The organism is Pseudomonas grandcourensis, assembly GCF_039909015.1.
GTDB lineage: Bacteria > Pseudomonadota > Gammaproteobacteria > Pseudomonadales > Pseudomonadaceae > Aquipseudomonas > Aquipseudomonas grandcourensis.
In genome coordinates, this window is sequence record NZ_CP150919.1 from 4,861,781 (window position 1) to 5,092,466 (window position 230,686).

Here is a 230,686-nt window from a genome sequence, read left to right on the forward strand (position 1 = left end):
TCATCGACCAGCCCATCACGCAACACCGGCGCCCGCTCAATCCTCAGCGCACTGAAATCCGCCTCGGCATGGGCCACCTCGGCGTCCGGCCAGTTTCGTCGTGCCTGCCAGAACGGCTGATCCAGCCAGCGCTGCTCATCGGCATAAAAATCCCGGCCGATCCGCGCAAAACGCAAAAACAACTGCTCCACCCGCTGCTGGTGGAAACGCTGGGCCAGAGCCGCTCGCTCGGGGTTGCACAGCAGCGTGTTGATTACTGCCGGCGCCTGCAACGCCGAAGACAAGGACTGAAAGATCCCGTTGCCCGACAGCGGGTCCACCGCCATGGCCGCATCGCCGACCCGAATCCAGTTTTCGCCACACACCTGTGGGCTGAGAATCGCCGTACTGCTGCGGGCGTGCAGTTGTAGATCAGCTTCTGTTTCGTCAACAAAAAATGCGGCGGCCAGCTTCGAACCCTGGCGGCGCTGCCGGCAGTATTCGAGCAACATGGCCTTGCCCGGCAACCCGGCGCTCGCCACGTCCACCGTCCATTGCCAGTAACACTGGCCGTCGGCGCGCCGCGCCATCCATGCCCAACCGTCCTCAAGGCTTTCCACGGCGCTGGCGGTGTTGCCCGGCAAACCCTGCCAGCGATTGAGCAGGCTGACGGTCTCGGGGCCACGCAAGCCCTTGCCGATAGCGGGGGCCTGACGTCCTCGGGCTTCCACGAGAAACGGCGCGAGCAGCGGTTCGCGTCCGTCGATTTCGATTCGATGGCCATTGGCCGATGACTGAACTGTCAGCACCCGGCCTTCGATCAGCTCGACCCCCGCCAGGCGCAAATCTTCGCGTAGGCCTCGGTCAAAAACCGGACGGTCAAGCAAGTATTCGATGTTCTGCGCATGGTGCTGGCCATTCCAATTCACCTGGCGTTGAGATGGCAGCGCCGCTTCCGCCAACGCCTGGTGCAGACCTGCGCTGCGCAAGGCTTCCAGAACCCGCACGGACACACCTTCGAGCGCGGCAAACCGGCGCCATTCGCTGATCAGCGTGACGCCATGGCCCAGTCGCCTTAGTCCCAGCGCGACGGCGGCGCCGGCCGGTCCGGCGCCAAGAATGACGATGTCGGTCATGGCCCGAAGCGCCGTTCAGGGCCACGGTAACGGGCATGGTCGCGCAACCACTCGATGACTTGCTCATTACTGGCGTCAGGCTGTTCGGTGAGGAACCCGGCGATGTGCCCGCTCAAGGCGGCACAACCGAGGCTCGCTCCGGATTGCCCCGGGTAGGTGCCGTGCACACAGGCGGCGAAATCCGCCTGGGCGCTGTTGAGCCACGACCATTCCTGCTCGGCGCACCGCGCATCGCCGGTCACCCGCAACACCTGCGGATAGTTCGCCGGAAACACCCCTTCGCCCTGGGCCGGGCTCGACGCACACAGCAGCACGCCCTGGGCCACCGCCGCCGCGCAAGCCGCGCGCAACAGGCTGCGGTCCTGGCGCAGGCCAAGGCTCAGATTGATCAGTCGCACGTCCTGCGTCAGCAGCCAGTCAATTGCCGTGGCGATCTGCAAGGCGCTGGTGACACCCCGCTGGTCGAACACCTGCGCCACGCAAAACAGCGCCGAGGGTGCACGCCGACCGATCGCCTCGATCACCGCACTGCCATGCCCCAGCGGGTCTTCGCGCAAGTCGCCCTCGGCCAGGCCGTCTTCGAGCAATGAAAAGCGCCGACCAGCGATCACTTGCACCCGTTGTGCCGCCGAGTGGCCGCTGTCCACCACACCAATGCGCAACTCAGGTTTCATGCAGCACCGTTTTCGAAGTCAGCACGCCGTCGAGCAATTCGAAGCGCAGATCGGCATCGGCCAGGGTTGAGGGGCGATGGCTGATCAGGATCCTCGTACGCCCGGCGAACAAGCGGTCGATGGCGTCGATGACTTCGCGCTCAGTGGCTTCATCCACCGCGGACGTGGCTTCATCGAGCACCAGGATCAAAGGGTCCTGCAACAGTGCCCGGGCAATCGCGATACGTTGTTTCTGCCCGCCGGACAACTGCTGACCTCGCTCGCCCAAGGGGCTGTCGAGGCCTTCGGGCAACAACTCGATCAGGCTGTCGAGTTGCGCCAGTCGCGCCACCTCGGCAATCGCCTCGCGGCTGGCGTCCGGCACCGCGTAGGCCAGGTTGTCGGCGAGACTGCCGCGAAACAGCACGATGTCCTGGCTGACGATGGCGATGCGCCGACGCAACTGGAACAGATCCAGTTCGCGCAGATCGACGTCGCCCAACAGTACCCGGCCCGATTGCGGATCGTGATGACGTTGCAGCAGGTCGATCAGTGTGGATTTACCCACGCCCGAGCCGCCGCTGAGGGCCACTTTCATACCGTAGGGAATTCGCGCTTCGATGCCGCGCAGGGTCGACTGGCGGCCGGGATGGGCGAAGTGCACGTTGTCGAACCACAGGTCGCCGCCGTTGGGCATTGCCCGTGGCGTGGCGGGTGTCAACACGGTCGGTTGCTCGCCGCGCAACTCCATGACCCGGCCGAGGCTGACGGTCATCCGCTGAATCGCAACGTAGAGCCCGAGCAAGCTCTGCACCGGCCCCACGGCCATGCCCAGGTAAGTGGAAAACGCAATCAGCGCGCCGAGCTGCCAGGTGCCCTGCACCACCCAGTAACCGCCGATCAGAAATGCGCAGGCCCGGGACAGCGAGGTCAGCGTGCCGGGCACGGCCTGGGTGAAAAACTCGGTGACTTGCAGGCGCAACAACTGGCTCATGTAGCCCTGCCCCAACGACTCTAGGCGCCGCGCTTCGCGCTGTTGCTGACCGGCGGACTGGATGAATTTCATCACCGGCAGCGTCTCGACCATGAACGACGACATGTCCGCCGAACGCTCGCGCAACTGCCGCACATCGCGCTCGACCTTGCGCCGCATCCAGCGCAGCCAGAGGACATCGAGGGGAATCAGCACCACCGCCAGCAGCGAGAGTTTCCACGACAGCGTCAACAGCATCGCGATGGCAACCACCAGACCGATCACACTCGACACGGCCGAGAACAGTGAGTCCACGGCAAACCGCTGGATTTCCGCGACATCGCCATCGAGGCGCGACATCAGGTCGCCGATGCGCCGCTGGCCGTAAAAGCCCGGCGACAGGGTTTGCAAATGCCGGTACAGGTCATCGCGCAGGGCAAACAGCATGCGCCCGGACAGTCGCGTGTGCAGGTAGCGGTTGATGCCCGACAGCGCCGTGCCCAGCAACCCGGCGACGATCATCAGCCCGGCAATCAACACCAGCATCGGAAAGTTGCGCGCCAACAGACCATCGTCGATCAGCAGCTTGGTCAACCACGGCTGCACCAGCACCAGCGCCGAGGCGCAAACCGACAAACTCAGCAGCCCGGCAATCGCCAGGTGATGAGGCCGCACGAAGCTGTACAGCCAGCGCAGAGATGCTTGCAGGGCCTCGGGGTTCTGGCTGTCGATCAGCCGAACGATCAAGCGCTGCATCACGAACGCAACTGTTTGAGCTTGCGATACAGGGTCGCGCGGCTGATGCCCAGGGCGTCGGCGGCGGCCGAGACGTTGCCCTGGTGCGTGTCCAGGGACTGACGGATCAGCTCCAGTTCGTTTTCCCGGATGCTGCCGGCCTGGGGCCGTTCGCTGGCGGTCAGCTCATCGAGCATGCTGTCGGGCAAGTGATCGAGGGTCAACACGATGTCACCCGGTTCGCGCATGGCCAGCGCGGTGCGCAGGACCATCTCCAGTTGGCGGATGTTGCCCGGCCAGTGATAGCCGCTGAGCAAGCGATCGAGATCATCGTGCAGGACAACGGCGGGTGCGCCCAGTGTCGTCAGCATGCGAGTGACCAGCGCGCCGAAATCCTCGCGCTCGCGCAGGGCCGGGAGCATCACGCTGATGCCGTTGACCCGGTAGAACAGGTCCTCGCGAAAGTGTTTTTCTTCCACCAGACGCTTGAGGTCGCGGTGGGTGGCGCAGATCAGCGCGACGTCGATGTCCTGCTCTTCGCCTGCGCCCAGGGGCGCGACCTTGCGATCCTGCAACACCCGCAACAGCCGGGCCTGCAAGGCCAGCGGCATGTCGCCGATTTCATCGAGAAACAAGGTGCCGCCATGGGCCTGCTGCAAGCGCCCGACCATGCCGCCCCGGCGTGAACCGGTGAACGCGCCTTCGCGGTAGCCGAACAGTTCGGACTCGATCAGGCCTTCGGGAATGGCTGCGCAGTTCACCGCCACGAAGGGTTTGTCGCAGCGCGCTCCGGCCATGTGCAGGGCGCGGGCGATGACCTCTTTACCGGTGCCGGTTTCGCCCAGCAACAAGACTGGCAACTCGTTGGCCAGGCCTTGACGGGCCATGCGCAAGGCACGGGCGTAGCGCGTATTGCTACCAGCGAGCGCTTCCAGATCCGGTTGCGCCTTGGGCGTTTTCGCCGCGGTGCGCGGCGGGCTGCTGACGTTGATCGAGCGCTGCGGCGCGCGCAGGGTCTTGTAGAAGAATTCGCCCTTGGCGGTTTGCAGGCTGCCGGCCCCACCCTGATGCAGACGCGCCAACAACTGCAGGCCGTCGACGCCGAGAAACTCCTCGCAGCGCCGACCGACCAGGGCCGAACGCTCGGCGTGGAGCAACTGGCAGGCTTGGGCGCTGACCGCCAGGATCTGCCCGCCGAGGCTCACGGCCAGCAGGCCTTGCCACGGGGATTCCAGGTATTGCCTGCGGCTGTGGAAGGCCAGGACGATTTCGTCCGGATAACTGGCGTTGAACACCCGGCTTTCGATCTGGCTGACCGCCATGGCCAGCAGCGCCGTGCTGTCGTGGGCGCGGCCGAGGGGGCCTTCGCGGGTCAGGTCGAGAACGCCAAGAATGTCGCCCTGGGGGCAATGGATCGGCACCGAGGTGCAGGAAAAATCACTGAGGCGATCCAGATAATGTTCGCCGCAATCGATCAGGGTCGGCCGGGCTTCCACCAGTGCCGTGCCGAGTGCGTTGGTGCCGCGCACCGCTTCGCTCCAGCAGGCGCCGAGGGTGATGTCCTGCAGGCCGCTGCCCTTGAGACGGTCGGCGCGGCCTTCGACGGCGAGGATGGTGGCGTCGGAGTTGGCGAGGATGATCAGCCCTTCCTTGCCCTGACGCTCGGCCAGGTAATCGATGGCCGGCAGCGCGGCGTCGATCAGCAAGCGGTTGCTGGCCAGCAACACGTCGAGGCCGGCACTCGATTCCAGCGCCAGCTCGTGCTTGGCATTGAAATGCACGCCATGACTCAGGCTGCGCCGCCACGAGGCATCGATTTCCGCCCGCAGGACGCCATCCGGCACTTCGCCTTCCAGGTGCAGCTTTTCCCTGGCCAGCCGGGCTTCGCGATGCAGTTTGGGAGAGTTTGTTTTTATTGGCGTCATCAAGCGCTCCGGGTCATCCACCCTGCGCCTTCATACGTCGGCGCCCTGGAGCAATCTTTACGTTAACGTCAGGGCTATGGCAAGTGCCGCAGGGCGCTTGTGTTCCGTCAGGTGGACCGTGTCATCGTTCTTCGCGAGCAGGCTCGCCCACAGGTTCAGCGGCGTCCAAAAATCTCTGGCAAAAAAATGACCGTCCCAAGGACGGCCAGGAAATCAGGTGTTGATTCGAAACTGGAGCTAGCGATTGCGCGCGAGTCATCGTACTGGCATTTCGATTTCAATTTTATGTTCAGCGCACGGATCAACCGGCTCTTTCCAAAGCGGAAAACAGGCTGACGAACTCCAATGAAAGCTTATGGCGTGGCGCCAGATGGATCATGGGCACCGACGCTTCATGGGACTCACGCATTTTGACCGTGCTGCTCAAATAATCCGGTAACACGGGCAAGCCTTCGGCCAGCAACTCGTCGATCAGCATCTGGTGCACGCTGGCACGCGCCACAAACTGGTTGACCACCACACCTTCCACGATCAACGACTCATTATGGTCAGCCCCCAACTCAGCTACTTGCGCGATGACGCTATAGAGCGCCTGACGGGAAAAGCTGTCGCAATCGAATGGAATCAGCACGCGGTCGGCGGCGATCAGCGCGCTGAAGGTATAGAAATTCAGGGACGGCGGCGTATCGATATATATGCGCTCGTAATCTTCGGAAAGCTCCACCAATAAGCGGCGCAGCTTATTGATCTTGAATTTTGACTCAAGCTTTGACTGCAGGTCGGCAAGCTCGTGGCTAGCGGTGACCAGGTGCAGATTGTCGTAGCGAGTATCCGTGATGGCCACCCGATTCTTTTTGCTGGCCGGGCCGCTGGATAAGGTTTGCTTGAAGAAGTCGGCGATCCCCATGGGGATATCATCGCCCGTCAGCCCTGTCAGGTAGTGGGTCGAGTTAGCCTGGGGATCGAGATCCACCAGCAGCGTCCTGTAGCCTTCGGCAGCACTGACAGCCGCGAGATTGCAGGCGATGCTTGATTTGCCAACGCCTCCTTTTTGATTGAACACAACTCGACGCATGAGGAAGGCAACCTGAAAAAGATCTCCCTCGATCATAGGATTGAAACATTTCAGTAATATTTCTACGCGACAATTTTGTTTCATTTTTAAGACAGCAACTGCCATTCCCTCACTGCGTCATCCGACATGCAGTAAACGATAGACGTGTCTGTACTTATGGCATTACAAGGAGTTCGACAATGCAATGTTCACTGGATGAAATACGCCACCAGATCCTGGACGCACAACCCGTGTTGAAACGACTCGATATCGAGATGGAAGGGATTCAGTTTGATCCGCTGGTGCCTTCAAGCGTCACTGCTGCCTACGCCAAGGTAGATCGGGTGATTGAGCATCTGTTGGCCCGGTTCAAGGCAAACCCCATCCTTGGGCCGTTAACGACTGAGCTGAAGTCCCAATATCTTGATGGCATTCGAGCGAAGGTAGCGCATGCCAGGAGTGGCAAGCAGCCTGGAACTTCGTCGGCAGCGCCCGGCTGAATCCGGTCATTCTGGAAGGACCGACTTTTTCAGCAGAGTCGAGTAAAAGCTAACCCTCAGCGGCCCGGTGTCGCTTGGGACTCTTCAAAATGATGCCGTAACAGTGGCACCTCTCGCTAATAGCCAACGTAGACACGTTCTCGTCCATAAAACCCCTCCTGGCCAACGCTATACGTAGCTAGCTATTTGTTAATGAAAGTCTGAAGTATTCATTTGAACTTTCGGATTCTTTCAGTCTGCGGCCTGTGCCTAACATCGGCTCCACAGCGAACCGGCCTCTGGGCCTGGCGCCGTCGAAGTGCTTTTGCAGCAGGCCCTGGGATTTTTGAGGATCACCGATGAAGCTGGAAATTTTCCGCACGCTGTGGGGTTACACCGCCAGCAAGGCCCAGGCACTTGAAGAGCTGCTGCAAGCGGGCTTTGATGGCATGGAAGCACGCCTGCCACTGGACGCCCGGGAACGGTCTGAGTTCGCCGCTTTTCTCCAGGCCAATCGCCTGGGCTATATCAGCACGGTCTTCACCGCGTACGACGTGCTGCCGGATCAGTCGGCGACTCCTGCCGTCCACCTCGATGACCTCGACCAGAAACTCGCCTGGGCCGCCGAACTCGGCCCGCGCTTCGTCAACGTGCTGGCGGGCAACGATCGCTGGTCCTTGCCACAGCAAGTGGAGTTTTTCGGTCAGGCGCTGGATCTGGCGCGCAAGCACGGCCAGGTCTGCAGTTTCGAAACCCACCGCTCGCGTTCGCTGTTCAACCCTTGGGTGACCCTGGAGTTGATCCGGCAATTGCCCGATCTGTTGTTCACCAGTGACATCAGCCATTGGGTGGTGACCTGCGAGCGCCTGTTGAATGACCCGGCCGATGACCTCAGCGCTTTCATCGAGCGGGTTCACCATATCCAGGCCCGCGTCGGTTATGACCAGGGACCGCAGGTCCCGCACCCGGCGGCCCCCGAGTATGCAAGGGAACTGGCCTTCCATCAGCAGCACTGGGAAAGCATCTGGCGCTCGCAGCAAGCCCGCGGTTACCAGGTCAGCACCCTGACCCCGGAATTCGGCGCCGACGGCTACCTGCATCATTTGCCCTTCACCAATGTCCCGGTCGCCGACCTGTGGTCATTGAACGTGTGGATGGGCCAGACCGAGCGTGAACATTTCGACCGTTTCAGCCATTCAAGCCATCCTTAGGGAGCCGATGCGTCATGCCTGACAACAAAAACAACAGCGCAAGCACTGACACACACAAAGCCAACTTCAACAGCATCCCGGTGGTCAACATCGCCGGTCTGTTCAGCTTTGAACTGGAACACCGCCTGGCCGTGGCCGAACAATTGGGGCGCGCCGCCAGCGAAGTCGGGTTCCTTTACATCACCGATCACGGTATCGACCCGCAACTGATCGCCAACCTGCGCCAGGCTGCCAAGGACTATTTCGACCAGCCCCTGGACGCCAAGATGCGCCACTACATCGGCACCTCGCAAACCCACAAGGGCTTTGTGCCCGAAGGCGAAGAGGTCTATTCCAAGGGCAAGCCGGACCACAAGGAAGCCTTCGACGTCGGCTTCGAAGTCCCGGCCGATGACCCGCTGGTGCTGGCCAACACCCCATTGCTGGGGCCCAACGACTGGCCGCAGCTGCAAGGTTTCAAGGCCTCGGTGCAGGCCTACTATGAAGCCATCTTCACCTTGGGCCGGCGCCTGTTCGGCGGCTTCGCCCTGACCCTGGGCCTGGAAGAAAACTATTTCGACAGCCTGGTTACCCGTCCGCCGTCCAAGCTGCGCCTTATCCACTATCCCTTCGACGGTGCAGCCCATGACGCACCGGGCCTTGGAGCCCATACTGACTACGAGTGCTTCACCATCCTTTTGGCCGACAAGCCGGGCCTTGAGGTGATGAACAATCTTGGCCAATGGATCGATGCACCACCGATTGCCGATGCCTTTGTCGTCAACATCGGCGACATGCTGGAAGTGATGACGGCAGGCGCTTTCGTTGCCACCGCGCACCGGGTGCGCAGCGTGAAGGAGGAGCGTTACTCCTTCCCGCTGTTTTATGCCTGCGACTATCACACCCAGATCAGACCGCTGCCCGGTTTCGCCCAGGCAGGCAACGACTACGAAGAAATCACCATCGGCGAACACATGTATGGCCAGGCGCTGCAGACCTATCAGTATCTGCGCCAGAGGGTGGCCAACGGGGAAGTTCAGCTGCCAGGCAAGGCACGCAAGCCCGCCAGTTTCGGACATTTGAAAAATCAGGCTCAACCGTCCTGATTGCAGTTTTCAGCTAAACCCCTACCTACGCCGGAGTCAGCACATCATGAAAAACAACAAAAAAAACCTTTTGAGCCTGGCTGTATTGGCAGCCGGCATGTTCGGCGCCTCGGTGAGCATGGCCGCGGCAGACACGTTCAAGGTCGGCATGGAGATCACCTACCCGCCCTTCGAGTCCTATGACAAGGACAAGAATGTGGTGGGTTCGGACCCCGAACTGGCAACGTCACTGGCCAAGCACATGAACGCCAAGGTGGAGTTCGTCGACACCAAGTTCCCGAGCCTGATCCTGGGCCTGAACTCCGGCAAGTACGACGCGATCATTTCCGGCATGTACATCACACCTGAGCGCCAGACCCAGGCCCAGACCATCGCCTATGCCAACACCGGCGCCGCGGTCATGGTGCCCAAGGGCAGCGAGATCAACGCGAAGAAGCCTGAAGACCTGTGCGGCCTGAAACTGGGCCTGGAACAGGGCACTACCTGGGTCAAGGAATTCAAGAAGCTCTCTGACGAATACTGCGTGCCGAACAACAAAGGCGCGATCACCGTCAGCGAGTACCCTTCGGCACCGGAAGTGACACAGGCCCTGCTGTCCAAAAACATCCAGGCCCAGGTTGAAATCGCCGGCGCGGCAAAAATGATCGCGGAAAAGACCAACGGCCGGGTAGTGATCACCACCGAGCATCCGATTTATCAGCAAACCCTGGGCATCTTCGTCAAGAAAGGTAACGACGAAACCTTCAAGGAAGTGCAAAAGGCCTTCGAGGAGAGCAAAAAGAGCGGTGAATACGCGGCAATCCTCCAGAAATATGGCCTGGAAGAACCGACTGCCAACTAAGAAACTGTCCTTGTAGTCTGGTCATCTGCCTCCCCTGCACGGGGGCGGCAGATCGAGGTGCCCCATGCAATTCGATTGGTCGTATTTCTTATCCCTGTTCTCCCTGCCGGACTTCTGGAAGGCCTGCGTCACGGTGGTCCAGCTCAGCGCCCTGGCCTGGTTCATCGGTATGCTGCTGGGGTTTGTCCTGGCCTCGGCCAAGCTGTCCCAATCGCCCTTGCTGCGCATTCCCGCAGCGGTCTATATCTGGTTCTTCCGCAGCATCCCGTTGCTGGTGCTGGTGGTCTTCGTCTACAACCTGCCGCAATTGTTTCCCGGTAGCGGTCCGATTCTGTCCAACCCCTTCTACTCCGGCCTGCTGGCCCTGGTGGTCACTGAAGCGGCGTACATGGCGGAAATCCATCGTGGCGGCCTGATCTCCGTGGCCAAGGGCCAGAAGGAAGCCGGGCGCGCACTGGGTGTCGGTCTGTTCGGCATGCAACGCCTGATCGTGATCCCCCAGGCTTTCCGTATTTCGCTGCCCACGTTGATCAATGAATACATCACGGTGGTCAAGCTGACCTCGCTGGTCTCGGTCATCTCCCTGACCGAAATCCTCACGGTCGGCCAACGCCTCTATGCCACCAACTTCCTGGTCATGGAAACCCTGGCGGCGGTAGGCGTCTATTACGTGTTGATCGTCACCGTGTTCGGCTATTTCCTGCAGCGCCTGGAGCGCTACCTGGACCTGAACTTCCGCAAGCCGCACACACTCGACGAGGCCACCATCGCCAGGTTCAAGGCCAGCGCCGAAGCCTTGCCCGACACTGCACGCAAAGCGGCAGGCAACAACACGACGCCCATCCTGCAACTGAAGAACATCCAGAAGAGCTATGGCACCCACAAGGTGCTGATGGGTATCGACCTGAATGTCGAATACGGCCAGGTGGTCTCGATCATCGGACCATCCGGCTCCGGCAAGACATCGCTGATCCGCACGGTCAACGGCCTGGAAACCATCGATACCGGCGACATTCTGTTGTTCGGCGAAAAATTCATCGAAGCGTCGGACAAGCCCAACAGCACCCGCCTGCGCAAAGGCGTGCGCCACATCGGCATGGTGTTCCAGAACTTCAACCTGTTCCCCCACCGCACCATTCTCGACAACGTCACCCTGGCGCCCCGTTACCATGGCCAGCCGGGCGAGCTGAGTGAACATCGTGCCTATGCGCTACTGGACAAGGTCGGCCTGCTGGCCCATGCCCACAAGTACCCGCACCAGCTCTCCGGCGGGCAGCAACAGCGCGTGGCGATCGCTCGAGCCCTGGCGATGGAGCCGCAGATCATGCTGTTCGACGAACCGACCTCGGCCCTCGACCCGGAACTGGTCAACGACGTGCTGAATGTGATCCGCGACCTGGCCAAAGAAGGCATGACCATGCTGATCGTGACCCACGAAATGGACTTTGCCATGTCGATATCCGACCGGGTCGTATTCATGGAGAACGGTAATATCCAGCTGGATGCCGCACCGCAAACCATACGATGCGATGCCGAAGGAGAACGCGTGCGGCGCTTCATGGGCATCAGTACCCGATCGCCGAACCTGTCTGCAACGTTGGATCATGCATGAACAGGCAAGCACTTTCTTCGAACTTCCTTCCTTCAGGAAAACGTACATGAATCTGGGAATAGCAGGACGCTGGGCACTGGTGTGCGCCGCCAGCAAAGGCCTGGGCAAAGCCTGCGCACAGGCACTGGTTAACGAAGGCGTGAACGTGGTGATCACCGCTCGCGGCGAACACACGCTGAATGAAACAGCTCGTCAGCTCAGGGCGATAAACCCTGAAGTGACGGTCATCGCCGTCGCCGGAGACATTTCGACGCCCGAAGGTCGGGCGGCAGCGCTCAAGGCCCATGAACATTTCGATATCCTGATCAACAACGCTGGAGGCCCTCCCCCCGGGGATTTCCGCGAATGGAATCGCGACGCCTGGCTCAAGGCGCTGGATGCCAACATGCTGACGCCTATCGAGTTGATCAAGGCAACGGTAGACGGTATGGCGGCACGTGGATTTGGTCGAATCATCAACATCACGTCGAGTGCCGTGAAATCCCCTATCGAAAGCCTGGGCCTGTCCAACGGCGCGCGCAGTGGTCTGACGGGGTTTGTCGCGGGGCTTGCACGGCAAGAAAACATTGCCAGTCGCAATGTGACGATCAACAACCTGCAACCGGGCTCATTCGACACTGATCGACTGCGTGACAACCTGATCGCTGCTGCCCAAGAGCTGGGGCAAGACAGTGAGGTATTCCTGGACGAATGCCGCAGCGAAATTCCCGCCAGACGCTTCGGCTCAGCCGAGGAGTTCGGTTCGCTGTGTGCCTTCGTTTGCAGCAGCCATGCGGGCTACCTGACCGGGCAGAACCTGTTGATTGATGGTGGAGCCGTTCGCTCCAGCCAATAACTGGCCGCCAACCGGATCGGCACCCCATGGCGGTGCCGGACGGCCTGTTGCAGGCCGTCGCCTCTCCCAACTGGTTGATCAGGGCTTGCGCGCAATGATCACCTGACTTTTCGCCACCACCGCATCCAGCGCCTGCTTGATCTGCGTGCCCCGTGGCGAGGCCAGGATTGCCTGCCAGGTATCCGCCCAGTGGTTGAGCAACGGATGGTCCGGGTTGCTGAAGTCGACCTTGGCCTCCCAGAACAACAGCATCCACATCGACCAGTAGAATCCGTACTGGCTGTGGCTGATCACTTCCAGGCCGGCATCGCTGACCATGGCCTTGAACTGCTCTTCGCTGATGATGCGGATGTGGTTGGGCTTCTGGAAATACTCCGCCGCCGCGATATCTTTCTGCAGGTCTTCGGAGCTGGGATGCGGGACGCTCAGCAGGTACAACGCACCCGGTTTGCCGACGCGCACCAGTTCAGCGAGGAACTGCGCCGGATCGTCCACGTGCTCGATGACTTCGGTGGACACCACCCGGGTGGCGGTCCCATCGGCAATAGGCAGCGGGTCGCAGTCGGTGACATGGCATTCGACGTCGCGGGCCGGTGTATCGCCCAGACGCTGGCGGGTCGCTTCAACCTTGGCCGCATCGATATCGGCGATGATGATCTTCGCCCCGCGCATCCCGCAGAAATGCACGTTGCCACCGTCGCCGCAGCCGACATCCAGCAGCGTGTCCTCGGGGGTCACCGGGAAACCGGTGAACAGTTCGCCGGTCTGCTGATTGAACCAGCCGCTGAGCATCGCATCGTGCAGGCCGAGCATGTAGGGGTCGACTTTCTCCGCCGCTGCCGCCGCGGGCGGTGTCTCTGGCTGCACAGGCGCGGGCGTGCCCGCCGTGAGTTTCTTCAAAAGGCTCAGCATGAGGTGGCTCCAGAGGATGGGACGGCTGTTCGGGAGGTGCCCAGGCGTTTGACCAGCGAGGCGCCGCGGTTGCGCATGGGCATTTCAATGAAGCGATAGTTGAGTTCGCTCAGCAGCACGATCAGGCCGCCTGCCATCAGCAACATCAGAATCGGATGGCCGGCCGGACTGGGCAGCCCGGCAGCCTGTAAACGGAAAATGAACTCACGAACCAGCAAGTAGGCCGGGATGTGGATCAGGTAAATCCCGTAGGAACGACTGCCGACCCAGGTCATCAGGTTCTTGAACATTCCCTTGGGCATCAGGTAATCGCGGTTGTAGGACGCGATCCACACCAGCAGCGCACACAACAGCGCAATCACACCGATCCGGTAATGGGTAAAGGTGAAACGGTCCGTCGCCATGAAACCGAGCACCAATGCAATCCCGAGCAGTGCCGACAGGCCGGCCCATGGGCGACGCAGGAAAGTCGGCTCCCAGCGCAGGTACGAAGGCTGCACGCTCCACATCGCCAACAGCACGCCAAGTGCCAGTGCGTCCGTGCGCACCACCATCAGGATCGGCGTGCGCAAGGTCAACAATTGCACCGCAACCAGCGCCAGCAACGCCCACACCAGGTGCTTGCGAAACAGCACGATCATCAGCGGGAACAACAGGTAGAACTGCTCTTCCAGCGACAGGCTCCAGTACACGAAACTGGTGCCATATTCGTAATGATAAAAACTGTCGGCAAAGCGAAAGTTGGCGTACTGGGCGATGCCGGCCAGGGTCGCCTGAATATTCGCGTGCAGAGTGCCGAACGCGCCGGAGCGGTTGAGAAAAAGACACGCCAGCAACATCAGCGCCAGCCATAACCAGGCCGACGGCAGCAATCGAAATGCCCGGCGCAACCAGAAATTGCGCGTCTGTTGCCAATACTCCTGACGCGTGGTGCAACGGCGCAGGGCCGGGATCAGGCTGCGGGCAATGACGAAACCCGAGATCGCGAAAAACAGATCCACGCCCCACCACGGCTGGCTGTACAGCGTGATGGCCTGCAACAACGGCACGGCCGCCGCAAACAGGCTGTCCTGCAGGTGATGAAACAGCACGCCAAGCACCGCAATGCCGCGCAGCAACTCGATGTCCATGATCCGTTTCTCGTTGCTCATGCGCCCTCCTGGACATGAGGTTTGCGGGCGATGATCACCTGGCTCTTGGGCATCAACTGATCCAGCATCTGCTTGATCGCCAACCCGTCGGGCTGGGCCAGCAATTCCTGCCAGGTTTTCGCCCAGCTCTCCATCAGCGGCGGATACGGCGCCTGAATCCGGTCGCGAACCGCGCCACCCAACTCACGCCCGGCAGCCCGCTCACTGGCCCAGAAAAAAATCATGCCCATGACCCAGAAAAACCCGGTGGCCTGGCGATGCTCGATGACCAGACCCGCGTCTTCCACCAGCGCGGCGAATCGCTCGGGGCTGAAAATCTGCACGTGATTGGGCGACTGAAAATAGCTGGCCGGGGCGATGCCTTTCTGCAAATGCTCGCCCACCGGGGACGGCACGCTCAGCAGGTACAGCGCGCCGGGACGGCCCATGCGCACCAGTTCGGCCATGAAGGGTTCTGGCTGATCGATGTGTTCCAGCACTTCCATGCACACGACTTTGCTGGCGCAACCATCGGCCAGAGGCAATGGCAGGCTGTTGCTGACCAGACCGAGATTCGCTTTATCCGACTGCGCTTGCACTTGCCGCGCCAGGTCGCGGACCTTGTCGTGCTCACTGTCGGTGAAGATCACCGACGCGCCTTGACGCACCGCGAACAACGTCGCCACGCCTTCGCCGCAGCCGACATCGAGCAAGGTGTCGTCGGCGGTAATGGCAAACCCTTTGAGCAATTCGCCGCTATCGCCCGAAAACCAGCCGTCATGCATGGCATCGTGCAAGCCCACATCTCTTGGCGACACACGGGATTGTTCGACCGGCGAAGGCGCGGGCCGGAGCTCGGATTTCGTCTCTGGAAAGAAACGTCTGACCAGTGCGCGAATCATGCCTCAGGGGTTTCCACGGCACGCTGCTCGAACAGGTGTTCAAGAAATGCGCCAAGCCGCTGCTCGGCAGTGGCCTGGCTGCAGAATTTCTTGAGGCTGGCCACTGCGTGCACGGACATCTGTGCATAACGCCCGGGATCACCCTTGGCCACGTCATAGCTTGATTGGTAAGCCCTGCACAACGACGCCCAATTGGTGACATAGCGCAAGGTACGAAACGCCCTGCGCGGGTCATGTGGCCAGGCCGTCAGCTCATCGGTGGAGTCAATCAGGAATGCATTATCGGCATCCAGATAATCGATCATCGCCGTGGTCCGTGGCGCCACCGCCGGTTTGCCACAGGACATGAACTCCATCAGCGGAAGGCATTGGCCTTCGCCATAGGACGTGTTGACCACGTAACTCGTGGCTTGCACCAGCTGCTCATAGTCCGCGTCAGCCAGATAGCCGTAGATCAGCACGACCCGGCAGCGGTAAGACTGATTTTTGTACAGGTGGTGAAGGATGTCGGTCAGCGCTTCCTCGGCATCGTGGTGCGTCAACTTGAGCACCAGCGTTGCGTCGTCCACCTCGCGAAACGTCACGCAAAAGGCACTGAGCATGTCTTCCCAGTTCTTGCGCCCGTCACCGGGGTTGAACACCGAGGTGTAAATCACGCCGTCGAGGACCAACTCGTGTTCACTCGGCGGGGCCTCGAAATCAATACCCACACCTTCGCGAGTGGCCACGGGGCCGAAGGCTCGCAAGTCGAGTTCGCGGCTGTCGGCCAGCAACCCCTTGAGCGTCAACCGCACCTGACTGGCCAAGGGGTGACGTTGCAAGTGGGCGCCGCGCTCGGAAAACCGGTCCCATACCGGGGCCGGTACCGCGATGACCGGATAGTCGGTGCCCATCGCCTCGCGCACCGCATTCACGGTGTAGCTGGAATGGGTAATCGCCGCACCCGCTGCCTGCAACACCGTGCGCCAGTCATTGAGCGGGTCACCGGCAAAGGGTTCGTTGGGGATGGTGCTGAATTCCCACGCGAACACCGGCAGCGTCGGGCAGGTGAAATTGACCGGCGTTCGATGAGGAGGTGAGAAGGACAGGAACACGCACGCTTCACCATGGGATAAACAGTCCATGTACAAGGCATCGACTTCGGTCTGCGGGTCGCTGACTTCTACCACTCGCCCCAGCCGCTCCAGCACGGGCCGGTACTCCTTGAGCACGAAGTAATAGCTGTACTCCGAGCGGCCAAGGTTCTGAGTGATGGTGTGCTGGTTGGTTTCCGAATGAATGATGATCAGCATGAGGCGGTATCCGTCACGGTTGCTGTCGGCAAAGCCTGTGGCGCCAGCCCGAAAAAATCCGCCATGCGTTTCTGCACCGGAGCGAAAGCGCAGTAATCGTGCATGCGCTCGACGGCGGCGAGGGACATGCGCTGATACTCCAGCGGTTGCTCCTTGGCCAGACGGTAGCTGTTTTCGTAAGCGGTTTTCAGCGAACCCCAATCCGGCCGATAACGCAGGGTGCGGTAGATGATGCGAGTGTCCTGCGGCCAGATGGTCAGCTCTTCGCTGGACTTGACCACAAACGCCACACGCTCATCGATGTAGTCCTCCATGGCCGTGTGATCCGGGGCAATCACCGGTTTACCGCTGGCCATGAACTCCATCAGCGGCAGGCACAGCCCTTCGCAGCGCGAGGCATTGACGTAGTAACTGGCGGCTTCGTACAGCCGGGCGTATTGCGGGTCGTCCAGGTAGCCGTGCATGACCACCACCCGACAGGCGAACGGCGAAAGCTGTGCGAGCAACGTCATCAGTTCGTCGTGGTAGGACGACAGATCGCTTTGGGTAATTTTCAGCACCAGCGTCGCGTCAGCCGTTTCGCGGAACGCCCAGCAGAATGCAGTGATCAGTTGATGCCAGTTCTTGCGACCGTCACGCGGGTTGAACACGGTGACGTACACCACACCGTCAACCTGTGTTTCGACCTGGGCGGTGGTGTCCGGCCACTGTCGTGGCTCTGGCTCGGGTACTGCAATCGCCTGCGGGCCGGCGATGGCCGGCAGCCAGTCGGCCAGACGAGTATGCGCGGAATCCGACAGCAGGTCGCGAACCCCTTCCCAATACCACTGGCTCAGAAAATGCGTGCGATGCACCGGGACCGGCAGCGATTTACCTTTGTCGAGGCGCCACATATGCAGGTAATGGCGAGCAATCACCAAGCGGCGCTTGAGCGTCAGCGGCGGTGGCTTCAATGCCTCGAGTTCGGCCTCAAGCGCGGCCAGTTCTTCGGCGGTCGGCACGACAGGAATCAGCGCATCGGCGTTAAGCCCAAGGGTACGCGTATCGAAGATGCAACCCTTGATGTCCAGGGTCGAGCCGGCGTTGATCGGGGCGCTGGTGTGGCGATTACGAATGTCGGCGAAGTTTTCCCACAGCGGCGTTGGCAATACCAACACTGGGAAGTCCTCGCCCATGGCCCGACGAATCGCCCGGGCCGTGTGACTGGAGAGCGTAATAACCCGGCCCTGCCGCGCCAGCATTTGCGTCCAGTCCTGGCGCGGGTCGTTATCCCATTGTTCATCGGGAATCGAGTCGAACTCCCAGGCCACCACGCAGATCGTCGGGCACTCAAGGTCGTTCGGGGTTTTCTGCGGCGGCGTGAACGACAGGAACAGACTGTCTTCGCCAGCGGCCAATAATTGTTTGTAGAGCGGATCGACCTCGGTGGTGGAGGACACCACATGCACTCGCCCAAGGCTTTCGAGCACAGGGCGATATGCCTTGAGCACGAAGTAGTAACTGTATTCGGGACGACCGAGGCTCTGGCTGATGGAGCTGTCGTTGATGTCCGAGTAAAGAATGAAATTCATGGCATCCCACGATGAAACCGCCATCCCGGCGGCCTCACGCTATGACGGGGAGGACACGGTTCGAGTCAGTGTTCACTGGCGCTCGTCCATCGTCTTCCGGCCCGTCTTCGTTCTTGTTTTAGTGGTCAGTTTCTCGCAGTTTCGAAGCGACGCTGCCGAACCCGGGGTAATCGTGACAAGGGGCATTCTAAACACATCCATTGAGGGTTCGTGAACCGCCCGGCGAGAATAAATCAGGCTACGCTGACGAGAACTGACCGGTCACGATTGGACTTGTTGAAATTGCCGAGCAAATGGCACAGATTGGCTACCAAACAACTACAACAAACATTTCTCCTGTCTTTACGAGCGATCCTTTCGTTTCGTGAGGCCCTTCCTTGAAGCCTGCAGGAAGAGGAAATGTACGACCAAGGGGCGGCTGTTTGAAAAAACGTCTGTTTGTCACGGGGCTAACCGGATTCGTTGGACAACACATCCAATCGCGTTTGCAGGCTGATGCCTCGGAATGGGAACTTCTACCGGCTCATGGCCACTACGACCTCGCCACGCCAGACAGCCTCGAGGGCATGTGGCCGGAATTGCCCGATGCGGTGATTCATCTGGCTGGCCAGACTTTCGTCCCGGACGCCTTTCGTGATCCGGCGCACACCCTGAACATCAATCTTCTGGGCACCCTGAACCTGCTGCAAGCCCTCAAGGCACGCGGATTCTCGGGCACGTTCCTGTACGTCAGCTCCGGTGATGTCTATGGCCAGGTCACTGAAGACTCTCTGCCCATCACTGAATTGCAGCCTCCCTGCCCGCGCAACCCATACGCCGTAAGCAAACTGTCGGCCGAGTTCCTGAGCCTGCAATGGGGCCTCAGCGAAGGCTGGCCCGTACTGGTCGCCCGCCCGTTCAACCACATCGGCACCGGGCAGAAAGACAGCTTCGTCATCGCCAGCGCCGCACGTCAGATCTGCCGGATCAAGCAAGGCCTGCAAGGGCCACAACTGGAAGTCGGGGACATCGACGTCACGCGCGACTTCCTTGATGTCGGGGACGTGGTCTCGGCCTACCTGGCCTTGCTCGAAAAAGGTACGCCGGGGCAGGTCTACAACATTTGCTCGGGGCGCGAGCAGAGCATTCGCAGCCTGATCGAACAGATGGCAGATCTTGCACAGGTCGACCTGCAACTGGTCCAGGACCCTGCACGACTTCGCCGCGCGGATCAGCGTCGGGTATGTGGCAGCCCTGCCAGGCTGACCCAGACCACCGGCTGGAAATCTGAAATCACTACACAACAATCCCTGCGGGCGATCCTGTCCGACTGGGAGAATCGAGTACGACAAGAATGACTAAAAGTGCATTGATCACAGGTATCACCGGCCAGGATGGCGCGTATCTGGCCAAACTGCTGCTCGACAAGGGCTACAAAGTCCACGGCCTGGTGGCGCGTCGCAGCAGCGACTCGCGCTGGCGCCTGCGCGAGATGGGGGTCGAGGCGGACATCGTCTACCTGGACGGCGACATGGCCGATGCCTGTTCAGTGCAGCGCGCAGTGATCAAGTCGGCGCCGGACGAGATCTACAACCTCGCCGCGCAAAGCTTTGTCGCGGCCTCCTGGGATCAACCGGTGACCACCGGCATCGTCGACGGACTGGGCGTTACCCACCTGCTCGAAGCGATCCGCCAGTTCAGCCCGCATACGCGTTTCTACCAGGCGTCGACCAGCGAAATGTTCGGCCTGATACAGGCTGAGCAGCAGGACGAGAACACCCCCTTCTATCCGCGCAGCCCCTATGGCGTGGCCAAGTTGTACGGCCACTGGATCACCGTGAACTACCGCGAAAGCTTCAACCTGCACGCCAGCAGCGGCATTCTGTTCAACCATGAATCACCGCTGCGTGGCATCGAGTTCGTGACGCGCAAAGTCACTGACGCCGCGGCCCGCATCAAGCAGGGCAAGCAGCAGGAACTGCGCCTGGGCAACATCGACGCCAAGCGCGACTGGGGCTTTGCCGGGGACTACGTCGAAGCCATGTGGCTGATGCTGCAACAGGACAAGCCCGACGACTTCGTGGTGGCCACCGGTGTGACCACAACCGTGCGCGAGATGTGCCGGATCGCCTTCGATCATGTGGGCCTGAACTACCGCGATTACGTGAAGATCGACCCGGCGTTCTTCCGCCCGGCCGAAGTCGAAGTGCTGCTCGGCAACCCGGCCAAGGCCGAGCGTGTGCTGGGCTGGAAACCCAAAACCGATCTGGATGCCTTGATCCGCATGATGATGGATGCGGACATGAAACGCGTCGCCAAGGAGTAGGCCATGCTGATTCCCGTGATTCTCTCCGGCGGCGCCGGGACCAGGTTGTGGCCGGTGTCCCGTGAGGACCACCCCAAACCGTTCATGATATTGCCCGACGGCCAGTCGCTGCTGGGCAAGACCTATCGGCGTGCCGCGCAACTGATCGCCGGCTGGGGCGATATCGTCACGGTGACCAACCGCGAGTACTACTTCCAGAGCAAGGATCACTTTCGGGACGCGCACCTGGGCCGTCATCGCGGGCACTTCCTGCTGGAGCCGACGGGTCGCAACACGGCGCCGGCCATTGCCGCCGCCGCCCTCTCCCTCCAGGCCCTGCATGGCGACGACGCGATCATGCTGGTCATGCCCGCCGACCACCTGATCGTCAATATCGATGCGCTGAAGGACGCGGTCGAACATGCCGTGACATTGGCCAGGTGCGGTCACCTGGTGACCTTCGGTGTCGTGCCGACCGCCCCGGAAACCGGTTTTGGCTACATTGAAGCCGGCACATCGCTGGACGACAAAGGCGCCGCCAGCGTGCGGCGCTTCGTCGAAAAACCCGACCTGCAAACCGCGTCTCATTACCTGGAAAGCGGCAACTTCCTGTGGAACTCCGGGATGTTCTGCTTCTCGGTCGCCAGCGTACTGGCCGAACTGCAAACCCATGCTCCCGACCTGCTGGAACAGACGCAGGCCTGCATGGCCGCCAGCGCAGCGGTTGAAAACGCCGGGAGCCTGCAACAGGAACTGTCCCCGGCCCTGTTTGGCGAAATCATGGACATTTCCATCGACTACGCGTTGATGGAGCGCTCCGACAAGGTGGTCGTCGTGCCGGCCCGATTCGACTGGAGCGACATCGGCTCCTGGGGTGCGGTGGCCGCGCTGGTACCAGCGGATGAGCAAAACAACCGCGCCGTCGGCGAGTCGATTTTCATCGACAGCCACGACAACTTCGTCCACAGCGAAGACCGTCTGGTCGCGACCGTGGGCGTGGACAACCTGATCATCGTCGACACCGCCGACGCGGTGCTGGTGGCCCATGCCGACCGCGCCCAGGATGTGCGCCGGGTAGCCAGGCAACTCAAGGATAAAGAGCACGAAGCCTATCGCCTGCACCGTACGGTCAGCCGGCCATGGGGCACCTACACCGTGCTCGAGGAAGGCCCGCGCTTCAAGATCAAACGCATCGTGGTCAAGCCCGGCGCCAAGTTGTCACTGCAGATGCATCACCATCGCAATGAACACTGGGTGGTGGTCGAAGGCATGGCCAAGGTCACCAACAATGGCACCGGCACTCGCCTGGTGGCCAAGAACGAGTCGACCTTCATTGCCGCGGGTCACAAGCATCGTCTGGAAAATCCGGGCGTGATCGACCTTGTGATCATCGAAGTGCAAAGCGGCGAATACCTGGGAGAGGACGACATCGTCCGCTTCGAAGACCAATACGGCAGGACGGTTTGAATGCTGCTTTCCCTTTACCGCACGCTAAGCAGCTATCGAGGGTTCATCCTCGGTAGCGTCCAGCGAGAGTTTCAGGCGCGTTATCGCAATTCGTTGTTCGGTGCCCTGTGGACCGTGCTCAACCCGCTGTCGATGATCATTGTCTACACCGTGATTTTTTCCCAGATCATGCGCGCGCGTCTGCCAGGGGTAGATGACGGCATGGCCTACAGCATCTACCTCTGCGCCGGGTTGCTGACTTGGGGCTTGTTCGCGGAAATCACCGTGCGCAGCCAGAACATGTTTCTGGATAACGCCAACCTGCTGAAAAAAATCAGCTTTCCACGGATCTGCCTGCCGGTGATCGTGCTGTTGAATGCCGGTATCAACTTCGCAATCATCATCGGCTTGTTCCTCGGTTTTCTATTGATCACCGGTCGACTACCGGGCCTGGCGCTGTTGGCGCTCATTCCGCTGTTGGCGTTACAGGTGATGTTCTGTGCCGGGTTGGGGATTATTCTCGGCGTGTTGAATGTGTTTTTTCGCGATGTCGGGCAATTTTTTGCCATCTGTCTGCAATTCTGGTTCTGGCTGACGCCAATCGTTTACCCGATGAGCATCCTGCCCGATTGGGTGCAGCGCTTGCTGCAACTCAACCCCCTGACCAACCTGATCACCAGCTACCAGAACATCTTCCTGTATGGCCAATGGCCCGTCTGGAGTTCGCTGCTGCCGATCCTGGTCGCCAGCGTATTGCTCTTCGTCATCGGCCTGCGGCTGTTTCGGCAGAGGGTCGGTGAAATGGTGGATGAACTCTGATGGGGCACATACGCGTCACCGGCCTGGGCAAGGCCTATAAACAATACCCTACCCGCTGGAGTCGACTGGTTGAATGGCTGGTCCCGTTCTCGCCGATCCGCCATCGCCAGCACTGGGTGCTACAGGACGTGACCTTCCAGATTGCCCCCGGAGAATCGGTGGGTATCGTCGGGGTCAACGGCGCCGGCAAAAGTACCTTGTTGAAGATGATCACCGGCACCACCCAACCCACCTGCGGCACCATTGAACTCGAAGGCCGCGTCGCCGCCCTGCTGGAGTTGGGCATGGGTTTTCATGCGGACTTTACCGGCCGGCAGAATGCGGTCATGGCCGGGCAACTGCTGGGCATGCAGGTCGAAGAAATAGAAGCGTTGATGCCGGAAATCGAACGTTTCGCGGAAATAGGCGACGCCATCGACCACCCGGTGCGCACCTATTCCAGCGGTATGCAAATGCGTCTGGCGTTCAGCGTGGCCACTGCGCGGCGCCCGGACATTTTGATCGTCGACGAAGCACTGTCGGTGGGCGACGCCTATTTCCAGCACAAAAGTTTCGACCGCATCCGCAGCTTTCGCAAAGCCGGTACCACGCTGTTGATCGTCTCCCATGACCGAGGGGCGATTCAGTCGATCTGCGACTCGGCGATCCTCCTGGAAAACGGCCACATGGCCATGCACGACACCCCCGAATCCGTCATGGATTACTACAACGCCCTGCTCGCCAAGCGTGAAGGACAGACCGTGCGCCAGGAAGCCCTCGCAGGGGGCCAGGTCAGTACCATTTCGGGAACGGGTGAAGCCGGGATTCTGAACGTGCGCTTGCTCGACCAACATGAACGCTCCATCGACGCCGCCGAAGTCGGCCAGCCGGTCGTGCTGGAGGTGAATGTCGAGGTTCGCCAGGACATCGAACGGCTGGTACTGGGCTTCATGATCAAGGATCGCCTGGGCCAGGCCATGTACGGCATCAACACCCATCGCCAGGATCAGGCGCTGACCGATCTGCAGGCTGGCGAGCGCGTGACCTATCGCTTTGCTTTCGTCATGGGGCTGGGCAAGGGTAACTATTCCGTGGCGTTGAGCCTGTCACGCCTGGATTCGCACCTGGACCGCAACTTTGAGTGGCGCGATTACGGGTTGGTGTTCCATGTGATCAACAACCGGCAGGAAGATTTTGTCGGCTGCTCGTGGCTGGCCGCAAAGACCACCGTCACGCGCTCGAGCGCGCCCGTCACCTCGGGGAGCACGCCATGACGCGTCTTTTGGTGGAATGCACGCACGTTTTCCAGCACCCCAAGGTCAATTCGGGCATTCAGCGGGTGGTGCGCAACGTCGTCAACCAGCTACCGGAATCGGTCGACGGTGTTGAATGCATCCCGGTTGTGATGCTTAAGGGCAAGCTCTATCGGGTACTGAAACTCGGCGCGCTGAACATCCCGTTTTTCGATGCGTTGATGATCTTTGGTGGACGGCTTGGGCGCTTGGCTCACCGCTTCTGGCAATTGCATCAGCGTTTGCACAATCGAAGCAACTCGCGGGTGATCAAGCGTTTGCTGCACGTGGCCTACCGGGTGACTGCGGTCACCTGTTTCAGCCTACCGCTACGTGCGATCGAGGGCATCAACCAGTATCAACTGCCCAAGCGTTGCACGCCGCTGCAGCACCAACCGGGGGATCAACTGGTGCTGCTGGATTCGTCCTGGCACACCGATTTTTTCCCGTTTGCCGAACAGCTCAAACGTGAAGGTGTAGGCATTGTTTCAGTGATCTACGATTTGATTCCCCTGACTCACCCACAGTTCTACGACACGCGGCTGGTGCAGGTTTTCAACGAGTGGTTTGACTGGATCACCAAAACCGCCGATGGCTATGTGGCCATTTCCGCCACGGTGCGCGATCAGGTGCGTGATGAATTGCAGCGCCGCCTGGGTCCTGCCAAGGCCGGTGAATTGTGGTTCGACTATTTCCACCTCGGCTCCGAACTGGACCTGAGCGAAGTCGCGGCCGCCGTCGAGCCACGCCTGACGCGCATTTTCAAAACGCCGGAACCGGTGTTTCTGATGGTCAGTACCATCGAGCCGCGCAAGAACCACGCCTACCTGCTGGACGCCTTCGAACGGGCCTGGGCGGCAGGTTCCAATGCCCGGCTGTGCATTGCCGGGCGAGTCGGCTGGAAATGCGATGCACTGCTGGCCCGGGTCCGTAATCACCCGCAGCTGAACCAACGACTGTTCATGTTCAATGACCTGAACGACACCAGCCTCGAACATGCCTACACCCACGCCAGCTCACTGGTGTTTCCGTCTTTTGTGGAAGGCTTTGGCCTGCCGCTGGTAGAAGCCATGCAGCGTGGACTGCCGGCCATGGGCAGCGACATTGCGGTCTTTCGCGAAATCGGCGGCGAGTTCATGGCGTACTTCGATCTGGCCGAGCCGCAAAGCCTGGCTGATCTGGTCATTCGTTTCGAGAGCAGCGGTCAATTCCCGGCCACTCGCGATGTCGCGCACTGGCACTGGATCGGCTGGCGTGAAGCCAGTGCGCAATTGGCCGAACGCACCCTGCGCAATCTTTCGGACGTGCCGCTCGTACAAGAGAGGCAACATGCGCATTGCCCTTAACGCCCGCATCCTCCAAGCGCCGCGCACCGGCATCGGCCACTACGTTGCCGAACTGGCGAACGCCCTGGCGGGTGAACCGGATATTGAACTGGCGCTGTTTCATGGCTGGGGCTGGAGTGCTGTGCTGCCTGAAGCGGCCATGCCCGGTTATTCCCGACTGACACCATTGCTGCGGCAGATTCCGGGGGCCTATCAGGCCCGACGGTGGCTGGAGCAGAAACGCTTCGATCAAGGCCGCGGGCAAGCCATCGACCTCTACCACGAACCAAGTTTGTGGCCGCTGTCGTTCGACGGCCCGACCGTCATCACCCTGCATGACCTGACTCACCTGCACTATCCGGAAACGCAGCCACCGGCGCGCTTGCGAGAAATCGAACGGCGCGTGACCGATGGCATGCGACAGGCAAGCCTGATTCTGACCGACTCGCAGTTCATTGCTGACGAAGCTCAGGCACATTTCGGGTTACCGGCCGAGCGATTTGTCGTCGCCCCACTCGGTGTAGCCGCGCGTTTTCACCCGAGGTCCCCCGAGGCTATCGACGCAGTACTCAAGACCCATGGCGTCGAAGCGCGGGAGTACTTCCTCTGTGTCGGCACCCTGGAACCGCGCAAGAATTTGTCCCTCGCCCTGCGCGCCCACGCCCGATTGCCGGAATCAGTCCGTCAGCGTTTTCCATTGCTGATCGTCGGCATGGCCGGCTGGCAGCGCGAGCAGTTCAGCGAAGAGTTGCACCAGGCCCTGGCCTGCGGTTGTGTTTGTTTGCTGGGCTATCTGCCTGACGAACACGTTGCGCAGCTGCTGGCCGGCGCCCGGGCATTGATTTTTCCGTCGCTTTACGAAGGTTTTGGCCTGCCGGTGCTGGAGGCCATGGCCTGCGGCACGCCGGTCATTCTGACCAGACGCTCGGCCATGCCCGAAGTGGCAGGTTCTGCGGGTAACTATGTTGAACCGGATGAAACCGACAGTTTGCGCGATGCAATGAGTCGTCTGATCGAGGATCTAGCGCATTGGCAGGCATGCCGAGAAGCCGGATTGCTACAGGCAAGGCTTTTTACCTGGGAACGCTGCGCGCAAGTCACGGCCAGCGCTTACCGCCAGGCAATGGGAGGTTGAATGCGAGTTCTTCATTTTTTCAAGACATACCTGCCTGACTCGGTCGGCGGGATCGAACAAGTGATTTTCCAGCTGTGCGAAAGCGGTGCCCTGCACGGCATTGAAGGCAAGGTGCTGACACTCAGTGCCGATCCGACACCGCCGGTGATGCAGATCGCTCACCATGAAGTCCATCGAGCCAGGCTCGACATTCAGTTCGCCTCCACAGGTTTCTCCTGGAGCGTCTTCAAACAGTTTCGCGAACTGGCAGCCGAGGCCGACGTGGTCAATTACCACTTCCCATGGCCGTTCATGGACCTGGTGCATTTCGCCAACGGCCTGAACAAACCCAGCGTGGTGACGTACCACTCGGACATCATCCGCCAGAAACAGCTGCTCAAACTTTACCGGCCGCTGATGAATCGCTTTCTGCACAGCGCCGACCGGATCGTCGCTGCATCGCCTAATTACCTGCACACCAGTGATGTGTTGCAACAGTTCCAGCACAAGACCCGAGTGATCCCCTATGGATTGAACAAGACAGGTTACCCACAGCCGGACAGCGATCGAACGGCTCACTGGCGGCAAAAAGTTGGCGACAAGTTCTTTCTGTTTGTAGGTGTGATGCGCTACTACAAAGGTTTGCACATCCTGCTCGACGCCCTGAAGGATCTGGACTACCCGACAGTGATTGTCGGTGCCGGCCCGCTGGAAGTAGAGCTGCATGCCCAGGCGGCCGCCTTGGGTTTACGCAATATTCACTTCCTTGGGCGTCTGGGAGACGAGGACAAAGTAGCGCTGCTGCAACTGAGCTACGCCATCGTGTTCCCGTCGCACCTGCGCTCCGAAGCCTTCGGCATTTCGCTGCTGGAAGGCGCGATGTATGGCAAACCGATGATCTCCAGTGAAATTGGCACCGGCACCAGTTACATCAACATCCATAACGAGACCGGGCTGGTGGTGCCACCGAGTCATCCATTGGCGTTTCGTGAGGCGATGCGCACGCTTTGGGAAAACCCGGCGCTGGCGGCGCAAATGGGCGAGAGGGCACAGGCCCGTTATCAAAATCTTTTCACGGCGGACGAAATGGGTCGCAAATGGGCAACGTTGTATGAGGAACTGCTGGAAGAAAAAACCCTCGCCTACGCATGAGGCCTTCCTGCAGTTCCGAGTTACAGCTGCTGTAATACAACAGTGTTACGATCCCGCGACTGCAGATTTTCCATGGCTTGCGCACTAGGTGTGCAAGCCATCGACTATCTCTATTGGCCCCTGACTTTCTGCTGACCGCCTATGCAACGCCTGCTCAATGATCGCCTGGACTGGCCTTGACATGCTCAGCATCCGTGAGCCTGTGCTGTGAAGCGATGAAGGTTCAGACGTGAGGATCGCCCGGCGCCTTGCTCGGTGCGGCATACTGCGGCTTGAGGTGCCCGTCCTGATCGAGTAGCCAGGCGTCCATGATCTCCCGCACGACCGGTCCGGCGACGCGCCCCCCCGCCTCGCCGTTTTCGATCATCACCGAAATCACGATCTTCGGATGCTCGGCCGGGGCGAAACCGACGAACAGGGCGTTGTCGCGGTTACGCTCGCGGGTTTTCTCCCGGTTGTAACGTTCGCCCTGCTTGATCGCCACCACTTGTGCGGTACCGCTCTTGCCGGCGATACGGTACTGCGCGCCCGCCGCTGCGGCCCGGGCAATCCCTCGGGCATCGTGCATCACCATCTGCATGCCGTGGTTGACCTGCTCCCAATCGCGAGGATCCTTGAGCAGGATGTTCGGCATCGGATGTTCATCCACCGGCGCGACACCGTCCACGGTTTTGGCCAGGTGCGGGCGATTCCACACGCCTTTGTTGGCAATCAGCGCCGTCGCCTGGGCCAACTGCAGCGGCGTGACCTGCATGTAGCCCTGACCGATACCGAGAATCACCGTCTCACCCGGGAACCAGGCCTGACGACGGGTGGCACGCTTCCAGGCTTGGGATGGCATCAGGCCGGAGGATTCTTCATTCATGTCCAGAGAGACTTTCTCACCCAGTCCGAACATGGCCATGTAGTCGTGCAGGCGATCGATCCCCAGCTTATGTGCCAGGTCATAAAAGTAGGTGTCGTTGGAACGCATGATCGCCGCATCCATATCCACCCAGCCGTCGCCGCTGTGGTTCCAGTTGCGGTACTTGTGATCGAAATCCGGAAGCTGGTAATAGCCGGGGTCGAACACACGGGTCTGTGGCGTGACGATACCGGCATCGAGGCCGGCAATTGCCACTTCCGGCTTGATGGTCGAACCCGGCGCATAGAGACCGCGCAGTACACGGTTGAACAGCGGTCGGTCGACGGAGTCCCTTAGTGTGGAGTACTCCTTGGAACTGATCCCGGTGACGAACAGGTTTGGATCGAAACTCGGATTACTGACCATGGCCAACACTTCACCGGTCGACGGATCCAGCGCGACCACCGAACCACGACGATCCCCCAGGGCTTGCTCGGCGGCCTCCTGAAGCTTGACGTCGAGGCTCAGGACAATGTTTTCGCCCGGCACCGGGTCTGTGTGTTTGAGCACTCGCAGCACGCGACCCTGGGCATTGGTTTCGACTTCCTCATAACCAACATGACCGTGCAGTTGCGTCTCGTAGAATTTTTCGATCCCGGTCTTGCCGATGGATTGGGTACCTCGGTACTCGACGTTATCCAGAGCCTTTGACTCTTTCTCGTTGATACGTCCGACATAGCCGACCGAATGAGCGAAGTGCTCGCCTAACGGATAGTGCCGAACGAACTGCGGCTCGACATCCAGGCCCGGCAAGCGGAACTCGTTGACGGCGAGTACGGCGATCTGTTCTTCACTCAGCTCATAGAACAACGTCACGGGTACGAAGGGGTGACGTGCCTGCTTCATTGCCTTGTCGAACTGCGAACGGTCTTCAGCGGGCAAGTGCAGGAGATTGACGACCTCGTCCAGCTCTTCGTTGACATCAGAAGCACGTTCGCGGGTGATGGTCAGGTTGTAGCTGGGACGGTTGTCCGCGAGGAGTACGCCGTTGCGGTCATAGATCAACCCGCGGGTCGGTGTAATCGGCAGGACGTGTACGCGATTGTTTTCGGAGATAGTCGAGTGATAGTCGAACTCGACTACTTGCAGGACATACATGCGCACTACCAGTGCACAGGTGACAGCGGCAACGAACAAGGCGCAGGCCATCAGCCTTTTATTGACCAGGCGTGTCTCTTTCTCGTGGTCCTTGATGGGTATCGGTTCGGGCACTTGTGCAGCAACTCTTTGAAAAGGGATGCCGATCCGTGGGCGCAAACTCAGTCCATTAAAAATGAGCTGCACCTTAGCAAAACCGCGGAGTCATGTTCGTGTGATTTTTTTTACAATTGACCTTGAACGGGCGAGCCAGCTCGCCTCTGCTTTCCTGCGGACAAAAACAAAACCCCTACCTGCATACGCAGATAGGGGTTTCGGAATTTAATCTTGACGATGACCTACTCTCACATGGGGAAACCCCACACTACCATCGGCGATGCATCGTTTCACTGCTGAGTTCGGGATGGGATCAGGTGGTTCCAACGCTCTATGGTCGTCAAGAAATTCGGGTACTGAGTCGTGACCGGCTGGCCTCGCTTCAGCAAATTGGGGATGTGATAGCTTTCGGTGTTTTGTGCTGCTTTTGTGAGTACAGCCGAACTTTCGGTTCGTTTCGTCTTCACACACCGCAATCTGGCCTTTCGACGCAAATTGCTTGGGTGTTATATGGTCAAGCCTCACGGGCAATTAGTATTGGTTAGCTCAACGCCTCACAGCGCTTACACACCCAACCTATCAACGTCGTAGTCTTCGACGGCCCTTCAGGGGACTCAAGGTCCCAGTGAGATCTCATCTTGAGGCAAGTTTCCCGCTTAGATGCTTTCAGCGGTTATCTTTTCCGAACATAGCTACCCGGCAATGCCACTGGCGTGACAACCGGAACACCAGAGGTTCGTCCACTCCGGTCCTCTCGTACTAGGAGCAGCCCCTCTCAAATCTCAAACGTCCACGGCAGATAGGGACCGAACTGTCTCACGACGTTCTAAACCCAGCTCGCGTACCACTTTAAATGGCGAACAGCCATACCCTTGGGACCGGCTTCAGCCCCAGGATGTGATGAGCCGACATCGAGGTGCCAAACACCGCCGTCGATATGAACTCTTGGGCGGTATCAGCCTGTTATCCCCGGAGTACCTTTTATCCGTTGAGCGATGGCCCTTCCATACAGAACCACCGGATCACTAAGACCTACTTTCGTACCTGCTCGACGTGTCTGTCTCGCAGTCAAGCGCGCTTTTGCCTTTATACTCTACGACCGATTTCCGACCGGTCTGAGCGCACCTTCGTACTCCTCCGTTACTCTTTAGGAGGAGACCGCCCCAGTCAAACTACCCACCATACACTGTCCTCGATCCGGATAACGGACCTGAGTTAGAACCTCAAAGTTGCCAGGGTGGTATTTCAAGGTTGGCTCCACGCGAACTGGCGTCCACGCTTCAAAGCCTCCCACCTATCCTACACAAGCAAATTCAAAGTCCAGTGCAAAGCTATAGTAAAGGTTCACGGGGTCTTTCCGTCTAGCCGCGGATACACTGCATCTTCACAGCGATTTCAATTTCACTGAGTCTCGGGTGGAGACAGCGCCGCCATCGTTACGCCATTCGTGCAGGTCGGAACTTACCCGACAAGGAATTTCGCTACCTTAGGACCGTTATAGTTACGGCCGCCGTTTACCGGGGCTTCGATCAAGAGCTTCGCGTTAGCTAACCCCATCAATTAACCTTCCGGCACCGGGCAGGCGTCACACCCTATACGTCCACTTTCGTGTTTGCAGAGTGCTGTGTTTTTAATAAACAGTCGCAGCGGCCTGGTATCTTCGACCGGCGTGGGCTTACGGAGCAAGTCCTTCACCCTCACCGGCGCACCTTCTCCCGAAGTTACGGTGCCATTTTGCCTAGTTCCTTCACCCGAGTTCTCTCAAGCGCCTTGGTATTCTCTACCCAACCACCTGTGTCGGTTTGGGGTACGGTTCCTGGTTACCTGAAGCTTAGAAGCTTTTCTTGGAAGCATGGCATCAACCACTTCGTGTTCTAAAAGAACACTCGTCATCAGCTCTCGGCCTTAGAATCCCGGATTTACCTAAGATTCCAGCCTACCACCTTAAACTTGGACAACCAACGCCAAGCTGGCCTAGCCTTCTCCGTCCCTCCATCGCAATAACCAGAAGTACAGGAATATTAACCTGTTTTCCATCGACTACGCTTTTCAGCCTCGCCTTAGGGACCGACTAACCCTGCGTCGATTAACGTTGCGCAGGAAACCTTGGTCTTTCGGCGTGGGTGTTTTTCACACCCATTGTCGTTACTCATGTCAGCATTCGCACTTCTGATACCTCCAGCAAGCTTCTCAACTCACCTTCACAGGCTTACAGAACGCTCCTCTACCGCATCACCTAAGTGATACCCGTAGCTTCGGTGTATGGTTTGAGCCCCGTTACATCTTCCGCGCAGGCCGACTCGACTAGTGAGCTATTACGCTTTCTTTAAAGGGTGGCTGCTTCTAAGCCAACCTCCTAGCTGTCTAAGCCTTCCCACATCGTTTCCCACTTAACCATAACTTTGGGACCTTAGCTGACGGTCTGGGTTGTTTCCCTTTTCACGACGGACGTTAGCACCCGCCGTGTGTCTCCCATGCTCGGCACTTGTAGGTATTCGGAGTTTGCATCGGTTTGGTAAGTCGGGATGACCCCCTAGCCGAAACAGTGCTCTACCCCCTACAGTGATACATGAGGCGCTACCTAAATAGCTTTCGAGGAGAACCAGCTATCTCCGAGCTTGATTAGCCTTTCACTCCGATCCACAGGTCATCCGCTAACTTTTCAACGGTAGTCGGTTCGGTCCTCCAGTTAGTGTTACCCAACCTTCAACCTGCCCATGGATAGATCGCCCGGTTTCGGGTCTATTCCCAGCGACTAGACGCCCTATTAAGACTCGCTTTCGCTACGCCTCCCCTATTCGGTTAAGCTCGCCACTGAAAATAAGTCGCTGACCCATTATACAAAAGGTACGCAGTCACCCAACAAAGTGGGCTCCCACTGCTTGTACGCATACGGTTTCAGGATCTATTTCACTCCCCTCTCCGGGGTTCTTTTCGCCTTTCCCTCACGGTACTAGTTCACTATCGGTCAGTCAGTAGTATTTAGCCTTGGAGGATGGTCCCCCCATATTCAGACAAAGTTTCTCGTGCTCCGTCCTACTCGATTTCATGACTAAGAGATTTTCGCGTACAGGGCTATCACCCACTATGGCCGCACTTTCCAGAGCGTTCCGCTAATCTCAAAGCCACTTAAGGGCTGGTCCCCGTTCGCTCGCCACTACTAAGGGAATCTCGGTTGATTTCTTTTCCTCAGGGTACTTAGATGTTTCAGTTCCCCTGGTTCGCCTCTTGCACCTATGTATTCAGTACAAGATAACCATCTTATGATGGCTGGGTTCCCCCATTCAGACATCTCCGGATCAAAGTCTGTTTGCCGACTCCCCGAAGCTTTTCGCAGGCTACCACGTCTTTCATCGCCTCTGACTGCCAAGGCATCCACCGTATGCGCTTCTTCACTTGACCATATAACCCCAAGCAATCTGGTTATACTGTGAAGACGACATTCGCCGAAAATTCGATTGAGCTCCTAAGAGCAACTCACAAATTTTACCTTAGCCTGATCCGTTACCAGTGAAAGTAACGTTCAGTCTATCTTTCTATCACATACCCAAATTTTTAAAGAACGAACTAGTCAAAGACTAGAAATCAACATTCACCATCGTCTCGATGGAATGCTCATTTCTAAGCTTTATACAATCAGAAGCAGTTAGTGGTGGAGCCAAACGGGATCGAACCGTTGACCTCCTGCGTGCAAGGCAGGCGCTCTCCCAGCTGAGCTATGGCCCCGTATTTCTACAGGCGTTTCCCACACAAAATTGGTGGGTCTGGGCAGATTCGAACTGCCGACCTCACCCTTATCAGGGGTGCGCTCTAACCAACTGAGCTACAGACCCAATTTCGGGCTGCTTCTTATCGTCTTCTTCAATGAATCAAGCAATTCGTGTGGGAACTTATGGAGCAGCTGAGTCGTCGATTAAGGAGGTGATCCAGCCGCAGGTTCCCCTACGGCTACCTTGTTACGACTTCACCCCAGTCATGAATCACACCGTGGTAACCGTCCTCCCGAAGGTTAGACTAGCTACTTCTGGTGCAACCCACTCCCATGGTGTGACGGGCGGTGTGTACAAGGCCCGGGAACGTATTCACCGCGACATTCTGATTCGCGATTACTAGCGATTCCGACTTCACGCAGTCGAGTTGCAGACTGCGATCCGGACTACGATCGGTTTTGTGGGATTAGCTCCACCTCGCGGCTTGGCAACCCTCTGTACCGACCATTGTAGCACGTGTGTAGCCCAGGCCGTAAGGGCCATGATGACTTGACGTCATCCCCACCTTCCTCCGGTTTGTCACCGGCAGTCTCCTTAGAGTGCCCACCATTACGTGCTGGTAACTAAGGACAAGGGTTGCGCTCGTTACGGGACTTAACCCAACATCTCACGACACGAGCTGACGACAGCCATGCAGCACCTGTCTCAATGTTCCCGAAGGCACCAATCCATCTCTGGAAAGTTCATTGGATGTCAAGGCCTGGTAAGGTTCTTCGCGTTGCTTCGAATTAAACCACATGCTCCACCGCTTGTGCGGGCCCCCGTCAATTCATTTGAGTTTTAACCTTGCGGCCGTACTCCCCAGGCGGTCAACTTAATGCGTTAGCTGCGCCACTAAGAGCTCAAGGCTCCCAACGGCTAGTTGACATCGTTTACGGCGTGGACTACCAGGGTATCTAATCCTGTTTGCTCCCCACGCTTTCGCACCTCAGTGTCAGTATCAGTCCAGGTGGTCGCCTTCGCCACTGGTGTTCCTTCCTATATCTACGCATTTCACCGCTACACAGGAAATTCCACCACCCTCTACCATACTCTAGCTCGTCAGTTTTGAATGCAGTTCCCAGGTTGAGCCCGGGGCTTTCACATCCAACTTAACGAACCACCTACGCGCGCTTTACGCCCAGTAATTCCGATTAACGCTTGCACCCTCTGTATTACCGCGGCTGCTGGCACAGAGTTAGCCGGTGCTTATTCTGTCGGTAACGTCAAAACACTAACGTATTAGGTTAATGCCCTTCCTCCCAACTTAAAGTGCTTTACAATCCGAAGACCTTCTTCACACACGCGGCATGGCTGGATCAGGCTTTCGCCCATTGTCCAATATTCCCCACTGCTGCCTCCCGTAGGAGTCTGGACCGTGTCTCAGTTCCAGTGTGACTGATCATCCTCTCAGACCAGTTACGGATCGTCGCCTTGGTGAGCCATTACCTCACCAACTAGCTAATCCGACCTAGGCTCATCTGATAGCGCAAGGCCCGAAGGTCCCCTGCTTTCTCCCGTAGGACGTATGCGGTATTAGCGTTCCTTTCGAAACGTTGTCCCCCACTACCAGGCAGATTCCTAGGCATTACTCACCCGTCCGCCGCTGAATTCAGGAGCAAGCTCCTGTCATCCGCTCGACTTGCATGTGTTAGGCCTGCCGCCAGCGTTCAATCTGAGCCATGATCAAACTCTTCAGTTCAAACATCTTTGGGTTTTGAGAAAACCCTAAACTTGGCTCAGCAATCGTTGGTTACATCTTTGATTTCTCGCGGAGTAACTTGTGATGCTGATAATCTGCTGACTAGCAGTCTGACTCCACAAGCACCCACACGAATTGCTTGATTCAGTTGTTAAAGAGCGGTTGGTTAAGATCTTTCGTCTCAACCGAGGCGCGCATTCTACAGCAGCCTCATTTGCTGTCAAGTGATTATTTTCAGAAGTTTTCAAAGTTTCGCTTGGAAATCTTTAACAACTTCAACCACTTGCGCTTCAGATCTCTCGTCAGCGGGAGGCGAATTCTACAGCGTTACACGCTGCTGTCAACACCTCTTTTTCAACCCCCTTTCGGCTTCGATGAACTGAAGCAACCTGTTGCCGAAAACTGCGTAACTCTTTGTTTACCAAGGAGTTTTCCGTTTCGACTGCGCCGGAAGTGGGGCGAATTATAGGCCTCCAGAATCTGCCGTCAAGCACTGATTCGGGTTTCTATCGATATGTGCAAAAACACTGCTTATATATAGAGACGCCTGCAGGGAATGCGCAGTATATTGCCCAACACAAATAGAAATACCCTTGATTCCTATATTTCGGACGATGCCACGTAATGAATGATCAGCCTCGCAGCCTAGCCTCTACCCTGTTCTCGGTTGGGCTGCTGCTCATTGCCATGGCGTCGATCCAGTCCGGAGCCTCCCTGGCCAAAAGCATGTTCTCCGTTGTCGGCCCCCAAGGGACGACAACATTACGACTGATTTTTGCCAGCGTGATCATGATGCTGATACTGCGTCCATGGCGGGCAAAACTCACCGCCAGATCCCTGCGCACCGTCATCGTCTACGGGATGGCGCTGGGCGGCATGAACTTCCTCTTCTATATGTCGTTGCAAACCGTCCCGCTGGGCATCGCGGTGGCGCTTGAATTCACCGGTCCACTGGCGGTGGCGATCTACGCCTCGCGTCGCGCGATCGACTTTTTGTGGATCGCCCTTGCAGCCGTCGGCTTACTGTTACTGATACCGACGGGAGAAGCGACCGCCGGCATCGATCTGGTAGGCGCCGGTTATGCCTTGGGTGCAGGGGTCTGCTGGGCACTGTACATTTTGTTCGGTCAAAAAGCCGGGGCCGACAATGGCGTGCAAACCGCCGCGCTGGGGGTAATGATCGCCGCACTGTTCGTAGCCCCCATCGGCATTGTTCATGCCGGTTCCGCTCTGCTGAGTCCGTCATTGATCCCTATAGCCCTCGGCGTAGCCATCCTGTCCACTGCCCTCCCCTACACCCTGGAGATGGTCGCACTGACCCGTATGCCGGCCAGAACCTTCGGTACGCTGATGAGTATCGAGCCAGCCTTCGGCGCGCTATCTGGCTTGCTGTTCCTTCATGAATACCTCTCCCTGTCACAATGGATGGCAATCATGTGCATCATTCTGGCATCTGTCGGTGCCACCATGACAATGAGCTCTGCCGCCAGACCCGCAGTAGCGGCAGATTGAGAGCGGATATGACACGGGTCTGGTATTTGCCGCTCAATTAGGCCATGTTTAGCCCCGCAACCCAGAGTCATACCACGGACAATTTCAGATAGGGATATCGGTACGCGTCTAGCGAAAGCGAATACAGCCAGACCCGGGCACAAGATCCGGGGACGCTATAAGGACAGTAATGAAACGATTTTTGATACTGGTCGCCGTACTTGCAATTGCGGGCTGCGCAGCGACCTCGGAAACACAGATCAAGCACGGCAGGAAAGGGCTACACATCAACTGTTCCGGACTGTCTTCATCCTGGGACAAGTGCTACGCCAGCGCAGCCAATTCCTGCGCCCCCAAGGGATACAAGGTCATCGCCAAATCGGGAGATGCCGTGGAAGAACCCGGCGACTACCCCTTTGGCCTCAATCCAGCGGGCTATACCAGCCGCAGCATGATTGTCATCTGCAAATAGGCAGGGCCGTCGCGTCAGGTTCTTGGACTTGCGATCTGACGGCCAATTTCCTCGTAGCTGGACTTCAGCACTGTGCGCTGGATATCAGGGCTAGCCAGCATGCGCGCCACGACCAGCGCGCCAATGCATTGCGACAGAATCGCCCACGCCAGGCTGTCGCTCAGCAGAATACCCGCCCAACTTTCTTGAAGCCGACAAATCCAGTGTTCAGCCTGTTGGCGGACCACCAGGTCGGATCGAGCAATTTCCGCCCCCAATGCAGGCAATGCACAGCCGGTCTCCGGATTCTCGACGTGAGACATACTCAGGTACTGCTTCAAGCAGCGCTCAAGCTTGTCACGGTCCTGCCCCTCCCCCAGTCGCGTCAGGCTTTGCCCCAACTCTCGCTCGACAATGCTGGCGAACAACTCGTCTTTCGACGAGAAATGGCTATAGAAGGCGCCACCACTCAAGCCAATCGCTTTCATCAGGCCGTCCACGCCCACAGTTGAAAACCCGGACTTCTTGGCCGATACCGCACTGCTTTCCAGCAGCTTTTGCCTGGTTTCCAGTTTGTGACTGGCCGAATAACGCATTGTCCTTCCCCCTGGATTGCTCGTCTTGACGTCTGTCGAATCATAGCATAACGTTCGTTTAGCTAACGATCGTTTACCAAAAGGGATCTACCCATGAATAACAAGAAGGTCGTACTGGTCGTCGGTGCAGGTGATTCCACAGGCGGCTCCATTGCCAAGCGTTTTGCCAAGGAAGGTTTTGTTGCCTGCGTCACCCGCCGCAGTGCAGACAAGCTCCAGCCACTGGTGGATGCCATCAAGGCCGATGGTGGCGAGGCCCACGGTTTCGCCTGCGATGCCCGCAAGGAAGATGATGTGGTAGCACTGGTTGAGCAGATCGAAAGCGAGATCGGCCCCATCGAGGCGTTTGTCTTCAACATCGGCGCCAACGTGCCGTGCAGCATTCTCGAAGAAACCGCCCGCAAGTATTTCAAGATCTGGGAAATGGCCTGTTTTTCCGGTTTTCTCAATGCGCGTGAAGTGGCCATACGCATGGCCAAGCGCCAGCGAGGCACGATCCTGTTCACCGGTGCCACTGCAGGCCTGCGTGGCGCTGCCGGGTTCGCCGCATTTGCCGGTGCCAAGCACGGCATTCGTGCACTGGCGCAAAGCATGGCCCGAGAACTCGGCCCGATGAATATTCACGTTGCCCATGTCGTCGTCGACGGAGCCATCGATACCGATTTCATCCGCGACAGCTTCCCCGAGAAATACGCGACCAAGGATCAGGACGGCATCCTCAACCCCGAACACATTGCCGAGAATTACTGGTACCTGCACAGCCAGCCCCGCGACGCCTGGACTTTCGAACTGGACCTGCGGCCCTGGAGCGAACGCTGGTAAGCCCTCCCCCACAACAATAAGCAGAGCGCATCGATCATGAGCAAAACCGTGGAATTCCTTTTTGATCTGGGCAGCCCCACCACCTACCTGGCGTACACCCAGCTACCGGCAATCTGTGAGCAAACCGACAGCCAGTTGATCTACATCCCGATTTTGCTCGGCGGTGTGTTCAAGGCCACTGGCAACGCCTCACCGGCGACCATTCCGGCCAAAGGCCGCCACATGATTCTGGACCTGGACCGTTATGCCCGACGCTACGGCGTGCCACTGAAGTTCAATCCGCATTTCCCTATCAACACCCTGATGCTGATGCGTGCCGTGACCGGCATTCAGTTGCACCATCCCGAGCGTTTTGTCGCCTTCATTGACTGCCTGTTCAAGGCCCTGTGGGTCGACGGCCGCAACCTCAATGACCCGGCAACCGTGGCGGCGGCGCTGAACGACAACGGTTTCGATCCCAATGAAGTGCTGGCACTGACCGCCGACGAAACAGTCAAGGCAACGCTCAAGGACAACACCGAGAAAGCGGTGCAGCGCGGCGTATTCGGCGTACCCAGCATGTTTGTCGATGACCAGTTGTACTTCGGCCAGGATCGACTGGACTTCGTGCTCGAAGCCTTGAGTTGAGCCCCGACCACCAACCGCCCCTTTGCTACTCCCGACAAGCGCAGTAGATGGGCGGTTTTTGCGCGTTGCCCCGGCCAATCGTCGCCGATTCGACAAGGTCAGGTCTTTGTTGACTAAATGAGCCAGGCGCTGGAGACAGCGCCCGGGCTACAGCTAATCAGATAGCCGCGGTGCGGGTATTGAGCCACTCCAGCACGGCACCCTCGACCAACGGACTCAGGCGCTCGCGCACTTCGGCGTGGTAGGCGTTGAACCACTGCTTTTCCTCGTCCGACAGCAGCGCGGTTTCCAGGCAGCGTGTATCGATCGGGCACAGGGTCAGGGTTTCGAACTTGAGGAACTCGCCGAATTCGCTTTTGCCTGCTTCACGGTTCATCGCCAGGTTTTCGATCCGCACCCCCCAACGACCCGGACGATAGGTGCCCGGCTCAATGGACGTGATCATGCCCGGTTGCATCGCGGTTTGCGGTGCAGGCGCGGCCTGATAAGCGATGACTTGCGGACCTTCGTGGACGTTCAGGAAGTAGCCGACGCCATGACCGGTACCATGACCGTAGTCGACACTTTCCGCCCAGATGGGCGCACGGGCGATGGCATCGAGCAGCGGCGACAGGATGCCTTTCGGGAACTGCGCACGGGACAAGGCAATCACGCCCTTGAGCACGCGGGTGCAATCGCGCTTTTGCTCATCGGTCGGTGTGCCAACCGCAACCATGCGCGTGATGTCGGTGGTGCCGCCCAGGTACTGGCCGCCGGAGTCGATCAGCAGCAGACCATCCCCTTCGATCACCGCGTGTTCTTCTTCGGTGGCGTGGTAGTGCGGCATCGCGCCATTGGCGTTGAACGCAGCAATGGTGTTGAAACTCAGCGACACATAATCCGGACGGCGCTCACGGGCGCCGGTGAGTTTTTCGTCGATGGTCAGTTCGGTGATGCGCTCGCGCCCCAGCGCCGAGTCCAGCCAGGCAAAGAATTCGCACAGCGCTGCGCCGTCCTGTTCCATGGCCTGACGGATGTGTTCGGCATCGGCCAGGCTTTTTTGCGATTTGGCCAGGGTGGTCGGGTTCAGGCCTTCGATCAGCTTCACCCCGCTGTCGAGGTTGTCCAGCAACCCCGCCGTGACCCGCGCCGGGTCGACTTGCAGGCTCGCGCCGCTCGGCACGGCGCGCAGTGCAGCGGCAACTTCGCTGTAGTCGCGCAAGGTCACGCCGTCCTGTTCGAGGACTGCACGCAACTCGGCGCTGACTTTGCTCAAGGCCACGAACAGCGTGGCCTGTTGCTGATTGATCAGGGCAAAGGAAACGAATACCGGGTTGAACGACACGTCGCCGCCGCGCAGGTTGAACAGCCAGGCGATGTCATCCAGTGTGGCGATGAAATGCCAGTCGGCACCTCGCGCCTGAAGGGTTTCGCGCAGTTTGGCGAGTTTTTCGCCACGACTGACGGTCGCTTGCGGTGGCAAGTGCTGATAGATCGGTTCGTTCGGCAGGCCTGGGCGGTCGCCCCAGACACCGCTCAACAGGTCGATGTCAGTGCGCAGACGGGCGCCACGCTCTTCAAGTTTGCCGCCCAGGGTCCGTGCCGAAGCCACGGCCATGACCGCGCCGTCGACCGCGACAACGCCACCTTCGGGAGTTTGCTCGGCCAGCCATTCCAGTGGCCCGGGTTGACCCGGTTGCAGCTTGACCAGGTCAATGCCGCTGCCCTTGAGTTCCTTGGTCGCCTGCTCCCAATAACGGCTGTCGGCCCAGACGCCGGCAAAATCCGGGGTCACGATCAGGGTGCCGACCGAACCATGGAAACCCGACAACCACTGGCGCCCTTGCCAGTAACCCGGCAGGTATTCGGACAGGTGCGGGTCGGCCGACGGCACCAGCAAGGCATGAATGCCTTCCCGGCTCATCAGCTCGCGGGTTTGCGCCAGGCGCTGGGGCACCGATCCATTGATTGAAAGCTGCGTATTCATCGTGTCTCCTGCTAACCACTTCATCATTATTGTTGAGTGCCGATCAGCGCCGACAGTTCGTCGCCTTACTGCCAGAATGCCGGAGCGCTGGCGCAGGCCGCCTTGATCAGTTGAGCCGCCTGGTCGATGTCCTGCTCGGTGGTAAAACGCCCGAGGCTCAAGCGGATGGTGCGACCGGCCGAGCGGGCATCGTGCCCCAGGGCCAGCAGTACATGGGATGGGGCATTGCTCGCGGAATTGCAGGCCGAGGTCGCGGAAAACGCGATCGATGCCAGCAAGGCCGCCGGGTTGAACTCGCCTTCGTTGAAGGTCAGGCTCAGGGTATGGGGAATACGCCGGGTCGGGCTGCCGTTGAGTCGCACGCCGGGAACGCTCTGCAATTGTTCGAGCAAGCGTTCACGCAAACGCACGATGGTGGCTTTCTCTTCATCGAACGCAGCCGCCGCCAGTGCAAAGGCCGCACCCATGGCCACGATCTGATGGGTAGCCAGGGTACCGGAACGCAAGCCGCCCTCATGCCCGCCTCCATGGATCTGCGCCTGCAAACGCTGTTGTGCACGCGGACCGACGTACAACGCGCCAATGCCTTTGGGGCCATAGAGCTTGTGCGCGGAAAACGACATCAGGTCCACCGGCCACTGGCCGAGATCGATCGCCACTTTGCCCGCGCCCTGTGCGGCGTCGACATGGAACAACGCGCCGCGATCACGCACGACCTGACCGATGGCGGGAATGTCGTTGAGGGTGCCCAGTTCGTTGTTGACCAGCATCAGCGAGACCAGGAAGGTGTCCTCGCGCATGGCTTCGCTGACCGCTTGCGCGGTGATCAGACCCTCGGCGTCCGGCACCAGATAAGTCACGGCAACACCGGCATCCTGCAGTTGTTTGGCGGTATCAAGGATGGCCTTGTGTTCGATCTGGCTGGTGATGATATGGCCGCCACCAGTGCCGCGGGCCTGGGCCACGCCTTTGAGCGCGAGGTTGTTGGATTCGGTGGCGCCGGAGGTCCAGACGATCTGCCCGGGCGTCGCGCCGACCAGTTCGGCGACCTGGCGTCGCGCCTGTTCGACCGATTGCCGGGCCTGCTGGCCGAAGACGTGGGAGCTGGAGGCCGGGTTGCCGAAATTGCCGGTAAAGCCCAGACACTCGACCATCACCTTGATGACCCGCTCATCCACCGGCGTGGTGGCGGCGTAATCGAAATACAACGGACGTTTATTCATAAAAGACTCGCAGAGCGTGTTCCGGGATCAGGAAGCTCGTGACTGCAAACGGCAAAGCGCAGCCTTGTGAGCTGCGCGCTGTTTTCAGAACGTTACCAATACCTGATCGGATGCCGTTAAAGAAGAATTACTTCATTTAAAAGTGCGTAGGAACGCTCCTGAAAAGTCAGCTTAACAGGCATCGGGTAACCGGTTGAAGCAATGCATCAGCTAAAGCTTTCAAGCAACAGCGGATACAGCGAACCCACGAGCAACGCGGCCATGCCCCAATTGAACAGGCGCAGCCAGCGGCGATCCTTCAGAACGTTGCGCAACAGCGTGCCGCAAGCCGCCCAGACACCGACGCTCGGCAGGTTGATGATCGCAAAGACGGCCGCGATCACAATCACATTCGTGAAATAACCCTGCATCGGCGTGTAGGTACTGATAGCGCCAATGGCCATGATCCAGGCCTTGGGGTTGACCCACTGGAACGCAGCGGCACCCATGTAGCTGATCGGTTTCGCCTCGCCCTGCTGACTCTCCGACATGGGCCCGGAATGGGCGATTTTCCACGCCAGATACAGCAGATACGCCGCCCCCACATAACGCAGCACGGTGTAGAGCAAAGGGTAAGTCTGGAACACCGCGCCAAGGCCAAAGCCGACCGCCACCACCAGTACAAAGAAGCCACAAGTGATGCCGAGCATGTGCGGAATCGTGCGATTGAAGCCGAAGTTCACCCCGGATGCCAGCAACATGGTGTTGTTCGGGCCGGGTGTGATCGAGGTGACGAGGGCAAACAGGGCGAAGCCCAGCAGCAGGTCGAGTGAGAGCGTCATGGGTGTCAGTCCGTCAGGGTCAGTCAGGTGTTGACCCTATCGCACACCTTGGGCGAAACCCATGGACAGTTACGCAAAACTTGGAGCAGTACAGTTTCGATTCAGCTTGGACGACCGTGAAGCTGTACAGATCGCCCGGCGTTCATTTCACCCTGCTTGTCGAAGTTGAACGACTTTTTCGGCTGGCCGAGCAGTTCGGCTTTTTTTGCATGGTATTCGTCGAAGGACAGACCGCGGCGGTTCAGCGCCTCCAGTGCCAGTTCCTTGCTTTCTTCAGCCGTGTAAGGCCGAAGCTCAGGAGAAACATGGCTGGCACATCCGGCGAGTACGGAGACGGCGAGCATCAGCAAAGTGGCAATCATCGGTTTCATTTTGGCGTCCTGGCGACTGGGTTCGAGGCAATGAACACAGGCTACCCGCGCCTCCCGGGCAGCAGAAATCAACGCTTTCAATAGTGGCTATCGAGAGATGGCGATCATTGTCGATGTGCCGGGAGAGCGCGGCCCGGGAGCGCACTGGCTGGAGCCGAATTGATGGCATTTATATGGCGCTACTGCTCGTCGGGCACTCGGTGAGGCGAAAGAGGCTGGCCTATATTTATTCGGCCGTACAACGGCACAGATACTTTCTATTCACAAAACAACAACAGGGAGATCCATCATGAGCGTCAAACCCATTCCAGAGGGGTATCACAGCGTCACCCCCTATCTGGGCATCAACAAAGCCGCCGAAGCCATCGCGTTCTACAAAAAAGCCTTTGGCGCCGTTGAAATCATGCGCCTGGACATGCCCGGTGGCAGTGTCGGCCACGCTGAACTGCGCATCGGCGATTGCCCGATCATGCTGGGTACACCGTGCGATCAAGGGCCGCTGAGCAATCCGGACAATTCGCCGTCCGTGGGTCTGCATTTGTACGTGACGGATGTCGACAAGTCCTACAAACAGGCGATCGATGCTGGCGCAACCATTGTATCCGAGGTCAAGGATCAGTTTTACGGCGACCGTTCCGGGACCTTGAAGGATCCCTACGGGCACCTGTGGTTCCTGGCCACACGCAAGGAAGACCTGACTCAGGAACAGATTGAGCAACGGGCCAAGGAGATGTTTGCCCAGGGTTGAAATCCCGGGTGCTGGAGCGGGCCTCTTCTCGAGCAGGCCCGCTCCCCTAGGGGCCCCGCCTTCATCAGCACCGCCGACTTGCTGATCACTTGTGCAAGCAAGCCCGCCCACAACGGTCGGCAATGAGAAACATTTTCTTTCATTTCCCCTTTCGGGATTTCCCCTGCTCATCCGTCCTACATAGATGCAGTCCTTTCGCGTAGGCAAAAGCCACGACTGGACCTTCAGGGCGCTCATCCCTGCGAAGCCCGCAGCCGAGCTGCCTCTCATCGAACCAAGACCTCCAACATGTCAAAGAAGTCCCGTTCAAAAATCTGGTTCCTGGTCCATAGCTGGCTGGCGCTGCCGATCTGGTTTTTCGTGCTGATCGTCTGTGTGACCGGAACCCTGGCCGTCATCAGCCAGGAGATCGTCTGGCTGGCCAACCCGCCAATGCGCGCCAGCCAGCCCTCGGACGATGCACCACTACTCAGCTATCAGCAGGTCCTCGAAGCCATCAACAGGGCCGAACCGCAGACTGTGGTACAGAGCATCAGTCGCCCCGACGAGTCGCACTTCGCCCTGGATGTCGAAGTCAGCTACCCCGACGGGCGCTCGGTGGTGATTTATGTCAATCCGTACAGCGGCGTGATCCAGGGTGTCGCGCCGGAGTTCAACTTCCGCGCCTTCACCCGCGCCCTGCACGCTTGGTGGCTAGTGCCGTTCACCAATGGTTACAGCTGGGGCTGGTACCTGGTGTCGTTTCTAGGCCTGCCCTTGCTGTCTTCGCTGATCACCGGGCTGGTGGTCTACAAACGCTTCTGGAAAGGCTTCTTCCGCCCGACCCTGCGTATTCGCCACGGCGCGCGGATTTTCTGGGGCGACTTTCACCGTTTGAGCGGCATCTGGTCGATCTGGTTTATCGCGGTGATTTCCATCACCGGCACCTGGTTCCTGATCCAGGCCTTGCTGTCCGATAACCAGATTTCCATTTCCACGGAAAAAATCATCCCGGCGATGTCCCGTGAAGCGGTGCCGTTGTCACCCGATGGCTCGCCCCCGCCGCGTATCGATCTTGATCGCGCGATTGAAATCGCCACCCAGGAAATTTCCGGGCTGGAAGCCAGTTTCGTCAGCCTGCCGGGCAATGCCTACAGCCATCTGGATGTCGGCGGACGCGGTTGGTATCCGTTGATGTTCCAGACCGCCACGATCAACCCGTACAACGGCGAAATCGCTGCCTCGCGCCTGATCTCGGACCGTTCGGCCCTGGAGTTCGTCACCGAGTCCATGCGCCCGCTGCACACCGGCGATTTCGGCGGACTGTGGATCAAGCTGATCTGGGCATTCTTCGGCCTGTTGCTGAGCATGATGGTGCTCAGCGGCCTGCTGATCTGGACCAAGCGCACGGCGCTGGCCACGGCCAATGCCTTCAAACGCAGCAACAAGAAACAGCGCGACACCGCGGTGCAACCGGCCACGAACAACGAAGTGTCGGGGGTCGAACTGTGAGCAAAGACATTGCAGCCCCGCAACCCTCGCGCCTGAGTGTGTTCTGGCACAAATGGCGCTTTCACCTGAACGTCCTGTTGCTGCTGATTCCACTCGGCTTCATGCCCAAGTACTTCGCCGACGAGGCATTGATGCGCGGCGACAGTGGCCTTGGCGAGCGGGAGGTCGGCGAAGTCCGGGTCGGTCCCTGGAGCCTGCGCCTGGCGGAATTGCGTAATTCAGCCCCGATGCTCGAAGGCCCCGCCGGCTACATGAAGGGTTTCAACGCCGCGCTGTGCGAGGCCTGTATCGACCAGGTCAAGGCCACTTACCTGCGCATCGGCAAGCCCCGCAGCCTGCGCGCCGCCGGGGTGATTTTCTTCGGCGCCCCGTACCGCATGGGCGCTTCGCTGCCCGTCCCGGAAAAGACCAGGGCCGACGCCGAACTGTGGATCACCATGGAAGGCTGGGACGGTGCCATGCATCAGGCATCCATTCCTTTGAGCCAGGCCTCCCCCGCCACTATCGCCTGGTTGAACAAACAAGGAGGCACACCATGATCAACCCTCTTCACCCGCTCAACGCCGTGTTGCTGGTGCTCTGCACTGGCTTCAGCGCCAGCGCCCTGGCCCACAACCCGATGTGTGAATGCAAGGCCATCGACGCCGAACAGATCAAGTGCACCGGCGGTTTCTCCGACGGCAGCGGCGCTCCGGGCGTGACGCTCGATGTGATCGGTTACGACGAAACCATCCTGGTGCCGGGCAAACTCGGGGCTGACTCGACCCTGACCTTCAAGAAGCCCGGCGCCGAGTTCTATGTGCTGTTCGATGCCGGCCCCGGTCACGTCGTGGAAATCGACCAAGCGGACATCGAGGCACCATGAGCACTCCAACGACCCAAGTCGTGCGCCCGGCCGGGGCCGGTCACGAAACCCTCTACGTTCTGCTGCTGTGCCTGATGATCCTGGCGGTGGCCGGCTCGGTGGTGCTCTGGCGCGGTGAATCCCATGAGGTGAGCAGCGTCAGCAGCCATCAACTGGATGCGCGCCGTGACCTCAGTGCATCCGAGCAAGGTATCTACGCCGATTTGCGGGTGACGCTAGACGAGATTCATTTGCTGCGCCAGGAACAGCAAGCGCTTCCGACTCCCGAGGCGCTGGCCGAGGAAGGGTTTGCGCCGTTTGCCCGGGACGCCAGCTCCGTCAGCCGGGGCGGCCATGCCTGGAAATTGCTCGACGCCAAGGCCTATTTCGGCCAGAGCCAGACGCCGACGGTCGCCGGTTCATTCCTGATGCGCCTGGCCGCAGCCAATGATGCACCGGACATCTGGCTCAACCGCGCCAGCAAGCTCACGCCCCCTGTCGACCTCAGCGACGCCGCGCTCGAAAGCGCCGGCTGGCAGCAGGTCGTCGCGCAATTCGATGCCGGCGTGACCCGCCAGCACCGGCACTGAACCCTCGCCTTTTTCCGAGAGAAGACCGCTTTCCCATGCCCAATTCATCTCACCGTTGTTTTTTGCGCCTGCTGCTGGTCGGCTTGCTCGCCTGCCTGCTGCCCTCACTGGCCAGCGCCAACGAAGCCAAGCGCCTGCGCATCGGCATCACCCTGCACCCTTACTACAGCTACGTGGCGAACATCGTCGGCGACAAGGCCGAGGTGGTGCCGCTGATTCCGGCCGGTTTCAATCCGCATGCCTACGAGCCCCGCGCCGAAGACATCAAGCGCATCAGCGAGCTGGACGTGATCGTGCTCAACGGTGTCGGCCATGACGACTTCGCCGACCGCATGATCGCCGCCAGCGAAACCCCAAAGGTCCCGGTGATCGAAGCAAACGAAAACGTACCCCTGCTGGCCGCCACCGGCGTGGCAGCGCGCGGCGCCGGCAAAGTGGTGAACCCGCACACCTTCCTGTCGATCAGTGCTTCCATCGCCCAGGTCAACAACATTGCCCGGGAGCTGGGCAAGCTCGATCCGGCCAACGCCAGGACCTATACCGAAAACGCCCGCGCCTACGGCAAGCGCCTGCGCAAGATGCGCGCCGACGCCCTGGCCAAACTGACCCAGGCACCGAATGCCGAACTGCGGGTGGCCACGGTGCACGCGGCCTACGACTACCTGCTGCGTGAGTTCGGCCTGGAAGTGACGGCCGTGGTCGAGCCGGCCCACGGTATCGAGCCAAGCCCGAGCCAGCTGAAAAAAACCATCGATCAACTGCGTGAGCTGGATGTGAAGGTGATCTTCTCGGAGATGGACTTTCCTTCCACTTACGTCGACACCATCCAGCGGGAGTCCGGAGTGAAGCTGTATCCGCTGTCGCACATCTCCTACGGCGAATACACCGCCGACAAGTACGAAAAGGAAATGACCGGCAACCTCAACACCGTGGTGCGGGCAATTCAGGAGTCGGGGGCATGACATCGAAAGAAACCATCCTGGCCGATGCAGAATCCCCTGTGGGAGCGACGGTGCGACGATTCGACCTGCTCGCGAAGGCGTCCGGTCAGTCTGCATCATCGTCAACTGACACACCGCTATCGCGAGCAAGCTCGCTCCTACAGGTTCCCGGGCCGACCCTGAATTTTGCTGACGTCAGCCTGACCCTCGGGCGCACCACCATCCTCGACAACGTAACCTTTCAGGTCCGCCCCGGCAGCGTGCACGCACTGGTCGGCCCCAACGGCGGTGGCAAGAGTTCGCTGATCAAGACCCTGCTCGGGCAGATGCCGCACCAGGGTCGCTTGAGCCTGCAGTGGCCTGCCGAGCCAGGGACCATCGGCTATGTGCCACAGGCGCTGGAGTTCGACCGGGGCTTGCCGATGACCGTCGACGATTTCATGGCCGCCATGTGCCAGCGTCGCCCGGCCTTTCTCGGTTTGAGCAAACACTACGCCGCGGCGATTGGCGAGGCGCTGGAGCGGGTCGGCATGCAGGACAAACGCAAACGCCGCATGGGCGCGCTGTCCGGTGGCGAACGGCAACGGGTGTTGCTGGCCCAGGGGCTGATTCCGCCTCCGCAATTGCTGGTGCTCGACGAACCGATGTCGGCCCTCGATGAGGCCGGCATCCGGGTGTTCGAACGCTTGCTCGGCGACTGGCGAGCGGCGGGCATCACCGTGCTGTGGATCGAGCACGACCTGGAAGCGGTCGGGCGTCTGGCCGATCACGTCACCGGGCTCAATCGCCGGGTGCTGTTCGACGCCTCGCCGCAACAGGCGCTGACACCGGAACGTCTGTTGACCCTGTTCTCGACCCACCCGCGGAGCCTTGCCTGATGAGTTACGAAGCTTTTCGCCTGATGGTCCAGGGCTGGGCGTCGTCGGGTTATCTGCCCGAAGCACTGGCCTATGGGTTCGTGGTCAACGCCTTGATCGCCGGGCTGCTGATCGGCCCGGTGCTGGGAGGCCTGGGCACGCTGGTGGTGGTCAAGCGCTTCGCGTTTTTCTCCGAGGCGGTCGGTCATGCTGCGTTGACCGGCGTGGCCATCGGCATCCTGCTCGGCGAACCCTACACCGGGCCTTACGGCAGCTTGTTCGGCTACTGCCTGCTGTTCGGCATCCTGCTCAACTACCTGCGCAACCGCACCGGCTTGGCGCCGGACACCTTGATCGGTGTGTTTCTCTCAGTCTCGCTCGCCCTGGGCGCGAGCCTGCTGCTGATTCTGGCGGGCAAGATCAACGTGCACATTCTGGAAAACGTGCTGTTCGGCTCGGTGCTGACGGTCAACGGCAATGACCTGCTGGTGCTGGCCATCGTCGGTTCGCTGGTCATGGCCCTGGCCTTGCCTTTGTACAACCGCATCATGCTCGCCAGTTTCAATCCACAACTGGCGGCGGTGCGCGGGGTGGCGGTGAAGACCCTGGATTACCTGTTCGTGATTCTGGTGACGCTGATCACCGTTGCCGCCGTGAAAGTCATCGGCGCGATTCTGGTGGGCGCCCTGCTGGTGATTCCGGCGGCGGCAGCGCGCTTGCTCAGCCAATCGCTGAAGGGATTTTTCTGGTGTTCGGTGCTGATCGCCACCGTCAGCACCCTGTGCGGGATTCTCGCGCCGATCGTCTTCGACCTGCCGATCCCGTCCGGCGCCGCGATCATCCTCGTGGCCGGCATCGCCTTCGCCCTGGCCGCCCTCGCGCGCGGCGTCCTCCCCAGCCTGAAAGGGAACCTTGCATAAATGACTTTTTCACTGCGTCAACTGACCCTCGCCGTCGCCCTGTGCGGGCTGGCGACGACGACCATGGCCGCCGACAACGGCAAACCGCTGCGTGTGCTGGCCTCCTTGCCGATTACCTATGGGCTGGGTGAAGTCTTGCTCAAGGGCACCGATGTCAGCCTCGAACGCGCGGCGCCGGCCAATTTGCCCGGCAGCCGCCAGACCGCCTACTTCTCCGGCCGTGGCGCCCCGGCGCTGGCCAAGCTGGCGGAAGGTGCCGATGCGGTGATCGGCCTGCGCTCACTGTGGCCGGATGACCCGCTGTACCCGATCTCCCGGCGCAGCAATATCCGCATCGTCGAAGTCGATGCCGCCCGCCCGGTGGACGGCGCCCTGCCCGGCATAGCCGTGCAACCCGACAACAAGGTCGACGGGCTGAACAGTCAGCCGTGGTTCTCCAGCAATAACATGGGGCGCATGGCCGATGTGATCGCGGCGGACCTGGTGCGCCTGGCCCCCGAGGCCAAGCCGAAAATCGACGCCAACCTGGCCGCGTTGAAACAGCGTTTGCTCAAGTTCAGTGCCGCCAGCGAAGCGCGGTTGGCCAATGCGGACAACCTCAGTGTGATGAGCCTGAGCGATCACTTCGGTTACCTGATCGGCAGTCTCAATCTGGAATTGATCGGCCAGGACGCACGCGCCGATGCCGAGTGGACACCCGAAGCGCTAAAGCAGTTGGGTACAACCCTCAAAGACAATGACGTGGCGGTGGTGCTGCATCACCGGCAACCGTCGGATGCGCTGAAAGCCGTGATTGCCGGGTCGGGTAGCCGGTTGGTGATGTTGAGTACCGATGCCGAGGATCCGGTGGCTGAGCTGGAGGGGAATGTGGATCTGGTCATCAAAGGACTTAGTGGCGTGTAACCTCGGTTGGACCGCGTTATCGTTCTTCGCGAGCAAGCTCGCTCCCACATTTGAAATGCGGTCCCCTGTGGGAGCGGGCTTGCTCGCGAAGGCGGCCTGATAGGCGACACAAGACCCCAGACCTGAAAAAGCCCGCTGACTGTCACCAGTCCAGCGGGCTTCTTTTTGCATGACGGATCAGTGCGCCACAGCCGCCTGCTCGTCCATTTTCTGCCGCAGGCTCAACGGACGCATGTCGGTCCAGGTCTCTTCAATATAAGCCAGGCATTCCTTTTTCAGCCCGCTTTTGCCCACGGTGCGCCAGCCTTGTGGCACGGCTTTGTAGTCGGGCCAGATCGAGTACTGCTCTTCGTGGTTGACCACGACCTGAAAGAGGATGTCCTCGCGGTCGAATACTGACGTCATGGTGTCTCTCCATCGTTTTCGGGCGGGCTGCGCTGTGTGCGCAGCCGTTATGTAGAAAGAACGTTCCGCAGGGCGGAAAATTTAAAGACTGGCGATGGCGGCAGCCAGAGCCCGACCGAAGATTTCGGCCACTCGATCGATCTGCGCAGCAGTAATCACCAGCGGTGGCAGGAAGCGCACCACCGCGCCATGGCGGCCACCGAGTTCCAGGATCAAGCCACGCTTGAGGCATTCGCGCTGCACCAGGGGTGCCAGGCGGGGGAAGGCCGGCGGATGGCCTTGGGCATCCAGCGCGCCTGTCGTGTCCACCAGTTCGACGCCAAGCATCAAGCCACGCCCGCGAATGTCACCCAGTTGCGGGAAGTCCCGCTGCAGGATGCGCAGGTGCTCGACCAGGCGTTCGCCCATCGCGGCGGCATGCTCGCAAACCTTGTGTTCGACCAGATAACGCATCACTGCGGAACCGGCGGCCATGGCCATCTGATTGCCACGGAACGTCCCGGCATGGGCGCCCGGCAGCCAGGTGTCGAGCCAGTCGCGATAGACCACCACCGCCAGCGGCAGGCTGCCGCCGATGGCCTTGGACATCACCACGACATCGGGAATGATTCCGGCATGCTCGAAGGCGAACATCCTGCCGGTGCGGGCGAAGCCACTCTGGATTTCATCGACGATCAACGCGACGCCAGCCGCCTCGGTGATCCGTCGCACACCGCGCAACCAGTCCAGATCCGCCGGGATCACCCCGCCCTCGCCCTGCACCACCTCCACGATTACCGCCGCCGGCAATTGCACGCCGGCCTCGGGATCGTTGAGCAGATTTTCCAGGTAACTCAGGTTGGCTTTGACCCCTTGCACGCCGCCGAGCCCGAACGGGCAGCGGTAATCGTAAGGGTACGGCATGAACTGTACGCCGCTGCCGAGCAAGGCACCCAAGGGCTTTTTCGGCCCCAGGCTGCCCATCAGACTTAACGCGCCCTGACTCATGCCGTGATAGCCGCCCTGGAACGAGATCACGGTGCTGCGGCCGGTGGCCGTACGCACCAGTTTCAGCGCAGCTTCCACGGCGTCGGTGCCGGTCGGGCCGCAGAACTGGATCTTCGCTTCAGCCGCCAGGGCTGGTGGCAGCAAGCCGAACAAGTCCTGGACAAACTGATCCTTGACCGGCGTGGTCAGGTCGAGGGTGTGCAGCGGCAGTTCATCGCTCAGCACTTGCTGGATGGCTTCGATCACCACCGGGTGGTTGTGCCCCAGAGCCAGGGTTCCGGCTCCGGCCAGACAATCGATGAAGGTGCGGCCTTCGACATCTTCGACATACAGGCCCTTGGCGCGCTTGAGTGCCAGGGGAATGCGTCGCGGATAGCTGCGGGCGTTGGATTCCTGCCGGCTCTGACGGGCCAGCAGCGGCGATTCGTTGAATTGATAAAGCGTCTCGGCGGGCGTCGCCGGCTGCTCTTCGATAAGGCTGGTAGCGACTGACATCTCTCGACCCCTCAATACGCTGTGGATAGTGACCAAAACTGCACACCGGGCAGGTGCGCGTTCCGGTCACGGGGCGCACTTGTCGGGTTTTCCTGTTCTGGAAACGCATCAGCGCTGGAAGGATTTAGGCGGATGGAGAGAAGTTACAGTCGACGGCAAACACAGTTCCCACAGGGTTTTCAGTGTTTTTCAGACCGGTTGCAACGGCATCGTCAGCTCGACCCGCAAGCCGTCCGGCCGACTATCGAACTGCAGCGTGCAACCGCAACGCTGAACGATGGCCTGGACAATCGCCAGCCCCAAACCGCAACCTGTGCTCTGGCCGTTGCGCCAGAAGCGCTGGGTCAGGTGTTGCAGATCTTCTTCGGCAATCCCCGGCCCATGGTCGCGCACCACGAACTGCACGCGATTGCCGGTGGTTTCCAGGCTCAACTCCACCGTTTTGTCGGCGGGGGTATGGCGCAGTGCGTTGTCGAGCAAGTTGCGCAGCGCGGCAATCGACAGCACGGCGGGCATTTGTACGGGCGCGGCGGAAACCTTGCCCGGCGCCTGAAACCTGATGCGCTGGCGATCGCCGCTCGCCGCGTCCTGGATCGCCAGTTTCGCCACTTGCTCGGCGTTGCACTGCACACCGTCGTCAAACGACAGACTGCCCTCGACACGCGCCAGCAACAGCAATTGTTCAAGGGTCCGGTGCATGCGGTCGGCGCCCTCTTCGGCCCGGGCCAGGGACTGGTCCCGGGCGCTGCCTTCAGTCATCCGCGCCACTTGCAGGTGGGTCTTGATCGCGGTCAGCGGGCTGCGCAGTTCATGGGCGGCGTCACCGGTCAGGCGACGTTCGCGCTCGATGGTCTTGCCGATGCGCTGGAGCAACTGGTTCTGGGTTTCCAGCAAGGGTTGCAGCTCGCTGGGCAGCGGCTGGATCTGCAAGGGTTCGAGGGAGTCGGCGCTGCGGCGCATCAAGGCGTCGCGCATGCGGTTGAGCGGCGCCAGCCCCTGGCCGATGCCCAGCCAGAGCAAACACAGGCAACCGAGCAGCGCCACGCCCACCGGCACCGAAGCGGCCAGCAGGATCGACATGTTCAACGCCTCGCGCTCGATCTGCCGGTCGGCGGTGGTGATGCGCAGATCGCCCCGGGCCAGTGTAAAACTGCGCCATGGCGCGCCGTCGATCATCTGATCGTGAAAACCGAGCTTCTCGGCTTCCAGGGTCTGCTGCGGCTCGGTGTGACTGCGGGCGAGGATTTCACCGCGCAACGAGCTGACCTGACAGGCCATGCCACCCGGAATGTTCAGTTGTTCGGCGCTGAAATGGGTGCCCTCGCCCTTGCTCGGCACGGGTGGCAGTTGCTCCATCAGGCCGGCGACCATGCGTGCCGACGCCACCAGGCGCTGGTCGAGGGAAAACATCATTTGATTGCGCAAATCGCTGAGCATCCAGGCCGCGGCCAGGGCCCAGATCAAGGCAAATGCGGCGCCGAGCGTCAGGCTCAGGCGCAAACGCAGACTCATCACTTCGATTCTTCTCCGCCATCAGCCGGCCCCAGGCGATAGCCCAGGCCGCGCACCGTCTCGACAATGCCGTTGCCGAGCTTGCGCCGCAGGTGATGGATATGGACGTTGAGGGCGTTGCTTTCCAGCTCGTCGTTGAAACCGTAGACGCTGTCCTTGAGTTGTTCGGTGGACAACACTCGGCCACGGTTATGCAGCAAGGCCTGCAACAATGACTGCTCGCGACGCGACAGGTCCACCGGCTGCCCCGCGAGCGTGGTTTCGCGGCTGCTCGGGTCGTAGGTCAGACGACCGTGCTCGATCAGATTAACGCTGCGTCCCGCTACCCGCCGCAATAGGGTATGTAAACGCGCGGCGAGTTCGCGCAGATCGAACGGTTTGAGCAGGTAATCGTCGGCGCCAGCTTGCAGGCCGTCAACCCGGTCGGTGACCGAATCCCGCGCGGTGAGAATCAGCACCGGGATTTCCAGGCCATGGTGACGCAACTGCTGCAGCAACTTGAGGCCATCTTCATCGGGCAGGCCGAGATCGAGCACCATGACATCAAACTCCGCCACCTTGAGCATCGCCCGGGCGGCGGACGCCGTGGCGACATGTTCCACGGTCAGGCCCTGGGCGGTCAGGCCGGCGACGATACCGCTGGCGATCAATTCATCGTCTTCGCAAACCAGTACGTGCATGGGGAGCCTCGTAGAAATAAAGCCTATTAAGCCGTTGACCGATTAAGTCGACATTATGCCGCAAGCGCCAACGCCACAAGGCCGGGGCGGTTAATCATCGGTTAATCGCCACCCGCCACTGTGCACCTCATTAGCACAGGGCAAAGGCTTATCCATGCGTCGTCTGTTTTTACTTTTTACCCTAATGATCGCGGGCCTGGCCCAGGCGGGAACCAATCCGTTCGACACCAAACCTGAATTTCTCCCGGTTGATAACGCCTTCGCGTTTACTTCTGAACGCCTGGAATCCGGTGAAACCCAGCTCTATTGGCAGATCACCGACGGCTATTACCTGTACCAGAAACGCTTGAAGTTCGACGGATTGCCTGTCGAACAGCATCCTGCATTGCCGGAAGGTGAAGCCCACAGCGACGAGTTTTTCGGTGAGCAGCAAGTCTACCGTCAGGGCCTGGAACTGAAGATTCCGGCGGGGGCCAGCGGCCAGGTCAAAGTCAGTTACCAGGGCTGCGCCGATGCCGGTTTGTGTTATCCGCCACAAACCAGAGTCGTGGACCTCGGCAATGCCAATGCGCTGAATGCAGCCACTGAAGCACCCGACCAGGCGCTGGCCAGCGGCCTGCAACAACGGGCGCTGGGCTGGAGCCTTTTGCTGTTCTTCGGCCTGGGCCTGTTGCTGGCCTTCACGCCTTGTTCATTGCCGATGCTGCCGATTCTGGCCGGATTGATCGTCGGCAGCGGCGCCACGCCCAAACGTGGATTCGCCCTGGCCAGCAGCTACGTGATCAGCATGGCGCTGGTGTATGCGGCAATGGGTGTCCTGGCCGCCTCTCTCGGGGCGAACCTGCAAGCCTGGTTGCAGAACCCCTGGCTGCTGGGCAGTTTCGCGGCGATTTTCGTGCTGCTGGCGCTGCCGATGTTCGGCTTCTTCGAACTGCAACTGCCGGTAGCCGTGCGTGATCGCCTGGAAAACGTTTCGCGCAACCAACGCGGCGGCAACCTGATCGGCGCCGGGGTACTGGGGGCACTGTCCGGTCTGCTGGTGGGCCCGTGCATGACCGCACCGCTGGCCGGCGCCCTGCTCTACATCGCGCAAAGCGGTAACGCGTTGCATGGCGGGTTGATTCTGTTCGCCATGGGCATTGGTATCGGTGTGCCGCTGTTGCTGCTGGTGACCGTCGGCAATCGTTTCATGCCCAAGCCTGGCGCCTGGATGAACCTGGTCAAAGGCATTTTCGGCTTCCTGTTCCTCGCCACCGCATTGTTGATGCTGCGCCCGGTGCTGGACGAATCCCTGTGGGTCGGCTTGTGCGGTGCGCTGCTGTTGATCGCGGCCTACAGCGCCTGGAAACAGTCGGAAGGTTTTGGCCGTATCGCGCACCTGTTTGGCGCCAGCTCGTTGCTGCTCGGTTTATGGGGTGGCCTGTTGGTGATCGGTGCGGCCGGTGGCGGTGATGATCCGTTCAAGCCATTGCAGGTCTACCGCGCCTCGAACCAGGCGGTGGCCGCCGTCCCGGTTGGCCACGATGCCTTCACCACCGTCAAGGATCCGCAGGCACTGCAGCGGGAACTCGACGCCGCACAGGCTCAGGGTCAGTGGGTGCTGCTGGACTATTACGCCGACTGGTGCGTGTCGTGCAAGGTCATGGAAAAACAGGTCTTCGGCAAAACCCGTGTCCTCGAAGCCTTGACCGATGTGCGCTTGCTCCGACTGGACGTCACCGCCGACAATGCCGCCAGCCGCGAACTGCTCGGCCGTTACAAAGTGCCAGGGCCACCGAGCCTGTTGTGGATTGGCGCGGACGGTGAAGAGCGTCGCAGCCAGCGCATCACCGGCGAGGTCGATGCCGATACTTTCCTGCAACGCTGGACCGACACCCGAGACGCCCGTTAATGCTGACCTTCACCCTCGGCACCTTTGCCATCGCGCTTAATCACCTGCTGCTGATCAGTGCGCTGGCGCTGGCCACTTTTGTCGGCTGGCGGGTCGCCAAGCGTGGTGGTGAAAACCCCGAGTCGGTGCTGTTCAGCCTGTTCCTGCTGGGCATGCTGGCAGCCCGAATCAGTTTCGTGGCGGCCTATTGGGTGCACTATCGCAATGATCCGTGGCAGGTCATCGACCTGCGCGATGGCGGTTTTCTCGCCTGGCCGGGGGTGGTCGTGGTTTTGCTCGCCACGCTGTATCGCGGCTGGCGTCGCCCGGGGCTGCGTCGTCCATTGGGCTTTGGCGTGGCCAGTGGCCTGGTGTTCTGGCTGTTGGCGACGTTCTCCCTGTCGATTTATGAACAAGGCACACGCCTGCCGGAAATCACCCTGCGCAACGCCGCCGGCGAAACCGTGCAACTGGCCGACTACAAGGGCGGCCCGTTGGTGATCAATCTCTGGGCCACCTGGTGCCCACCGTGCCGCCGGGAAATGCCGGTGCTGGAAAACGCCCAGCAACACCGGCCGGACCTGACGTTCCTGTTCGTCAATCAGGCCGAAAGCATGCAAAGCGTCGCAACCTTCCTGGAAACCCAGGGCCTGAGCCTGTCCAACGTGCTGTTCGATGGCAGCGGGCGCCTGAGCCAGGCCGTCGGTTCCATGGCATTGCCGACTACGCTGTTCTACAACCCCGAGGGCCGCCTGCTGGGCAGCCATCTGGGCGAGTTGTCGGAGGCCAGCCTGGCCCGCGCCCTGGAAAACTTCGACACCGTACCCGCCACCTCTTCAAGGAAATTGCCATGCCCCGCCTCCGCCACCTGCTGACCCTGAGCCTCGGTGCTGCCCTGTTGCACCTGCCATCGGTGCAGGCCGAAGAGTTGCCCGATGCGATCAAGAAAATCGAGGCCAAGGGCGCGAAAATCGTCGGCCAGTTCGACGCCCCCGACGGCTTGCGCGGTTATGCCGCGCAATACCAGAACCGCGGCATGGCGCTGTACCTGACCCCGGATGGCAAACACGTGTTGCTGGGCAACCTGTATGACGCCGAGGGCAATGACCTGAGCAGCGCACCTTTGCAGAAACTGGTGTATGCCCCGATGGCCAAGGAAGTCTGGGCCAAGTTCGAAACCAGCAACTGGATCGGCGACGGCAAGAAGGATGCGCCGCGTGTGGTGTACCTGTTCAGCGACCCGAACTGCCCGTACTGCAACATGTTCTGGGAACAGGCCCGGCCGTGGGTCAAGGCCGGCAAGGTACAGTTGCGCCACATCATGGTGGGCATCATCCGCGAGGACAGCCCGGGGAAATCCGCCGCACTGCTCGCAGCCAAGGACCCGGAAAAAGCCCTGCAGGACCACGAAGCCGCTGGCAAGGACAGTTCGCTCAAGGCCCTGAAGGAAGTGCCGCCGGCGATTCAGGCAAAGTTCGCGGCCAACATGCAGTTGATGGAAGAGCTGGAGTTGCAGGCGACGCCGGCGATTTTCTACATGGATGACAAGGGTAATCTGCAACAGCAGCAAGGTGCGCCGACGCCGGACAAACTGGCGAAGATTCTCGGGCCGAAGTGACAGCACTGACGCCATCGCGAGCAGGCTCGCTCCCACAGGGATAGGCGATTACCTGTGGGAGTGAGCCTGCTCGCGATGGCGTCGGTAGATTCGACTAACTTCTGTCGGCCAAAAATGCCAGCAGGGTTTGCGTCACAAACTCCGGATTCTCCAGATTGGAAATATGCCCTGCCTCCGGCACCAGCACCCACGGGCAGCCAATCAGCTCAGCCATTTCACGGGCTTCACTCGGTGGCCGAGGCTTGTCCTGATCGCCGCACATCACCAGTGTGATCGCGGCGTCCAGTTCGCCCAGACGCGATAACTGGTCATCGCGCCCAAACGTAATCCGCCCCATCGGCACGATACTTTCACGCAGGCGATCCGCGGGTAGAGCCGCCAGGGAAGCATGAAAATCCCGGTAGAGCGCCGACTGCGGATCAATGCCCGGCCGGAAGAAAATCGGCACCACGATATCCAGCAGCGCTGGCGTGATGACACCCGCCTCTTCGATCTGCTTCAAAAGTGAAAAGTAATACTGGCGAGTCGGCTCCGGTTCGGCGCCGACGTAGGTGTCCATCAACACCAGGCCATTGAGCCGGTGCGCTGCCGACAACGCCAGACGCACGCCCCACATGCCACCGACCGACAAACCGACCAGCGTGACCCGCTCGATGTCCAGGTGGTCGAGCAGGACCAATGCCTGACGCGCCAGGTCATCCAGCGATGCCGTACCGACAGGCAATGGCCCGGATTGGCCATGCCCCCACAGGTCCAGGGCTATCACGCGATACTGCTGCGAGAGCGTGGCAATCTGCGGCGCCCACATGGCCTGGTCCCACAGGTAGCTACCAGCCAGCAGTACCGCCGGGCCGGTGCCTTGATCGATGTAGTGAAGGGGTTGTCCGTCTATCGTTACGAAGGGCATCGACTGTCTCCTCAGGAAAAGTTGAACCGGAACACTGAGCAGCTGACGGACCGCAGTCAATCGCAGGAATGTATGCGTTTGTATAACCGCCATCGCGAGCAGGCTCCCGGTGCCATTGGTCGGAAGCGCTTTTTTTAGCCATTAGAACTGTCAAGTCTGACAGTAGCCGCCACCCTGTTTTCAGAGCATATCTAACCACTGCCAAATTCGCCGATAAACAGACAGGAGTGGTTACCGTGGCTAAAAAGAAATCTCCGGAATTGCCGTACCCCAAGGTCAAGAACGCAACCAGTGACAATCTGCTCTATCCCCTGGAGGCCATAAGTGGCACCAAGGTCACTGTTGCCTTTGAAGGCATGCGCAAACGACACAGGATTCAACTGCATTGGGATGGACCATCAGGGGCTGGCAGGCCAACGCTGCCGGTTGTCGATGGCCGGGACATTGGCAATGTAGTGATTCCGATCGATGCGTCAGTCATTGGTGCCTGTGTTGGTAAAACCGTGTCCGTCTGGTACACCGCGACACTTGGCGATCAGACGAAGGAATCCTACAAGCTGGAACTGACGGTCGAAACGATTGAACCTGACGACCTGCCAGCACCTGAGTTTTGTGACCTGGAATGGGTAGACGGCGATTGGTGGCTGGACATGCACTTATTCAACGGCGATGCCCGGATCGCCTTGCCGGTGTGGCCCTTCATCGCCGCCGGACAGCGCTTGTGGATACTGGCAGTAGGCAATGAGCATCAGGAAGACAACTACCGTTTCGCCTGGGTGCTGGAAAACCACATCGTGACAACTCAGGAAGCCGAGTCTGGAGGTGAATTTGAACTGGATCTCTCGCGCACCTGGCTGGCCGGTTGTGAGGACTATTCATCCGTCACCTTGAATGTGGCCGTGACGTTCGACGGTGCACACGGGACGCCACCGGTGGATCCGTCGGTTTCTCTACTGCCGGCAAACGCCCATGAGTTACTTCACACCACTGCCAAGCTACGGGTGACTGAAATTGAGGAGTTCGACGACTTTGAAAGCTATCCGGCAAGAGAGTATCTCGGACCTGGCAATTTCATCGATACGCGTCTTTTGAAGTTCGAATTGCCTCGAGACTCTCACAAGGGCATCGGGCTGCATGTCGTGCGAACACCCCCCGAAAACATCCCCGGAATGCTTGAGAAGCAGGCGTTGGCGTTGTGCTGTGGAGGTGTAGTAGGACAGCCTCGAACAGCACATTTACTGCTCAAATGGAAGTGCAGCCGCATCAAATTTGCGTACGCGACAACCGACAAGAGCGCGACCTTCAAGTTCTTTGGCGACGGAATTGAACCGCTTGGGGAGCGAACGCCAGAAAGCGGGACTTGGGTGGATTTTCAGGACTCGCAAGGTCGATTGGTTCATAAGATCGTGGTGGAGAGTTCGGACCACGGATCTATTGATAACCTGACCGTCTGGCACAAGGGGGAACCCAATCCCGTGTAAGCCGCTGACAGTACGTCGATACTCTGTGTCTCGACGTACTGTCAGAGTGGCTCGCTTAACGGTACTGGAGATTTACAACCCTTCCAGCTCCGCCATCAGGTCATTCAAGCGATCCACCTTCTCCTCGGTGAGCTCGCTGGCCGCCAATCCGTCGATGTACCAGGCCAACTCCTCCACCGTGCTGCACTCGAACATCGCCCGCAGCGGCACCTCCCGCTGCAGGGTTTTCTGCACCCGCGAGGCGATTTGCGTGGCCAGCAGCGAATGCCCGCCCAACTCGAAGAAGTTGTCGCGAACACCCACTTTTTCGACCTTCAATACTTCGGCCCAGATGCCTGCCAGGGTCTGCTCCAGCTCATTGCGCGGCGCCTGGTAATCCTGGCTTTGCTGCTGGCCGATCTCCAGCGCCGGCAGGGCCCTGCGGTCCAGTTTGCCGTTGGCGTTGAGTGGCAGCTTGTCCAGCCATAGCCAGTGCAGCGGCACCATGTACTCAGGCAACTCGGCACGCAGACGCTGCTTGATGCGTTCCAGGCGTCCAGCCGGATCGAGCGCAACATCCGCCGCGACCAGATAGCCCACCAGATGCTTGCCGCTCGCCCCTTCCTGCACACCCACCGCCGCATCGCGGACTTCCGGCTGCTCATGCAGGCGAGCCTCGATTTCACCCAGTTCGATACGGTAACCACGGATCTTCACCTGATGGTCGACCCGACCGACATATTCCAGCACACCGTCACTGCGACGACGGGCCAGGTCGCCGGTGCGATACAGGCGCTCACCCGCTGCGCCGAACGGATTCGGCACAAACACCGGTGCGGTACGCAGCGGATCGCCGACATAGCCGCGACCGACCCCGGTCCCTGCTACGCACAACTCCCCCACCGCGCCCAGCGGTACCAGTTCCAGCGCTCCGTCGAGCAGATACAACTTGTTGTTGTCGGTCGGCGCGCCGATCGGCAGGTAGCTGCCGCGAGTCGAAGCCATATCAACGCGGAAGAACGCCACGTCATCCGAGCACTCCGCCGGGCCATAGGCATTCACCAGGCCGATCTGCGGATAGCGCAGCAACCATTGATGCGCCAGTTCCGGCGGCATCGCTTCACCCGTCGGCAGCATCCAGCGCAAGCCGTCGAGGCTCATGTGCTCTTGGGCGAGCATGCCCTGGATCAGCGACGGCACGCTTTCCAGCACGCTGATGCCCTGGCTTTGCACGTGGGCCAGCAAACCCTGGGGATCGTGGGCGATGGTGTTCGGCACGATGTCCACCCGGGCGCCGAACAACGGCGCGGCGAGGAACTGCCACACCGAAATATCGAAGCTTTGCGAAGCGGTTTGCGCAATCACATCGGTGTCGCTCAGGTTCAGATATGGCACCTTGCTCAACTGGTTGTTGAGCATGCCGCGCTGTTCGACCATCACACCTTTGGGCAAACCGGTGGAGCCGGAGGTGTAGATCACGTAGGCGAGGTTGTCCGGGCTGCTGTAGACGCCAGGATTTTCCGCCGACAGCGCAAGGGCCTGGACCTCCTCCCAGACCAGCAGCCGTGGCCGGCTGGCGCAGCCGAATTCGTCGAGCAAGGCCTGCGCCTGCTCACGACAGGCTTGCGTGCACACCAGCAATGGCGTGCGGCTCAGATCGATGATCCGGTTCAGACGCTGGCCCGGCAAACCCGGGTCCAGCGGCAGGTAACCCGCCCCCGCCTTGAAACTGCCGATGATCATGCCCAGCAAATCGAGGCTGCGTTCGGCCAGCAAGGCTACCGGTTGATCGCGCCCGACACCGGCGGCGATCAATGCGTGACCAAGACGGTTGCTGCGCTGGTTCAGCTCCAGATAACTGTACTGCCGGTCCAGACAACTGGCGGCAATCCGCTGCGGGTGCCGGGCAACCTGGGTTTCAAACAATGCAACGTAGCTCTGCTCCAGCGGGTAATCCTGTTCGCTCTGGTTGCAGCCATGGAGGAGGAAGTCCTGCTCCTCGGCCCCCAGCAACGGCAGGTCGGCCATGTCGCCATGGAAACCTTCCACCAACGCCAGCAACAAACGCTTGAACTCACCGAGCATGCGCTCGACCGTGGTCTCATCGAAGTAGCGCTGGTCGTAGGACAGGTGCAAGCCCAGGTCATCTCCCGGATAGCACACCGCCGTGAGCGGGAAGTTGGTATGGGTCCGGCCCGAATCCGAGGTCGCGTTGAGGCTATGCGCACGGTCCAGCACCGAGACTTCCACCGGGGCGTTTTCGAACACGAACAGGCTGTCGAACAGCGGCTGGCCCTTGGGCAGTTCGCTTTGCTCCTGGATGTTCACCAGCGGCAGGTATTCGTATTCCCGCAGTTGCATGTTGTGGTCGAGCAGACCGTTGAGCCACTGGCGCACGCTGCAACGCTGGCCGTCCTCGGGCATTTTCACCCGCAGTGCGATGCTGTTGATGAACAGGCCGACGGTGCGCTGCATCTGCGGCATCTCCACCGGACGCCCGGCCACGGTGACGCCGAACAGCACGTCGCGATCACCGCTCAAGCGCCGCAGCACCAGCGCCCATGCCGCCTGGACGAAGGTATTGATGGTCAGCTGATGGGCCTGGGCCAGTTCGCGCAATCGCGCGCCGTCATGGGCATCGAGCCTTGTGTATTGGTCGCCGACGATCATGCCGCCGCTGTCGCCGGCATGCTCGCGCAGCAATGGCCGGTCGCTCGGGATCGGCGTGGTCCGTTCGAAACCCTGCAGGCTGGTTTTCCACCACTGCCGCGCTTCGGTCAGGCTTTGGTGTTGCAGCCACCCGATGTAGTCGCGATAACGTGGCGGCACTGCCAGCTGCGCTTCCAGGCCTTCGCCGAGGGCGCTGTAGATCTCGAAGAAATCGTTCATCAGCAGCGAACGGCACCAGGCGTCGATGAGGATGTGGTGGTTACTCATCATGAACCAGTAGCGCGCCGCGCCCACATGGATCAAACGCAAGTGGAACGGCGCCTGGTTGAGCAGATCGAACCCGGCCTCACGTTCGGTCTTGAGCAGGGTTTGCAGCTTCGGCTCCTGCTCGGCTTCGGCGAGATCGCTCCAGTCGAGGAATTCGATCGGCGTGCTGCCCGGTTTGTGGATCACTTGCAGCATGTCTTCGCCCACGTTCCAGCAAAACGACGCACGCAACGCTTCGTGGCGGGCGATCACCGCTTGCCAGGCCTGGGCGAAACGCTGCGGGTCGAGTTCGCTGTTGATGCGGTAGCGGTCCTGCATGTAGTACAGGCCGGTGCCCGGCTCCAGCAAGGTGTGCAGCAGCATGCCTTCCTGCATCGGGGTCAGCGGGTAGACGTCTTCGATGACGGCGGGCGAGACCGGCAGCGCATCCAGTTGCGTCTGGCTGAGATTCGCCAGCGGGAAGTCCGACGGCGTCAGGCCGCCCGCGTCGTCGCGCAGGCAATGCTCGATCAGGCTGTTCAACTCACCGAGGTAGGCATCGGCCAACTCGTTGATGGTTTGTGCATCGAAGCGTTCGGCGCTGAAGGTCCAGCGCAGTACCAGTTCACCGCCATACACCTGACTGTCGACGCTCAGTTCGTTGGGCAACGGGGCATTGGCATCGTGGGCCGCGCCAATCGCTTCATCTAGCGGATGGAACAGCGCGTCCGCCCCGAAACTCTGGTCGAACTGCCCGAGGTAGTTGAAGGTGATCGGCGCCACCGGCAACCCGGCCATGCGCTGGCGACTCTGGTCATCGGCGAGGTAGAGCAGCACGCCATAGCCGAGACCTTTGTGCGGCACCGCACGCAGTTGCTCCTTGATCGCCTTGATCGAAGCGCCCTGCCCGGCGGCTTCTTCGATGTTCGACGGGGTCAGGCGCAGCGGATAGGCGCTGGTGAACCAGCCGACGGTGCGGGTCAGGTCGATCTCGTCGAACAGCGCTTCGCGGCCGTGACCTTCCAGTTGAATCAGCGCCGATGGCTGACCGCTCCAGCGGCACAGCACGCGGGCCAATGCGGTCAGCAGCAAGTCGTTGACCTGGGTGCGATAGGCACTCGGTGCCTGTTGCAGCAACTGTTGCGTGCGCTCGCTGTCGAGGCGCACGCTGACGGTTTGCCCATGCCGGTTCTGCCGCCCGCCCTCGGGGTGATCGCAGGGCAGATCGGCATTTGGTCCGGCCAGTTGCGCCTGCCACCAGCCCAGTTCTTCGCGCAGGGACTCGCTGCCGGCGTAGGCCTGCAAACGTGCGGCCCAGTCCTTGAAGGCGCTGGTTTTCGCCGGCAGTTTCACCGACTGCTGTGCGTCCAGTTGGCGATACACGGTTTGCAGATCGTCCAGCAGCACGCGCCATGAAACGCCATCGACCACCAAATGGTGAATCGCGAGGAACAGCCGTTGCTGACCGTCGGGACCATCGACCAGCAACACACGCAGCAACGGCCCGTCTTCAAGGTCGAGGCTGCGCTGGGCATCGGCGAACAAGGCCGCGCATTTGTCCATGGACGAAACGCGTACCTGCCACAACACCGGCGCGTCGGAAATCCCTTGGTGTGTGGCCTGCCATTGGCCGGCGACCTTGCTGAATCGCAGGCGCAAGGCGTCGTGCTGCTCGACCACCGCCAGCAGTGCTTGCTCCAGACGATGGGGTTCGAGGGCGACAGTCGGTTGCAGCAACAATGCCTGGTTCCAGTGCTGGCGTTGCGGGATGTCGGTGTCGAAGAACCAGTGCTGGATCGGCGTCAGACGCGATTCGCCCATGATCAAGCCTTGCTCGGCGCGAACCTGCTCGGTGCGGCTGGCCACGGCGGCGAGGGTCTGCACAGTCTGGTGCTGGAACAGGTCACGCGGACTGAAGTGAATGCCCTGCTGCCGCGCCCGGCTGACCACCTGGATCGACAGGATCGAGTCGCCGCCCAGTTCGAAGAAGTTGTCGTTGAGGCCAACCTGTCCGACGTTGAGCACTTCGCACCAGATCTGCGTCAGCGTGACTTCAAGTTCATTGCTCGGCGCCACGTACTGCTGTCGGTTCAGCTCCGGGTCCTGTGCCGGCAGCGCGCGGCGGTCGAGTTTGCCGTTGGCGGTCAGCGGCATGCTGGTCAGCAGGGTCAGGTGCGTGGGTACCATGTAGTCTGGCAGTTGCGATTTCAGATGCGTTTTGAGGGCTTCGCGCAAGACCGATTGCTGTACTTCATTCTGTTCGGCGACGTCAGTCACCAGATAGCCAACCAGTTGCTTGCCGCTCGGGGCATCGAGTGCCATCACCACCGCTTCACGGATCGATTCGTGCTCCAGCAAACGGGTTTCGATTTCACCGAGCTCGATACGGAAGCCGCGAATCTTCACTTGATGGTCGATGCGACCGAGGTACTCCACCAGGCCGTCGGCGCACTGGCGCACCAGGTCGCCGGTGCGGTACATACGCCCGCCGCTGGCGGCAAACGGATCGGCGACAAAGCGCTCCGCGGTCATGCCCGGACGCTCGTGATAACCCTGGGCCAGGCCCGCGCCACCGACGTACAACTCGCCCGTCGCGCCTTGCGGCACCAACGCCAGGTCGGCGTCGAGAATGTAGGCCACGCGGTCGCCGATCACGCTGCCGATCGGTACGCTGCCAGCGCCCTCTTCCAGTACTTCTGGGGCAAGACCGGCCAGCGGCATGACCACGGTTTCGGTCGGGCCGTAGGCGTTGAAGAACTGGCTCGGCTTGAAGGCAGCGCGAATGCGCGCCAGGTGTTCACCGGTCAGCGCCTCGCCGCCGGTGATGATCATGCGCGCCGGCAGGGTTTCATTTTGCGTTGCCAGCCATTGCGCCAACTGGCTGCCGTAGCTCGGCGTGAAACCGAGGACGTTGATGTGATGACGACGGATCAGACCACAGATTTCTTCTGCGTCCCATTGCCCTTGAGCTCGCAGCACCACTTGCGCACCGCTGAGCAACGGCACCAGCAATCGCTCGGTGGCGGCGTCGAAGTTGATCGAATAGAAGTGCAGTTCGCAGTCGTCGGCGCGCATTGCGAATCGCTCGATCACCGCGCGGCAATGCATGGCGATTTCGCCATGGGACACCACCACGCCTTTCGGTTTGCCGGTCGAGCCCGAGGTGTAGATCAGGTAGGCCTGATGCTGCGGCAGGCTGATCAACGGCAGCTCGGTGGCCGGGTAGCTGGCCAGTGCAGCGGCGTCCTCTTCAAGACACCAGCGGCCGACGGTCACCGGCAACTCGCCCAACGCCTTGAACATCGCCGCATCACTGAGCAGCAATCCGATGCCGCTGTCTTCGATCATGTAATGCAAGCGGTCCAGCGGGTACTCCGGATCCAGCGGCACATAGGCGCCGCCGGCCTTGAGGATCGCCAGCAGGCCGACGACCATCTCCAGCGAGCGCTCCAGTGCCAGGCCCACGCGTACCTGCGGCCCGACACCACGCTCACATAGCATCCAGGCCAGGCGGTTGGCGCGGCTGTCGAGTTCGGCGTAGCTCAGGGTCTGCCCGGCAAAGGTCAGGGCCGGAGCGTCTTGGCGCATCAAGGCTTGCTCGGCGAACAAATGATGAATGCATTGATCCAGTCGATGTTCGCCCGGCTCGACACCGAGGCTGTCGAGCAGATGTTGTTGTTCGCCGCTCGCCAGCAGCGGCAACTCGCTCAAGCGTTGTTGCGGATCGGCAATCAGCGCCTCCAGCAGGTTGCGCCAATGCCCGGCCATGCGCGCAATGCGCGGTTCGTCGAACAGATCGGTGCTGTAGGTCAGGCAGCAACCCAGGCGATAGTCGAGGTCGGTGACCTCCAGGTTGAGGTCGAACTTGGTCGCGCGGGCATCGTTGGCCAGGTACTCGACCGTCATGCCGGCGAGGGTGCGGCTTTGCTGGAACTCCCAGCGCTGCACGTTGCACATCACCTGGAACAACGGGTTGTAGGCCGCGCTGCGTGGCGGTTGCAAGGCTTCCACCAGATGATCGAACGGCAGGTCCTGATGGGACTGGCCTTCGATCACCGTGTGGCGCACCTGCTCGAACAACTCGCCCACGGACATCTGCCCGTCGAGCCGGCAGCGCAGCACTTGCGTGTTGAGGAACGCGCCGATCAGCCCTTCGCTTTCCGGACGAATGCGGTTGGCCACCGGCGCGCCAATGCGCAGATCGGTCTGGCCGCTGTAGCGGTACAGCAGAGTGGCCAAAGCGGCGGTCATGGTCATGAACAGCGTCAGGCCGTTTTTCGCGTTGAAGGCGCGGACCTTTGCCGCGAGCTCATCGCTAAGGTCAAAGCGATACAACTCACCCTGATGGCTTTGCACCGGAGGACGCGGACGGTCGGCCGGCAACTCCAGCAACGGGTGTTCACGGCCCAGTTGCGCGGTCCAGTAATCGAGCTGGCGCTGACGCTCGCCGGACTCCAGCCACTGACGCTGCCACACGCTGTAATCCAGGTACTGCACCGGCAATGGCGCCAGCGGCGATTCACGGTCATCGACGAACGCTTCGTATAGCGCGCTGAGCTCCCGGGCAAAAATGTCCATCGCCCAGCCTTCGGTGACGATGTGGTGCAGGGTCAGGACGAAGTAGTGCTCCTGTTCGGCGGTCTTGACCAGGCAGGCGCGCAGCAAGGGTCCGGTTTCCAGATCGAATGGCTGGTGCGCTTCGTCGTCGGCCAGTTGCTGGACCTGCCACTCGCGGACTTCGGCATCCAGCGCAGTGAAATCCTTCCACGCCATGCACACGCCGGTTTGCGCGTGTACTTGCTGGCGGGCGACGCCGTCGATGCTCGGGAACGTCGTGCGCAGGGTTTCGTGACGCAGGATCAGGGCTTGCAGCGCGGCCTCGAAACGCGCCACGTCGAGCACGCCGCGCAGCCGCGCCATGCCGCCGACGTTGTAGGCAGGGCTGTCGGGCTCCATCTGCCAGAAGAACCACATGCGCTGCTGGGAATAGGACAGCGGCACTGGCTGGCTGCGGTCGATTTTCTCAATCGGCGGCTGCTTGTTGGTACTGCCGCTGGCCTGGATCAGGCGAACCTGTTCGGCAAAGGCACCGAGTTCGCTGTGTTCGAACAGCGCCCGCAGCGGCAACTCGACGTCGCAGGCCTGGCGGGTGCGGGAGATGATTTGCGTGGCCAGCAACGAGTGGCCGCCGAGGGCAAAAAAACCATCGCGCAAACCGACTTGCGCCAGGCCCAGCACTTCACGCCAGATGCCTGCAATCTGTTGCTCCAGTTCGGTTTCTGGTTCGACGTGTTCGCGAACCTGCCACTGCGGTTCCGGCAAGGCGCGGCGGTCGAGTTTGCCGCTCGGGCTGAGGGGCATTTCATCCAGGCGCATCAGTTGCGCCGGCACCATGTATTCCGGCAATTCGGCGGCCAATGCGCTTTTCAGGCGTGCGGTTTGCTCGGCTTCGTCCCCGGCATTGTTCGCTGCGGTGTAGTAACCGATCAGTTGCGCCCCGGCCACGGTGTCGCGCACCAGCACCACGGCTTGCGCAACGCCGTCCTGAGCCAGCAGCCGCGCCTGGATTTCTTCCGGCTCTACCCGGAACCCGCGCAACTTGACCTGCTGATCGAGACGGCCGAGGTATTCGATCACGCCGTCCGCCGTCCAGCGCGCGCGGTCGCCAGTGCGATACAGGCGTGCGCCCGGTTCACCCAACGGATCGACCACGAAGCGTTCGGCGGTCAAGGCCGGGCGGCCGAGGTAACCACGGGCCAGGCCAGCGCCGCTGATGCACAACTCACCCGGCACGCCGGCCGGTACCGGGTTGAGATCGCTGTCGAGCACGCGGCAGATCACATTGCCCAGCGGCCGGCCAATCGGCGAGCGTTCGCCATCGGCGCGAGTGCACTGCCAGTGGGTGACGTTGATTGCCGTTTCAGTCGGGCCGTAGCGGTTGTGCAGTTGCACCGCTGGCAGCTGCGCCAGCACCCGGTTGCGCAGCTCCGCGGGCAAGGCCTCGCCCCCGGAGAACACCCGGCGCAGGCTGGTGCATTCAGCGCTGAGCGGTTCATCGATGAACAACGAAAGCAGCGGCGGCACGAAGTGCAATGTGGTCACGCCGTACGCTTGCACCAGCTGCGCGATGCGGTGCGGATCGCGGTGCTCACCGGGACCGGCGATGAGCAAACGGGCGCCAGTGATCAGCGGCCAGAAGCACTCCCACACCGACACGTCGAAACTGATCGGTGCCTTTTGCATCAGCACGTCGGTTTCGTTCAGGCGGTAAGTGTCCTGCATCCATTGCAGGCGCTCGGCCAGCGCCGCGTGGGTGTTGCCGACGCCTTTGGGCTGGCCGGTGGAGCCGGAGGTGTAAATCACATAGGCGAGATTGTCGCCGTGCAGGTGCAGCCCCGGCGCATGGCTTGGCCAGCTGTCCAGGTGCAGGGTGTCCATGGCGATCACGCTGACACCCTCACTGGCCGGCAAGCGTTCGAGCAATCGGGTTTGCGTCAGCAGCAATTCAACACCGCTGTCGCTGAGCATGTAGGCCAGGCGCTCGGTCGGGTAATCAGGGTCAAGCGGCACGTAGGCGCCACCGGCCTTGAGGATCGCCAGCAGGCCGATCAGCAGTTGCGGCGAACGCTCGCAGGCGATGGCCACGCAGATGTCCGGGCCGACGCCTTTGTCGCGCAGGTAATGGGCCAGACGGTTGGCCCGGGTGTGCAGCTCGGCGAAGTCCATCTGGCCGCCGTCCCACACCAGCGCGGTGCGCTGCGGGGTCTGGCGTGCCTGCTCGTTGAGCCATTCTGGCAGCCATTGGCTGGCCGTCGCGCAGGGAGCACTGGCCCAGTCCGATTGCTGAAGGTGCTCGGCAGCCGTCAACAGTGGCAGGTCACCGATGGCAGTGTCCGCTTGCTCGCAGACAGCCCGCAGCAGGTTGCTGAAATGCTCGGTCAGGCGCTCGATGGTCGCGGCGTCGAACAATTCGCTGGCGTAGTCGAAGGACAAGGTCAGGCGACCGTTGCGGTCTTCTTCGCTGTGCAACTGCAAATCGTACTTGGCTTCGCGGCTATGCCACGGCAGCTCTTCGGCCAACAGCCCCGGCAGGCGCTTCAACGCCCCGAGGTCCCTTTGCTGATGGTTGAACATGACCTGGAACAGGCCCTGTTCACGGGCCTGCGGGAAGGCTTCCAGCAGTTGCTCGAACGGCAGGTCCTGATGCGCTTGCGCACCCAACGCCGCCTGACGGGTCTGCGTCAGCAGCTCAACAAATGGCAGGCGTGAGTCCACCTCGGCATGCAGCACCTGGGTATTGATGAAGAAACCGATCAGGCCCTGGGTTTCCAGGCGCGGACGGTTGGCATTAGGCACGCCGATGCGGATATCACGCTGGCCGCTATAGCGGTGCAACAAGGTCTGGAATGCAGCCAGCAACAGCATGAAGGCGGTCGATTCATGGGCCTGGGCGGTCTGTCGAATCGCATCGCTCAGGGGCGCCCCCAGACGCACGGTGTGGCGGGCGGCGCTGTGCAGTTGTTGCGCCGAACGCGGATGGTCGGTGGCCAGGCTCAGGGTTGGATGCTCATCACCCAAGCGGTCTTTCCAGTAGGCCAGTTGGCGCTTGCCCTCCCCTTGCGCAAGCCATTGCCGCTGCCAGCTGGCGTAATCGGCGTACTGCATCGGCAACGGCGTCAGCTCCGCTTGCTGCCCCTGGGAGGCGGCCGCATACAACCGCGAGAACTCGTCGATCAACACATTCAGCGACCAGCCGTCAGCGATGATGTGGTGCATCGTCACCAGCAACTGATGGTCTTCGTCGTCGAAGCGCACCAGCGTCACCCACAGTAGCGGGCCTTTCTCCAGATCGAACTGCGTCCGCGCTTCGTCCTCGCGGATTTGCTGTGCCCGGGTCTCACGCTCGGCGGCCGGCAGGTCACTGATATCGATCAGTTGCAGGTTGAACTCGGCAGCCGGATCGACCTGTTGCAGCGCCACGCCATCACGTTCGAAGAATCGCGTGCGCAGGGATTCGTGGCGCTCGATCAACTGCTGGAAACTGGCGCGCAAGGCGTCCTCATCCAGCTCGCCGCGCAGGCGCAAGGCACCGGGAATGTTGTAGGCGCTGCTGTGCGGGTCGAGTTGCCAGGTGATCCAGAGGCGGTTTTGTGCCAGGGATTGCGGCATCGGTTGCTGGCGTGACAGCGCCGTGATCGCGCTCTGGGCCAGGCCACCGTCCTGTTGCAGACGGGCCACGACATCGGCGAATGCGCCTAGGGTCGGGGCTTCGAACAGCAGGCGCAGGTTCAACTCCAGCCCGAGCTCTTCACGCAGGCGCGCCACCACTTGCGTCGCCGCGATGGAGTTGCCGCCGAGCAGGAAGAAATGATCGTCGGCGCCCACCTGCGTCACTTGCAACTGTTCACACCAGATCCGGCCGATCAGGCTTTGCAGCTCGGAGCCCGACTCGATCCGGCCTGCACTTTCGGTGGCGGCCGACGGGAACATCGCGTAGCTGTCGAGACTGCTGTCCGCCAGACGACTGCGGCACGCCGAGCGCTGCAATTTACCGCTGGAGGTCTTGGGCAGCGCGCCCGGATTGAGCAACACCACCACGCTAGGTGCTTCTTGATATGCCTCGGCGACGGCTTGGCGAATGGCTTTGATCAAGGATTCAGGCGGCAGGATTTTCTGCACGCTGCGGCTGATTTCGGCGGCGATGCCGATGCCTTCCTGACCATCAACCGTGACGGCGAAGGCGGCAACCCGACCTTTGCGCACCACTTCCACTTCGCGCTCGACGGTCTGCTCGATGTCCTGCGGGTACAGGTTGTGCCCACGCACGATCAGCATGTCCTTCAGGCGCCCGGTGATGAACAGTTCGCCGTTGCGCAAAAAACCCAGGTCACCGGTGCGCAGCCAGGTCTTGCCGGCGTGCCGGACGAAGGTCTTGGCGGACGCCTCGGGGTTGCGCCAGTAGCCTGAGGCGATGCTCGGCCCACTGGCCCAGACTTCGCCGACGACGTTGTCGGCCTGTTCGTTGAGCGAGACCGGATCGATGATCAGCACCGCGTGCGCCGGTTGGCTGATACCGCAACTCATGATCGGGCAGCCCTCGCCCGCTTCGACACGGTTCTGCGCCAGGGCCTGATCGTCTACCCGCAGGTTGCCGATGCCTTGGCCGCGCGCTGTGCCGGCCACGAACAGGGTGGCTTCGGCCAGACCGTAGGAGGCCATGAAACTGTCCGCGGTGAAGCCGCAGGTCGCGAACTTCCCGGCGAAGCGCTCGAGGGTGTCGAGGCGAATCGGTTCGGAGCCGGAATACGCCACGCGCCAGCCACTCAGGTCGAGCCGCTCCAGGGCTGACTCGCTGACCCGCTCACTGCACAAGCGATAGGCAAAATCCGGCCCGCCGCTGATGGTGCCGCCGTATTCGCTGATCGCCTCCAGCCAGCGCAACGGCCGGCCGAGGAAATACGCCGGGGACATCAACACGCAAGGCACGCCGCTGAAAATCGGCTGCAGCAGGCCGCCGATCAGGCCCATGTCGTGGTACAGCGGCAGCCAGCTGACGATGACGTCGTCGGGGTTCAGGTCAATGCCGAATCCGTGGCGAATCAGCAATTCGTTGGCCACCAGATTGCCGTGGCTGACTTGCACGCCCTTGGGCAGCGCGGTGGAACCGGAGGTGTATTGCAGGAAAGCGATGTGATCGTCCTGCAAGTCCATCGCGACCCAGCGCTCGGCCAGTGCACCGTCGAGGGTATCGACACACAGCAGCGGCGGCGCCCCTTCGATCTGCTGCAACCCATCGCGCAGCCCGGCACTGGTCAACAGCAAGCGCGGCTGGGCATCGCTGATGATCGACAGCAGGCGCTCCTGGTGATGCCGGCGTGCCGACTCCGGCGGGTAGGCCGGCACCGCGATCACCCCGGCGTACAGGCAACCGAAGAACGCCGCGACGTAATCCGGGCCGCTGGGGAACAGCAACACCGCACGGTCGCCAACATCCGCCTGGGCCTGCAATGCTCCGGCAATCGTCCGCGCCCGCAGGTCCAGTTCTCGATAGCTGAGCACCACCGCCTGATCCGGGGTCTCGGCGAGAAAGCGCAGGGCCACCCGATCCGGCGTCAGGGCCGCGCGGCGCTGAAGGGCTTGGACCATTGTGCTGGGGAGTTCGAACGCGTCGGTCATGAGGTTTCCTGCCTGAATTCGGCTTGGTAGGAGCGAGCCTGCTCGCGAAAATCCGGAGAACGCCGCGGGGTGTCAGGCGCCCATCGTCATCGTTGACGACCATCGCGAGCGAACTCGCTCCTACGGGGTGGTGAGGGTTGCGCTGTGCAATTCATCCTGAGAACGGATGACGTCTTGAAATAATTAGTCGCGAGCCGGAACACAAAGCGGTCTGAAGTGAGTCAACGTGTCGCAGTTCTCACTCCGCACCCTTACAGCGCACTAGTTCTTTTTCTCATTTGACAATCATTATCATTAAGCCTAATTTGTCGCTCGATGTGTAGGACGGCCCCCCGGTTTTTTCGCCGTCCCACTAACCTTTTGGCAGCAGGGTGATTTCCATGATGGAACCAGTATCCACAAGCAGGTGCGATACACCGCTACTTCAGGCATTCGTCGACAATCGACTGATTCTGGTGAAGATCGCAGCCCGAATTACCGGTTGTCGCTCACGTGCCGAAGATGTTGTGCAGGATGCATTCTTCCGGCTGCAATCGGCCCCGCCCATCACCAGTTCGATCAAGGCTCAGCTCAGCTACCTGTTCCAGATCGTGCGCAACCTGGCGATCGACCACTACCGCAAGCAGGCGCTGGAGCAGAAGTATTCCGGCCCTGAAGAGGAAGGGCTGAATGTGGTGATCCAGGGTGCGTCACCGGAAACGTCGCACATCAATTTCTCGACGCTGGAGCACATTGCCGATGCGTTGACCGAGTTGCCGAGCCGCACCCGCTACGCCTTCGAGATGTATCGCCTGCACGGCGTACCGCAAAAGGACATCGCCAAGGAACTCGGCGTCTCGCCGACCCTGGTGAACTTCATGATCCGTGACGCGCTGGTGCATTGCCGCAAGGTGTCGGGCAAGCGTGGCGATATGGCTGCTCGCCAATAAGATCCGAGATCCGCAGCGCACCCATCGCGAGCAAGCTCGCTCCCACGGGGTCCTGTGAACACAGGGCAAATGTAGGAGCGAGCCTGCTCGCGATGGGGCACTCAAGAGCGCCAAAGATCTTGAGCCTTAAGCATCAGGCCAACTTGCACCGGTCAAAAAACCGCTCCCGACCCAACACCATCAGGGCCGCGCGCTTGTGCGGGAAGTCGAACTCTTTCTCGCAGTGAAAGCGCTGCTCCTGCATGTACCCGATCATCTTCGCGTTATCGGCACGGGGCTCGGCAACCACGCGCCGGGTGCGCGGATCATCGAGAAACAGGTAATGCACCAGCGCCGATAACCAGCTCGCCACCTTGTGCGGACCGCGGTGATTTTCTTCGCCCACCAGCATGTGAATGCCACGGTCGTAATCGCCGGCCTCATAAAAGGGTGCAATGCGATCTTCCCTGGCCCAGTAGGCTTCGAAATAAGCGAACGGCTGATCGTCGAAACAACCGATCAGCGTCAGCGTGTGCGGGTCGGCCTCGAGTTTGCTCAGGTATTGGCGATGCTGTTCGAGGCTGCCTTCCTCCTGCCAGAAACTCGCAACTCGCGGGTTGTTCTGCCAACGGTTGAAGCGTGCCAGGTCTTGCTCGATGTCCAGCGTGCGCAGGGAAACCCGGGCGCCCAGCCGCGCATCGAAGCGTCGATACACTTCACCCCGGGGCTTGACCGGCCGCCGTGGATGACGCTTGCCGTCGGTGATGAGCATTTGCTGCGGGTAGCTGCCGGTCAGGGAATGCCTCAGCCACGGCTGCGGTAAGTGCCAGAACAGGGTGCGCTCGCAGTGATACTGGCCGCTGACGGGCGTCGGAATCAGCAAGCCACTGAGCACGGCTTCGTCCGGCACCTCTTGCAGTTGCCAGGTCAGACGCTGGCAGTCGGGGTCGCGAGCGAACAGCCAGTAACAGGCCGCCCACAATGCCTGTTCTTCAGGGCGACTGAAGCGCTCCTCCAGTTGCACGTGCAACTCCGGGCCACGACTGAGCCGCAGGGTAAGCAACGGTTGCCCTTCCAGATTCAGACTCAGGCGGCAATCGGTTTCATCAGCAGCAAGACGACTGCCTGTCGGCAGACACAGGGCATTCAGGTCATTGAGATGGGGCATGGGGCGGGCTCACGATATTCGTCGACAGTTCAACGAAGTGACGTGAGCCAGGGCGGGAAATTTAACCAAAGACCATCAATTGGCGGCTTGTGGCGCCGGTTCGTTGTGCGGGACCGGCACCAGTGCAATCTTGTACGGATCAAAAATCCTCAGCATCTGGCCGTTGTCCCGCAAGCCTTGCAACAACTTGCCGAAGGCCTCGCCGCTGATGGGCGCGGTCGGGCGCAGAATGGCGTAGTGGTGATAGATCTGGTCGACGCGCTGGGATGCCAGCAATTCATCGGCGACTTTTTCATTGCGCAGGAAGTAGTCGCTCAGGTAAGAGCGCGTGACCAGGGCAATGTCGGCCCGACCGCGTAATACCATCAGCAGATTGCTGTCATGGGAATAGGTCAGCGTGGCGTTGTAGTTTTTCGCGAGGTACAAGGGGTCGGCATTGAAGTTGGCGAACTCGTAGTGATAGCCGCTGAACAGTGCCAGGCGCTTGCCGCTCAGGTCGGCAAAATAGCTTTGCTGTCGATCGGGCAGGCGTTGCGCGACAAAAATCTCGGCATCCTCCAGCCCCATATCGACGGCCGTGTGGGGGATCTCTTCCCAACCCCACGCGGGATTTTCGAAGATGGCCATGTCGACCCGGCCCTGCTTGAAATCACCAAAACGCCGGGGAATGGAAGTGGGCACCAGGACAAACTGGTAGTCAGTTTGCGATGCGTTCAGGGCCTCGACCAGCTGCGGCAGCAACCCGGTATCGGCTCCGGATTCCGGGCGCACGGTGTAGGGCGGAAAGTGCGCGGCACCTATGCGCACCAGTTGCGCTGCCTGGGACGGCATCATCGTTGACGCCGCAAGCATCGCCAGCAAAAGCCGCGAGGCTGACCGAATTGGCGAACCCATCAAAACGCCCCCACTCCCAATAAAACGGTACCAATGCATTCAAGCTAGGCGGTTTCGTCCAGTTAGCCAGTTTAATGCTGGCCAATACAAGCTTATTGCCGGTCTTCCAGCACCAGAATCAACGCCTCATCGGCCAACTGATCGAGGCTCATGCTGCCGCCGGCGCGAAACCAGGTGGTGGTCCAGGACAATGCACCGGTCAGGAAGCGGCGGGTGATGAACACATCGCCGCGGATAAACCCGGCGGTTTTGGCTTCGCCCAGTACTTGTAGCCAGATGTCTTCGTAGATGTCCCGCAGCGCCAAGACCTTGGCCTGGCCCTCTTCGGACAGCGAGCGCCATTCGTAGACCAGCACGGCCATGGCCTCGCCGCTGCCGCCCATGATCGACTGCAACTCACAGCGGATCAGCGCCAGCACCTGCTCGCGCACATTGCCGGCCTCGGCGATGGCCGCTCGCATCAACGCGGTGTTGTAGAGAATGGTCTCCTCCATCACCGCCCGCAGGATTTCGTCCTTGCTCTTGAAGTGATGGAAAATGCTTCCGGACTGAATGCCCACGGCGCCGGCCAGGTCGCGCACGGTCGTGCGTTCATAGCCTTTATTGCGGAACAGGTGGGCCGCCACTTGCAGCAGCTTGCCACGGGCGCTGTCCGGGTCGGTCAGTTGGCCGTCGTCGACCAATTGGCGCATCACCCTCAGGGCTTTTTGCTCGTCCACCCGTTCTCTCCTACAGTCGTTCAATCAATAACGCCGATCCCCCCGAAAACAGCGGGGTTGCGCGGGCAATTTAAGCGCATGGATGCAACCAAGCAAGCGCTTGGGCAGAAGATAATCAAGTCATTTACAAACCAAGCGCTTGCTTGGTAATGTCGACGCACTTCGGTTGGAGGTGGCTATGGAATGGACTGCGCCTGAAACAATTCGCATCGGATGTGCCAGCGCCTTCTGGGGCGATACCTCGACCGCTGCCGCGCAACTGGTGGAACACGGGCATCTGGACTATCTGGTCTTCGATTACCTGGCCGAAATCACCCTGTCGATCATGGCCGGCGCGCGGATGAAAGATCCCCGGGCCGGCTATGCGGGCGACTTCATCGAAGTGCTCGCGCCCTTGCTGCCGCAGCTCGCACAGCAAAACATCCGGGTCATCAGCAATGCCGGCGGGGTCAATCCCCAAGCCTGTGCCGCCGCCCTGCAAGCGGCCTGCGACAAGGCCGGGGTGGCGCTGAAGATCGCCGTACTGCTGGGTGATGACCTTCAACCGCAATTCAAACAGCTGCGCAACCTGGGCATTCGTGAAATGTTCACTGGCGCGCCCCTGCCATCGATGTGCGTCTCGACCAATGCCTACCTCGGCGCACCCGGCATTGTCGAAGCCCTGCGCCTAGGGGCGGACATCGTGATCACCGGGCGCGTGGTCGACAGTGCGGTGGTCAGCGCCGCGCTGGTGCATGAGTTCGGCTGGTCGTGGCACGACTACGACAAACTCGCCCAGGCGGCATTGGCCGGGCACATCATCGAATGCGGCGCCCAGTGCACGGGCGGCAACTTCACCGACTGGCGCGACGTGCCCGACTACGAACACATCGGTTTTCCCATCGTCGAAGTCAGCGCCGACAGTCAGTTCATCGTCAGCAAACCCGAAGGTACGGGCGGGCTGGTCACGCCGCTGACGGTGGGCGAACAGATGCTGTACGAAATCGGTGACCCGCGGGCGTATCTGCTGCCCGACGTGGTGTGCGATTTCACTCAGGTCAAACTGCTGCAACAGGGCAAGAACGCGGTGCAGGTGCACGGTGCCAAAGGCCTGCCGCCGACCGCTCAATACAAGGTCAGCGCCACGTACCCCGATGGTTTTCGCTGTACCGCCAGTTGCCTGATCGCCGGCATCGATGCCGTCGACAAGGCGCGGCGGGTCGGCGATGCGATCATCAACAAGACTTCGGAAATGTTCCGCCAGCGCGGCTGGCCGCCCTACAGCGACGTGAGTATCGAGTTGCTGGGCAGCGAGGCCACCTACGGCCCCCATGGCCGGCGTCAGGACAGTCGCGAAGTGGTGATCAAACTCGCAGTGCGCCATCCGGACAAGCAGGCGTTGATCGTGTTCTCCCGGGAAATCGCCCAGGCCGCCACCGGCATGGCGCCGGGGCTGACCGGCATTGTCGGTGGCCGGCCGACGGTGTATCCGCTGATCCGGCTGTTCTCGTTCCTGATCGACAAAACCGCCTGCACGCTGGACATTGATTTCATGGGCCAGCGCCACCCGTGTGCCCTGCCTGCCCTCGATGTGCTCGACCCGCTGGACCTGCCAGCCCCGCTCGCGCCGCCGAAACCGCTTGGCCTGGCCGACGCCAGCGTGGCCCTGGTCAAACTGGCGGTCGCCCGTTCCGGCGACAAGGGCAACCACAGCAACATCGGCGTCATGGCCCGCGCGCCGGAGTTCCTGCCATGGATTGCAGAGGCGTTGACCCCGGAAGTGATCGTCGACTGGATGGGCCACGTCCTCGATCCCATCCACGGGCGGGTCGAACGCTGGTACTTGCCTGCCAGCCACAGCCTGAATTTCCTGCTGGAAAACGCCCTCGGCGGCGGCGGTGTCGCCAGCCTGCGTATCGATCCGCAAGGCAAGGCCTTAGCCCAGCAGCTGCTGGAAATTCAGATCCCGGTGCCGCAGCGCATCGCCGACCAGTTCAACTAGAGGATTGCCGCCATGGCCTACGATTCGATTTTCAAAGCCGATTTGTTTGCCGGTCAAAACATCATCGTCACCGGTGGCGGCAGTGGCATCGGCCGCTGCACCGCCCACGAACTGGCGGCCCTCGGCGCCCATGTGCTGCTGGTCGGGCGCAAGGCCGACAAGTTGAAAACCGTTGCGGCGGAGATCGCCGACGACGGCGGCAAGGCCGACTGGGCGGTTTGCGATATCCGCGAGGAAGAATTGGTGCAGCACCTGGTCAGCGAACTGATCCGCAAGCATGGCCCCATTCACGGCCTGGTCAACAATGCTGGCGGGCAGTACCCGTCACCCCTGTCCTCGATCAATCAGAAGGGTTTCGAAACCGTGATGCGCACCAATCTGGTGGGCGGTTTCCTGATGGCCCGGGAAGTGTTCAACCAGTCCATGAGCAAGCACGGCGGCGCCATCGTCAACATGCTCGCCGACATGTGGGGCGGCATGCCGGGCATGGGCCACTCCGGTGCGGCACGTTCGGGCATGGACAACCTGACCAAGACCGCCGCGTACGAATGGGGTCATGCCGGGGTCCGGGTCAACGCAGTGGCACCGGGGTGGGTTGCCTCCAGCGGCATGGACACCTACGAAGGCGCCTTCAAGGCCGTGATCCCGACCCTGCGCGAACACGTGCCGCTCAAGCGCATCGGCACCGAATCGGAAGTCAGCGCGGCGATTGTTTTCCTGCTCAGTCCCGCAGCGGCGTTTGTCAGCGGCAGCACCTTGCGCATCGACGGCGCCGCCAGCCTCGGCGGCCGCGCCTGGCCGATCCACAAGGCGACCAACAGCGAGTCGTACAACGGTTTCCACCGCGCCTACATACCAGACGTGTTGAAGGACAAGGAATAACCCATGCCGGTGATTCAGTCACAACTCGATCCCCACAGCGAGCCGTTCGCCCAGAACCGTGCGGCGATGCTGAGCGCCATCGAGCAAGTTCGCGTGCTCGAACAGAACTTGCTGAACAAGGCGGCCGAAGCCAGGCCGAAGTTCGAAAAACGCGGCCAGTTGCTGCCCCGCGAACGCCTCAATCTGCTGCTGGACCCCGGCGCGCCGTTTCTCGAACTGGCCAGCCTGGCCGGCTACAAGCTGCACGACGACAAGGATGGCAGCTCCGCTGGTGGCGGCTTGATCGCCGGCATCGGCTATGTGTCCGGCGTACGTGTGTTGGTGGTCGCCAACAACAGCGCGATCAGGGGCGGGACCATCTCCCCCAGCGGCTTGAAAAAATCCCTGCGTCTGCAACAGATCGCCATGGAAAACAAACTGCCGGTGATCACCCTCGCCGAAAGTGGCGGTGCCAACCTCAATTACGCGGCGGAAATTTTCGTCGAAGGCGCGCGCAGTTTTGCCAATCAGGCGCGGATGTCGGCCATGGGCTTGCCGCAGATTACCGTGGTGCATGGCTCGGCCACAGCGGGCGGCGCTTATCAGCCGGGGCTGTCGGATTACGTGGTGGTGGTACGCGGCAAGGCCAAGCTGTTTCTCGCCGGCCCGCCATTGCTCAAGGCCGCCACCGGCGAAGTCGCCACCGATGAAGAACTGGGCGGCGCCGAGATGCACGCACAAACCGCCGGCACCGCCGAGTACCTGGCTGAAAACGACGCCGACGGTGTGCGTCAGGTACGCGAGATCGTCAGCCTGCTGCCGTGGAACGAGCAGTTACCGCCACTCCCCGAGCGTCGCTGGGAGGAGCCGCTCTACCCCATCGACGAACTGCTGGGCCTGATCCCGGATGACCCGAAAAAGCCCTACGACGTGCGCGAAATCATCGCCCGTCTCGCCGACGCTTCGAACTTTCTTGAATTCAAGGGCGAGTTCGATCAGCAGACTGTGTGCGGTCATCTGAAAATCCAGGGCCGCGCCTGTGGCTTCATCGGCAACAACGGCCCGATCACGCCAAAAGGTGCGAGCAAGGCCGCCCAGTTCATCCAGCTGTGCGACCAGAGCCAGACGCCGCTGCTGTTTTTCCACAACACCACCGGGTTCATGGTCGGCACCGAATCGGAACAGCAAGGTGTGATCAAGCACGGCGCGAAGATGATTCAAGCGGTGGCCAATGCCCGGGTGCCGAAGCTGACCATCGTCGTCGGCGGTTCCTACGGCGCCGGCAACTATGCAATGTGCGGGCGCGGCCTGGACCCGCGTTTCATCTTCGCCTGGCCTAACAGCCGCACCGCCGTGATGGGCGGCGCGCAAGCGGGCAAAGTGCTGCGCATCGTCACCGAGGCCAAGCAGGCCAAGGACGGGCTGGTGCCCGATCCGAAAATGCTCGACATGCTCGAACAGGTCACCGCGCAGAAACTCGACAGCCAGTCCACGGCGCTCTACGGCAGCGCCAGTCTGTGGGACGACGGTTTGATCGACCCGCGCGATACCCGGACCTTGCTTGGTTATCTGCTGGATATCTGTCACGAGGCCCAGGTGCGGCCATTGCAAGCCAACAGCTTTGGCGTAGCCCGGCTCTAGGCCAGCTCAAGGAGAACAATAAAAATGATCTTCACCCAGGAACACGAAGCACTGCGCCGCACCGTTCGCCAGTTCGTCGAGCACGAGATCAACCCCCACGTCGAGGAATGGGAGAAGGCCGGGCGCTTCCCCATCCACGACATCTTCCGCAAGGCAGGCGACCTCGGCTTGCTGGGCATTTCCAAACCGGAAAAATTCGGCGGCATGGGGCTCGACTACAGCTATTCGATCGTCGCCGCCGAAGAGTTCGGCACTATCCGTTGCGGCGGCATTCCGATGTCCATCGGCGTGCAGACCGACATGTGCACCCCGGCGCTGGCACGGTTCGGTTCCGATGAACTGCGCGAAGAATTCCTGCGTCCCGCCATCAGTGGCGAGCAGGTCGGCTGCATCGGCGTCTCCGAAGTCGGCGCCGGTTCCGACGTCGCCGGGCTGAAAACCACGGCGCGCAAGGACGGCGACGATTACGTGATCAACGGCAGCAAGATGTGGATCACCAACTCGCCGTGCGCCGACTTCATCTGCCTGCTGGCCAACACCTCGGACGACAAGCCGCACATCAACAAGTCGCTGATCATGGTGCCGATGAACACGCCAGGCATCAGCTTGAGTTCGCACCTGGACAAGCTCGGCATGCGCAGTTCGGAAACCGCCCAGGTGTTTTTCGACAATGTGCGCGTACCGCAGCGCAACCGCATCGGCCATGAAGGCGCGGGGTTCATGATGCAGATGCTGCAATTCCAGGAGGAACGCCTGTTCGGCGCGGCCAACATGATCAAGGGCCTGGAGTATTGCGTCGACAGCACTATCGAATACTGCAAGGAGCGCAAAACCTTCGGTAACGCGCTGATCGACAATCAGGTGATCCACTTCCGCCTGGCGGAACTGCAGACCGAAATCGAATGCCTGCGGGCGCTGGTCTATCAGGCCACCGAGCAATACATCAAAGGCCAGGACGTCACGCGCCTGGCCTCCATGGCCAAGCTCAAGGCCGGGCGGCTGGGCCGCGAAGTCAGTGACAGTTGCCTGCAATACTGGGGCGGCATGGGCTTCATGTGGGACAACCCGGTGGCCCGGGCTTACCGCGATGTACGGCTGGTGTCGATCGGCGGCGGCGCCGACGAAATCATGCTGGGGATCATCTGCAAACTCATGGGCATTCTGCCGGGGAAAAAGAAATGAACAACCTGCCGGTTTGCCAGACCTTGCTGCTGGAACTGCACAACGGCGTGTTGCACATCACCCTCAACCGCCCGGAATGCCGCAATGCGATGAGTTTGCAGATGGTCGCCGAGTTGCGCTCGGTGCTGGCTGCGGTACGCGATAAACCAGGGGTTCGCGCACTGGTGATCGGCGGCGTCGGTGGGCACTTCTGTGCCGGCGGCGATATCAAGGACATGGCCAATGCCCGCGCTCAAGGCTCGACTGCGCACCGGGACCTGAACCGGGTGTTCGGCGCGCTGCTGCAAGAGGTGCAACACGCACCGCAAGTGGTGATCACGGTGCTGCAAGGCGCGGTGCTCGGCGGCGGTCTCGGCCTGGCCTGCGTCAGCGATATCGCTCTGGCCGATCACCAGGCGCAATTCGGCCTGCCGGAAACCAGCCTCGGCCTGCTGCCGGCGCAGATCGCTCCGTTCGTGGTGCAACGCATCGGCTTGACCCAGGCCCGGCGCCTCGCCCTGACTGCGGCGCGCTTCGACGGTACCCAGGCGCGGCGCATGGGGCTGGTGCATTTTGTCGAACATGATCCGCAGGCCCTGGCCGAACGTCTCGATGAGGTGTTGGCCCATGTGTTGTGTTGTGCGCCGGGGGCGAATGCGGCGACCAAGAAACTCTTGCTGGCCAGTGCCGGACAGCCGTCGGATGAGTTGCTTGATCAAGCGGCTGAAAGGTTCAGCGAAGCGGTGACCGGAGCCGAAGGCATAGAGGGAACGATGGCCTTCGTGCAAAAACGCAAACCGGGGTGGGCCTCTTAAAAGCTTGCTCGCGATGAGGCCCGACCAGACACCGCTAAAAATCAGAGAGCCTACCCATGCCCGGACTCAAAAAAATCCTCATCGCCAACCGCGGTGAAATCGCCTGCCGCATCCAGCGCACGGCCCAGGCGCTAGGCTATCGCACGGTCGCCGTGTTCAGCGACGTCGACGCCGATGCACTGCATGTGCAGATGGCCGACGAGGCGGTCAACATCGGCCCGGCCCCGGTACAACAGTCTTACCTGAACATCCAGGCCATCCTCGACGCGGCCCGGCGCACGGGCGCGGATGCGATTCATCCGGGCTACGGTTTCCTCTCGGAAAACGCCGGGTTTGCCCTCGCATGCCGGGACGCCGGCATCACCTTCATCGGTCCCAGCCCCGAGGCCATCGAACTGATGGGCAGCAAGCGCCTGTCGAAGATCGCCATGATCGAAGCCGGTGTGCCGTGCATCAACGGTTATCAAGGCGCCGGGCAGGACGACGCCACCCTGAGCCGCGAAGCCGAGCGCATCGGCTATCCGTTGATGATCAAGGCCAGCGCTGGCGGCGGTGGACGCGGCATGCGCCTGGTACACGACGCCGGCGACTTGCTGGAACAGATTCGCACTGCGCGCTCCGAAGCCCTGAACGGTTTTGGCAGCGGCGAACTGATTCTTGAACAAGCACTCATCGAACCCCGTCACGTCGAGATCCAGTTGTTCGGTGACCGGCATGGCAACCTGATTTACCTCGGTGAGCGCGATTGTTCGGTACAGCGCCGGCATCAGAAAGTTATTGAGGAGGCACCCTGCCCGGTGATGACCGCCGAGCTGCGCCAGGCCATGGGCGAAGCGGCGCTCAAGGCCGGGCGGGCGGTGCAGTATGTCGGCGCGGGCACCGTGGAGTTTTTGCTGGATGCCCGTGGGCAGTTTTACTTCCTGGAGATGAACACCCGACTGCAAGTGGAGCACCCGGTGACCGAATTGATCACCGGGCTGGATCTGGTGGCCTGGCAGCTGAACATCGCCGAAGGGCAACCGCTGCCCTTGCGCCAGGAACAGGTGCAACTCAATGGCCATGCCATGGAAGTACGCCTGTATGCCGAAGACCCGGCCCTGGGTTTCCTGCCGCAAACCGGGCGCGTCGTGGCCTGGGAACCGGCATTGCAGGACGGCGTGCGGATCGACCATGGCCTGATCGAAGGCCAAGTCATCAGCCCCTTCTACGACCCGATGCTCGGCAAGCTCATCGCCCACGGTGCCACCCGCGAAGAAGCCCGACGCAAATTGCTGCGGGCCGTACAAGACAGCGTGCTGCTGGGGCTGCAAAGCAATCAACGCCTGCTTGCCGGCCTGCTGGAACACCCGCAGTTCGCTGGTGGAGATTTCAGCACCGGGTTCATCGCGCAGCACTTCGCCGACCACGCCTGCCTGCATCCCGAAACCCCAGGCGCGCAGCACTTGGCCATCGCCGCCGCCCTGTTCTATCAGGCTGCAGCACAGGCTCATCCAGCCCCGCTTGGCGGTTGGCGCAACAACGCCAGCGTACCGCTGCACTATCGCATCGGCCTTGAAGATCAGGACTGGCCGGTAGCGTTGCAGGCGATCCCGGGCGAGCCGTTGCGCATTCAGGTCGCCGAGCACAGCCTCGAACTGAAGATCATCCACAGCGACGGACGCTGGGCCACCCTGGAAATCGAAGGCGTTCGCCAACGCCACGCCTATCGCCTGGTGGCCGGGCGTCTCTGGCTGTTTACCCGGCCGGGCAGCCTGCAGTTCGTGGATCGCACTCAGGCGCAGGTTACCGGCCAGGCCAGTGTCAGCTCCGGAACCCTCAAGGCACCGATGGACGGGGCGATTGTCGACGTGCTGGTCAACGAAGGCAGCCCGGTGACCAAGGGTCAACTGCTGGTGGTACTGGAGGCAATGAAAATGGAGCACCCGTTGAAATCTGGCATCGACGGTGTTCTGAAGCGCTTGCAAGTCAAAGTCGGGGATCAGGTGAAAAACCGGCAGATTCTGTTGGAGGTCGAATAAGGCGCTAGGCGGAACCGCCGGGTTTGGCTACGCTCAAACCCTACAGGACGCGGATACCAGGAACCCTGCAATGCCTCATTGGCTGGTCATTGATCTGGAGGCCACCACCGATGAAGGGGGTTGGCCCGTAACGGATATGGAAATCATTGAAATCGGCGCCACCCTGGTGGACCGCAAAGGACGCGAACTGGACCAGTTCCAGCGCTTCGTCCGGCCTTTGCGGCGGCCGTTGCTGACGCCGTTTTGCCGCGAGTTGACGCACATCACCCAAGCCAACATCGATGCCGCGCAACCGCTGGGCGAAGTCTGGCCGGCGTTTGAACGCTGGCTCGGCCAACACCACACGCGACTTGAAGGCTGGGCCAGCTGGGGCGATTACGATCGCAAACAACTGCTTCAGGATTGGCAGCAGCTGGGACTCGCCAGCATGCTGACCAACGTGCCGCACATGAACCTCAAGCAGCGCTTTGCCAAGGCCCGACGCCTGGAACGCCCGCTGGGGCTCAACGGCGCCCTGCAACTGGCCGGCCTGCAGTTCACCGGCCAGCAACACCGGGCGCTGGAAGATGCGCGCAATACCGCACGCCTGCTGCCGCTGGTTCTTCCGCTTTAGACAGGTGACGACACTCAGGGCCTTGTGCATACTGGCCGGCCCTTTTTAGCCCTTTTCGAGGAATCGCCCATGTTTAAAGTCAACGAGTACTTCGACGGTACCGTCAAGTCGATCGCCTTTGGCACCGCAGAAGGTCCAGCGACCATCGGCGTCATGGCTCCGGGCGAGTACGAATTCGGCACCAGCCAGCGTGAAATCATGCACGTGGTCAGCGGCGCACTGACCGTCAAACTGCCAGACAGCAGCGACTGGGAAACCTTCGCCGCCGGTAGCCAGTTCAACGTGCCGGCCAACAGCAAGTTCCAGCTGAAAGTCGCCGTCGACACCGCTTACCTGTGCGAATACCGCGGCTAAGCCTGCGCGGCCTCAACAAAAAAGTCGCCGCAATAAAAATGCCCGTGTTTTTCGACACGGGCATTTTTTATTCTGCGCAAAATTACTCGAGGATCTCCACCGGCATGCCGACTTCGAGTCGACCATTGCCATCGTTAACCAGGTTCTGGCCGAACATTGCGCCGTCTGCCTGGGAACGGTATTTCTGCAAGGTTGCCAACGGTTCGCGGTCGTCACTACGCTCCCCGGTTTGCGGGTCGATGGTGGTCAGGATGCAGCGCGAACAGGACTTGACCACGCGGAACTCGACCTCGCCGATACGGATACGCTTCCAGCCGTCCTCGGCGAACGCTGCACTGCCTTCGATCACCAGGTTCGGCCGGAAACGCAGCATCTCCAACGGACGCCCGACCCGTTGCGACAAGTCCTCGAGAGAGGCCTGGCCAATCAGCAACAGCGGATAACCATCGGCGAACGCCACCTGGTCGTCATCCTTGCCGTAGCCAGCCTCCGTCATCCGCGCACGATCCAGCGGCACCTGCACCAGGCGAGTCGGTTTGCCGATGAACCGGCTGACCCAGGCCCCTGCTTCATCGCCTGCATCGGGGACTCGCAAGGTATCGCGCCAGATCGTCACGCCACGCAGTTCTGCATCGCTATCGGGCAAGGCTATGTCGATCGGCGAATGGCCAGGCGCACTGAGGGTCAAGCCGCCTTCGGCATTCCACAGCGCCGACAACTGGCTCATCTGCGCCACCGCACGCTGGGTCAGGAAGCGACCGCTGGCCTCGTCCACCAGCATCCAGCGGCGATCGCCGTCCAGTCCGAGTTTATCGAGACCGATCGCTTGCAAGGTCTCGGCCTTGGCGGACTTCAACGGATAACGATACAGCGCGCTCAGACGCAACATGGCCAGCTCCCTGGTAGGTAAAACGCCACCCTATACGAGCTTGATCACCGAATCAAAGAGCAAAAACCTGTAGGAGCGAGCTTGCTCGCGATGGTGTATCAGTCACATCAGTGCTGGATGTGCCGACGCCTTCGCGAGCAAGCTCGCTCCTACAGTTGACCGTGGTCTTGATCAGGCCGGTACTTCGTCAAGCATCAGGCGCTGGCGCACCACGTCGACGAGTTTGTCCGGCTGGAATTTTGAGAGGAAATTGTCGCAGCCGACCTTTTTCACCATCGAGTCGTTGAAGCTGCCGGACAGCGAGGTGTGCAGCACCACGTACAAGCGGCGCAGGCGCGGGTCGTTGCGAATCTCGGTGGTCAGGCGATAACCATCCATTTCCGGCATTTCCGCATCGGTGAAGACCATCAGCAGTTTTTCGGTCATGTCCACACCGGTATCAGCCCAGGCCTTGAGCATGTTCAGGGCCTTCAACCCGTCGCTGGCGATGTGCATCTTCACGCCCAGCTGTCCCAGGGTATCGCGCAATTGCGCCAGGGCCACGTTCGAGTCATCCACCAGCAGCACCTCACGGCCACGGGCCCGCTCCAGCACCGGATCTTCGAGCTTGTCGCGGGAGACCTTGGCGTTGTACGGGACGATTTCTGCCAGGACCTTTTCGACGTCGATGATTTCCACCAGTTGGTCATCGACCTTGCTGATGGCTGTCAGGTAGTGCTGGCGGCCGGCGCTGCTCGGGGGCGGCAGGATGGCTTCCCAGTTCATGTTGACGATCCGGTCCACGCCACCGACCAGGAAGGCCTGAACCGAACGGTTGTATTCGGTGACGATAATCGTGCTGCCAGGCCCGGGCACCAAGGGGCGCATGCCAATGGCCTGGGACAGGTCGATCACTGGCAGGGTCTGGCCACGCAGGTTGACCACGCCGCATACAAAAGGATGGCGCTGAGGCATCAGCGTCAACTTTGGCAGCTGCAGGACTTCCTGTACTTTAAAGACATTGATTGCGAACAATTGCCGTCCGGCGAGCCGGAACATGAGAATTTCCAGGCGATTCTCACCCACCAGTTGCGTGCGTTGGTCTACCGTGTCGAGAATGCCGGCCATCAATGACTCCAGGTCTTGTTCGGATGAATTCACTTAAGGAAGGTTATCGGCTGTTTTTGCCGAAACTTGACCCTCTCTAAAATGCCACGCCCGGCCATTGATGTCACATTAACATCATGCTTTACTGGCGCTGAGATTACATCTGCCATACTTCTGCGCCGCGCGACTCTGGTTCGCGCGAAAGGTTCCCCTGCGTAAGGGATTCCCCTACCAACAATCAGGTGCAACCTGATATTCCCAATATCCAATAGCCATTAATGTGACGCCATTCTCATTGCATGAACGGAGTCAGGCTTTTGTGTGCGATCGCAAGTCAGTGGCCAACCACCCTCTCGTGTTCCCCTGCCTGCTTCCGGGCCAGCCATAGTTCGTTCACCCGACGACTCGGCAATGCCGGGGTTCCGACCGCCCTCGTCGACACACACGATATCCCCTCATTTGACATGACGTTGTGGAGATAAGTATGCCGAACGACCGTAAAGAGTGGGCCCAGCGGCTCCCGGAGTTTCTTGTCGAGGCTGAAACACTCCTGGCTAAAACCGAGGAATGCCTGAGTCATCTGCAACTGATCAGCAATGACAAGGACGCCATCGACTGTCTGCTCAGCACATTGCTCAAGCTGGCCAACAAGGCCGATGCCCTGGCGTTGGCGGCCGTGTCTGAATTCTCCCTGCATATTCATGGCCTGCTGAACCACGCACAGAACACCATGAGCCTGCACGACGAGGCGCTGAGTGCCCTGAAAGACTGCCTGACCCTGATTGCCTGGCAACTCGAACTCATCGACCAGACCACCGGACAGCTCAGTCTCGACGACAGTGAGCAGGCCACCCTGATCGAAGCCTTTGCCTTTCAGGTCGGGCAAAGCCGGTTTCAACCACCGGTCAACGCAAGGCCCTTCACTCTCGTATCCTATTCGGAGCGACAGGCCTGAACTTGCCAAACCATGTCGTATGGCGTGTTCTGAATATCAATACCGCGCTGTAACTTGAGTGCGCACATGTCGCAAATGAATATTTCATAGCTATAAGCGACATCTTTAAACAACAACTCTTGCCCATCGACAATTGCGCGCCTGCCTTGACCCGGGTATTCCCTGATATCAACAACAAAATCCGGGGCAATCGGCATTTTGCGATGGCAACAACCAACTTGTTCCATTATGGAATCATCGTCCAGACGACTGGGCTCCTGACTTTTCGGACATACATACGGACGCGACCAACGGTATCTTAGGTGCTACTATGCCGCCTGTTAGTTGACGCCAATTAATGGCAGTGTGAATTGCAGCCGGATACAGCTCGCTGCAGTTAGCAGCTGAACTCGTCGGCGCTCCACATAAAAAACAGGGGCCTGTCAGCCAGCATGACCGGTCAGCCCGCAGCGAACATCCATTGGCTCCATCCGCTATGCACGCCAGCCTCAAGTCAATCGCCACGTGGCCACCTTCCCGAGCACATGCACGCATATTCACGCTGTTGCTATGCGCCTGCTCGACCCTCGGCAGTTTGCTGGTCCATGGCTTGTCCATTCCTTTGCCCCTGTCATTGCTGGCGCTCAACGTTGCGGCGCTGACCAGTGTTGCCGTGCAGTACTGCCTCTCGCGCAAATCGATCAAATTCGAGCCACAGGAACTGGCCGACCGGCTGCTGCAGGTTCAGGAAAACGAGCGTCACCGGCTGAGCCGCGAACTGCATGACGACATCGGTCAATTGCTGACCGCCGCCAAACTGCAAAGTGACTGGCTCAAACGCCGGATGCCCGAAGAACTCCAGGAGCAATGTTCGGTCCTCTGCGACACGCTGGAAGAAACCCTGGCCAAAGTTCGTGACGTATCCGCCATTCTCAATCCCCGGCAGTTGACCAGCCTTGGGCTGGAAGCCAGTCTGCGGGCACATCTGCTCAAGACCCTGGCCAACACCCCGGTGCACTGGAGCCTGGAATGCCAGCAGCGCCTGACCGGCATACCGGAAGAAATGGCCGTGGCAGCTTTCCGTATCACCCAGGAAGCGGTCACCAACATCCTGCGACATGCCCAGGCCAAGAACCTGCTAGTGTGCCTGCAGCGCCTGCCCCAAGGCCTGAAGTTGCAGATCAGCGACGATGGTCAGGGCTTCGCCCCCGCAACAGACCCTGGTCGCGAAGGGCAGCGCGGTATGGCCGGGATGTCGGAACGGATCGATCAACTGGGCGGCACACTGACTGTTACCAGCGAGCCGGGCAAAGGCACTCAAATCGAAGCTCTTTTTCCCTGGGCGCCCCGTGCGCTCGAACGGGCCAGTTCGAATAAGGTTATGCATTGACTTGTAATTTACTACTGGTGGATGACCACTCGCTGATCAGGGCTGGCGTGCGCGCCCTGGTAATGGATCTGCCCGGCTATGCCGTCATCGGTGAGGCCAGTGATGGCTCGCAGCTGCTCGAAATGGTCGGGCATCTGTCCCCGGATATTGTCCTGCTGGATATTTCGATGCGCCAGACCGGCGGCCTCGAAGCCTTGCAACAGCTCAAGCGGGTGCGCCCGCAGAGCAAGGTCCTGATCCTCTCGATGCACACCGATCCGGCCCTGATCATGCAGGCGCTGGAGTCCGGAGCCCATGGCTACCTGCTCAAGGACACCACGGCGACCGAACTCGAACACGCGCTGGAGGCCTTGCGCAACAACGAGCGCTATCTGAGCCCGGCCATTGCCCACACGGTGATCAACCAGGCGCTGACCCGAAACCAGAAGCACCAACCCGAACCCGCCGACTCGCACAACCTGACGGCACGTCAGCTGGAAATCCTGCGGTTGATCGTTCGCGGAAAATCCACCCGAGAGATCGCCAATGGCCTGGGGCTGAGCGTCAAGACCGTCGAAACCCACCGCTCGCAGGTCATGAAGCGTCTGCAGATCTACGATGTGGCAGGCCTCGTGCTGTTTGCCGTGCGCGAACAAATCATCAGCCTTGATGACTAGGCATTTCACCGGTACGTAACAGCGGCGAATTCTCAGGCAGATGCACGAGTAACGCCGCTGGGCGAACCGAAAAACGCAGGTTGTCCCCTTCCAGCGGCTCACCATCAAGGTTGATGTACAGCCCTTCCGAAACCTTGATCTCGACCCAGGGCAGGCGCGCCCGGACAAACATGCTGTCGATGCCGAAGCCTTCGGTCAGCAGGTCTTTCAATGTCCCGACCACCTCCTGCGGTGCCGGCAGGATGCTGATATCCAGCAAACCGTCATCTATCAGCGCCTCTGGGCACAACTGCCGCCCACCACCGGCCTGCCGGCCATTGCCGATGCCCAGTGCCAGCAGATCGCCGCGCCAGTGAAAGTCCGGCCCCTGCAATTCACCGTAGGCAGTATGCAATTCATTGAAGCGTGACAAGCCGGTGAACAGATACGCCGCACCGCCGAGGATTTTCTTCAGATCCTCCGGGGTGTTCGCCGTGACATGACTGCCGAACCCACCGGTAGCCATGTTCAGGAATATCTGCCCATCAACCTCCCCCAGATCAATGGCAGCCGGCACGCAATCAAGCAGCTCCAACGCCTGATCGGGTTCCAGGGGTACACCCGCCGCACGCGCAAAGTCATTGGCGGTACCCAGCGGCATCAATACCAGGCTGGCCTTTTTCGAATGCTCCGCCATGGCTTCGGCGATATCGCGCAAGGTGCCATCGCCACCACCGGCAATGATGTATCGATAGCCGGTCGCCAACGCTTCGCCCACCAGCCTCCGCGCATCGCCGGCTTCCCAGGTCAATCGGACAGCCAGCTCCCAACCTCGCTCACGCCGGCTTTCGACGGCAGTGCGAACCGCCTCGTTGAGCGCTTGCTTGCCATGCAGAATCAATAGCGCCTTGCGATCGCTCATTACTCACTCCCGGTTTGAATGGCATCCGGGAGATGTTGACCACGAAGGCTCCGGTAAAAGTCGCGAGAAATCGAATTAATTCCTGCCGGAAAGTCTTGGCCCCCACACGGCAGGAAATTTCTTACAAAACATGAGGAATCGGCTCAATTGACCGGAAATCTGAATTGATAGAGTTTTAGGAGCCTTCTGGACATCACAAGGACGTGCCATGCAACGCCAGAACCTCGCGCCACAGACTATTTCGGTCTTGCCGCTCACAGATAATAAAAATGCAGGCCATCGAGCTGAAAGCCGCAACAGCACAAAAGCCACGGGAGAAGATGATATGGAACCTCGCGTCACCGAGCTGGAAACACACCTCAAGTGCATACGCAGGGACATGGAAGAAGCCCGGGATGACGTCAAATCCATCAAGCACCGGCTTGTCTATTCCGCCTGCGGAACAGCCGTGATCCTCGGCCTCCTTGGCTGGATCGCCAATAGCCGTTTCGAGCAGGTTATTTCATTGCTTCTGGCGCATTGAGTGGCCCTCCACACAAGACCCGGTTCAATCAACCGGGTCTTGTGTGACAGAGCCACTGAAGCTATCAGCCCAGGACTTCACTCAGCGGAATGAAGAAAACGCTATCGCCCTGAACCAGCGTGCGACCTTCCAGGACTTCCACCAGTCCATCAGCCCAGGCGGCGCTGCGCAGCACACCGGAACTCTGGTTTTTGTAGATCGTCGCCCTGCCGTTTTCCAGCCGTCCGCGCAGATACTCACGTCGATTGCCTGGCTGGAGCCAGTCAAACCCTGCCGGCACCTGCACCTTCAGCGGCTCTACGTCTTGCACACCCTGACGGCGCAAGAGATAGGGCCTGGTCAACAAGGCAAAGGTCACGAGGGTCGATGCCGGATTGCCCGGCAAGCCAATCACCGGCACACCGCGGAAATGTCCGAACGTCAGCGGTTTACCGGGTTTGATGGCGAGTTTCCACAGCGTCAGTTCGCCCTCTTCGCGCAAGGCGATGCCCAGAAAGTCGGCTTCCCCCACCGATACGCCACCGGTCGAGAGAATCAGGTCGACATCCTTCAATTCACCCAATCGGGAGCGAGTGGTTTCCAGATTGTCCGGCAGAATTCCCGCGTCGACGACCTCACACCCCAAACGCTGCAACCAGCTACACAACAACACCCGGTTGCTGTTGTAGATCTGGCCTGGCCCCAGCGTCTGACCCGGTTCAATCAACTCGTCGCCGGTAGACAGTACCGCTACACGCACCTTGCGAACCACCTCCAGCTCAGCGCACCCCAAGGAGGCCGCCAATCCTTGCTCGATTGGCCCCAGCCGCGTACCTGCCGGCAGGATCAGTTCGCCGACGGTGGTTTCCTGGCCTTGCGGGCGGATGTTCTGGCCTTGGCTCAAGGCTTGAGTGAAACGTACTCGCTCATCGGCCTGAACCTCGGCGTTTTCCTGCATCTCGACGCAATCGGCACCGGCGGGAACAGGCGCCCCGGTGAAAATGCGCGCACAGGTGCCTGGCTGCAACGGACCGGGGGCCTGACCGGCAAACACCTTCTGACTGACCGGCAACGGCTCTCCCGTCCAGTCGGCCATGCGCAAGGCATAACCGTCCATGGCACTGTTCGGCCAGGGGGGCAGATCAAGCGTCGACACCAGGTCTTCAGCCAGTACACGCCCCTGTACCTGCGCCAACGGCAAGCGTTCACGCTCGACAATCCTCGAGGCCTCGGCCATTTCCAGCAAGCGCGCCAACGCCTGCTCGACAGGCATCAGGCTGCCAGACTTGCCAGGCTTACCCACGGGATTCACAAGGCGCTGCCTGTTTCAAATGGGGCACGAAATTGCACGGCCGATGCCGCGCGTCCAGCTGCTCGGCCAGTATGCCGTTCCAAGCGGTGCGCACGGCATTGGTCGAGCCCGGCAAGCAGCATACCAGCGTGCCGTTGGCCAGACCGGCCAATGCCCGGGACTGAACGGTCGAGGTGCCGATATCGGCAACCGAGATCTGGCGGAACAGCTCGCCAAATCCATCGACCTGTTTGTCCAGCAGGCAAGCGACGGCTTCCGGCGTGCTGTCACGCCCGGTAAAACCGGTGCCACCGGTGATCAGCACCACCTGCACGACATCGTCGGCAATCCAGTTGGCGACTTGCGCGCGAATTTTGTAGAGGTCATCTTTGAGCAACACCCGGGCGGCCAGGTAATGACCGGCAGAGGTCAAGCCGTCGACAAAGGCCTGGCCTGAGGTGTCGGTTTCCAGTGTGCGGGTATCGCTGACAGTCAGCACTGCAACATTGAGCGGTGCGAAAGGTACATCAGCCTTGGCTTTCATAGGCTCGTCCAGTTGTAGGAGAAACAGCCCGGTGTTATATCACAGCGCTCCGTTTTTTCGCCGCCCCCATGGAGGCCTGCCATGACCACGAATTCACAATTGCCACCCTGCTCCATTCTGCTCCTGGCGGGCGGCCGCGGCCAACGTATGGGGGGGCGGGACAAAGGGTTGCTGGACTGGCACGGCGAACCGCTGATTGTGCATCTGCATCGCAAGACCCGTCCGCTGACCGATGACCTGATCATCTCCTGCAATCGCAACCTTGAGAAGTACGCCCCCTACGCCGACCAGTTGGTCCACGATGATGAAGGTGACTTCCCCGGGCCGTTGGCCGGTATCCGTGCAGGCCTGAAAGCTGCTCGCCATAGCCATCTGCTGGTCATGCCCTGTGACGTTCCGGGCATCGATGCGGCGCTGATCGACACTATGCGCGAGGCCGCCAACCTGCATCCGGACAAGCCGTTGATGGTGCGGCATGACGACCACTGGGAGCCGTTGTTGTGTGTGATCCCGGTGCTACACAGGGCCGCATTTGAAAATGCCTGGAACGAGGGTGAGCGCAGCCCTGGCCGGTTGATGCGCAAGCTCGGCGCGACCGCACTGCAATGCCCCGACAAGGACCCACGATTGGCCAACCTCAACACGCCGGAACTTTTAAGCGGTCATGGCACTGTGTCAGACTGATATTCATCAGGAACTTGCGCAGACGGTGCACGTCTCAAGTTCAGCAACCACAGAATTCTTATTCGGAGACACAACTCATGACTCAACGGACCCTCGCCACTTTCATGCTCGCACTGGGCCTTGCCACCCTCGCCGGTTGCGCATCGCCTACAGTGATCACCTTGAATGACGGTCGCGAAATCCAGGCCGTCGACACGCCGCAATTCGACAAGGATTCCGGTTTCTACGAATTCGAACAGCTAGACGGCAAGCAGACCCGCATCAACAAGGATCAGGTTCGTACCGTCAAGGAGCTGTAATCCTGGCGCCACCGGATACAGAAAAGCCCGCTTGATGCGGGTTTTTTCATGCCTGGAGAACAGCGCACCAGGATTGCTTCCTGATCACCATTGCAGGGTGATTTCACTCTCGAATTCACGCGCCTGGCCCGTGACCGGATCGATAAATTTAAGCCCCTGAGCCAGCAGCTTCAAAGGATTGGCGTAGTCATCCTGCGCATCCTTGAGCACCTCGGGGTAAAACGGGTCGTTGCAGATTGCGGCGCCCAACGCTGCCATATGTACCCGTAGCTGATGCTTCTTGCCCGTCACCGGGTAAAGACCATAACGCCAGAGACCCCCCTGTTTTTCCCTGACTTCGACCGCCGTCTCGGTATTGCTGGCCCCCGGCCCCTCCTGCATACGGAAGAACGGTTCGCCATCGACCAGTCGGCTTTTATGCACCAACGGGAAAGCAAGGTCGGGCAACGCCTTGGCGATGGCTTCGTAGCGTTTTTCGATTTGCCGGGTTGGAAACAACGACTGATAGGCTGAGCGGGTCTGCGGATTGGCGGAAAACAGCACCAGCCCTGCAGTGTGCCGGTCAATGCGATGCAATGGCACCAGGTGCGGATTGTCCAGGCGCCGGATCAAGCGCCGCAGCAGCGTCTGTTCGACGTATTCGCCAGCCGGTGTCACCGGCAGGAAATGTGGCTTGTCGGCCACCACCAGATGCTCGTCCGCGTACAGAATCGACTCGATCACCGGGATCGGCTTTTCATCCGGCACTTCGCGAAAATAATGAATTCGCAAACCTTCCCTGTAGGCCAGATCGAGGGCAATCGGCATGCCCTGCCCATCAAGGACCCGGCCACGGGCAATTCTGTCCAGCCATTGCTCACGACCGATGGCGCTGAAATGCTCGCACAGGCAATCGACAACGGTCTGCCACGGGCCAGGTGGCAAGTAGAGCGTACTGGCCTGACTGTGTGCCGCGGAAAAAGAAGAAGTGGACATACGAAAGCTCTAACCCTCAGTGCAGGGCGGCATTATCCAACAGCAGGAGGGAATGAACCTAGAGAAGATTCCTCAAGCCGGGATCTGTGTGCGCGCCGCCGCTTCGGTGTACTCCTTGAGCCAGCGCAGCACATCGACCGCCTCCCAGCGAGCGGGGTCGTACAGGGCGTACAACAATCCCTGATAACCCACGACATCGAGTTGCCGGTGATAACCCGCGCGCTGAAACAAGGCTTCGATTTCTGCGAAACAGGTATTGAAATGCGTTTTGTTGAAGGGCGTTTTCCCCTCGGTCACCAGACCATCTAGACGCAACTCAAGGACAGCCTCGCGCACGACTTCTGCAGACATCCGGTTCACGCTGTTCTTCAACTGTTCGACATTGACCACGATTCATCCCTCTGACGCCCGGGCTTGCCTGCTCACTCCCGAAAATCAGGAACGGCAAGGCAGGCACCGCGAATAACTGTATGCGCATACAGTATCCGATCAACACCGAATAAGCCAAGGGGATCAATCGCAAAGTTCGACAGGCGGGACATGCCGCCAACGCAAGAACCGCTCAACGCAGGAACGCCACCACCTGATCGGCACTGAACGGCCAGCCCAGTTCCGCACCGGTATCGACTCGCCGCAACACCGGAATTCGCAGGCTGTAGGCTGCGAACCATGTTTCATCGTCGGCGATGTCCACCAGTTCCACCAGCAGACCGCGCTCGACGAACTCCATCAACATGGCTTCGGCTACTTCACAGAGATGGCATCCAAGGGTGCCGAACAGCTGACATTCGGGAAGCATGAGCGCTCAACCAGAAAATGAAGTGACCATTCTAGGCCTGCCCCGAAAAACCGTCGAGCCATTGAGGCCCCTGCCCTGGTGCCACCGACGATAAAGAGACCTGAGTCAGTCCTGGCTCACGGCACCGATCTTGTGGATCGACAGGTCCGCGCCGTAATACTCCTCTTCCTGGCTCAGGCGCAATCCATGCAGCGCCTTGATCACGCCATACACCGCAAACCCGCCGGCCAGTGCCACAGTGATGCCCAGCGCAGTGCCGATCAACTGGCTGATCAGGCTGACCCCGCCCAGCCCGCCCAAAGCGGTCTGCCCGAAAATGCCGCAGGCGATGCCGCCCCACACACCGCACAAGCCATGCAACGGCCACACACCCAACACATCGTCGATGCGCCATTTGCCTTGGGCCGCGGTAAAGCACCAGACAAACAGCGCCCCCGCGACGGCACCGGTGACCAGCGCCCCCACAGGATGCATCAGGTCGGAACCGGCACAGATTGCCACGAGCCCCGCCAACGGGCCGTTGTGCAGAAAACCGGGGTCGTTGCGCCCGACAATCAGCGCCGCCACGGTACCACCCACCATGGCCATCAACGAGTTCACCGCCACCAGTCCGCTGACACCTTGCAGGGTTTGCGCACTCATGACGTTGAAGCCGAACCAGCCAACAATCAGGATCCACGAACCCAGTGCCAGAAACGGGATGCTCGATGGCGCGAACGCAACCAGCCGACCGTCGCGATAGCGACCATTACGCGGCCCGAGCAACAGCACCGCCGCCAGTGCCAGCCAACCGCCCATGGCATGCACCACCACGGAGCCTGCGAAATCATGGAACCCGGCGCCAAAGCGCTCCAGCAACCAGGCTTGCAAGCCCAGGTTGCCGTTCCAGACAATGCCTTCGAAGAACGGATAGATGAACGCGACGATCAACGCGGTTGCACACAGCTGGGGAACAAATCGGGCGCGCTCGGCGATGCCTCCGGAAATGATCGCCGGGATCGCCGCGGCAAAGGTCAGCAGGAAGAAAAACTTCACCAGGCCATAGCCGTGGTCGGCATTGAGCACGGCCGCTGGCTGCATGAACGTCACGCCATAGGAAATCCAATAGCCTATAAAGAAGTAGGCCAGTGTCGAAACAGCGAAGTCGCTGAGAATCTTCGACAACGCATTGACCTGGTTTTTCTGTCGAACGGTTCCGACTTCGAGAAAGGCGAAACCGGCGTGCATGGCCAGAACCATGACCGCACCGATCAGAATGAACAGCGTATTGGAGCTATGGACCAGGGTGTCCACAGCGCTTTGCAGATTTTCCATGGAATGGGCAGACCTTATGGCAGAAAAAAGCACCAAAGCAGTTCGCGATGACTGTCCATGCACCAAGTTGCAGCTTCAAGGTATCAGCGCACTGATCCCGTTGAACCACTTTGGCGCACGGACGCCGCCCGGGAAAAACGCGCCCCGGACGTTTACGCGAGTTTTTGATTGTTGGTCCTACGGTTTTACTGAAATCATGCCCGGCAATAGCGCAATGGTGCGCACCGGTGCACCACGACTCAGCAAAAGTTGTACCAGCCATTTGTACTGAACCTTCGCCGAAGGCTCATACTCGAACGCATCAGAAAGCCACTTAAGGAGATCCACCATGGCCCGCACCCAGGCAAAGACTGCTCAAGAAATCCTGATGAACGACTTTCAGACACTGGTCAGTGACACCGAACGCTTGCTGGAGCACACCGCGACCCTGGCCGGCGATCAGGCCGACGAGTTGCGCGAGCAGATCCACGACAGCCTCTTGCGTGCCCGTGAAACCCTGAAACTGACCGAAGACTCCCTGCGCGAACAAGGCAAGGCTGCTGTCACCGCCACTGAAGACTATGTCCAGGCCAACCCTTGGCAATCCGTCGGGATCGCGGCCGGCGTGGGTTTCCTGATCGGCCTGCTGGCCAGCCGGCGCTGATATGTCGATCGGCGAATCCGGCCCGTCCGTGACGGGAACAAGCTCCTCATCGCGGCGCCTGGGTGCTGCCTTCCTTGGGTTGCTGCACAGCCATGTCGAACTGTTCGGCATCGAATTGCAGGAACAAAAAGCCCGCACCGTCAGCCTGTTGCTGTTTGCCGGCCTGGCGCTGGTGTTTGCGTTGCTGCTGCTGGTAGGGCTGTCGACGCTGGTGCTTATCCTGTTCTGGGACACGTATCGACTGGCCGCCATCATCGGGCTCTGCGTGTTCTACTCCCTCGCGGCCATATTCTGTGGAATGCGCCTGAGAGCGGCGATTTTCGATGAGTCCTCGCCCTTCCATGGCACCCTGGAAGAGCTGGCCAACGATCGGGAGCGCCTGCTGCCATGAGCCTGCCTGAATTGCCACAAAACAGCTCACGCGCGGAAATGCGCAAGGCCCTGATCCGCTTGCGCATGGAAATGCATCGTCAGGAAATCCGCCACGAATCCGCGCAACTGCTGCAGCCCTTGCAACGGGTGCGCGGGATGACGCAAAACCTGCAGGACGGTTTTGGCATCAAGCACGCTCCACTCTGGGGCGTGGCCGCCGTTACCCTGCTGGGTTTTCTGACCGGCAAGGGTGCAAAAAACGGAGGTGGCCTCAGCAGCCTGACCCGGCTGGTCCGCCTCGGCACCACACTGGGACCGCTGATCAAACTGATCTTGCAGGGCTCTTCGCGCAAAGACTGATCAGTTTCTTCCTGGTTGCATTCTTGATGCGCCCCTCTATCGGGGGGGGCAATCCTGTGCGCCTACCCGGTCAGCAGGCGCTTTCCAAAAAAGATCTTACCAGGAGGCTCGATATCGACGCCGCCGGGTTGCAGTTCCGCTTGCAGGTCATGGCGCGAAACGGGAAGCTAGGCCATCAGTCACCTGACGGAGAGCCCCGCCTTGGATTGGCACACCCTGCTTACCCGCGAACGTCTCGGAAAACCTCTGCACAGCCCTGAAGAACTCGGCCGCAGCCCTTTTCACAAAGACCACGACCGCATCATTTTCTCGGGGGCTTTCCGCCGCCTCGGGCGCAAGACCCAGGTCCATCCGGTGTCCAGCAACGATCACATTCATACGCGCCTGACCCACTCGCTGGAAGTCAGTTGTGTGGGTCGTTCACTGGGCATGCGGGTCGGCGAAACCATCCGCAGGACCCTGCCCGAATGGTGCGAACCCAGCGACTTGGGGATGGTGGTGCAATCGGCCTGCCTGGCACACGACATCGGCAACCCGCCGTTCGGCCATTCCGGTGAAGACGCGATCCGCCATTGGTTCCAGCAAGCCGCCGGCCGTGGCTGGCTGGATGCAATGAGTGAAGCCGAGCGCAATGACTTCCTGAATTTCGAAGGCAATGCCCAGGGCTTTCGGGTACTCACCCAACTGGAGTATCACCAGTTCGACGGCGGCACCCGCCTGACCTATGCAACGCTGGGCACGTACCTGAAGTATCCATGGACGGCCAGGCACGCCGACTCGCTGGGCTACAAGAAACACAAGTTCGGCTGTTATCAGAGCGAGCTGCCGCTGCTGGAGCAGATCGCCCATAAACTCGGCCTGCCGCAACTGGAGGAGCAACGCTGGGCGCGGCATCCGCTGGTGTACCTGATGGAGGCCGCCGACGACATCTGCTATGCGCTGATCGACCTGGAAGACGGCCTGGAAATGGAGTTGCTGGAATACGCCGAAGTCGAATCCCTGCTGCTTGGCCTGGTGGGCGATGACTTGCCGGAGACCTATCGCCAGCTCGGTCCTGACGATTCGCGCCGACGCAAACTGGCGATCCTGCGCGGTAAAGCCATCGAGCACTTGACCAATGCCGCCGCCCGCGCCTTCGTCGAGCAACAGGATGCGCTGCTGGCCGGTACACTGCCCGGCGATCTGGTGGAACACATGCACGGTCCCGCCAAGCGTTGCGTGCTCAATGCCAAGGACATGGCCCGCAAGAAAATCTTCCAGGACAAGCGCAAGACCCTGCACGAGATCGGCGCCTACACCACGCTGGAAATCCTGCTCAACGCCTTTTGCGGTGCAGCGCTGGAGCAGCACAACGGTCGAACCCCGTCATTCAAGAGCCGCCGCATCCTTGACCTGTTGGGCAACAATGCACCTGATCCTCACGGCCCGTTGCACACTTCGTTTTTACGCATGATTGATTTCATCGCCGGCATGACCGACAGCTATGCCAGCGACATGGCCCTGGAAATGACCGGTCGCGCCAGCCACTGAGGTGAACCGATTGATCAGCCATTACGGCATTCGTTATGGCTGATCTCCCCTTCAACATCCAACAGCACTCAAGTTTCGTCGAATCGCCCTACAGCACATGGCGAGCAAACTGATCGCTTGCCCGGAACTCTCGCGAAACAATCGCCCTCCCTTCTGTTCGACAGATGAAGTGCGCCCCATGGCTGAAGACGATCTACGCATCCTCGTGGTGGAAGACCATCCCTTCCAACTGATAGCCACTCAATGCCTGCTGGAAAGTTATGGCTTCACCCGGCTGACGACCACCGACAGCGCCAAAGGCGCCCTGCAGCAACTGCTCGGGGCCGACCAACCGTTCGACATCCTTTTATGCGATCAATGCCTGCCGGATCTGACGGGGCTCGAACTGGTCCGGTTCGCCAGCCAGCGAGGGCTGATCAGGCAGGCGATCATTCTGAGTAGCCTGACGACGTCTGAACTGGATGAGCTTGAAAAAACGGCCACAGAACACAGGCTGCCATTATTGGGCTACTTGATAAAACCACTGAAACAATCTGAATTTAGAAACTTGTTGACCTCAGCACCCCTATAGAAAAAAACATATAAAAGCTGACTAAAACAAAGTGAAAAACCTACAAACTACTTCCCTTTAAAGCACACCCGCAGGTTGGACTTTTTTCAACCTTCCTAATAAGAAACCTAGTTAATACGTAGTCCCATTCTTTTTAATCTGTAGGATTTTTCCTATATTGCTGCTACAGGTCGGTGAGTTCATGCGTCCCTTCAAGTATCTGAGCTATGGTGCGCGCTTTATTTGAGCTCGCATGGGACTTGATTATGAACTCCGTTTTTATTGTCGATGATCACCCGGTTATCCGCCTTGCCGTTCGAATGTTACTGGAACATGAAGGTTACAAAGTCGTCGGCGAAACTGACAATGGGGTCGACGCCATGCAAATGGTTCGCGAATGCATGCCGGACCTAGTCATTCTCGACATCAGCATTCCAAAACTGGATGGCCTGGAAGTGCTATCCCGATTCAACGCAATGAACACCCCTCTTAAGACTCTGGTACTGACAGCACAATGCCCGACACTTTTCGGTATTCGTTGCATGCAATCGGGCGCATCGGGCTATGTCTGTAAACAAGAGGCGGTCATTTTCAAGATAAATTAAAATTTTTCAGGAATATTCAATTGTAAACATCTAGGATCGAGCCAAGCCACAGTCCTTTTGGCGGAACTCCATTTACCGGTTTGCGCGTTGGGTGGCTCGTTGGCTGGGCCCCGCACCAACACTACCCTATCCGCACTCTCTGATCCCCTCGTGCAATCCGAGCATAGCTCTCCGCATCCAGCAACTGCTTTAAGCCGCTCACTCCTGGTCAAGATGGCTAGGGGTGCAGGTAAAATCCGTTGTAAATGGCTGGTTAGGTCCGTTGCAAATGAGTGGTCAAGTCAGTGCAATTGTCCAGGTGTCAGCGGATCTGGAGAAGTGGCTCCAGCCAGCGGCGAGTTCAGCTAGTCTTCCGGCACCAGTTATTCAAGGACGACACCCATGCCAGATAACTCTGAAGCCAACATAGCCACAGCGGACGCTCTCACACTACTCCTGCACAACCAGCACGCGATATGTGCGGCCATTGAAGAGGTAACCAAGTGGCTCTCTGAGAATGGAGTGGGGAGTGTTTCCGCTAACGCGATGGGAGCCATGGAAACGCTGGACAAGAATGCACGAGCCATCACCGATGCAATTATGCGGCTACGCCTTTCATGAGCATCATCTAATGCCCGATGCTCCTCTTAAATGAACAAATCCCGATTTAATGCGGGAAAAATGGGATTTTTTGGAGAGTGGGGAATTTCATTCCCCTTGACCAACCATTTGCATTGCCACTGACCAGCTAATTGCATTCGAATTGACCAGTAATCGCCATCGTGACGACCGACAGAGAACGACCCAAAGCAGCCTGTCGTGCCCTCGCTTGTTCGTGGAGCTGCATGTGGATGGGGTAGCGTTTGAATCCATCCTCTCTGGGGGGATATGATTTGCGCAATCACTTACGATGAAGACTCAAGATATGAGCAACCACGAACATCCGCATCCCCATACTCACCAAAGTCACGAGGCGATCATCAAGCGCCTCAAGCGGGCGGATGGCCATTTACGCGGCATCATCACCATGATTGAAGAAGGTCGGCAGTGCGTCGACATTGCTCAGCAGCTGCATGCCGTCGAAAAAGCGGTGTGCCAAGCCAAACGCACGCTTATCCAGGATCACATTGATCATTGCCTGGAAGACACCGTCTCTGCATTGAACAATGGCGAGCGCGCGCCACTGGAAGCCTTCAAACAAATCACCAAGTACCTCTAAGCGACCTTCCTTAAAGACCTGCGGCTTCGTGGGATCTCAGTTCGGCCATTTCCGATGCTGGTCGTCGATCACATAAGGGTGTTCGTGATCCGTACCCTCTTCGCCGTTGAAGTGCGTGTGATTGTCCGGCAGATTCTCATGGGTGTGCTTGATCGACTCAAGGTCATGAGCCGGACGCCAGATCATGATGCTGACTACCAGTGCACTACCTGCCACCACAGCGAGCCCAACAAACGACGCCGTGAGGCTGATGTTGGCACCCAGCCATCCCGCCAAGGGGTAAGTAATCAACCAGCAGGCATGGGATAGAGCAAATTGTGCGGCAAACAAGGCCGGGCGATCTTCGGCATGTGCCGAGCGACGGAGCAGCCGACCGCTCGGGGTCTGTGCCAGGGAATAACCCACGCCGAGTACCATCCACAGCGGCAACAGGAAGTTGTAGGTGGTCAGGTTGATACCAACAGCCAAGCCTGCGACCAGTATCCCTCCGCCAAACAGCATGGCTGTTCGGTCCTTGATGTCTTTCAACAGCCGAGGCAAGGCCAAAGCCGCGATCATCGAGCCGCCGCCAAACGCGGCCAGCGCCAATGCCGTAGAACTCTGCGGCAGGGCGAAGCGGGATTGTACCAGCACCACTGTGTTGACGATAACCATGGCACTGGCCGCCGCCACTGTCAGGTTAAGAGCCAGCAGCCCTCGCAGCCGGGGCGTGGCCAGGAATATGCGCATGCCGCGGGTGGTTCGTTCGTAGATGCTGCGTCGCGGTGTTTTCTTCGCCTTTGGCAGTAGCACTGGCCGCTGAGGCAAGGAAACCAATGACCGTGCCTGCGAACAGGTTGTGGAAGCTGATCACCGTCAGCAACGTCGCTGCGAGCATCGGACTGGCGACGCTTTCGAGGTCGTAAGCCAGACGCGAAAGCGACAAGGCACGAGTGTAGTCGTCTTCATCCGGCAGGATGTCAGGGATGGTCGCCTGGAACGTCGGGGTGAACGCCGCCGAGGCCGACTGAAGGACGAAAATCAGCACATAAATTTGCCAGACCTCGGTCACGAACGGCAGAGCCAACGCGACCAAGGCTCGTACTAAATCCAGCGAAACCAGCATGGCTCGGCGAGGCAGACGCTCTGAAAAAGCCGCTGCAATCGGCGCAACGCCTATGTAGGCCGTCATTTTGATCGCCAATGCTGTGCCAAGGACAGCGCCCGCTTGGGCGCCCGCAAGGTCGAACGCTAGCAGGCCCAATGCGACCGTAGCGAGTCCCGTCCCGACGAGCGCAATCACTTGGGCCAGAAAGAGATGACGGTAGGTTCGGTTGGACAGGATTTTCAGCATGAGAAATCTCAAATGGAAAGACGCGTGCCCATCTGGTTGTCGAGCATTTATCGAAGAAAGAGACTGATGAGCTTATCGTTTGCAGATGATTTTGCATCCCCCCCAGGGGGATGTTAGACCATCCTAAACCAGAGGCAGGGACAGCTCAAGAAATAGGCGCTTAGCCTACTTTCCATTACCTCCATGGCGGCCTCCGCGCACAGCGGCGGTACTGATGCAAAAGGTTGCCGTCACAACCGTAAACGAACGACTGCCACTAAACGGCAAAAGCCCAGCGCTAGGCTGGGCTTCAGTGCGAGCTTGTCTCTTTACACTTGAGGAGGCCAGTTATGCGATTCACCTTGGCATTCCTTGCACCAGGCATAGAGCGCGTCGTACATGACCAGACCGTGCGCCAGCATTTCGTGATCGTCCGAAAAACGCTGCGACAGTCCCAGCGAAATCGCGTATAGCCCAGCCGATTGAGGCGTTAGATCCAGGCGGGAGGTATCTGCCCCGCGCACGATTTTCGCCAACTGCTGCAAAGCGGGCTCGCTGAGCTGGTACTTCTTCAGGAACGCATCGAAGCTGCACAGCTCGCCCTCATGAGTCAGTTCTACGCCGGGAATATCGTAGGGTGCAGCCTCTTTCTCCGCCGCTAAACGCAACACGTCACCACTGGGCACGTAAAAAAACTCGGGCTGCGGATCGATAAAGCGAGCGATCAGCCAGGGACAGGCGATGCGGTCAATCTTGGGCCGTTCACGGGTAATCCACTTCATGGAACACCTCCTGCCTAGCTCGGTAGGCTGGGTGATCTGGCGGGCCCGGTGCCCGCCAAAGACTGTTGATTCACTCGTGCGGTCTAGCGCAGCAGATGCACGGCCAAACCGACGAGCGCGCAGGCCATCAGCACCTGGATGACGCCCCGTTTGAAGCGGAACAAGGCAATTGCCGCTGCAATGGCAATCAGTGCGGAGGACCAGTCAAGGTTGCCGCTGAAACCCTTAGGCCAAAGTACGTGATAGCCGAAGAAACACGCCAGATTGAGGATAACCCCAACGACGGCGGCGGTGATGGCGGTAAGCGGTGCCGTGAACTTGAGTTCGTTGTGGGTCGACTCCACCAGCGGGCCGCCCGCGAGGATGAACAAAAATGAGGGCAGGAAGGTGAACCATGTCACCAGGGTGGCGGCCACAGCTCCGGCCAGAAACACCTGATCAGCCCCAAACACTTGCGAGACATAGGCCCCGACGAAGCCGACGAAAGCCACCACCATGATCAGTGGCCCTGGTGTGGTTTCCCCTAGAGCCAGCCCGTCAATCATCTGTGTCGGGGTCAGCCAGCTATAGTGACCGACAGCGCCTTGATACACATACGGCAGCACGGCGTAGGCACCACCAAAGGTCAGTAACGCCGCCTTGGTAAAGAACCATCCCATTTGGGTCAAGGTGCCTTCCCAACCAAAGAGCGCGGTCAGAACTCCCATCGGCAAAGCCCATAACACGGCGCCGATCAGTGCGAGCGAGGCCAATTTCAACCAGCTGAATCGGGCATGGTCAGGGGACGGAGTATCGTCATCGATCAAGGCTAGGCCGAAGGACTTTTTAGCGGCGCTATGCCCACCGGTTCTGAACTTCTCGGGCGCCAGACGCCCCCCAAAATAGCCAATCAACGCTGCTCCTAAAACGATCAGCGGGAACGGAACATTGAAAGCAAAGATCGCGGTAAATGACGCCGCCGCTATCGTCCACAGCCAATTATTCTTCAATGCCCGAGAACCGATCCTATGCGCGGCCTGCACCACGATGGCTGTCACGGCGGGCTTGATGCCATAGAAGAGTCCGGCCACTACGGGTACTTCGCCGAACGCGATGTACATCCACGACAGCGCGATCAGGATGAAGAGCGAGGGCAGCACAAAGAGCACCCCGGCGATCACTCCTCCCCAGGTTCGATGCATCAGCCAACCGATGTAAGTAGCCAATTGCTGAGCCTCTGGCCCAGGCAGCAACATGCAGTAGTTGAGGGCGTGCAGAAAGCGTCGTTCGGAGATCCAGCGCCGACGCTCCACCAGTTCCTGGTGCATGATCGATATCTGTCCAGCTGGCCCGCCAAAGCTAATGAAACCCAGCTTCAACCAGAACCAGAAAGCCTCACGCAAACTGATCGGCTTTGGCCTCGACAATTCCTCTGCAACCGCTGGTGCGAAAACCTTATTCATTGGGTTTCTCCTCTTTTACAAACCCGGCGAGCAGGCCGTCGAAGATGGCGCTCGCGGCAGCCAGCAGATGGTCGTCGTGGGTAATGGTTTCGCGTAGACCAGCCAGTACACGTTCGATGCCAGCAGCCTCCACCGGCTGAATGCCCCCGATATCGAGGTAGTGCACCAGTGCGGCAATCCGGTTTAGGCCTGGTTCCTGGAGTTCAAAGCTGGCTTGCAAGGTTTCGAAGGTCACGCGGTTGCCGACATGACTGAAGGTCGCATCATCGAAGTCAAAACCCAGTGCATCTAGCGGGCAGTCCTGTGGTGTGTTCAGCCAGAGGATCTGAGCGAGGGGATCTATGAAGCGGCGAATTAACCAGGCACACGCCAGTCGGTCGACCCAGGGACGTTTACGTGTTGCCCAGATACGGCCCTGATAATCGCCGAGATTGAGTGCCGTTATTGGCTGGTTGCTGCTATGAGGCTCATCCGGCGACAGGGCTCTACTGACCGCAGTCTCTAGCTCCTGCAACGCCGAATCGATCTGCTGTTTCGGCTTGCCTGGGAAGTAATCGATGCTGACCAGTTGATCGTAGGCTTTGCGCAGCTTACGAATTTGTTTGGTCGTCGCTAGAGCATTTTCAGTATTCAGCTGTCCACGGCATTCTTCGATCTCTGCACCAAGCTTGCCGTAGTCATCGCTACGGTCGAACAACTCGACGAAGCGCTTACCTCCAGGGTCGACAACCGGCAGAACGTAGGCAGTGCCATTGATGGCGAGGATATCGCGCTCGACAGACGTCAGTGCTTCACGGCAGGCGCCAGTGTCTGGCAGCAGATACGCACCATCGCGCAGAACCGCAGCACCCGAAGCTTTCAGGGCACGCCAAGCTCGCATGCGTTCGGTGGCATTGGCAGTGGGTAAGCCAAGAATCAGAGCTAGCCAATTATTCATGTAGAGTTAGCTATATAATTTGTAGTAAGAATTACATTACCTTTGATCTTGGCGTTTGGAAAGCCGCGCCTCGAAACTAGGGTTTTGGTGAGTCCGAGCGGAGAGAGGCGTGGCCGTGTGCAAGCAGGGGCATTAGGTGCTGTGCGATGTGGAGAGCGACACAAAGGCTTCTTTCATGCGCTTTAGACTTTAAAGGTGAAGGGCCGCTTTTGGCCGAGGGTGTGTAAAAACGTTTTTGAGCGCGACAGGTACTCAAAACCGGACTGGAAATCGCGCGTCTACGCGAAATCCACATCTGCTGACGTGCCGATAAATTTCAGATTTAACGTAGACGCGCACACTTCAATTTTGGCGAAGCGTTTTTACACACTCTGGGCCGTTCCCTGCCGATCATGGTTACAAAGCGTGCTGGTCAAATCCGATGCAATCGGTGGTCAGAACGAATGCAAATGACTGGTCAGGTCGAATGCAAGCGGGTGATCAAGTAGAGTGCAATTTCGCAGCTGAATATCGGATTAGTGTTGTGGGGACTTGTAAGGGGTGATGATGGGGCTCAACAAACCAGTGCAGGACCTGAAGCGCGATCTGCAGGGTGTCGCCTCTGATCTGAAGTGGTCGGCCGTGGAGTTAGTTCGGATTGCCGAGCGGCTAAGCCACGCAGGTAATGGACCAGACGCTGAGGCGCTTCGAAGGATGATCACAATCTTCCAGCAAGGTGAGAATCGGTTAGATGGCTGGATTAAAGAAATCGGTGCAGGTCAGGTAGTCCGGCCGGCGAAGGCAGACCACTGCCAATGATCGCGGAAGGGATTGGCAGGAGGTTGTCATGGCACTTAACAAACCCAATCAAGAGTTACGCCGCGACTTGAAAGCCGCTGCATATTCCCTCGAAGAAGCTGCCCTGGAAATGTTCAGGCTTGCAAAACAGCGCGGGGATACAGAGCTTCTGGAGGCAATGGAGACGATCGAAAAGCTGCATGAGCAAGCTGATCGGCTGACTGCTTACACAGATGAGGTGAAGGCGGGAAGGATTGTCCGGAAGGCTGAATAGCCATGCGTCTGGCGGGCGTATTCGCGCTAGATCTGAAATACAAGCAATGCCCTGTAAACGGTTACTCAATGAAGAAGAAGCTGACGGACAGTAAAGCAGCAGTGACTGCTGCTGAAATTGAGCGTTCTATCCAAGCCCTGAACAAAATGGCTGAACGCCTATGGGGGGATGGCCGGGAAGCCGAGGCGAAAGCTCTCCTCGATGCCTTGGACGCATTAAACCGGGCGCTTGATCGGATCAGGATTGGAGAGTGTCGCAGGGTTCTCCATTGAACGGCACAAACTAGCTGGCGGGTTATGAAGGCGAGAAGAAGTGTGCGGGGGAAGGCGGAGTAGGCGCGTGGTATGACGGCGAGATGTTGTAGCGGCTTGGCGGTCGTACCGATGTAACTCAAATGCCCGGTCCAGAGCCGGGCTTCTCGTATCTGCCCCTGTCATGCCTTCGTCACACCTACCAAGCACAATGCAGTCAGCCAAAGGGATTTGGCCCATCTACAGAGAGCCCGGCTAATGTGCCGGGCTTTTTCGTTTCTGCGACATGCTTTTCACCAATCGCTCACATGGTGGAGCGCAGATTAACCCTGCTCCTTTGAAGAATTCCCATTTGGCCCGCCCGCATGCGGGCCATTTTTTTGGTCGCTGCCACGACTTCTACAAGAACTGGAGAAGCGACCATGTCAGATGACTGCGAAATTGCACTCCACTTGACCACCCGCTTGCATTCGACCTGACCAGTCATTTGCATTCGTTCTGACCACCGATTGCATCGGATTTGACCAGCACGCTTTGTAACCATGATCGGCAGAGAACGGCCAATAGCAGCCCTTCATGATCGGCTGCTATTGGCAAAAAGGCAGCACTAGCCGACACCGACCTACGGCGAGTGTCAGCAATGGGCCGCAAGTTCGCGTTACTTCGATGCCACCACTGCCGGTGGCTGCCAGCTGCCGCTGCCTGCGGGAAGAATCGAAGGCGCCGTGGTCTTCGGCCAATAGAGGCGCATCACCAGATAGGCCGTGTCGTCAGGCGCCGGCAACCAGTTGGCCTCCTTGGCCTTGCCCGGCGAATCCTTCTGGATGTACAGCGTCAGTGAGCCATCTGCGTTCTTCTTCATCGTCGACAGCATCGGCGAATTGATCAGGTAGCGGTTGATCGGGTTCTTGATCAGCAGCTGGCTCTTGCCGTCGTACATGGTCACCGACCAGAAGGAATTGACTGGCGGCAGTTTGCCGGCGGAGAAGGTGAGCGTGTAGTTGTGCTTGCCGGTGTTCAACGTCTGGCCGTTGCCATCGGTACGCGTAATGGGGTACATCGCCTCGGCGGCGTCATTGCCGTACAGACCAGCCTTCGCGGCGCCAGCCCGCATCAGCCAATCGCCTTTGTAGAACGCCTGGTCGCCTAAGAACGCACCGACGCTCCAGCCGTTGATATTTTTCAAGCCGTTCGAGAGGAACTTGTCGACCTTCTCGTCGCCGGCCTTCATCCCGAGCAGGACCACGGCCTTGTGCTCGAGCGAGAGGTCTTTGAATTCGAAGCTGCGACCGGGGCCTACCCCGATGCTGGCCAGCTTGGCACGGATCTCCTTGTCGTAAGCCGATGGCGGCACATACTCCAACGCGGCCGACAGGTACTCGAAGAAGTTGGCCTTGATGCCTTGCGTGGTAGCCGGCACGAAATCGATCTTCGGCGCAGCGGGCGGCGCGGGTTGATGGAGGAAGGCGGACAGCGGCTGGATCTTGAAAGCCGCCTGCAGCTTCTCGACATTCGGCATGTCGGCCGGATTGAACAGCTGGGTCCGGATCAGAGTCAATGCGAAGGGTGTCGTGGAGTTGAACACCTTGTCGATGCCAGGCGGTGTCACCCCCTTCCAGTCGGGGCCTGCGATCAGATAGCTCCCGGCCGCGCTGGCCGTCGCCCGGCTGCCGATGTAACCGTAGTTATAGGTGTTGCCGTCGATCAGTTGCACCGAGTAGTAACGTTTTTTAGAGACGGCCGGCACCGTGATCACCAGCGGCTCGGCGCGCAGGTCGGCCCAGAGAAAGGAGTACGGCGTGTCGCTGTTGGGTGTAATGATGGCTGTGTCAGCGGGGGTCGCGACCTTATGATCATTGTGCAGTTGGTTGAAGGGGGCCTTGAACTGGCTGGACTTGGAGTCCACCGCGAATTCGTTCATCACGGCGTAGTTCATGACCAACGGCAAGCCGTAGATAAAGCCTTCCTCGGCGATCGCCTTGGTTTGCTCCAGACTCGGCGCGGCCACGCCCTTGGCCACATCCGCCTTGTCTGCCTGCGCGATCGGATCGTTCTTGCCCGCACACCCCGCGAAAAGCGTTGAACCCACGACGACGACTGCCGCCGCCATTGTCCAGCCCCGGTTTGACTTCCTGTTCATTTCCACCTCGTTAGTTTTGAGCAAGCTGGCACCGTGAGCCTTCATGGCCACGGTGAAATAATCTGAATGCCTGAAACCCTCCCGACTTTTTCAGTAGTGCCAGGTCGTGTGGGCGATCAGGGCTTCAATCCAGGTGTTGTCGAACTCGCCTGATACACGATTGCCAGACAAGGTTTTTTGCTGGTCGACTGGCGTGCCCCCACCCAGACCGCGACTCACTGAAATTCAGGTCTATCTCTAAACTGAGCGACTGAGTAAATCTTGTGGCGAAGCGTCTACTCACAGCTCAGGGAGTGTAGATCACAATAGGCCAGCATCCCCTTGCGCAGCTGAGCAGCTCAGATTCAGTTCCGTAATATTTACGCGCCGCCGTTACGGACCATTTGGCTTCGAGAACAGCCAATCGTGATCAGCAGCCAAAAAACGGATAGTCAGAGATTAACTCTTGAGGTCCGCCAAAGACCGCTCTGGGTCGCACGCAGCCCTTCGCGACAGGCACCGACCGGCCAGAAGCAGCCCTTCACACTGAACCCATGTTGCGACCGGGCTAACAGCGCTTGCTCAGGAGCCATGTATATCTTGAGTTCATTGTCCATCACCCCGCCTCAACCTGGTTGGACTTCCGGGATTCCAGCATGGGCGGCAGGCCGCTCTCAAGTGGTTTAGAACAGCGCCCCCTTACCCTGTCGATGCATTGCATGCATAGGCGTATCCTTGGCTGCAGAGTAAACTTCGCTCCTGGCCTATCGGAGCAATTCATTTTTACATTGGGAATTACTGTGTCCAAACCTATTGAGGATAATGCGTCCCTCGAGTCCTTTTCGCTCGAAAGCCCCTCCCCGCTATATGCGCGGGTCAAGCAAATCATCATGCAGAAGATTCGCTCCGGTGCGTGGCTACCCAATTCCAAACTGCCCTCTGAAAGTGAACTCCTGAATTTGCTCGGCGTGAGTCGCATGACCATCAACCGGGCGCTGCGAGAACTGACCATTGAGGGTTCACTGGTGCGCATGCAGGGTGTAGGCACTTTTGTAGCCGAACCAAAAGGCCATGCGGCGCTGTTCGAGATCCACAACATTGCGGAAGAGATTGCGGCCCGAGGTCATGAGCATCGCTGTGAAGTGGTCGTGCTTGAAGAGATGCCTGAACGGGCGCGCGCTTCGATGCCCTTTCCCCTCGAGGGGGTCAAGCGCTTGTTCCATTCGGTTGTCGTGCATCACGAAAATGATGTGCCGGTGCAGATCGAAGAGCGCTTCGTCAATGCCGAGGTCGCACCCGCCTATCTGCAGCAGGACTTTACCAAGGTCACGCCTTACGCCTATCTGATTCAACTGGCGCCGTTGACCGAAGGTGAGCACGTGGTCGAGGCGATTCTCGCCAAATCTGCCGAGTGCAAGCTTCTGCAAATCAAACGCTATGAACCGTGCCTGCTGATTCGCCGCCGCACATGGGCGGCAATGGGTCAGGTTGGTTGCGCACGCCTGGTCTACCCGGGTTCGCGCTATCGCCTCGAAGGCAAATTCGGTAACTGACTCACAAGTCGAGCGGCCCCCGCCTGCCGCTCGATAGGCACCTCCCCCTGGACATCCCTCCGAAGGTGTTACCCATGCCAAGCCAATTGGCAGAATGGTGACACTTCTCAAAAAAACGCGAAAAATCGTTACAAAGCGCACAACCGTCGCGACTATTACTCACAAAGTTGCAACAACATTCTCATCATTCCCGTCTCGCTCATAATTTTCATCAGTTTTTTAACTATTTGATTTAATTCTATTTTTTGTATTTTTATCTTTTCATTTGGTTCTCATCAGGCGAATTTGGCCCCTCGCTTGCATTCACTTGTACATACAGGCTGGTATAAGTGCGCATATACATCGCAAAGCATGACTACCACCCCGCTCACCACTGAATGAGGAGATAACCATGACCACCAAGACCACTCGCCTGCGTGACGTCGAAATCCGCGCTGCCCGCGGCAACAAGCTCACCGCCAAGAGCTGGCTGACCGAAGCGCCGCTGCGCATGCTGATGAACAACCTCGACCCTGAAGTCGCCGAGAACCCTAAAGAACTGGTGGTTTACGGTGGTATCGGTCGCGCTGCACGTAACTGGGAATGCTACGACAAGATCGTCGAAAGCCTGACTAACCTGAACGACGACGAGACCCTGCTGGTGCAATCCGGCAAGCCGGTCGGCGTGTTCAAGACCCACGCCAACGCCCCGCGCGTACTGATTGCCAACTCCAACCTGGTGCCGCACTGGGCGAGCTGGGAACACTTCAACGAACTCGACGCCAAAGGCCTGGCCATGTACGGCCAGATGACCGCCGGAAGCTGGATCTACATCGGCAGCCAGGGCATCGTCCAGGGCACCTATGAAACCTTCGTCGAAGCCGGTCGCCAGCATTACAACGATGACCTGAAAGGTCGTTGGGTGCTGACCGCAGGCCTCGGTGGCATGGGTGGCGCACAGCCTCTGGCCGCGACCCTGGCCGGCGCTTGCTCGCTGAACATCGAATGCCAGCAGGTCAGCATCGACTTCCGTTTGAACAGCCGTTATGTCGACGAGCAGGCCAACGACCTCGACGACGCGCTGGCTCGCATCGCCAAATACACCGCCGAAGGCAAAGCGATCTCCATCGCGCTGCTGGGCAACGCGGCTGAAATCCTGCCGGAACTGGTCAAGCGCGGCGTGCGCCCGGACATGGTCACCGACCAGACCAGCGCCCACGACCCGCTCAACGGTTACCTGCCGGCCGGCTGGACCTGGGACCAGTACCGCGAACGCGCCAAGACTGAACCGGCCGCTGTCATCAAAGCTGCCAAGCAATCGATGGCTGTTCACGTCAAAGCGATGCTCGACTTCCAGAAAATGGGCGTGCCGACCTTCGACTACGGCAACAACATCCGTCAGATGGCGCAAGAAGAAGGCGTGGAAAACGCATTCGACTTCCCAGGCTTCGTACCGGCCTACATCCGTCCGCTATTCTGCCGTGGCATCGGCCCGTTCCGTTGGGCAGCACTCTCGGGTAACGCTGAAGACATCTTCAAGACCGACGCCAAGGTAAAAGAGCTGATCCCGGACGACGCTCACCTGCACAACTGGCTGGACATGGCTCGCGAGCGCATCAGCTTCCAGGGTCTGCCGGCACGTATCTGCTGGGTTGGCCTGGGCCTGCGCGCCAAGCTGGGCCTGGCGTTCAACGAAATGGTGCGCAGCGGCGAGCTGTCGGCCCCAATCGTGATCGGCCGCGACCACCTGGACTCCGGTTCGGTAGCCAGCCCTAACCGCGAAACCGAATCGATGCAGGACGGTTCCGACGCCGTGTCCGACTGGCCACTGCTCAACGCTCTGCTCAACACCGCGAGCGGCGCGACCTGGGTTTCCCTGCACCACGGCGGCGGCGTCGGCATGGGCTTCTCCCAGCACTCAGGCATGGTGATTGTCTGCGACGGTACTGACGAAGCGGCCGAGCGGATCGCTCGTGTGCTGCACAACGACCCGGCCACTGGCGTCATGCGTCACGCCGATGCCGGTTACCAGATCGCCATCGACTGCGCCAAGGAACAAGGCCTCAACCTGCCGATGATCGACAAGGCCTAAGCCCCCACAATCGAGGAGCCTGCACCATGAGCAGCAGCCCGTTTACCCAACAATTACAGGGCGTTCGCGTGCTTGACCTGAGCCGCGTACTGGCCGGCCCGCATTGCACGGCGATGCTCGCCGACCTGGGCGCCGACGTCATTAAATTCGAAGTCCCTGACCACGGCGATGACAGCCGTCACCTGGGCCCCTTCAAGGATGGCGAGAGTGTGTATTTCGGCCTGATCAATCGCGGCAAGCGCAGTGTCGAAATGGACTTCAAGTCCACTGCTGATCGCGCCCGGCTATATGAGCTGGTCCGTGACGCAGACGTCGTCGTGGAAAACTTTCGTCCCGGGGTGACACGTCGCCTGGGTATCGACTTCGACACCCTCAAGCAATATAACCCCAAGCTGATCTACGCGAGCATCTCTGGTTTCGGCCAGCATGGTCCGCTGTCGGCTAACCCGGCCTATGACATCGTAGCCCAGGCCATGTCGGGGCTAATGAGCGTCACAGGTTTTGCAGAGACAGGCCCTACACGCAGTGGCGAAGCCATCGGAGATCTATGCGCCGGTGTTTATGCTGCGTGGGCCATCAGCTCTGCGCTATTCGCTCGCGAACGGCATGCACCCGGCGCGCAATACATCGATGTTGCCATGTTCGATGTGTTGTTCAGCCTGCAGATGACTGGTCTGTCCAATCTCTTCGCCAATGGCGTTGCGCCTGGGCTGGTGGGCAACCGCCACCCGGTTTCGACCCCCTTTGACACTTACCGCGCCGCCGACGGCCAAGTGGTCATCGCCGTGGCGAGCAACAAGCTGTTCCAACGCTTATGCGAATGCCTGGGCAAGCCAGCACTTGGCAGCGACCCACGCTTTGCCGATGACCCGCAACGCACACTCAACGAGCCGGTGCTACGTGCCGAAATCGAAGTCTGGACGCAGCAAAGAAGCGTTGAACAGGTCTGCGACATCCTGCTCGAGGCGGGCGTGCCGTCCTCCCCTGTGTGGAACCTCGCCCAGGCGGCCAGCAGTGAACAGGCCCAGGTGCGACAGTTACTGATTCACCCCGAGGGCTCCGCGCAGCCGCTGGTACCACAACCGGTTTTCTTCAATGGCCACAAACCCCACGCAGTCACCCACGCCCCACGCCTCGGTGCCGACAACCATGCTTTCGGACTGAACAAACAGGAGCTTTCCCATGAACTTTGAATTAGATCAGGTCGAATTGGCCGTTATCGAAACCGCTGAAAAACTGGCTCGCGAGGTGATCCAGCCGCGCGCTCAGCATTACGATGAAACCGAGACATTCTGTGCCGAGAGCCTGCAGGCATTGGCCGAACTTGGTGGGCTGGGTATCAACTTGCCCGAGGAGTACGGCGGACTGGGTATCGGCAGCCTGGCCATGAGCCGTGTGGTTGAAGCCGTGGCTGGCGCCTGCGCCTCGACCGCTTCGGCCCTGACTGCGCATTTCCTGGCGACCGATTCGATCCTGATTGGCGGCACTGAAGCGCAGAAACAGGAATGGCTCCCCCGCGCCGCCAGCGGAGAGCTGCTCGGTGCCTTCGCCCTGACGGAGCCGGCCGCTGGCTCCAACCCGGCCGATATGCGCTGCCGTGCCCAGCGTGAAGATGGCGGTTGGCGGGTGCGCGGTAGTAAGCACTACATCACCAATGCCCGCGAAGCAGGCTTCATTGTGCTCTATGCCAAGACCGACGCCGAAGCCGGCCACAAGGGCATCAGCGCCTTCATGATTCCCCAGGGCACCGCGGGGATCAGCTTCTCCAGTCCGGAAAAAACCATGGGACTGCGTGGCAGCACGATCTATGAGTTGGCCCTGGACTGCTGGTTGCCCGAGTCGGCATTGCTGGGCATCGAAGGTGCCGGTTTCAACACGGCCATGGCGGTGTTGGATCGGGGTCGCGTTGAAGTGGCGGCCATGTCCCTGGGCATTGCCAATGCCGCCTTGCAAGCAAGCTTGAACTGGGCCCGCGAACGGCAGATCGGCCCCAAGCCGCTTGCTGCCTACCAAGGCACACAGTGGCGTCTGGCCGATATGTACGCACAGCTGGAAGGTGCCCGCATGCTGACCTGGAAAGCCGCCGCCCGCCGCGACAGCGGTGAACGATTCAGTCTGGACTCGGCCACCGCCAAACTGGTCGCCGCCGAATGCGCCGGTTTCATCACCGATGCAGCGCTCCAGCTCCATGGCGGTTATGGCTACATCCGCGATCTTCCACTGGAGCGTTACGTACGAGATGCACGGATCCTGCGCATTTTCGAAGGCACGTCCGAAGTGCAGAAAATCATCATTTCCCGAAGCTTGCTCGACGCCCAGCGCTGATCGAGCGAAAACCCGGGCCTGTTTAACAGGCCCTCCCCTGAGTCACTCCCCCACGAGAAGGCTGTCGTACGGTACGACACCCGAGAGGAACTGCCATGTCCGCCACCAAAGAAAGTGCGCAGCGCAAGACGTATATAGAACGGCGATCCATCGATTACATACCTGAGTCCGAGCGCCATGGCCGGCTGCTCAGTCAATTCACCCTGTGGTTCGGCGCCAACCTTCAAGTCACTGCGATCGTCACTGGCGCGCTGGCTGTCGTATTGGGCGGCGATGTGTTCTGGTCGCTGATTGGCTTGTTGATAGGGCAACTGCTGGGTGGCGCGATCATGGCGCTGCATGCGGCTCAAGGCCCCCAGTTAGGCCTGCCGCAAATGATCTCCAGTCGCGTGCAATTCGGCGTCTACGGCGCCGTTATTCCTATTGTCCTGGTCTGCCTGATGTACGTGGGCTTTTCTGCCAGTGGCTCGGTACTTGCGGGCCAGGCCATCAGTCAACTGGTCAACGTCAGTGACGCCGCTGGCATCCTGATTTTCGCGGCGATGATCGTTGTGCTCACAGCGCTCGGCTATCGGACTATCCATTTGATCGGACGCCTGTCGAGCCTGATTGGCGTGGTGTCTTTCTTCTACTTGTTCTACCGCTTGCTGTCAGCTCATGACATCAGCGAGCTGCTTGGAAATCGACACTTTTCAATGGCCAGTTTTCTTTTGGCGATATCACTCTCGGCTTCTTGGCAGATCGCATTCGGCCCCTATGTCGCAGACTATTCGCGCTACCTGCCGAGAAAAACATCAGCCTGGAAAACCTTTTTGGCTGTGGGCCTGGGTTCAGTGATCGGCACTCAAATCTCCATGGTCTTCGGTGTATTCGTCGCCGCCCTGGCGGGTGACCAGTTTGCCGGCCACGAGGTGTCCTACATCGTCGGCATGGGGGCCAGCGGCGTCGTCGCGTCACTGCTGTTTTTCAGTATCGTGTTCGGCAAAGTGACCATTACCACGCTCAACGCCTACGGTAGTTTCATGTCTCTGGCTACGATCATCAGCGGTTTCAGAGGCAACCAGGAAATTTCCAGAACCGTGCGGTTGATCTACATCCTGGTCATGGTCGGATTCGCCACTGCACTGGCTCTGCTGGGGAGGCATTCTTTCCTTCATGACTTCTCAGCGTTCATCCTGTTCCTGCTGGCCTTTTTCACGCCCTGGAGCGCCATCAACCTGGTTGACTTTTATCTGGTCACCAAGGAGCGCTATGACATCCCCGCCCTCTCTGATCCGGAGGGTCGATACGGACGCTGGAATGTCGCCGGCATAGCGGTCTACGCCCTCGGCGTATTGATTCAGATGCCCTTCATTGCCACCAGTTTCTACACCGGCCCCTTGGTTGAAACCTTGGGCGGGACGGACATTTCGTGGTTGATCGGCCTGACCGTACCGGCCCTCGTTTACTACTGGGTGGCCCGTAACTCGACGCTACGGATTCCCGCGCAGCTGATTCTTCCGGAAGAAGCCAATCCAGCCTGATCACACATCCACTCAGGGCGGTCCAACAGGACCGCCACTGCACCTCTCTCAACGCAGAGTTTTTGACCTCCTATGCTTGCCGCAATCACACCGAAGCACCCTGCCCCGAGTGCCCGCGACCGCCTGCTCGATGTTGCACTGGTACTCTTTGCAACGCGCGGCTATCAGGCCATCGGCCTGCGTGACCTGGCTGGCCAGTTGGGGCTGCATGCCGGCTCGCTGTACAACCATATCGAGAACAAACAAAGCCTATTGTTCGAACTGATCGAAGGCGCGGTCTCCGACCTGTTGGCCGGTACCAAGCGCCGTATGCGGGGAGCCCGGACGCACCGCGACCGTCTCCAGCGCTTTGTGCACGCATTTGTGGTGTTCAACATGGCCGAGAAACATCGGCTAATGCTGGTGACACGAGAGTTCGTCAACCTCAGCGATGAGCAACAACAGGAGATCAATCAGCTGAAGAACAGCTACGCCAATCTGCTGAAGGCCATCGTTTCCGCTGAGTGTGGCGAAACTGGCTGCATCGGTGACCGCACAGGCCTGATCACAGAGGCCGTCATCGGCATGCTTTACGGACAGTCCCTCTGGCAAAGCATTGACGTCCCGGAACAACAACTCACGGATGCCTTCACCCACTTTGCCCTGGGCATCATTGCCTGCAGCAGAGACCCAGCGCTCAAGGCATAAGCACTATGCACCCGTTACGACATACGCCTCATGACGAACTGCATGCCCGCTTGACGCCAATGCCCCGCTTTCGCGCTCACCCCTAGTCCTGTCGGACGATGTTGCTGCCGGGAAGGAGGGAGAACAATCCCGCCAGTTCCCGGGTAGGGAACGCTGCACTGACAATTAGAACAACAAAGGGTTAGCCATGCAGAACAACAACGTTCAGGCCATTGCGCCGCCCCCCTTCAGTCCGCTGACCATTGGTCCGCTAACACTGCGCAACCGTTTCATCAAGTCCGCCACCAACGAGGGCATGTCCCCCAATGGCGTACCAAGCAAACAGATGGCCAGGTTCCATGGCGACATCGCTGCCGGTGGCGTGGGCATGACCACGCTGGCCTACTGTGCCGTCAGCCCGGATGGCTGTACGCTGCCGAACCAGATCGTCCTCAACCGGGATAACCTTTCGCACCTGCGCGTGATCACCGACGCCGTGCATCGTCATGGCGCCGCGGCCTCGGCACAGATCACCCACGGCGGCTGCTTCACCTTTTTGCCGCCGCGGCAGACAGCGCGCCCGCTATCCTCCAGCGGCGGCTTCAACAAGGTTGGCATGCTCAGCGGCATGTTCCGCAAGCAGGCGATGACCGAGGTCGACATGCTGCGGGTCGCCGACGAGTTCGTGCGCGGCGCGCGGCTGGCTCGCGAGGCCGGCTTCGATGCGGTTGAACTGCACATGGGCCACGGCTATTTGCTCAGCCAGTTCATTTCGCCGTTGTACAACAAGCGCCGCGACCCGTATGGCGGCAGCCTGGACAATCGCCTGCGCTTCCCCGGCCTGGTGCTGCGCAAGGTGCTCGATGCGGTGGGCAAGGACCTGGCGGTGGTGTGCAAGTTCAGCATCACCGAGGGCGTGCGGGCCGGCAATACCGCCGAGGACGGCGCCGCCATCGCCCGTATCCTCGAACGTGAGGGCGCGCACCTGCTGGTGTTGAGCGCGGGAATGAACGTCGAGTCGACGACCACCATGTTCGGTTCCACCTTTCCCAAGGAAAACCGCGTCACCGTCCGCAACCCGATCATCGCCGCCGGCATGTTCATCCAGAGCCTGATCGAACCCAAGGTCGAGTTCCGCGAGCTGTACCTGCTCGAGCATGCCCGCAAGATCCGGGCGGCAGTGAAGATGCCGCTGGCCTACCTGGGCGGGGCCAAGAGCCTGGCCGGAATCGAGCAGCTGATGGCCGAGGGCTTCGACGCCGTGGCCATGGGGCGCGTGCTGATCGCCGAGCGCGACTATGTCAACAAGCTACAGTCGGGTATCAGTCGCGACTCAATCTGCACCGCCTGCAATCGCTGCGTGGCGATGATGTACACCCCGGGCGGCACCTCCTGCGTGCTGGGACAACCCGGTGACCCGCAGCTCAACAGCCAGGGCGCCGCGTCCTGATTCCGGTGGATGTTGCTGCGGTTCGCCGCCACTGCGTTGGGAGCGCAGTGGCGGCCCGTTAGCCTTGCTGTCGCGCTTTGGCGGCATGCAACCCGGCCTGGCGACCGAAGAAGGTCGCATCCGCCAGGGACATGCCGGAACTATAGCCGCCACCCCAACGGGGCAATCCGCACGCAGTACGCCCTGCCGCATACAGGCCGCCAATCGGCTCACGCTTTTCCGTGAGGACTTCGCCAGTCGGCAGGGTATCCAGCCCTCCCAGGGTAAAGTGTGGGTAAAGCGCATAATCGACTCGGCAATCCAGCGCAACGAACGGCGGCTCGTTGAGTGGCTTGAGCCATTTCGCGGCTTTGTGGAACAACGGGTCGCTGCCATCGGCGGCATGGCGGTTGTACAGCGCTACTGTGGATACCAAGGTGCCCTCGGGGAGCCCAAGGTCCCCTTCCACCTCCTCCCAGGTTTCGCCTGCCGCGGCAATCTGGATGCGTGTGAAGTCCGCGGGCGGCTGGAACGTGGCGTTATCGACCAGCAGGTAAATGCGGTCGCCCATCTGCTGCATGATGTGATAACCGACGCGGCCGTGATAGCAATCCTCATTGATGAATCGCTGGCCACGCTCATTGATGAAAATCCCATTGATCAGCGATTCGGGTGCATAAAACGGCAGGCTCAGGAAGGCCTCGCCCATGTGGATCGCCGCGCCCCCCACGCTCATCCCCAGGAGGATGCCCGTGCCATTGTCGCCAGGGGTTCCGATGGGATTGTCGGAGCGCAGCAAATGCGGCACATGGCGTTTGACCATATCGCGATTCATCACGAAGCCGCCGGCACACAGGATGACGCCGTTGCGGGCCCGGGCAAAACAGATCTGGCCAGCGATCCGAACCACCACACCATGGACATGATTGGCCTCATCGGCAATCAGGGCGAGCACCCGGCTGTCGTAGCGAATCTCCACGCCAAGCGTTTCGACGCGCGCGGCCAGTGTGTCCATCAACATGCGCCCGCCGCCCCAGCCGGTCCACTGCGGCGTGTGTCCGCGCGGGCACGGTTTGGCGTGCTCCACGAACGGCCATGCCTCTTCACTGCCGGACCAGATCAGGCAGTCGTCTGTCACTGGCTCGAGCATTTTTTCCGGCAAAAACGTGTTCTTGTACTTGACCCCTTGCGCGACCAGCCACTCATAGTGGCCAAGACTATTCTCCGCATACAGGCGTACCTTCGACTCGTCGGCGTCGGCGCCGCCTGCCATCATCAAATAACGGAAAAGGTCTTCGGTGTCGTCGCTGAAGCCGGCTTGCCGCTGAGCGGGCGTGCCACCGCTGCCACCCAGATAGATTTCGCCCCCCGACAGAGCGCTCGTGCCGCCGTGGCCGGAGGCGGCTTCCAGAAGCGTCACGGCCGCGCCCGCGCCGGCGGCTTCAATGGCGGCACAAGCGCCTGCGGCGCCAAAACCGACGACAATCACATCTGTCTCGAGGTCCCAGTTGGGAACCTGGTGGGTCTGGCAGGGCCGTGAAGAAGAAAAATTAAATGACATAATTGGCGTCCCGTGATGTCACGCTAAGAAGTCGCCGCCATTGACGTCGAGTGTTGCGCCGGTAATCGCGCTGGCGTAATCGGATACCAGAAAGAGTGCGGCTCTGGCACATTCATCGTCGGTCGGTATGCGCCCGAGTGCGATATTGGCGGCGATTGGTGCAATGATATCGGCCTCCGGCACCCGGTATTCGGCCGCTGTCTGCTGGACATAACCCTGTACCGGCGCGCCCCACATCCAGCCCATATGGACATTGTTGGCCCGCACACCATGAGATCCCAGTTCCCTGGCCAGATACTTGACCGCCACTGCCAGAGCGCCCTTGGACGCCGCGTAGCCCGATTCGCCTGGAAACGGTTTGCGCGTGGCCTGGGTGTTGATCATGACGATTGCGCCGTTACCCTGCTTTTTCATGTGCGGCAGGATTTCCTGCGTCAGCGTCATGGTGCCGATGACATTGGTGTCGAAGACCGAGCGCCAGCTATCGAGATCAGCCTGCTCGATAGCTTCAGGGAAATTGCCATGCACGTAGGCACTGTTCACCAATGCATCGATCCGGCCGAACCGCTCGATCGTTTGGTCTGCCAGGCGCTGGCATTGCGCCCTGTCATTAATGTCGGTCACTACCTTGAGTACCTCGCATTGCGTGCCCAGATCGCGAATCCGCGCCTCTGCATCGTCCAGTTTTGCGGCTGTGCGTGCGGCGAGAATCACCGCATGCGCGCCCTCGCGTGCGGCTTCGATGGCAAGCTTGACACCCAGGCCGGGACCGATACCGGACACCACGACGACTTTGTTTCGTAGCAACATTTCAACGTCTCCAGTTATTGTTATTCGTATGGATTTGAAAGGTCACCGTATAAGTGAGCGGCGGCCACATTCTTCGTCCGACTGGACTAAGTGACTGCGCCTGGTGCGTGCAGTCGCCGGGAACGACTTGGGCTGCGGGCGAACGACAGATCCCGAATAGTCTGTTTGAGGGATTCCACGGTCTTTCCCGTGACTGACCATGGCTTGCAGGCCTCATCTGGAGGTCGACACAGGCCAAGATACCCACTCACTGAAACGAGGTTTTTTATCGCTATGGAAAAAGTCATCTACCTGCTCTGGCGTGATACGCAGACCAGCCGCGAAACCTTCGTCCGACGCCTACGCAGCGAGGTCGCCGAACAGCTGCAAGCCTTGGGTGCCCAGGGTCTGCAATTGAACCTGGCCGACGCCGATGTCGAACCTGCAGCCGGCCTGCGCCAAGAGAACAACCGGCCGTTGCCCGACGCCAGCCTATCGCTGTGGCTGGACAGCGCCAACGGCCCCTCGCGTCGCCCGTTTGACAACCTGATCGTTGCCGCGACGGCACGCATGGCCGCCTATCTGGTCTGCGAGTCGGTCGCGATCCGCAACACCCGCTTCCCCGCCACACCCGGCGAGCGTACCCACGGTTTCGCCCAGGTGGCCCTGCTGACCCGCCCGCCGCGCCTGACACCGGAAGCCTGGCTGGACATCTGGCGCAATCACCACACCCCGGTGGCCATCGACACCCAGGACAACTTCCAATACGTGCAGAACCTGGTGGTATTGGCATTGACCCACGGCGCTCCGCGGATCGACGCTATTGTCGAAGAGTGTTTCCCACCAGCGGCCATGACCGATCCCCAGGCCTTTTTCGATGCGGTTGGCGACGAAGCGAAATTCCAGCGCAACCTGGCCGCGATGATCGACAGCTGCAATCGCTTTATCGATTTCGACAAGATCGATGTGCTGCCTACCAGTCAGTACTGCCTGTAGGCCGATCTGCATTTCTCGGTAACCGCCATAACGCCCGACGCACTGCGCCGGGCTTTTTCATTGGTTTGTCTACGCGTGGCAGGCCGCATCGAACAAGCTGGCAGTCAGCTTGAACTGTTCGGGCAGCGGTGAAGTCAGGGTCTCGAATACGCGGCGGTACCCTGTTGCAAGGATCTGCCAGACCCCGTCGCGCTTGACGTATTCATCCTGATAAAAAGCCGTACCGTGCAGCATCCAGCCCCCGTCCAGATCAATGACATGATCTTCCAGGTACCAGATGCCCCTGGCCCTGTCGGGCGCCAGCATTTCGATCTCCGGATGATGGCCCTGGTGCTTGGACAGCAGGCCGGGCCTGTCCATTATTGCCTTGAGCCCCTCTACGAATGCAGCGCAGCCATCGAAGCTGTACTTGCCACTGTCCAGGGCGGTTTTCACATCTTCGGCCAGGCAGGTTTCGAACAAGGTCCAGTCGTGGCTGTCGAGCGCGCGAAAGTAGCGGTACTTGAGCTGTCTGATCTGCTCGATTTCGAGGTAGGTGTCCATCGTGATGGCCATCGGTTGTGCTCCTGTGGGTGGGTCTTCGCGCAGGATAGGCAGGGGGTGGGCGACACTCATCGTCCGGCCAGACTACGGCCTGCCCGAAGCCTGTTTGAACGATACCGCCCTGCCCCCTGCGGTAGTCTCCTCGGACGATGCCCCCCCTCCTCCGGAATGCGAGCTTGACCGCACCTGCACCATCGCAGGGCAGACAAGTAGGCTCGAGAATGTCCAAGGCATCGCACCAGCAAGCGCTCTACGAACTCATCTGTCGTTATGCCCAGGCAGTCGACCAACGCAACTGGGCGGCGCTGTCCCGCCTGTTCACCCCCGAGGCAACGCTCAAGGGGCCGGGGTTCAGCTTCGATGGCGTCACCGCCATCGTCGAAGGCATGAACGGCCTGGGCCACTACAGCAAGACCCAGCATCACATCCATAACCACCTGGCTGAAGTGGATGACTTGCAAGCCAGCGCGGAAACCTACTGCGTGGCCAACCATCTCTATGAGACCGAGGGGATCGAGCGCAAGCTCGACTGGGGCATTCGCTACCGCGACCGTTTCGCCTGCATGGACGGCATCTGGCACTTCACGTGCCGCGAGCTGTTGCTCGACTGGAGCCAGGACCTGCCCCTGCGAGGAGCCCCACATGAAACGCGTTGAAAACAAGGTCGTGCTTATCACCGGCGGCGCCAGTGGCGTTGGCAAGGCCGATGCCCTGCTGCTGGCCGCCGAAGGCGCCCGCGTGGTGGTTGCCGACGTCAACTGCCAGGCCGGCCAGGCCGTGGCCGATGAGATCGGTGCACATGCCCTGTTCATCGAACTGGATGTGGCCGACGAAACACACTGGCAACGAGCGATCGCCAAGACCCTGGCCCACTTCGGACGCCTGGACGTGCTGGTCAACAATGCGGCGATCTGCCCGCTGGGGACTATCGAGCAAGCCAGCCTGGAACAGTGGCGCAACGTCATGCGGGTCAACGCTGACGGCTATTTTCTCGGCTGCAAGTACGCTGTCGAGGCGATGAAAAATAATGCCGCGGGCGGCTCGATCATCATGATGTCTTCGGTCGCGGCCCTCGCCGGCCTGGCGCCGATGTGCGCTTACAGCAGTTCCAAGGGCGCGGTGACCGCGCTGACCCGCAGCGTGGCCGTCCATTGCAAGCAGCAGGGCTACCGCATCCGCTGCAATTCGGTGCACCCGGACGGCATCTGGACCCCGATGACCCAGGCCATGGTCCCCGACCTCGACCCGGTAGCCCTGGGCATCGGCGACAACCCCATGGCGCGCATGTGCATGCCCGAGGACGTGGCCGACCTGGTGCTGTTCCTCGCCTCGGATGAATCGCGCTTCATCAATGGCGCCGAACTGCGCATCGACAACGCGCAGCTGATTTCCGGTATCGCTTGATGTTCCACCAACAAAAAAAGTCTCTGACAGAGGTACCACACATGAACATGCTCAAAGGCAAAGTAGCCCTGATCACCGGTGGTGGCCAAGGGGTCGGCCAGGGTATTGCCTATGCCCTCGCGGATGAAGGTGCAACGGTCGCAGTGGCAGGCCGCACGCGCGCCACCCTGGAGCAAACCTGTGCAGAAATCCGTCGCCGTGGCGGCACCGCGCTGGTCGTGGAATGCGACGTGATGAGCCAGGCCGACATCGATCGCTGCGTCGCCCAGGTAGTAGAAGCCTTCGGCGGACTGAACATCCTGGTCAACAATGCCCATATCGTGCCGTTAGGCAGCATCCTCGAGGTCAGCGACGAAGCCTTCATGCAGGGCATCGACTCGGGCCCCATGGCCACCCTGCGCCTGATGCGGGCCTGCTACCCCTACCTCAAGGGCGACGGCGCGGTGATCAACCTGGCCTCCTCGGCGGCGGTACGCTGGGACGCATCGGGCTACGGCCATTATGCCGCGACCAAGGAAGCAATCCGCGCCCTGAGCCGTGGCGCCGCTTGCGAATGGGGTGTGGATGGCATCCGTGTCAACGTCATTGCGCCGCATGCGCTATCACCGGGCCTGCGCGGTTGGGTCGAAAACAACCCGCAAGAGGCCCAGGCCTTCTTCAGCAGCATCCCGTTGCGCCGGGTCGGCGATTGCGAGACCGACATCGGTCGCACCGTCGCCTTCCTGGTCAGCGACAACGCACGTTACCTGACTGGCGCGACCATCCCGCTGGATGGCGGCCAGGCTTACTGGGGTTAATCGAGGAGAAACCGTATGCAACGTTTAGCAAACAAAGTCGCCATTATCACCGGCGGAGCCCGCGGCATGGGCGCACAGACCTGTCGACTGTTCGTCGAGCACGGCGCGCAGGTGGTCATCGCCGACCTGCTGGAAGCCGAGGGCCAGGCCCTGGCCAGTGAACTGGGCGACGCCGCCAGCTTTCGCCGCCTGGATGTCAGCGACGAGGGGAGTTGGCAGCAACTGGTGAACGAGACGGTAGAACGCCTCGGACGCATCGATGTACTGGTGAACAACGCCGCCGTGCTGGTCTTCGGCTCCCTGGAGCAACTGTCCAAGGCCGACTTCGAGCGGGCGCTATCGATCAATCTGACCGGTACCTTCCTTGGCATCCATACCGTGGCGCCGATCATGCGTGAGCAGCGCGCCGGCTCGATCGTCAACATCTCCTCGGTGGACGGCTTGCGCGGAGTCAACGCCCTGGCCGCCTACGTCTCCAGCAAGTGGGGCGTTCGCGGGCTGACCAAGGTTGCGGCGCTGGAGCTGGGCCCGCATGGCGTGCGGGTCAATTCGGTGCATCCGGGCGGGGTCGATACGCAAATGTCCAACCCCACCGGCGCCCCGCGCGACTCGCTCAACAACCAATACCGTCAGGTACCGCTGCAGCGCATCGGCGCCCCGGAGGAAATTGCCCGCGCCACGCTGTTCCTCGCCAGCGACGACGCCAGCTACTGCAATGGCAGCGAACTGTCGGTGGATGGCGGCGCGGCGGCTGGTATCTACTACGAAGGCTTGCCGGGTTCGCCCATCTGAATCATGGGGCACCAATAAAAAAAGACCCGCACGTCGTGCTGACCTCAGACGCCCCCCCGCCTTTCAAGCGGGGGGTACTTTTAATAGTGTGACTCGCCTGCCGACACCGGCCATGCAGGACAAGGCCGGTGTCGGTTGTTTCTAGCCGCGGTACTGACTCACCACTTCGCTCACCGCGCGCTGGATATCCTGGCGCACGTAACCGAGCAATTCAGCGTCCTGCGCGTCGGGCTGGTAGCTGACGGTGTTGCCACGCCCGGTATAGAGTGCCATGTCCGGTAGCAGCGGGTGCTCCTGGTCCAGAGATGGCATCTCGGCGTCGTTGCCGACAGCGCGCAGGAAGGTCTGGAAGTATTGGGCGTAACTGAGATTCTCGTCCCCCACAAGGTATGCCTTGCCCGACTCGCCGCGCTGCAGTGCACCCCAGATTGCCTGGGATAGCGAGCGAGTAGAGATGAAGTTGCTGCCACCCGCCGGACCGTAGAACGGCATTGGCGCGAACTTGCCTTCAGCATAACGGGTGTAGGCCTCGAACATATCCACCTTGAGTCCCGGCACCATCCCTACAACGAAGGGCGCGTTGACGCTGCAGACTCTGAAGTCCGGCCCGGACAGTGCTCTTGCACCTTCATCCGATAGATGACGCGAGCGCACGTACGGGATGCTGTCGATCAACTCCGGTGCCACTTGAGGATAAAAGCTGCCCACCAGCACCGCCTGCTTGATCCCGGCGCTACGAGCCAGCTCGAAAAAGCGCGGGATGGCCTCGACATTCGCGCGTTGCCAGTGAGCATCGATATCACCCTCCTGCGGAACGTGGCGGATGTCGCTGCCGGCAGCGAACACCAGGGCATCGAAGCTGGCCAGCTCGTCCCGGCTGAGGGTACCCGCGATGTAGTCGCACTGCAGTTGTTTCAACTCGGCGAGGGCGCTGCTTGCGGCCGCCGGTTTACGGCCGGCGATAGTCACGTCGTTACCCTGGTCCTTGAGATAGAGGGCAGCATGACCACCGATCAGGCCGGTCCCGCCAATTACGAGAATCTTCATCGAATATTCGCTCCTGCTTGAGCCCGAAGTCGGGCCGTTTTTTTTGGGGGGGGAAGCGCCAGGGCAACGCCGGGCGCGCACAGCTCAGATAACGCGTGCGGGGTGCTGTCGCCGAGGAGCACCGAGCATCTCGCGATAGGACGGTGGCTGACGTCCGGCCTCATCGCTGATGCCATAGCCCAGGGCCAGCTCGGCGCTGATCAGGGTCTGCCCGGAGAGGCTGGCCAGTTCCGGGGCATCGAGCAGCGAGCGGATCACTCGACCGTTGAATTCCGGAGTTTCTGCCATGGCCATGAAGGCATCGTATTGGTCGGTGCGCTCCGCTCCGGCAATAGCCGTGCGTTCGGTACGCTGCGGGCCGAGCCAGAGAGATATCGCGGCAACGCCGGTGCCCTCGAAGTCCACCGCCATATCCGCGGCCAGCTTGTCGCAGCCGGCCTTCTGTGCACCATAGGCAGGACCGTGCATGTAGCAGCCGGCGCCGAAGGAGGACACAAACGCAATCAGGCCATGTCCGTTACGCACCAGCAGGGGCGCGGCATGGTAGCTGGCGACATAGGCCGAGCGCAGACCGACGTCGAGGATGTCCATCAACTCCAGGGGTTTGTCCCAGAACGGCCCTGGATCTATCAGGTTCTCGTGGAGCAAGGCGGCGTTGTTTACCAGAAGGTCGAGACGCCCCTGCTCGCGTTCGACGCGGGCGAAGAGTTCGCGTACCTGTTCATCGTCGCAGTGGTCACAGGACACAGCGATGCCCTTGCCTCCAGCGCGAGTCACTGCCTCGGCGGTTTCCGCCAAACTACCAGGCAGCGGCTGACCGCGCAGCTGGCTGGTGCTGGCGGTGGCTGAGCGGGCACTGAGGTAGACGGTCATGCCCGCCGCACCGAGGGCGATGGCAATGCCCTTGCCAACGCCGCGGCTGGCGCCAGTGACAACCGCGATCCTGGAATTATCCGATTTCATCTGTGCTTCCTTATTATTTTTGGTGGTGATGCGCAGCCCGTCAGTGCGGGGTCAGAAATTGAGACCGTTACCGCAGGCCTGCTCCACCGCCAGTGACCAGTACTGTTTTGCCTGTGAAGTCCATCATCCCGCTACCCTCGTTGGCTTGTCGTTTCGGCGATTGTTTGCCGGCGCTACCGGGGCGGCATCGTCCTGGGGGACTACCTCGAATCCAAAGGGCGCACAGCCGCATCAGACGGTGCGGGCATGCAGAAGGCGGTCTTTCTACACCTAGTCCGGTAGGACGATGAGGACGTACAAGCGTCGACTCCATAGTCATGTCGCAGCGTTCACACCCCGACACATACCGACCGGGTAATACCTGGCTCAGGTAAGAGGACGACATGATAAAAACAATAATCGCCCAGCAACCCCTGCGTTCCGCCGCTCGCTTGTCTCTGGCCATGTTGGCCGGTGGGCTGGCTGGTCAAGCCCATGCCTTGAGCTACCAGCCCAGCGAAGACTTGAAGGTCCAGTGGAACACCAACCTCACCTATGGCCTGGCCTGGCGCACCGAGTCCCGCGACAAGCAGTTGTCCGATGGTTTCCCCAACCCTTTGATCGCCAACATCGACGACGGCAACAATGCCTTCGACCGCGGTAGCCTGATCAGCAATCGATCCAGCTTCCTCACCGAGATAAACCTCAACTGGCAACAGGATTACGGCCTGTTCATGCGCGCCAGCGGCTTCTACGACGACGTCTACAACCGCGACAACGACAACGACACCGGCACCTCGAACTGCTTCGTTGGCGGCGAATGCTCAAGTCCCAAGCACTTTTCCCAGGAGACCATCGACCAGCACGGACGTGATGTACGTCTGCTCGACTCCTATGTATACGGCAGCTGGAACCTGGGCGGGCACGACCTCAACCTGCGCCTGGGCGACCAGGTGGTCAGTTGGGGTGAAAGCCTGTACATCGCCAACGGCATCTCCGGCGCGCAAAGCCCGGCCGACGCCACCAAGGCCAATACCCCCGGGGTCGAGGTCAAGGAGATCTTCCTGCCGGTGGGCCAGCTGTTCGGCCAGATCAGCGTGACCGATAACATAGGTCTGCAGGCTTACTACCAGTACGAATGGCGCAAGACCGAGATCGACGGCGTCGGCAGCTTTTTCTCGGTCACCGACCAGATCGACGAGGGCGGCTTCACCGATGCCTTCGGCCTGACCCACCGCCTGAAGGACGACAAGCCCAGCGACAAAGGGCAGTACGGCGTGGCCATGACCTATATGGCCGAAGCACTGAACAATACCGAATTCGGTTTGTACTACTCGCGCTTCCATGACAAGGCACCCCAGCTGGATTTCCTCAGCCACTGGAACGAAGCCGCTTACCTGGTGCATTACTTCGATGAAGTCGACCTGTTTGGCGCCAGCTTCTCCACCGTACTTGGCGAAACCAACGTCAGTGGCGAGATCAGCTACCGCGACGGTGCGCCCGTGATGGTGGATACCGGCCTAGTGCCTTACTCGGTACGAGGCGAGACCCTGCAGACCCAGGTGTCCTTCGTCCACATGCTGAGCAACACCTGGGTGGCCGACACGGTCAACCTCACCGGTGAAGTGGGCTACAACCGCGTCCTGCAGAACGACAAGGCGCCAAGTTTCAATGTGTTCGTCGCCGATGGCACGGGCGGGTTCGCCTCCCTCACCACGCCGAACACCGACACGCTGTTCAACGACACATCGTCTTGGGGCTACACCGTCGGCGCCACCTTTTCCTACCTGAACCTCATCAATGGCTGGGATATGAGCATTCCCCTTGTGTTCAGCCAGGCGGTCAACGGCGACTCCTCGCTGCTCGGCAGTTTCGGCATGGGTGAGGGAGACAATCGCCTGGGTGTCGGCGTCAGCTGGAGCTACCTCAACAACCTGACCCTCGATACTCGTTACAACGCCTTCCTTGGCGACGCCAAGGACACCCCGCTGGCCGATCGCGACAACCTCGCCATCAGCGCCAAGTACAGCTTCTAACTCAGTGCGCCGGAGAATCCACATGCATATTCAGCACAAGACCCTATTGCTCAGCGTGTTGCTTGCCAGCAGTTTCAGCAGCGTCGCACTGGCCAAATCAAGCCCTGAAGAGGCCGCCCGTCTGGGCCGCGAACTCACCCCCATGGGCGCGGAAAAAGCCGGCAATGCCGATGGCAGCATTCCCGCCTGGAGCGGCAAATGGCGCGGTGCACCGCCCAACCTGAACTACGCCGGCAGCGGCAGCCAGTACCCGAATCCCTACGCCGATGAGAAACCGCTGTTCACCATCACGGCACAGAACATGGCGCAATACGAAGGCAAGCTTTCCGACGGCCAGAAAGCCCTGTTCCGGCACTACCCGCAGACGTTCAAGATGCCGATCTACCCCAGCCATCGCGATTTCCGCTACTCGGAAAGGGTCGAGAGCAACATTGCGAAGAATGCTGTCGATGCCGAACTGATCAGCGATGGCAACGGCGTGACCAATGCCATTGGCGCCTCTCCCTTCCCCATCCCGAAAAATGGCTACGAGCTGATGTGGAACCTCAACCTGCCTGCCCGGGCCTGGAAGGAGGACGCCGTCTACACCATGGCCCTTACCCTGTCCAACGGTGAGCGCTCGCTCGAGTCCATGGACTACAAGATCTACTCGGTCTGGGACGACCCCAAGGAAAGCGTCGGTAGCTCCGGCGGCGTACAGGCCTACGCCATGGTGTCCACCCTGGAACCTGCGCGTAAAAAGGGCGAGATCATCCTTGCCCACACGTTCACCGACCCCATGGCCTCTCCATCCCAGGCCTGGCAATACGTTCCTGGCATGCGTCGGGTACGTCGAGCCCCCACCGTGGCCTACGACACCCCCTTCGGTGCCGGTGGCTTTCGCGTGATGGATGAAGACCGCCTGTTCAACGGCGCGCCGGATCGGTACGAGTGGAAGTTGCTCGGCAAACAGGAGATGTATATCCCCTATAACAACAACAAGCTCGACGATCCCGGCATGAAGCTCGACCAGTTGCTGGCTACCAAAGGCCACGTCAATCCCGATTACATGCGTTACGAGTTGCACCGTGTATGGGTTCTGGAAGCCAACCTCAAGCCCGGCAAACGGCACGTCTATGGCAAGCGCAGGCTCTATATCGACGAAGACTCGTGGATCGGCGTGCTGGCCGACAACTACGACGGCAAGGGCGCCCTGTGGCGCAGCAACATGCAGACCACGGTGTACGCCTACGACATGCAGGGCTTCCAGGCGCGCCTCGCGATGTTCCATGACCTGATCGCCGGTTCCTACCTGACCGACCGCCTGCTCAATGGTCAACCCCCCGCTCGCCTGAACAGCAGCAGTTTCGAAGCGGACTATTTCACCACTACCAACCTACGCAAACTTGGGCGCTGACAATCAGAGCCACTGCCCGAACGCCACGCGGTCGGGCAGCAGGCTCACACGACATGAGGTCCATATGCTACATCCCCTCAGCCTTGAAGAATTCAGCGGCATGCTCGGCAGCCTTTACCAGGGGCCGCTGGAAAGTATTCCCTGGAGCACCTTTCTAGACCAACTCAAATGCTCGATGGGGGCCAAGCACGCCACCCTCACCCTGCGACCGCCGAGCCAGCACGTGGACGGTCTGAGTATCAACACTGCCGGTTCCTCGGCGGCGATGTCAGCGTCCTACAATCAGTACTTCTACACCCTCGACCCCTTCACCGACCTGCCCAATCGCCAAGTCGTCATCTGCACCGAATTCGTTTCCGAGAAGGACTGGCTGGAATCCGAGTTTTACAAGGGGTTCCTGGAACCTGTGGATGTGTTCCATATCCTTGGAGCCGACATCAACACCAGCCTTGGCTCCAAATGCCGGATCCGCATCTCCCGCGATCGCGCCAGCGGGCCATTCAATCAGCAGGACAAGGAGTTTCTTGCCTCGTTCCTGCCGCACCTTGAACGTACAGTCATCCTGCACATGTGCCTCAACCGCATCGAGAGTGAACGCAACCTTTATGCTGGCGCCGTCGACAAACTGGCTGTGGGCACCATCATCCTCGACCAGGACGGAAAGGTCCTGCAGAGCAATCGACTCGCCCAACGCCTGCTGGCGGAAAGGGACGGTATCGAACTGGTCAACGACGGTCTACAAGTGGGGACGGTGCGCGATTGCCAGGAATTCCACAAACTGATCGATCAGGCCTTGCTCTCGCAGAAGGGCAAGAACCCCTCGCTGGTCAAGGCCATGCGCGTGCAACGTCCTTCCGGGCGGGTCAACCTTGGCCTGATCGTGCGCCGCGTGCAGCAAAGCGAATGGAGCGACGGCAGATACTGCCCGGCAGTGGTCATTTTCATCAGCGACCCTGCGCAGAAATCCACCGCCCTTGAAGAAATCGTCCGGTCGCTGTTCGACCTGACGCCTGCCGAAACTCACCTGACCTTTCAGTTAGCCAATGGCCAGACCATTGATGAAGCCTCGGAGGAACTCGGCATCAGCCGCAACACGGCACGTGCGCAACTGCGTTCTATCTTTTCGAAAACCGGGGTCACCAGCCAGACCTTACTGGTGCGCTTGATTCTGCGTAGCGTCGCCACCCTCGGTTAAGCGGCCGCCACGCACGATAAAACGGGTTTCCTTTAGCGAAGGATGATTATGAAAACAAAAAAAACACTATTTATCGCCGCGCTATTGTGCATTGCCACTTTTGGCTATGTGGCGCTTCTAGTGACAATCCCGACATTGCAGCATACAGCCATCAGTCAATGTCAAAAGTATGGATACTCGTGCTTTCTAATACCCTTCAGATTCTGGCCTTGAGTCTCTGGCTATCCTATAAGGCTGCTGGAGTTCTCCGTGGACTCGCCCCTATAAAGCTGGGCACCAACTCCCCGTTAAACTGATGCCGCGGCCAAGCGCCTAAACTCCCGTGGTGAGCGGTACTTCAGCGCGCTGTGCGGCTGCTCCTCGTTTTAACGCTCGAAGGCAATTGCCAAGTTGCGCAACACTGTTTCCCGACCAGGTTTGAGCATATGCGCGATGTAGTCGCGCTTGATCGTTTTGATGGTAAGGGGCCGGCGAACACACCCTCCGAGCCCGTCCGATAAGAGCGATTGTGTCCGCGTAATTTTATGCGGACGCAATTACCTTTAATGTCAGGATCGCCATGCGTGAACGTAAGTCCTACACAGCATCCTTCAAGGCCCAAGTCGTCCATGAGTGCGAGCAGCCCGTCGTTTGCGTGGCAGCCATCGCGATGAGTCATGGTATCAACGCTAATGTCGTGCGCCGTTGGCTGCCGCTTTACCGTGATCAGCAGGCTGTCGCGCTACCAGCTTTTATCCCTTTGAAAGTCGAATCTTAACGATTGGCTGACCGGCAGAGAACGGCCAATAGCTGCCATTTAATGCAGCTCCACCGGTGCAAGTTTGCTGAGTAACCTGAAATAACAGGCCAGCCTTCTCCGCTGCAAGCAGTTGCTTGCTTGGAGTGAGGTATATCCGAAGCTGCTCACCAGGTCTCATGTTGCTGGACTGCGGCAAAAACAGTCGTATCCCGACCTGGCGTTTCTCAGCGTGATCATCCGCGAAGCGGTTGGTGCATTCTCAGGATCGCGAGTCACACTTGGGCATGGCCTCGCGTCCATTTTGCGGATCAAGCTTCAGCTCTAGCTCTCCCAAACTGCTCTAAGCCGGAATTTTCAAGAATGCGCAAAATACGTTGTGGTGTTATATCGAGGATTTCAGTGTTACCTGCGTATAGGTAATTGCCGATATAAATTATGTTGTCAGCATTGATTGGAAGCTCGACCTTGTTCTTAATTATTCGGCTCAAGAAAATCTCCCGATTGATCCGAAAGATCTTTTTGCCTGTTTCAGGATAGAGCTTTAACTTATCTACCACCTCTTTGCTAAGGTCACTTTCAGACCTCAATCGAAACTTGGTTCGAACCATTTGACTCCATTCGCCAGCTTTATAATGACGATAGGCTAGGGTCTCAAATAGCTTCATCATTCCCCAGTCGGAGGTCTCAAGAGTTGCGAAGATACCATTAAGTGCGCGGCCTAAATCTGAATACCCAGACCAGTCGTCTTGACACTTGTACCTCAAATCATGCTCGACCTCGTGCCATCCTTCAGAAAGTACCGTTCGAATTTGAACTTCAAACGTATCGTCCAGTACGTCATAAGAATCCAAGAGCGTACTGTTCTCAGAAATCTCAGGGGGAAGCTTAAATATCAGATTGCAACGGTTCGCGGTAAAGACCGAACCATTGGGCGTATCGATGGTGGAGGAGTGCTCGTCGTAGTTAAACGAGTTTTTTAAAACATCCATAGCTACGGCCTGATCGTCAGGGAAATACAGCGCTACTCTCACGCCGAAAGCGTCTTGGATCTTCTTGCCGGTAGGGGTGTATTTTCCAGCCGATTTATTGATTTTCTTCTCTATGGATTCAACACTTTTAGCTCTCGAAAATACTCGGCAAAGCAACCCGATCCTATCAAGCTCGGACTGGATTAAGTGCTGGAGATTGTTGGCAATCAATTTGTCAGGAGAAACGGACATTAGCTGCGCCCCAGCATTGTTTTGACTTCCGAAATATGTTCGAGGTTTAGTTCTAGAACGCTGTTTTTTCCACCATCACGGATAAAACGCTGCCGGCGTAATGAAGCAATCGCCTCAAGGATTTCGTCTTGGCCGATTTGTGCAGAGTTCGCGCAAACGATTCTAATGGGCCGATGTTTGTGGAAAGTGGGTCTCCCTTTGGGCCAGAATTTTTCGAGAACGAAGATCTCAGCGTCCGGGAATTTCCTTACTATCGTTGTGTCGTCTACCGCCCTTTGCTGGAGGGCTAGCAGGAGATTTGGGTTATCTGAGTCGCAGCCGAGCGCGTGGATAACACCGCCTTCTTCATCATGTTCAAAGCCGCAATTGAAAAAACGGCAGTTGATGAAGGACACTTTATCCATGTTCTTGCCGACTAAGGTCACGTCCGAGAAACAGCAACCAATGAAAATGAAGTTGTTGATCGAATTGGATTTGCCAATATCAACACTCTTGATTTCAATGTTTTCTACTGAACCGTCACAAAGATCAATATCCAACCTGTCAGTAAGCATGATCGTGTAAAGCACCTTGTCCGTTACCGGAAGGAACTCCAGAGAGAACTCCAGCGCGTGCCAAAGGTTTTGTTTCGTGTCGTCGACTCTAGCAATCGTCGCAATCACCGAAGGCTCAATAAACCGCTCGAATCCAGCCCACTCATTAGAAGTGTCATCAATGATTATCTCGGCGCAGAAGTTTCCAAGCACAAACTCATTCACGAAGCCAATACCCTGACCGTTCTCATTACTCCGATCCAGCATTGCGTGTCCCGACAATTTGGTCACAAGCTCCCCGAGCGTGGGTCGCTCTTCTGGCTGGTACTGCTTACGACTCTGATCAAGCAACTCATCGTGATTTTTCAGAATAACGTCTGAAATGTATTCTTTCGACTCGGAGGTATAGTTCCTCTCCATCATGTCGTTAGCAATAGTCTTAAGAATGGCATACTGATCTTGAGGTAGTACGCGCAGGTCTTGGCGGCGACGTTCCCGCTCAAGCATCGAAGAGAAGTATTTATCCACTATCGAGTTGGGGTTCGCGATTGCCGCATCAAACTCGGCGTTAGAGATGCACCGAAGATAGGAAAGCAGTACGGGATTGCTCAGCCTATCGATTGGGAAGTTGACGAGTTTCAATGCATCTAGTCGTGCCGGCGGAACCCAGTCCTCAATGGTGGGCTCGCTAATACGGATGCGATAAATCTCGAAGTCTTCGTCATGCTTTTCCACCCATGAGTGGAAGTTATCACCATCGAAAATCGCAGTGCGACGGGTTGTTAGAATGACCTTCGCCGACTTGGTAAGCAGCTCGCTGATGGTGTCGAGCATGGGTTCGGTATGTTCATACCCATCGTTGTCTTCGGCAGTTTTACTCTGCGGTAAAAGCTCGTCAAAACCGTCGAGAATAACTGGAACGTTGCCGTTCTGAATTTCAGAACGAACCAGACTCGAGCGCAATAGGGGAAAGCTCCGATCAATTTCGTCCAAGAAGACGTAACGGAAAATTTTAGCCTGACGGTTCCTGGCCAGTTCAGAGAACAGCGGAACCATGTCGTCGGAGTTTTCGATTATTTCATTCAGCAGCTCGTGCGCGGTGCACGTCTTACCGAAGCCAGCGGCGGCCTCAATCAAAAAAAGCGCGGGTTTAGTCGACTTTAGCCTTGAATAAATTTCGTTTACGACGCTGCGAGTACCCACCACATCATTGATCGTGTAGTGCGACCTAATATATTCGTACTGACCGTTATCCGAGTGTGTTTTGGCGATGGAATCGGTATAGCGGCTGTATTCTCTTTTCAGCTTCTTACGCGTGTTTTCAGCGGAGAAGAAGCCTCTAAAGAGAGTTTGCTCGATGGATTGAGTAGTCGTGTAAGAGCGAACTTTGCAGGCATAGCCCGTCTTTTTGAATTCGTTGAAGACCTTTTCTTCGTCGCCATTTGGTCCTGTTTTGATAATGTCGGCGTTATGGAAGTGGCCTGATCTATAGGTAAATACATGGATGCCAGGCTCGTAGCTATCAGCTTCTTCAAAACCGTACTGCCGATACAACCTTCTGAGTTCGCTTACATCAATCATATCTATCCTTGGCATAGGTCATGGCGTAAGCATCTTTATTCAAAATTGCTCACGCGCACGGGCGCTGATCCTGAGGAAAAGCGAGATCGTCCTCTTTCGTGGCTTAATGATATCAAGCTTGTACGCGTTCTGGGATACAGTTTGGTAGCAGGGTATTCGGGTCACCGAGCGAGTGGGTGGGGCGTCTGAAGAAGCTCAGCGCGGTGATATTGAGCTTTATGAGGAGTTCGTTTTGGGAGCTTTCAGCTATTGGGATGAACGCAGCTTTCGGTAGTAACGCGCCACGGCGTGGTGGCTGAATGTCTGCACAGCCGATTGCAGTCTTTCGCGAATGACCGTATATGGACTCCTCCTCATTGCAAGCCCCCTTCGCTTTGGCGCCCGTGCCGACTGCACACGTATATTCGGCCTCTGATTTCAGCATCGATTCGATGCAGGGCCATGATGGGCTATTCGCGCGTCGGCTCCCAATTGCTTCTACGTGCTTTACGCACCTGGTCATTAGAGGGTTTTGCCAACGCCGGTTCGACCGGTTTGCCATTGTTCGGGTTGCTTCGCAATCGTGGTGTAGAGGTGCTTCTCCTTGGATAAATGGGTCAGGCCGCTGCCCGATCCGGTTGGTAATCAGTGCCGTTGCGTAGCATCGCCCAAGCCATGCGTGCAGTTTTGTTGGCGAGCGCAATAGCCGCCACATTGGGATGTGAGCGCTCGGCTAAACGAACGGCCCATTGGCTGAGCCGGTCGTCTTTGAATTTGGCCGTGCGTAGTGCCGATCGTGCACCGTGGATCATCAGCGTTCGCAGATAAGCATCGCCACGTTTGCTGATGCCCAGCAGTCGATCTTTACCGCCGGAGCTGTGTTGCCTCGGCGTCAGGCCTAGCGAGGCGGCTAACTGCCGGCCATTGGCAAACTGTCGAGCATCACCAATGGCAGCAACGAGTGCGGTGGCTATCATCGGGCCGACCCCGCGTAGCTGCTGCAAGCGGACGGCCGTTGGTTCACTTGCCGCGATTGCCGAGATCTCGCTGTCGAGTTCGCCCACGCGTTCATCCAGTGTGCGAAGGTCGCCCCACAAGCCATCCAGTAAATGACGAAAGCGTACGGTCAAACCGTTATCCGCCTCTTCCAACCAGCACGGTATGGCACGACGTAGCATCAGTAACTCTTTCGGAGCGACGAGGCCGTACTCGGCAACCAGCCCACGGATCTGATTGGCTTTGGCCGTCCGCTGTTCGATCAAGCCGGCTCGGATGCGATGCGTCGCCTGGATATCCTGTTGCTCAATCGTCTTGATGGCGACGAAGCGCATGCTGGGGCGGCTCATGGCTTCACAGATTGCTTCGGCATCGTTGGCGTCGTTCTTGTTGCTCTTGACGTACGGTTTGACGAACTGAGGCGCGATCAGCCTCACCCGAAATCCGCGTGCCTGTAGTTGTCGCGCCCAATGATGGGCTCCACCGCAACTCTCCATACCGATTTCACAGCCGGGTTCGATTTTCTCCAGCACCGTTTGCAGCCAGCGATCGCGCGGCAGGCACTGCCGCCAGATTGGTTGTTCATGACAATCCACTCCGTGGATCTGAAACACGTTCTTGGCCAGGTCGACCCCAATGCGCATAAGCTTCATGTGTGGACTCCTTCTCACGGTTGACTGTGGTTTGCACCTTCAGTCTGGCACTCAAGATGCCGAAGTGAGGAGGAGTCCATCCCATTGCTTCGGGTCGAATAGCGACCACCACTCGTTGTGACTGATCCACCCTTGTCCTCCCCTCAACGTGGAGGACGAGCCATGAACACTATTGCTAGATACAGCCATCAGCCTTGGAACAAGGGAAAGCTTGTCGGGCAGAAAGCTCCGCTTCGAGTCAGAGATATCTGGGCCATTCGAGTAAGACTTCAGCTTGCTGAGAAGACACGTGATTTGGCGCTCTTCAACTTGGCCATCGATAGCAAGCTGCGTGCCTGTGACTTAACCAAGTTGCGAGTCCGAGACATTGCCCACGGGGAGCATGTGTCATCACGGGCCATAGTGATGCAGCAGAAAACTCAGCACCCAGTGCAATTTGAAATCACTGAGCAAACCCGAACGGTTCTGGAGGCTTGGATGCATCGGGCTCGTCTCCGCAGCGAGGACTTCTTGTTCCCGAGCCGATTGCACGCCTCAGACCATCTTTCCACCAGGCAATACGCTCGAATAGTCAAAGCGTGGGTGACAGCCATTGGCCTTGATCCAACCATGTACGGTACCCACACGCTACGGAGAACCAAGGCATCGTTGATCTATCGCAGGACGAAGAACCTGAGAGCTGTCCAACTCCTGCTTGGTCATACGAAGCTTGAAAGCACTGTCAGATACCTGGGAATCGAGGTCGATGATGCCCTGGAAATGGCAGAACAAACGGAGGTCTGATCATCCATAGTGACGGTCGATGCTAGACCGTCGCTATCCGACCCAAAGGAGACGCTCAGAAGCGTCTCCAGTCTCTGGACCATTTCACATATCAGTAGGGTCTGTCGCCGATAATGGCCGCACGCTCCATCTTGCGATGGCAAGGCGGATAGTCCATCACGGCATAGTGCTGGGTGCAGCGGTTATCCCATATCGCCACGCTGTTTTTCTTCCAGCGCCAACGGACCTGGTACTCGGGATTGTAGGCCTGGCTGATCAGGTACTTCAGCAGGTCAACACCTTTTTGGTTGTAGTCCTGACCGACGCGGACACGTCCCTGGCTGTGGTAATTGACGAAATGCGTAGCGTAGGCATTGACGAATAATACCTTCTCGCCTGTTTCGGGATGTATACGTACCACCGGATGTTCGGCATCTGGGTATTGCGCCTTCATCGCCAGGCGCTTTTCCTTTGGCATGGCGGCGGCGAAGGAGGAATTGAAGCTGTGGCTGGCGATCAAACTGTCAATTTCCTGCTTCACATCCATGGGCAGCTTGTCGTAAGCAAGCACCATATTGGCCCACATGGTGTCGCCCCCGGTAGGAGGGCACTCAATGCAACGCAGTACGGCACCCATCGGAGGTGATTCCCGCCAAGTAGCGTCGCAATGCCAGGCATTCTCGTAGCGATCCGCCGGATTTTCCGGAGTCTTGTAGATTTGCACCAGACCGGGAGCCTCCGGATGGCTGGGGAGCATCGGGTGGGATTCAAGCTGGCCGAGGCGGCGGGCAAATGCTTCGTGATCGCAACGTGAGAGTTTGTCCAGATCCTGATCACGCAGGAAGAGCACCTTGTATTTCAATAGCGCTGCGTAAACTTCGTTGAATAGGTCGTCATCGCGCACTGCGTCGCCTAAGTTCACATCGAGCAGTTCTGCGCCGATGGCACAGGTCAATTGTTCGACTCGCATGGCATCTCCATTTCAATTTTTCTTGGCCGGGCCGTGGGCGGGGCAGGTGAAATCTTGCCTTGGACCAACGGCGGCGCTTGTTATTGTTGGTGAATTTTTGTGGGTGCAGCGGGGCGGGACATGGCCGCTGCCCATAATAGGAGGTGCGAGCGTTGCACCATGGACATGGCGGGACATTTTCTTAGCTAACTGGGACAGTAAGCGGGTTAAAGCGAAGATGTTGTCGCCTTATTCTTTCGGTAGGCGGCGGCCCAATCCGAGGGTGTCTTGCCAAACTGTTTGCGGAACCAGCGTGAAAAGTCACCGGCCGAGGAAAAACCAAGCAGTTCGGCGACCTCGTACAAGCGGCGCTTGCTGTTGGCCAGATACTCTTCGGCGAGTTCCGCACGCACCCCATTGATGATCGTTGTGACACTCTCGCCCTCGGTTGCCAGGTGTCGGTTAAGGGTGCGTCGATGCATGCCAAGATGTTGGGCAACCCCATCGACAGAGCACAGTCCGCTTGGCAGCAGCATCTTGACGATCTGGCGTACCCGCTGCGCCGGTTCCTCACGCAGGTTGGCCAACTGCATGTCCAGCGATCGCTTTATCTCTCGATGCAACGCGGGGTCGGCCGTGGGAATGGGCATGTCCAGATCGCGCCGGCGGCAAACGATGGCATTGAATTCCCGGGAAAACTCGATAGTTGTACCCAACACGCGGTGGTGCACTTCCAGGCTGACAGGTCGCTCGTGAGTAAAACCGACCCTTACCGGCCGGAAGGTATGGCCGCTCAGAACGCTCAACGTCCGAAGCATGATGCCGGTTGCCATTTCAATCGCCTGGCGCCAGACGCCATGATGACCCTGCATGTTCACACCCACATACAGCAGGGTCAGGTCGCCTGCATCCTCGAGCCACAATTGCACCCCTGCGTTATGCAAACGCGTATAGCGAAAGCAGGATTGCAACGCTGCGCGAAGCGTTGGCTCTTCGCGGATGAGCAGCGCGAGCATGCCAAAGTTGGACAGCTGCCGGGTTTCCGCGAGCAGCAGTCCGAAAGCCACCTGGCCGGAGAGACGGGCTGACTCCTCCAAGAGCCAACCCACCGAGTCGCTGCTGATCATGATGTTTGGATCGTCGAGGACACTGGTCGGCAGCTTGGCCAGCCGCAGCATGCGAAAGGGGTCGAGTCCCACTGAACGGGCAACCCGCTCATAGTCGGTAAGGCTGGCACTTCGCGTCAGGGTGTACATGAATCCCTCCTATGTCCCAAATTCGCAAGATTGTGTCCTGCCAAGCTTAGTGCAGGACATCTGGTCACGGCTACCTTCAGGCCTACAACGACAAAAAGATGGAGGTAGATAAATGAACACGCGCACCGCAACTCATATCGACCAGCCGCTCGAGGCAAGGCCGAAAGTGGACCCCGACGACCCAGAGGCATTCAATCACTGTTTCGCCGAACTCAATGGCATTCGCATGCATTACATCGACGAGGGGCAGGGCCCGCTCGTCATCCTGCTGCACGGTTTTCCCTATCTTTGGTACATGTGGCGACGCCAGATCGGCGCATTGGTCGAGGCTGGCTATCGCGTCGTGGTCCCCGATCAACGCGGCTTTGGCCAAACCGATCGACCCGATGCCATTGAAGCCTATGACATGAGTCAGGCGGTCGGCGACATGGTGGGCTTGATGGCGGTGCTGGGTGAAACGTCCGCAGTGATTATCGGCCACGACCTGGGTGCCTGGGTGGCCCAGGCGGCAGCCATGTTGCGGCCGGATTTGTTTCGTGGCCTGGTGATGCTCAACACGCCGGTGCCACCTCGGGGCAAGGTCAAGCCGACCGTAGGTTTGCAGGCCATGGCGAAGGGGCGGGTGTATCACCACCTGTATTTCCAGCAGCTCGACAAACCGGATCGTGAGTTGGCTAATGATCCGCGCAAGACCTTGCGCAGTGTCTTCTACTCGATCTCTGGCAGCGCTATCGGACCTGATCGCTGGCGTCTGTTTGTTGAGCCTGGTGAGCCCATTCTCAATGCTTTCACTGAACCGAAGGGCGAGTTCCCGTCATGGTTGAGCGAACGGGCGCTCGATTACTACGTCGCCGAATACACGCGCACAGGGTTTACCGGTGCTCTGAACTACTACCGCTGTCGCGACCGGAACTGGGAAATCACCGCGTTTCTCGACGGTGCGGTGGTCCGCCAGCCGAGCCTGTTCATCGGTGGTGCTGCCGACCCATCACTCGAACCAGTCGAAATCCGTAGTCTCTACGAGCAGATCGACACCTATTTACCCGGACTACAGAAGAAGGTCCTGCTACCCGGTGTGGGTCATAGCGCGGCGGAAGAAAGTGCCGATCATGTCAACGAATTGCTTCTTGAATTTCTCGAACAGATGGGACGCTAAAAGCGAGCGTTTGCCCCATGCGTGGTCGCGATAACTCACGGCCGCACATGGGGCATGCAGGCTCAGCCAGCAGCTTTAACCAGCAGATGATCGCCGAATTGCTCTCGAAGACGGTTCTTCTGGATCTTGCCCGTGGCACCTAATGGAATTGTGTCGACAAAGATCACATCATCCGGTGTCCACCATTTCGCGATCTTGCTTTCATAAAAGGCGAGCAATTCTTCTCGTGTCAGTGTTGCTTGCGGTTTCCTGACAACGATCAGCAGGGGGCGCTCGTCCCACTTGGCGTGTTTCGCGGCAATGCAGGCCGCCTGGGAGACTGCCGGATGGGCCATCGCAATGGTTTCCAATTCGATGGAACCTATCCATTCACCTCCTGACTTGATCACGTCTTTGCTGCGATCGGTGATCTGCATGAAGCCATCGACATCGATGGTCGCCACATCGCCGGTTGGGAACCATCTTTGACCCGCTTGCTCAAGCAGCGGCGAACTGTCCCCGCTCCTGAAATAATCGCGTACCACCCAAGGTCCACGCACCAGCAGGTCACCAGCAGTCACCCCATCCCAAGGCAGCTCCGCGCCGTCAACGTCAACGATTTTCATGTCGACGCCGAATACCGCTCGGCCTTGCTTGGATTGCACGGCAAAACGTTCTATCGGGGACATTTCAACGTGCCTGGCCTTCAGGCTGCCGACCGTTCCGATGGGGCTCAATTCAGTCATCCCCCAGACGTGCAATACAGCTACGCCGTAGGTTTCCTGAAAGGTATGCAGCATGGATGGGGAACAGGCCGCACCACCAATGATGCTGCGTTTCATGCTGGAGAATCGCTTGTCCGTTTTTTCCAGATAACCAAGGAGGTTTTGCCACACAGTCGGGACACCCGCGGACAAGGTCACCCGCTCGGCTTCAAGCAATTCGAATAGCGATTCTCCGTCCAGGGCCGGTCCGGGAAGCACAAGCTTTGCCCCGACCATGCATGCGATGTAGGGAAGTCCCCAGGCGTTGATATGAAACATCGGCACAACGGGCAAAATCACATCTTGTGCTGAACAATTCAGGGCGTCAGGCAGGGCGGCCGCATAGGTGTGCAGCACCGATGAGCGATGACTGTACAAAACCCCTTTCGGGTTGCCTGTCGTGCCAGAGGTGTAGCAGAGCGTACTGGCGGCTTCCTCGTCGAAAATCGGCCAGGCATAGTCAGAGGATTCCCGTTGAAGCAGATCTTCATAGCACTGCAAGTTGTCGATGCCGGCGTCTTTCGGCATATACGCTTGATCGGTCATGGCGATGAACGCCTTGACCGTAGGGCAGCGCCCCGCGATGGTCTTGATCAACGGCAAGAAGGTCAGGTCGAAGAAGATGTACTGGTCTTCGGCGTGGTTGGCGATATAGGCGACCTGGTCTTCATGCAGACGCGGGTTGATGGTATGCACGATGGCACCCATACCGGATACGCCGTAGTACAACTCCAGATGACGGTGGCCGTTCCAGGCCAGCGTGCCGATCCGGTCGGCGGGCTGGACCCCCAACCGGGTCAGCGCGCTGGCCAATTGGCGCGCGCGACGGTGGCAATCACGGAAAGTGTAGCGATGGATATCGCCCTCCACCCTACGAGAGACGATCTGCGTATCGCCGTGATGGCGGTCGGCATGCTCAATGAGCGAGGAGATCAACAGCGGCTTGTGCATCATCAAACCATTCATGACAGCGCTCCTTTTATTTTTTGTTATTGGGGAGCGAGCAGGCGGCCGGGCACTTGTCAGATTTCGCATCAAGATCACGAACCGACACATCCTGTTCTCTCCGCTGAATTTTTACGATCTGATAACAATCCCGGCGGTCCCTTAAAGCCGGGTATGCCGGGACTCCATGAAATCCAGATCAGTTGAATGCGGTCAGGTCTTTCGGTGCGATGTCATGCTGCTCGCAATAAGCCAGATAGCGATGCAATCCTGACTTCCAGTTTTCGAGCGCGACGATGTTGTCGTTGCCGTCCAAGAACGCGAGATCGCCATTCACCTGGACCAAGGTGAGTACGTATCCATCTATGCTGCCCGTACTGACGACTTCAGGCGTGTGAGTCGATCCAGCCGTCTCATATACGATGCTGCCTGGGCCGGCGACCCAGTCATGTTCCTTGTATTTCCACTGGCCTTCGATCGTGTAGACCATCACTGTCCCCGTGTGATGGTGCTTGGGCAGTTGCATGTCGATCGGCGACTTCATCATGACAATCCACTCACCACGAATCGGATCAAGCTTGAAGTACTTCAGCAGAACGTTTTCGGCATAAGGGGTAAACGGAATCCATGGCAGGGATTCGCCATCGATGACGGCGGTGTCGACGTGTTCGTAGAGCATAGGTAACTCCGTTAATTGTTGTTGTGGTTGGGATTTTTCGGCGGCCGGGATCGCCCGACCATCGTTGATGATCGGGTGCCCAGCTGTCTGTCACGCAGTCAGGTTCAGGTCAGCGGGGTGCCCGCGAGGGTGGCGCGCAGCATCTTTCTTGGCGCATTGCCGTAGTCCGCCACTGCGTAGTGCTGGACTTGCAGGTTGTCCCACATGGCAACCGTATTGGTTCGCCATTTCAGACGTACCTGGTACTCCGGAATAGCGGCTTGGGAGATCAGGTAGTTCATCAGATGATGAGCCTCGGGCATGAAGTCCTGGCCGTAGCGAATGTCCTCGAAGTTGAAGAAGTTCGCGAAATGGGTGGTGAACGCGGAGTTGACGAACAACACCTTTTCGCCTGTCTCAGGATGGGTAAGTACCACCGGATGTTCAGCAGAAGGGTTTTTCACGGCCATGGCGTGACGTTCTTCGCGGGGCAATTGGGCGCCAAAGGTCTGCTCGGAACCGTGCTTTGCGTACAGACCCTCGATCCGTTGCTTAATGGCGTTTGGCAGGTTTTCGTAAGCCATCACCATGTTGGAAAAGAGGGTGTCTCCGCCGGTGTCAGGACCCATTTCGCAGCGCAATACCGCTCCGCGCGGCGGTGCTTTTTTATAGGTGACATCGGCATGCCAGAGATTTTCGCGGCTGGCCTTTTCAACATAGCTCTTGGGTTTGCTTGGGTCGAGGTTACGGTACAGCATCAGCAACTTGTCCGCTTCCGGGTGGCTCGGCGCCAGGGGATGGGCTTCCAGTTCAGCGAATTGCGCAGCGAAGTGCTGTTGTTCCAGGGGGGTGATGTCCTGGTCGCGAAAGAACAGCACTTTGTGCTTTAGCCACAGCGCCCGGATTTCCGCGATCAGTTCCGGATCATGGGCCGCATCGGCCAGATTGACGTTGCTCAGTTCAGCACCGATGGCGGGGGAGCAAATCTCCACTTTGATCGAATGCTGACGCACTGATGACCGGATAGTGGCCGGTGCCGTGGGGGTAAGGGGTGAAGGCGTGTCTTGGGCTGCGGCGACTGTTGTCATTGTTGTCTCCAATCCGAGCTGAACGACGGTGCGCTATAAGAGCATCCGGTGTAGGTAACTGCCCCCTGCCAGTGATTGAGGGTTGTCCTACAGTAGCTATTTCAGTCGCAGGACTATGGGCGAAGCGGGACATTTACTTAGCATTCTGGGACGCACAAGGGTGGGAAACGAACATTGTTGTGAGCAGGTCGGAGAGTCCGCTTTTGGCCGATTTCTGCCCTTCGCGACGGGCAGAAATCGACCAGGAGCAGTCTGTCGCTACGGGTAGAAAACGGCCCATTGCGACTTAAGGCGTCAAACTATTCAACGCTTGGAGCGCTTTGTAGAAAGCGTTTGGCGACAAGGCTTCCAATCACTACCCCTTTCGAGTAACCCACCTTGGTAATAGGCCGCAACAGCCTGTATCACTAACCTGTCCTCTCCCGAACATCACGGTCCTGAAGCAGGCCAGGAGTGTCACATTGTGTCGTTACCGCTCGTCTTTGAACCTCGGAATCAGCACCTGTCTGTCGGCCTGGATAACGACCGCAACAGCTGATACGCCCACCGTGCACGTGTACAACTGGTACGACTACATCGGTCCGACCACCCTCCAGGATTTCAAGCGCGACACGGGTATTGAGCCTGTGTATGACACCTTTGACAGCGGCGAAGTACTGGAGGCCAAGCTGATGACCGGCCATAGCGGTTATGACGTGGTGGTGGCCAGTAACTTCATCCTGCCCGCCCTGATCAAGGCCGGTGCCTTGCAAAAGCTCGACCGCAGCCAACTGCCCAATCTGAAACACATCGACCCGATACTTTTGGAAAAGCTTCGCGCGAACGACCCTGACAACCAATACGCCATACCTTACCTATGGGGCACCGATGGGATTGGCTACAACGTTGAAAAGGTCCGCGCCGTCCTGGGTGACCAGGCACCGGTGAACTCATGGGACCTGCTGTTCAAAGAAGAGAACCTGGCCAAACTCAGTCAATGTGGGGTGGGAATTCTGGACGCGCCCGCCGAGATCATGCCGATCGCCCTGCACTACCTTGGCCTCCCTCCCAACAGCAGCAACCCCGATGATTATAAAAAAGCCGAAGCGCTGATGCTGAAGCTGCGCCCGTACATCACCTATTTCAATTCGTCGAAGATCGGCAGCGACTTGGCCAACGGCGATATCTGCGTGGCCCTGACCTGGTCCGGTGCGGTATTCGGTGCGAAGCAGGCCGCCAACGAAGCCGGAAAAGGAGTAAAAATCGAATACAGCATCCCCGTCGAAGGTGCACCGCTGTGGTCCGATAACCTGGTACTGGTGAAAGACGGCAGCCACCCGGAGCATGGGCTGGCCTTCATCAACTACATGCTGCGCCCGGAAGTGATTGCGCCTGCTACCGATCTGGCGCTCACCGCCAACGCCAACAAAGACGCGACAGCGCTCGTCTCGGCTGAAGTGAACGACAACCCGAACATCTACCCCACTGCGCAAGTGATAGCCACGCTGTTCACCCTGCAACCGCAGTCCCATGCGGTGGATCGTGTCCGTACGCGCTCCTGGAGCAATATCAAGAACGGCAACTGAGCGGACATCAGCGATGTTGTTTCTGGTCGCGACTGAAGAGCAATCGGCACGCTGCCGGGGCTAGATACCGCCACCTTGCTCTACGCCTTGCATCGGGCCGGTTGGCCGGGGCGGAAACCGCCATTCACGACGGGCAGAGATCGGCCGATTCTGTTGAAAAAGTCGGATTTTCAGCTGGCCTGAACTAAGGCACGACCACCATCGGAGAACCTACTCACCACATCGAGTGGTTTCTCGGCTCTTCGTTGACCTTTGCTGCTCTGTTATTGGGTTAATTTGAGGTTTTTTGCTTCGTGCAGGCGCACCTATCCCGTGGCAGGTGGCCCTTGAGATGTAAATTTGGCCAGCCGTCGCAGGTTCTGCACCGCAGCGGCCAGCGTGAATTCATCAGTCGCGCCACTCATGCCACGTAGTCGCAGGCGATCCAATTTCAGGATGCGCTTGAGGTGGGCAAACAACATTTCGACCTTCTTACGTTCGTGGCGAGAGCGCACGTACCCAGGTGTCGCTGCGATTCGCCGAGCCACATCGCGCGCGGCTTCATGGACGCTGCGGGCGATCTTGCGGCACGCAGTGTTCGGGCAGCACTTGGCTTTCATCAGACAGGCAACGCAGTCGGTCTGCCGGGATCGGAAGATAATGGTGTTGGCTTTGGTGACGTGTGAACGCTCATTTTTGAAGGCTCGCCATTCGCTGCGCAATGGGTTTCCGGCCGGGCAGCGGTATTCCTCAGCCTCTTCATTCCAGTGGAAATCGTTGCTCGAAAAACTGTTGTTCTTGCGCTCGGTTTTGTCCCACACCGGCACATGCGGCTCGATGTCTTTTTCCTCCACCATCCAGGCCAGCATCGGCGCGGTGCCGTAAGCGGTGTCGCCAATAAGGCGCTCCGGCTTGATGTCGAACTGCGCTTCGACCCGTTCGATCATCGTCTTGGTGCTCTCGACTTCTGCGGTTCGATGAGCCGGTGTGGGTTCCACGTCCATGATCACGCCGTGCTCGGTATCGATCAGATAATTCGTGGAATAAGCGTAGAACGCTGGGCCACCTGGAGCTGCGGTCCAGCGGGCTTGAGGATCAGTCAGCGATAGGCGCTTCGGTAGCGTTTCGGCCAGAGCCTCTTCATCGAGTGCCTCAAGATACTCACGCACGGCGCGGGTGCTCAGGGCCGGATCGTTCCAGTTGACCGGTTCATCACCCGGTACACCGCGCTGCCGGCTGGCATCCGCTTTGATGATGCTGGCGTCCACGGCAAAGCCTTCGCCCTTGACCAGGCCGGCGTCCATGCAACGACGCAGCACTTCGTTGAACAGCCAGCGAAACAAATCGCTGTCCCGAAAACGGCCGTGCCTATTTTTGGAAAAGGTCGAGTGATTGGGGACTTCATCTTCAAGGCTTAACCGGCAGAACCAGCGATACGCCAGGTTCAAATGGGCTTCTTCGCACAGCCGACGCTCTGAGCGAATGCCGTAGCAATAGCCCACGATCAGCATGCGGATCATCAACTCAGGGTCAATCGACGGACGCCCAATTGGGCTGTAAAAATCGGCGAGGTAATGGCGCAAGTCGCTCAGATCGAGACACCGATCAATGCTACGCAGAAGGTGATTGGCGGGGATGTGGTCTTCAAGGTTGAACGAGTAAAACAGCCGTTCCTGCCCACTCGATAACTGTCCCATCATGCTGCGTGCTTCCCTGCTGGCCAATGCAGAGATTTTGCCGCAGGCCAGACAGGGGAGCTACTTTTTCAACAGAATCGGCCAAAAGCAGCCGTTCAGCCCTTCGCGTGCAGCCACCCATAGCGCCATAGATAGCTGCGTTCGTAAGTGATCAAACGTAATCTCACTCAACCAAGCCTTCTCGAACCATGTCGAAGAAGGTGGTCAGGATACGCCGTGAACTCTGCGCGCGCAGGCAGACCAGAGTCTCGGTGAAGCGACGCGGGCAATCGATGATGGGCAAACCACGAAGACGCGAGTCCGAGCCAAGCTCGGCCGCCGACACGACACCAACGCCCATGCCAATCGCCACGGCCTCACGAGCCGCCTCACGCCCTTCCACTTCGATCGCCTTGCGAATATGCAGGCCCGCCGCTGTCATTTCCTCCTCCAGGGATAGGCGGGTGACCGAACCTTTTTCCCGAAGAACCAAGGGCGTGTCGTCCAGATCAGCGAGGCTGATTGATTGGCGTTGTGCCCAAGGATGGTCAAGCGCAACGAAAGCGTGCATCGGATCGCTCCGTAGGTGCAATGTCTGAAGGCGTTCATCTTCGATGTTGCGCCCTAGCAGGGCAATGTCTGCCTGATGGCCGAACAACCGTTGCAGCACCTCATCAGTATTGGCGGTTTCAATCTTCACATCGATACCGGGGTAGCGACTGCAAAAGCGTGCGACATAAGGCAACACATGCACCGGCGCATCCACCGCCAGATTCAAGGTTCCAGTCGAGAGGGTGCGGTAGTCCATCAGCATGTCGTGGGCATCCACACTGATATCGAACAGACGCCGGGTCATGCCGAACAGCCGTTCCCCCACTTCCGTCAAGCGCACCAGACGCTTGTCACGGTAGAACACCATCACCCCGTAGTAATCCTCAAGTTTGCGAACCTGATCGGACACCGCCGGTTGAGACAGGCAAAGCTGTTCGGCCGCCCGCGTGAAACTGCCGTTGACTGCGACGGCGTGGAAAGCCTTGAGCTGGGTATGGGAAATAGTCATTGGGGAAGTCTTTGCATAGGTTCAACTTATTCATGCATACGTTAAATCGATTTTATTTATAAACGATGGACTGCAAACATGGTTTTCGCAAGTCCACAGAGCACTGTCTTCAACAGTGCCGCCCCTCGTACCCACCGGGAATGCTTGATGGAAATTGAACGTTTCGCCGCGATAAAACGCCGTTCGGACATGGTCCGGTATGAGAACCACCTCTACATCGGTGGCCAGGTTGCCACGGACCTCAGTGGCGATATCGAGGCACAGACCCACGAGGTACTCGCCGGTATCGAGCAGCTATTGCTCAGTGCAGGTAGTAGCCGCAAGCAAGTGCTTTCGGTGCGTATCCTGCTCGCCCATCGCGAGGACTACGCAGGACTCAACAAGGTCTGGGACGAGTTCTTTCCCGAGGGCCATGCCCCCACGCGAGCTTGCACCCTAGCGGATTTAATCGACCCCGGTTGGCGCGTGGAAATGATTGTGGTCGCCGCGTGCGCCTGATTGCGTCCTGACTATTGCCCTGAAACGATCAACGGAGATGACCCAATGCGCCCCTACTGGCTCGACCAGGCTCTGAAAAACCAATACGCCACGCCTTGTCCGCCGCTGCAGCAGGACACCCGCGCCGATGTCTGCATCGTCGGTGGCGGTTACACAGGCTTGTGGACCGCGGTCATGATCAAGGAACAGAACCCCGAACTGGACGTTGTCATCGTCGAAGCCGACATTTGCGGTGCCGGCGCCAGCGGGCGCAACGGCGGCTGCGCGCTGTCCTGGTCGGCCAAGTACTTCACCCTAGAGCGCTTGTTTGGCGTCGAAGAGGCGGTACGCCTGGTCAAGGAATCGGAGCAGAGCATTTACGCCATCGGCAGCTTTTGCGAAAAGTACGGGGTTGATGCCGACTACCGTCTCGATGGCACGCTCTACACCGCGACAAACAAGGCTCAGGTCGGCTCGACCGACGGGGTGATCGCGGCATTGGAGCGCAATGGCATCAACTCTTTCTCCAAATACGCGCTAGCTGACGTGCAGCGTATGGCAGGTTCGACCCGGCACATTGAAGGCTGGTTTTCGCCAGCGGCTGCCAGTGTGCAGCCGGGTAAGCTGGTGCGCGGTCTGCGTCGGGTCGCGCTGGATCTGGGCGTGCGAATCTTTGAAGGCTCGCCGATGACCGGCCTGGAACAAGGGCTGCCGGCCACCATCAAGACGCAGGGCGGGAACGTGGTCGCCAACCGCGTGGTGCTGGCGATCAACGCCTGGATGGCGCGGGTTTTTCCAGAGTTCGAGCGTTCGGTGGCTATCGTCTCCAGCGACATGATCATTACTGAGCCGCGGCCTGATCTGCTCGAACGAATCGGCCTGACCAACGGGGTAACCGTGCTCGACTCGCGGATCTTCGTGCACTACTACCACAACACCCCGGACGGCCGGATCATGCTCGGCAAGGGTGGCAACACCTTCGCCTACGGCGGTCGCATGTTGCCGGTATTCGACCAACCGTCACCTTACGCGGGGTTGTTGCGTAACACCCTCACGGAGTTCTTTCCGGAATTTGCCGATGTCGGCATCTCCGCCACCTGGAATGGTCCGTCGGATCGCTCAGTCACCGGGCTGCCTTTCTTCGGCCGTATGGGTACAAGTGGCAACATTTTCTATGGTTTCGGCTATTCCGGTAGTGGCGTCGGCCCCTGTCATATGGGAGGGAAAATCCTCTCATCTCTGGTTTTGGGGTTGGACAATCCTTGGACACGCTCGCCACTACTGCAAGGCCCCCTCGGCCATTTCCCACCGGAGCCTATTCGCTACCTGGGCTCACTAATGGTCCGCAACGCCGTTCGCCGCAAGGAGCAAGCTGAGGACCGCAACCAACGGCCAAGTCGGCTGGATGTGCGTCTGGCAAAATTTGCCGCGGCTGCCGGCAAGGCGGACAAGGAGTAAAGCCTCGATCACACAGCGAAACTTTTACGCTTGCCAACAAAAAACCGCCTGGCTATTGGCCGACGGCTTTTCTGTTTTCAACACTTTCAGGACCCAGGCCCGGTGCGCTTCAATTAATCTTCGCAATAGAGTTTTGGTACCCGGCGCAGGTTGCAGAAAATCTGATAAGGAATTGTGTCCGCTGCCGCTGCCACATCGCTGGCGAGGATGTTTTTGCCCCACAACTCGACGGTCGAACCGAGGGCGGCTTGCGGCACGTCGGTCAGGTCGATGCAGAGCATGTCCATCGACACCCGGCCGATCAGCTGGCTGCGTTGCCCGGCGACCATGACTGGCGTGCCGGTCGGTGCATGACGCGGGTAACCGTCGGCATAACCCATGGCGACCACGCCAACGCGCATCGGCTTGGGTGTAATGAATTTGGCGCCGTAACCGATCGGCTCGCCGGCCGGCAGTTCACGCACGCAAATCACTTTGGATTGCAGGGTCATCACCGGTTGCAGGCGAGCGGCCACAGTGTTGGCTTCTTCGAACGGCGTCGCGCCGTACATCATCATGCCGGGGCGAACCCAATCACTCGGGATCTGCGGCCAGCCCAACACGGCCGGCGAGTTACGCAAGCTGACTTCCGCCGACAAGCCTTTACGCGCGGCTTCAAACACCGCGACCTGCTCGGCACTGGCCTGTTCGTGCAGCTCATCGGCCCGGGCGAAGTGGCTCATCAGCACCACTTTCTCGACCTTGCTGCTGGCCAGCAGCCGTTGATAGGCATCCTGATAATCCTTTGGGTGCAGGCCGACGCGGTGCATGCCCGAATCGAGCTTGAGCCAGACCGTGATCGGCTTGGTCAGTGTGGCTTTCTCGATGGCTTCGAGTTGCCACAGCGAATGCACCACGCACCAGAAGTCATGCTCGACGATCAGCGCCAACTCATCGGCTTCGAAGAACCCTTCCAGCAACAATACCGGCGCCCGAATACCCGCCGCACGCAGCTCCAATGCCTCTTCGATGCAGGCCACGGCAAAACCGTCAGCCTCGGCTTCCAGCGCCTGGGCGCAGCGCACCGCGCCATGACCATAGGCATCGGCCTTGATCACCGCGAGGGCTTTGGCTCCCGTGAGTTCACGGGCAATTTGGTAATTTTGACGCAGGGCTTGAAGGTCGATCAAGGCACGGGCAGGACGCATGGTGGCAGCCTTTACTGGCAGTATCATGAGAAATGAAAACCAACGCTGTCACAAGGCGATTTCGCCGTGCGCAACGCTTGGTGTCGAATTGGCTTATACGTTCTCGCTCATTGTTGAGCTGGCGCTGGAGCGCCCTGCACTGCAGGCTCCGACGTACCACTGTCGTAACGGGAAATATCGAGGCCTTCGGCGCTGATCTGCGGCGTTCTCTTCGCCATCAGGTCAGCCAGCAAGCGGCCGGAGCCACACGCCATGGTCCAGCCGAGTGTGCCGTGACCGGTGTTCAGGAACAGGTTCTTGAACAGGGTCGCGCCCACGATCGGCGTGCCGTCCGGGGTAGTCGGACGCAGACCGGTCCAGAAACTCGCCTGGGCCAGATCGCCGCCCTGAGGATAAAGGTCGTTGACGATCATCTCCAGGGTTTCGCGCCGACGCGGGTTAAGCGACAGGTCAAAACCGGCAATCTCCGCCATGCCACCAACGCGGATGCGGTTGTCGAAACGGGTGATCGCGACCTTGTAGGTCTCGTCGAGAATGGTCGAGGTCGGGGCCATCGCCGGGTTGGTGATCGGCACGGTCAGCGAGTAACCCTTGAGCGGGTACACCGGCGCCTTGATCCCCAGCGGCTTGAGCAATTGCGGCGAGTAGCTGCCGAGTGCCAGCACGTAGCGGTCAGCGGTTTCCAGCTTGCCGTCGATCCACACGCCGTTGATGCGATCACCGGCGTAGTCGAGGCGCTGAATGTACTGACCAAAGCGGAATTCCACACCCAGTTTCACCGCCATTTCTGCCAGGCGGGTGGTGAAGATCTGGCAGTCGCCCGTCTGGTCGTTCGGCAGGCGCAGGGCACCGGCGAGGATGTCGGTGACGCTGGCCAGCGCTGGCTCGACGCGGGCAATGCCGGCGCGGTCGAGCAGTTCGAACGGTACGCCGGACTCTTTCAGCACCGCGATGTCTTTCGCGGCGCCATCCAGTTGAGCCTGGGTGCGGAACAATTGGGTGGTACCGAGGCTGCGGCCTTCGTAGGTAATGCCGGTTTCGGCGCGGAGCTCGTCGAGGCAGTCTCGGCTGTACTCGGACAGGCGGACCATGCGCTCCTTGTTCACTGCGTAACGGCTGGCGGTGCAGTTGCGCAGCATCTGCGCCATCCACAGGTACTGATCAATATCGGGAGTGGCCTTGATCGCCAGTGGTGCGTGGCGTTGTAGCAACCACTTGATGGCTTTGAGCGGCACTCCCGGCGCGGCCCACGGCGAGGCATAGCCCGGCGACACCTGGCCTGCATTGGCGAAACTGGTCTCCAAGGCAGCAGCCGGCTGCCGATCCACCACCACCACTTCATATCCGGCACGCGCCAGATAATAAGCACTGGTGGTGCCAATCACACCGCTACCAAGCACCAGAACGCGCATGTTCATTCCCTCTAAGTGGCTAACCGCTGAAATTGTTGTAGGTCTCGTTCGGCGCAGTCTAAGAAAGAACAACCAGTGGTTTTCACTATATAAATACTTATATTTGGCGATAATTCTCGGAAAAAACGCATAGCACGGAGGTGTATCCCCTGTTCTCAGCAACAATTAAAGCAAGTCTGAGCGAAACAAAATCGGCCGCAGAATCCTGCGAAACGTGCACGCGGTGGGGCTTATCACTCAAACGACCAGCGGAGAAAAGTACTTATTTCGATCCCGTACCGAGCGAGTCCGCGTCTCAAGCGCTAAGGGGATTTTCTGGGGTGGCTTCGAATCGCAAGCTCAACTTGGGCAGGTACGTAAGTCCTAGAAATGCATCGTCATGGGAAGAAATTTGAACTTACTCACCCAAAATGAGCGCACAGATAGATCGAGGCTGATCTACAGCGGTGATGTAATCCAACTTATAAGCTCAGCTTTTATCTGAAGTGTGATAAATCGATTTCACTTATTTATTACCAGATGTTTTTATCAATCCGTGCATCACTCCCCACAAAAATAACACCGCCGGAGAAGATCATGACCAAAGCTGAATTCCCGATTACCCAGCCGTTGGCAACGCCAGCCCTGGGTGAGCCCTACCTGTTGACCCCGGGTCCACTGACCACTTCCAAAGCCACCAAGGAAGCCATGCTCCGCGACTGGGGTTCATGGGATGGTGCCTTCAACCAAGTCACCGCCGAAGTTCGCCAGAGCCTTCTTGGCATGGCGGGCGTGCAGGACGACAGCTTTGCGTGTGTGCCTCTGCAAGGCAGCGGCAGCTACTCGGTAGAGGCGGCGCTGGCCACCGCTATCCCGCGTGACGGCAAAGTGTTGGTGCTGATGAACGGCGCCTACGGCCAGCGCGCCACCAAAACCCTGGAATACCTGAACCGCGCCTACATCACTCTGGACAAGGGTGACTACCTGCCACCGCAGCCCGATGAAGTGGACGCGCTGCTCAACGCCAATCCGGATGTGACCCACGTCTTTGTGGTTCACTGCGAAACCAGCTCCGGCATCCTCAACCCTCTGCGCGAGATCGCCGACGTGGTGAAGGATCACGGCAAGCGCCTGATCATCGACGCCATGAGCACCTTCGGGGCCGTGCCGGTGAACGTCAAAGAAATCGCCTTTGACGTGCTGGTGTCCTCGGCCAACAAGTGCATCGAGGGCATCCCCGGCTTCGGCTTCGTGATCATCCGTCGCTCCGTGCTGGAGTCCGCCAAAGGTCGCGCCAACTCGCTGTCCCTCGACCTCTACGAGCAGTGGGTGTACATGGAGCGCACCGGCCAGTGGCGCTTCACCCCGCCTACTCACAGTGTCGTTGCTTTTCACAAAGCCTTGGAGCAGCACCAAGCAGAAGGCGGCGTGCATGGTCGGCTGGCACGTTACACACGCAACCGCGACGTCCTGGTCAGCGGTATGCGTGAACTGGGTTTCCGGACCTTGCTGGAAGACTGCTGGTTATCGCCGATCATCACCACGTTCTTTTGCCCTGAGCATCCAAACTTCGAGTTCATGCGTTTCTACGATGAGCTTAAGACCCGCCAATTCATCATCTACCCAGGCAAGTTGACCGTGGCCGAAAGTTTCCGCATCGGATGCATCGGCCAGATCGACGAACACATCGTCCATCAGTTGCTACGCGCTATCGCTGACAGCCTCGTCGCGATGGGCGTGGAAATGGAAGCGACCTAACCGATTTCCCCTTTCGGGTCGCCGCCACTCTGGGTGTGTCGGGGCGGGTGTTGGGATCGCACCTTCTTTACGGCGACCTCTTTTCTCCATGGATCTGGTCATTCACAGCTCGGCAGCGTCGAGCAGGAGCCAGCGATAGAGCCTATCCAAAAAATCTGATGTCTGACGCCAGCAGCCACAAGCCATAAACCTCGCCTACTGAAATTTTTCAGTTCGCCTGGACCGGGTTGTGGCACCCAAAACAAAAACAAAAACAACTTTTTGCGCTGTACGGCAACCCATACGGGATCAGAACACCATGAACAAGAACGCTGCAAGCCCTCTCGCAACCGGCTGGAAATCTCTCCAGCGTTGGCGCGTGCAAATTTTTCTCATTACCTGGCTGGCTTATGCCGCCTTCTACTTTACCCGCAAGGCGTTTTCTGTCGCCAAGCTGGGTATTGGCGAAGACCCGAACTTCATGCTCGAAAAGGCCATGATGGCCAATCTCGACGCCCTCTATCTAACCGCATATGCAGTGGGACAGTTTCTTTGGGGCAACTTCTCTGACCGATTCGGTCCCAGGGTTGTGGTACTTAGCGGACTTGTCATCTCAGCGCTAGCCGCGCTGCTTATGGGGACCTACGCTACCCTGCCGATTTTCGTCTCCTGCATGCTAATCCAGGGGCTTGCCCAGTCCACCGGTTGGTCTGGTCTATGTAAGAACGTCGGGAGTTTTTTCACCACTGGCGAACGGGGTCGCGTACTGGGTTACTGGTGCACCTCTTACGCCTTCGGCGGTCTGGTGGCCACGCCGTTTGCCGGCTGGTGGGCGTACAACACTTACCACGACTGGCGCATCGCGTTCATTAGCAGCGCTGTCGTGGTGCTGGTTGTGGCGGTGCTGTTTTTCTTCCTGCAACGCAACACCCCGGAAGACGTCGGTCTGCCTCCTGTCGAAATCGAGGTTGAACCCGTCAGCAATGTCGTCGTTGCGCGCGAAAGCATGTGGGCCGGCTTGCGCATCGTAATGAAAAACCGAACTGTGATGGTGCTCGGCCTAGCTTATTTCATGCTCAAGCCCGCGCGCTACGCCATCCTCCTGTGGGGTCCGGTGATCATCTACGAACGCATGCCCGAAATCGGCAAGGTGGCCTCCGCCATCGTCCCAACCTCTTTCGAGCTGGCCGGTCTGATCGGTCCGATCCTCATCGGTATCGCATCGGATAAGTACTTCGGCGCTCGTCGTATACCGGCCTGTGTCCTTAGCTTGGTTGTCCTCACCCTTTGCCTTGGCCTTTTCGTTCCTGCCATGCAGAGCGGCAGTCTGTACATGGTGGTCGGCCTGCTGTTCATGATGGGCCTGACGCTCTACGGACCGGATTCGATGATCAGCGGCTCAGCTGCCATTGACTTCGGTAGCAAAGATGGAGCTGCCTCCTCCGCAGGTTTCGTTAATGGCTGCGGGTCGGTAGGTGCGGTCCTCGGTGGTTTGCTGCCGGGTTACTTCGACACCCTCACCGTGTTCCTGGTCTTCACCGGCGCAGCACTACTGGCCAGTCTGATGTTGGTTCCATTTTGGAACAGCCGTCCGAAAACAGCGGAAAACCCGCAATTGGTATCGACGCCGGTACAACCGGTCATCGTCGGCACCACCCCCTGAACTAGTACTACTAACCTACCCAATGCTGGAGTGATCATCATGCACTACAAACAACCTTCCCAACTGCAAGCAGTGGTCCTGGACTGGGCGGGCACCGTCGTTGACTTCGGTTCATTCGCACCGACTCAGATTTTCGTTGAAGCGTTCGGTGAATTCGGCGTTGCCGTTTCCCTCGAAGAAGCTCGTGGCCCGATGGGCATGGGCAAGTGGGATCATATCCGCACCTTGTGCAATGAGCCGCAGATCGCCGCACGCTACCAAGCCGCCTTCGGCCGTTTGCCAACCGATGATGACGTCACTGCCCTCTACGAACGCTTCATGCCTTTGCAGATCGAAAAGATCGCTCTGCACTCGGCACTAATTCCAGGTGCTCTCGATACGATCAATGGTTTACGCGACAAGGGTCTGAAAATCGGCTCCTGCTCAGGCTACCCGGCCGTAGTCATGGAAAAAGTCGTAGAACTGGCGCGCAAAAACGGCTATGTCACCGACCATGTGGTTGCTACCGACGAAGTGCCCAACGGGCGTCCACATCCAGCGCAAGCCTTGGCGAACGTGATTGCCTTGGGCATCAGCGATGTGGCGGCCTGCGTCAAGGTCGACGACACCTGGCCGGGCATTCTCGAAGGCCGTAGCGCGGGCATGTGGACGGTCGCATTGACCTGCTCCGGCAATGCACTGGGCCTGACTTATGAAGAATTCAAGGATCTGTCCCTGGAGGAATTGGCCGAGGAACGTGCGCGCATCGTCAAGATGTTCGAAGGCTCCCGCCCGCACTACCTGATCGACACCATCGTCGAGTTGCCGGCCGTCATTGAAGACATCAATGCCCGTCTCGCGCGTGGAGAAACCCCTCAGGGCTCCTGACCCTGCAAGGCTTGTTCAAATGACAGTGGCCGTCCACGGGCGGCCACAACCCAAAACAACAAGAGCACACCACCATGAACTACGCCCACCCAGGCACTCCCGGTGCCATCGTTTCGTTCAAAGCCAAATACGGTAACTACATCGGCGGTGAATTCGTCGCGCCGGTCAATGGTCAGTACTTCACTACGACTTCGCCCGTAAATGGCCAACCGATTGCCGAATTCCCACGTTCCAGCGCTGAAGACATCGAAAATGCACTGGACGCAGCCCACGCCGCGGCCGATGCCTGGGGCAAGACCTCGGTGCAGGACCGCTCTTTGGCGCTACTGAAAATCGCCGACCGCATCGATCAGAACCTGGAACTGCTGGCCGTCACCGAAACCTGGGACAACGGCAAAGCCGTGCGGGAAACGCTGAATGCCGACATCCCGCTGGCCGCCGACCACTTCCGCTACTACGCCGGCTGCATCCGCGCCCAGGAAGGTAGCTCCGCCGAGATCAACGAACACACCGCGGCCTATCACTTCCATGAACCGCTGGGCGTGGTCGGGCAGATCATCCCGTGGAACTTCCCGATCCTGATGGCCGCCTGGAAACTCGCCCCGGCCCTGGCCGCCGGTAACTGCGTGGTGCTCAAGCCTGCCGAGCAGACTCCTCTGGGCATTACCGTGCTGATGGAGCTGATCGGCGACCTGCTGCCGCCGGGCGTGCTGAACGTGGTGCAAGGCTTCGGCAAAGAAGCCGGCGAAGCGCTGGCCACCAGCAAACGCATCGCCAAAATCGCGTTCACCGGCTCGACCCCGGTCGGCTCGCACATCATGAAATGCGCCGCCGAAAACATCATTCCGTCCACCGTGGAGCTGGGTGGCAAGTCGCCGAATATCTTCTTCGAAGACATCATGCAGGCCGAGCCGACTTTCATCGAAAAAGCCGCCGAAGGCCTGGTGCTGGCGTTCTTCAACCAGGGCGAAGTCTGCACCTGCCCGTCCCGCGCGCTGGTGCAAGAGTCGATCTACGACGACTTCATGAAAGTCGTGATGAAAAAAGTCCTGTCGATCAAACGTGGCGACCCGCTGGACACCGACACCATGGTCGGCGCACAGGCGTCTGAGCAGCAATTCGACAAGATCCTTTCGTACCTGGAAATCGCCAAGGGCGAAGGCGCCGAGCTGCTGACTGGCGGCAAGATAGAAAAACTCGAGGGCAACCTAGCGACCGGGTATTACATCCAGCCGACGCTGCTCAAGGGCACCAACAAAATGCGCGTGTTCCAGGAAGAAATCTTTGGCCCGGTGGTGAGCATCACCACCTTCAAGGACGAAGCCGAAGCCCTGGCCATCGCCAACGACACCGAGTTCGGCCTCGGTGCCGGCCTGTGGACCCGCGACATCAACCGCGCCTATCGCATGGGCCGCGCCATCAAGGCCGGTCGTGTGTGGACCAACTGCTACCACCTATACCCGGCGCACGCCGCGTTCGGCGGTTACAAAAAGTCCGGCGTCGGCCGTGAAACCCACAAGATGATGCTCGATCACTATCAGCAGACCAAAAACCTGCTGGTGAGCTACGACATCAATCCGCTGGGCTTCTTTTAAAGCTCAGCCACGGCTGCTGTAACAGACCGAGTCAGGCATCTCGACCGCAAACCTTGCTGTCGAGATGCCTTGAACTCAGATCGACGAAATTGCCAGACCCTCCGGAGTCCTCGATGAAAATCCGTTACAAGGTGAGCCTTGTGGCTGCTTGTGTGCTGTTCGTGACGACCAGTCTTCTATCGTTGGCTCAGGTAGAGCAGATACGTACGATTTTGCGTCACCAGGTCGAGGCGGGCATTTCCGAATCGAGCAATGCTGTGGCACGGCAGATCGAAAACTGGCTGAACGGCAAACTACGTCTGATGGATTTGGCATCCCAAACAATCGACCGTCAGTACAGTGTGCAGGCGACCCAGCGAATCATCGATTCGCCCATTCTGAAAGATGAATTCAAGTTGGTATTTGGCGCCCTTGAGTCTGATGGAAAACCCATCAAGAACACGGCCTCCTGGAATCCAAAACCTGATTATGATGGTCGCATCCGCCCTTGGTACGCAACCGGAAAGGCCAGTAACCAAGCCGTTTTAACCGAACCCTACAAAGATTCCACTACGGGTGAAATTCTAATCTCGACAGTCGCGCGGATCAGCGACGCAGGTCAGGTGCTCGGGGTATTTGGCGGTGACATCAGCCTGACCAAGGTTGCCGACGCCATTAACACATTAGATTTCGGTGGAGCCGGTTATGCGTTCCTGCTAAGTAAAAGTGGCAACATCATTTCCCACCCGGACGCTGAATTGAACGGCAAGCCCTACAGCCAGCTGTTCGCAGGAAACGTCCTGCCCCTCGACAGTCAGCTTCAGGAGGTCCGTAGCGGTGAAAAGTCCCTCCTGGTGTCCTTCATTCCGCTCTCTGATCTCAAGAGCATGGATTGGTACATCGGAGTGGTCCTGGATCAGGACATCGTCATGGCTGCAGCTCACACTCTGAGTTGGCGAGCCGTCATCGGTACCGGGCTGGGTGTGTTGCTTAGCCTGTTGGTGCTGGGGCTGTGGGTTAGGCGGCTACTGCGCCCTCTGGATCAACTCAAGGATTCGTTGGCCGACATCAATCGCGGCGAAGGCGACCTGACCCGTCAATTGCCCGTGGTCGGCAATGATGAAATTGCGCTGGTCGCCGGGGAGTTCAATCAGTTCCTGCAGAACCTGAAAGCGCTCATTGGCGATGTGAAAAACAGCTCACAGCTGGTCCGCGCGAGCACCACCGCGACGTCATGTGAAGCGGATCAGGCCGCCAACCGCGTCCAGATTCAATTACAGGAACTGGATCAACTCGCCACTGCCATGACCGAGATGGCCTCGACAGCCGAGGACGTGGCGCGCAATGCTCAAGTCGCTGCCGAGGCGGCCATCGTTGCCACCGAGGAAACAGCAGACGGGGTGGCCCTGGTCTCCAAGTCAACGGGGGCGATCAAGCGCTTGGCTGACGAAATGGACGACACCGGTCATGCGATTAATGAATTGTCCACGCTCAGTCAACGCATCGAATCGATCGTGGCGGTCATCACCAGCATTGCCGACCAAACCAATCTGCTCGCGCTCAATGCAGCGATCGAGGCGGCACGTGCCGGTGAATCGGGACGCGGTTTCGCCGTGGTGGCTGACGAGGTGCGCTCCCTGGCCTTTCGTACTCAGCAATCCACTCAGGAAATACGCCTGATGATTGATCAATTGCAGACAGGTGTGAAACACGCCCAAGTGCGAATGCAGCAAAGCCGTGACACCGCCAGCAAGACTGCCGGGGACGCCAATGCCGCCAATGAAACGCTCGAACGGATACGTGAGGCGATTTTTCGCATCAATGACATGAACCTGCAGATTGCCGCTGCCGCTGAACAACAGAGCACCACTACCGAGGAAATCAATCGCAACACGACGAACATCCGCGATATCAGTCTTGAAGTATCCGCCAGTGCGGACAAGCAGGTTCACCAATGCTCAGCGATGGTGGACCACGTCGGCCAGCAAGACAAACTGCTCAGTCGCTTCCGGATTTGAGTTCAGCAATCACCCGATTGTTTGTATTCCCAACCCCGCTACAGATCACAAAAACAACTATTCCACCGAGGTAAGAAAGATGAGTGCGGCTTCCCTGTATCCCGTTCGTCCCGAGGTCCTGGCTAACACGCTGACTGACGAGGCGACCTACAAGGCCATGTACCAGCAGTCGGTCGTCAACCCGGACGGCTTCTGGCGCGAGCAAGCCAAGCGCCTCGACTGGATCAAGCCTTTCACCACGGTGAAGCAGACGTCTTTCGACGATCACCATGTCGACATCAAATGGTTCGCCGACGGCACCCTGAACGTTTCCTACAACTGCCTCGACCGTCATCTGGCCGAGCGCGGCGATCAAATCGCGATCATCTGGGAAGGCGATGACCCTTCCGAAAGCCGCAACATCACCTACCGCGAGCTGCACGAACAAGTCTGCAAGTTCGCCAACGCCTTGCGCGGCCAGGATGTGCACCGCGGCGACGTGGTGACTATCTATATGCCGATGATCCCCGAAGCCGTGGTCGCCATGCTGGCCTGCACCCGGATCGGCGCGATTCACTCGGTGGTGTTCGGTGGTTTCTCGCCGGAAGCCCTGGCCGGTCGCATCATCGACTGCAAATCCAAAGTGGTGATCACTGCTGACGAAGGCATTCGTGCCGGCAAGAAGATCCCGCTCAAGACCAACGTCGACGACGCGCTGACCAACCCGGAAACCAGCAGCATCCAGAAGGTCATCGTGTGCAAGCGCACCGGTGGCGACATCAAGTGGAACCAGCATCGCGACATCTGGTTTGAAGACCTGATGAAAGTGGCGGGCAGCGTCTGCGCGCCGAAAGAGATGGGCGCCGAAGAAGCACTGTTCATCCTTTACACCTCCGGTTCGACCGGCAAGCCGAAGGGTGTGCAGCACACCACCGGCGGTTACTTGTTGTATGCGGCGATGACCCACGAGCGCGTGTTCGACTACCGTCCGGGCGAAATCTACTGGTGCACCGCCGACGTTGGCTGGGTCACCGGCCACAGTTACATCGTCTACGGCCCGCTGGCGAATGGCGCGACCACGCTGCTGTTTGAAGGCGTGCCGAACTATCCGGACATCACCCGGGTGGCGAAGATCGTCGACAAGCACAAGGTCAACATCCTCTACACCGCGCCGACGGCGATCCGCGCGATGATGGCGTCGGGCACGGCGGCGGTTGAAGGCGCTGACGGCAGCAGCCTGCGCCTGCTGGGTTCGGTCGGCGAGCCAATCAACCCGGAAGCCTGGAATTGGTACTACAACACGATAGGCCAACAGCGTTGCCCCATCGTCGACACCTGGTGGCAGACCGAAACCGGTGGTGTGCTGATCAGCCCATTGCCAGGTGCCATCGCGCTCAAGCCGGGATCGGCCACTCGTCCATTCTTCGGTGTGGTGCCAGCGCTGGTGGACAACCTCGGTAACATCATCGAGGGCGTTGCCGAGGGCAACCTGGTGATTCTCAATTCGTGGCCGGGTCAGGCCCGTACCCTGTACGGCGACCATGACCGTTTCGTCGATACCTACTTCAAGACCTTCCGCGGCATGTATTTCACCGGTGACGGCGCGCGTCGTGATGAGGATGGTTACTACTGGATCACCGGCCGCGTGGATGACGTGCTCAACGTGTCCGGCCACCGCATGGGCACCGCCGAGATCGAAAGCGCGATGGTCGCGCACCCGAAAGTCGCCGAAGCGGCGGTGGTCGGTGTGCCGCATGACATCAAGGGGCAGGGCATTTACGTCTACGTCACTTTGAAAAATGGCGAAGAGCCGACCGAGCAGCTGCGTCTGGAACTGAAAAACTGGGTGCGTAAGGAGATTGGTCCGATTGCTTCGCCGGATGTGATCCAGTGGGCGCCAGGGCTGCCGAAAACCCGTTCGGGCAAGATCATGCGTCGGATTCTGCGCAAGATTGCCGCCGCTGAGTACGATGGATTGGGCGATATCTCCACCCTGGCCGATCCGGGTGTGGTAATGCGGCTGATCGACACGCATCGCAGCATGAATGCGGCCTAATCATTCAGGCTTCACCCACGCTCCGACCGGTGGGGAAGGAATATTCGGCTTTGGTTTATGTGCTGGATTTTTTGAAGCCCGTTGGAGAGTTGATCTGTCAACTGAAGGTTGATCGCATGAAGGAAAGTATCTTGATGCGCGCTGTCTCAGTCGGCTCTTGAGGACTAGAGAGTCATTCAGGTTCAAACATTTTCGCAGTTGGCCAGGTATGCGATCACATCGAGCGCTGAGTTTTTCAGCTGCGCTTTTCTGGTATTCCCGTTGTTTTTTTAAACAGTAGGGAGTTTTCCCGCTGAAGATTCCGTTTTGATTCATGCCCCCTATTTCAAAAAATAAGATATGGAGTTTGAACGCTACTCGAGTATCTGAAATAGGGGGGCGGCAACTGCACATCGCGACAGGCAGCGAACGACCAACTTCAGCGAATGCTCACTGGCTGCTATGGGTCCAGGCTGTGTGAAAACGCCAGTGTTTGTCTAACCTTCTGATCGTCTAGATCGTATTGGGGGCGATCATGAAGCGATTCATTGAAGGTGAGGCTCGGACGCAAGTCACGTTGCTGCCTGAGTGCTTGGACGATTACGTAGCCGAAGAAAATCCAGTGCGAGTGGTCGACGTTTTCGTCGATGAACTCGACCTGGGTGCACTTGGGTTTGAAGGTGTTGATCCTGCTGCAACGGGGCGTCCGGCCTACCATCCAGCGATCTTGCTGAAGATCTATATCTACGGCTACCTGAATCGGATTCAGTCCAGCCGCCGGCTGGAACGGGAGGCCGAGCGCAATGTCGAGTTGATGTGGCTGACGGGACGTTTGGCTCCGGACTTCAAAACCATTGCCGACTTTCGCAAAAACAACGGCAAAGCCATTCGCAGCGTCTGCCGGCAATTCGTAGTGCTTTGTCGCAACCTCAATCTCTTCTCCCAATCAATCATCGCCATCGATGGCAGCAAATTCAAAGCCGTCAATAATCGCGACCGTAACTTCACCCAGGGCAAAGTGAAGGCACGCATGCAGCAGATCGAACAGAGCATTGACCGTTATCTAACGGCGATGGATTCGGCGGATCGGGCAACACCCGAAGTAGCCGAGGCCAAGGCCGAGCGGTTGAAAGAAAAGATAGAAACGCTGAAAAAGCAGATGCAGAAACTCAAGGACATCGAGGCGCAGCTCCACGACAGTCCAGACCAGCAAATCTCTCTTACCGATCCAGATGCACGCTCAATGGCCACGAGCGGCCGAGGCACCGGAACGGTTGGTTACAACGTCCAAACAGCTGTCGACGACAAACACCATCTGATCATTGCCCATGAGGTGACCAATGTTGGTAATGATCGTGGGCAACTGAGCAATATGGCGAACCAGGCGCGTGAAGAAATCGAGGCTGAATCGCTAACGGTGGTGGCCGACCGAGGCTATTACAAAGGTCTGGAAATCCTTGCTTGCGAGCAAGCCGGCATCACTACCTTCGTACCGAAACCCCTGACATCGGGCAGCAAAGCCGAAGGCCGATTTGGCAAGCAGGACTTCATCTACGTTGCTGCATCGGACGAGTATCGATGCCCTGCGGGACAGTTACTGACCCGGCGGTATTCGTCGGTGGAAGACGGCATGTTATTGCATTGTTACTACTTCTCGGGCTGCCAGTCCTGCGCAATGCAAAAGCAATGCACCACGGGTAAAGAGCGCCGGGTAAAGCGCTGGGAACATGAAGCCGTAGTCGATGCAATGCAGGCTCGGCTGGATCATGATCCAACGATGATGAGGCGTCGCCGCCAGACCGTTGAACATCCTTTTGGAACGCTCAAATACTGGATGGGAAGTACCCACTTCCTGACCAAAACCCTGCCGAGGGTAAGCACCGAGATGAGCCTTCATGTGCTCGCCTACAACCTCAAGCGAATGATGAGCATCTTCGGCATCGCAGGATTGCTTGAAGCGATCAGGGCGTGAGTCTAGCCGCTTGCTCGCCCGTTAGTAGCGATTTGGGCCGCTGGCGCGACCCAAACCGCATTTACGAACACCTATGTAGCTGACTAAGGTAATTCGCGCTTCCGTCTGCTGTTTCGCAGGCAACGCACGCAACTCTCCGTTATCGACGTACTCAGTGCGTTTTCACACAGCCTGGGTCGATATCTGCCTGTCGCGACTTATCAAAATTGACCAAAACCGGCTTGTCGTGACAGGCAGAATACGGCTAGAAGCGACCGGTAGAAGTCCGCTATGCCATCAGAGGCGACTCACTCTGTATGTTGTCCGCTCCAAATATTTCTTGAAGGATAAAAAAATCTTCGTCTTCAAATGGTAGAAGCTTAGGATGAAAACCTACGTGCTTCCGTTTGATGCTGTCGCTATCACGCTGGGTGGTAACTACATTCATCCCCATCCAGAACATGGCCAGCTGTTTGTCTCTGGTTAGCAGCACAGACCTAGACTCAGGATGCTCTTCTTGGAATGTATCCAGGAGAAATAATAAGAAAAAATCATACATTGCATTGTACGCGTCCTTTTTTTTGTAGGTGGGCTTGGGTTTGATAATGCGTTTAGCTGGATTAAAATTCTGGCCAGCGCTAGCCGCGCTAATTGAAGCAGCCACGCAGATGTGCTGGGGAGATACTCCAGTTTTTTGTGCTGCTGTTAAAATATCCCTCCAAAGTTTATGTTTTTTACTTTTACTTGGTGTATTCATCAGTAATGGCGCAACTTCTTCAAGAAATTCCATTCCTTGGATGAAGTATCCACGATAGCCATTAAGTAGGGCTTCGGTTTGTGCCATGTCAACCTCGGGAGTCGGCCATGTTTTGATGTGCGGCAAAGATTGATTCAGTATTTTTAACGCGGAATTATACTGCTCAATAATAATCTCAAGACTAGGAAGCTCTTGCCTGTTTCCTTCAAGTGCGAAAGCCAATGTGTTTAAAGTGCATCCACATTTAGTGTCTGCCATGAAATCTATGAAGTCGTTCCTGTCCCTTTCTGGAGGGCTCAATTGCCCCCCACTGAATCGAGTGTTTATTTCAGAGATGATATTCCTGTCTGCGATGATGTTGGCATTTGCGAGAGAGTAAAAGAGCGGAACCCATCCTCCTCTGACTAGGCATATACAGTCGTTTTCAACCACTGGCTCCAAGGTTAGAGATACATTTACCCACTCTCCAATGGGGGGGATGGAACCATCTTCGGTGGTGGAGTCTGCGGTAACGCGCCCTCTTATTTGTACTGGCAGGCCTTCTTTGTCTTTATAGGTTAGCCAGTCATCAAGTTTGAGAGGATTAGGTTCGACGTTGTCCAGCACAAGGCCGCGCTCGTTACCGTCAAGGGACTCACCTTGTGCTAGCAGCCTAACCGTGACTCGTGGCTCTTCGGCTTTCAAAATAATCTACCTATTTATCAGATGTGGTGGGTGGCATTATGGCGGTGATTTTTTCGCTTGGAAGACGAATTTGTGACGAGCCCGAGGAGCCTCAATGGATCGGTTCCGGTCTTGCAATACTGACAGCAACCGACCCTTTGCAGACATTCATAACGATTAAGCTAAAGGGCCGGCTTTATCCGGTCCCAGTGAACGAAGCGAACAATTTGACCGCATTGTTATGCACATACTACTGCCCGCTTTCAATTGCTTTCTGGATTATTGGCGCGACGGCTTCTTTAGCGATGTCGCGATCAAGGCAGTACTTAGATTGCAGCCAGGTCGATAATTTTTTCTGCCCCTTGCTGGCATTACAAGAGCAGCAGCAGAGTGCAATATTCTCTCGCGTGATTATTTTAGCGTCATTTATTATGTGCTCCCAACTCGCGCACGTTTTTTTTGAAACGCTGGCTGGCGTGAAGTTTTCACCGCAGTACACGCACTGTTTATCCCTTTCGCGGACTTCTTTTTCAAGCCAGTGTGGGATATTCCAACTATTTGTCATGCGATTACCTTGCGCGCCTGTGCATAACGATAGGTTAAGGCGGGCTTTATCCCGTCCAGAGTGAGCGAAGCGAACGGCCTTGAACCGCTAGTTAGACGTTAACTCCAAGACTTAGGGTCAAGCTCAAAATTTTCACTTTCCAGGCGACGAAGCTCCTGAAAACTCTTGGATTTCCCCTTGATCTCGCTCCAAGCACGTTTGAACGGAGGAAGATCAAGGTTTGACTTTATTCCAGATAGCCAATTCATCCATGCTTCCTTGTTGATACGGCCGCGCTGCCTTAAAGATATTTGTTCGTTGGTTAAGTCTATGTATCTATAAAGCTCATCGAAAGATTTTTGAAATTCCTCATCAGAAAGCTCTACGCCTAACAACGCTTTTGTCGGGATGTTGGCTGCAAGCTCTCTGTACTCTTTTGCAAGACCATCTTCAAATTCGAGTTGCGCAATGTTCTTCGATATTCGCAATTGCCAAAAGGCTAAAAATACGCCGAATGCTGCAACAACTGATGCCAAGGATGAAATCCAATCTGGCGTGATGTATTCGCAAAATTCCAAGGTTGCCTCGATTTTGATTTGGCGTCTAACTACTATTAGGCGACATGCCATGTCGCGTTTTTTGTCGCGATGGCGTGTCGTAAACGTTCCTTGTCGTCCTACAAGCCCTTGTCTAGCCTGTAGGGAATCGCAGCAAACGCGACATATCCCAGGGAGAAACGCGACATGGATGACGCCAAGCTCAGCTGCGGTAAAGATTCAGCGCAGAAGGTCGACGCTACCTATTTGCCACTAGTCTGTCCAGCGGCTGCTTCTGGCCGATTGCTGCCTATCATGAATGTATGCAAAAGGCCAAAAGCGGTCGGCCAAGAGAACAAGGACGTTTCACTCAGACTTTCTGACGGTAGGAAAAGAGCAATCGGATGAAAATAGCGATGCTGTAAACCACTTTTTTGAGTTGTTAACCTCACTGATTTACAGATCAAAAAAGCGGTTTACAGGCGTTAAAAAAACTTAGTGAGCGACCGGCCAGTTTCACAACCAAAACTGCAGGCCTTCCATCCTCGGCTCACCGAGTATGGCGGCTTACGACTAGCCATTCGGCGAAGCAATGCCGTCGAAATCGCCCTCCTGGAATCCGTCATAGCACTGCACCTTTGCCCCTCCCCACTGGTCGAACTCTTTGGTAGACGGCGCGCTCAACGAGCCCAGTCGCCGAATGGAGCATCGGCCTCAATGTAGCGTGCTGCCGACTGCACATCTCGCCAGCCCACATACTCCATCAACGCCTTGCTGCTCCACTGGTTGCGACTGGCCCAGGTAGCAAAACCGCGGCGCAGCGAATGCGCGGTGTAACCCTCGCCAGCCACACCGCTGCGCACAAATGCCATACGCAAAATACGCGAGATACTGTTCGGATTAACTCGCCCCTCCGCCAGGTGGCCCCAGCGATCGATGGCGCGAAACACGGGCCCTTGGTCGATGCCGCTGACCGCAAGCCAGTGCTGGTAGGCATCCACCGGGCAGAGTCGCTTCAGGGCCGGTACTACCAAGGTAACGCCGCGGTGATCGCGATCGGTCTTGCTGCTTGCGAGGAAGATTTTCAACTCTTGCCCTTCGCGCAACTGAATATGCTCGACACGCAGCCTGCACAGTTCGTCGCCACGCAGCGCTCGCCAAAAGCCTATCAGGAGCAACGTCTTGTCCCGCGCCGTGCGCAACCGCACCGCTAATTGATCCGAGGTCAATTGCTGGTCCAACCCCTCAATGCATGCTTCCAGCCGCTGTAACTGCAGCACTTCCGCCTGCTTGATAGGTTGCGGATGCAGCGCCTGAATACCGCGCAAGACATCGCGCACCCGCGACGCCTTGGTCGGGTCGGCGAAGCCGTGCTGCTGATGCCACTGAGCCAATGCGGCTAGATGAATGCGTAGGGTGTTACTGGCCAACTCTGCACCATAGGCTGCCAGGTAGCGCACGATACTTTCACTGGAAGCTGGCAGCACCCCGCCCCACTCCGCTTCAAAGTGTTCAACGGCTTGCGCATAGCGGCGCAGAGTGCTGTCGCGTCGCGCCGCTTGCAGGTACCGCTCGGCTGAATCGCTCACCCTATCTCCCGCATAGCGCCTTTCTGGAAGACTTCGCCGATAAAGGCTTATCACGTTCAAGAATTCAGCATTCTCGAACGCCAGTCCGTCCGAATTCCTGCCGTCCCAAAGGCAGGGTTACAGCTGTAATTGCATACTCCGTAAACCAGTACGAAATCGTCGGAGTCAGGCCATGTCACGCGGAGGCATCAACAAGGCCGTGGTGCAAATCGCCCGCGAAGCGCTGCTCGCCCGCGGCCAACACCCCAGCATCGACGCGGTGCGCGTGGAGCTGGGCAACACCGGTTCGAAGAGCACCATTCAGCGCTACCTGAAGGAGCTCGGCGCCCGAGAGCAGGCGCAGCCGCCCACCCCCGACGAGGAACTGCACAGCTTTGTCGCCGGTTTAAGCGCTCGCCTCACCGTGCTTGCCGAACAGGCGGTCGCCGAGGATCGCCAGCGCCTGCAGCGGGATCGTTCGGCGTATGAGCAGCAGCGGTTGCAGCACCAGGCGCAACTCGATCACCTACAGAGCGCTTACGCCGGCCTCGATCGTGAATTGCAGGCCCTGCGCGAGCACGAACGAACACTCCAGGAACAACTGCGCCAAGCGGACGGCGAATGTCAACGCTTGGGCCAGCTGGAACACGACCTGAACCAACTGTTGGTCGAACGGACGACGCACCTCCAGTCGCTGGAGGACAAGCACCGCCAAGCACGTGAAGCGCTGAAGCACTTTCGCCTACAGCATCTGTCCCAGCGGGAGCAGGAAACCCAGCGACACGACGCGCAGCTTCAGCAGTTGCAACACGAGTTGCGGGCACTACGTATCAGTCTTTCGGACAAGCAGGATGAACTCGCCCGCCTATTCCAGGACAACGAACGGCTGGTCGGTGAACTGCGCCACCAGGGTCAGCAAGATCGCCAACGTGAACGTGCACTGCTGCACTTGCGACAACAAAACCAGGATGCGGAAGTCCGCGAGCAGAGCGCGCAGGCGCAGGTCCAAGCGTTGACCACCGAACACGCCGGCCTGCGCGAACGGGTCAAGCGTCAGGTGCTCACGGAACGGCAGAACCTTCGCGAGCTGCGGTTCCAGCGGCAACAGATCGAGCGCTTGCAGGACTTGCTCAGCCAATCGACACCACCACCCTCGGCCACCGATGACAGCTAGCGTTGCTCCCAGACCACCCCTAGCTGGAGCCCGCTGCAACGGGCACAGGCTCGACCGGTAGTGAATCGGAAACATCAGGCCATTCACCCATTGCAAAACGATCACGTCGGTGGCCCTTAAGCGCAGCCTCCACAAACTTCGCCTGCCGCGTTGACCGTTCAAAGGGCGCCGGCGGACCGACCAGCGCCGAGACGTTCCGTCGCTGCCATGCTTCGTCCGGCCAGCAATGCTGAAAAAGGGTACAGGCGTAGAGGTCCCAACCGGATATCCAGCCGCGATAGCGCAGCCAGTCAGCGTAGCGGTTGAACTCTTGGCAAGCCTGGTCGAAAGCGGCAAAGTCGGATGGCCAATCATCAATGGGCTCAAACAAACCGCGCCTATACAATTCATTGAGCAACTCGTACAGCGGCTCACGGACGAAGCATCCTGGTTCAGTCATGCACACCAGGAGCAGGTAATTGAGGAAATGCGTGCGCAACCAATGAAGGTGGGCTTTGAATTGTCTGCAGGTCGAGCCCAATAGGGCGAGGACAAATCCCAAGTTGTGCCAGTCGGGGCAGACACACAGGCGACGCATCAGGACGGGGCCAAGCGCCGGAAGTCGGTAGCCGTTCTCCAAGTACAGAGACTGTGCCAAATGGTCGGTATGGCGCCGCTTATCCCAGAGCCTGCTCAGGACGACCCACAACGGATCATTTAGCACGGAATGCAGAGACGGAAAGTCCACCAGTAGTTCGTTCAAACAGGTCTGACGAAGCTCACTGCCTGTCAGTAATCGCGGCCACTTGTTGTTACGGGTCGGGCTTATCTTTGGATGATGCTGGTGTGTCCACGCGCAGCCACATCGCTCCAATGCGGGTCCGTCGTGCCGACATCCAAAGCAATTACACAGACTGTGAGCAACTACGCGGCCTCTCAATTGGCCGACCAGCGATGAACCAGGCATCACACCGCACCCCTTTTCCGCTTCAAACACCTGCAGTGAAGCACACCGCTGGCCAAAGAGAACGTGCGCCCCGGCAGAAATCACAACATGCGTTGATAACACGGCGTTAAGACCAGCCGTCTCAAGGGGATAGTTAGACAAATTTTAGGACGTGGCGCCGCGGTCAAGAGTGGTGTTGAATAATGTTAACAACGCAAAAATCAGCAGACCTCTGTCACGTGCCGAGAGCGCCACCATCATGAGTACCATACTTGATCGGTATCGTTTACGAAGCGAAGCGACTGCACGTCGCGCCAGTGCAGAATCGGCTTTTAGCTCGCCTCGCCTGCTGCCCCTGCTGTCGATCTTTCTGCTCCCAACAATCATGCAACCTGAGCGCGACGAAGCGCATGGGCACCCCGCCTTTCCTTTGCGAACAACGCTGTCGCTGGCCAACCTCCATCACGGCGCCTATCCCTCTCGACAGGCCAGCACGCCCCCCAACCTGAATTTGTTTCGCCGGGACAGCTTCGTGTTCGTGGAGGATTTTTCTCGCGATCCCAAACATCGGGTGTACAGCTACCTACTGCGCGCACTCGGGATGAAGGTCAGGGTAAAACCGCTGTCGATATGGCTGCCCGACATTCGTGTCGACAAACCTGTGAGTGGATGTCTGCAAGTCCTAAGATTTTTCGATGCACACACAGGCCGTGTAATAGGACTGCGCATTTGCGCCAGGTATAGGGTGTGCGAATGGGTAACTGGTAAATTGCCTGCCTTGGCGGATCAGCAATTATCACTACCCACCGGCGGGATGGGCCGGACACGGCACGACATCAAGCGCTACCCGCGAACCGGTCAAACGTTACCGCCCACGGATCAACCTACAAGTGTTGAGGCCTATGAGAGGTGCCGGCGGTATTCGGTCGTCCACAACCGCCGCGATAAAGCCCATCGACCTCACTGGAGCTAATTGAGTAAAGCAGGGTGAACACCGTCTTTCTGAAGGAAGCAAGCCATGGGTCTTTCGCTCAACACCAGCAATCCTCAACCAGGCTATGTCCTTGGTCCAGCCAAACCGGTGGTATCCGGCAGGCACGGCAAGCTTGTGACATTTTTTGCCTCACAAAAAAATGTTGCCCCCATAGGCTGCGAGTCGTTGCTGGAAGCCGACTATTGTCTGTATCTGGAATACCTGCCGTCAGTCATCAGCTACCGGGCACAACCCTTTACCGTCTACTTTCGCGACCCTGCTCTGCGCTACACCCCCGACTTCATGGCCACCCTGGATGACGGTCGGCAGGTACTGTATGAAATAAAAAGTAACAGCAGCGGCCGCGACCCAAGGTGGCAACAGCGTCGTGCGCGTCTAGAGGAGTTGCTGGGTATTAATGGATTGAGTTTCGAATACGTCGAAGAACATCAGTTCCGTCATCCCATACTGCTGAATAATCTTCGCACCCTGCACCACTTCGGCTTCAACGGTAACCCTTGCAATACACCGTCAATTGTTCGCCTGTTGCTTCAGCAACCGGATCAGCACGCCACCATTGGGCAACTGATTAAATTGGGCGCGCGTCAGGAAGACGTCACCTTCGCACTTTTTCATCAGTTTCTTCGCTGCAATCTCCAGCACCCGTTGGACCTGCGCAGCAGGGTCTGGGCCGATTAAATGAACGAAACGCTGCAAATTGTGGTTGGCGAGCATTACCGTTACCACGGTACTGACTATCAAGTAATGGATATCGACGGTGAGCGCATACAACTGCGATCGCTTCGCGCGAGTACCAGCCCGCTGTTTCAGACCTTTGAACGCTTGGTACGGGCCCATCAGAGTGGTGAGTTTCGAAAAATACAGGAAGCCCCTTTCGCGCCCGACGCGACACTTATCACTGCCGCGCTGTCCTCCGCTCACAAAGCGAAAGCTGAGCGGAAAGAATGCTTTTTGTTAACGATTCGGGACGAGTGTGGCGGACGCTTGCCGCGAGAACGCGTGGAACAGTTAGCAAAGGAAATTGCGGCGCAACGAGGTGAGCCTAAAGCGCCGAGCTATGGCGCTATCTGCCTTTGGAATAAGGACTATCTGGCTAGCGGCGAGAACATCCTTTCATTGGTCCCTAAAACACGTCGTTCTACCCTGCACCGTCTGCATCGCCAGCCTGAGGAGGTGCAGGAACTCATTAAGTTAACTATCGACCAGCTTTATTTCACACGCACCCCGTGCAACAAAACCGAAGTGATCGACGCCATTGAATGCGCCATCCGAACGTCCAATCAGAGCCGGAGCCCGATTCATCAACTGCCCGTTCCCTCGTTCAGCACCTTGTACCGAATCATCGTTGAGTTGGATCGTTATGAGACCGATCTTCATCAATTGGGGTATCACGCCGCAATCAAAAAGCAAAAATGGAGCCGCAAATGTCATCAACCCTATCGTCGGTTTGAATTGGTCGAGGGTGATACTCACCTCCTGGACATTGAGACCTGTGATAAAGCCGGCCATCCAATAGGTCGGGCGTTTCTCACCGTCTTACTGGATGTTCGCACGCGTATGATTGTTGGCGGGGACATATCCTACAACCCGCCATCTTTGGAGAAAACCATCCGGGCGTTGAAGTACTCTCTGCGCAGCGAAAACCCATATGGAGGTCTTGCTAGTAGCTATCGTTTTGACAACGGTGCCGATTACACCGCTGAACGATTAAGAACCATACTGAGCGGACTGGGCGCAAGCATCACTTTTTGCGAACCGGGAAATCCAGATCAAAAACCTCATATCGAAAGTTTCTTTAAATCATGGACTACCTCCATCGTCCATACCATGCGCGGTACGACATTTTCAAAGCCCAATCGATATGACTCTGAAGGCAACGCTATCTATACGTTAGAAGACCTCAAAGAACGCTTTGAAGACTGGCGTGACACGTTCTATCACGCCAATTATCATAGCGGAATCGGAATGGCGCCTAAAGAGTTGTGGGAGCAAGACGAAGCCGATCGCCACGAGTTCGCTTTAAAAAAATATAGCGAAGAGGATTTGAATAGGCACTTCTTGAGCGTTGCCTATATTACTCCTAATAATGGTCGGTTGCGGCATAGAGGACTTGCCTGGACTGGTTCGGGTGTGAGTTTTCTCGCTGGCAAGCGACCCGGTAAAAAGAAACCGCTGCGGCTGTATTACGATATTAGCGGCCTTGGACGCGCATGGGTTTGCGACCCGCAACAACCTGGGCACGTGTACGAGGTCGACGCGGTCGACCCCGATTACCAAATCGGTCTGACCATGCACTTGCATGAGCTCATCAAGGCTCGACTGGGTAGCAAAAAAAAATCAATCAACTACCGGACTGCCCGCGAAGCGCGTGTACGTATTCTTCATGAACTCGCCAGTGCCAACACCAAACGCCGTAGAAAAATTCGGGAAATTGCTGACGAACATGGAGATTTCAAAGCACAACCCAAGCCGGACTCTGCTCAACTGGCTTGCGATCCATCAGTGAAACCTGAGGACATCGAGCAATTTCACATACATCCCGATACCCCTGCTAGTTATCAAGTGGTGGTGGTCAAAAATGAACACGACCCTCAGAAGTGATATACTCACAAAATTCAGCCAACAGACCATTTTTTTCCCTAATTTTCGCTTTGCCTATTCACAACTTCAAAAATCCGTCGAAACAACGGCTTTACGCAACACCCCCAGTTGTGCATTTTTAATCGGTCCTTCTGGCTCTGGAAAATCCAGGCTGTGTGAACTGTTCCGCGACTCCTTTGGACCGGTGACCGAAGAACTAGACGATGATGGAATACACAAGATTATTCCAGCACTGTATTGCCTCGTCCCTGCACCAGTTACAATCAAAGGCTTCTGCTTGACGCTGCTTAAGCAACTAGGAAAATACTCACCTCATAGCAATGTTCACGAGCTGAACAACTTGCTGGCCCCACGTTTAAAAATATGTAAAGTCCGTGTACTGATATTTGATGAAATTCAACGTCTACTGAGGCCGGACGCGGAAAAAACACGCGACGGCACGTTAGATTGGCTAGTCGTACTGTTGAGCCTCACCCATCTCCCGATCGTATTATCGGGCACTGAAAAGTGCAGTGATCTGTTCGACGACGCGCCATTTGCGCGCCGGTTTTGCTACGTGGCTAACTTGGAATACTTTAAGTACGATGGTTCTCCCACCTCTGACTTTCATCTAACCCTACAAGGTTTGGACAAAGAATTATACCGCCTGACAAACTTCTCTGGCGAGGAACACCTGCATGATGTATCAATCAAGCTCCCACTTTATGTGGCGAGCACGGGTAATTTAGAGTATGTGCGGCAAATTATATTTGAGGCAGTAAACATTTGCCTTAGTCGCGAAGCTCCCACCCCCACTCTCAGACGAGCTGATTTCGTCGACGCCTGCCGAAATTTGCTGCTACCCCTCAATCTTGCCAAAAGCGCCAACCCATTTACCGTCCCTCTGAGCAAGAGTCTATCATTGATCGAGAAATATGAAGATGAACAAGCTGATCTTCGTTCCCACTCCGCTCACCGAAGAAAGCCCACATAGCCTGATAAAACGTGCAGCGCAATGCCACGGCTTTTCGACTACTGGAAAACTTAACGGCCTATGCATTGGCGCGCAAACCTTTCGATCAACGTCGCTCACACAAAACTCAGATTTTGCAAAACTATTTGTTGCTGAGGCTGGAATCAATGGACCAAGAGTCCTGGATGGTTTCTATGCAACGATCGAAAAACCCAAGCAACGACGGCGTTTTGTTATTGGCGGCATAGAAATTCCGATCACTTATCTACGCCTGCGCACTGGCGCATATTGTGATGGCTGCTTCAATGAAGGCTGGGAACGCCAAATTCGGGATCTGAAATTCGCAGAATTTTGTCCTTATCATCAGAAAAAATATTTGACTCATTGCCAGGACTGCCACATGCCAGTCGAATGGTGGCACGCACTCGATGGAAAATGCAGACATTGTGCTAAACCATTGAAGTGTCAGTCCTGCACACTCGAGGAATGTCGACTAGAACGCATGCTGGTAGAACTTATGCGTACCCGCAGCCAACTCGATTTTGATCGGTTACTTACCATCACTCGTCAACTGGGCTACGCACCCGAAAAACCAACGGTGCCAGATGCGACTCGGCGAATGATATTCCTTGAGGCATTTTCCATCATGACCGATGACTCGCGGGCAATATTGGAGCATCTATTTAAATTACATAACCTGCATCCTGATGTTGAAAAATTCTGGATTGCAACGCGTTTGAGCCTGGTCACTACCCCTGCCGCGCGAGAGGCATCAAGAATCTTTTTGGAAACAAAATACAAACCCTTGCCTAATTTAGCTTATTGCCATGCTCCGTTCCTGCTGACGTTACGCCAACTCCGATCAGCTTTGAATACCACCGCCGCACAAATGGCCGAAATCAAGAAGCGTACGTCGTTTGCGCGAAGGTCGATATATTCTTGTTTTACAGTAGACGACGCCTCTACTCTCGCAAACATAGCGAACGAATTTTTATTAGCGGACGGCGGGCGCTTGCCTATTCCCAAGAAAGAAATGCTTAGCAGAGCAAAGGCTAGTCAGATATTAGGTGTCTCAGTTGGAGCATTAAACTCATATGTGAAATACAACTTACTAAAGCCATATCTAGGGTATAAGCATGCTCCGTTCTTTTTCCCTTCAGACATAGAGAAATTTTCAACTCGTTACGAGCCATTTCCGAGCCTTGCAAAAATAACCGGTATGTCAACACGCAGGCTATGCGTAGCACTTGAGTCGATGGACATTAAAATAACCCCGAGTCAAAGCCTTAAAAAAAGCCATTGGCTGATCGAAAAATCTGATGTCGATCGCGTTAATCATGCAATAACAAAAAAAAGTAAAAAACCCTACCAACGAACCCCCTTACCCTCCGCCGACTTTTCAAAAAAGCCACGGACTGACTACATTACGATACGTGAAGCAGCAAAGGAACTGCAAATGGTCGTAGACAATGTGGTTGCTGCCATACGGATAAATATACTGAAGGGGGCTTGTCACGGAAAAAAAAGCTGCGTTCTGATCCCTAAAACTGCAATACAGAAATTTAAAAGTAAATTCATGACAGCCACACAAGCTGCCAAAATTATAAAAGTCCACTGCCCACAACTAAATGACTTACTCTACGGCCTAGGAGTGCATGCGATCATTGGACCGATGGTAGATGGCACTCCGAATTACATCTATAAAGCAGCGGATATTATGCGGGTGGCAAAATTGGCAGAGGCGGAGGACCCAAGTGAGCATTTCAATTATTGCAGTAAATATTTCGCCGCAAATCGGCTGCACGTCTCAACTGAAACTTTATTACAGTTAATGGAAACTGGATTTGTAAAGTACATAAAAGGAAGGATGAGCGCCTACTTCAGACCTAGTTGGCTTAATACTTTTGAAGAAAATTTCATCATGCCAAGGGAACTCTTGAAGCTAGCAGGCTTGGCACCAAACATGGCCGTTCAAATGATCGATGCGCTTAAAAATATAGAAATAACCCCAATAAAACTAAAGACAACCGATCAATCCTTGCATCTGTTTTTCCGTGCAACTATACGTGATTCGCGCGATAAATTCTTTAGCCAAATGGCCTACCTGGGCAAATGCACAGAGTACAGGACCTATTTAAAGCATACGAAGAAACCTCCACCAAAAGGATACAGCCCGCTAAAAGACATCATCAGCACCTATAACATCTCAGGCACTGACATCTCAAATCTATTTATAAAATTCGGCTTTATCAACACCATAGTCAACAATAAGATAATATACATATCTAGTAGCGACAGAAAGAAATGTGAATCTATTTTGGACAACTACTGCACTTGCGCAATGGCTAGTAAGAGCACACCAGGCGGATACCGAAAAATTACAAACCTACTTCGCTCCGGCATACTAAAAAACGAGAATCCTATTCCAGAACAATACACCCAAACCAAGCTGATAAACAGGTCAAAACTGAAAATATATTTGGATTCCCTGCCCCCCCTCTCGCCCCAATGAACAATAGACCCTTAATTAAAACCGTTTACCCTCTTGCTTTCCAGCCACAACATCAATAAAAATCAGCAATATAAGCTCATTTTTTCGAATACTTACCCCCGTAAAACCCCAGTAACCACGCCACTATGGCAGCCTCCCCCTACGTCATTAGATTCAGACAAACTGGAATGTGCCTGGCAAAAATTCATCAATACTATTTTTTTTGAAACCGCGCTTAAGGATTCTTGAAATAAAAGCCTTAAAATCGATACTCTAGTATAAATCCTCTTGAAATTGACCGAGAGGACATCAGTGAACTGGTCAGCGCCATAAAAGCAGTATTTGCAGGTTACAACTATTTCCCGAGCGAGGCTTTGAACCCCGTCCGCGGAGATGAAACACGCTGCATCGAACTGGAACTTTTCAAATCGGTAAATGACCGGGAACTGATGGTATTGCAACTTTTTGCCCAGGGTCGCACAAACAAGGAAATCGCCAAGGGCATGTTTCTGAGCAACAAGACCGTGAGCACCTACAAAAAACGCCTCATGCAGAAACTCAAAGCCAAATCCCTGGTTGAACTGATCGAGATGGCAAAACGTAACGCACTCGTGTGAGAACCTGGATGCCCAGCCGTTTGAAGGTCTGTCTGATTCAACTGACCGCAGGTCTATGCGTGAGCACCTCGTTGTTCGGGGCACCGGGCAATGAAAACTACACGCTGCTCAGCCGCTCGAAGGTCGGGGCGCTGGAGGTTCGGCTGGATGACTCCCAGCGACAATGGATAACACAAAAAAATCAACTGACGCTCGGTACGTCGGCCCCGGACTATCCCCCATTCGACCTGACCACCAGTGGTCGGGACTATGAAGGGTTTACCGCCGATTACGCCGGTCTCCTGGAAAAAGTAACCGGTCTGCCCGTCACGGTTCAGCGTTTCGATTCCCGAGGGGCCGCGATCACTGCGCTGGAGAACGGCGAAGTCGATCTGCTGGGCACCGCCAATGGATTCGAAGCTGGCAATGCCGACATTGCCCTGTCCATCCCCTATGCCGTCGACCAACCCGTCTTGGTGACCCGCGAAGGGGAAACCCGATCCCTCACCGATGGCCTGGCCGGATTGCGCCTGAGCATGGTGTATCACTACTTGCCGCTGGCGGAAGTCAAGGCGTTGTACCCGAAGGCGATCATCACCTCCTATCCGTCCTACCAGAACGCGATCAATGCCGTTGCTTTCGATCAGGCGGACGTGTTTCTCGGCGACACCATTTCAACTCACTACATGATCAACAAGGGGTACCTGAACAACATCCGCATGGCCAACTTCGGCAAACATGAAGCCTTTGGTTTCAGCTTCGCCGTCAACCGGAACAACCCCGAGCTGCTCGGCATCATCAACGCGATGATCACGGCCATCCCCTCCAGCGAACGGGAAAACATCGCCAAACGCTGGAGCGCCGGCAGCGACATTCTGCTGACCGATCAAAAGCTGCAACTCACCGAGCGGGAAGAACGCTGGCTGAGCCACCACCCGATTGTGCGTGTTGTCGTCAACGAAGCCTTTGCGCCACTGACGTTTTTCGATAGCAATGGCAATTTTCGCGGAGTCACCGCGGATTTGCTTGAGCTGATCAGGCTGCGTACCGGCATGCGCTTTGATATCCGGAGCAGTCGAAGCGATGACGAGATGATCAAACAGATCAAGGACAACAAGGTAGATGTGATCGCCGCGTTGCTCCCCAGCGCCCAACGTCAAACCCAGCTGAACTTTACCCGCCCCTTTCTGGAAAATTCCTACGTCCTGCTGACCCGCAAAGCCGCCGACAGCCCGACCAACCTCGCGCAGTTACAGGACAAGCGCCTGGCCATTGCCCGCGGCAATCCACTCATGGATTACCTGCGCAGAGAGTTTCCCCGGATCAAGCTGATCGAAACCCCGGACACCTTCAGCGCCGTAGAACTACTCGCCGAAGGCCAGGCAGAGGGCGCGGTGAACTCACTGGTCATTGCCAATTACTTCATTTCCTCGCGGCTGTTCGAGCACACATTGCAAATCAGCACCACCATCGGCACCGAGCAGGCGGCGTTTTCCCTTGCCACCGCTCGGGGCGCCAAAGAGCTGAACGCCATTCTCGACAAGGCGCTGCTGAGCATCTCGCCGGAAGAACTGGGCATCATCAACAGTCGCTGGCGCGGCTATTCGGCGTCCTCGCAAAGCACCTGGCGCAACTATCAAAGACTGTTCTACCAAATCGTCATCGGTGCCGGCGTGCTGTTGCTGATCTCCGTTGCGTGGAACGACTACATGCGACGCCAGATCAAGCAGCGCAAGGCCGCCGAGCGTGCGCTGAACGATCAGTTCGAGTTCATGCGATCGCTGGTCAATGGCACGCCCCATCCGATCTACGTACGTGATCGCCAGGGGCTGCTGCAAAGTTGCAACGACAGTTACCTGCAAGCGTTCTGCGCCCGCCGTGAAGATGTCATCGGCAAAAGCGTCATGCAGGGATCGATGAGCAATGTGTTCGAAGCCCGGGAGTACCAGGCCGACTACCATCGCGTGGTGGCCGAGGGCAGACCGTTGATCGTCGATCGCGAGCTGCACATTGGTGGCCGGAGGCTGACGATCTACCACTGGATTCTTCCCTATCGGGATTCCAGCGCAAAAGTGCAAGGCATTATCGGTGGCTGGATCGACATCAGCGAGCGGCGGCAACTGCTCGATGACCTGCGTTGCGCGAAAGAACGCGCCGATAACGCCAACCGGGCCAAAAGCACGTTTCTGGCCACAATGAGCCATGAGATCCGCACGCCGATGAATGCAATCATCGGCATGCTTGAACTGACACTCAAGCGTCTTGATCATCAGCACCCGGAGCGTGCGGCCATCGATGTCGCGTACAACTCGGCGAAAGGATTACTGGAATTGATCGGCGATATTCTCGACATCGCCAGAATCGAATCAGGACGCTTGAGCCTGAGCCCTGAGCGGGTCAATCCGGGTGAACTGGTGACCTCGGTGGTGCGAATTTTCGAAGGCCTGGCCCGACAGAAGGAACTCGAGCTGGTGCTGGAGTTTTCATCGGCGAACCTGACCTTCGATGTGTTGCTGGACCCATTGCGCTTCAAGCAGTTGCTGTCCAACCTGATCAGCAATGCCATCAAGTTTACCGAGCAAGGCCAGGTCCGGGTCATTGTCGACCTGCACCCGGCAACGCAACCTGAGCATGTACACATGCTGGTGCAGGTTCACGACAGTGGTATCGGGATCAGCGAGCAGGATCAACAGCGCCTGTTCGAACCCTTCGCTCAGGCCGACCACGCCATGCAATCGGCCAGGGGAGGCGCAGGGCTGGGGCTGGTGATCAGCCGCAATCTCTGCGAGATGATGGGCGGCAGTCTGCAATTGCGTAGCGAGCCGGGCATCGGCACCCGCGTGGAGGTGCTGCTGCAGCTGGAAACATTGCCGCTGCAACCGCCAGCCCAATTGGTCGAAACCCAAGTTGTCGTCGCCACAACCCCATTGAATGTTCTGGTCGTCGACGATCACTCGGCCAATCGATTGCTCACGTGCCAGCAACTGGAATTTCTCGGGCATCGATTTGCCGTCGCGGCCGATGGTCAGGAGGGATTGGAGGCGTGGAAAGACCAGCCTTTTGATCTGGTGATCGCCGATTGCAACATGCCGGTCATGAACGGTTATGAGCTGGCCCGCGCCATTCGCCGGCATGAGCGAGAACTCCATCGTCCTCCTTGCACCGTTCTCGGTTTTACCGCCAACGCCCAACCGGAAGAGATACAACGCTGCAAACAGGCCGGAATGGACGACTGCCTGTTCAAACCCCTCAGCCTCGGGGCCTTGAGTCAATGGGTGCAAGGCATTGAACCAGCCCATGCAACCCCGGCGTTCAGCCTTCACGGGTTGAAACTGCTGACCGGGGGCAACCCGATGTTGAACCGACGATTGCTGAACGAACTGGTAAACAGTAACCGCCAGGATCTGCCAACGCTGTTGTCGTTATCCAGCTCCGGGGATACGCAGGCGCTGCGGGACATTGCCCACAAAATCAAAGGCGCAGCCCGGATAGTACAGGCCTCCCGCCTGATCGACTGCTGCGAGGCACTCGAAGCCGCCTGCCATGAGGATTTCGATCGCGAAAAAGTGGCCGGATGCTGCAAATCCATGGAGCGCGCCATGCTCGAACTGGAGGACGCGTTGCTACGTCAGATCGAACATTACGACGAAGGCAAAATGCCAGAGCCTTAACTATGCTTGATCCCTCGGCAGTGTGTTGACCATCATGGAGAAACCCGCAATGCCTGACCCACTGCGCACGGATCCACGAAGGTTTCCGCTGCATGTCCATATCAGCGTGATGTTCACCTTTTTATTGTTGCTGACCGGAGCGGTGCTGGGGCTTTTCAACTACCGGCAAAACACACAAATCATACTGTCCAGCAGCGAAAAACTCTTCAACCGCATCGAGCAGGATGTCCGGCTGGACCTGCACGCGACCTATGACCCCATTCGTCATCTGTTGAGCCTGCTGGCACTCAATCCGGCAGGCCAGTCCCAAGATCTGGAACAGCGCCTGGCACTGCTCGAACCGTTCAGCCAGTCACTCGAGGACCACCCCAACCTGGCTTCGCTGTACCTGGGCTACGACAATGGTGACTTTTTCATGGTCCGCCCGCTGCGCACCCCAGAGGTCAAAGCCCTGGTCAAGGCACCGGACACGGCGGTTTACCAGGTCTGGAGCATCGAGCACGGCAGCAGCGGCCAGGCCCATTCCCAGTCGTTGTTTTTCGACCGAAACCTGACACTTGTCAGCCGTCAGGACAACCTGCACGACATGTACGACCCACGCAACCGCGCCTGGTTCAGCAGCGCCCGCGGCGACAAGGACCAGGTCACGACCGAACCCTATATCTTCTTTTCCACCCACAACATCGGCACGACGCTGGCACGACGCAGCGGCGACAAGGCAATCCTGGCCGCTGACCTGACCCTGGCCGAACTCAGCGCGACTCTGGCCAAGCACGTCGTGACTCCCAATACCGAAATCGTGCTGTTCGATGCCGAAGGCAATGCCATTGCCTACCCCGACAGCCGCAGGCTGATCATCGATGATCAGACGTCCCGCCTGATCAAGGCGGCGGACCTGAGCCCCAGCCTGGGTGCGTTGCTCAACAGCCCCCCTCAGGGCAGTCGTCTGAACGCGAGCGGCCGGCAGTGGATCGTGGCCCGAAGCAGCATGCAGGAAGGCGGCCCCCAAGGCCTGCAACTGGCGCTGCTGGTTCCGGAAGACGAGTTGCTCGTCGACGCGTACCGGATGCGCTGGCAAGGTGCGCTCATTACCTTGGCAACCCTGTTGTTATGCGTGCCGCTGGGTTGGCTGACGTCAAGAATTCTGGTCAAACCCTTGCGCGCCCTGGTGCAGGAGGCCGATGCGATTCGCAGTTTCGATTTCAATTTTCCGCTTTCCCGTCGCTCGCCGGTACTCGAAGTCGATCAGTTGAGTGTGTCGATGGCACGGATGAAAGACACCCTGGCGAGCTTCTTCCAGATCACTGACAGCCTCAGCGCCGAAACCCGTTTCGCCCCGCTGCTGGAACGGGTGTTGTTTGAAACGGTGAAAATCGGTCAGGCCCAGGCCGGCCTGATCTATCTGCGCGAAGGTGATGGCGAGCACATGGAACCCCACGGACTGGTGATCAACAACACCGCCGAAAACCTGCAAGCCTTCGACATCCGCGGACACTCGCTCAAGAACCCGCAAAGCCCCCCATGGCTGAGCCAGTTGGCCAACGTCGACACTGTCGTCATCAACCTGGGATTCGAGCAGGCAGGTGATCTGCAGAAAATCCTGCTCGCGCTGAAAAGCCCCCGGGTCCATCTGATCGGGATCCGCCTGCACAATCGCCACAACGAAACAGTGGGTCTGCTGGTGTTGCTGTTGGCCGACAGCGGCGAGCAGAGCGATCTGGACAAACTGCGGCCGTACCGCATCGCGTTTCTCCAGGCGGTGTCCGGCGCGGCTGCCGTGTGCATCGAGAGCCAGCGCCTGCAAGCCCGGCAAAAACAGCTGCTGGACGCCTTCATTCAACTGCTGGCCGGCGCCATCGACGCCAAAAGCCCCTACACCGGCGGCCATTGCCAGCGCGTACCGGAACTGACCCTGATGCTTGCCCGGGCGGCGGCAGCCAGCCAGGAGCCCGCCTTCAGCGCCTATCAGCCGACCGAAGATGAATGGGAGGCACTGCACATCGCCGCCTGGCTGCACGATTGCGGTAAGGTCACCACGCCGGAATACGTCGTCGACAAAGCGACGAAACTGGAAACCCTGTCCGATCGCATCCACGAAGTCCGTACCCGCTTCGAGGTACTCAAACGCGATGCCTGGATCAGCTACTGGCAGGCCATTGCCCTGGGCGGTGACGAGCAAGCGCTGACGGAACTGCGCAATGCCAGCCTGGCCGGTCTGGATGATGATTTCGCCTTCGTGGCCCGCTGCAACCTCGGTGGCGAAGCCATGGCCGACGCTGACCTGCAACGCCTGCGCCACCTGGCTGAACGCACCTGGACGCGGACCCTGGATGACCGGCTGGGCGTGTCCTGGGAAGAAAACCGGCGTCAGGCCCGAACGCCCGCCCCCACCCTGCCCGTCAGCGAACCCTTACTGGCGGACAAACCCGAGCACCTGTTCGAACGCAGCGAAAACGAAGTGATAGCGCAAGACAATCCCCTGGGCTTCAAGCTCGACGTTCCGCCCCACAAATACAACCGGGGCGAGCTGTACAACCTGAGCATTGTCCGGGGCACCCTGACGAGCGAGGAGCGTTATGTCATCAATAACCACATCGTTCAGACGATCCTGATGCTCAACCATCTGCCGTTTCCCGAGCACTTGCGCAACGTCGCGGAAATAGCAGGCGGGCACCATGAAAAAATGGACGGCACCGGATATCCGAAACGCTTGAAGCGAGAAGAAATGAGCCTGCCGGCGCGGATGATGGCGATTGCCGATATTTTCGAAGCCTTGACGGCCGCCGACCGCCCCTACAAAAAAGCCAAGAACTTGAACGAGGCGCTGGGCATCATGGCGTTCATGTGCCGTGATGCCCACATCGACCCGGAGCTGTTCGGGCTGTTCATCAAGGCACAGATCTATTTGCAGTACGCCAAGCGCTTCCTCGACCCCGGGCAGATCGATGCGGTGGACGCCTCAGGCCTGCTGGCCAAGGCCGGCCTGGCGTCTTGATCAGCAGTCGGTCAGGCGCAGGAAAATCGCCGCCAGCTGTTCAATCCCGGCCTGGTCCTGCGCGGTGAAACGCGCGAGCTTCGGACTGTCGAGGTCGAGCACGCCGATCAATTGACCGTCCTTGACCAGCGGCACCACCAATTCGCTGTTCGAGGCGCTGTCGCAAGCAATGTGACCGGGGAACGCATGCACATCTTCGACTCGTTGAGTCTGCAAGGTAGCTGCCGCCGCCCCGCAAACGCCACGACCGAACGGAATCCGCACGCAAGCGATCTGGCCCTGAAACGGGCCCAGCACCAGTTCTTCATTACGGTTGAGGTAGAAACCGGCCCAATTCAAGTCATCGAGCTGGTTGAATAGAAACGCCGAGAACTGTGCGGCATTGGCGATGAAATCCCGCTCGTCCGCCAGCAATGATTCCAGCTGCGCGTGCAGCATGCCGTAGCCTTCGAGGCCCTGGCCGCTCTTTTGTAAATCGATCATGCCTTGTGCTCCAACAGTTTCAGCCCGACCCAATAACGAGCAAATTGATAGGCGCAACGCCCATTGCGATTGCCTCGACCGGTGGCCCAGCGTACCGCCAGGATGTCCAGTTCTTCGGTGCGCTGCCAGGCCAGTCCGGCCTTGCCGGCCAACTGGCCGATCCAGTGTTCGACGACGTCGAGGAAGTGTTCCTGGGTAAACGGATAGAACGACAGCCACAAACCGAAACGGTCCGACAGCGCGATCTTGTCTTCCACCGCCTCGCTCGGATGCAGTTCGCCGTCGACCCGTTTCCAGTTTTCGTTGTCACTTTCCTTTTCCGGTACCAGGTGGCGACGGTTGGAGGTGGCGTACAGCAAAACGTTGTCCGGCGCCTGTTCCAGTGAGCCATCGAGAACGCTCTTGAGCACCCGGTAATCCCCCTCGCCCGACTCGAACGAAAGGTCATCGCAAAACAGCACGAAACGCTGAGGCAGTTTGCCGATCTGTTCGACCACTCGCGGCAGGTCTGCAAGGTGATCACGCTCAATCTCGATCAAGCGCAAACCGGCTTGAGCGTGCTCAGCCAGCAAGGCGCGCACCAGCGACGACTTGCCGGTGCCGCGCGAACCCCACAGCAAGGCGTGGTTGGCCGGCATGCCGTCGAGGAACTGTCGGGTATTGCGCCCAAGCTGCTCGACTTGCCGGTCGACGCCGATCAGGTCTGACAAACGCATGTCGAGGCTGACCTCCAGCGGCATCAGATAACCGCCGCGCGACTCACGCTGCCAGCGCGCGGCCAGGCATTGCGTCCAGTCGATGGCGGGGCGGGGGGCCGGCAGCAACGGCTCGATACGGGCCAGAACGGCATCGGCGCGTTCAAGAAAAGCATTCAATCGGGAATCCACGACTTCTCCTCAGGCACGTTCACAGTAATGATGGTGATACAGCGACGAAACACAGCGTCACACAAGCGGCTGCCCCCGCAGTACAGGCCTCGCGAGAACATCAGCAGGCAGGCATGATCGGCTATGCTTGAGCAGCGAAAGGAAACCGAAGTGGTTCACCCCCTCATGGACATCAAATTCACCAACCGGCTGTCATTCAAGCAAGCCCGGCTCACCGTGCTGGTCGGTTTCATTCTGGGCACGCTGCTCAGCCTGCTGCAAATAGGCATCGATTATGCCAGTGAAGACGCCTCCATCAATCGTGAAATCCTTTCATTGCTGGAAATCAGCCACAACCCGGCCTCGCGAATCGCCTACAACATCGACGCCGAACTCGCCAAGGAACTGACCCTGGGCCTGCTGCGCTCGCCGGCGATCATCGGCGCGAAACTGACCGACAACAACGGCACCGTGCTGGCCAACGTCAAGCGACCCGGTGTGGAAAACGGTTACAGGATGCTCAGTGACTTCCTGTTCGGCGCCAACCGACAGTTCGAAGACCGGCTTTACCTGGATCATATGCCCAACGAATCCCTGGGTACGCTGCGGCTGAACGTCGACACTTACGCCTTCGGCGACCGGTTCCTGCGCCGGGCCGAAGTGACCCTGCTCAATGGCTTCGCCCGCAGCCTGCTGCTGTCCGGCATCCTGCTGGCACTGTTCTATGTGATGCTGACCAAACCCTTGGTGCGGGTCATCCGTGAACTCAGCGGTCGCGACCCGAGCAGCACCGAATCGACCTCACTGGAGTGTCCCACCGGGCACGCCAACGATGAGATCGGCGTGCTGGTCAAGGTTGCCAACCAGCAGTTCAAGAACATCGCCACTGAAATCCAGCAGCGGCGCAATGCGGAAAATCGCCTGACCGAATATCTCGGCCAACTGGAAAACATCGTCTCGGCCCGCACTGCCGAACTCAAGGCGATCAACGCCCGGCTGAGCCAATCCAACGAGGAACTGGAAGCCGCCCGCAGTACCGCCCTCGACATGGCCGAAGCCCGCTCGGTGTTCCTGGCCAACATGAGCCATGAAATTCGCACACCGCTCAATGGCTTGCTCGGGATGATCGCGCTGTCCCTTGACGGGCCGTTGAATGCCGAACAACAGCAACAACTGTCGATCGCCCATGACTCGGGCAAAGTGCTGGTGGAATTGCTCAACGATATTCTCGATCTGTCGAAGTTCGATGCCGGCCAACTCGAACTCGAACACATCCCCTTCGATCTGGGTTCGCTGATCGAAGACACCGCTAACCTGTTGTCGCAGAACGCCGCCCCCAGCGTCGAACTGACCTGCCTGATCGATCCGCATTTCCCGGCACTGGTGCTCGGCGATCCGACCCGGGTGCGGCAGATCGTCAGTAACCTGCTGTCCAACGCCCTCAAGTTCACCCGTTTCGGGCGGGTCGACGTGCGCCTGTCGACGTTCGGTGACGGCGTCAGGATCGAAGTGTGCGACACCGGCATCGGCATCCCTCAGGATGCCCAGGTCAAGATCCTCCAGCCTTTTACCCAGGCCGGCGCCGGTATTACCCGTCAGTTTGGCGGCACCGGGCTGGGCCTGGCCCTGACCTACAACCTTTGCGAAGCCATGCAGGGGCGCCTGACGATCAGCTCCGAGCCGGGGTTTGGCAGCCAGTTCTGCGCGGACTTGCCATTGCCCAGCCATACCCGTGCAATGCCTGTTGTTTCGCTCAAAGGCAAAGTCATTGCCATCACGGCCGCCAGCAGTGGTCTGGGGGAACTGTTGAACAGCCTGTTGCCTGTCTGGGGGCTGGAATATGAACGGCGTTCCATGGATGACCCACTGTTTGGCCTGACAGCCGACGTGCTCATCACCGACTGCCCCGAATGCCTGTTCAGTTTGCGCCCCACCCTCAGCGCGCCGATCCTGCTGATTACCGCGTATGGCAACTTCATGCCCAGCGAAGAGGCAAGCGCCCTCGCCCCCCTGCAACAACAGGCCCGCCCCTTGGCCCGCAGTACGCTGCTTCAGACGTTGCAGCGGATCCTGCAACCGCAAACCCACTCGATCAATGAGGCCCGGCTCGACACGCAATGCCCTCAACGCCGCGGGAGCGTGCTGTTGGTGGAAGACAATCCGGTCAACCAGTTGGTGGCCAAGGGTATGCTCGGCAAACTCGGCTGCGAGGTCACCACCGCGGCTCATGGTGGCGAGGCGCTGGATCAACTCGAGCAACGGGATTTCGACCTGGTGCTGATGGACTGCAACATGCCGGTGATGGACGGCTATGAAGCCAGCCGGCAAATCCGCCGCAGCGGACGCTGGCCCGAACTGCCCATCGTCGCCCTGACGGCCAACGCCATGTCGGAGGAGCGTGAGCGCTGTCGTGCCGCAGGCATGAGCGACTACCTGGCCAAACCCTTCCGGCGCGAAGAACTGGCCGCCCTGCTGGACCTGTGGATCCCCGCTACGACAGCGCCTTGAACTGCCCCAACAGGTGATCGAGGCCATCGCGCAATTCGTTGAGACGATTGAGATCGACCCCGCTGTCGCACAACAGCCGCGCCTTGAGTGGTCCGACCTGGTCGCGCAAGGCCGTGCCGGCTGGCGACAGGCTCAGGTGCACTTCACGCTCATCGCGTGCCGAACGCTGACGCTGCACCAGTTGCAGTTGCTCCAGGCGCTTGAGCAAGGGTGTCAGCGTGCCGGAATCCAGGGCCAGACGCTCGCCCAATGCCTTGACGGTCGGTTGCTCCGGGGCCGCTTCCTGCCACTCCCACAACACCAGCATCGCCAGGTACTGAGGGTAAGTCAGGCCCAACTGATCGAGCATTGGCTTGTAGGCACGAATCACTGCCCGGGAAGCCGCGTACAGCTTGAAACACAACTGACTGTCGAGCTTCAGGGAATCGACTGACAAGGTATTCATTTGAGCAAGGCTTCGATCTCGCGGGTCAGGTCCTGCGGCTTGGTCGCCGGAGCGAAGCGCTTGACCAGTTGCCCGTCCTTGCCGATCAGGAACTTGGTGAAATTCCACTTGATGCCCTGGGAACCCAGCACCCCCGGTGCGCGCTTTTTCAATTGCACGAACAGCGGATGGGCTTCGGCACCATTGACGTCGATCTTTTTGAACAGCGGGAAGCTGACACCGAAGTTCAGCTCGCAGAATTCGGAGATCGCCCCTTCATTGCCCGGCTCTTGCTTGCCGAACTGGTTGCAGGGAAACCCTAGCACCACCAGGCCCTGGTCCTTGTAGGTCTGCCACAGCTCTTCCAGGCCTTTGTACTGCGGAGTGAAACCGCACTTGCTCGCTGTATTGACCACCAGCACGGCCTTGCCGGCGAAATCCGCCAGGGTCTTTTGCTCTCCCTTGATGGTGGTGCAAGGGATGCTCAGCAGGTTATCGCTCATCTTTGAGTTTCCGAGTGAATGGAAGAAAAAACAAAATAGCGAGCAATTGAATTGCGTGCAATTTAAATATCGGGAAAGCGATCATCGGATCGCTTCGTGGGCTTACTCGCGAGGCACCAGGCTCAGGCACACCGAATTGATGCAGTAACGCAGGCCTGTCGGCGGCGGGCCATCAGGGAATACGTGCCCCAGGTGCGCGTCGCACTTGGCGCAGACCACTTCGGTGCGGATCATGCCGTGGCTGACATCACGTATTTCGGTCATGGCGCTGTCGCCGATCGGCGCGTAGAAACTTGGCCAGCCGCAGCCGGAGTCGAACTTGGTTCCCGAGTCGAATAGCGGTTCGCTACAGCAGATGCAGTGGTAGACACCGTCGGTCTTGGTGGCGTTGTATTTGCCGGAAAACGGACGCTCGGTGCCTTTAAGGCGGCACACGTTGTACTGCTCCGGGTCGAGCATCGCCTTCCATTCTTCCAGGGTTTTTTCCAACTTTTCCATCATCACACCTCAGCGGCTGAAAAAGCCCGATCTGTACCTTTTCCACGGATCGGGCGGCACGTATGATTGCGCCTCGTCAAACGCCAGTCTGGCAGCCAGACCACGCGCATTCAAACGGAAATATGGGTGCTGCATCTCAAGGCGTCAGGCCTGTGTGAATACGCAGGATTCCCAGCACGGTTGCCCAAACGCCGTCTGGATCGTTCATTTTCGGGAACACATCGCCATGCAGGTCAGCAAATCGAACAAGCTCGCCAACGTCTGCTACGACATTCGCGGCCCGGTGCTCAAGCACGCCAAGCGCCTGGAAGAGGAAGGCCATCGCATCCTCAAGCTGAACATCGGCAACCCGGCGCCCTTTGGTTTCGAAGCACCGGATGAAATCCTCCAGGACGTGATCCGCAACCTGCCGACCGCCCAGGGCTACAGCGATTCCAAGGGCCTGTTCAGTGCGCGCAAGGCCGTGATGCAGTACTACCAGCAAAAGCAGGTGGAAGGCGTCGGCATTGAAGACATCTACCTGGGCAACGGCGTTTCCGAACTGATCGTGATGTCGATGCAGGCCCTGCTCAACAATGGCGACGAAGTGCTGGTGCCGGCGCCGGACTATCCATTGTGGACCGCAGCCGTGAGCCTGTCCGGCGGCAATCCGGTGCATTACCTGTGCGACGAGCAAGCCAACTGGTGGCCGGACCTGGCCGACATCAAGGCCAAGATCACCCCGAACACCAAGGCCCTAGTGATCATCAACCCGAACAACCCGACCGGCGCGGTGTATTCGAAGGAAGTGCTGCTGGGCATGCTGGAACTGGCCCGCCAGCACAATCTGGTGGTGTTCTCCGACGAGATCTACGACAAGATCCTCTACGACGACGCCGTGCACATCTGCACCGCCTCCCTGGCGCCGGACCTGCTGTGCCTGACCTTCAACGGTCTGTCCAAGTCCTATCGCGTGGCCGGTTTCCGTTCCGGCTGGATCGCCATTTCCGGCCCGAAACACCACGCCCAGAGCTATATCGAAGGCATCGACATGCTGGCGAACATGCGCCTGTGCGCCAACGTGCCGAGCCAGCATGCGATCCAGACCGCCCTGGGTGGCTATCAGAGCATCAATGACCTGGTGCTGCCCCAGGGCCGCCTGCTGGAGCAACGCAACCGCACTTGGGAGTTGCTCAACGACATTCCGGGCGTGAGCTGCGTCAAGCCGATGGGTGCGCTGTATGCATTCCCGCGAATCGACCCCAAGGTCTGCCCGATCCATAACGACGAAAAATTCGTTCTCGACCTGCTGCTCTCCGAGAAGTTGCTGGTGGTTCAAGGCACCGCGTTCAACTGGCCATGGCCAGACCACTTCCGCGTCGTGACCCTGCCCCGTGTCGATGACCTGGAGATGGCCATCGGACGCATCGGCGGCTTCCTCAAGTCCTACCGCCAGTAAGCGATCTGTCACTGTGCGACGCTCCTGCACGTCGCACGGTGATTCATCCGGCAACATTTGTTTGCATGGCGCCACTGGCAGTTGCTTTGTGCACTGCCGGACAGCGCCTTGCCTGCTCGCGCCTAACAAAGGCGGGGGTCTTCGACATGAATTGACTGACAAACACTTCCCGCACACTTGTCGGAAATGCCCTGCAAGCAGCTAGACTATTGCCGTAGGACACAGTTTGAAATAGTCACCCGGTTGAATACCCCGGTGCAGCACCTTATATACCCCGCAGTACGCTACATCTTTAGCTTGAGGAGATTTCTACAACCATGATGCGCATCCTGCTGTTCTTGGCCACTAACCTGGCGGTCGTGCTGATTGCCAGCATCACCCTGAGCCTTTTCGGCTTCAACGGGTTCATGGCGGCCAATGGGGTTGACCTCAACCTCAATCAGCTGCTGATCTTCTGTGCGGTCTTTGGTTTCGCCGGCTCGCTGTTTTCGCTGTTCATCTCCAAGTGGATGGCGAAGATGAGCACCAGCACCCAGATCATCACCCAGCCACGCACCCGTCACGAGCAATGGCTGCTGCAAACCGTCGAGCAACTGTCCCGCGAAGCCGGGATCAAGATGCCCGAAGTCGGTATCTTCCCGGCCTACGAGGCGAACGCCTTCGCCACCGGCTGGAACAAGAACGACGCATTGGTCGCGGTCAGCCAGGGCTTGCTCGAGCGCTTCTCGCCGGATGAAGTGAAAGCCGTCCTGGCCCATGAAATCGGCCACGTCGCCAATGGCGACATGGTTACCCTGGCGTTGATCCAGGGTGTGGTGAACACCTTCGTGATGTTCTTCGCACGGATCATCGGCAATTTCGTCGACAAGGTGATCTTCAAGAACGAAGAAGGCCAGGGCATTGCCTACTACGTGGCAACCATCTTCGCCGAACTGGTTCTGGGCATCCTGGCCAGCGCCATCGTCATGTGGTTCTCGCGCAAGCGCGAATTCCGTGCCGACGAAGCCGGTGCAAACCTGGCCGGCACCGCCGCGATGATTGGCGCCCTGCAACGCCTGCGGGCGGAACAAGGGCTGCCGGTACACATGCCCGACACCCTGAATGCCTTCGGCATCAACGGTGGCATCAAGCAAGGGTTCGCTCGCATGTTCATGAGCCACCCGCCTCTGGAAGAGCGTATCGACGCTCTGGCTCGTCGCCGGGGCTGATACACGCCACAGCAAAGCAAAAGGCCCGCAGCGATGCGGGCCTTTTTTTATCTACAGATTGGCGCGGCGCTCATTCCGGCCTCATCGCGAGCAGGCCAGTAAAGCTACCCACTATTACCGACTGGAAACCCGATATACCCGCTCCTCCAGCCGCGTAACGCCCGCCTCCAGAAACTTCCCGCTCTCGCTCAACACATCCTGATCTTCCAGGATCTTCAGCGCCCACGAGTCCCCGAACAGCCGCCGCACCTCATCATCGAGTACGGCAAACGGCGGGCCGGGCATTTGCGCCTGGTCATAGTCCAGGGTAATCAACAGGCCAAGGGACTCCTTCGGCAGTATCCGCTTCAAATGGGCCGCGTAGCGCTCGCGCATTTCCGTCGGCAGCGCGATCAACGCCGCGCGATCATAAAGCGCGGAACAATCGGCAACATCGCCTGCCGTCAGTTCGAAGAAATCGCCGCACCACAGCTCGATGGAACCTGCCCGATAAACCTTGAACGGCCCCTGCTCGCTGACGGCCGGATCAAAGCCATGTTCGCTGAAAAACTCCTCGACGGCTTTTTCCGACAGCTCGACTCCCAGGACCTCATGGCCTTGATGGGCGAGCCATAGCAAATCCAGGCTTTTTCCACATAACGGCACCAACACGCGTGCGCCTTCTTCAAGGCTTAGCGCTGGCCAGAACCGCTTCAGATGAGGGTTCACCTGCGGCAGGTGAAAGCCGATCTGGTTCGCCGCCCATTTTTTGTGCCAAAACTCCGGCTGCATAAATAACCCCGAAAATTCGATCAAAACACCCTAAAACTTATATTAGATTTAGATTAATGATCTGACTGAAGATGTTGCATCTTAACTCTCAGGAGCTCGTTCATGTTCCCCAGCCTGTATATATCCCACGGCTCCCCCATGCTCGCCCTGAATCCCGGTGCCAGCGGGCCGGCACTCGCCCGCCTGGCCGCCGAGATACCGAAGCCAAAAGCCATCGTGATTGTTTCCGCGCACTGGGAAAGCAATGAGCTGCTGGTCAGCGGCAATCCACAACCGGAAACCTGGCATGACTTCGGTGGCTTTCCCAAAGCCCTGTTCGAAGTCCAGTACCCGGCTCCCGGCGACCCACGACTCGCCGCCGAGGTTGCCGGGTTATTGAAAAGCGCTGGCCTTGCTGCACGTATCGACAGCAATCGGCCTTTCGACCATGGCGTCTGGGTGCCGTTATCGCTGATGTATCCGCAGGCAGACATCCCGATTGTCCAGGTTTCGCTGCCCTCCCGTGATGGCCCCGCCCTGCAGACCCGCGTTGGCCAGGCGCTGGCCAGCCTGCGTGAACAAGGCGTGCTGCTGATCGGCTCCGGCAGCATCACTCACAATCTGCGGGAACTGGACTGGCATGCCGGCCCGGAGAGTGTTGAACCCTGGGCCCAGGCATTTCGCGACTGGATGATCGACAAACTCGCCGCGAACGACGAAGCCGCATTGCACGACTATCGTGCGCAGGCGCCAAACGCTGTACGCAATCATCCGAGTGATGAGCACTTGTTGCCGTTGTACTTTGCCCGAGCTGCCGGGGGGCAGTTCAGCGTTGCTCACCAAGGGTTCACCATGGGTGCGCTGGGCATGGACATTTACCGCTTCGACTGACAGACCGCGACACAAATCAATCATCGACCACAAAACAGCAGGCAAAAAAATCCCCGAACCAGTCGGGGATTTTTCATGTTCGATCAATCAGCCCGAGAGCGGATCAATCTTCGCGGTAGCGACGCAGCTTCAACTGCTTGCCGGCAACGCGAGTGTCCTTCAGCTTGGTCAGCAACTTCTCAAGACCATCTTCCGGCAGCTCGACGAGGCTGAAGCTGTCACGCACCTGGATGCGACCGATGGCTTCACGCGCCAGACCACCTTCGTTGAGGATGGCGCCCAGCAGGTTCTTGGCAGCGATACCGTCACGCGCGCCCAGCGCGGTACGGCAACGTGCACGGCCTTCGCCCAGTGGCATCGGAGCACGACGCTCGCGGTCACCACGCTCAGGACGATCACCGGAACGCTCTGGACGATCGCCACGCGGTGCATTGTTCGGCACCAGTGGACGTTCTTTCTCGATAGCAGCCAGGGTCAGCGCTTGAGCGTTGGTAGCCTTGCGCAGCAGAGCAGCGGCCAGGGCACGCGGGGTGCAACCGATGTCGGCGGTCAGACGATCCAGCAGATCGCCATGAGTCGATTCGGCATCAGCAACCAGCGGCGACAGGCTGTTGGTCAGCTTCTTGATGCGCGCATCCAGAACGGCTTGAGCGTCTGGCAGGCGAACTTCAGCAACCTTTTGACCGGTTACACGCTCGATCACTTGCAGCATGCGGCGCTCACGCGGAGTCACCAGCAGCAGTGCACGACCTTCGCGACCGGCACGGCCGGTACGGCCGATACGGTGAACGTAGGACTCTGGGTCGTACGGCATGTCAACGTTGAACACGTGAGTGATGCGCGGAACGTCCAGGCCACGAGCAGCAACGTCGGTCGCCACAACGATGTCCAGACGGCCATCCTTGAGGGAGTCGATCACACGCTCACGCTGGTTCTGGGCGATGTCACCGTTCAGCGCAGCGGCTTTGTAGCCTTTGGCTTCCAGGGCACTGGCCAGATCCAGGGTCGCTTGCTTGGTGCGCACGAACATGATCAGGGCGTCGAAATCTTCCACTTCCAGCAAGCTGAGAACGGCCGAAGTCTTCTGGTCAGCGTGAACCAGCAGGTGAGCCTGCTCGATCGCGGTAACGGTCTGGGTCTTGGTCTGGATCTTCACGTGTTGCGGATCGCGCAGGTGGCGTTCAGCAATGGCACGGATCGACTGCGGCAGGGTGGCCGAGAACAATACGGTCTGACGGGTGACAGGCAGGGCCTTGAAGATAACTTCCAGGTCGTCCATGAAGCCCAGTTTGAGCATTTCGTCGGCTTCGTCGAGAACCAGGTGGTTCACGGTCGCCAGTACTTTTTCGTCGCGACGCAGGTGGTCGCACAGACGGCCCGGAGTGGCGACAACGATCTGTGCGCCATTACGGATTGCTTTCAGCTGTGGGCCCATCGGCGCGCCGCCGTAGACAGCCACAACAGTTACGCCCGGCATTTGCTTGGCATAGGTTTCGAAAGCGGTTGCAACTTGTAGCGCCAACTCACGAGTTGGGGCCAGGATCAGGGCTTGCGGTTCGCGCTTTGCAGGATCGATGCGATGCAGGATCGGCAGGGCGAACGCAGCGGTTTTACCCGTACCGGTTTGCGCCTGACCAATCATGTCGTGACCGGCCATGATGATCGGGATCGATTGCTGCTGAATAGCCGATGGCTCTTCGTAGCCAGTCGCGGTGACGGCTGCAAGAATATTCGGATTAAGATTAAAAGCGGCGAAGCCGCCGGTTTCCTGGGTCATGGGTCTGCCTCTAAGTGCATCCGCAAAGACCCATGCTCCAAAGCTGCGCGTGCCGTGTTGAGACTCAAGAGTCGCCCTGGCAGCTTTGTCGGCGGGGATTTGCGAAAACGAATGAATGAAAAGAATCGTCAAGGAAGAGTCCGCTGGGCGGACGTGCAGCCGAAGCTGGCTTCGGGGAATTGCGCTACCTAAACGCGGCCCGGTTAAAGGCCGGCGCGCACTATACCGGAATTCGCCCAAAAAGGGAGCTTTTTTTATCTAAAATTCACCGGATACACCGTTGTGTCACAGGCTTTGCGAATAATCGATCAGCCGTCTATTTTTCAAAGGCCCGGCCTTGCGGGTGATGGCGCTAAAACGGTTCACCCTTTGCCGTGCAGACCGCCGGTCTGGCACGCCTTTCCCACCCCGAGGACCGCTCCATGAATCAGCCCAGTTCCAGTCGAGTCAGCCGCGAACGGCATGGCCATGTGTTCCTGATTGGTCTGGATCGGGTGGCCAAGCGCAATGCCTTCGATCTCGACCTGCTCAACGCGTTGAGCCTGGCCTATGGCGAGTTCGAGGTCGACAGCGAGGCGCGGGTGGCGGTGGTGTTCGCTCATGGCGAGCACTTCACCGCCGGGCTCGACCTGGTCAATGCCAGCGTCACACTGGCAGATGGCTGGCAGGCTCCGCCCGGAGGCTGTGATCCGTGGGGGGTGTTCGCAGGCCCCAGGGTCAGCAAACCGGTGATCGTCGCCGCCAAAGGCTACTGCCTGACCATCGGCATCGAGCTGATGCTGGCCGCCGACATCAACCTGTGCGCCAGCAATACCCGGTTCGCGCAGATGGAAGTGCAGCGCGGACTCTTCCCGTTCGGCGGTGCGACCCTGCGCCTGCATCAAGTCTCCGGTTGGGGTAACGCCATGCGCTGGTTATTGACCGGTGATGAATTCGACGCCCGTGATGCCTTGCACCTGGGCCTGGTGCAGGAAGTCATGGCCAGCGAGGATCTACTGCCCCGGGCGATTGAACTGGCCGAACGGATCGCCCGCCAGGCACCGCTTGGGGTGCAGGCGACGCTGATGTCTGCGCGACAGGCCCGGTATGAAGGGGAAACCGCCGCGGCAAAGGCGTTGCCGCTGCTGGTCAAGAAGTTGATGGCCAGCGAGGACGTCAAGGAGGGTGTGCGGTCGATGGTGGAGCGGCGGCCTGGAGTGTTCAAAGGGCTTTAGCCTTGTATCGCCAGTTGGAAAGCTATCGCGAGCAAGCTCGCTCCCACAGGGGATCGCAGTCAAATGTGGGAGCGAGCTTACTCGCGATGACGCCTTCACAGACAACTCATGTCGCCGGACGAATGCACTTGATCAACGAGTCCAGCGAATACCCCAACCGCGGTGCCAGCGCTTCGGCGCGGGCGATCAGGCCGTTCATGTCCAGCTCCTGGTCCAGCTCCGACGGCACGATCAGAATCACGTTGCCCTCCTTCACCGGCAGCTCCCAGTAATGTCGATGATACAAACCGCGCAACAAGGCGGCGCCCAAGGGTTTGCCATCGTCGGTAGCCCACTGATTGATGACCAGCCAGCCACCCGGATTCAATCGCTTCTGGCAGTTTTCCAGAAAACTCCAGGCCAGATGCCCGACACCCGGCCCGACATCGGTATAAAGGTCGACGAAAATCAGGTCCGCCGACTCTGCAGTGTCCAGCAGCTCCAGCGCATCGCCAACGCGGATGTACAGGCGCGGATCGTCATCCAGCCCCAGGTACTCGATGGCCAGGCGCGGCACATCCGGGCGTAGCTCGATGGCTTCGACATCTTCCAGCGGCAGGAACTTGAGGCAGGCCTGGGTCAGCGTCCCGGCGCCAAGACCGAGAAACAGCGCACTTTCCGGTTGCTCGTGGCACAGCGCGCCGATCAGCATCGCCCGGGTGTAGTCGTACTCGAGCCAGCTCGGATCGGCCGTAAACACGCAGCTTTGCTCGATGGCATCACCGAACTCGAGAAAACGGTAATCGGCCACTTCCAGCACGCGAATCACGCCGAACTCGTCCTGTACCTCGGCGAGCAGATGCTCGACGCGTTCCTCAGTCATTTCATCTCCTGATCGTCACCGGGGCCGGCAACGCAATAACACCGCGTGTAGAGAGCGGCAAAGGCGAGATTGTCGGCGAAGCGACGGGAACAGGTCACGCACTAATTTGCTGATAACATGGACGTCCGAGCGAAAACACTAGAGACCGTGATGAGCCAACCCTGGAGCCCTGACAGCTGGCGCGCCCTGCCGATCCAGCAACAACCCCGATACCCCGACGCCGCGCATTTGCAGCAGGTCGAGCAGTCCCTGGCCAGCTATCCGCCGCTGGTGTTTGCCGGCGAAGCCCGGGAGTTGCGCCGTCAGTTTGCCGAGGTGACCCAGGGCCGCGCGTTTCTGTTGCAGGGTGGCGACTGCGCTGAAAGTTTCGCCGAGTTCTCCGCGGCGAAAATCCGCGACACCTTCAAGGTGTTGTTACAGATGGCGATCGTGATGACCTTTGCCGCCGGCTGCCCGGTGGTCAAGGTCGGGCGCATGGCCGGGCAGTTCGCCAAACCCCGTTCGGCCAATGACGAAACCATCGATGGCGTGACCCTGCCTGCCTACCGTGGCGACATCGTCAACGGTATCGGTTTCGACGAAAAAAGCCGCGTGCCGGACCCGGAGCGCCTGCTGCAGTCCTATCACCAGTCCACCGCCACCCTGAACCTGCTGCGCGCGTTCGCCCAGGGCGGTTTTGCCGATCTGCATCAGGTGCACAAGTGGAACCTGGACTTCATTGCCAACTCGGCGCTGGCGGAAAAATACAGCCACCTGGCCGACCGCATCGATGAAACCCTGGCGTTCATGCGCGCTTGTGGCATGGACACCTCGCCACAACTGCGCGAGACCAGTTTCTTCACCGCCCACGAAGCGCTGCTGCTGAACTACGAAGAAGCCTTCGTGCGTCGCGATAGCCTGACCAACGATTATTACGACTGCTCGGCGCACATGCTGTGGATCGGCGACCGCACCCGTCAGCTCGACGGCGCCCACGTCGAATTCCTGCGCGGGGTGAACAATCCGATCGGGGTCAAGGTCGGCCCGAGCATGAACCCCGACGACCTGATTCGCCTGATCGACGTGCTGAACCCGGACAACGACCCGGGCCGCCTGAACCTGATTGCGCGGATGGGCGCGAACAAGGTCGGCGATCACTTGCCGCAGCTGATCCGTGCCGTCCAGAGCGAAGGCAAGCAGGTGCTGTGGAGTTCCGACCCGATGCACGGCAACACCATCAAGGCCAGCAGCGGCTACAAGACCCGCGACTTTGCGCAAATCCTTGGTGAGGTTAAGCAGTTCTTCCAGGTGCACGAAGCCGAAGGCAGCTATGCCGGTGGTATACACATCGAAATGACCGGGCAGAACGTGACCGAGTGCATCGGTGGTGCGCGGCCAATCACCGAGGATGGCTTGTCTGATCGCTACCACACCCACTGCGACCCGCGGATGAATGCCGATCAGTCGCTGGAGCTGGCGTTTTTGATTGCCGAGACTCTGAAGCAGGTTCGGCGCTAAATTCCGGCGCCCTCATCGCGAGCAGACTCGCTCCCACATTGGACCGCGTTCCCCTGTGGGAGCCTGCTCGCGAAGAGGCCAGCTCAGCCACCATCAATCTGCGCCAATGCCACCCGCAACCTTGCCGCACTCGCCCGCGGGCAATTGAGCTGAACCTGCACCAGCCCCAACCAATCCGCCATCTGCCGCAGATTGACCGCCAACGCCAGCATCCCCTCCTCATCCAGCCCCGCGTCCTCTTCATGCACCGCATGTACGGCCAAACGGCCCGCCGCCCGTTCGGCGCGCAGATCGACCCGTGCGGCAATGCGTTCGTTGTGCAAAAACGGCAGGACGTAATAGCCGTATACCCGTTTGTCCTGTGGCGTGTAGATCTCCAGCCGATAGCGAAAATCAAACAACCGCTCGGTCCGGCTGCGCTCCCAGATCAGCGAATCGAACGGCGAGAGCAATGCGCTGGCGGGGACTTTGCGCGGCACTTTTGGCTCGGCCAGACAATAGGCCGGTTGCCGCCAGCCCTGAACTTCGCAAGTCTGCAATTCACCGGCCTCGACCAACTCGGCCAAACGTGGACGACTGTCCGCGGGGTTCAAGCGGAAATAGTCACGCAAGTCTTTCTCCGTACCGACCCCCAAGGCCGTTGCCGCATGCCGCAACAGGCCGTGCTGGGCCTCGTCTTCACTCAGCACGGGGTGCGCAAGCACCGCCCGGGGAATCACCCGCTCCGGCAGATCGTAGAGCCTTTCGAATCCGCGTCGTCCGGCAACGGTCACTTCACCGGCAGCGAACAACCACTCCAGCGCATGCTTTTCCGCGCTCCAGTCCCACCAGGGGCCGGCTCGTTCCTGACGGGTCGACAGATTTCCGGCCCCCAGCGCGCCCTGCTCCTCGACCGAAGCCAGCACCTTGCGAATAGTGTCTTGCTGTTCACGGCCAAAGCGCGCCAATTGCTGATAGATGTCTTCGCCACGGCTCGCACGCTGCATGCGCCAACGCATCAACGGGTACATGGAAAGTGGCAACAACGAGGCTTCATGCCCCCAATACTCGAACAACGTACGGCGCCGGCCCTGGCTCCAGGCAGCCTGGTCGAGCAAATCGGAGGAGTAATTGCCGAGGCGGGAAAACAGCGGAAGGTAGTGCGAACGCACCAATGCATTGACCGAATCGATCTGCAGAATGCCCAGCCGTTCGATCAGGCGATTGAGCGCAACAGCCTTGATCGCCGCTGGCGGCGACCGCCCGTTGAACCCTTGGGCGGCCAGCGCCAGACGCCGAGCCTGTTTGAGGGTAAAGGACAACGTTGCGGGCATGGGTGCCTCCTTGTCTGCTCGCAACCTACCTCACCGGTAAGGGGTTTGTGTAGCGTGGCATTCATCATTTATGCATCGGGTCATTCCAGAACGGCTTGATCGACTCGTTCTCCACATCCGCACGGCTCATGCCGATGTCCTTGAGTGCTTCGTCGCTCAAGCTCGCCAGCAATTCGCGCTCGCGATGCAGTTCGTACCAGCGGCCGACCTTGTGCAGCAGATCGGATATCACGTGAATCGAGTGTTTTTCTGATCCGTGGAACTCGTGTTGACCTTTCATCTTGTTGCCCTCCGTTTGGATGGCTCCAGTCTCGCGCCGGGTCTAAGATCAATCCAACGAATGTTTCTGATGTCACATATCTCGGAGATTGATGGATGTCCGCCTACCCGAGTATCGATACCGAAGTGTTGCGCACCTTCGTCGCCATCGCCGACCAGGGCGGTTTTACCCGCGCCGGCGAAATCGTCAACCGCACCCAGTCAGCCGTCAGCATGCAGATGAAACGACTGGAAGAAGATGTGCTGCAGCGCCAGTTGTTCCAGCGCGACGGGCGGCAGGTGCGACTGACGGCCGAAGGCCAGGTATTGCTGGGCTATGCGCGACGAATCCTCAAGCTGCACAGCGAAGTGTTCAACACCTTGCGTGAACCCGACATGGTCGGCACCGTGCGCATCGGCACACCGGACGATTATGTGATGCGGTTCCTCCCGGGGATTCTGCGCCGGTTTGCCCAGTCTTACCCGCTGATTCAGATAGAAGTGCACTGCGAATCATCGAAACAACTGTTGATGCGCCAGGATCTGGACCTGTCCATCGTAACCCGCGAACCGGGCAGTGAAATCGGCCAGTTGTTGCGCAAGGAGCGTTTTGTCTGGGCCGAAGCGCAATGCTACAGCGCTCATGAGCAAACGCCGCTGCCACTGGCGATGTTCAACAGTGATTGCTTCTGCCGCCAGTGGGCCTGTAACGCCCTGGATGCCCGGGGGCGCGACTATCGGGTGGCGTACAACAGCGACAGCCTGTCGGCGATCATGGCGGTGGTCAGCGCCGGCCTGGCCGTCACGGCGCAGCTTGAAAGCCTGATCACCGCGGACATGCGCATCCTCGGCGAGGCAGAGGACCTGCCGCTGCTGCCCGAGGCCAGCATCATGCTCGTGCGCAACCTGCATAACCCGTCGCCGATCACCGAGTGCCTGGCCGAGCACATCATCGATGGCTTCAAACCTTGAAGGCGAGCATCACCGCACAGAACACCAGGAACCCGCAAAACAGCCCGCGCAGCAGCCGCTCCGGCAATGCGTGGGCAACCTTCACGCCCCAACTGATGCTCATCAACCCACCAACCGCCAAGGGTAAGCCGATCACCCAACTGACCTGATGGTGCGCGGCGTAAGTCACCAGCGTCACCCCCGTACTCGGCAAGGCCAGCGCCAACGACAGCCCCTGCGCAACCACCTGGCTGGTGCCGAACAGACTGGTCAGCACCGGTGTCGCCACCACCGCGCCCCCCACGCCGAACAACCCGCCCATCGTGCCGGACGCAGCGCCAAGCAAGCCAAGCCAGGGCCATGAGTAGTTCATCTGCGAAACCGGCGGGGCGCTGGTGGCGAACATGCGAACGAGGTTGTACGCCGACAGCGCTACTAGAAAGGCGACAAAGCCTATGCGCATGGTTTGCGCATCAATGCCCACCGCCCAGATCGACCCGAGCCAGGCGAAGCAGAACCCCATGATGGCCAGCGGTAACGCGTGGCGCGGTTCGATCCGGTTGCGCTGATGATAGCGCCACAGCGCCAGCATCACGTTCGGCACCACCATCACCAGCGCTGTGCCTTGGGCAATCTGCTGATCGAGCCCGAACAGCACGCCCAGCAGCGGAATGGCGATCAGGCCGCCGCCGATGCCAAACAACCCGCCGAGCGTGCCCAACGCAGCGCCGAACGCCAGATACATCAAGAACTCAATCACAGCATTTTCCCCCGTTGCCGTCAGGCCTTTGATCCTACGCAGTTGCTTCTGGCGCGGAAACGCACAGCATCGCACAATGGCTGTGCCAAATTCGCACAAGCGCAAACCTGCCATGAACCCCAATCAACTGACCGACCAACTGGCCTTGTTCCTCGATGTGCTGGAAACCGGCAGTTTTTCCGCCGCCTCGCGCCGTCATCCGCTGACCCCTTCGGCCGTGGCACGGCGTATCGACAGCCTGGAAAGCGCGGTCGGCAGTCAACTGTTCCTGCGCAGCACGCATGCGGTACGTGCCACTCCGGCGGGATTGGCCTTTGCCGAACGCGCACGGCGGATCGTCGCCGAGTTGCGCCTGGCCCGGGCCGAGGCCGTGTCCCTGAGCAGCGCGCCTGAAGGCCTGATTCGTATCGACGCGCCGGCAGCCTTTGGTCGCCTGCACCTGGCACCGGTGATTGCCGATTTCCTGATGCTCTACCCCGGGCTCGATGTGCAACTGCACTTGATCGACAGCTTCGTCGACATGCAGGGCCTGAACCTCGGCAAGGTCGATCTGGTGTTGCGCGCCGGGCAATTGGCCGATACCCGGCTGGTGGCCACGCCACTGGCGAGCATAGTGCGTATCGCCTGCGCCAGCCCTGATTATTTGCGGCGTCGCGGCGTGCCGACCGAGCCGTCACAGCTGATTGAACACGACGGACTCGACTGGGATGGCCTGGCCCCGCCCTTCGCCTGGCGTTTCGAGCGCGACGGGCAAATGCAGTTGCACCGGCCGGCGCGGATCCGCATGAGCGCCAACAATGCCGAGGCGCTGGTGTGCGGTGCATTGGCCGGACTGGGTATCGCGCATCTGCCGACCTGGCTGGCCAGCGAGTACCTGTTGCGCGGTGAATTGCTGCCGCTGTTCTGCGACAGCGGTCTGCCGAAACCGGAAAGCGCCGGCATCTACGCCTTGCGCCTGGAACAGCAGCCCAACTCCCGCAGTCGCTTGTTGCTGGAGTACCTGAAAACCCGCTTCAGCCCGATTCCGCCCTGGGATCTGGTGCTGCAAACCCATTTGCAACGACTCTGAGCAAAATTATCTGGCGCATTAAAGATTCGCCCGCTAGATTCTTGAGATCACAGATCAAGGCTTCGACATGACCACCGAGCGCAACACCCCGGACAATTGCGACAACCTGCTGCTGGACAATCAGGCCTGCTTTGCCCTGCATTCCACTTCGCTGATGATGACCAAGGTCTACAAGCCCTTGCTGCAAGCGCTGGGCCTGACCTACCCGCAATACCTGGCGATGATGGTGCTGTGGGAAAGAGACGGTTTGACTGTAGGTGAAATCAGCACGCGATTGCTGACCGATCCAGGCTCGTTGACGCCACTGCTCAAGCGCCTGGAAGCCGAAGGCCTGCTCAGCCGAACCCGCAGCCGTGAAGACGAGCGGGTGGTGATCGTCGAACTCACCGAACAGGGCCGGGCATTGCGCGACAAGGCCCGTGATGTTCCCCAGTGCATCCTCGGCGCCAGCGGGATGACCATGGAGCGCCTGCAAAACCTGCAAGCGGAACTGCAGGAGTTGCGTCGCCACCTGCAAGACAGCCTGTAATTTCAAGGCCAGCACAGCCCCCTGTGGGAGCGAGCCTGCTCGCTCCCACATTTTTTTTGCGCGGGACCGAAAAATCGGGTTCGCCACATCCTCTTGAAAAATCCCCCTCGATAGCTCTAGCTCAACACTTCCAACAAAAACGCCCCCGCTGACATTTCGCCTTTTCAAATTTCTTTGAAAATTTATATTGCGCACTAAATATTTGCGCGATACATTCACCTCGCACTTACTTAGCGCGCAAACATTTAGCGCAAATAAACCAAACCCTGAACGAGGCTTACACCATGCAAACTCTCTACACCGCAATCGCAACTTCCACCGGTGGCCGTGACGGTCGTGCGGTTTCCAGCGACAACATCCTCGACGTCAAGCTCGCCACGCCGAAAGAACTCGGCGGTGCCGGCGGCGCAGCCACCAACCCAGAGCAACTGTTCGCTGCCGGCTACTCCGCCTGCTTCATCGGCGCCCTGAAATTCGTGGCCAGCCAGACCAAGCGCAGCATCCCGAACGACGCTTCGATCACCGCCCACGTCGGCATTGGCCAGATCCCCGGCGGCTTCGGTCTGGACATCGACCTGCACATCAGCCTGCCGGGTCTTGAGCAAGCCGATGCACAAGCACTGGTCGACGCAGCCCACCAGGTCTGCCCGTACTCCAACGCCACCCGTGGCAATGTCGATGTGCGCCTGCACGTAACCGTCTAAGCACTGGCTACCCAGGCCCGAACAGGAAACGAACATGAACACTTTCAGCAAAGTCTTGACCGGTACCCTTCTCGCCCTGTCCATCAGCAACGCGTTTGCAGGTACCGGGGTTGAACACAACACCCAGGCATTCCTCGACGTTCTGAACGCCGGCACCGGCAAGCCGATGGAACAAATGACACCCGCCGAAGCCCGCGCCGTACTGGTTGGCGCGCAGGCCGGGGTGAAGCTGACGCTACCAAAAGCCGATGTCAGCCAGAAGACCATTCAAGTCGACGGCCAACCGATCAGCCTGACCATCGTCCGGCCGGCCGGGGTCAAGGGTGAGCTGCCGGTGTTCATGTTCTTCCACGGCGGTGGCTGGGTGCTGGGGGACTTCCCGACCCACGAGCGGCTGGTGCGTGACCTGGTGACGGGTTCGGGTGCCGCGGCCGTGTTCGTGAACTACACGCCGTCGCCGGAAGCGCATTACCCGGTGGCGATCAACCAGGCTTACGCGGCGACCCGATGGGTGGCCGAGCACGGTAAAGAGATCAATGTCGATGGCCAGCGCCTGGCGGTAGCCGGCAACAGCGTCGGCGGCAATATGGCGGCGGTGGTTGCACTGATGGCCAAGGACAAGGGCACACCTGCGATCAGGTTCCAGGTGCTGCTGTGGCCGGTGACTGATGCCAATTTCGAAACCGCGTCCTGCAACCAGTTTGCCGAAGGGCACTTCCTCACCAAAAACATGATGAAGTGGTTCTGGGACAACTACACCACCGACGCCAATCAACGGAACGAGATCTACGCCTCACCGCTGCGCGCGACCACCGCCCAGTTGAAAGGACTGCCTCCAGCGCTGGTGCAGACCGCCGGAGCCGACGTGCTGCGCGACGAAGGCGAAGCCTACGCCCGTAAACTCGATGAAGCCGGTGTGCCGGTGACCTCGGTACGCTACAACGGCCTGATCCACGACTACGGTTTGCTCAACGTCGTCAGCCAGGTGCCAGCGGTGCGTTCGGCGATGTTGCAGGCTTCGCAAGAGCTAAAGGAACACCTGAAATAAAAACTGTGGGAGCGAGCTTGCTCCCACAGCGTTTCTGGTTGAACCCGAAATCGCAGGCACAAAAAAGCCCGACTCAATGGTCGGGCTTTTTCATTCCTGAAGCTGTGCTTATTTGGCACGGCCTTTGTAGGAACCGCCTTCGCGGGTGTCGATCTCGATCTTGTCACCGATTTCGATGAAGTCAGCAACTTGCAGCTCGGTACCGTTGCTCAGCTTGGCTGGCTTCATTACTTTGCCGGAAGTGTCGCCGCGAGCCGAACCTTCGGTGTAGTCAACTACGCGCACGATGGTGGTCGGCAGTTCTACGGATACCAGACGCTCTTCGAAGAAGATCGCTTCGCAAACATCGGTCATGCCTTCTTCAACGAAAGGCAGAACGGCTTCGATGTCTTCAGCGTTCAGCTCGTACATGGTGTAGTCGGTGGTGTCCATGAACGTGTAGGTGTCGCCGCTGATGAAGGACAGGGTCGCTTCTTTGCGGTCGAGGATTACGTCGTCCAGTTTGTCGTCGGCGCTGTAAACGATCTCGGTCTTGTAACCGGTCAGCAGGTTCTTCAGCTTGGTCTTCATGATCGCGCTGTTACGACCGGACTTGGTGAATTCAGCTTTCTGAACCAGCCAAGGATCGTTTTCGAGACGAATCACGGTCCCGGGTTTCAGTTCTTTACCAGTTTTCATTGCGAATATCCGAATTTGGATGGGATTTACAAAAATCTAGGCCGCGTATCATATCCAATTTCCATAAAACTGTACCAGCGCCGTGGCAAGATCGGCCTGCAAGGCCTGTTCCTGACACCACGCCTCGGCGTGTTTTTTCAGCTCTGGCCAGTGTTTACGGGTGAATTGCCAGTGGTCGGCTATTTTTTCACCAGCGTTCCACGCCCGCCAGAGACCGCTGATCGCCTCCCGCGCAGGATCCGAAAGCCCTTTTACATAAAGTTCGAGGAAGGCTTCGAGCTTGTCCAGGTGGATGTCTTCCTCCTGCCGGTAGATGTGCCAGAGAAATGGCCGGCCGGCCCATTGGGCGCGCACGAAGGAATCTTCGCCGCGCACGGCATTGAAATCGCAGCACCACAGCAACCGGTCGTATTGATCCTGGCGGACGAATGGCAGCACTTGCACGGTCAAGGCATCCCGCACATGCACGGCACCGGCCGCCAAACCCGTCACACCGAGCCAGCGCTCGACGTCGCCGAGAATCCGCCCTTCCGGCACCAGCAAATGAGTGGCCGTCGAATCGCCAGCCATTGCATCGAGCCAACTGGCCAGACCGGTGTTTTCGTAGGCAAACAATGAGATCAGCTGCGCGCCGGGAGCAGGATCAATCCCCAAACCTTGCAGGAACTCTGTTTGAGCCTGCGGGTTTTGCTGAAATTGCCGACACCGTTCCAGCAACCCTCGCTCACGCAGCAGTCCGCCGGTGCCCTTCCGGAATCCAGGGAAGAAGAAGAACTTCTGCACGTTTTTGTACTTCACCGAGGGCAAACCGTGGCAGCCGATCACCCAGTCTTCGGCGCTCAGATAGTCGAGGTTCATCCACAGCGGCGTCTTTTCCCTTTCGGCCATGGCCTCCATATAGGCGCTCGGCAATTGGCAGGCAAAGGCAGCAATCACCACATCGGCGGCTTCGGTCGGCTGCCACTCGGCGGGCCATTGGCGCACTTCGACATCGTGCTGCCACTGCTGCGCAGCATGGATGTCGATTTCCGGGCACAGGCGTTCGAACGCTCGCAGGTCATCGACCCATAGACGCACCGCCAGCCCATGTTCGGCCACTAGTTGCCGGGCCAGTCGCCAGGTCACGCCGATATCGCCGAAGTTGTCGACCACGGTGCAAAAAATATCCCAGCGGGTTTTCATTTCAGGCATTCCAGGCTCCCGTTGGCAAAGGCGCCGATTGTCCGCATAAATTACCCCGTGCAGAAGAGCCGACGGCGATTATTCTTCATGCGACAATCGCCACCCGCCAGTGACCTTTCGCCAAGAGGCAATCATGCCCCACCGCCCCACTCCACGCCGATCCGTCCCGATCAGCCTTAACGCCCTGCAACTCACCGGCAGCATCGCCCTCGGCATGTGGCTGGGATTCATTGCCATCGTGCTGACCTGCTGGCTCGCGTCGCGCCTGCTTTTCAGCGAGCAACTCGCCCCGGTCGCGGCGGCGGTAGCGCAATTGGCCCAACCACCCGCAGTGGCTCAACCGGTGCCGAATATGCCGTCACAAAGCCCGCTGTTCGAGCAATATGAAGAAAACCTGCGCAAGAACGAGCAGCAGCAACGGCTCGATCAGGCCCGCAACAGTAGTCGCAACCTGTCCAACCCAAGCTGTCAGTTCTGGCTGCAACAGGACCGGACTGCACCCAGCGAAAAAAGCCGCGCCAACGTCCTGCAATTCTGCGATTGATCATGAATAAGCAAACCGTCCACCAACTGATTCTCGACAAGCTGCGGATCGATCTCGACATCGCCGAACGGGCCGCGCAAACCGCCTACGAAACGGCGACCCACGAAGAAAACATCGCCGAGAACAAGTACGACACCCTGGGGCTGGAAGCGTCCTATCTCGCAGCGGGGCAAGCCAGGCGGGTCGAGGAAATTCGCCAGTCATTGAGCCTCTGCCAGAACCTGGCCCTGCGCCCGTATGACGATCAGCGGGGCATCGAAGTGGGCGCGCTGCTCGGGCTGGAGGACGAAAAGGGACGCGAACAATGGCTGTTTCTGGCACCCGATGCAGCCGGGCTGAAGGTCGATCTGGTGGGGCAACTGATCACCGTCATCACCCCGCGCTCACCGCTGGGCAAAAGCCTGCTGGGCAAGTTCGAGGGTGACGAGGTGGAGATCATGGTGGCGGGCGCTCGGCAACAGTTCGCTGTCACCGAGGTGGTTTGAGCGGCAGGAAACGCTGTCAGTGAACGGGCAGTTCGACGCCCTCGAACAGCTCTTCCAGTTCCTGCTTGTTGTGGCACTGAATGGCCTTGGCCATGACTTCGCGGGTCAGGTGCGGCGCGAACTTCTCGATGAAGTCGCACATGAAGCCTCGCAGGAAGGTGCCGCGACGGAAACCGATCTTGGTCACGCTGGACTCGAACAGTTCGCTGGCATCGAGTACCACCAGGTCGCTGTCGAGCTTGGTATCGACAGCCATTTTCGCCACGATGCCCACGCCCAGCCCTAGGCGAACATAGGTCTTGATCACGTCGGCGTCGGCAGCGGTGAACACCACTTTCGGCGTCAGGCCGCGATGGCTGAAGGCTTCGTCGAGTTTCGAACGGCCGGTAAAACCGAACACGTACGTCACGATCGGGTATTCGGCCAGTGCTTCGAGGGTCAGTTTCGACAGCTTGGTCAGCGGGTGGCCCTGAGGCACGACCACGCAACGGTTCCAGCGGTAGCACGGCATCATCACCAGGTCACCGAACAGCTCGAGCGCTTCGGTGGCGATGGCGAAATCCACGGTGCCGTCAGCGGCCATTTCGGCGATTTGCATCGGCGATCCCTGATGCATGTGCAGGGCCACATCCGGGTATTGCTTGATGAAATTGCTGATCACCGGCGGCAATGCATAACGCGCCTGGGTGTGAGTGGTGGCAATCGACAGGGTGCCTTTCTTCTCGTTGGAGAATTCCTGGGCGATCTGCTTGATGCTTTCAACCTTGCGCAGGATCTCGCCGGCGGTGGTGATGATGCGCTCGCCGGCCGGGGTAACGCGGGTCAGGTGCTTGCCGCTGCGAGCAAAAACCTCGACGCCCAGTTCGTCTTCCAGCAGACGGATCTGTTTGCTGATGCCGGGTTGAGAGGTGTAAAGGCTTTGGGCTGTAGCGGAAACGTTGAGGTCGTGGTGCGCCACTTCCCAGATGTAGCGCAATTGTTGAAGCTTCATATGAATCCCTCAAAGCAGGTAGACGCCACGGGCATCAGCGACGATATATAACTATATTAATGGCTCGAAGAATAAATCTAGAACTTTTTTATCAGATTGCCATTATTCGTGTCCTAGCGGTCCCCTTGGCGACGTCGTTGCACCAACGGCACCAGATAGACCGGCACCTTGGACAGTTGCAACACACGGGCGGCGGTTCGCCCCAAAGGCGTTTCCGCACCGGCACCATGGCTGTGACTACCTACGATCAACAAATCCACGGAGAGTTTCTGCGCCTGGTCCAGAATCACCTGCGACGGATCGCCCTGCAGCACCCGTACTGCCTGAATCCGCTCCAGGTCGTGCTCCCCTTCATCCCCCAACTCCTCACGAAAACTGTCGAGCACCCGCTGCTCGATACTGGCGATCACCGTACTCAGGCCCTGGCTGTGAAACTCGTTCAGCGCCTGTTCATCGAGATAACTTTGCAGCACCGATTCGGCAAACAACCCCATGGGTTCAACCGCATGCACGACATACAAACCGGCATTGAAGGTCCTGGCCAGTTCCAGGGCATGCTGCATCACCACGGGCGCATACAGGCCAAGGTCAGTGGCATACAGCATCGTACGAATCATATGACCTCCTCGACTGCCAACATGGCGGAGATTTGATTCAGCTTAGCAGTGCCTTGGCGACTACGACGTCCGGCGCAACGCATTGAACGGTGGGCTTAAACCTTTTGTTCGTTGCTTATGCCATGGGGCACATGACCGGTGGCGACGACTTCACGGGCCAATTCGCAATGGCCGGCCTGATCGTCGAAAAACACGTCGGCCGCGAAGGCTTCGAGAAAGGCCGACTTGGTCAGGCCGCCGAGGAACAGCGACTCGTCGAGACGGATGTCCCATTCGCGCAACGTGCGAATAACCCGCTCATGCGCCGGTGCCGATCGCGCCGTGACCAGCGCGGTACGGATCGGACAGGCGTCCTCCGGGAACTCACGCTGCAACAGATTGAGGGCGGCGAGAAAGCCCTTGAACGGCCCACCGCGCAACGGCTCTCGGGCGGCCTCACGCTCGCTGGCCTGGAACGCTTCCAGACCACCGGCCTGATAAATGCGCTCCGACTCATCGGAAAACAGCACCGCGTCTCCGTCGAAGGCAATGCGTAATTCGTCGCTGGCCGCACGGCTGGCACCGCCCGACAGAATGGTCGCTGCCGCGAACCCGGCGTCCAGCGCATTGCGTACGTCTTCGGCGTGGGTCGAGAGAAACAGGTCGCAGCCAAAGGCCTTGAGGTAGGGATACGGACTGCGCCCGCCGACAAAGGCCGCACGGGAAATCGCCAGTCCGTAGTGGTCAATCGAGTTGAACACCCGCAGCCCGGTGTCGGCGCTGTTGCGCGACACCAGAATCACCTCGACCCGGGCTCGGCCGAGGCTGTTGTTGAGGTTCAGGAGTTTCTGCACCAACGGGAAGGCATCGCCGGGCTCGAGGATTTCGTCTTCATGTTCGATCTGATATTGCCGGTAGGCTTCGACGCCACTCGACAGATAGACCTTGTGGCTTTCGCTCAGGTCGAACAGAGCCCGCGAAGAAATCGCCAGCACCAGCTTGTCGTCAATTGCCTTTGGCATGCCCTTCCCCCTCAGGTCGGTCTACTCAGGTGTTGCGTCGATCAATGAAACTCAAACTGCGATACAAGGCCTCGATGCGTGGCATCTCACACCCGGCAGCCGTCGCCGCCGCCAAAGGCCGGGCGTAGATCGCGGCCAGTTCCAGCGGTCGCTTGTGCAAGTAATCGTGGTACATGCTCGGCCAGTAGTCGGGCATTTTCTCGGTCACCATGAACAAGTGCTCGGCATACCCTGCCGGTATGTCGTGCCCGCAGGCGATTGCGCCTTGCACCACTTCAGCCATCAGCGCCTTGATCAGCTCGCGACTGTCGGCATCGGCCATCAACGGTGTGGTGCTCGCCCCCAGCAAAACCGAGAGACCGTTGTAAGGGATATTCCAGACCAGTTTTTGCCAACGCGCCTGATGTAAATTCGCCATGGCCTGGGAGTCGAGGCCGGCGCTGCGAAACAGCCCGACGCCCTCCTCGACAATTGCGCTGCGTGCCGGCCCATCGGCGGGACCGCTGTGATAACCCACATGTACCGCGCCCAGCGCCTGATGGGTAATGACGCCCGGCGCCTCGCGATGGACGCAGATGTAGCAGAGCCCTCCGAGCACATGCAGCGAATCGGGGAGCAATGCGCGCAGGCTGTCTTCGACGTCCAGGCCGTTTTGCAGCAGCAGTACCTTGGCGTTCGGTGCCGCCGCCTGCAGGATGGCGGGTGCCAGGTCGGCGTTGCTGGTGGTTTTCGCGCCCACCAGCAGCCAGTCGCAGGGCGGCATGTCTTCAGCGTTCGAATAAGCCTGGACCGGGTTCAACGTCAGTGCACCGTGGGGCGCGCTATCGACTTGCAACCCGTGCTCGGCCACAGCGGAAAACTCGCTGCGCAGCAGAAAATGCACATCAAAACCGGCACGCGCCAGCATCACCCCGTAGAAACCGCCGATTGCGCCGGTCCCGATAATGCCGATCGTCGGCCTGGCAACTGCTCCCATCATGGCAACTCCTCTGCTGTTCGACTCAGCGCCTGGCGCACGGCCCGATTGAGCTCGGTGTCGGTCAGGCGCGATTTCAGTGCTCCAAAGAATTCACCGTCGCGAACGACAAACAGCGCCGGCAAGTGAAAGACCTGATAACGCTCGACCACCCCACCGTTGTTGCCGGCATCGATCCAGCACAGTCGGTCGACTGCCAGATCGAGTGTCGGCAATTGCTCGCGGGCAAACCGGCAACTGGCGCAGCCGACACTGGTGAAAATAACCAGCGATACGCCGCTCATCGCCAGCAGCCGTTGGTCGGCGTCAAAATCGGTCAGTTCCAATTCGACCACTATACTGGAGGGAACAATGTCAGATGGCCGACACATGGAGTCTGTGTTCATGGGACGATTTATTCCTCACCCTGACGAAGTGCCCGTCGAATTAACGTTGCTGAAACCTGAATGTATTTCGCGGCGGCAGCTGCACACTATCAGCCTCGGGGGCATGGCTTGCAATTATCACCGCGCGTGGCGCCACGGCACGGCGCTGGAGGTACGCATGCCGACCGTGAACCCGGACATGCGCTACCTGGGCTATGTCGCCTGGTGCCTGCGACGCAAGCGCGGTTATCTGGTGGGCATCGCCTTCGTCGATGAACAAACGCTGTTCAGCGCCCGGATGGGCGAGCAGGTGTGCCAGATCGAACGCTACTGCCGCCTGCATGACGCCCACGAAGACTTGCAGGATATCCAGGCCCTGGCCCTTGAATGGGTCCAGGAGCACGCCGACGAGTTCTCTCACGATTCGGTGCGCAAGGCTTTTGCGCAACCGGTGCTGGAATAGAGGCGTTCTTGATCGGTTTGCCCCTCACGGCAGGGAAACTGACTGCGAAACCCCACCAAACCGGCGTCTGCCCATTGTCGAGCCACGGTGTAACGCGCTAAGGTTCGGCTCCCCGACGCGCTTAATTTGCTGTGCTCCGCCGCGCGGGTTCGCTGGCGGCCGGCACCCGTGACCTGACGAGTAAACGATGGCTGATTTACCGATCAACGACCTAAACGTCGCCTCCAACGAGACCCTGATCACTCCCGATCAGCTCAAGCGCGATATTCCCCTGAGCGACGCCGCACTGCGCACCGTCACCAAGGGCCGCGAAGTCATTCGCAATATTCTGGATGGCACCGACCATCGCCTGTTCGTCGTCATCGGGCCTTGCTCGATCCACGACATCAAGGCAGCCCACGAATATGCCGAGCGCCTGAAGGTTCTCGCCGCCGAAGTGTCCGATACCCTGTATCTGGTCATGCGCGTGTATTTCGAGAAGCCACGTACCACCGTCGGCTGGAAAGGCTTGATCAACGACCCGTACCTGGACGACTCGTTCAAGATCCAGGACGGCTTGCACATCGGTCGCCAGTTGCTGCTGGACCTGGCCGAAAAAGGCCTGCCGACCGCCACCGAGGCCCTCGACCCGATCTCCCCGCAATATTTGCAGGACCTGATCAGCTGGTCGGCCATCGGCGCGCGCACCACCGAGTCCCAGACTCACCGTGAAATGGCCTCCGGCCTGTCCTCGGCCGTCGGCTTCAAGAACGGCACCGATGGCGGTCTGACCGTGGCGATCAACGCCCTGCAGTCGGTTTCCAGCCCGCACCGCTTCCTGGGCATCAACCAGGAAGGTGGCGTGTCGATCGTGACCACCAAGGGCAATGCCTACGGTCACGTGGTGCTGCGCGGCGGCAACGGCAAGCCGAACTACGATTCGGTCAGCGTTGCGCTTTGCGAGCAGGCACTGAACAAGGCGAAGATCAAGCCGAACATCATGGTCGATTGCAGCCACGCCAACTCCAACAAGGATCCAGCCCTGCAACCGCTGGTGATGGAGAACGTCGCCAACCAGATCCTCGAAGGCAACAAGTCGATCATCGGCCTGATGGTAGAAAGCCACCTGAACTGGGGCGCCCAGGCGATCCCGAAAGACCTCGCCGACCTGCAGTACGGCGTGTCGATCACCGACGCCTGCATCGACTGGACCGCGACCGAAAACACCTTGCGCAGCATGCATGCCAAGCTCAAGGATGTGCTGCCCAAACGCGATCGCAGCTGATCTTTTTTGCAGCACACACAAAAACGCCGGGCTGAACCCGGCGTTTTTTTATGCATTCGTTTTGTTGAAGGTCACTGACTCAGCTTGGCCGCATGCCGCTGGTGACGCTCCATGTAGCGCTCGACGTAGGAGCACGATGGAATGACCGTGTAGCCCATTTCGTCAGCGTACTCCAGCGCCTTCTCGGTCAAGGCTGCCGCAATACCGCGACCACGCAATGCGTTGGGCACGAAGGTGCGATAGATATCCAGGGTCTGTTTCCCCAGATCCATATAGGTCAGATAGGCACGATGACCGTCCACATTGGTCTCGAACTGATGACCAGCCTGGTCATGGTGGATGGACAACGCCTCGCTCATCACTACTCCTCGCGGGTCTGGAATTCCGACCCCTACCTTACCGATGTTTTTCCGGCGAAGGAACATCTACGCCACCCCGTGCCTGAATGGACACCGAGAAGAGCTGCACCGATCTCGCGCTACCGAGCACGTACAAATAGTAGGCACCATTGGCAGAAATGCTCAAGGTGCGCTCGTCAACGTGCGGGTTGGCGGGTGCTGCTCCGGATCACGCAGGATTGGCTCGACCGAAGATCACTCGGAGTCGATAGCCCGTACATTGCCGGATGTTGAGACTTAAGACGAGCGCCCGTTGTTAAAGTCACCTGAACATCGAGAAAGATATTGAGAGGCGCCACACAAAAGCCGAACAAAAGTGTAGACGAATCCATGTAGGCGGACTTTAGCCGGACCAGGAAAAAGAGCGCCGCGCCACAGGAACTTTTTCTCGTCAGCTCGCTCAGCCACGGGCCTTGCAGCTGGATGTTTTTTAAACAATTCAGTTAAAAGTTGCTCGAAAAAGAATCAACGCCTACAATTTTTTTTGCTTCTTGCGTCACGTCAGTTTTACTTACTACAAGTAATGGGTAGTATGTACGCCGGCTATTTCCTCAATCGGAGGAGATAGCTACTTAATAGAAAGTCCTTGAAGGGGAACACGATGAACAACGTTCTGAAATTCTCTGCTCTGGCTCTGGCCGCAGTTCTGGCTACCGGTTGCAGCAGCGCATCGAAAGAAACCGAAGCACGTCTGACCGCTACTGAAGACGCAGCTGCTCGCTCCCAGGCTCGTGCAGACGAAGCTTACCGTAAAGCTGATGAAGCTCTGGCTGCTGCTCAAAAAGCACAACAGACTGCTGACGAAGCTAACGAGCGTGCTCTGCGCATGCTGGACAAAGCTAGCCGCAAGTAATAATCCTTCGGGATTGTTATCAAGCCGACCCATTTTTTGGGTCGGCTTTTTTATTGCCCGGCGTTTCTCCAGGCAACAAAAAACCCGTCGACGCGGTCCGCGCCGACGGGCTCTTGACCAGCGTTACTGCAGCGGGTCGATCGGCATGCTGGACACCATCGGCGCAACGCCGTTGCCCGGCACAGCGATCTCAACCGGCAGGCCGTCTTCGGCGGCGACCACATCACGCACCACATCCCAGTTCATGCGCAGGTTGTTGGTGATGTCTTCACGCTTGAGCATCGCATTGATGACTGCGGTGTGCTTGTCGACCACCGACGGGTTGCCCTTGTCGTCCAGCGGCGTATGCGCCTCCAGATAGACCTTGCCGCCACTCAGGCCAAACTTGTACGGGTCGTTGATGATCCGCACCGACGTACCGACCGGCACCATGCCCGCCATTTCCAGCACGTTGTTGTTGAACATGCGGAAACAACCGTGACTGGTGCGCATGCCGATGCCGAACTTCTTGTTAGAACCGTGGATCAGGTAGCCCGGTGTGCCCAGGGTGAACTTGAACGGCCCCAGCGGGTTGTCAGGGCCGGCCGGCACGACATTCGGCAGTGGATCACCGTCTGCGGCGTGCTCGGCCTTGATCGAAGCCGGAGGCGTCCAGGTAGGGTTCGGTGTCTTGGCGGTGATGCTGGTGTGGGCAATCGGCGAGCCCCAGCCTTCACGACCGATACCCAGCGGGAACGTGTACACCACGTTCTTGCCTTTCGGGTAGTAGTAGAGGCGGTACTCGGCCAGGTTGATCACGATGCCTTCACGCGGGCCTGGTGGCAGGATGAAGCGGGTCGGCAGGATGATTTCCGTGCCGGCGCCTGGCAACCAGGCATCGACACCCGGGTTGGCCGCGACCATTTCCGTGTAGCCCAGATCGTAGGCGGTACCAAGGTCGGCGAAGGTATCTTCGTACTTGGCCTTGATCACCTGCACCTGGCCGATGATGTCCTCACCTGGCGGTGGCAGGGGAAACTCCAATGCTGCGACTGGACCGGCCACAAAGAGGGCAGCAAGAGTCAGGCAGCGGGTGACGGCAGGAAAACGCGGCAACATCCGGAAAATCCTTCGCATGATCAACAGAGGGTATAAGAACGCGATTGTACACCGCTGTCCGTTATTTCGGGGAGATGGCCCGATTGCAGGCAGTGCACGGTGATTTTGAGGTTGCCCTCAATCCGGTGTGGGAGTGAGCCTGCTCGCGATGGCTTTGTGTCAGGCGGCGTGGATTTTTGAAGGTGTACATATCCGTTGCTGCGGTCACGGCCACTTAGGGTTCCGCCCTTACGGCGGGTCACTTGGAAAAGCCCCAAGCAACCAAGGGCTCCTGCCCCTGACATTCGGTGCCTCGCCGTGGCTCGGCATGCCCTCGCTCCGGTCCTGCTCCGTGGGCCCGCCGCCATCGGCCATCCATGGCCGGGGGCGGCTAACCCGGCATCCATGCCGGGTTGCCCACTGCGCAGAACCTGCGCTCGGCCTCACGAGGGGGCGTGCACCGCAACAGCGTCCGAGGCGGCCTACCGGCCGGCCTGTTTGCTGGGGTCGTTCGTCTGTGATGTATCTGGTCGGCTGGCAGGCCGCCATCGCGAGCAAGCTCGCTCCCACAGAAGAGCAAAGGCAAAGCAGCCCATACCACCCCGCCGCTTCTCACCACTCATCAGGCCGAGCGTTAGCTCGCCTGCAGCTTTTGATCTTGATCCACCCGCCCCCTCGGGAGGCTGAGTGGAGGTGTTCATCCGGGGATTGGCGCGCAGCGACGTTCGACGTAGTCGAACTCATTGCATGTAGGTCGAAGCGAAGCCGACCGGAGGGCAATGCCCCCGGATGAATACCGCAGCGAAGGAACGCCGAGCCTTAGCGAGGGGCCGTACGTAAGGGGCGAGACCTTTGGTTACTTTGGGGCGTTTGCCAAAGTGACCCGCTGTAAGAGCGGAACCATAAGCGGCCGTTACCGCAACAACGGATATATACACGGTCAACAAAAGACAGGTCGGCTCGAAGGCCGCCTCGACTACCGACGGATCAAAGCTCGAACCGCAATTCAGGCCAGATCGGCGACGTCCCCCGCTTCTGCGACTCAAGAATGGCCCGGCACAACGAACACAGCCGCTGATCCTGAAACACCCGGCGATCAACACTCGACCAGCGAGGCGAAGCCGGCAACAGACTGCCGCACAGAGTCCGGTCCGCCGAACCGCCCAACTCCAGCTGACGGGTCACCAGATGCACCCGCACTTCCTGGCAGGCGAACAGATCCAGCTGTTCGTCAGGCTCGATCAGTTGGTAGGCAAATAGTGACCAGGCGGGACGCGGCATCGGGGGCTCCAAATCGGGGGCGCTACCTTAGCCGAAAGCCTGCTTCTAGAAAAGTGTCATAACAGCGGTTTTAGAGTAGGCCAGACATTTTCCAGCAACTTGTCCTGGGCCCCGACCGCCGGGTGTATGCCGTCGGCCTGCATCAAGTCCGGATGACCGCCCACGCCGTCGAGGAAAAACGGCACCAGCGGGATCTTTTTCTCGTCGGCCAGGTTGCTGTAGACCTCGGCGAACGCCTTGGTGTAACGCGCACCGTAATTGGGTGGCAATTGCATGCCGAGCAGCAACACCTTGGCACCGCTGGCCCGGGAGCTGTCAATCATCGAAGCAAGATTTTGTTGCAATTGAGTTGGCAGCATCCCGCGCAGGCCGTCATTGCCCCCCAACTCGAGGATCACCAGTTCCGGTTTATGCTCTGCAAGCAGCGCGGGCAGGCGCGCCTGGCCTCCAGCACTGGTGTCGCCACTGATTGACGCATTGATCACTTTGTCGTCAAAACCTTCGCGCCTGAGCCGTTGCTCAAGCAGTGACACCCACCCCAACCGGGTATCCAGCCCGAAACCGGCGCTGATACTATCGCCAACGATCAGGACTGTACCCGCCGCTGCGTTTTGGGCCATGCACATCAAGGCCAGGCCAGCACTCAAAAACCACACACGCATCGGACTCTCCATGGGCGCAAGCATTCTCATCGCGAAGGACCTTAGCAAAGTGGTTCCCAGCGCGGAAGGTGAACTGACCATCCTGCACCAACTCAGCCTGGAACTGAACAAGGGCGATAGCCTGGCCATCGTCGGCGCTTCCGGCTCCGGCAAGTCCACCCTGCTGGGCTTGCTCGCCGGTCTCGACCTGCCGAGCAGCGGCGAAGTCACACTCGCCGGGCAAGGCCTGAGCAACCTCGATGAAGACCAGCGTGCGCGCATCCGCGCCGAACACGTGGGTTTTGTTTTTCAATCGTTTCAGCTGCTCGACAGTCTCAATGCCCTGGAGAACGTCATGCTGCCGCTGGAGCTCGATGGCCGCAAAGACGCCCGCGAACGCGCCACCCAATTGCTGCAACGGGTGGGACTGGGCCAACGCCTGACTCACTCGCCGCGCCAGCTCTCCGGCGGCGAGCAACAACGGGTGGCGATTGCCCGCGCGTTTGCCGCCGAGCCCGATGTGCTGTTCGCCGACGAACCGACCGGCAACCTCGACAGCCACACCGGCGAGCGCATCAGCGACTTGCTGTTCGAGCTCAACCAGGAGCGCGGCACGACCCTGGTGCTGGTGACTCACGATGAACGCCTGGCCCATCGCTGCCGGCGCCTGATCCGTCTTGAAGCCGGCCTGCTGGTCGCCCCTCTGGAGCCTTGATGGCACGTCTGCCGCTGTTGCGCCTGTTCAGCCTCGCCATCCGCCAATTGCTGCGCGATGCCCGCGCCGGTGAATTGCGCGTGTTGTTTTTCGCCTTGCTGGTGGCGGTGGCCGCCAGCACCGCCATTGGCTATTTCGGTGCGCGCCTGAACGGCGCCATGATGCTGCGCGCTACCGAATTCCTCGGCGCCGACCTGCTGCTCGAAGGCAGTTCGCCTGCGCGCCCCGAACAGATAAGAAGCGGCACCGAACTGGGTCTGGAACACGCTCAGGTGGTGGAGTTCTCCAGCGTCATCGCCACCGACAACGGCATCCAGCTGTCCAGCATCAAGGCGGTCGACGGCACTTACCCGCTACGGGGCGAATTGAAAAGCGCACCCGCCCACTTTGCCACGGAAACAGTCGGGGGTGGACCGCAACCCGGTGAAGCCTGGGTCGAGGCACGCCTGCTGACCGCCCTGGACCTGAAGATCGGCGACAGCATCGATGTCGGCATGAAAACCCTGAAACTGGCGCGGGTGCTGACCTACGAACCCGATCGCGCCGGCAATTTCTACAGCCTGACACCGCGAGTGCTGATCAACCTCGACGACCTTACGGCCACCGGCGTGGTGCAGCCCGGCAGCCGGGTCAGCTATCGCGAATTATGGCGAGGCAATGCTCAGGCACTCGAAACGTATCGGCAACAGATCAAACCGGGGCTCGCCGCCAACCAGCGCTTGCAGGACGCCCGCGACGGCAATCGGCAGATCGGCGGCGCCCTGGGCAAGGCCGAACGTTACCTGAACATGGCCAGCCTGGTGGCGGTGTTGCTCTCCGGCGTGGCGGTGGCGCTGTCGGCAACCCGCTTCGCCACCCGCCGATTCGATGCCAGTGCCTTGCTGCGCTGCCTCGGGCTGTCGCGCCGGGAAACCATGGTGTTGTTCAGCCTGCAACTGACCGTGCTCGGGCTGCTGGCCAGCATCAGCGGCGCCCTCCTCGGCTGGCTCGCACAACTGGGCTTGTTTGCCCTGCTGCATGACTTGCTGCCGACCGACGTACCTCCGGGCGGGCTGTTTCCAGCCATTGCCGGGATCGGCACCGGACTGGTGGCGCTGGCCGGGTTCGCCTTGCCGCCGCTGGCGGCTCTGGGCCGGGTTCCGCCATTGCGCGTGCTGCGCCGGGACATGTTGCCGATCCCTTCCAGCACCTGGATGGTCTACGGCGCAGCGCTGGGTGCCCTCGGCCTGATCATGTGGCGCCTGAGCCTGGACCTGGTGCTGACCTTTGCCCTGCTCGGTGGCGGCGTGATTGCAGCACTAGTGCTGGGCGGCTTGTTGTTGCTGCTGTTGAAGAGTCTGCGGCGCATGCTTGCCCGTGCGTCCTTGCCCTGGCGCCTGGGACTCGGCCAACTGCTGCGTCACCCCCTCGCTGCCGCGGGCCAGTCCCTGGCGTTCGGCCTGATTCTGCTGTCGATGGCGCTGATTGCGCTGCTGCGCGGTGAGTTGCTGGACACCTGGCAGAACCAGCTGCCGAAAAACGCTCCAAACTACTTCGCGCTGAATATCCTGCCGGCAGACAAACAGGCCTTCATCGATCACCTGGTCGCCGTGTCGGCGCAATCGGCACCGCTGTACCCGGTGGTACCGGGTCGCCTGATCAGCATCAACGGCGAACCGGTGCAGCAAATCGTCACCAAGGAATCGGCGGGTGATCGGGCGATCCAGCGCGACCTCAGCCTGACCTGGGCCGCGGACCTGCCATCGGGCAACAAACTCACGGCCGGCAATTGGTGGAACGAACAGACACCGGATGATGTTCCCGGCGTATCGGTAGAAGGCAAGGTCGCCGAAAGCCTGAAAATCAAGCTCGGCGACCATCTGATTTTCAGCGTTGGCGGGGTCAATCGCGAGGCGAAAGTCACCAGCCTGCGGGAGATCAACTGGGACAACTTCCAACCGAACTTCTTCATGATCTTCCAGCCCGGCACCCTCAAGGATCTGCCGGCGACCTACCTGACCAGTTTCTATCTGGCATCGGGTCACGACCAACAGATTGTCGACCTGTCCCGCGCCTTCCCGGCGGTGACGATCCTGCAGGTCGAAGCCTTGCTGGAGCAACTGCGCAGCATCCTCGCCCAGGTGACCCTAGCGGTGGAGTACGTGTTGTTGTTCGTGTTGGCGGCGGGGATGGCGGTGCTGTTCTCCGGCTTGCAAGCGACGCTGGATGAACGCATTCGCCAGGGTGCGTTGCTGCGTGCGCTGGGGGCGGAGCGGCAATTGCTGGTCAAGGCTCGACGTATCGAGTTCGGTTTGCTGGGCGCGGTCAGTGGCTTGCTGGCGGCGCTGGGTTCGGAAGTAGTGAGTTGGGTGCTCTACCGCTACGCCTTTGACCTGCCGTGGCATCCGCATCCATGGCTGTTGCTGCTCCCTCTGCTGGGCGCCGTGCTCATTGGTGGTGCCGGGGTGTTCGGCACCCGTCGGGCATTGAACGCCAGCCCACTGACAGTCCTGCGCGAGGGTTGATAGACTCCTGCCATCCTCACCACAAGAAGCTGTCATGAGCCGTTACCGCCCTCCCCGCACCGCTGGCACCGCGCTGATCACCCCCGAGGGTGAAGCGCGGATGCGCGCCGAGTTCCATGAGCTGTGGCATGTACGTCGGCCCCAGGTCACCCAGGCTGTCAGCGAAGCCGCGGCCCAGGGTGATCGCTCGGAGAACGCCGAATACACCTACGGCAAAAAAATGCTGCGAGAGATCGACAGCCGCGTGCGTTTTCTCACCAAACGCCTGGAAGCGCTCAAGGTTGTCAGCGAAAAACCCAGCGATCCGAACAAGGTCTATTTCGGCGCCTGGGTCACGATCGAAGACGAGGATGGCAAAGAGTCGCGCTACCGCATTGTCGGGCCGGATGAGCTGGACCTCAAACAGGGCCTGATCAGCATCGACTCGCCCCTGGCCCGCGCACTGATCGGCAAGGCACTGGACGCCGAAGTCCGGGTCCAGACACCGACCGGTGAACAGTGTGTCTACATAGTGGCGATCGACTACCCGTGAGCTTTAACGCCGGGTAATCAACCCTTGCCGGGCAACGCGGGTCAGTTGCCGGATCACTTCAGGCGCATCTTCGAGGCTGGGGGACTGAATCACTGCCAGATCGAAACTGTCGTCGGCGAAACGAGCGAGCGACTCACCGTCTTCGACAAACTGGATCAGGAAGGCAGCGGGACCGCCGGTACGACGGGGCCAGCCATCGAGATAACGCAAGAGCGTCGGCTGATGTTTGCCGCCAAGCAGGATTTTTGGATTGCGCTGGGTCAGATGTGCCGTGATCGGCGCGGGACGTACAACAGCGTTTAGTGCATTCATTGGGTCGTGTCTCTGCCTCAAAAGTCTGCATGGCAGGTGAGAGGCAACACCGAACCAGCGCTTTAGCGGTATTTCGAAGCCTGTTCCGGCTTCTATCGGCAACTGAATGAGTCACCTGGCGCCCCGCAAGTAGCTGTTTAAATCGGCGCATGAGCAACATCCTAGAGAAGCTGACTGGACAGTGTCAAGAATGACGCTCAACAAAAAAAGGCCCGCACAATGCAGGCCTTTTCGTTGAGTCAGAGCGGTCAACCGGCGATGGCGCGGTCCGCCGAGAGTTTGCCCGCACCTTCGATCAATACCGCGATACTGCCACCGAGCAACGCCAGGGCGAATTCATAACCGTTGTTAGCCATGAACAGGCCATTGCTGATGTGCACCGAGAAAATCGCAACCAGCGACAGGAAGGTCAGGCCCAGCGCGGCCGGGCGAACCAGCAAGCCGATGATCAGGGCCAGACCGGCGAAGAATTCGGTGCCGCCCGCCAGTGCCGCCATCAGGTAACCCGGCGTCAGTCCGAGGCTTTCCATGTACTGCGCGGTTCCAGCCAGACCATAGCCACCGAATGCCCCGAAGAGTTTCTGCGAGCCGTGAGCGGCGAAAACAATGCCGACCACGATGCGCAGAACGGTCAGGCCGTAGCCAGCGCGGGTAGAAAGTACCTTGTTGATCAGAGTGCTCATGCTGTTTCATTCCTTGTAAGTGTGTGTTGGTTGGCCGCCATATTAATCAGAAATTCATATGTTAAAAGCGCAAAAAACCCGTAATAACAATCAGATTAGTTGATCATTTGCGTGAGGCAACCTTTTGCCCCTGGGGCTCCAACGACTCCCGCTCCCGGTCGAACGCCAAGTAATACTTGTTCACGCTATTAACATAGCTGACAGGCCCCATACCCACTTGCTCCATGGCAATGCGTTCGACCTGGAAGAACCACTGGTTGGGATTCAAGCCTCGCCGCCGGGCTTCGGCGCGCATGCCTTGCACCCGCTCCGGCCCGATGTTGTAGGCCGCCAGCACGAAGGCCATGCGTTCGCGCTCGTTGAGCTTGGGGCTGGCAAAGAACTTGCGCCGGATCATCGCCAGGTACTTGGCCCCGGCCTGCACATTGCCATCAAGGTCCTGAATATTGTTGACCCCCACCCGCTGCGCCGCAGAAGGCGTGATCTGCATCAGGCCGGTCGGGCCACCGCCAGTGCGGGCGAAGGGTTGCAGGGCTGACTCCTTGAAGGCCAGCGCCGCCAGGTTCAGCCAGTCCATGCCCTGGGCATCGGCGTGCTTCTGCAGCACCGGGCGAAGTTTTTCCAGGCGCTGCCGGTCCGCCTTGGCCAGCGGATAATGCACTTGATAGAGACGACGATAGATCCGCAGGAACGCGGCGTCCTGATCCGATGGTTTTTTGTAGACTGTGAGGAAGCGATCAATGCTGGCCCGCAGCATCGAGGCATCACGGCGTACGAACCAGAACTCTTCTCCCGGCTCACTGACAAGTACCTGCTTGTCGAAACGCAGCTTGGGCAGGATCTTGCCCCAGCGTTCGGCGATCGGCTGCTCGACGATGGTCAGGTGGTAGATCCCGCCCTGCACCATCTCCAGTACGTCCTCGACGGCAAGGGTCGGATCGACCCATTCGACTGTGACCGGTGGCAGTTTGTGCAGGGCGAGCTTTTGATTGATCTGGCTGACCGCATCCCCGGCGGCGCTGCCGGCAGGTAACGCCAGGGTCTTGCCGGAAAGCTGTTCAAGCCTGGTGTAGCGGCGTTCGCCCTTGATGCCCACCAGGACCAACGGGATGTTGCTGGCAATCGGTTCACTGGTGCTGACGGCGAAGCCCGGTTGCAGATCGAGCAACTCGCCTGGCGCCACCAGATCGCCCTCCCCGCGCTGCAATGCGCCGAGCAGTTGATCCTTGGCCTTGGGAATGATCTTGAGGGTGATTTCCTGGCCGTCACGGGCGTGGCCGTTGAGGTATTGCTCGAACGCTCTGAGGCGATGGTATTCGACCCCGATCGCCTGCCCCTGGACTTCGCCGGAACTGTTGCGGCTCTGGTTGACCAATACCCGCAGCACACGACTGCTGCGTATTTCCGCCAGGTCACGCACCTTGCTGGCCGGTACGGCTTGCAGCGGCCCGGGCAGACGCGCGAGCGCCGTCATCGGCAGTAGCAGCGAACAGCACAGCAGTAGCAAAACCGAGGGACGAATCATCCACTCTCCGGAAAGAATATGAGGCCCGCTTCAATGACGAAAACCATCAAGCGCGGCGACAAAAACAGAGCGCCCAAGGCACTGGCAAAGTGCAAAAGACTGGCACAATGATGGCAAAA

General features: G+C 59.0%; 198 protein-coding genes, 2 tRNA genes, 3 rRNA genes and 5 pseudogenes (1 of these 208 only partly in view). 113 read left to right on the forward strand and 95 right to left on the reverse strand.

The genetic code is table 11. The features are described 5' to 3' along the window. The 5 genes from AABM52_RS21650 to AABM52_RS21670 form a co-directional block, all read right to left on the reverse strand. Positions 1-1,115, reverse strand: the 5' portion of a protein-coding gene (locus tag AABM52_RS21650) for a tryptophan 7-halogenase (protein ID WP_347907834.1). Its footprint begins 184 nt before the window's first position; 1,115 of the gene's 1,299 nt are visible here — the first part of the coding sequence; its start codon is at positions 1,113-1,115; the stop codon falls past the left edge of the window. Further along, positions 1,112-1,789: a S8 family serine peptidase gene (locus tag AABM52_RS21655; RefSeq protein ID WP_347907835.1), complete on the reverse strand. Its 678-nt coding sequence runs from the start codon at positions 1,787-1,789 to the stop codon at positions 1,112-1,114. The genes AABM52_RS21650 and AABM52_RS21655 overlap by 4 nt, the downstream gene beginning before the upstream one ends. Continuing rightward, on the reverse strand, positions 1,779-3,497 hold the full coding sequence (locus tag AABM52_RS21660) for an ABC transporter ATP-binding protein (RefSeq protein ID WP_347907837.1): 1,719 nt from the start codon (positions 3,495-3,497) through the stop codon (positions 1,779-1,781). The genes AABM52_RS21655 and AABM52_RS21660 overlap by 11 nt, the downstream gene beginning before the upstream one ends. Continuing rightward, positions 3,497-5,401, reverse strand: a complete 1,905-nt coding sequence (locus tag AABM52_RS21665) for a sigma-54-dependent Fis family transcriptional regulator (protein WP_347907838.1) — start codon at positions 5,399-5,401, stop codon at positions 3,497-3,499. Before AABM52_RS21665 ends, AABM52_RS21660 begins: the two co-directional genes overlap by 1 nt. Before the next feature lie 301 nt (positions 5,402-5,702). Continuing rightward, positions 5,703-6,476, reverse strand: a complete 774-nt coding sequence (locus AABM52_RS21670; RefSeq protein WP_347912667.1) for a ParA family protein — start codon at positions 6,474-6,476, stop codon at positions 5,703-5,705. Between the two features lie 179 nt (positions 6,477-6,655). Here AABM52_RS21670 and AABM52_RS21675 point away from each other — a divergent pair, with 179 nt between their 5' ends. The 6 genes from AABM52_RS21675 to AABM52_RS21700 all read left to right on the forward strand — a co-directional run bounded on the left by AABM52_RS21675 (position 6,656) and on the right by AABM52_RS21700 (position 12,518). After that, positions 6,656-6,955, forward strand: a complete 300-nt coding sequence (locus AABM52_RS21675) for a hypothetical protein (protein WP_347907840.1) — start codon at positions 6,656-6,658, stop codon at positions 6,953-6,955. A gap of 338 nt (positions 6,956-7,293) precedes the next feature. Further along, positions 7,294-8,145, forward strand: coding sequence for a TIM barrel protein (locus AABM52_RS21680; protein WP_347907842.1), 852 nt, complete (start codon positions 7,294-7,296; stop codon positions 8,143-8,145). A gap of 14 nt (positions 8,146-8,159) precedes the next feature. Next, a complete protein-coding gene (locus AABM52_RS21685) occupies positions 8,160-9,230 on the forward strand; it encodes a 2-oxoglutarate and iron-dependent oxygenase domain-containing protein (RefSeq protein WP_347907844.1) in 1,071 nt (356 codons plus the stop codon). A gap of 46 nt (positions 9,231-9,276) precedes the next feature. Continuing rightward, positions 9,277-10,071: an ABC transporter substrate-binding protein gene (locus tag AABM52_RS21690; protein ID WP_347907846.1), complete on the forward strand. Its 795-nt coding sequence runs from the start codon at positions 9,277-9,279 to the stop codon at positions 10,069-10,071. Between the two features lie 64 nt (positions 10,072-10,135). After that, a complete protein-coding gene (locus AABM52_RS21695; protein WP_347907870.1) occupies positions 10,136-11,683 on the forward strand; it encodes an amino acid ABC transporter permease/ATP-binding protein in 1,548 nt (515 codons plus the stop codon). 46 nt (positions 11,684-11,729) lie between these two features. After that, entirely contained in the window at positions 11,730-12,518 is a 789-nt protein-coding gene (locus tag AABM52_RS21700; protein ID WP_347907872.1) for an SDR family oxidoreductase, read from the forward strand. 78 nt (positions 12,519-12,596) lie between these two features. On the opposite strand, the gene AABM52_RS21705 is transcribed toward AABM52_RS21700, so the two are convergent. Genes AABM52_RS21705 through AABM52_RS21725 form a run of 5 tightly spaced genes read right to left on the reverse strand, consistent with a single transcriptional unit; the run spans position 12,597 to position 18,325 of the window. After that, a complete protein-coding gene (locus AABM52_RS21705) occupies positions 12,597-13,430 on the reverse strand; it encodes a class I SAM-dependent methyltransferase (RefSeq protein WP_347907874.1) in 834 nt (277 codons plus the stop codon). Next, positions 13,424-14,581 (reverse strand): acyltransferase, encoded by a 1,158-nt coding sequence (locus tag AABM52_RS21710; protein ID WP_347907876.1) that lies wholly within the window; start codon positions 14,579-14,581, stop codon positions 13,424-13,426. The genes AABM52_RS21705 and AABM52_RS21710 overlap by 7 nt, the downstream gene beginning before the upstream one ends. Continuing rightward, positions 14,578-15,462, reverse strand: coding sequence for a class I SAM-dependent methyltransferase (locus tag AABM52_RS21715; RefSeq protein WP_347907878.1), 885 nt, complete (start codon positions 15,460-15,462; stop codon positions 14,578-14,580). The genes AABM52_RS21710 and AABM52_RS21715 overlap by 4 nt, the downstream gene beginning before the upstream one ends. Beyond that, positions 15,459-16,754: a glycosyltransferase gene (locus tag AABM52_RS21720; RefSeq protein ID WP_347907880.1), complete on the reverse strand. Its 1,296-nt coding sequence runs from the start codon at positions 16,752-16,754 to the stop codon at positions 15,459-15,461. The genes AABM52_RS21715 and AABM52_RS21720 overlap by 4 nt, the downstream gene beginning before the upstream one ends. After that, the gene (locus tag AABM52_RS21725) at positions 16,748-18,325 is read right to left on the reverse strand and encodes a glycosyltransferase (RefSeq protein ID WP_347907882.1); all 1,578 of its coding nucleotides are present in this window, start codon (positions 18,323-18,325) and stop codon (positions 16,748-16,750) included. Before AABM52_RS21725 ends, AABM52_RS21720 begins: the two co-directional genes overlap by 7 nt. 422 nt (positions 18,326-18,747) lie before the next feature. Between AABM52_RS21725 and AABM52_RS21730 the strand changes: the two genes are divergently transcribed. Genes AABM52_RS21730 through AABM52_RS21765 form a run of 8 tightly spaced genes read left to right on the forward strand, consistent with a single transcriptional unit; the run spans position 18,748 to position 27,736 of the window. Further along, positions 18,748-19,662 (forward strand): GDP-mannose 4,6-dehydratase, encoded by a 915-nt coding sequence (locus AABM52_RS21730; protein WP_347907884.1) that lies wholly within the window; start codon positions 18,748-18,750, stop codon positions 19,660-19,662. Beyond that, a complete protein-coding gene (gmd, locus tag AABM52_RS21735) occupies positions 19,659-20,630 on the forward strand; it encodes a GDP-mannose 4,6-dehydratase (protein ID WP_347907885.1) in 972 nt (323 codons plus the stop codon). Before AABM52_RS21730 ends, gmd begins: the two co-directional genes overlap by 4 nt. Before the next feature lie 3 nt (positions 20,631-20,633). Continuing rightward, on the forward strand, positions 20,634-22,076 hold the full coding sequence (locus AABM52_RS21740) for a mannose-1-phosphate guanylyltransferase/mannose-6-phosphate isomerase (RefSeq protein WP_347907887.1): 1,443 nt from the start codon (positions 20,634-20,636) through the stop codon (positions 22,074-22,076). Further along, positions 22,077-22,874, forward strand: coding sequence for an ABC transporter permease (locus tag AABM52_RS21745; RefSeq protein WP_347907889.1), 798 nt, complete (start codon positions 22,077-22,079; stop codon positions 22,872-22,874). After that, positions 22,874-24,127, forward strand: coding sequence for an ABC transporter ATP-binding protein (locus AABM52_RS21750; protein ID WP_347907890.1), 1,254 nt, complete (start codon positions 22,874-22,876; stop codon positions 24,125-24,127). Before AABM52_RS21745 ends, AABM52_RS21750 begins: the two co-directional genes overlap by 1 nt. Continuing rightward, positions 24,124-25,491: a glycosyltransferase family 1 protein gene (locus AABM52_RS21755; protein WP_347907892.1), complete on the forward strand. Its 1,368-nt coding sequence runs from the start codon at positions 24,124-24,126 to the stop codon at positions 25,489-25,491. Before AABM52_RS21750 ends, AABM52_RS21755 begins: the two co-directional genes overlap by 4 nt. After that, a complete protein-coding gene (locus tag AABM52_RS21760) occupies positions 25,475-26,605 on the forward strand; it encodes a glycosyltransferase family 1 protein (RefSeq protein ID WP_347907894.1) in 1,131 nt (376 codons plus the stop codon). Before AABM52_RS21755 ends, AABM52_RS21760 begins: the two co-directional genes overlap by 17 nt. Next, complete coding sequence (locus AABM52_RS21765) at positions 26,606-27,736, forward strand: glycosyltransferase family 4 protein (protein ID WP_347907896.1); 1,131 nt, start codon at positions 26,606-26,608, stop codon at positions 27,734-27,736. 223 nt (positions 27,737-27,959) lie between these two features. Here AABM52_RS21765 and mrdA read toward each other — a convergent pair whose 3' ends face one another. The 6 genes from mrdA to AABM52_RS21795 all read right to left on the reverse strand — a co-directional run bounded on the left by mrdA (position 27,960) and on the right by AABM52_RS21795 (position 35,285). Further along, complete coding sequence (mrdA, locus tag AABM52_RS21770) at positions 27,960-29,852, reverse strand: penicillin-binding protein 2 (protein ID WP_347907897.1); 1,893 nt, start codon at positions 29,850-29,852, stop codon at positions 27,960-27,962. A 211-nt stretch (positions 29,853-30,063) separates the two neighbouring features. Continuing rightward, positions 30,064-30,179, reverse strand: a 5S ribosomal RNA gene (rrf, locus tag AABM52_RS21775). 165 nt (positions 30,180-30,344) lie between these two features. Further along, positions 30,345-33,236: ribosomal RNA gene (locus tag AABM52_RS21780) — 23S ribosomal RNA — on the reverse strand. A 248-nt stretch (positions 33,237-33,484) separates the two neighbouring features. Next, positions 33,485-33,560 (reverse strand) — tRNA-Ala (locus AABM52_RS21785). Between the two features lie 30 nt (positions 33,561-33,590). Next, positions 33,591-33,667, reverse strand: a tRNA-Ile gene (locus tag AABM52_RS21790). A gap of 81 nt (positions 33,668-33,748) precedes the next feature. After that, positions 33,749-35,285, reverse strand: a 16S ribosomal RNA gene (locus AABM52_RS21795). The 16S, 23S and 5S rRNA genes sit together here with 2 tRNA genes alongside, the layout of an rRNA operon. Before the next feature lie 624 nt (positions 35,286-35,909). Between AABM52_RS21795 and rhtA the strand changes: the two genes are divergently transcribed. Both rhtA and AABM52_RS21805 read left to right on the forward strand, forming a co-directional pair. Further along, positions 35,910-36,797 (forward strand): threonine/homoserine exporter RhtA, encoded by an 888-nt coding sequence (gene rhtA, locus AABM52_RS21800; protein WP_347907899.1) that lies wholly within the window; start codon positions 35,910-35,912, stop codon positions 36,795-36,797. 169 nt (positions 36,798-36,966) lie between these two features. Continuing rightward, the gene (locus tag AABM52_RS21805; protein WP_347907901.1) at positions 36,967-37,248 is read left to right on the forward strand and encodes a hypothetical protein; all 282 of its coding nucleotides are present in this window, start codon (positions 36,967-36,969) and stop codon (positions 37,246-37,248) included. Positions 37,249-37,262: 14 nt separating this feature from the next. Here AABM52_RS21805 and AABM52_RS21810 read toward each other — a convergent pair whose 3' ends face one another. Then, positions 37,263-37,823: a TetR/AcrR family transcriptional regulator gene (locus AABM52_RS21810; protein WP_347907903.1), complete on the reverse strand. Its 561-nt coding sequence runs from the start codon at positions 37,821-37,823 to the stop codon at positions 37,263-37,265. Positions 37,824-37,916: 93 nt separating this feature from the next. Between AABM52_RS21810 and AABM52_RS21815 the strand changes: the two genes are divergently transcribed. Next, positions 37,917-38,645, forward strand: a complete 729-nt coding sequence (locus AABM52_RS21815; protein WP_347907905.1) for an SDR family oxidoreductase — start codon at positions 37,917-37,919, stop codon at positions 38,643-38,645. 36 nt (positions 38,646-38,681) lie between these two features. Then, a complete protein-coding gene (locus AABM52_RS21820; RefSeq protein ID WP_347907906.1) occupies positions 38,682-39,272 on the forward strand; it encodes a 2-hydroxychromene-2-carboxylate isomerase in 591 nt (196 codons plus the stop codon). Positions 39,273-39,429: 157 nt separating this feature from the next. Here AABM52_RS21820 and AABM52_RS21825 read toward each other — a convergent pair whose 3' ends face one another. From AABM52_RS21825 to AABM52_RS21840, 4 genes are all read right to left on the reverse strand, one after another. Next, the gene (locus AABM52_RS21825; RefSeq protein WP_347907908.1) at positions 39,430-41,238 is read right to left on the reverse strand and encodes an aminopeptidase P family protein; all 1,809 of its coding nucleotides are present in this window, start codon (positions 41,236-41,238) and stop codon (positions 39,430-39,432) included. Between the two features lie 65 nt (positions 41,239-41,303). Further along, a complete protein-coding gene (locus AABM52_RS21830; RefSeq protein WP_347907910.1) occupies positions 41,304-42,461 on the reverse strand; it encodes an aminotransferase class V-fold PLP-dependent enzyme in 1,158 nt (385 codons plus the stop codon). 206 nt (positions 42,462-42,667) lie between these two features. Further along, positions 42,668-43,282: a LysE family translocator gene (locus AABM52_RS21835; protein WP_347907912.1), complete on the reverse strand. Its 615-nt coding sequence runs from the start codon at positions 43,280-43,282 to the stop codon at positions 42,668-42,670. 101 nt (positions 43,283-43,383) lie between these two features. Further along, positions 43,384-43,653, reverse strand: a complete 270-nt coding sequence (locus tag AABM52_RS21840) for a hypothetical protein (protein ID WP_347907914.1) — start codon at positions 43,651-43,653, stop codon at positions 43,384-43,386. 289 nt (positions 43,654-43,942) lie between these two features. Here AABM52_RS21840 and AABM52_RS21845 point away from each other — a divergent pair, with 289 nt between their 5' ends. From AABM52_RS21845 to AABM52_RS21885, 9 genes are all read left to right on the forward strand, one after another. Beyond that, on the forward strand, positions 43,943-44,401 hold the full coding sequence (locus tag AABM52_RS21845; RefSeq protein ID WP_347907916.1) for a VOC family protein: 459 nt from the start codon (positions 43,943-43,945) through the stop codon (positions 44,399-44,401). Between the two features lie 288 nt (positions 44,402-44,689). Further along, positions 44,690-45,892, forward strand: coding sequence for a PepSY domain-containing protein (locus AABM52_RS21850; protein ID WP_347907918.1), 1,203 nt, complete (start codon positions 44,690-44,692; stop codon positions 45,890-45,892). Continuing rightward, a complete protein-coding gene (locus AABM52_RS21855; protein ID WP_347907920.1) occupies positions 45,889-46,431 on the forward strand; it encodes a thiamine pyrophosphate-binding protein in 543 nt (180 codons plus the stop codon). The genes AABM52_RS21850 and AABM52_RS21855 overlap by 4 nt, the downstream gene beginning before the upstream one ends. Beyond that, complete coding sequence (locus tag AABM52_RS21860) at positions 46,428-46,757, forward strand: hypothetical protein (protein ID WP_347907922.1); 330 nt, start codon at positions 46,428-46,430, stop codon at positions 46,755-46,757. Before AABM52_RS21855 ends, AABM52_RS21860 begins: the two co-directional genes overlap by 4 nt. Next, complete coding sequence (locus tag AABM52_RS21865) at positions 46,754-47,326, forward strand: DUF6162 family protein (protein WP_347907923.1); 573 nt, start codon at positions 46,754-46,756, stop codon at positions 47,324-47,326. The genes AABM52_RS21860 and AABM52_RS21865 overlap by 4 nt, the downstream gene beginning before the upstream one ends. A 35-nt stretch (positions 47,327-47,361) precedes the next feature. Then, entirely contained in the window at positions 47,362-48,288 is a 927-nt protein-coding gene (locus AABM52_RS21870; protein WP_347907925.1) for a metal ABC transporter substrate-binding protein, read from the forward strand. Beyond that, positions 48,285-49,145: a metal ABC transporter ATP-binding protein gene (locus tag AABM52_RS21875; RefSeq protein ID WP_347907927.1), complete on the forward strand. Its 861-nt coding sequence runs from the start codon at positions 48,285-48,287 to the stop codon at positions 49,143-49,145. Before AABM52_RS21870 ends, AABM52_RS21875 begins: the two co-directional genes overlap by 4 nt. Next, positions 49,145-50,044 (forward strand): metal ABC transporter permease, encoded by a 900-nt coding sequence (locus tag AABM52_RS21880; protein WP_347907928.1) that lies wholly within the window; start codon positions 49,145-49,147, stop codon positions 50,042-50,044. The genes AABM52_RS21875 and AABM52_RS21880 overlap by 1 nt, the downstream gene beginning before the upstream one ends. Continuing rightward, positions 50,045-50,947, forward strand: a complete 903-nt coding sequence (locus tag AABM52_RS21885) for a zinc ABC transporter substrate-binding protein (RefSeq protein ID WP_347907930.1) — start codon at positions 50,045-50,047, stop codon at positions 50,945-50,947. It begins immediately after the preceding gene. A gap of 177 nt (positions 50,948-51,124) precedes the next feature. Here the strand turns inward: AABM52_RS21885 and AABM52_RS21890 are convergent, their stop codons facing one another. The 4 genes from AABM52_RS21890 to AABM52_RS21905 form a co-directional block, all read right to left on the reverse strand. Then, on the reverse strand, positions 51,125-51,352 hold the full coding sequence (locus tag AABM52_RS21890; protein ID WP_057713869.1) for an MbtH family protein: 228 nt from the start codon (positions 51,350-51,352) through the stop codon (positions 51,125-51,127). An 81-nt stretch (positions 51,353-51,433) separates the two neighbouring features. After that, positions 51,434-52,834 (reverse strand): aspartate aminotransferase family protein, encoded by a 1,401-nt coding sequence (locus AABM52_RS21895; protein ID WP_347907932.1) that lies wholly within the window; start codon positions 52,832-52,834, stop codon positions 51,434-51,436. Between the two features lie 189 nt (positions 52,835-53,023). Beyond that, a complete protein-coding gene (locus AABM52_RS21900) occupies positions 53,024-54,349 on the reverse strand; it encodes an ATP-binding protein (RefSeq protein WP_347907934.1) in 1,326 nt (441 codons plus the stop codon). Beyond that, positions 54,346-55,026 (reverse strand): response regulator, encoded by a 681-nt coding sequence (locus AABM52_RS21905; protein WP_046040568.1) that lies wholly within the window; start codon positions 55,024-55,026, stop codon positions 54,346-54,348. The genes AABM52_RS21900 and AABM52_RS21905 overlap by 4 nt, the downstream gene beginning before the upstream one ends. Positions 55,027-55,180: 154 nt before the next feature. Between AABM52_RS21905 and dsbD the strand changes: the two genes are divergently transcribed. The 3 genes from dsbD to dsbG are packed head-to-tail and all read left to right on the forward strand — an operon-like array spanning position 55,181 to position 58,514. Further along, positions 55,181-56,917: a protein-disulfide reductase DsbD gene (gene dsbD / locus AABM52_RS21910; protein ID WP_347907935.1), complete on the forward strand. Its 1,737-nt coding sequence runs from the start codon at positions 55,181-55,183 to the stop codon at positions 56,915-56,917. Further along, positions 56,917-57,771, forward strand: a complete 855-nt coding sequence (locus AABM52_RS21915; protein WP_347907937.1) for a TlpA disulfide reductase family protein — start codon at positions 56,917-56,919, stop codon at positions 57,769-57,771. The genes dsbD and AABM52_RS21915 overlap by 1 nt, the downstream gene beginning before the upstream one ends. Further along, complete coding sequence (gene dsbG / locus AABM52_RS21920) at positions 57,747-58,514, forward strand: thiol:disulfide interchange protein DsbG (RefSeq protein WP_347907939.1); 768 nt, start codon at positions 57,747-57,749, stop codon at positions 58,512-58,514. Before AABM52_RS21915 ends, dsbG begins: the two co-directional genes overlap by 25 nt. Positions 58,515-58,608: 94 nt before the next feature. Here dsbG and AABM52_RS21925 read toward each other — a convergent pair whose 3' ends face one another. After that, positions 58,609-59,421: an alpha/beta fold hydrolase gene (locus tag AABM52_RS21925; protein ID WP_347907941.1), complete on the reverse strand. Its 813-nt coding sequence runs from the start codon at positions 59,419-59,421 to the stop codon at positions 58,609-58,611. A gap of 236 nt (positions 59,422-59,657) precedes the next feature. On the opposite strand from AABM52_RS21925, the gene AABM52_RS21930 reads away from it, so the two are divergent. Then, entirely contained in the window at positions 59,658-60,902 is a 1,245-nt protein-coding gene (locus tag AABM52_RS21930; protein ID WP_347907942.1) for a hypothetical protein, read from the forward strand. 72 nt (positions 60,903-60,974) lie between these two features. Here the strand turns inward: AABM52_RS21930 and AABM52_RS21935 are convergent, their stop codons facing one another. Together AABM52_RS21935 and AABM52_RS21940 are read right to left on the reverse strand one after the other, a co-directional pair. Next, entirely contained in the window at positions 60,975-73,973 is a 12,999-nt protein-coding gene (locus AABM52_RS21935) for a non-ribosomal peptide synthetase (protein WP_347907944.1), read from the reverse strand. 25 nt (positions 73,974-73,998) lie between these two features. Continuing rightward, positions 73,999-74,124 (reverse strand): annotated as a pseudogene (locus AABM52_RS21940) (outer membrane lipoprotein carrier protein LolA); the annotation flags it as partial. Positions 74,125-74,353: 229 nt separating this feature from the next. Here AABM52_RS21940 and AABM52_RS21945 point away from each other — a divergent pair. Next, positions 74,354-74,902: an RNA polymerase factor sigma-70 gene (locus AABM52_RS21945; RefSeq protein ID WP_046040580.1), complete on the forward strand. Its 549-nt coding sequence runs from the start codon at positions 74,354-74,356 to the stop codon at positions 74,900-74,902. A 133-nt stretch (positions 74,903-75,035) separates the two neighbouring features. On the opposite strand, the gene AABM52_RS21950 is transcribed toward AABM52_RS21945, so the two are convergent. The 3 genes from AABM52_RS21950 to AABM52_RS21960 all read right to left on the reverse strand — a co-directional run bounded on the left by AABM52_RS21950 (position 75,036) and on the right by AABM52_RS21960 (position 77,662). Then, positions 75,036-76,049, reverse strand: a complete 1,014-nt coding sequence (locus AABM52_RS21950) for a GNAT family N-acetyltransferase (RefSeq protein WP_347907946.1) — start codon at positions 76,047-76,049, stop codon at positions 75,036-75,038. Positions 76,050-76,124: 75 nt separating this feature from the next. Next, complete coding sequence (locus AABM52_RS21955; RefSeq protein ID WP_347907947.1) at positions 76,125-76,943, reverse strand: transporter substrate-binding domain-containing protein; 819 nt, start codon at positions 76,941-76,943, stop codon at positions 76,125-76,127. Between the two features lie 92 nt (positions 76,944-77,035). Then, positions 77,036-77,662, reverse strand: a complete 627-nt coding sequence (locus AABM52_RS21960; RefSeq protein WP_347907949.1) for a TetR/AcrR family transcriptional regulator — start codon at positions 77,660-77,662, stop codon at positions 77,036-77,038. A gap of 178 nt (positions 77,663-77,840) precedes the next feature. Between AABM52_RS21960 and AABM52_RS21965 the strand changes: the two genes are divergently transcribed. From AABM52_RS21965 to AABM52_RS22000, 8 genes are all read left to right on the forward strand, one after another. After that, positions 77,841-79,643 (forward strand): acyclic terpene utilization AtuA family protein, encoded by a 1,803-nt coding sequence (locus AABM52_RS21965; protein WP_347907950.1) that lies wholly within the window; start codon positions 77,841-77,843, stop codon positions 79,641-79,643. A 12-nt stretch (positions 79,644-79,655) separates the two neighbouring features. Continuing rightward, positions 79,656-80,525 (forward strand): SDR family oxidoreductase, encoded by an 870-nt coding sequence (locus AABM52_RS21970; protein WP_347907952.1) that lies wholly within the window; start codon positions 79,656-79,658, stop codon positions 80,523-80,525. A 3-nt stretch (positions 80,526-80,528) separates the two neighbouring features. Further along, complete coding sequence (atuC, locus tag AABM52_RS21975; protein WP_347907953.1) at positions 80,529-82,145, forward strand: geranyl-CoA carboxylase subunit beta; 1,617 nt, start codon at positions 80,529-80,531, stop codon at positions 82,143-82,145. A 24-nt stretch (positions 82,146-82,169) separates the two neighbouring features. Further along, entirely contained in the window at positions 82,170-83,327 is a 1,158-nt protein-coding gene (atuD, locus tag AABM52_RS21980; RefSeq protein WP_347907954.1) for a citronellyl-CoA dehydrogenase, read from the forward strand. Next, a complete protein-coding gene (locus tag AABM52_RS21985; RefSeq protein ID WP_347907956.1) occupies positions 83,324-84,121 on the forward strand; it encodes an enoyl-CoA hydratase-related protein in 798 nt (265 codons plus the stop codon). Before atuD ends, AABM52_RS21985 begins: the two co-directional genes overlap by 4 nt. A 56-nt stretch (positions 84,122-84,177) precedes the next feature. Further along, entirely contained in the window at positions 84,178-86,139 is a 1,962-nt protein-coding gene (locus AABM52_RS21990) for an acetyl/propionyl/methylcrotonyl-CoA carboxylase subunit alpha (RefSeq protein ID WP_347907957.1), read from the forward strand. A 70-nt stretch (positions 86,140-86,209) separates the two neighbouring features. After that, positions 86,210-86,752: an exonuclease domain-containing protein gene (locus AABM52_RS21995; RefSeq protein WP_347907958.1), complete on the forward strand. Its 543-nt coding sequence runs from the start codon at positions 86,210-86,212 to the stop codon at positions 86,750-86,752. A gap of 69 nt (positions 86,753-86,821) precedes the next feature. Beyond that, on the forward strand, positions 86,822-87,106 hold the full coding sequence (locus AABM52_RS22000) for a pyrimidine/purine nucleoside phosphorylase (protein ID WP_007940055.1): 285 nt from the start codon (positions 86,822-86,824) through the stop codon (positions 87,104-87,106). An 82-nt stretch (positions 87,107-87,188) separates the two neighbouring features. Here the strand turns inward: AABM52_RS22000 and AABM52_RS22005 are convergent, their stop codons facing one another. Both AABM52_RS22005 and AABM52_RS22010 read right to left on the reverse strand, forming a co-directional pair. Next, complete coding sequence (locus tag AABM52_RS22005; RefSeq protein WP_347907960.1) at positions 87,189-87,995, reverse strand: MOSC domain-containing protein; 807 nt, start codon at positions 87,993-87,995, stop codon at positions 87,189-87,191. A gap of 171 nt (positions 87,996-88,166) precedes the next feature. Continuing rightward, positions 88,167-89,102, reverse strand: coding sequence for a chemotaxis protein CheV (locus AABM52_RS22010; RefSeq protein WP_347907962.1), 936 nt, complete (start codon positions 89,100-89,102; stop codon positions 88,167-88,169). Positions 89,103-89,565: 463 nt separating this feature from the next. Between AABM52_RS22010 and AABM52_RS22015 the strand changes: the two genes are divergently transcribed. Then, complete coding sequence (locus AABM52_RS22015; protein ID WP_347907964.1) at positions 89,566-90,036, forward strand: hypothetical protein; 471 nt, start codon at positions 89,566-89,568, stop codon at positions 90,034-90,036. On the opposite strand, the gene AABM52_RS22020 is transcribed toward AABM52_RS22015, so the two are convergent. Then, on the reverse strand, positions 90,015-90,263 hold the full coding sequence (locus AABM52_RS22020) for a hypothetical protein (protein WP_347907966.1): 249 nt from the start codon (positions 90,261-90,263) through the stop codon (positions 90,015-90,017). The genes AABM52_RS22015 and AABM52_RS22020 overlap by 22 nt on opposite strands. 248 nt (positions 90,264-90,511) lie before the next feature. On the opposite strand from AABM52_RS22020, the gene AABM52_RS22025 reads away from it, so the two are divergent. Both AABM52_RS22025 and AABM52_RS22030 read left to right on the forward strand, forming a co-directional pair. Beyond that, complete coding sequence (locus tag AABM52_RS22025; protein ID WP_347912668.1) at positions 90,512-91,405, forward strand: sensor histidine kinase; 894 nt, start codon at positions 90,512-90,514, stop codon at positions 91,403-91,405. After that, positions 91,402-92,061 (forward strand): response regulator transcription factor, encoded by a 660-nt coding sequence (locus AABM52_RS22030; protein WP_347907968.1) that lies wholly within the window; start codon positions 91,402-91,404, stop codon positions 92,059-92,061. Before AABM52_RS22025 ends, AABM52_RS22030 begins: the two co-directional genes overlap by 4 nt. On the opposite strand, the gene yegS is transcribed toward AABM52_RS22030, so the two are convergent. Continuing rightward, positions 92,045-92,962 carry a lipid kinase YegS gene (yegS, locus tag AABM52_RS22035; RefSeq protein WP_347907970.1) on the reverse strand — a complete coding sequence of 306 codons (918 nt, stop codon included), beginning with the start codon at positions 92,960-92,962 and terminating at the stop codon, positions 92,045-92,047. The genes AABM52_RS22030 and yegS overlap by 17 nt on opposite strands. A 208-nt stretch (positions 92,963-93,170) precedes the next feature. Between yegS and AABM52_RS22040 the strand changes: the two genes are divergently transcribed. Further along, positions 93,171-93,485 (forward strand): hypothetical protein, encoded by a 315-nt coding sequence (locus AABM52_RS22040; protein ID WP_347907972.1) that lies wholly within the window; start codon positions 93,171-93,173, stop codon positions 93,483-93,485. Between the two features lie 64 nt (positions 93,486-93,549). Here AABM52_RS22040 and glp read toward each other — a convergent pair whose 3' ends face one another. Next, positions 93,550-94,737 carry a gephyrin-like molybdotransferase Glp gene (gene glp / locus AABM52_RS22045; protein ID WP_347912669.1) on the reverse strand — a complete coding sequence of 396 codons (1,188 nt, stop codon included), beginning with the start codon at positions 94,735-94,737 and terminating at the stop codon, positions 93,550-93,552. Positions 94,738-94,759: 22 nt separating this feature from the next. Then, a complete protein-coding gene (gene moaB, locus AABM52_RS22050; RefSeq protein WP_347907974.1) occupies positions 94,760-95,299 on the reverse strand; it encodes a molybdenum cofactor biosynthesis protein B in 540 nt (179 codons plus the stop codon). A gap of 81 nt (positions 95,300-95,380) precedes the next feature. Here moaB and mobA point away from each other — a divergent pair, with 81 nt between their 5' ends. Together mobA and AABM52_RS22060 are read left to right on the forward strand one after the other, a co-directional pair. Continuing rightward, positions 95,381-95,983 carry a molybdenum cofactor guanylyltransferase MobA gene (gene mobA / locus AABM52_RS22055; protein WP_347907976.1) on the forward strand — a complete coding sequence of 201 codons (603 nt, stop codon included), beginning with the start codon at positions 95,381-95,383 and terminating at the stop codon, positions 95,981-95,983. Between the two features lie 77 nt (positions 95,984-96,060). Further along, positions 96,061-96,282 (forward strand): YgdI/YgdR family lipoprotein, encoded by a 222-nt coding sequence (locus tag AABM52_RS22060; protein WP_007994800.1) that lies wholly within the window; start codon positions 96,061-96,063, stop codon positions 96,280-96,282. A gap of 84 nt (positions 96,283-96,366) precedes the next feature. Here the strand turns inward: AABM52_RS22060 and AABM52_RS22065 are convergent, their stop codons facing one another. From AABM52_RS22065 to AABM52_RS22080, 4 genes are all read right to left on the reverse strand, one after another. Then, entirely contained in the window at positions 96,367-97,257 is an 891-nt protein-coding gene (locus tag AABM52_RS22065) for a pseudouridine synthase (RefSeq protein ID WP_347907978.1), read from the reverse strand. 72 nt (positions 97,258-97,329) lie between these two features. Further along, positions 97,330-97,647 carry a transcriptional regulator gene (locus AABM52_RS22070; protein WP_347907979.1) on the reverse strand — a complete coding sequence of 106 codons (318 nt, stop codon included), beginning with the start codon at positions 97,645-97,647 and terminating at the stop codon, positions 97,330-97,332. A 172-nt stretch (positions 97,648-97,819) separates the two neighbouring features. Continuing rightward, complete coding sequence (locus AABM52_RS22075) at positions 97,820-98,056, reverse strand: glutaredoxin family protein (protein ID WP_008049107.1); 237 nt, start codon at positions 98,054-98,056, stop codon at positions 97,820-97,822. 105 nt (positions 98,057-98,161) lie between these two features. Beyond that, entirely contained in the window at positions 98,162-99,370 is a 1,209-nt protein-coding gene (locus AABM52_RS22080; protein ID WP_347907981.1) for an ammonium transporter, read from the reverse strand. A gap of 328 nt (positions 99,371-99,698) precedes the next feature. On the opposite strand from AABM52_RS22080, the gene AABM52_RS22085 reads away from it, so the two are divergent. The 8 genes and pseudogenes from AABM52_RS22085 to AABM52_RS22120 all read left to right on the forward strand — a co-directional run bounded on the left by AABM52_RS22085 (position 99,699) and on the right by AABM52_RS22120 (position 104,628). After that, entirely contained in the window at positions 99,699-100,013 is a 315-nt protein-coding gene (locus AABM52_RS22085) for a YqjD family protein (RefSeq protein ID WP_347907983.1), read from the forward strand. 1 nt (position 100,014) lies between these two features. Next, the gene (locus AABM52_RS22090; RefSeq protein ID WP_347907985.1) at positions 100,015-100,404 is read left to right on the forward strand and encodes a phage holin family protein; all 390 of its coding nucleotides are present in this window, start codon (positions 100,015-100,017) and stop codon (positions 100,402-100,404) included. Continuing rightward, positions 100,401-100,745, forward strand: coding sequence for a hypothetical protein (locus tag AABM52_RS22095; protein WP_347907987.1), 345 nt, complete (start codon positions 100,401-100,403; stop codon positions 100,743-100,745). The genes AABM52_RS22090 and AABM52_RS22095 overlap by 4 nt, the downstream gene beginning before the upstream one ends. A 201-nt stretch (positions 100,746-100,946) precedes the next feature. Next, entirely contained in the window at positions 100,947-102,275 is a 1,329-nt protein-coding gene (locus AABM52_RS22100; protein ID WP_008049102.1) for a deoxyguanosinetriphosphate triphosphohydrolase, read from the forward strand. Between the two features lie 178 nt (positions 102,276-102,453). After that, the gene (locus AABM52_RS22105) at positions 102,454-102,846 is read left to right on the forward strand and encodes a response regulator (RefSeq protein ID WP_347907989.1); all 393 of its coding nucleotides are present in this window, start codon (positions 102,454-102,456) and stop codon (positions 102,844-102,846) included. A 245-nt stretch (positions 102,847-103,091) separates the two neighbouring features. Next, positions 103,092-103,406: pseudogene (locus AABM52_RS22110) on the forward strand (response regulator transcription factor); the annotation flags it as partial. 405 nt (positions 103,407-103,811) lie between these two features. After that, positions 103,812-104,030 (forward strand): hypothetical protein, encoded by a 219-nt coding sequence (locus tag AABM52_RS22115; RefSeq protein ID WP_347907991.1) that lies wholly within the window; start codon positions 103,812-103,814, stop codon positions 104,028-104,030. Between the two features lie 304 nt (positions 104,031-104,334). Further along, positions 104,335-104,628, forward strand: coding sequence for a metal-sensing transcriptional repressor (locus tag AABM52_RS22120; protein WP_347907993.1), 294 nt, complete (start codon positions 104,335-104,337; stop codon positions 104,626-104,628). Between the two features lie 36 nt (positions 104,629-104,664). Here AABM52_RS22120 and AABM52_RS22125 read toward each other — a convergent pair. The 4 genes and pseudogenes from AABM52_RS22125 to AABM52_RS22140 form a co-directional block, all read right to left on the reverse strand. Further along, a pseudogene (locus AABM52_RS22125) lies at positions 104,665-105,961 on the reverse strand (MFS transporter). 308 nt (positions 105,962-106,269) lie between these two features. Then, positions 106,270-106,722: a chromate resistance protein ChrB domain-containing protein gene (locus AABM52_RS22130; RefSeq protein ID WP_347907994.1), complete on the reverse strand. Its 453-nt coding sequence runs from the start codon at positions 106,720-106,722 to the stop codon at positions 106,270-106,272. A gap of 83 nt (positions 106,723-106,805) precedes the next feature. After that, positions 106,806-108,164 carry a chromate efflux transporter gene (gene chrA, locus AABM52_RS22135; protein WP_347907996.1) on the reverse strand — a complete coding sequence of 453 codons (1,359 nt, stop codon included), beginning with the start codon at positions 108,162-108,164 and terminating at the stop codon, positions 106,806-106,808. Further along, on the reverse strand, positions 108,157-109,101 hold the full coding sequence (locus tag AABM52_RS22140; protein WP_347907998.1) for a chromate resistance protein ChrB domain-containing protein: 945 nt from the start codon (positions 109,099-109,101) through the stop codon (positions 108,157-108,159). Before AABM52_RS22140 ends, chrA begins: the two co-directional genes overlap by 8 nt. A 546-nt stretch (positions 109,102-109,647) precedes the next feature. Here AABM52_RS22140 and AABM52_RS22145 point away from each other — a divergent pair. The 3 genes from AABM52_RS22145 to AABM52_RS22155 all read left to right on the forward strand — a co-directional run bounded on the left by AABM52_RS22145 (position 109,648) and on the right by AABM52_RS22155 (position 110,424). Next, positions 109,648-109,899 (forward strand): hypothetical protein, encoded by a 252-nt coding sequence (locus AABM52_RS22145; RefSeq protein WP_043302427.1) that lies wholly within the window; start codon positions 109,648-109,650, stop codon positions 109,897-109,899. A gap of 28 nt (positions 109,900-109,927) precedes the next feature. Next, positions 109,928-110,152 carry a hypothetical protein gene (locus AABM52_RS22150; RefSeq protein ID WP_008019294.1) on the forward strand — a complete coding sequence of 75 codons (225 nt, stop codon included), beginning with the start codon at positions 109,928-109,930 and terminating at the stop codon, positions 110,150-110,152. Between the two features lie 68 nt (positions 110,153-110,220). Beyond that, entirely contained in the window at positions 110,221-110,424 is a 204-nt protein-coding gene (locus tag AABM52_RS22155; RefSeq protein ID WP_347912670.1) for a hypothetical protein, read from the forward strand. A 637-nt stretch (positions 110,425-111,061) separates the two neighbouring features. Here the strand turns inward: AABM52_RS22155 and AABM52_RS22160 are convergent. Both AABM52_RS22160 and AABM52_RS22165 read right to left on the reverse strand, forming a co-directional pair. Beyond that, on the reverse strand, positions 111,062-112,513 hold the full coding sequence (locus tag AABM52_RS22160; RefSeq protein ID WP_347912671.1) for a DUF1254 domain-containing protein: 1,452 nt from the start codon (positions 112,511-112,513) through the stop codon (positions 111,062-111,064). A 120-nt stretch (positions 112,514-112,633) separates the two neighbouring features. Continuing rightward, a complete protein-coding gene (locus tag AABM52_RS22165) occupies positions 112,634-112,762 on the reverse strand; it encodes a hypothetical protein (RefSeq protein WP_347908000.1) in 129 nt (42 codons plus the stop codon). A 560-nt stretch (positions 112,763-113,322) separates the two neighbouring features. Here AABM52_RS22165 and hutC point away from each other — a divergent pair. From hutC to AABM52_RS22200, 7 genes are all read left to right on the forward strand, one after another. Next, positions 113,323-114,075, forward strand: coding sequence for a histidine utilization repressor (gene hutC / locus AABM52_RS22170; protein ID WP_347912672.1), 753 nt, complete (start codon positions 113,323-113,325; stop codon positions 114,073-114,075). A 391-nt stretch (positions 114,076-114,466) separates the two neighbouring features. Further along, positions 114,467-116,146 (forward strand): urocanate hydratase, encoded by a 1,680-nt coding sequence (gene hutU, locus AABM52_RS22175; protein WP_347908002.1) that lies wholly within the window; start codon positions 114,467-114,469, stop codon positions 116,144-116,146. Between the two features lie 26 nt (positions 116,147-116,172). After that, positions 116,173-117,339, forward strand: a complete 1,167-nt coding sequence (locus AABM52_RS22180; protein ID WP_347908004.1) for a CoA transferase — start codon at positions 116,173-116,175, stop codon at positions 117,337-117,339. Beyond that, on the forward strand, positions 117,329-118,471 hold the full coding sequence (locus tag AABM52_RS22185; RefSeq protein ID WP_347908006.1) for an acyl-CoA dehydrogenase family protein: 1,143 nt from the start codon (positions 117,329-117,331) through the stop codon (positions 118,469-118,471). The genes AABM52_RS22180 and AABM52_RS22185 overlap by 11 nt, the downstream gene beginning before the upstream one ends. 95 nt (positions 118,472-118,566) lie before the next feature. Then, positions 118,567-119,994, forward strand: coding sequence for a cytosine permease (locus AABM52_RS22190; protein ID WP_347908008.1), 1,428 nt, complete (start codon positions 118,567-118,569; stop codon positions 119,992-119,994). A gap of 72 nt (positions 119,995-120,066) precedes the next feature. Continuing rightward, positions 120,067-120,681 (forward strand): TetR/AcrR family transcriptional regulator, encoded by a 615-nt coding sequence (locus AABM52_RS22195; RefSeq protein WP_347908009.1) that lies wholly within the window; start codon positions 120,067-120,069, stop codon positions 120,679-120,681. 187 nt (positions 120,682-120,868) lie between these two features. Further along, on the forward strand, positions 120,869-122,110 hold the full coding sequence (locus AABM52_RS22200) for an NADH:flavin oxidoreductase (RefSeq protein WP_347908011.1): 1,242 nt from the start codon (positions 120,869-120,871) through the stop codon (positions 122,108-122,110). Positions 122,111-122,168: 58 nt separating this feature from the next. Here the strand turns inward: AABM52_RS22200 and AABM52_RS22205 are convergent, their stop codons facing one another. After that, positions 122,169-123,650, reverse strand: coding sequence for an FAD-dependent oxidoreductase (locus AABM52_RS22205; RefSeq protein ID WP_347908012.1), 1,482 nt, complete (start codon positions 123,648-123,650; stop codon positions 122,169-122,171). An 18-nt stretch (positions 123,651-123,668) separates the two neighbouring features. Beyond that, positions 123,669-124,460, reverse strand: coding sequence for an SDR family oxidoreductase (locus tag AABM52_RS22210; RefSeq protein ID WP_347908013.1), 792 nt, complete (start codon positions 124,458-124,460; stop codon positions 123,669-123,671). A gap of 273 nt (positions 124,461-124,733) precedes the next feature. Here AABM52_RS22210 and AABM52_RS22215 point away from each other — a divergent pair, with 273 nt between their 5' ends. Next, the gene (locus AABM52_RS22215; protein WP_347908015.1) at positions 124,734-125,435 is read left to right on the forward strand and encodes an EthD domain-containing protein; all 702 of its coding nucleotides are present in this window, start codon (positions 124,734-124,736) and stop codon (positions 125,433-125,435) included. Positions 125,436-125,504: 69 nt separating this feature from the next. On the opposite strand, the gene AABM52_RS22220 is transcribed toward AABM52_RS22215, so the two are convergent. Further along, the gene (locus AABM52_RS22220; RefSeq protein ID WP_347908016.1) at positions 125,505-125,990 is read right to left on the reverse strand and encodes a nuclear transport factor 2 family protein; all 486 of its coding nucleotides are present in this window, start codon (positions 125,988-125,990) and stop codon (positions 125,505-125,507) included. A 209-nt stretch (positions 125,991-126,199) separates the two neighbouring features. Between AABM52_RS22220 and AABM52_RS22225 the strand changes: the two genes are divergently transcribed. The 4 genes from AABM52_RS22225 to AABM52_RS22240 are packed head-to-tail and all read left to right on the forward strand — an operon-like array spanning position 126,200 to position 128,971. After that, positions 126,200-126,634 carry a nuclear transport factor 2 family protein gene (locus AABM52_RS22225; protein ID WP_347908018.1) on the forward strand — a complete coding sequence of 145 codons (435 nt, stop codon included), beginning with the start codon at positions 126,200-126,202 and terminating at the stop codon, positions 126,632-126,634. Next, entirely contained in the window at positions 126,621-127,382 is a 762-nt protein-coding gene (locus tag AABM52_RS22230; RefSeq protein ID WP_347908020.1) for an SDR family oxidoreductase, read from the forward strand. Before AABM52_RS22225 ends, AABM52_RS22230 begins: the two co-directional genes overlap by 14 nt. Before the next feature lie 41 nt (positions 127,383-127,423). Next, on the forward strand, positions 127,424-128,179 hold the full coding sequence (locus tag AABM52_RS22235) for an SDR family NAD(P)-dependent oxidoreductase (protein WP_150724771.1): 756 nt from the start codon (positions 127,424-127,426) through the stop codon (positions 128,177-128,179). A gap of 15 nt (positions 128,180-128,194) precedes the next feature. Next, a complete protein-coding gene (locus tag AABM52_RS22240) occupies positions 128,195-128,971 on the forward strand; it encodes a glucose 1-dehydrogenase (RefSeq protein ID WP_347908022.1) in 777 nt (258 codons plus the stop codon). 141 nt (positions 128,972-129,112) lie between these two features. Here the strand turns inward: AABM52_RS22240 and AABM52_RS22245 are convergent, their stop codons facing one another. Both AABM52_RS22245 and AABM52_RS22250 read right to left on the reverse strand, forming a co-directional pair. After that, a complete protein-coding gene (locus tag AABM52_RS22245) occupies positions 129,113-130,018 on the reverse strand; it encodes an NAD(P)-dependent oxidoreductase (protein WP_347908024.1) in 906 nt (301 codons plus the stop codon). Between the two features lie 84 nt (positions 130,019-130,102). After that, positions 130,103-130,981, reverse strand: coding sequence for an SDR family NAD(P)-dependent oxidoreductase (locus AABM52_RS22250; RefSeq protein ID WP_347908025.1), 879 nt, complete (start codon positions 130,979-130,981; stop codon positions 130,103-130,105). Positions 130,982-131,364: 383 nt separating this feature from the next. Between AABM52_RS22250 and AABM52_RS22255 the strand changes: the two genes are divergently transcribed. From AABM52_RS22255 to AABM52_RS22265, 3 genes are all read left to right on the forward strand, one after another. Next, positions 131,365-132,996: a DUF1302 domain-containing protein gene (locus AABM52_RS22255; protein WP_347908027.1), complete on the forward strand. Its 1,632-nt coding sequence runs from the start codon at positions 131,365-131,367 to the stop codon at positions 132,994-132,996. Between the two features lie 22 nt (positions 132,997-133,018). Then, the gene (locus AABM52_RS22260) at positions 133,019-134,392 is read left to right on the forward strand and encodes a DUF1329 domain-containing protein (protein ID WP_347908029.1); all 1,374 of its coding nucleotides are present in this window, start codon (positions 133,019-133,021) and stop codon (positions 134,390-134,392) included. Between the two features lie 64 nt (positions 134,393-134,456). Next, positions 134,457-135,587, forward strand: a complete 1,131-nt coding sequence (locus AABM52_RS22265) for a helix-turn-helix transcriptional regulator (protein ID WP_347908030.1) — start codon at positions 134,457-134,459, stop codon at positions 135,585-135,587. 287 nt (positions 135,588-135,874) lie between these two features. Here the strand turns inward: AABM52_RS22265 and AABM52_RS22270 are convergent. Further along, positions 135,875-136,045: pseudogene (locus tag AABM52_RS22270) on the reverse strand (IS3 family transposase); the annotation flags it as partial. A 101-nt stretch (positions 136,046-136,146) separates the two neighbouring features. On the opposite strand from AABM52_RS22270, the gene AABM52_RS22275 reads away from it, so the two are divergent. Beyond that, a complete protein-coding gene (locus AABM52_RS22275; RefSeq protein ID WP_347908032.1) occupies positions 136,147-136,344 on the forward strand; it encodes a transposase in 198 nt (65 codons plus the stop codon). A gap of 290 nt (positions 136,345-136,634) precedes the next feature. On the opposite strand, the gene AABM52_RS22280 is transcribed toward AABM52_RS22275, so the two are convergent. The 3 genes from AABM52_RS22280 to AABM52_RS22290 form a co-directional block, all read right to left on the reverse strand. Beyond that, complete coding sequence (locus tag AABM52_RS22280) at positions 136,635-137,546, reverse strand: RelA/SpoT domain-containing protein (protein ID WP_347908034.1); 912 nt, start codon at positions 137,544-137,546, stop codon at positions 136,635-136,637. Beyond that, positions 137,546-139,660, reverse strand: a complete 2,115-nt coding sequence (locus tag AABM52_RS22285) for a hypothetical protein (RefSeq protein WP_347908036.1) — start codon at positions 139,658-139,660, stop codon at positions 137,546-137,548. The genes AABM52_RS22280 and AABM52_RS22285 overlap by 1 nt, the downstream gene beginning before the upstream one ends. 596 nt (positions 139,661-140,256) lie before the next feature. Beyond that, a complete protein-coding gene (locus AABM52_RS22290) occupies positions 140,257-141,288 on the reverse strand; it encodes an IS110 family transposase (RefSeq protein ID WP_347907140.1) in 1,032 nt (343 codons plus the stop codon). Between the two features lie 162 nt (positions 141,289-141,450). On the opposite strand from AABM52_RS22290, the gene AABM52_RS22295 reads away from it, so the two are divergent. Then, complete coding sequence (locus AABM52_RS22295; protein ID WP_223507891.1) at positions 141,451-142,071, forward strand: tyrosine-type recombinase/integrase; 621 nt, start codon at positions 141,451-141,453, stop codon at positions 142,069-142,071. Positions 142,072-142,162: 91 nt separating this feature from the next. Here the strand turns inward: AABM52_RS22295 and AABM52_RS22300 are convergent, their stop codons facing one another. Next, on the reverse strand, positions 142,163-143,020 hold the full coding sequence (locus AABM52_RS22300) for a TauD/TfdA family dioxygenase (RefSeq protein WP_347908038.1): 858 nt from the start codon (positions 143,018-143,020) through the stop codon (positions 142,163-142,165). A 206-nt stretch (positions 143,021-143,226) separates the two neighbouring features. Then, the gene (locus tag AABM52_RS22305) at positions 143,227-144,255 is read right to left on the reverse strand and encodes an AraC family transcriptional regulator (RefSeq protein ID WP_347908040.1); all 1,029 of its coding nucleotides are present in this window, start codon (positions 144,253-144,255) and stop codon (positions 143,227-143,229) included. Between the two features lie 112 nt (positions 144,256-144,367). Between AABM52_RS22305 and AABM52_RS22310 the strand changes: the two genes are divergently transcribed. Further along, a complete protein-coding gene (locus tag AABM52_RS22310) occupies positions 144,368-145,411 on the forward strand; it encodes an alpha/beta hydrolase (RefSeq protein ID WP_347908042.1) in 1,044 nt (347 codons plus the stop codon). A gap of 62 nt (positions 145,412-145,473) precedes the next feature. Here AABM52_RS22310 and AABM52_RS22315 read toward each other — a convergent pair whose 3' ends face one another. The 3 genes from AABM52_RS22315 to AABM52_RS22325 form a co-directional block, all read right to left on the reverse strand. Beyond that, entirely contained in the window at positions 145,474-147,120 is a 1,647-nt protein-coding gene (locus tag AABM52_RS22315) for a 3-(methylthio)propionyl-CoA ligase (protein WP_347908043.1), read from the reverse strand. Between the two features lie 178 nt (positions 147,121-147,298). Next, positions 147,299-147,778 (reverse strand): 2,4'-dihydroxyacetophenone dioxygenase family protein, encoded by a 480-nt coding sequence (locus tag AABM52_RS22320; protein ID WP_223444006.1) that lies wholly within the window; start codon positions 147,776-147,778, stop codon positions 147,299-147,301. 104 nt (positions 147,779-147,882) lie between these two features. After that, positions 147,883-148,755: a TauD/TfdA family dioxygenase gene (locus AABM52_RS22325; protein ID WP_347912673.1), complete on the reverse strand. Its 873-nt coding sequence runs from the start codon at positions 148,753-148,755 to the stop codon at positions 147,883-147,885. 551 nt (positions 148,756-149,306) lie between these two features. Between AABM52_RS22325 and AABM52_RS22330 the strand changes: the two genes are divergently transcribed. After that, the gene (locus AABM52_RS22330; RefSeq protein WP_347908045.1) at positions 149,307-150,410 is read left to right on the forward strand and encodes a polyamine ABC transporter substrate-binding protein; all 1,104 of its coding nucleotides are present in this window, start codon (positions 149,307-149,309) and stop codon (positions 150,408-150,410) included. A 305-nt stretch (positions 150,411-150,715) separates the two neighbouring features. On the opposite strand, the gene AABM52_RS22335 is transcribed toward AABM52_RS22330, so the two are convergent. Both AABM52_RS22335 and AABM52_RS22340 read right to left on the reverse strand, forming a co-directional pair. Further along, positions 150,716-152,089, reverse strand: coding sequence for a transposase (locus tag AABM52_RS22335; RefSeq protein ID WP_218498467.1), 1,374 nt, complete (start codon positions 152,087-152,089; stop codon positions 150,716-150,718). Positions 152,090-152,249: 160 nt separating this feature from the next. Then, on the reverse strand, positions 152,250-153,125 hold the full coding sequence (locus tag AABM52_RS22340) for a LysR substrate-binding domain-containing protein (protein ID WP_347908047.1): 876 nt from the start codon (positions 153,123-153,125) through the stop codon (positions 152,250-152,252). A 147-nt stretch (positions 153,126-153,272) separates the two neighbouring features. Between AABM52_RS22340 and AABM52_RS22345 the strand changes: the two genes are divergently transcribed. Together AABM52_RS22345 and AABM52_RS22350 are read left to right on the forward strand one after the other, a co-directional pair. Then, the gene (locus tag AABM52_RS22345) at positions 153,273-153,623 is read left to right on the forward strand and encodes a RidA family protein (protein WP_347908048.1); all 351 of its coding nucleotides are present in this window, start codon (positions 153,273-153,275) and stop codon (positions 153,621-153,623) included. 45 nt (positions 153,624-153,668) lie between these two features. Next, complete coding sequence (locus AABM52_RS22350) at positions 153,669-155,060, forward strand: FAD-dependent oxidoreductase (protein ID WP_347908050.1); 1,392 nt, start codon at positions 153,669-153,671, stop codon at positions 155,058-155,060. Positions 155,061-155,173: 113 nt separating this feature from the next. On the opposite strand, the gene alr is transcribed toward AABM52_RS22350, so the two are convergent. Further along, positions 155,174-156,247, reverse strand: coding sequence for an alanine racemase (gene alr, locus AABM52_RS22355; protein WP_347908051.1), 1,074 nt, complete (start codon positions 156,245-156,247; stop codon positions 155,174-155,176). A gap of 107 nt (positions 156,248-156,354) precedes the next feature. Beyond that, positions 156,355-157,659: a D-amino acid dehydrogenase gene (gene dadA / locus AABM52_RS22360; protein ID WP_347908053.1), complete on the reverse strand. Its 1,305-nt coding sequence runs from the start codon at positions 157,657-157,659 to the stop codon at positions 156,355-156,357. A gap of 576 nt (positions 157,660-158,235) precedes the next feature. Here dadA and AABM52_RS22365 point away from each other — a divergent pair. The 7 genes from AABM52_RS22365 (at position 158,236) to AABM52_RS22395 (ending at position 169,483) form a co-directional block, all read left to right on the forward strand. Then, positions 158,236-159,396 (forward strand): 2-aminoethylphosphonate--pyruvate transaminase, encoded by a 1,161-nt coding sequence (locus AABM52_RS22365; protein WP_347908054.1) that lies wholly within the window; start codon positions 158,236-158,238, stop codon positions 159,394-159,396. 298 nt (positions 159,397-159,694) lie between these two features. Beyond that, positions 159,695-161,038 (forward strand): MFS transporter, encoded by a 1,344-nt coding sequence (locus AABM52_RS22370; RefSeq protein ID WP_347908056.1) that lies wholly within the window; start codon positions 159,695-159,697, stop codon positions 161,036-161,038. 39 nt (positions 161,039-161,077) lie between these two features. Next, positions 161,078-161,905: a phosphonoacetaldehyde hydrolase gene (phnX, locus tag AABM52_RS22375; protein WP_347908057.1), complete on the forward strand. Its 828-nt coding sequence runs from the start codon at positions 161,078-161,080 to the stop codon at positions 161,903-161,905. A 74-nt stretch (positions 161,906-161,979) separates the two neighbouring features. Next, a complete protein-coding gene (locus AABM52_RS22380; RefSeq protein ID WP_347908059.1) occupies positions 161,980-163,500 on the forward strand; it encodes an aldehyde dehydrogenase family protein in 1,521 nt (506 codons plus the stop codon). 113 nt (positions 163,501-163,613) lie between these two features. Further along, positions 163,614-165,497, forward strand: a complete 1,884-nt coding sequence (locus AABM52_RS22385; protein ID WP_347908062.1) for a methyl-accepting chemotaxis protein — start codon at positions 163,614-163,616, stop codon at positions 165,495-165,497. Positions 165,498-165,576: 79 nt separating this feature from the next. Beyond that, positions 165,577-167,532, forward strand: a complete 1,956-nt coding sequence (acs, locus tag AABM52_RS22390) for an acetate--CoA ligase (protein ID WP_347908063.1) — start codon at positions 165,577-165,579, stop codon at positions 167,530-167,532. Positions 167,533-168,046: 514 nt separating this feature from the next. Next, entirely contained in the window at positions 168,047-169,483 is a 1,437-nt protein-coding gene (locus AABM52_RS22395; protein WP_347908065.1) for an IS1182 family transposase, read from the forward strand. A gap of 268 nt (positions 169,484-169,751) precedes the next feature. Here the strand turns inward: AABM52_RS22395 and AABM52_RS22400 are convergent, their stop codons facing one another. The 4 genes from AABM52_RS22400 to AABM52_RS22415 all read right to left on the reverse strand — a co-directional run bounded on the left by AABM52_RS22400 (position 169,752) and on the right by AABM52_RS22415 (position 173,551). Next, a complete protein-coding gene (locus AABM52_RS22400) occupies positions 169,752-170,903 on the reverse strand; it encodes a hypothetical protein (protein ID WP_347908067.1) in 1,152 nt (383 codons plus the stop codon). 229 nt (positions 170,904-171,132) lie between these two features. Continuing rightward, on the reverse strand, positions 171,133-171,447 hold the full coding sequence (locus tag AABM52_RS22405; protein ID WP_347908069.1) for a hypothetical protein: 315 nt from the start codon (positions 171,445-171,447) through the stop codon (positions 171,133-171,135). A 98-nt stretch (positions 171,448-171,545) separates the two neighbouring features. Next, entirely contained in the window at positions 171,546-172,004 is a 459-nt protein-coding gene (locus AABM52_RS22410; protein WP_347908071.1) for a hypothetical protein, read from the reverse strand. 638 nt (positions 172,005-172,642) lie between these two features. Then, complete coding sequence (locus tag AABM52_RS22415) at positions 172,643-173,551, reverse strand: site-specific integrase (protein ID WP_347908072.1); 909 nt, start codon at positions 173,549-173,551, stop codon at positions 172,643-172,645. A 172-nt stretch (positions 173,552-173,723) separates the two neighbouring features. Here AABM52_RS22415 and AABM52_RS22420 point away from each other — a divergent pair, with 172 nt between their 5' ends. Next, positions 173,724-174,704, forward strand: coding sequence for a DNA-binding protein (locus AABM52_RS22420; RefSeq protein ID WP_347908074.1), 981 nt, complete (start codon positions 173,724-173,726; stop codon positions 174,702-174,704). A gap of 19 nt (positions 174,705-174,723) precedes the next feature. Here AABM52_RS22420 and AABM52_RS22425 read toward each other — a convergent pair whose 3' ends face one another. After that, entirely contained in the window at positions 174,724-175,431 is a 708-nt protein-coding gene (locus AABM52_RS22425; protein ID WP_347908076.1) for a hypothetical protein, read from the reverse strand. Positions 175,432-175,825: 394 nt separating this feature from the next. On the opposite strand from AABM52_RS22425, the gene AABM52_RS22430 reads away from it, so the two are divergent. The 8 genes and pseudogenes from AABM52_RS22430 to AABM52_RS22465 all read left to right on the forward strand — a co-directional run bounded on the left by AABM52_RS22430 (position 175,826) and on the right by AABM52_RS22465 (position 189,929). Further along, a complete protein-coding gene (locus tag AABM52_RS22430) occupies positions 175,826-176,602 on the forward strand; it encodes a hypothetical protein (protein WP_347908077.1) in 777 nt (258 codons plus the stop codon). A gap of 45 nt (positions 176,603-176,647) precedes the next feature. Continuing rightward, positions 176,648-177,301, forward strand: coding sequence for a TnsA endonuclease N-terminal domain-containing protein (locus tag AABM52_RS22435; RefSeq protein WP_347908078.1), 654 nt, complete (start codon positions 176,648-176,650; stop codon positions 177,299-177,301). Beyond that, a complete protein-coding gene (locus AABM52_RS22440) occupies positions 177,302-179,224 on the forward strand; it encodes a transposase (RefSeq protein ID WP_347908079.1) in 1,923 nt (640 codons plus the stop codon). It begins immediately after the preceding gene. Further along, on the forward strand, positions 179,202-180,197 hold the full coding sequence (locus AABM52_RS22445) for a TniB family NTP-binding protein (RefSeq protein ID WP_347908080.1): 996 nt from the start codon (positions 179,202-179,204) through the stop codon (positions 180,195-180,197). The genes AABM52_RS22440 and AABM52_RS22445 overlap by 23 nt, the downstream gene beginning before the upstream one ends. Continuing rightward, complete coding sequence (locus tag AABM52_RS22450; protein ID WP_347908081.1) at positions 180,145-182,688, forward strand: TniQ family protein; 2,544 nt, start codon at positions 180,145-180,147, stop codon at positions 182,686-182,688. Before AABM52_RS22445 ends, AABM52_RS22450 begins: the two co-directional genes overlap by 53 nt. A gap of 278 nt (positions 182,689-182,966) precedes the next feature. Beyond that, a pseudogene (locus tag AABM52_RS22455) lies at positions 182,967-183,284 on the forward strand (response regulator transcription factor); the annotation flags it as partial. A gap of 8 nt (positions 183,285-183,292) precedes the next feature. Next, entirely contained in the window at positions 183,293-186,934 is a 3,642-nt protein-coding gene (locus AABM52_RS22460) for a transporter substrate-binding domain-containing protein (protein ID WP_347908082.1), read from the forward strand. Between the two features lie 49 nt (positions 186,935-186,983). Beyond that, positions 186,984-189,929, forward strand: coding sequence for an HD domain-containing phosphohydrolase (locus AABM52_RS22465; RefSeq protein WP_347908083.1), 2,946 nt, complete (start codon positions 186,984-186,986; stop codon positions 189,927-189,929). On the opposite strand, the gene AABM52_RS22470 is transcribed toward AABM52_RS22465, so the two are convergent. Both AABM52_RS22470 and AABM52_RS22475 read right to left on the reverse strand, forming a co-directional pair. Beyond that, on the reverse strand, positions 189,930-190,412 hold the full coding sequence (locus AABM52_RS22470) for a GAF domain-containing protein (RefSeq protein WP_347908084.1): 483 nt from the start codon (positions 190,410-190,412) through the stop codon (positions 189,930-189,932). It lies immediately after the preceding gene. After that, on the reverse strand, positions 190,409-191,299 hold the full coding sequence (locus AABM52_RS22475; RefSeq protein WP_150756002.1) for an ATP-binding protein: 891 nt from the start codon (positions 191,297-191,299) through the stop codon (positions 190,409-190,411). The genes AABM52_RS22470 and AABM52_RS22475 overlap by 4 nt, the downstream gene beginning before the upstream one ends. Positions 191,300-191,464: 165 nt before the next feature. Here AABM52_RS22475 and AABM52_RS22480 point away from each other — a divergent pair, with 165 nt between their 5' ends. Further along, positions 191,465-193,786 carry a response regulator gene (locus AABM52_RS22480; RefSeq protein WP_347912674.1) on the forward strand — a complete coding sequence of 774 codons (2,322 nt, stop codon included), beginning with the start codon at positions 191,465-191,467 and terminating at the stop codon, positions 193,784-193,786. Here AABM52_RS22480 and AABM52_RS22485 read toward each other — a convergent pair. The 3 genes from AABM52_RS22485 to msrB all read right to left on the reverse strand — a co-directional run bounded on the left by AABM52_RS22485 (position 193,770) and on the right by msrB (position 195,211). Next, positions 193,770-194,231 carry a MarR family transcriptional regulator gene (locus tag AABM52_RS22485; RefSeq protein WP_347908085.1) on the reverse strand — a complete coding sequence of 154 codons (462 nt, stop codon included), beginning with the start codon at positions 194,229-194,231 and terminating at the stop codon, positions 193,770-193,772. The genes AABM52_RS22480 and AABM52_RS22485 overlap by 17 nt on opposite strands. After that, positions 194,228-194,713: a glutathione peroxidase gene (locus AABM52_RS22490; RefSeq protein WP_347908086.1), complete on the reverse strand. Its 486-nt coding sequence runs from the start codon at positions 194,711-194,713 to the stop codon at positions 194,228-194,230. The genes AABM52_RS22485 and AABM52_RS22490 overlap by 4 nt, the downstream gene beginning before the upstream one ends. 102 nt (positions 194,714-194,815) lie before the next feature. Further along, positions 194,816-195,211, reverse strand: a complete 396-nt coding sequence (gene msrB, locus AABM52_RS22495) for a peptide-methionine (R)-S-oxide reductase MsrB (RefSeq protein WP_347908087.1) — start codon at positions 195,209-195,211, stop codon at positions 194,816-194,818. 226 nt (positions 195,212-195,437) lie between these two features. Here msrB and AABM52_RS22500 point away from each other — a divergent pair, with 226 nt between their 5' ends. Beyond that, positions 195,438-196,649, forward strand: a complete 1,212-nt coding sequence (locus AABM52_RS22500; protein WP_007973513.1) for a pyridoxal phosphate-dependent aminotransferase — start codon at positions 195,438-195,440, stop codon at positions 196,647-196,649. 317 nt (positions 196,650-196,966) lie between these two features. Then, a complete protein-coding gene (gene htpX, locus AABM52_RS22505) occupies positions 196,967-197,857 on the forward strand; it encodes a protease HtpX (protein WP_007973520.1) in 891 nt (296 codons plus the stop codon). A gap of 114 nt (positions 197,858-197,971) precedes the next feature. Here htpX and AABM52_RS22510 read toward each other — a convergent pair whose 3' ends face one another. Continuing rightward, complete coding sequence (locus AABM52_RS22510) at positions 197,972-198,628, reverse strand: thiopurine S-methyltransferase (protein ID WP_150756005.1); 657 nt, start codon at positions 198,626-198,628, stop codon at positions 197,972-197,974. Positions 198,629-198,730: 102 nt separating this feature from the next. Between AABM52_RS22510 and AABM52_RS22515 the strand changes: the two genes are divergently transcribed. Further along, positions 198,731-199,498, forward strand: a complete 768-nt coding sequence (locus AABM52_RS22515; RefSeq protein WP_347908088.1) for a class III extradiol ring-cleavage dioxygenase — start codon at positions 198,731-198,733, stop codon at positions 199,496-199,498. 103 nt (positions 199,499-199,601) lie between these two features. Here the strand turns inward: AABM52_RS22515 and AABM52_RS22520 are convergent, their stop codons facing one another. Further along, entirely contained in the window at positions 199,602-201,275 is a 1,674-nt protein-coding gene (locus AABM52_RS22520) for a DEAD/DEAH box helicase (RefSeq protein WP_150726297.1), read from the reverse strand. 422 nt (positions 201,276-201,697) lie between these two features. Between AABM52_RS22520 and AABM52_RS22525 the strand changes: the two genes are divergently transcribed. Then, positions 201,698-202,489: a crotonase/enoyl-CoA hydratase family protein gene (locus AABM52_RS22525; protein ID WP_347908089.1), complete on the forward strand. Its 792-nt coding sequence runs from the start codon at positions 201,698-201,700 to the stop codon at positions 202,487-202,489. A gap of 106 nt (positions 202,490-202,595) precedes the next feature. Here AABM52_RS22525 and AABM52_RS22530 read toward each other — a convergent pair whose 3' ends face one another. Further along, positions 202,596-203,351, reverse strand: coding sequence for a spermidine synthase (locus AABM52_RS22530; RefSeq protein ID WP_347908090.1), 756 nt, complete (start codon positions 203,349-203,351; stop codon positions 202,596-202,598). A 150-nt stretch (positions 203,352-203,501) separates the two neighbouring features. Here AABM52_RS22530 and AABM52_RS22535 point away from each other — a divergent pair, with 150 nt between their 5' ends. Continuing rightward, the gene (locus tag AABM52_RS22535) at positions 203,502-204,848 is read left to right on the forward strand and encodes a class II 3-deoxy-7-phosphoheptulonate synthase (protein ID WP_347908091.1); all 1,347 of its coding nucleotides are present in this window, start codon (positions 203,502-203,504) and stop codon (positions 204,846-204,848) included. Between the two features lie 83 nt (positions 204,849-204,931). On the opposite strand, the gene AABM52_RS22540 is transcribed toward AABM52_RS22535, so the two are convergent. Continuing rightward, positions 204,932-206,161, reverse strand: coding sequence for a winged helix-turn-helix domain-containing protein (locus AABM52_RS22540; RefSeq protein WP_347908092.1), 1,230 nt, complete (start codon positions 206,159-206,161; stop codon positions 204,932-204,934). Positions 206,162-206,225: 64 nt separating this feature from the next. Beyond that, on the reverse strand, positions 206,226-206,441 hold the full coding sequence (locus AABM52_RS22545; RefSeq protein WP_046043392.1) for a DUF1127 domain-containing protein: 216 nt from the start codon (positions 206,439-206,441) through the stop codon (positions 206,226-206,228). 95 nt (positions 206,442-206,536) lie between these two features. On the opposite strand from AABM52_RS22545, the gene AABM52_RS22550 reads away from it, so the two are divergent. Continuing rightward, a complete protein-coding gene (locus AABM52_RS22550) occupies positions 206,537-207,391 on the forward strand; it encodes a LysR substrate-binding domain-containing protein (RefSeq protein WP_347908093.1) in 855 nt (284 codons plus the stop codon). On the opposite strand, the gene AABM52_RS22555 is transcribed toward AABM52_RS22550, so the two are convergent. Beyond that, positions 207,381-208,130, reverse strand: coding sequence for a sulfite exporter TauE/SafE family protein (locus AABM52_RS22555; RefSeq protein WP_347908094.1), 750 nt, complete (start codon positions 208,128-208,130; stop codon positions 207,381-207,383). The genes AABM52_RS22550 and AABM52_RS22555 overlap by 11 nt on opposite strands. 112 nt (positions 208,131-208,242) lie before the next feature. Between AABM52_RS22555 and AABM52_RS22560 the strand changes: the two genes are divergently transcribed. The 4 genes from AABM52_RS22560 (at position 208,243) to AABM52_RS22575 (ending at position 211,480) form a co-directional block, all read left to right on the forward strand. Then, positions 208,243-209,199: a LysR family transcriptional regulator gene (locus tag AABM52_RS22560; protein WP_347908096.1), complete on the forward strand. Its 957-nt coding sequence runs from the start codon at positions 208,243-208,245 to the stop codon at positions 209,197-209,199. A 67-nt stretch (positions 209,200-209,266) separates the two neighbouring features. Next, on the forward strand, positions 209,267-209,728 hold the full coding sequence (locus AABM52_RS22565) for a MarR family transcriptional regulator (protein WP_347908097.1): 462 nt from the start codon (positions 209,267-209,269) through the stop codon (positions 209,726-209,728). A 284-nt stretch (positions 209,729-210,012) separates the two neighbouring features. Next, on the forward strand, positions 210,013-210,432 hold the full coding sequence (locus tag AABM52_RS22570) for an organic hydroperoxide resistance protein (protein WP_046031808.1): 420 nt from the start codon (positions 210,013-210,015) through the stop codon (positions 210,430-210,432). Between the two features lie 34 nt (positions 210,433-210,466). Further along, positions 210,467-211,480, forward strand: a complete 1,014-nt coding sequence (locus AABM52_RS22575) for an alpha/beta hydrolase (RefSeq protein ID WP_347908098.1) — start codon at positions 210,467-210,469, stop codon at positions 211,478-211,480. Positions 211,481-211,588: 108 nt separating this feature from the next. Here AABM52_RS22575 and AABM52_RS22580 read toward each other — a convergent pair whose 3' ends face one another. After that, positions 211,589-212,158: an elongation factor P gene (locus AABM52_RS22580; RefSeq protein WP_028619992.1), complete on the reverse strand. Its 570-nt coding sequence runs from the start codon at positions 212,156-212,158 to the stop codon at positions 211,589-211,591. Between the two features lie 48 nt (positions 212,159-212,206). Then, complete coding sequence (gene earP, locus AABM52_RS22585; RefSeq protein WP_347908099.1) at positions 212,207-213,349, reverse strand: elongation factor P maturation arginine rhamnosyltransferase EarP; 1,143 nt, start codon at positions 213,347-213,349, stop codon at positions 212,207-212,209. Positions 213,350-213,473: 124 nt separating this feature from the next. On the opposite strand from earP, the gene AABM52_RS22590 reads away from it, so the two are divergent. Together AABM52_RS22590 and AABM52_RS22595 are read left to right on the forward strand one after the other, a co-directional pair. After that, positions 213,474-213,884 carry a hypothetical protein gene (locus AABM52_RS22590; protein ID WP_347908100.1) on the forward strand — a complete coding sequence of 137 codons (411 nt, stop codon included), beginning with the start codon at positions 213,474-213,476 and terminating at the stop codon, positions 213,882-213,884. Between the two features lie 2 nt (positions 213,885-213,886). Further along, on the forward strand, positions 213,887-214,369 hold the full coding sequence (locus AABM52_RS22595) for a GreA/GreB family elongation factor (protein WP_056727113.1): 483 nt from the start codon (positions 213,887-213,889) through the stop codon (positions 214,367-214,369). A 16-nt stretch (positions 214,370-214,385) separates the two neighbouring features. Here AABM52_RS22595 and cysB read toward each other — a convergent pair whose 3' ends face one another. The 5 genes from cysB to AABM52_RS22620 all read right to left on the reverse strand — a co-directional run bounded on the left by cysB (position 214,386) and on the right by AABM52_RS22620 (position 218,340). After that, positions 214,386-215,360: an HTH-type transcriptional regulator CysB gene (gene cysB, locus AABM52_RS22600; protein ID WP_015094029.1), complete on the reverse strand. Its 975-nt coding sequence runs from the start codon at positions 215,358-215,360 to the stop codon at positions 214,386-214,388. Positions 215,361-215,473: 113 nt separating this feature from the next. Continuing rightward, a complete protein-coding gene (locus AABM52_RS22605; RefSeq protein WP_347908101.1) occupies positions 215,474-215,977 on the reverse strand; it encodes a universal stress protein in 504 nt (167 codons plus the stop codon). A 95-nt stretch (positions 215,978-216,072) separates the two neighbouring features. Beyond that, positions 216,073-216,978 (reverse strand): 5'-nucleotidase, encoded by a 906-nt coding sequence (locus AABM52_RS22610; RefSeq protein ID WP_110659447.1) that lies wholly within the window; start codon positions 216,976-216,978, stop codon positions 216,073-216,075. Positions 216,979-217,003: 25 nt separating this feature from the next. Further along, positions 217,004-217,957, reverse strand: a complete 954-nt coding sequence (locus AABM52_RS22615) for a putative 2-dehydropantoate 2-reductase (RefSeq protein ID WP_347908103.1) — start codon at positions 217,955-217,957, stop codon at positions 217,004-217,006. After that, positions 217,954-218,340, reverse strand: coding sequence for a co-chaperone YbbN (locus AABM52_RS22620; RefSeq protein WP_046043375.1), 387 nt, complete (start codon positions 218,338-218,340; stop codon positions 217,954-217,956). Before AABM52_RS22620 ends, AABM52_RS22615 begins: the two co-directional genes overlap by 4 nt. On the opposite strand from AABM52_RS22620, the gene AABM52_RS22625 reads away from it, so the two are divergent. Together AABM52_RS22625 and AABM52_RS22630 are read left to right on the forward strand one after the other, a co-directional pair. Then, positions 218,339-218,782 (forward strand): PilZ domain-containing protein, encoded by a 444-nt coding sequence (locus tag AABM52_RS22625; protein WP_347908105.1) that lies wholly within the window; start codon positions 218,339-218,341, stop codon positions 218,780-218,782. The genes AABM52_RS22620 and AABM52_RS22625 overlap by 2 nt on opposite strands. 187 nt (positions 218,783-218,969) lie before the next feature. Next, the gene (locus AABM52_RS22630) at positions 218,970-220,046 is read left to right on the forward strand and encodes a 3-deoxy-7-phosphoheptulonate synthase (RefSeq protein ID WP_007973561.1); all 1,077 of its coding nucleotides are present in this window, start codon (positions 218,970-218,972) and stop codon (positions 220,044-220,046) included. A gap of 71 nt (positions 220,047-220,117) precedes the next feature. Here AABM52_RS22630 and AABM52_RS22635 read toward each other — a convergent pair whose 3' ends face one another. Then, positions 220,118-220,405 (reverse strand): GNAT family N-acetyltransferase, encoded by a 288-nt coding sequence (locus tag AABM52_RS22635; RefSeq protein ID WP_007973562.1) that lies wholly within the window; start codon positions 220,403-220,405, stop codon positions 220,118-220,120. 640 nt (positions 220,406-221,045) lie between these two features. On the opposite strand from AABM52_RS22635, the gene oprI reads away from it, so the two are divergent. Next, positions 221,046-221,297, forward strand: coding sequence for an outer membrane lipoprotei OprI (gene oprI, locus AABM52_RS22640; RefSeq protein WP_003199355.1), 252 nt, complete (start codon positions 221,046-221,048; stop codon positions 221,295-221,297). Between the two features lie 123 nt (positions 221,298-221,420). On the opposite strand, the gene AABM52_RS22645 is transcribed toward oprI, so the two are convergent. The 3 genes from AABM52_RS22645 to AABM52_RS22655 form a co-directional block, all read right to left on the reverse strand. Next, positions 221,421-222,395, reverse strand: a complete 975-nt coding sequence (locus tag AABM52_RS22645; RefSeq protein WP_008049057.1) for a L,D-transpeptidase family protein — start codon at positions 222,393-222,395, stop codon at positions 221,421-221,423. 966 nt (positions 222,396-223,361) lie between these two features. Further along, positions 223,362-223,655 (reverse strand): hypothetical protein, encoded by a 294-nt coding sequence (locus tag AABM52_RS22650; RefSeq protein WP_007991769.1) that lies wholly within the window; start codon positions 223,653-223,655, stop codon positions 223,362-223,364. A 56-nt stretch (positions 223,656-223,711) separates the two neighbouring features. Next, positions 223,712-224,317 (reverse strand): arylesterase, encoded by a 606-nt coding sequence (locus tag AABM52_RS22655; RefSeq protein ID WP_347908108.1) that lies wholly within the window; start codon positions 224,315-224,317, stop codon positions 223,712-223,714. Positions 224,318-224,327: 10 nt separating this feature from the next. Here AABM52_RS22655 and AABM52_RS22660 point away from each other — a divergent pair, with 10 nt between their 5' ends. Genes AABM52_RS22660 through greB form a run of 3 tightly spaced genes read left to right on the forward strand, consistent with a single transcriptional unit; the run spans position 224,328 to position 228,047 of the window. After that, positions 224,328-225,011, forward strand: coding sequence for an ABC transporter ATP-binding protein (locus tag AABM52_RS22660; RefSeq protein WP_046043370.1), 684 nt, complete (start codon positions 224,328-224,330; stop codon positions 225,009-225,011). Then, positions 225,011-227,515 carry an ABC transporter permease gene (locus AABM52_RS22665; RefSeq protein ID WP_347908110.1) on the forward strand — a complete coding sequence of 835 codons (2,505 nt, stop codon included), beginning with the start codon at positions 225,011-225,013 and terminating at the stop codon, positions 227,513-227,515. The genes AABM52_RS22660 and AABM52_RS22665 overlap by 1 nt, the downstream gene beginning before the upstream one ends. Positions 227,516-227,549: 34 nt before the next feature. Then, a complete protein-coding gene (gene greB / locus AABM52_RS22670; protein WP_007973570.1) occupies positions 227,550-228,047 on the forward strand; it encodes a transcription elongation factor GreB in 498 nt (165 codons plus the stop codon). Between the two features lie 3 nt (positions 228,048-228,050). Here greB and AABM52_RS22675 read toward each other — a convergent pair whose 3' ends face one another. The 3 genes from AABM52_RS22675 to AABM52_RS22685 form a co-directional block, all read right to left on the reverse strand. Beyond that, complete coding sequence (locus tag AABM52_RS22675; RefSeq protein ID WP_046043367.1) at positions 228,051-228,359, reverse strand: hypothetical protein; 309 nt, start codon at positions 228,357-228,359, stop codon at positions 228,051-228,053. 248 nt (positions 228,360-228,607) lie between these two features. After that, positions 228,608-229,042, reverse strand: coding sequence for a DoxX family protein (locus AABM52_RS22680; protein ID WP_347908112.1), 435 nt, complete (start codon positions 229,040-229,042; stop codon positions 228,608-228,610). 103 nt (positions 229,043-229,145) lie between these two features. After that, positions 229,146-230,567, reverse strand: coding sequence for a transglycosylase SLT domain-containing protein (locus tag AABM52_RS22685; protein ID WP_347908114.1), 1,422 nt, complete (start codon positions 230,565-230,567; stop codon positions 229,146-229,148). Between the last annotated feature and the right edge of the window lie 119 nt (positions 230,568-230,686).

Excerpts from the sequence above, each read along its gene's own strand:
- AABM52_RS21655 (WP_347907835.1), bottom strand. The coding sequence starts at position 1,789 with ATGAAACCTGAGTTGCGCATTGGTGTGGTGGACAGCGGCCACTCGGCG.
- AABM52_RS21660 (WP_347907837.1), bottom strand. The coding sequence starts at position 3,497 with ATGCAGCGCTTGATCGTTCGGCTGATCGACAGCCAGAACCCCGAGGCC.
- AABM52_RS21665 (WP_347907838.1), bottom strand. The coding sequence starts at position 5,401 with ATGACGCCAATAAAAACAAACTCTCCCAAACTGCATCGCGAAGCCCGG.
- AABM52_RS21670 (WP_347912667.1), bottom strand. The coding sequence starts at position 6,476 with ATGCGTCGAGTTGTGTTCAATCAAAAAGGAGGCGTTGGCAAATCAAGC.
- AABM52_RS21675 (WP_347907840.1), top strand. The coding sequence starts at position 6,656 with ATGCAATGTTCACTGGATGAAATACGCCACCAGATCCTGGACGCACAA.
- AABM52_RS21680 (WP_347907842.1), top strand. The coding sequence starts at position 7,294 with ATGAAGCTGGAAATTTTCCGCACGCTGTGGGGTTACACCGCCAGCAAG.
- AABM52_RS21685 (WP_347907844.1), top strand. The coding sequence starts at position 8,160 with ATGCCTGACAACAAAAACAACAGCGCAAGCACTGACACACACAAAGCC.
- AABM52_RS21690 (WP_347907846.1), top strand. The coding sequence starts at position 9,277 with ATGAAAAACAACAAAAAAAACCTTTTGAGCCTGGCTGTATTGGCAGCC.
- AABM52_RS21695 (WP_347907870.1), top strand. The coding sequence starts at position 10,136 with ATGCAATTCGATTGGTCGTATTTCTTATCCCTGTTCTCCCTGCCGGAC.
- AABM52_RS21700 (WP_347907872.1), top strand. The coding sequence starts at position 11,730 with ATGAATCTGGGAATAGCAGGACGCTGGGCACTGGTGTGCGCCGCCAGC.
- AABM52_RS21705 (WP_347907874.1), bottom strand. The coding sequence starts at position 13,430 with ATGCTGAGCCTTTTGAAGAAACTCACGGCGGGCACGCCCGCGCCTGTG.
- AABM52_RS21710 (WP_347907876.1), bottom strand. The coding sequence starts at position 14,581 with ATGAGCAACGAGAAACGGATCATGGACATCGAGTTGCTGCGCGGCATT.
- AABM52_RS21715 (WP_347907878.1), bottom strand. The coding sequence starts at position 15,462 with ATGATTCGCGCACTGGTCAGACGTTTCTTTCCAGAGACGAAATCCGAG.
- AABM52_RS21720 (WP_347907880.1), bottom strand. The coding sequence starts at position 16,754 with ATGCTGATCATCATTCATTCGGAAACCAACCAGCACACCATCACTCAG.
- AABM52_RS21725 (WP_347907882.1), bottom strand. The coding sequence starts at position 18,325 with ATGAATTTCATTCTTTACTCGGACATCAACGACAGCTCCATCAGCCAG.
- gmd (WP_347907885.1), top strand. The coding sequence starts at position 19,659 with ATGACTAAAAGTGCATTGATCACAGGTATCACCGGCCAGGATGGCGCG.
- AABM52_RS21740 (WP_347907887.1), top strand. The coding sequence starts at position 20,634 with ATGCTGATTCCCGTGATTCTCTCCGGCGGCGCCGGGACCAGGTTGTGG.
- AABM52_RS21745 (WP_347907889.1), top strand. The coding sequence starts at position 22,077 with ATGCTGCTTTCCCTTTACCGCACGCTAAGCAGCTATCGAGGGTTCATC.
- AABM52_RS21750 (WP_347907890.1), top strand. The coding sequence starts at position 22,874 with ATGGGGCACATACGCGTCACCGGCCTGGGCAAGGCCTATAAACAATAC.
- AABM52_RS21755 (WP_347907892.1), top strand. The coding sequence starts at position 24,124 with ATGACGCGTCTTTTGGTGGAATGCACGCACGTTTTCCAGCACCCCAAG.
- AABM52_RS21760 (WP_347907894.1), top strand. The coding sequence starts at position 25,475 with ATGCGCATTGCCCTTAACGCCCGCATCCTCCAAGCGCCGCGCACCGGC.
- AABM52_RS21765 (WP_347907896.1), top strand. The coding sequence starts at position 26,606 with ATGCGAGTTCTTCATTTTTTCAAGACATACCTGCCTGACTCGGTCGGC.
- rhtA (WP_347907899.1), top strand. The coding sequence starts at position 35,910 with ATGAATGATCAGCCTCGCAGCCTAGCCTCTACCCTGTTCTCGGTTGGG.
- AABM52_RS21805 (WP_347907901.1), top strand. The coding sequence starts at position 36,967 with ATGAAACGATTTTTGATACTGGTCGCCGTACTTGCAATTGCGGGCTGC.
- AABM52_RS21810 (WP_347907903.1), bottom strand. The coding sequence starts at position 37,823 with ATGCGTTATTCGGCCAGTCACAAACTGGAAACCAGGCAAAAGCTGCTG.
- AABM52_RS21815 (WP_347907905.1), top strand. The coding sequence starts at position 37,917 with ATGAATAACAAGAAGGTCGTACTGGTCGTCGGTGCAGGTGATTCCACA.
- AABM52_RS21820 (WP_347907906.1), top strand. The coding sequence starts at position 38,682 with ATGAGCAAAACCGTGGAATTCCTTTTTGATCTGGGCAGCCCCACCACC.
- AABM52_RS21825 (WP_347907908.1), bottom strand. The coding sequence starts at position 41,238 with ATGAATACGCAGCTTTCAATCAATGGATCGGTGCCCCAGCGCCTGGCG.
- AABM52_RS21830 (WP_347907910.1), bottom strand. The coding sequence starts at position 42,461 with ATGAATAAACGTCCGTTGTATTTCGATTACGCCGCCACCACGCCGGTG.
- AABM52_RS21835 (WP_347907912.1), bottom strand. The coding sequence starts at position 43,282 with ATGACGCTCTCACTCGACCTGCTGCTGGGCTTCGCCCTGTTTGCCCTC.
- AABM52_RS21840 (WP_347907914.1), bottom strand. The coding sequence starts at position 43,653 with ATGAAACCGATGATTGCCACTTTGCTGATGCTCGCCGTCTCCGTACTC.
- AABM52_RS21845 (WP_347907916.1), top strand. The coding sequence starts at position 43,943 with ATGAGCGTCAAACCCATTCCAGAGGGGTATCACAGCGTCACCCCCTAT.
- AABM52_RS21850 (WP_347907918.1), top strand. The coding sequence starts at position 44,690 with ATGTCAAAGAAGTCCCGTTCAAAAATCTGGTTCCTGGTCCATAGCTGG.
- AABM52_RS21860 (WP_347907922.1), top strand. The coding sequence starts at position 46,428 with ATGATCAACCCTCTTCACCCGCTCAACGCCGTGTTGCTGGTGCTCTGC.
- AABM52_RS21865 (WP_347907923.1), top strand. The coding sequence starts at position 46,754 with ATGAGCACTCCAACGACCCAAGTCGTGCGCCCGGCCGGGGCCGGTCAC.
- AABM52_RS21870 (WP_347907925.1), top strand. The coding sequence starts at position 47,362 with ATGCCCAATTCATCTCACCGTTGTTTTTTGCGCCTGCTGCTGGTCGGC.
- AABM52_RS21875 (WP_347907927.1), top strand. The coding sequence starts at position 48,285 with ATGACATCGAAAGAAACCATCCTGGCCGATGCAGAATCCCCTGTGGGA.
- AABM52_RS21880 (WP_347907928.1), top strand. The coding sequence starts at position 49,145 with ATGAGTTACGAAGCTTTTCGCCTGATGGTCCAGGGCTGGGCGTCGTCG.
- AABM52_RS21885 (WP_347907930.1), top strand. The coding sequence starts at position 50,045 with ATGACTTTTTCACTGCGTCAACTGACCCTCGCCGTCGCCCTGTGCGGG.
- AABM52_RS21890 (WP_057713869.1), bottom strand. The coding sequence starts at position 51,352 with ATGACGTCAGTATTCGACCGCGAGGACATCCTCTTTCAGGTCGTGGTC.
- AABM52_RS21895 (WP_347907932.1), bottom strand. The coding sequence starts at position 52,834 with ATGTCAGTCGCTACCAGCCTTATCGAAGAGCAGCCGGCGACGCCCGCC.
- AABM52_RS21905 (WP_046040568.1), bottom strand. The coding sequence starts at position 55,026 with ATGCACGTACTGGTTTGCGAAGACGATGAATTGATCGCCAGCGGTATC.
- dsbD (WP_347907935.1), top strand. The coding sequence starts at position 55,181 with ATGCGTCGTCTGTTTTTACTTTTTACCCTAATGATCGCGGGCCTGGCC.
- AABM52_RS21915 (WP_347907937.1), top strand. The coding sequence starts at position 56,917 with ATGCTGACCTTCACCCTCGGCACCTTTGCCATCGCGCTTAATCACCTG.
- dsbG (WP_347907939.1), top strand. The coding sequence starts at position 57,747 with ATGCCCCGCCTCCGCCACCTGCTGACCCTGAGCCTCGGTGCTGCCCTG.
- AABM52_RS21925 (WP_347907941.1), bottom strand. The coding sequence starts at position 59,421 with ATGCCCTTCGTAACGATAGACGGACAACCCCTTCACTACATCGATCAA.
- AABM52_RS21935 (WP_347907944.1), bottom strand. The coding sequence starts at position 73,973 with ATGACCGACGCGTTCGAACTCCCCAGCACAATGGTCCAAGCCCTTCAG.
- AABM52_RS21945 (WP_046040580.1), top strand. The coding sequence starts at position 74,354 with ATGATGGAACCAGTATCCACAAGCAGGTGCGATACACCGCTACTTCAG.
- AABM52_RS21950 (WP_347907946.1), bottom strand. The coding sequence starts at position 76,049 with ATGCCCCATCTCAATGACCTGAATGCCCTGTGTCTGCCGACAGGCAGT.
- AABM52_RS21955 (WP_347907947.1), bottom strand. The coding sequence starts at position 76,943 with ATGGGTTCGCCAATTCGGTCAGCCTCGCGGCTTTTGCTGGCGATGCTT.
- AABM52_RS21965 (WP_347907950.1), top strand. The coding sequence starts at position 77,841 with ATGGAATGGACTGCGCCTGAAACAATTCGCATCGGATGTGCCAGCGCC.
- AABM52_RS21970 (WP_347907952.1), top strand. The coding sequence starts at position 79,656 with ATGGCCTACGATTCGATTTTCAAAGCCGATTTGTTTGCCGGTCAAAAC.
- atuC (WP_347907953.1), top strand. The coding sequence starts at position 80,529 with ATGCCGGTGATTCAGTCACAACTCGATCCCCACAGCGAGCCGTTCGCC.
- atuD (WP_347907954.1), top strand. The coding sequence starts at position 82,170 with ATGATCTTCACCCAGGAACACGAAGCACTGCGCCGCACCGTTCGCCAG.
- AABM52_RS21985 (WP_347907956.1), top strand. The coding sequence starts at position 83,324 with ATGAACAACCTGCCGGTTTGCCAGACCTTGCTGCTGGAACTGCACAAC.
- AABM52_RS21990 (WP_347907957.1), top strand. The coding sequence starts at position 84,178 with ATGCCCGGACTCAAAAAAATCCTCATCGCCAACCGCGGTGAAATCGCC.
- AABM52_RS21995 (WP_347907958.1), top strand. The coding sequence starts at position 86,210 with ATGCCTCATTGGCTGGTCATTGATCTGGAGGCCACCACCGATGAAGGG.
- AABM52_RS22000 (WP_007940055.1), top strand. The coding sequence starts at position 86,822 with ATGTTTAAAGTCAACGAGTACTTCGACGGTACCGTCAAGTCGATCGCC.
- AABM52_RS22005 (WP_347907960.1), bottom strand. The coding sequence starts at position 87,995 with ATGTTGCGTCTGAGCGCGCTGTATCGTTATCCGTTGAAGTCCGCCAAG.
- AABM52_RS22010 (WP_347907962.1), bottom strand. The coding sequence starts at position 89,102 with ATGGCCGGCATTCTCGACACGGTAGACCAACGCACGCAACTGGTGGGT.
- AABM52_RS22015 (WP_347907964.1), top strand. The coding sequence starts at position 89,566 with ATGCCGAACGACCGTAAAGAGTGGGCCCAGCGGCTCCCGGAGTTTCTT.
- AABM52_RS22020 (WP_347907966.1), bottom strand. The coding sequence starts at position 90,263 with ATGGAACAAGTTGGTTGTTGCCATCGCAAAATGCCGATTGCCCCGGAT.
- AABM52_RS22025 (WP_347912668.1), top strand. The coding sequence starts at position 90,512 with ATGCACGCCAGCCTCAAGTCAATCGCCACGTGGCCACCTTCCCGAGCA.
- yegS (WP_347907970.1), bottom strand. The coding sequence starts at position 92,962 with ATGAGCGATCGCAAGGCGCTATTGATTCTGCATGGCAAGCAAGCGCTC.
- AABM52_RS22040 (WP_347907972.1), top strand. The coding sequence starts at position 93,171 with ATGCAACGCCAGAACCTCGCGCCACAGACTATTTCGGTCTTGCCGCTC.
- glp (WP_347912669.1), bottom strand. The coding sequence starts at position 94,737 with ATGCCTGTCGAGCAGGCGTTGGCGCGCTTGCTGGAAATGGCCGAGGCC.
- moaB (WP_347907974.1), bottom strand. The coding sequence starts at position 95,299 with ATGAAAGCCAAGGCTGATGTACCTTTCGCACCGCTCAATGTTGCAGTG.
- mobA (WP_347907976.1), top strand. The coding sequence starts at position 95,381 with ATGACCACGAATTCACAATTGCCACCCTGCTCCATTCTGCTCCTGGCG.
- AABM52_RS22060 (WP_007994800.1), top strand. The coding sequence starts at position 96,061 with ATGACTCAACGGACCCTCGCCACTTTCATGCTCGCACTGGGCCTTGCC.
- AABM52_RS22065 (WP_347907978.1), bottom strand. The coding sequence starts at position 97,257 with ATGTCCACTTCTTCTTTTTCCGCGGCACACAGTCAGGCCAGTACGCTC.
- AABM52_RS22075 (WP_008049107.1), bottom strand. The coding sequence starts at position 98,056 with ATGCTTCCCGAATGTCAGCTGTTCGGCACCCTTGGATGCCATCTCTGT.
- AABM52_RS22080 (WP_347907981.1), bottom strand. The coding sequence starts at position 99,370 with ATGGAAAATCTGCAAAGCGCTGTGGACACCCTGGTCCATAGCTCCAAT.
- AABM52_RS22085 (WP_347907983.1), top strand. The coding sequence starts at position 99,699 with ATGGCCCGCACCCAGGCAAAGACTGCTCAAGAAATCCTGATGAACGAC.
- AABM52_RS22090 (WP_347907985.1), top strand. The coding sequence starts at position 100,015 with ATGTCGATCGGCGAATCCGGCCCGTCCGTGACGGGAACAAGCTCCTCA.
- AABM52_RS22095 (WP_347907987.1), top strand. The coding sequence starts at position 100,401 with ATGAGCCTGCCTGAATTGCCACAAAACAGCTCACGCGCGGAAATGCGC.
- AABM52_RS22105 (WP_347907989.1), top strand. The coding sequence starts at position 102,454 with ATGGCTGAAGACGATCTACGCATCCTCGTGGTGGAAGACCATCCCTTC.
- AABM52_RS22115 (WP_347907991.1), top strand. The coding sequence starts at position 103,812 with ATGCCAGATAACTCTGAAGCCAACATAGCCACAGCGGACGCTCTCACA.
- AABM52_RS22120 (WP_347907993.1), top strand. The coding sequence starts at position 104,335 with ATGAGCAACCACGAACATCCGCATCCCCATACTCACCAAAGTCACGAG.
- AABM52_RS22130 (WP_347907994.1), bottom strand. The coding sequence starts at position 106,722 with ATGAAGTGGATTACCCGTGAACGGCCCAAGATTGACCGCATCGCCTGT.
- chrA (WP_347907996.1), bottom strand. The coding sequence starts at position 108,164 with ATGAATAAGGTTTTCGCACCAGCGGTTGCAGAGGAATTGTCGAGGCCA.
- AABM52_RS22140 (WP_347907998.1), bottom strand. The coding sequence starts at position 109,101 with ATGAATAATTGGCTAGCTCTGATTCTTGGCTTACCCACTGCCAATGCC.
- AABM52_RS22145 (WP_043302427.1), top strand. The coding sequence starts at position 109,648 with ATGGGGCTCAACAAACCAGTGCAGGACCTGAAGCGCGATCTGCAGGGT.
- AABM52_RS22150 (WP_008019294.1), top strand. The coding sequence starts at position 109,928 with ATGGCACTTAACAAACCCAATCAAGAGTTACGCCGCGACTTGAAAGCC.
- AABM52_RS22155 (WP_347912670.1), top strand. The coding sequence starts at position 110,221 with ATGAAGAAGAAGCTGACGGACAGTAAAGCAGCAGTGACTGCTGCTGAA.
- AABM52_RS22160 (WP_347912671.1), bottom strand. The coding sequence starts at position 112,513 with ATGGCGGCGGCAGTCGTCGTCGTGGGTTCAACGCTTTTCGCGGGGTGT.
- hutU (WP_347908002.1), top strand. The coding sequence starts at position 114,467 with ATGACCACCAAGACCACTCGCCTGCGTGACGTCGAAATCCGCGCTGCC.
- AABM52_RS22180 (WP_347908004.1), top strand. The coding sequence starts at position 116,173 with ATGAGCAGCAGCCCGTTTACCCAACAATTACAGGGCGTTCGCGTGCTT.
- AABM52_RS22185 (WP_347908006.1), top strand. The coding sequence starts at position 117,329 with ATGAACTTTGAATTAGATCAGGTCGAATTGGCCGTTATCGAAACCGCT.
- AABM52_RS22190 (WP_347908008.1), top strand. The coding sequence starts at position 118,567 with ATGTCCGCCACCAAAGAAAGTGCGCAGCGCAAGACGTATATAGAACGG.
- AABM52_RS22195 (WP_347908009.1), top strand. The coding sequence starts at position 120,067 with ATGCTTGCCGCAATCACACCGAAGCACCCTGCCCCGAGTGCCCGCGAC.
- AABM52_RS22200 (WP_347908011.1), top strand. The coding sequence starts at position 120,869 with ATGCAGAACAACAACGTTCAGGCCATTGCGCCGCCCCCCTTCAGTCCG.
- AABM52_RS22205 (WP_347908012.1), bottom strand. The coding sequence starts at position 123,650 with ATGTCATTTAATTTTTCTTCTTCACGGCCCTGCCAGACCCACCAGGTT.
- AABM52_RS22210 (WP_347908013.1), bottom strand. The coding sequence starts at position 124,460 with ATGTTGCTACGAAACAAAGTCGTCGTGGTGTCCGGTATCGGTCCCGGC.
- AABM52_RS22215 (WP_347908015.1), top strand. The coding sequence starts at position 124,734 with ATGGAAAAAGTCATCTACCTGCTCTGGCGTGATACGCAGACCAGCCGC.
- AABM52_RS22220 (WP_347908016.1), bottom strand. The coding sequence starts at position 125,990 with ATGGCCATCACGATGGACACCTACCTCGAAATCGAGCAGATCAGACAG.
- AABM52_RS22225 (WP_347908018.1), top strand. The coding sequence starts at position 126,200 with ATGTCCAAGGCATCGCACCAGCAAGCGCTCTACGAACTCATCTGTCGT.
- AABM52_RS22230 (WP_347908020.1), top strand. The coding sequence starts at position 126,621 with ATGAAACGCGTTGAAAACAAGGTCGTGCTTATCACCGGCGGCGCCAGT.
- AABM52_RS22235 (WP_150724771.1), top strand. The coding sequence starts at position 127,424 with ATGAACATGCTCAAAGGCAAAGTAGCCCTGATCACCGGTGGTGGCCAA.
- AABM52_RS22240 (WP_347908022.1), top strand. The coding sequence starts at position 128,195 with ATGCAACGTTTAGCAAACAAAGTCGCCATTATCACCGGCGGAGCCCGC.
- AABM52_RS22245 (WP_347908024.1), bottom strand. The coding sequence starts at position 130,018 with ATGAAGATTCTCGTAATTGGCGGGACCGGCCTGATCGGTGGTCATGCT.
- AABM52_RS22250 (WP_347908025.1), bottom strand. The coding sequence starts at position 130,981 with ATGAAATCGGATAATTCCAGGATCGCGGTTGTCACTGGCGCCAGCCGC.
- AABM52_RS22255 (WP_347908027.1), top strand. The coding sequence starts at position 131,365 with ATGATAAAAACAATAATCGCCCAGCAACCCCTGCGTTCCGCCGCTCGC.
- AABM52_RS22260 (WP_347908029.1), top strand. The coding sequence starts at position 133,019 with ATGCATATTCAGCACAAGACCCTATTGCTCAGCGTGTTGCTTGCCAGC.
- AABM52_RS22265 (WP_347908030.1), top strand. The coding sequence starts at position 134,457 with ATGCTACATCCCCTCAGCCTTGAAGAATTCAGCGGCATGCTCGGCAGC.
- AABM52_RS22275 (WP_347908032.1), top strand. The coding sequence starts at position 136,147 with ATGCGTGAACGTAAGTCCTACACAGCATCCTTCAAGGCCCAAGTCGTC.
- AABM52_RS22280 (WP_347908034.1), bottom strand. The coding sequence starts at position 137,546 with ATGTCCGTTTCTCCTGACAAATTGATTGCCAACAATCTCCAGCACTTA.
- AABM52_RS22285 (WP_347908036.1), bottom strand. The coding sequence starts at position 139,660 with ATGATTGATGTAAGCGAACTCAGAAGGTTGTATCGGCAGTACGGTTTT.
- AABM52_RS22290 (WP_347907140.1), bottom strand. The coding sequence starts at position 141,288 with ATGAAGCTTATGCGCATTGGGGTCGACCTGGCCAAGAACGTGTTTCAG.
- AABM52_RS22295 (WP_223507891.1), top strand. The coding sequence starts at position 141,451 with ATGAACACTATTGCTAGATACAGCCATCAGCCTTGGAACAAGGGAAAG.
- AABM52_RS22300 (WP_347908038.1), bottom strand. The coding sequence starts at position 143,020 with ATGCGAGTCGAACAATTGACCTGTGCCATCGGCGCAGAACTGCTCGAT.
- AABM52_RS22305 (WP_347908040.1), bottom strand. The coding sequence starts at position 144,255 with ATGTACACCCTGACGCGAAGTGCCAGCCTTACCGACTATGAGCGGGTT.
- AABM52_RS22310 (WP_347908042.1), top strand. The coding sequence starts at position 144,368 with ATGAACACGCGCACCGCAACTCATATCGACCAGCCGCTCGAGGCAAGG.
- AABM52_RS22315 (WP_347908043.1), bottom strand. The coding sequence starts at position 147,120 with ATGAATGGTTTGATGATGCACAAGCCGCTGTTGATCTCCTCGCTCATT.
- AABM52_RS22320 (WP_223444006.1), bottom strand. The coding sequence starts at position 147,778 with ATGCTCTACGAACACGTCGACACCGCCGTCATCGATGGCGAATCCCTG.
- AABM52_RS22335 (WP_218498467.1), bottom strand. The coding sequence starts at position 152,089 with ATGATGGGACAGTTATCGAGTGGGCAGGAACGGCTGTTTTACTCGTTC.
- AABM52_RS22340 (WP_347908047.1), bottom strand. The coding sequence starts at position 153,125 with ATGACTATTTCCCATACCCAGCTCAAGGCTTTCCACGCCGTCGCAGTC.
- AABM52_RS22345 (WP_347908048.1), top strand. The coding sequence starts at position 153,273 with ATGGAAATTGAACGTTTCGCCGCGATAAAACGCCGTTCGGACATGGTC.
- AABM52_RS22350 (WP_347908050.1), top strand. The coding sequence starts at position 153,669 with ATGCGCCCCTACTGGCTCGACCAGGCTCTGAAAAACCAATACGCCACG.
- alr (WP_347908051.1), bottom strand. The coding sequence starts at position 156,247 with ATGCGTCCTGCCCGTGCCTTGATCGACCTTCAAGCCCTGCGTCAAAAT.
- dadA (WP_347908053.1), bottom strand. The coding sequence starts at position 157,659 with ATGCGCGTTCTGGTGCTTGGTAGCGGTGTGATTGGCACCACCAGTGCT.
- AABM52_RS22365 (WP_347908054.1), top strand. The coding sequence starts at position 158,236 with ATGACCAAAGCTGAATTCCCGATTACCCAGCCGTTGGCAACGCCAGCC.
- AABM52_RS22370 (WP_347908056.1), top strand. The coding sequence starts at position 159,695 with ATGAACAAGAACGCTGCAAGCCCTCTCGCAACCGGCTGGAAATCTCTC.
- phnX (WP_347908057.1), top strand. The coding sequence starts at position 161,078 with ATGCACTACAAACAACCTTCCCAACTGCAAGCAGTGGTCCTGGACTGG.
- AABM52_RS22380 (WP_347908059.1), top strand. The coding sequence starts at position 161,980 with ATGAACTACGCCCACCCAGGCACTCCCGGTGCCATCGTTTCGTTCAAA.
- AABM52_RS22385 (WP_347908062.1), top strand. The coding sequence starts at position 163,614 with ATGAAAATCCGTTACAAGGTGAGCCTTGTGGCTGCTTGTGTGCTGTTC.
- acs (WP_347908063.1), top strand. The coding sequence starts at position 165,577 with ATGAGTGCGGCTTCCCTGTATCCCGTTCGTCCCGAGGTCCTGGCTAAC.
- AABM52_RS22395 (WP_347908065.1), top strand. The coding sequence starts at position 168,047 with ATGAAGCGATTCATTGAAGGTGAGGCTCGGACGCAAGTCACGTTGCTG.
- AABM52_RS22405 (WP_347908069.1), bottom strand. The coding sequence starts at position 171,447 with ATGACAAATAGTTGGAATATCCCACACTGGCTTGAAAAAGAAGTCCGC.
- AABM52_RS22420 (WP_347908074.1), top strand. The coding sequence starts at position 173,724 with ATGTCACGCGGAGGCATCAACAAGGCCGTGGTGCAAATCGCCCGCGAA.
- AABM52_RS22435 (WP_347908078.1), top strand. The coding sequence starts at position 176,648 with ATGGGTCTTTCGCTCAACACCAGCAATCCTCAACCAGGCTATGTCCTT.
- AABM52_RS22440 (WP_347908079.1), top strand. The coding sequence starts at position 177,302 with ATGAACGAAACGCTGCAAATTGTGGTTGGCGAGCATTACCGTTACCAC.
- AABM52_RS22445 (WP_347908080.1), top strand. The coding sequence starts at position 179,202 with ATGAACACGACCCTCAGAAGTGATATACTCACAAAATTCAGCCAACAG.
- AABM52_RS22450 (WP_347908081.1), top strand. The coding sequence starts at position 180,145 with ATGAACAAGCTGATCTTCGTTCCCACTCCGCTCACCGAAGAAAGCCCA.
- AABM52_RS22460 (WP_347908082.1), top strand. The coding sequence starts at position 183,293 with ATGCCCAGCCGTTTGAAGGTCTGTCTGATTCAACTGACCGCAGGTCTA.
- AABM52_RS22465 (WP_347908083.1), top strand. The coding sequence starts at position 186,984 with ATGCCTGACCCACTGCGCACGGATCCACGAAGGTTTCCGCTGCATGTC.
- AABM52_RS22470 (WP_347908084.1), bottom strand. The coding sequence starts at position 190,412 with ATGATCGATTTACAAAAGAGCGGCCAGGGCCTCGAAGGCTACGGCATG.
- AABM52_RS22480 (WP_347912674.1), top strand. The coding sequence starts at position 191,465 with ATGGACATCAAATTCACCAACCGGCTGTCATTCAAGCAAGCCCGGCTC.
- AABM52_RS22485 (WP_347908085.1), bottom strand. The coding sequence starts at position 194,231 with ATGAATACCTTGTCAGTCGATTCCCTGAAGCTCGACAGTCAGTTGTGT.
- AABM52_RS22490 (WP_347908086.1), bottom strand. The coding sequence starts at position 194,713 with ATGAGCGATAACCTGCTGAGCATCCCTTGCACCACCATCAAGGGAGAG.
- msrB (WP_347908087.1), bottom strand. The coding sequence starts at position 195,211 with ATGGAAAAGTTGGAAAAAACCCTGGAAGAATGGAAGGCGATGCTCGAC.
- AABM52_RS22500 (WP_007973513.1), top strand. The coding sequence starts at position 195,438 with ATGCAGGTCAGCAAATCGAACAAGCTCGCCAACGTCTGCTACGACATT.
- htpX (WP_007973520.1), top strand. The coding sequence starts at position 196,967 with ATGATGCGCATCCTGCTGTTCTTGGCCACTAACCTGGCGGTCGTGCTG.
- AABM52_RS22510 (WP_150756005.1), bottom strand. The coding sequence starts at position 198,628 with ATGCAGCCGGAGTTTTGGCACAAAAAATGGGCGGCGAACCAGATCGGC.
- AABM52_RS22515 (WP_347908088.1), top strand. The coding sequence starts at position 198,731 with ATGTTCCCCAGCCTGTATATATCCCACGGCTCCCCCATGCTCGCCCTG.
- AABM52_RS22520 (WP_150726297.1), bottom strand. The coding sequence starts at position 201,275 with ATGACCCAGGAAACCGGCGGCTTCGCCGCTTTTAATCTTAATCCGAAT.
- AABM52_RS22525 (WP_347908089.1), top strand. The coding sequence starts at position 201,698 with ATGAATCAGCCCAGTTCCAGTCGAGTCAGCCGCGAACGGCATGGCCAT.
- AABM52_RS22530 (WP_347908090.1), bottom strand. The coding sequence starts at position 203,351 with ATGACTGAGGAACGCGTCGAGCATCTGCTCGCCGAGGTACAGGACGAG.
- AABM52_RS22535 (WP_347908091.1), top strand. The coding sequence starts at position 203,502 with ATGAGCCAACCCTGGAGCCCTGACAGCTGGCGCGCCCTGCCGATCCAG.
- AABM52_RS22540 (WP_347908092.1), bottom strand. The coding sequence starts at position 206,161 with ATGCCCGCAACGTTGTCCTTTACCCTCAAACAGGCTCGGCGTCTGGCG.
- AABM52_RS22545 (WP_046043392.1), bottom strand. The coding sequence starts at position 206,441 with ATGAAAGGTCAACACGAGTTCCACGGATCAGAAAAACACTCGATTCAC.
- AABM52_RS22550 (WP_347908093.1), top strand. The coding sequence starts at position 206,537 with ATGTCCGCCTACCCGAGTATCGATACCGAAGTGTTGCGCACCTTCGTC.
- AABM52_RS22560 (WP_347908096.1), top strand. The coding sequence starts at position 208,243 with ATGAACCCCAATCAACTGACCGACCAACTGGCCTTGTTCCTCGATGTG.
- AABM52_RS22565 (WP_347908097.1), top strand. The coding sequence starts at position 209,267 with ATGACCACCGAGCGCAACACCCCGGACAATTGCGACAACCTGCTGCTG.
- AABM52_RS22570 (WP_046031808.1), top strand. The coding sequence starts at position 210,013 with ATGCAAACTCTCTACACCGCAATCGCAACTTCCACCGGTGGCCGTGAC.
- AABM52_RS22575 (WP_347908098.1), top strand. The coding sequence starts at position 210,467 with ATGAACACTTTCAGCAAAGTCTTGACCGGTACCCTTCTCGCCCTGTCC.
- AABM52_RS22580 (WP_028619992.1), bottom strand. The coding sequence starts at position 212,158 with ATGAAAACTGGTAAAGAACTGAAACCCGGGACCGTGATTCGTCTCGAA.
- earP (WP_347908099.1), bottom strand. The coding sequence starts at position 213,349 with ATGCCTGAAATGAAAACCCGCTGGGATATTTTTTGCACCGTGGTCGAC.
- AABM52_RS22590 (WP_347908100.1), top strand. The coding sequence starts at position 213,474 with ATGCCCCACCGCCCCACTCCACGCCGATCCGTCCCGATCAGCCTTAAC.
- AABM52_RS22595 (WP_056727113.1), top strand. The coding sequence starts at position 213,887 with ATGAATAAGCAAACCGTCCACCAACTGATTCTCGACAAGCTGCGGATC.
- cysB (WP_015094029.1), bottom strand. The coding sequence starts at position 215,360 with ATGAAGCTTCAACAATTGCGCTACATCTGGGAAGTGGCGCACCACGAC.
- AABM52_RS22605 (WP_347908101.1), bottom strand. The coding sequence starts at position 215,977 with ATGATTCGTACGATGCTGTATGCCACTGACCTTGGCCTGTATGCGCCC.
- AABM52_RS22610 (WP_110659447.1), bottom strand. The coding sequence starts at position 216,978 with ATGCCAAAGGCAATTGACGACAAGCTGGTGCTGGCGATTTCTTCGCGG.
- AABM52_RS22615 (WP_347908103.1), bottom strand. The coding sequence starts at position 217,957 with ATGATGGGAGCAGTTGCCAGGCCGACGATCGGCATTATCGGGACCGGC.
- AABM52_RS22625 (WP_347908105.1), top strand. The coding sequence starts at position 218,339 with ATGGGACGATTTATTCCTCACCCTGACGAAGTGCCCGTCGAATTAACG.
- AABM52_RS22620 (WP_046043375.1), bottom strand. The coding sequence starts at position 218,340 with ATGAACACAGACTCCATGTGTCGGCCATCTGACATTGTTCCCTCCAGT.
- AABM52_RS22630 (WP_007973561.1), top strand. The coding sequence starts at position 218,970 with ATGGCTGATTTACCGATCAACGACCTAAACGTCGCCTCCAACGAGACC.
- AABM52_RS22635 (WP_007973562.1), bottom strand. The coding sequence starts at position 220,405 with ATGAGCGAGGCGTTGTCCATCCACCATGACCAGGCTGGTCATCAGTTC.
- oprI (WP_003199355.1), top strand. The coding sequence starts at position 221,046 with ATGAACAACGTTCTGAAATTCTCTGCTCTGGCTCTGGCCGCAGTTCTG.
- AABM52_RS22645 (WP_008049057.1), bottom strand. The coding sequence starts at position 222,395 with ATGTTGCCGCGTTTTCCTGCCGTCACCCGCTGCCTGACTCTTGCTGCC.
- AABM52_RS22650 (WP_007991769.1), bottom strand. The coding sequence starts at position 223,655 with ATGCCGCGTCCCGCCTGGTCACTATTTGCCTACCAACTGATCGAGCCT.
- AABM52_RS22655 (WP_347908108.1), bottom strand. The coding sequence starts at position 224,317 with ATGCGTGTGTGGTTTTTGAGTGCTGGCCTGGCCTTGATGTGCATGGCC.
- AABM52_RS22660 (WP_046043370.1), top strand. The coding sequence starts at position 224,328 with ATGGGCGCAAGCATTCTCATCGCGAAGGACCTTAGCAAAGTGGTTCCC.
- AABM52_RS22665 (WP_347908110.1), top strand. The coding sequence starts at position 225,011 with ATGGCACGTCTGCCGCTGTTGCGCCTGTTCAGCCTCGCCATCCGCCAA.
- greB (WP_007973570.1), top strand. The coding sequence starts at position 227,550 with ATGAGCCGTTACCGCCCTCCCCGCACCGCTGGCACCGCGCTGATCACC.
- AABM52_RS22675 (WP_046043367.1), bottom strand. The coding sequence starts at position 228,359 with ATGAATGCACTAAACGCTGTTGTACGTCCCGCGCCGATCACGGCACAT.
- AABM52_RS22680 (WP_347908112.1), bottom strand. The coding sequence starts at position 229,042 with ATGAGCACTCTGATCAACAAGGTACTTTCTACCCGCGCTGGCTACGGC.
- AABM52_RS22685 (WP_347908114.1), bottom strand. The coding sequence starts at position 230,567 with ATGATTCGTCCCTCGGTTTTGCTACTGCTGTGCTGTTCGCTGCTACTG.